Genomic DNA, 228628 nt, shown 5'->3' on the forward strand with positions numbered 1-228628 from the left:
CGGCCGCGAACCGCGCGTTCAGGACCGCGCCCAGCACGGCGACCCCGAGCCCCTGCCCGAACTCCGCCACCGTGCCGTTGATGCCCGCGCCGACCCCGGCCTTCTCCGGCGGGATCGCGCTCATGATCGCGTGGGCCATCGCGGGACTGGCGACCGCCGCGCCCGCGCCGATCAGCACCAGCCCCAGCAGCGTGCCCGGATACCCGTGGCCGGTGAGCGTGGCGATGGCCAGGAGGCCCGCGGCCATCACCGCCATGCCGAGGCCGATGGAGAGCGGCGTCCCGAGCCTCGTCGACCACTTCGCCGACAGGCCGGTGAAGTTGAGGGCGACGATCATCAGCGCGAGCGGTGCCGTCCGCAGTCCCGCCTCCAGGGGGCCGTAACCGAGGACGAACTGCATGTGCTGGGTGAGCAGGAAGAGCGAGCCGCCCATGCCGAAGGTGATCAGGACCGCGCCCGCCACCGCTCCGGTGAACCGGCGGTCGCGGAAGAAGTGCATGTCGAGCATGGGGTGGGGGATCCGGCTCTCCCAGTACGCGAACCCGGCGAGGACCACCACCGCCACGACCGCCGGCACCAGCACCCGGCCGGAGGTCCAGCCGTGCTCGGGGCCGGAGATGATCGCGAAGACCAGGGAGGCCATGCCGATCGTGGACAGCAGGGCGCCGAGCAGGTCGGGGCGGTCGCCCTGCGGGTTTTTGGATTCGGGGACCAGGAGCACGACCGCGACCAGGGCGAGCGCGGCGACCGGCAGGTTGATCAGGAAGATCGCGCCCCACCAGAAGTGGTTCAGCATGAAGCCGCCGAGGAGGGGACCGGTCGCGAAGCCCAGGGAGTTGACCGCCGCCCAGATGCCGATCGCCTTCGGCTGCTCCTCGGGCGCGAAGATCTGCATCGCCACCGCGAGCGTGGTGGTCATCAGCAGCGCACCGCCCACGCCCATCCCGGCCCGTGCCGCGATCAGTTGGCCGGTGGAGCCGGCGAGGCCCGCGACCAGCGACCCGACGCCGAACAGCACCAGCCCCGCGGCCAGCATCTTCTTACGGCCGTAGCGGTCGGCGGCGCTCCCCGCGGTGAGCAGGAGGCCCGACTGCACCAGCGAATACGCGTTGATCATCCACTGGATGTCGGAGGTGGCGGCCCCTAGTTCGCTGGTCAGGGAGGGGATCGCCACGTTCAGGATCGTGTTGTCGAGCAGCACGGTCAGCTGCGCGAGACAGATGACACCGAGTATCAGCCAGCGCTGGGGATGGCCCTGGGCGACGGTGACGGGGGTGGGAGCGGAGGCGGGGGCGGTCATGCTGTACACCGTAGAACAGTTCCTATACGGCGTACAACGCGGTTTTCCGCCATACGACGAGAAGGGCGGCGACCGCCGGGGTCGCCGCCCTTCTGCCGGGGAGAGGCGTCAGCCGCTCGCCTTCTGGGTGAGGTCGTAGAAGGTGGCCGAACCGACCGTGACCTTCTTGAAGTTGGCCTCGACCCACGAGGTGATCTGCGAGGACGTACCGCTGCTGCCGCCCATGCCGCCGCCGGAGCCGCTGGAGATGAAGTAGTGGATCTTGCCGTCCGCCACGTACTTCTTGAACTGGGCCAGCGTCGGGGACGGGTCGGTGCCGTTGAAGCCGCCGATCGCCATCACCGGGTCACCGGTGGAGAGCTGGTAACTCGCCGCGTTCTGGGCGCCGATGGCCGCCGCGGCCCAGGTGTACTTCGACGCGTCTGTCTCCAGCAGCTTCTTCGCCTCGGAGGTGACGCTCGCGCCGTTCAGCAGGCCGCCGACGCCACCGCCGCCGCCCATGCCGCCGCCGTCGCCCGTCTGTCCGCCGGGGCCGCCCTGTTGGCCCTGTTGGCCCTGGGTGCCGCCGTTGCCGTTCTGCTGGTTCTGGCCCTGCTGCCCGGGCATGCCCCCGCCGGGGAAGCCGCCCGTGCCGCCGCCCTGCGTGGTGCCGTTGCCGTTCTGCTGGCCTTGCCGGCCGGGCGTTCCACCGCCGAAACCGCCCCGGCCGCCGCCCCCGCCCGGACCGCCACCGCCGCCCATCATTGACGCGCCCGCCGGGCCCGCCGTGACGATGGAACCGGTGTGGCCCTCCTGGAGGGTGCTCAGGGTGTACGCCGTCGGGCCGGCCAGCGAGGCCACCAGGCCCAGGGAGGCCGCCGCGAGGGCGAGTTGCCGGGTGATGCGGCCCGCGAAGATCAGGCCGAGCGCGGCGACCAGGCCGCCGATCAGGACCAGGTACTTCAGCCAGGGCAGGTAGTCGGAGGTGCGGTTGAGCAGGACATAGCTCCAGGCCGCCGCCGCCACGACCGAGGCCGCGAGGGTGATCGACGCCCACAACTCGGCGCGCTTCTCCCACAGGATGCCCGCGCCCATGCCGATCACGGCCGCGATGTAGGGGGCGAGGGCCACCGTGTAGTACTGGTGGAAGATGCCCGCCATGTAGCTGAAGACGACCATGGTCATCAGCAGCGAGCCGCCCCATACCAGGAACGCACCACGCGTGACGCTGGTCCTGGTGAGTTTGCGGGTCGCCACCAGACCGGCGGCCAGGAGGATCAGCGCGGCCGGCAGCAGCCAGGAGATCTGGCCGCCGATCTCGGAGTTGAACATCCGGTCCCAGCCGGTCTCCCCCCACATGCCGGTGCCGCCACCGCCACCACCGCCGCCGACCGAGCCGGTCTCGTCGCCGCTGAGGCGGCCGAACCCGTTGTAGCCGAAGGTCAGTTCAAGGAAGGAGTTGTTCTGGGAGCCGCCGATGTAGGGGCGCGAGGAGGCGGGCCACAGCTCGACGATCGCGACCCACCAGCCGCCGGAGACGACCAACGCGAAGGTGGCAGCGGCCAGTTGACCGAGCCGCTTCCTGACGGAGACCGGCGCGCAGACGGCGTAGACGATCGCCAGCGGCGGCAGGATCAAAAAGGCCTGCAGGGTCTTGGCGAGGAACGCGAAGCCGATCGCGACACCGGCCCACAGCAGCCACTTGGTGCGGCCGTCCTCCAGGGCGCGGACGACGAAGTAGCAGGCGAGCGCCATCAGCAGCGCCAGCATGGCGTCGGGGTTGTTGAACCGGAACATCAGCGCCGCGACGGGGGTGAGCGCGAGCACGGCGCCCGCGATCAGACCGGCCGCGGGGCTGAACCGGCGGCGTACGGAGGCGTACACGACGGCGACCGTGCCGACGCCCATCAGGACCTCGGGCGCGAGGATCGCCCAGGAGTTCAGGCCGAAGATCCGCACCGACAGCTCCATCGGCCACAGCGAGGCCGGGGGCTTGTCGACGGTGATGGCGTTGCCCGCGTCCAGCGAGCCGAAGAAGAACGCCTTCCAGGACTGGCTGCCGGCCTGGACCGCCGCCGAGTAGAAGGAGTTGGCGTAGCCGGAGGCGCTCAGGTTGTACAGGTAGAGCAGGAGGGTCGCGGCCAGCAGGCCGAGGAAGGCGGGGCATGCCCAGCGTGGGTCCTCGGGGCGGCCGCGCCACAGTCTGCGGACGAAGGGCTGCTGGGGTTCACCGGACTCGGGGGCCGGGGGAGCGAGGGGCGCCTCGGGGGCCGTCGCCGCCGGACCCCACCCGGAACCCTGCCGGTTCGGATGGTCGGTCTGCGTGGTCATCAGGAGTTCCTCGGGTCGGTGTCGGTCGGGCGCACCGGCTGCAACCGCACGGTGGCGTCCTTCCAGGAGCGCTGCTCCGCGGCCTCACCGGCGCGGAACTCGGTCGTGTCGTACGGGGATGGCGGGGTGTACGGCGTGGTGGCGTACGGCGTCGTGGCGTACTGGTGTGCCGTCGGGCGCTGGGGCAGCGGCGCGTAGAGCTGCTGGGCGGGGTGGGCCGGCGCGGAAGGGGTGTGGGCGGCCACCACCGTGGAGCGGGGCTGGTCGTCATCGCGGTCGGGGAAGACCCAGGCCCGGAAGAGCAGGAAGCGCAGCACGGTCGCCGCGAGGTTGGCGGCGATCAGCACCGCCAGCTCGGTGGAGTGCGCGGGGTCGCTGCTGGCCGCGTTGAGCGCGGCGAGCGAGCCGCTGGTCAGCGCGAGGCCGATACCGAAGACGACCAGGCCCTGCGCCTGGTGCCGGACGGCGCCGCCCCGCCCGCGCACCCCGAAGGTCAGGCGCCGGTTGGCGGCGGTGTTGGCGACCGCTGAGACCAGCAGGGCCAGCGCGTTGGCGATCTGGGAGCCGCCGAACTGGCGGAAGCCGCTGTAGAGCAGCAGGTAGAAGAGGGTCGACAGACCGCCGACGACACAGAACCCGACGAGCTGGCGGGCCAGCCCCTTCGGCACGTCCTGGATCTCGCGGTCGCGCGGGTCGTCGCCGAACGGCCGGGTGATCCGGTCCAGCGGCAGCGATCCGCTCGCCAGGGCCTTGCCCACCCGCCACACCCCCTTGAGGTCCTCGGTCGCCGTCTTCACGATGTGGACGGTGGAGTCCGGGTCGTCGACCCAGTCGACGGGCACTTCGTGGATACGGAGTCCCGCGCGCTCGGCGATGACCAGCATCTCGGTGTCGAAGAACCAGCCGGTGTCCTCGACGAGCGGCAGCAGGACCTGCGCCACGTCCCGCCGGATGGCCTTGAAGCCGCACTGCGCGTCGGAGAAGCGGGCCTGGAGGGAGCCGCGCAGGATGAGGTTGTAGGCGCGGCTGATGAACTCGCGCTTGGGGCCGCGCACCACCCGGGAGCTGCGGGCGAGCCGGGAGCCGATCGCCAGGTCGGAGTGGCCCGAGATCAGCGGTGCCACCAGCGGCAGCAGGGCGTTGAGATCGGTGGACAGGTCCACGTCCATGTAGGCGAGGATCGGTGCGTCGGAGGCGGACCAGACGGTCCGAAGGGCCCGGCCGCGGCCCTTCTCCTCCAGCCGGAAGGCCTTGACCTCCGGGATCTCCGCCTCCAGCCGCCGCGACACCAGGGGAGTGGTGTCCGTCGACGCGTTGTCCGCGATGGTGATGCGGAACGCGTACGGGAACGTGCGCTCGAGGTGCTCGTGCAGTCTCAGCACACACGGCTGGAGGTCCTTCTCCTCGTTGTAGACGGGGATCACTACGTCCAGGACAGGCGTACCGGCGTCGCCGGCCGGGAGGTGCTCCCGCGCCGGCAGGGTGCCGGGAGAAGAGTCGGTTCGCATGTGAACGACTCTGGTCAAGCCCCCTGTTGCACCCATATGGCGGCGCTGTGCTGTGCCTGTGAGTGCGATTGCCAGTTCGTTTCGGGTGCCGGACTGGGCGCCACGGGCCCGACCGCGGGCAGGTGCACGGTGAACACGGTCCGCCCCGGAACGCTGTCCACGGTCACCGCGCCGCCGTGCGCGGTCGCGACGGCCTGCACGATGGCGAGGCCCAGGCCGGTGGATCCGGTGGCGCGGGAGCGCGCCGAGTCGCCGCGCGCGAACCGCTCGAAGACGTGCGGGAGCAGGTCGGGCGGGATGCCCTGGCCGTTGTCCTCGACGTCCACGCACATCCACGGTCCGCGCCGCTGCACGCGCGCGGTGACCGTCGTACCCGGCGGGGTGTGTTTGCGGGCGTTGCCCAGCAGGTTGATGAGCACCTGCTGGAGGCGGGCCGCGTCGCCGGAGACGAGGGCGGGTTCGTCGGGCAGGTCGAGGCGCCAGTTGTGGTCCATGCCGGCCGCGCGAGCGTCACTGATGGTGTCCACGACGAGCGGGATGAGGTCGGTCTGCTCGAACTGGAGCGGCCGCCCGGCGTCCAGGCGCGCGAGCAGCAGCAGGTCCTCCACGAGCAGCGTCATCCGGCCCGCCTCGGACTCGATACGGCCCAGGGCGTGCCGGGTGTCGGGACCGACCTCCTCCCTGCCGCGTCTGGTGAGTTCGGCGTACCCGCGGATGGAGGCGAGCGGTGTTCTGAGTTCATGGCTGGCGTCGGCGACGAACTGCCGCACCCGCATCTCGCTCTGCTGCCGTGCGTGCAGGGCGCCGTGGACGTGGTCCAGCATCCTGTTCAGCGCGGCGCCGACCTGCCCGACCTCGGTGTGCGGATCGCACTCCGCCTCGGGCACCCGCTCGCTCAGATTGACCTCGCCGGTGTGCAGGCGCAGTTCGGAGACCCGGGTGGCGGTGTTGGCGACCCTGCGAAGGGGGCGGGTGGCGAGCCCGACGAGAACGTAACCGGCGATGACGGCGGCGCCGAGACCGGCGGCGGTGACGCTGATCTCTACGAGGATCAGGGTGTCGATGGTGGCGTCGACGTCCTTGGTGGGGACGGCGACGTAGTAGGCGGAGGTGTCGTTGCTGGTGTACCGGACGAGGTAGTCACCGATGCCGGGGAGCTCGACCTTGTGCTGCTTGTTGTCCTTGGGGACGGCGTTCAGCACCTTGATCTGAGCGGTTGTGAGGTTCTTGGCGGTCATGCCGAAGTTCTGGTCGGAGTCGGACTTCACCCCGCGCTTGGCGTCGGTGATGGTGCCCTTGACCACCTTGGCCGCGATCGTGCCGTCCGGCCCCGGGCCGGTGACGAAGTCGGAGGGAGTGTTCTGGCGCCTCCCCTGTCCACCGGGCGCGCTCTTGTCGTCGTTGGTGCCACCGCTGTCGAGTTGCTTGGGCGGCAGAACACGCGGCGCCGCCCGTGACGCGGCCTCGTTGAGCTTGCCGCTCAACTGGTCGTACAGATGGGTCCGCAGTGCGAGTGTGGTCACCGTGCCGATCACCGAGCAGACCACGGCGATCAGCACCACCGACGCGACGACGAGCCGCGTCCGCAGCGTGCGCGGCTTGCCTGCTCGCCCTGCCCGCTTCTGCGCCCGCGGCCGTCGTCGCCCGCTCATGAGGCGGCGGGCTTGATCAGGTAGCCGGCGCCGCGCCGGGTGTGGATCATCGGTTCACGTCCCGCGTCGATCTTCCGGCGCAGGTAGGAGATGTAGAGCTCGACGACGTTGGCCTGGCCGCCGAAGTCGTACGACCACACCCGGTCGAGGATCTGCGCCTTGCTGAGCACCCGCCGGGGATTGCGCATCAGGAACCGCAGGAGCTCGAACTCGGTCGCGGTGAGGTGGATGTTCTGCCCGGCCCGCGAGACCTCGTGGCTGTCCTCGTCGAGGGTGAGGTCACCGACGACCAGCACGGAGTCGGAGCGGCGGTCGGCCGCACCGGAGCGGCGGATGAGACCGCGCAGCCGGGCCACGACCTCTTCGAGGCTGAACGGCTTGGTGACGTAGTCGTCGCCACCGGCGGTGAGCCCGGCGATACGGTCCTCCACGGCGTCCTTCGCCGTCAGGAACAGCACCGGCACGTCCGGCAGTTCGCGCCGCAGCCGCCCCAGGACAGTGAGGCCGTCCATGTCCGGGAGCATCATGTCCAGGACGACGGCGTCGGGCCGGAACTCCCGCGCGGTCTGGACGGCGCCCGTGCCGTCTCCCGCGCTGCGGATCTGCCAGCCCTCGTAGCGCAGGGCCATGGACAGCAGCTCGGTGATCGACAGCTCGTCGTCCACCACAAGCACTCGGACGGGGCTCCCGTCCGGCCTCAGCAGTTCGGTGCGCCCCTGGGGCGAGGTCGTGGTCATGGTGGACACCATGTCGGGGCCCCCTGAGAACACCCTTTCGGCAGTCTGTGATTTCCCTGAGAAACACACAGGCGCCTCTCAGGGAACACCTGGGGAATCTCTCGCCCCCTACCGGACCGGCCCCTGCTCGTCCACACCGACCGTCGGCGCCCCGAGGAACACCTCGGCGCCGACCGGGCCGTAGGCGATGTTGAAGGTGTCCAGCCAGTACGACCAGTCCTGTATCCCCACGGCGCTGCTGAAGCGGTAGTTGAGCCGCCACCGCACCCACTGCCCGGGCTGGAGCCGCACGGCCGGGCGCCGCCGCGGCCGGGGCGGCACCCCGAACATCGGTCTCACCCTGGGCAGGACGCGCAACCGACCGTCGACCTCCTGGAGTTGAACGTCGACGCCGGTGAGGCTGTCGCCCTGGCGGCCGTGCGGTGCGAAGTCGTCCTGCTCGTCCATCCGGACCGCGTGGACGAACGGCTCCCCCTCCCGCCCCACCGCGGACGGCGGCAGCACGAAGCCGACCGGAGCCGCGTTCCTTCTGGTCGCGGCCTCACCGCCACGGGACCGCTTCGTCCATGACGTGCGTATCCACTGCACGGTGACGTCCATCCCCGGCCTCCCTCGTCAGAACAACCCGTCCTGCACCCCCGACGTCTCCTTGAACTCTCTCATCGGCACGGTGATTTCCAACCGGTCGGCCGGGACCAGCCCCCACCCCGTCATCAGCCGGGTGTCCAGTACGACCACTGCCCCGCCCTCGGTCTCCAGGTGCAGGTCGGGTCCGGCGGCCGCGAGGAGCCGCCCGCCCACCGACCCGCCCGCGACGAGCTCGCTCACCTCACCCACGGCGGCGGGCAGCCCCGCGAGGCCGAAGATCCCGACGTGGTCGACCGGTTCGTACGGCGCGCGGTCCAGGGACTCCGGCCAGCCGCCCAGCGCCACCGCCCGCGCGTGCAGTCCGGCGAGTTCGGCGGCCCGCTCGGCGGCCGACCCCGGCAGGGCGGACCGTACGGCCCGCTTGGCGCCGTACAGGATGCGGTCGGGTACCGAGAGCGCCGCCCGCAGCAGCTCCTCGGTGCGCCGCGCGGCCATGAGCGGACCGGTGCCCAGCCAGCTGAAGCAGACGGCGCCCTGCTCCAACAGGCGCGCGGAGCCCCGCTCATGCGCCGTGATGCCGACCTTGACCATGCCGGGCCCGAACCACGCCAGGTATACCCGGTACGGGCGGGGGTCGTCCGCCAGGGTGTCGGCGGCCACGGAGTGCGCCCGGTCCAGCCGCGCACACTCCTCGCACCGCGCCCCCGCACTCCGCCCCGACACCGCGGCCCGCGCCGGACACGCGTGCCCCCGCGCTCCCACACATGTCCGCCCACCCCCCTCCGCGACCCCGAACGCCACCCGCTTCCCCCAGGTCAGCGCACTGCGCCGCCCACCGTCCCACCGCAGCACGGGCCCGTCGGCCGACCACGACAACCCCGAGCACTTCCATCCCTGTGCCATCTCTCACGAGAGTAGGGGGCACCACTGACATCGCTGCCGGGACGCGGGGCCGGGTGGTCGGTTCCGGCGGCCGCGGCTCTGCCACCGGCAACGGGCTCCCGCACAAGAACACGGGGAACGGGCCAATCAGCCCACCTGCTCCACGGGCACCGGTTCCACAGGCACCGATTCCACCGTCGCCACGGTCCCCGCCACTGCCACCCCGGCCCGCGGGCCTCCCCGTCCCGCCATCCGGCACCCGACGCACCCCGGATGCCCTTCGCGCGCGCCGGTGTCCCGCGCCCGCATCCCCCACTGCTCGCGCGGTCGGCGTCCCGGCGGCTTGCCCCAACCGGCCAGGTGCAGGGCCCAGGTCACGAGGGCGCTCGCCACGGTGATCGCGAGTCCCACGACGATCAGCGCGCCGGACACCGTGCACACCCCCAGTCCCAGCACGGACGTCCCCACGGTGGCGATGCCGACTCCGGTCCACCCCGCGACCGTGTGCCCCTCGTCATACTGATGTGCACTCACAGACCCTCCTCGTCCCGTTCTCTCACCTCCTAAGAAATTTACCGCAGAAACCTCTCACGCACTAAGAGAATAAGGAATCCGATGCCCGCCGAGCCCCGCCCCTCCGCCACTCCGGCCCAGGCCCTGGAGGCGATGGACTTCTTCATCGCCACCGCCCACCTCGGCCAGCAGGAGATGGCCCAGCGGCTGGGCCTGAACGTCACCGACCTGCTGAGCTTCGCCTGCGTCCTGAAGGCCGGCGAGAACCTCCTCACCGCCGGAGACCTCGCCGAGCACGCCCACGTCACGACCGGCGCGGTCACCGGCATCCTCAACCGCCTCGAACGCGCCGGCTACGTCACCCGCGTCCCCGACCCCGCCGACCGCCGCCGGGTCCGGGTCGCCGCGCTCCCCGACGCCGTGGCCAAGGTCGTCGCCCTCTACCAGCCGTACTACGACCGCCTCGACGCCGTCTTCGCGGAGTACTCCGCCGACGAGATCGCCGTACTCCACGACTGGTTCAGCCGTTCGACGAACCTCGCGCTCGCCTATATCGAGGAGCTGCGGGCCAAGGACGCGAAGGGCGAGTAGCGGGGCCGCCCCACCCCGGGGGTGGAGCCAGCCCTACCTTCGTTCCGGGAGACCACTCCATCGTTTCGGCGAGCCCGCGACGGCATCGTTGATCGCAGCTGATCCACCCGGGATCAAGCGGATCGACAAGCCAGCGCCGAGCCGGAGGACACCCCATGGAGCCGCAGACGGCCGACCGGACCGAGTCCCCGTCAAAGCCCTCCCCCGCTTCTCCGACCGCCCCGGCCGCCCCCGGTCCTCTCGCCTCTTTCGTGCGCTTCGTCGTCTGCGGCGGCGGGATCGGCGTGCTCTCCAGCTTCGCCGTACCGCTGGTGGCGCTGACGATGCCGTGGGCGATGGCGAACGCGCTGATCACCGTGGCCTCCACGCTCCTGTGCACCGAGCTCCACGCCCTGTTCACCTTCGGCACCGGCCGCCGCCCCGGCTGGCGCCGGCACCTGCAGTCCTCCGGCTCGGCGGCCGCCGCGTACGCGGTCACCTGCGCCGCGATGTTCCTCCTGCACGCCGTCCAGTCCTCCCCGAGCATGCTCACGGAACAGGTCGTCTACCTGAGCGCCTCCGCCCTCGCCGGCATCGGCCGCTTCCTGGTCCTGCGCCTGTTCGTCTTCGGGGGCACCCGCAAGGGCGACCGCCCGACCCGGACGCTCGCCCTGCCCCGCCCGACCCTGCCGCGGGTCGCGGTGGGCACGGCCTGCTGAACGGGGGCTACGGGGAAGCCGTCGTGCGGTGGCTGACTACACCGAACAGCCTGCCCCCCCGCCCGACCGCCTCCAGTAGGGGCTGAGGCGCGGCACCCCGAACACCCCCCGTTCTTCGGCGAGTTCACGGCCCGCCGCATCCTGGTACGACTCCCCGGCCTCCGCGGCCCTGCCCACGAGCCAGCCGTACCGCCCGGGAAACGCGAGAGTCCCTCTAGCCGCCGACCCGGGCACAGCCTCCCCGTCTCGATGGCCTCCGCCCGGTCCGCCGGTCACGATCGCAGAGGGCTACGACAACCCCGCGATGGGGGCTGGCAGCCCCCTGGGGGTACAGCTGCCCCCACCCCGAATGGGGCGGTCGGCGCCATGTCGCGGACCCGGGATGGGGGCCATGTAGAAGCCATCGGATCGGGACCACCGGGCCCCGCCCCCGAGTTCACGCGCCTCGCAAGCTCCGCCCTCTCCGGAAGGAACTCCCATGAACCGGCTGCCGACCTCCCCGTCCACCTCGCCGATCGAGATCTCCCCCGAGACCGAACTGGCCCCGCTCCTCACCGCCTGGGACCTGGCCCACCCCACCACGACCGACCCCGACTGGCGCCACCTCCTCGACGAACTCGCCCACCCCCGCACCACCGAGGCCTTCCACGGCCTGGCCACGAGCACCACGTGATCACGAGTCGGCGTCCAGAAGCACCGCCCAGTCGCGGAGTCACTGCGGATGACGATCCCAACGTCATGCCGTACTCCACGACAAAGCCCCCTCCGGGATGATCCCGAGGGGGCTTTGAACTGCTGTGCACTCGGCAGGATTCGAACCTGCAACCTTCTGATCCGTAGTCAGATGCTCTATCCGTTAAGCTACGAGTGCTTGTTCTGTTTTCTTGCCGTTCCTTGCCCTTTCGGGCCGCTCGCGGCGACAGGAAGAACATTACATGACTGCCGCTCCCATGTGAAATCCGTTTGCTATACCCCTTGCGAGCTGCGGAAACGTACATCTGAGCGAGATCGGGAACGACCGGGAACGACGAAGCCCCGGTCGCTCGGACCGGGGCTTCGGTGATCTTGCGCGGAGGCGGAGGGATTTGAACCCTCGATGGGATGTAAGTCCCAAACCGCATTAGCAGTGCGGCGCCATAGACCGGACTAGGCGACGCCTCCAGCACAGCCGCCCGCGCGAGCGCGAGTGGTGCGTGCAGATGATGACACAGTCGAAGGTCGTGCCACCAATCGGTTCCCACGGTACTAGGCGGGCGGGGCGCAGGGCAAAGTGCTTCCGCGCAACGTACGGCCGCGTCCACCGTTAGTCAGGGCATGTCATACGCCACCCGGACGACCCCCCGGCATCCCCGACTCACCCGGCTCGCCCGCTTGAGCCCGCTCCCCCTGTTCCTCGCCGCCCTGGCCCCCGCCCACGCAGCGGCGTACACCGAGACCGGCGACCACCTCACCGTCACCGTCCGGGACACGGGTACCGGCGCCGCGGGCGTCGACCAGACCTTCGAGCTGCACTGTCACCCCTCCCGCGGCACCCACCCCGACCCCACCGGTGCCTGCGCCGCGCTGGAGCGGAACACGCGGTGGGGAAAGGACACCTTCGCCCCCGTCCCCGAGGGCAGCGTCTGCACGATGCTCTACGGCGGTCCCGCCACCGCCCATGTCACGGGGAACTGGGCCGGGCGCCCCGTGGACGCCCGGTTCGACCGGAGCAACGGCTGCGAGACCGCGCGCTGGGACCGGTTCGTGCCGCTCCTCCCCGGCATGGACACCTAGTCCCCGGGAGGCGGTCACACGTTCTACCTCACTTCGTCGTGCGACCTCCCTCTCATCCGGCACCTCCGCCCAACCGCTGCGCTTAGACTCCCTCGCGTGACACGTCGCGGGCCCCTTGGCAAGATGGCCCGAACGGTCGGCAAGGTGCGGTAACAGGGAGGAAGCGTCTCGTGAGCAGCAGGCCATCCCGAGGCGCTGCTCGCCTCGCAGCCATACTCGACGCGCTTCCCGACGCGTTGGTGCTGGTCAACGCCAACGGGACCGTCGTCAACGCCAACACCATCGCCCTGGAGGCGTTCGAGGCGCCGGGCACCGCTCTGGTGGGGCGCGGCCTGCTCGATCTGCTGCCGCAGTTCGACTCACGGCTCATCCCGGGCTCCATGCGGCGGCCCGACCACATGGACCCGCGCGGGCGGACCAAGCCGGCCCGGATGATGGCGCGGCGGACCGACGGCAGCGAGTTCCCCGTCGAGGTCACCAGCGCCAACCTGGAGAACGGCCAGCAGGCCTACGACGGTTCCGGCTACAGCAGTGACGAACTGCTCATGCTCGTCGTACGGGATCTGACCGGGACCGTCGACACCGAGGCGGAGCTGGCGCGGTCGCAGCGGCAGACCGAGATGATCCTGCGGGCCGCCTCGGAGGGTGTCGTGGGGACCGACACCGACGGGCGGATCGTGCTCGTCAACCCGGCCGCCGCCCAAATACTGGGCTACCGGGCCAGCGACCTCGGGGGCCGCGAGCTCCACGACCTCATCCTGCACTCCCGCGCCGACGGCACCTCCTTCCCGTACGAGGAGTCCCCGCTCGCCGACACCCTGCGCTCCGGGCGCAAGCACCGGGTGCGCGGGCAGGTGCTGTGGTCGAAGAAGGGCGAGAAGGTCCCGGCCGACCTGACGACCGCGCCCGTGCGCGACGGCGACCAGCTCGTCGGCGCCGTGCTCACCTTCACCGACCGGCGGCCCTACGACGCCCTCGCCGACGAGAAGTCCGCCGCCGAGAAGGCCCACGCCGAGGAACTGGAGCGGCTCGAGGAGGAGCACGCCTCCGAGCTGACCTCGCTGCGCCAGAAGCACATCGCCGAGCTGGAGGAGCTCCAGGAGCGGCACGACGAGGAACTCGCCGCCGGCGAGGAGCGGTACGCCTCGCTCGGTGAGCGTGAGAAGGACCGCTACGAAGCCCTCGCCGGGCGCCACGACCAGCTCCTCACCCTGCTGGGGCGCTCCCTGCGCGGCCCCCTCGACGAACTGCGCCGCGAGCTCTCCGCGCTCGCCGCCGACGACGCCGGGCAGCTGTGGCCCGAGGCCAACCAGGTCCTGCACCACCTCTCGGCCGGCTACTCCCGCATCACCAACCTCATCGACAACGTACTCGGCTACCAGCGCCTCGACGCGGGCGCCGACGACATCGTCCGTACCAACGTCATGCTCGACGCGGTCGTCGCCGCCGGTGTGGACGGCGCGGTCGAGCTCATCGGGCCGGGGCGCGTCCAGTTCGCCGTACACGCGCCGCCCATCGAGGCGGAGGTCGACGCCCAGCGCCTGGCGACCGCGCTCGCACATCTCATCGCGGACGTGGCCGGGGTCGACGCGACCGGGAACTCTCCCGTGTCCGCGGGCGGTTACATGGACAACACGGTCGTGGTGGCTGCCGCGCAGCGCGGCGAGGGCGTACGGATCGAGGTGCGCGGGCCGTACGCCGGGGGAGACCCGGTGCACGAGCCGATCGTGCGCGGGATCGTGCGCGCCCACGGCGGTGTGCTCCAGACGCACGAAGTACCGGGCATGAGCGGCAGCGCGTACGTCCTCGAGGTGCCCATCGGCGGTGGGGCGGGGGCCGTCACGGTTCCCGGTCCGGCCGCGCTGGAGGCCGCCCCGGTGGAGCCGGCCCCGGTGGAGGCCTCCCCCATGGAGATCGCCCCTGTAGAGACCACCCCTGCCGAGGGCGGCGGACGGCGGCGGGCGCGGCGCTCCTCCACCGACTCCTTCCTCGAGATCGACGTCCCGGCCGCCGTGACCGCCGAGTCCGTGGCGCCCACCGGGCGGCGCAGGCGTCGGGCGGTGGACGAGCAGGAACAGGCCGTGTCCCTGCCGGCGCAGGCCTCCGGTGACGACGGGGACGACTCCGGCGGTACGGGGCGGCGTCGTGGACGGTCCGCCGAAGGTGCCGAGGGCGCCGAAGCCGGTGTGGCCGAGGGTGCCGTTTTGATGGCCGGCGAGCACGGCGCCGGGTCTCCCGCCGTGAACACCGGTCTCGGCGGGACCGTACCGCCGCAGGGTGTGCCCGTGCCGGCCGGACGCCGGGCCCTGCGCGAGGACGGCGAGCAGCACGCGCTGCCGGCGGCGTTGCCCGCGGGCGGCTCCGCGGGACCGGGCCGGCCGCAGGGAGAGCTCCAGATCGCCGGGCAGGGGCCGGCCGGTGAGGGGACATCGCAGCAGGACGGGCGTCGGCGGCGTGCCCTCGCGGCCGCGTCGGAGCGTGTCGCGGCGCAGGAGGCGGCCCCCCGTTCGGTGTTCGCCCTCCCGCCCGCCGACGCGGACAGGCCGGCCGACGGCACGGAGGCGACGGGACCGGGAGAAGTACAGGTACAGGCCCAGGGGCAGATTCCGGGCCAGGCTCAGGGGCAGGTCCCTGGTCAGGTCGCGGGCCTGGGGCCGGTCCCCGGTCAGGTTCCGGTGGCCGGTCCGGGCCAGGTACCCGGTCAAGGACAGCTTCCCGGGCAGATGCAGGCACCGGCCCCCGTTCCCCCGGCGGCTCCCGCCCCCACCCCCGCCCCCGTCCCCGTCAACGGTCACGGTGACGACGGACGGCACGACGCCGTGCCGCACGACCAGGCCGACGACCACACCCCGCCCCAGCCGCACCCCACCAACGCGCCGACGGGCCGCCGTCGACGGGCCGTGGCCCAGCCCGCGGAGGCGGTCCCCGCGCAGGGCGGGCAAGGCGTCCAGGCGGCCGTTCCGGACCGGCCCGTGCCCGTGGGAGTTCCCACGGCCCCTGCCCCGCAGGTGCCCGGCGCGGTGCCGGCGGCCCAGTTCCCGGGTGTCCCCGTGCAGAACGCGACCGGACAGGCCGGCCTGATCCCGCAGACCGCACCTGCCCCGGCCTCGCCCCTCCACGCGGCCCCGGCCCAGCCCGTACCGGCCCCCGGCGGACCCCTCCCCGCCGAGACACCCCAGCCCCAGCCCCAGCCACAGATCCAGCCCCAGGCACCGGCCCCGGCACAGGCCCCGCCCGCCTCCCAGCCGTGGCCCACCAGCCATGACACCCCCGGCGCCGGCACCCCCGTACCGGCGAACGGCGCCGCCACCGCCGTACCCCCGACCCCGAACCAGTCCGCGCAGCCCGCGCAGGCCCCCGACGCCGGTCAGTCCACTCCGGCGCAGCCGTTGCCCGCCGAAGCGGCGGCGCCCGGCGCGGCCGTCGACCCGAACTCCACTCAGGGCCGGGCGTTCAGCGTGCGGACCCTGGGTCAGGGTGTTCCGTTCACCCGGCAGGCGGCCCAGGTGCAGCAGCCGGGGGCGGCCACGCCTCCCCCGCAGCAGCCAGGCGGTTCGGGGCGGCGGCGCAAGCTGGGCACCCGGCCCGACCCCGCTGCCGCGGCGGCGCCGGAGCAGGGGGCGCGTCCGCATCCGGCGGCCGAGCAGGCGGTGTCCGCGGCCACGCCGACCGGGCAGTCGCGACTCGCGCACGCCACCGAGGCGGCCGGGCGGTCGTACGCCATAGGGGCGCCGGACGTGAACGCCGCCGAGGGGCCCGAGCCGTTGGACGGTCCCGGTGGGGCCGTCGAGATCCCGGACACCCCGCGGCCGCAGCCGATGGACGACGAGCTGCCCCCGGAGCCGCTGGACAATCCGCGGCGGCTGCTGGTGTGGCCCGCGCCGGACGTGACGACCCAGCAGGCGCTCAGCGACCGTGGATACCGGCCCGTGATCGTGCAGTCGCGCGAGGAGGTCGACGCGCAGATCGCGGCGTTCCCCGCCGCGCTGTTCGTGGACCCGCTCACCGGACCGATCACACGGACCGCGCTGCAGTCGCTGCGGCAGGCGGCGGTGGCGTCCGAGGTGCCGATCATGGTGACCGCCGGGCTCGGCCAGGCCTCGCGGGAAGCGGCGTACGGCGCCGATCCCGCCGTTCTGCTGAAGGCGCTGGCGCCGCGGGACAGCGAGCAGCACCCGCCGCGCGTACTGCTGATCGAGGAGCACGCGGAGATCGCGCTGGCGCTGACCGCGACGCTGGAGCGGCGAGGGATGCAGGTCGCCCGCGCGGCGAGTGACGCGGACGCGGTGACCTTGGCCGGGCAGCTCAGGCCCAACCTCGTCGTGATGGACCTCATGCAGGTGCACCGGCGGCGGGCCGGGATCGTGGACTGGCTGCGGGCCAACGGGCAGCTGAACCGCACACCGCTCGTCGTCTACACGGCCGCCGTCGACCAGGCCGATCTGCCTCGGCTGGCCTCGGGCGAGACGGTCCTCTTCCTCGCCGAGCGCTCGACGAGTGAGGAGGTCCAGTCGCGGATCGTGGACCTGCTGGCCCGGATCGGGACGAACTAGGGGGCGCTCACCGCCCCTGAAAGCGCCGCGCCCCGAAAAGCGCTGTCCCTACTTGGCCACGAGCCTGCGCGCCGCCTCCCGCACCGATGCCCGCAGCCGCTCGCGGTCCGCGGTCTCCCCGCCCACCAGGATCCGTTTCATCTGCGGGACCACCGCGGCCCAGTTGGCCACGGCGATCAGCAGGAACAGCAGGTCACGGGGTGGGATGGCATCGGTGACCACACCGCGGGCCTGGCCGTCGGCGAGCGTCGCGACCTTGTGGCGGTAGTGCTCCTGGCGTTCGGCCTCGTCGGGCAGCTCGGTGCTGGAGCCGTACTCCAGGCCCTCCCAGAAGAGCAGGCGCAGCACTCGGGGTGGGCGGCGACTGGAGCGCGCTGTAGACCTCGCCGGCCCTCCTGCTGACCGGCTCGTCCTACGGTCTGTCGACCGCGACCGCCGGGCTCTCGGCCTCTTCGGACTGGCCGCGAGCGTCGTGGCGCCGCTGGCCGGCGGGTTCGTGGACCGCTTCGGCGCCGCCAAGGTCGTACGGTCGGCGTATCTGCTCGCCGCCGCGTCCGTGCCGCTGTTCTGGCTCGGCGGACATGTCACGTGGGCCCTGTTCGTCGCGGCGATCGCCGTGCACGCGGCCCTGGTCGCCTCCCACGTCGCCAACCAGACCCTCGCCCTGACGACGACCTCGACCCCGGCCACCGCCAACACGGCGTATGTCGTGGCCGGTTTCGCCGGCGGCGCGACGGCCTCCGCACTCGCCGCCTCGGCCTTCGGATGGTGGGGCTGGGGCGGGGTGTGCGCGGTGGCGGGCGTGTGGCTGGCCTTGGGATGGGCTGCCACGTCGGTACGGCGGTGACGACTGCCGTACGACGACCAGGGCTCCGGGTCCCGCCCGGGGCGCCCTGTTCGCCGTACACCTCCTACACCTCATGCCCCTCGTGCCTCTGTGCCGCTCAGAGCTGGGTGACGTCCAGCTCCCCCTCCGCGTACCGCTTGCGGATCACCTTTTTGTCGAACTTGCCGACGCTCGTCTTCGGGACCGCCTCGATGATCGACCAGCGCTCCGGGAGCTGCCACTTGGCGATCTTGCAGACATCGCTCGCGAGGAAGGCGCGCAGGGACTCGAAGTCGGCGGTGGAGCCTTCCTTGAGGACGACCGTGGCCAGCGGACGCTCGCCCCACCTGTCGTCGGGGACGGCGACGACGGCGGCCTCCATGACGTCCGGGTGGGACATCAGGGCGTTCTCCAGCTCGACCGAGGAGATCCACTCGCCGCCGGACTTGATGACGTCCTTGGCCCGGTCGGTGAGGGTGAGGAAGCCGTCGGCGGAGATGGTGCCGACGTCACCTGTCTTCAGCCAGCCGTCCTCGCTGAACTTGTCGGCCGGGCGCAGGGGTTCGGTGTCCGGGCCGTTGTAGTAGGCGCCGGCGATCCAGGGGCCGCGGACCTCCAGCTCGCCCGCGGACTCGCCGTCCCAGGGGAGGCGCTCGCCGCCGGGGCCGGTGAGGCGGGCCTCGACGCCGCTCGGGAAGCGGCCCTGGGTGAGGCGGTACGCGAACTCCTCGGGCGTGCCGACCACGTGGGCCGGCGGTCGCGCGACGGTGCCGAGCGGGGAGGTCTCCGTCATGCCCCAGGCGTGGCAGACCCGCATGCCCAGCTTGTCGAAGGCCTCCATCAGGGAGGGCGGACAGGCCGAGCCGCCGATGGTGACCTGGGTGAGCGAGGAGACGTCACGCGGCCTGGCGGCGAGCTCGCCGAGCAGGCCCTGCCAGATGGTGGGGACCGCGGCCGCGTGGGTCGGCCGCTCGCGCTCGATCATCTCGGCGAGGGGCGCGGGCTGCAGGAAGCGGTCCGGCATCAGCATGTTGACGCCGGTCATGAAGGTGGCGTGCGGCAGACCCCAGGCGTTGACGTGGAACTGGGGGACGACCACGAGCGAGGTGTCCTGGTCGGTCAGGCCCATCGACTGGGCCATGTTGACCTGCATGGAGTGCAGATAGATCGAACGGTGGCTGTAGAGCACGCCCTTGGGGTCGCCCGTGGTGCCGGAGGTGTAGCACATGGACGCGGCCTGGCGCTCGTCCAGCTCGGGCCAGTCGTAGGTGGTGGGCTTGCCGGCGATCAGGTCCTCGTACTCGTGCACGCGCGCGTGGGAGCCCTCGAGGAGCGTGCGGTCGCCGGGGCCGGAGACCACCACGTGCTCGACCGTCTTGAGGTGCGGGAGCAGCGGGGCGAGCAGGGGCAGCAGCGAGCCGTTGGCGATGACGACCCGGTCGGCCGCGTGGCCCACGATGAAGGTTAGCTGGTCGGCGGGGAGGCGGAGGTTGAGGGTGTGCAGCACCGCGCCCATGGAGGGGATCGCGAAGTAGGCCTCGACGTGCTCGGCGTTGTTCCACATCAGGGTCGCCACCCGCTCGTCCCCGGCGACCGAGAGGTCCTCGCGCAGGGCGTGCGCCAGCTGGGCGGCGCGGGCGCCGACCGCGGCGAAGGAGCGGCGGTGCGGCTCCGGCTCGCCGGTCCAGGTGATCACCTGTGAGGTGCCGTGGATCGACGACCCGTGGGTCAGGATCCTGGAGATCAGCAGCGGTACGTCCTGCATCGTGCTCAGCACGGCGTCCTCCCGGGGCGACATTGCCTGCGCGGTAGTAAGGGTCGCGCCGATTCTGCGCACATACCACGCGGTATGTCACTAGAGCCGGGCGATCGATCACGTCACGATGCCCTCACGACGTCCGATCGTGTCGCCCTCACAACGGCCGAGCGCCAACCACGGTTCCCTGGGACTCCCTAGCGGGCGAGCACCAGCTCGGGGTCCTCGCGGAGCTTGCCCAGCGCTCGCGACACCGCCGACTTGACGGTCCCGACGGAGACTCCGAGCGCCTCGGCCGTCTGCACCTCGCTGAGGTCCTCGTAGTACCTGAGGACGACCATCGCCCGCTGCCGCGCCGGCAGCTTCATGATCGCCCGCCACATCGCGTCGTGCAGCGCCTGCTGCTCGGCGGGGTCGTCGTCGCCGGGCACGGGGTCGGGCTCGGGGATCTCGTCGGTCGCGAACTCGTCGACCTTGCGCTTGCGCCACTGCGAGGTGCGCGTGTTCAGCAGGGCGCGGCGCACATAACCGTCGAGGGCCCGGTGGTCCTCGATGCGCTCCCAGGCGACATAGGTCTTGGTCAGGGCGGTCTGCAGCAGGTCCTCCGCGTCGCTCGGGTTCGCGGTGAGCGAGCGGGCGGTACGCAGCAGCACCGGCTGGCGGGCCTTCACGTACGAGGCGAACGACGGGTACGCGAGGGTCTGCGTCGCCGGTACGGCGGCCTTCGAAGCGCTGGTGCAGACGGGTGTGGTCATGGCTCCACGCTAGATTCGCGACCGTCCCCCGCTCATCGGCCACAGGTCCCGAACGGGACTCCCCCTCAGGTTGTAGAGGTGGGGCCTGCTGCACCTCCTGAAGGTGGACGAGGGGGGCACGTCTACTGCGGGATGACCCCTGGGGGCTACCCGTCCCCGGTGAGCACCAGCCCGGACGTGGGTACGCCCGTCCCCGCCGTCACCAGCGTGCGCCGCGCCCCGGGTATCTGGTTCACGGCCGTCCCCCGCACCTGGCGTACGGCCTCCGCGATGCCGTTCATGCCGTGGAGGTAGGCCTCGCCCAGCTGGCCGCCGTGGGTGTTGAGGGGGAGCGCGGCCCGGCGTACGAAGTCCGCGGCCTCGCCCCGGGCGCAGAAGCCGAACTCCTCCAGCTGCATCAGGACGAACGGGGTGAAATGGTCGTACAGGATCGCCACGTCGATGTCCTCGGGGGTGAGGCCGGAGGTGCGCCACAGCTGGCGGGCGACGACGTTCATCTCGGGCAGGCCGGTGAGGTCGTCGCGGTAGTAGCTGGTCATCTGCTCCTGGGCGCGGCCCGCGCCCTGGGCGGCGGCCGTGACGACGGCGGGCCGGTGGGGGAGGTCACGCGCGCGTGCGAGGGAGGTGACGACGACCGCCTGGCCGCCGTCGGTCTCCTGGCAGCAGTCCAGGAGTCTGAGCGGCTCGACGATCCAGCGGGAGGCCGCGTGGTCGGCGAGGGTGATGGGGCGGCCGTGGAACCAGGCGGCCGGATTGGTGGCCGCGTAGGCGCGGCCGGTCACCGCCACCTGTCCGAAGGCCTCCGGACCGAGGCCGTGGGTGTGCAGATAGCGCTGGGCCGCCATCGCCACCCAGGAGGCCGGGGTGAGCAGGCCGAAGGGCAGGGACCAGCCGAGGGCGGCCCCCTCGGCGGAGGGTTCGCGGTGCTGGACGCCGGAGCCGAAGCGGCGGCCGGAGCGTTCGTTGAAGGCGCGGTAGCAGACGACCACCTCGGCCACGCCCGCCGCGATCGCGAGCGCCGCCTGCTGGACGGTCGCACAGGCCGCGCCGCCGCCGTAGTGGACGCGGGAGAAGAACGACAGCTCGCCGATCCCGCAGGCCTGGGCGACGGTGATCTCCGGGCTGGTGTCCATGGTGAAGGTGACCATGCCGTCCACGTCGGCCGCCGTGAGTCCCGCGTCGTCGAGCGCCGCGCGGACCGCCTCGGCGGCCAGGCGCAGTTCGCTGCGGCCGGAGTCCTTGGAGAACTCGGTGGCCCCGATGCCGACGATCGCGGCCCGGCCGCCGAGCGCGTCACGCGCGCGTGCGCTCATTCGGCGTCCCCGATCGAGCAGGTGACCGTCCCGGTCACGTGGTTGCCGAGGCCGTTGGTCCCCACGATCCGAACGGTGGCGGTGGCGCCTTCGAGAGCTTCTATGGTTCCGGTCAACACCAGGGTGTCGCCGGGGTAGTTGGGTGCACCCAGCCTGATGGCCACCTTCTTCAGCACGGTCCGGGGTCCGAAGTGGTCGGTGATGTAGCGCCCGACCAGGCCGTTCGTCATGAGGATGTTCATGAAGATGTCCGGCGAGCCCTTCTGCCGGGCCAGTTCCGGGTCGTGGTGCACGTCCTGGTAGTCCCGGGAGGCGATCGCGCCCGCGACGATCAGCGTGCGGGTGACCGGGATCTCAAGGGGTGGCAGCTCGTCGCCCGCCCTCATACGGCGGCCTCCTCGTCGGCGGGGCGGAAGACGGGCAGGGTGAGATCACCGTCGTACGTTCGGAAGGCGAGCCGCACCGGCATCCCGATCCGCACCTTGTCGTACGGCGTCCCGACCACGTTGCTGATCATCCGCACGCCCTCCGCGAGTTCGACGAGGACGACGGCGTAGGGAGGGTCGAACGCCGGGAAGGGCGGGTGGTGCATGACGACGTACGAGTAGACGGTCCCCTCTCCGCTCGCCTCGACGGTGTCCCAGTCGGCGCCGCCGCAGTGGGCGCAGCCCGGCAGCCACGGGAAGCGGAGGGTGGCGCAGGCGGTGCAGCGCTGGATGAGGAGCCTGCGCTGTTCGACGCCCTCCCAGAAGCCGGCGTTGTCGCGGTTGACGACGGGGCGGGGCCGCGGAGGGGTCTTCTTCGCCTGCACGGGCGCGTACTTGAGGATGCGGAAGCGGTGGGTGCCGACGAGGGTCCCGCCCACGCGGACATCGGTGCGGGTCGTGACGAAGTGGCCGGTGCCGAGCTTGGTGGCCTTGCGGTCGGAGACCGACTCGATGACCGTGTCGAACGTGATCTCGTCGCCCGGGCGCAGCGGCTGGAGGTACTCCTGCTCACAGTCGGTGGCGACGACCGAGGTGCAGCCCGACGCGTCGAGGAGCGCGAGGAGTTCGTCGTACGACGACGATCTGCCCGTGTGGCCGGCCAGACCGCCCATCGTCCAGGCCTGGAGCATGGTGGGCGGGGCGACGGCGTCGGGGCCGGCGTAGGCGGGGTGGGCGTCGCCCAGGGCTTCGCACCAGTGGCGGATCATGGGCAGGTTGACGGGATCCTTGCCGGTGGCGGAGACGGCGGCGGGGTGTCCTTCGTAGGACTTGAGGCGGGCCGGCAAGTCGTCTGCCTGGGGGTGGGGCTGGGGCTGCTGGGGGCGGGGCTGTGGGCGGGGCTGGGGCCGGGGCGCCCGGTGGTCCGGATCTTCGCCCATGACGGCAACCTCCTTGTCCGCAAGATTTCCTGACTGTCCGTCAGATGCGGTGCGGTGTCAAGGCGTGTCAAGGCTGTCGCTGCTCACGCGAACACGCCTGCGCGGCGGCGCCTGAAGCACCGCCGCGCGGACGTGTCCCACCCCATGAAGCCCACCCCTTGAAGCACCCCCCTCGAAGCGCCCCCCTTGCAGCGCCCCCCGTCGAGGCCGGTCAGCCCTCGCGGATCACCACCACAGCGGGGTGAAGTTGACGGACGTGTTGTTGTTCCCCTGGTTGACGGCCGTGAACGCGGAGCGGTTGACCTGTGCCGTGTTGCTCTGGTTCGACGCCCCGGAGCCGACGGCGTTCTGCTGTGTGGTGGACGCGTTGCCGTTGTTGTCGTGTCCGACACCGCTGCCCACGATGCTCGCGACACCCGCGTTCGATCCGTCGTCCGCGAAGCCGCCGTTGCCCGCCGCCGCGACGCCGGTGAAGAGTGCGGCGGCGAGCGGGAGGGCGGAGACGGCGGCGATGACGCGGGCGGTACGGATGCTTGCCATGGTGTTTCCTCCAGAACCCGGCCCTGTGGCCGGCAGTACGTCAAGTAAGCCTGTTCTCCAGGGCAGTTGGCCGACCACCCCGGTGCTGTGCACGACGTCGCGAGTCCAGAGTTGCCCACCGAATCCCCGGCGAACCAGAGCGGAAGCGGTTATTCCCCCTGAAGCGTGAGGAAAAGTCGATAAACCCTTTTCGCGACTTCAGGCACCAATGTCGGGCGATACGGATCATTAATCTCCAAGCGGGACAACAGGGGAAGCGTTCCGGCACTTTTCCGGCCAATCCCCGAACCTCGGCGCGTCGCACCCGCCACCCCTTCCCTTTTTCGAACACGCGTACGAACATAGGGGTATGGCCACCACAGACCGGCAGGCCACGACGCTGGCCCTAGCCCACGCCCTGTCCGCCGCCGAACGCGGGCTGGCCGTCATCCCCCTGTCCTGCACCAAGCTCCCGGCCCTGCGCTCCCCCCACCGCGACGAGAACTCTTTGGCGACCTCGTGCCATGGCGAGTGCGGCACGTTCGGCCACGGGGTCCACGACGCCTCGACCGACCCGGTCCGCATCCGAGAACTCTTCGCGGCCGCCCCCTGGGCCACGGGCTACGGCATCGCCTGCGGCCTGCCGCCCCACCATCTGATCGGCGTCGACCTGGACACCAAGTCGGGCACGGACTCCTCGGCCGCCCTGCGCGAACTGGCCCTGCGCCACCTCTTCACGATCCCCGACACGGTCGTCGTCCTGACCCCGAGCGGCGGCCGCCACCTCTGGCTCACCGGCCCGCCCGACGCCGCCGTCCCCAACTCGGCCGGCCGCCTGGCCCCCGGCATCGACATCAGGGGCGCCGGCGGCTACCTCGTCGGCCCCGGCTCCCGCACCGACCACGGCACCTACACGACCGCCCCGGGCACCGCCCACCTCGCCCCCGCGGCCTGCCCGCCGGCCCTGCTCCGGCTGCTCCTGCCGCCACCACGCCCCACCCACCCCGCGACCCATCCCTCGGCCGGCGACCAGGGCCAGGGCCTGGTCCAGTTCGTCCTCGCCGCCCACGAGGGCCAGCGCAACACCCGCCTGTTCTGGGCCGCCTGCCGCGCCTACGAGAACGGCATCGGCCCGGCACTGGTCGCACCCCTGGTGGACGCGGCCCTCAACACGGGGCTCACGGAACGCGAGGCAAGGGCGACGATCGCGTCGGCGGCGCGGATGACGGGGCGCCGACCCTAGAACAGCGCCACCAGAACGACCAGTACCACCAGCACCATGGGAGCGCCGCAGAGTGCCGATCATGACCCTGTCCCGGCTCGTCCTGACCTCCGGCCGCAGGGTCGACCTCGGGGAGCTGCGCCTGACGTCGACGTACGGCGGGATGCTGGACGGCTACCCGTGCAGACCGGTCAACGAGCTGAGGATCAAAGGCCTCCTGCGCTCGGCCGAACACGACTACCCGACCGCCCCCGTACACCTGGTCCCGCCCCCGCACGAGTACCCGGACCACTACCCGGGCGCCTTCGGCCCCGTCGAGATGCTGCCGGCGGTGGCCTGCGTCGGCGTCTTCCGCTCCACGGCCCTGACCCCGTCCCGCGACCCCGTCCTCTACGGCAGCCACCTCACCGTCATCTGGTTCCAGCCCCACGCCCGCGTACCGTCGGACTGCGACGCGCAGGCGGGACTGCGGGAGGTCGCCTGGGAGGAACTGGCACGGGACTACGAGCTGTAGCCCGCGAACAACAAAGGGTGCCCCTCACCGAGGGGCACCCTTTGTGACCAGCACTGACGCTGACCTGCTGCGGTGGGTGTGGGATTTGAACCCACGGTGACTCGCGCCACGACGGTTTTCAAGACCGTTCCCTTAGGCCGCTCGGGCAACCCACCCCGCGCCGTCGGTGATCGTGGCGCGGGGACCAGAGTAACGGGTCCAGGGCGGGCAGGTGGGGTCAGCTGTCGCCGGTGCGGGAGCCCAGGGTGAGATCGACCGTGTGGGTCTGGCCGTCGCGCTCGTAGGTGATCTTGACCTTGTCGCCGGGCTGGTGGGTCCAGATCTCGCCGATCAGGGTGGGGCCGGAGTCGATGACGTGGTCGTCCAGCTTGGTGATGACGTCGCCGGGCTTGAGGCCGGCCTTCGCGGCGGGGCCGCCCGCCTCGACCGGGGCGGAGCCGCCGGCACCCTCGGTGGTGATCTTCGCGCCGCCCGAGGAGTCCTCCAGGGAGACGGACGCGCCGATCTTGGCGTAGACCGGCTTGCCGGTCTGGATCAGCTGCTGGGCGACGTACTTGGCCTGGTTGATCGGGATGGCGAAGCCGAGGCCGATCGAGCCGGACTGGCTGGTGCCGCCGAGGCCGCCGCCGCTGGTGGACTGGATCGCGGAGTTGATGCCGATCACGCTGCCGTGCGCGTCCAGGAGCGGGCCGCCCGAGTTGCCCGGGTTGATCGACGCGTCCGTCTGCAGCGCGCTCATGTAGGAGGCGTTGCTGCCGCTGCCGTCGCTGGAGGCCACCGGGCGGTTCTTCGCGCTGATGATGCCCGTCGTGACGGTGTTCGACAGACCGAAGGGGGCGCCGATCGCGATCGTGGAGTCGCCGACCGCCACCTGGTCGGAGTTGCCCAGGGTGAGCGGCTTGAGGTCGCTCGGCGCGTTCTTGAGCTTGATGACCGCCACGTCGTAGCCCTGCGCGTGGCCGACCACCTCGGCGTTGTACTTCTCGCCGTTCGGGAAGGTGGCGGTCAGCTTGCCGCCGTCGACCGCGTCGGCGACCACGTGGTTGTTGGTGACGATGTGGCCCTGCTTGTCGAAGACGAACCCGGTTCCGGTGCCGCCCTCGCCGCTGGTGGACTCCGCCTCGATGGTGACCGTGCTGGGCAGGGCCCTTTGCACCACGCCCGCGACGGTGCCGGCGTCACGCTTGACGCTGCCGCCGCTGTCGGAGGCGGAGAGGGTCGTGGAGGAGCCGTCGTCGTTGTTCTTGGCCAGGGTGTAGCCGAGACCGCCGCCGAGGCCGCCCGCGACCAGCGCGGCCACCAGGATCGCGGCGACGAGACCACCGCGGCCGCTCTTCGGCTTCGGTGCGGGCTGCTGGTAGCCCTCGCCCCAGACACCCGTCGGACCGGCGCCGCCCGCACCGCCGTCGGCGTACGACGGGGTGCCCGGAGCCTGCGGCGGCTGCGGGGGCGGCCAGGCGCCCTCGGGACCGCCCGCGCCACCGTGCGGATGCCCCTCCGCCGAGGCGTACGCCGGAGCCGCTCCCGCGTGCACGAGTTCCGGGTCCTGGCCACCGACGGAGGTGTGCTGCGGGGCCTGGGGGGTGGAGGCGCCCGCGTCGGAGGCCTGGTGTGCCGAAGCCGCGGGAGCGTCCACCGGCACGGGGGGTGCGGACGGGGCGGGTGGTACCGCGGTGCCCTCGTTCTCGGTGCTCACAGCTTCTCTCCTCGGTCCACGGCTGTCGATTGTCGGTCGCACTCGGTCACGCCCGGCCAGGCCGCATTCGTGTCCGGCGTGCGTCAGCTGTGCATGTCCTTTTGTATGCCGTCAGCTTTTCCCACAGGCCGTCAGGGCACCATAAGCGGTGCCTGTGGGTCTGCGGCTGCTCTTTATATAGGCCATGCAAGACAAATGAGGCGCAATCCATATGCCTCCGTTCGCACGCGTACCCCCGAGCGGTGGCACCATGACGCGGTGACCCACGCACGGCAGCAGCTGACTCAAGTCGTCGCCCATCGCGGAGCCTCGGAAGACGCTCCCGAGCACACTCTCGCCGCCTACCGGAAGGCGATCGAGGACGGGGCGGACGCCCTCGAATGCGATGTACGCCTCACGGCCGACGGTCATCTCGTGTGCGTCCACGACCGACGGGTCAACCGTACGTCCAACGGCCGCGGCGCGGTCTCCGCCCTGGAGCTCGCCGACCTCGCCGCCCTCGACTTCGGCTCGCGCAGGACCCGGGAGTTCTGGCGCACCCGGGACGAGGAGCCGGACTGGGTGTACCGGCCCGAGGACCGCGAGGACACCTCCGTGCTCACCCTGGAGCGGCTGCTCGAACTCGTCGCCGACGCGGGACGGCGGGTGGAGATGGCCATCGAGACCAAGCACCCGACGCGCTGGGCGGGCCAGGTCGAGGAGCGGCTGCTCGAGCTGTTGAAGCGGTTCGGCCTGGACGCCCCCGCCTCGGCCGCCGAGTCGCCGATCAGGGTCATGAGTTTCTCGGCCCGGTCGCTGCATCGCGTGCGTGCCGCCTCGCCGAACCTGCCGACGGTCTATCTGCTCCAGTTCGTCTCACCGCGGCTGCGGGACGGCCGGCTGCCGGCGGGGGTACGGATCGCGGGGCCCTCGATCCGGATCGTGCGCAATCACCCCGGGTACATCGAGCGCCTGAAGCGGGCGGGCCACCAGGTGCACGTGTGGACCGTGAACGAGCCCGAGGACGTGGACCTCTGCGTCGGGCTGGGCGTCGACGCCATCATCACCAACCGCCCGCGCGCGGTGCTCGACCAGTTGGGCCGTTGACGTCCCCTCCGTCACAGGGTGTGCCCCGGCGCGTTCGGTGCGTGTTCGACCGTGACGAATGCGTCGGCGGAAGGTGACTGGCCGGTTTCCGGTACAGGCCAATGGGGCATCCACACCGTGGCGTGGGGCGAAGGAGGTCTCGGGGGTGGCGTTTGTGGTGGCACAGGAGGTGCCGACGTCGTCGAGCATGGCCGTACCCCATGGCCCTGCGGGCGTGGGGGAAGCGAGACACCGTATGCGCGTGCAGCTGCGCAGGGGTGGCGTGGCGGATTCGGTCATCGACGACGCCGTACTGATTCTTTCCGAACTCTTGAGCAACGCGTGCAAGCACGGCCGGCCACTGGGCGACGCCCTGGCCGGGGACGGTGACGTCCGCGCCGCCTGGCGGGTGGACGGCACCGGCAGGCTCACGGTCGAGGTGACGGACGGCGGTGGGCCCACCCGCCCGGCTCCGGCCACGCCCTCGGTCACCGCGCACGGCGGCCGCGGGCTCAACATCATCACCGCGCTGGCCGACGACTGGGGCGTCAGGGACGACGCCCGGGGCGAGGTCACGGTCTGGGTGATCGTCCGCTCGGACGTTCACGATCGGGACACCGGGTGCCGCCGCGCCGACTTCGCGACCCGCGTCGTGGCCCCGTCGGTCGCGATACCCGACCTGGACTTCTCGGACGCGTTCGACGATCTCGACTGACTCGCCCCGGACGGAGCGTCCACGAGGGATACCCGGTGGTTGTCCACAGGCTCCCGTCGGCCACGTCGCGAGCGGCTAGGCTCGCGCCCGTACGAGACGAGCCGTAACCGGGAGACAGCCACGATGGCCAAGAAGCGACCCCAGACGAAGGCCAAGCGCCCGCAGAGCACGGACGGCGCCCGCGCCGTCGGCGCTGATGGTCGGATTCCGGTCGTCGGCGCCCGCGAACCCTGCCCGTGCGGAAGCGGCCGCCGCTACAAGGCCTGCCACGGCCGGGCCGCCGCGCAGGCCGCGACCGAGCTGGTGCACCGCCCGTTCGAGGGCCTCGCCGGCGAGGGCGACTGGGTGGCCCTGCGCGAGCTGGTCCCCGCCGCCACGGTCGAACTGACCCTCAGGGGCGGCCTGCCCGAGGGCGTCCCGTCGGTCACGCTGGCCACCGTCCTGCCGATGGCCTGGCCCGCCCTGCGCCGCGACGACGGCTCGGTCCTGCTCGGTCTGCAGAACGACACGGCGTCCGGCGACATCAGCCGCGATCTCGCCGACACCCTCCAGCGCGCGCTCACGGCGGCTCCCGGCACCCCGGTCGAGGGCCGGCGCGCTCCCGCCGACGGTCCGCGACTGCAGGACCTGCTCGATCCCGAAGGCGTGTTCGAGCCAGTTGTGCACGAGGGCTTCGAGTTCTGGGTCCCGGACGCGGAGAACGCCACGCCCGAGGTGACCGCCTCCCTGGAGCGGGCCAACGCCGCGGCCATCCCGACCGTCCGGCTGACCGGAGTCGACGCCGCCTACTGGTGCGAGACCCCGGACAAGAACCACCTGCGTTGGGTGATGCCGCATCCCGAGGAGCAACTTCTGGACGCGCTCGCGCGACTGCACGCGGCCGGGAGGTCGAGCCTCGGCGAGGGCACCCGGCTCGTCGGTTCCTTCCGTGCCCACGGCCTCACCGTCCCGGTCTGGGACCTGCCGAGCGGGGTCACCGCGGAGGACATCGAGAAGCCGGCCGCCGAGTTCGCCGAGCGCCTCGCAGGCGCTCTGGCCACGGACGCACCGCTGACGGCCGACGAGCGCCGCGCCCGCGGCGGCCTCACCAACCGCCAGGTCACGCTGAGTTGACGGAACCGGTGCGGCTGACCGGCCGGTCAGTCGCACCGAACCCTCACGGAACTACCGACTCCGTTCACAACTTCCCTCAGGAGAAGGTGAATCGGTGTCCGAATCAGCCAGGGAGCGCCGCGGTCGAATTTGCGAACGGGCGATCTCTTGTTACGGTTCCAGTAGCCCGGTTGCTGGTGCATCCCCCGTCGCCAGCAACCGGGTCTTTCTGTGTCCGGGCCGCTTTACGGAACGTCGTCGGTCGTCAACTTCCCGTGTTTTCCCCGGAGTTGCTCCCGGCCCGCAGCAGCAGGGGTCCGCTGCCCCGCCGGGCGAACTCCGCGACCGCCGTGTAGTCGGCCGGCGCTCCCCGGGTGTGCTCCCGTGGCGTCTCACAGCTGTCCGGCTCGTCCCCGGCGCCGATCGCGCAGTGCAACTGCACAGTGCGTCCGCCGGGCCCCATGAAGCTGAGCGCGGCGTCCAGCGCGGCGCCGGTCGCGTTGCGGTAGTAGGTCCGCGCCCAGGTCTCCTCGCCCTGCGTGAGCACACAGGTCTGCGCCTCGATGCCGTCGGCGGAGGTCAGTTCGGGCCCGCAGCGCGCGGCGGTGGCCAGTCCCACGCCGAGCAGCAGCGGGGAGCGGCCGGGGGCGGCGAGGGGCGCCTTGTGGTCATCGGCCGCGGAAGGCCGTACCCCGGAGGGCTCGGCGGAAGGCCGTACGGCGGGATGTGCCGCGGAGGAGCGCACGAGATCGCGTACGACCGTGCGGCCGCCGTCGCCCACCTGTCCCGCGGAGGCCACGGCCAGGGGCAGCACGACGGCGCACACCACGACTCCCGACAGGGCAAGCAGACGAACCCAACGGGGGTCTGGGGGTCGTCCCCCGGAATGACGCAGCATGGAGCGGACGATAACGACCGATCACGGGCACCCGGTTCCGCCCGCGCCCGACACCCCTACAACTCGGGTGCGCTCACACCCGTACGAGTGAGGGCCTCGACCACGGCGTCCACCACGGCCTCGACATCGGGGACCCAGGGAGAGGCCGAGCCGGGAAGCGGAGCCCGCTCCCAGGTGATGTCGCCGTGCCCGGTCTCGGACGGGGGCAGGGCGAGGTAACCGCCCTCGCCGTGGAAGCGGAGGGAGCCCGGGACGTGGTCCTGGGCGTACAGCAGTTCGCCCAGCTGCTCCATGGAGTACGGCTTGACCAAAATCGCCCAGCGGGTCGGCGCCGCGACCACCGGACCGAGGCGCATGCCCTGGGCGTCGAGGGCGGCCAGGGCGCGGGCGGCCGGGAGGGCCGGCAGGCTGACCGCGCAGGGGGCACTGCCACCGGTGGCCAGGATGATCGGCGCGGCCGGGCGGTTGGTCCACCACCAGCGCACCATGCGCTCGTCCGTGGTGGCCGCGAGCAGGCCCGGGTCGAAGGGATGGGCACCCGGGACCGTGCACTCCGGGTCGGGACATCCGCAGCGGGCCCGGCCCTCCGGGTCCGGTGCCACACCCGGGAGTACGGGCCACTGCCATTCCTTGGCGAAGGTCAGGGCCGCGCTGAACAATTCAGGCCTTCCGTCGCTGCGCTGGGACAGGAGCCTGCGTCGCCTTCCGAGGATCTCGCGCATGAGCGCTCGTTCCTTTCCGTTGCACCGCTGGCAACACCGAGGACCACATCACACCATGTGTCGATCACTTCACTGTGCGTACCTGTTGGCGCATCACACCCTTGTCCGAGACAAGGGGAACCCCATACTGCGTATCAAAAGCATGGGCGTGGCGGGGGGTGGCGAAGTCTGGCGTTTGCCGTCCCGCGTATTTCTCTCCGCCTCCGCCACGGGAGGATGGGGCACGATCGTCGGTGGCTAAGACGCCCGGGTCGGTCACCAGGTTCCGGGTGACGGTCCACCACCCCTGGCCCTTACCGAGTACGTACCCATCACGACCGCTGTGACGCTCTGTGGAGCAAGGCCAGTCGACCTCAATACACCGTAACCCGAAGCAGTTTTAAGCCAACTTTGCCCATCGACCCACTCTCCACCAGTTGCTCACGGACACCAGTAATCCCAGCAGGACAATGCTGGACATCTCCTTACGAGTGCGTGTACATGTGGAGACACTGCTAGCGGCGCAGAATGACATGGGGGTTTGCGATGCTTTTGAGCAATACGCACCGGTCGGAAAGCCGGACACCATGAACGCCCCTCACCCTTCGAAAGTGGCTGGAATCGATTCAACGGTTCCCGCACCGGCACACACTGTCGCGCCCGCGCCTGCTGCCCCGGGTACCCCTGAGGCCCCCGTAACGAACGCACCCGGTGCCCTGCTCCAGGACCGGCTCGCCGGCTGGGTCTCCGATCTGACGACCCTGCACGAACTCACCGAACGCCTGGTCCGCACGGACGCCCTGTCCGAAGCCCTGCAGGAACTGCTGCGCGCCGGCGCCGCCCTGGTGGGAGCCCGGCGCGGGCTCGTCGTCCTCGAACCGGACGACCGTCTGGGCCCCGACACCACCATCGGCCTCGGACTCGCCCGCGCCGACCTGGGACACATCGAGACCGTGCCGCGCAGCGCGATGTCGTACGGCCGCATCCTCGACGGACTGCCCGGCGGCGACGGCGAGATCGCCCAGCCCGACCTGCTCGCCGAGGACGGCCTCGACCCGCGCCACCGCGAGGTGGCCGCCCGCCTCGGCTACGCGGCCTGCTACGCGCTCCCCCTGTCCACCGACGACGCCGGCCGCCTCGGTGCCGCCGTGTGGCTCTACGACGAACCCGCCGAACCCTCCGAGCGCCGCCGCCACCTCGTCGGCCTGTACGTCCGCTACGCCACCGAGCACCTGGCCCGGCTCCTGGAAGTCGAGCGCACGCGCGCGTCCATGGCGACGATGGCCGAGGAGCTGCTGCCGTCCCGGCTCCCCCGCGTCGCCGGCGTCCGGCTCGCCGCCCGGCACCGCACCGGCCCGCGCGGCGGCGGCGACTGGTACGACGCGCTGCCGCTGCCGGACGCGGCACTGGGCCTCGCGGTCGGTTCGGTGACCGGCAGCGGCCCGAGCGCGATCGCCGCGATGGGACGCCTGAGAGCCTCCCTGAGGGCGTACGCCGTGATGGAGGGCGAGGACCCGGTCGCGGTCCTGTCCGACCTGGAGCTGCTGCTGCGGCTGACCGAGCCCGCCCGCAGTGCCACCGCCCTGTTCGCCTACTGCGAGCCCGCGCTGCGCAAGATCACGCTGGCCGGTGCCGGGCACTGTCCGCCGTTGCTGATCGGCGAGCGGCGCACCGAGTTCGTGGAGACCTCCGTGTCCGCGCCGCTGGGCATGCTCACCTGCTGGGAGGCGCCGAGCGTCGAGCTGTGCGCCGAACCGGGAGAGACGGTTCTGCTGTACACCGACGGGCTGCTGCACCGCACCGGCGACCCCACCGACCGCGCCTTCGCCCGCCTGCACGCGGCGGCGGCCGGGGTGCCGAGGGCGCTGCGCGCCGACCCCGACGCCGTCGCCGACCATGTGCTGCGGGCCGTGCTGCCGGACGGGCTGGACCGGGCGGACTCCGAGGAGGACGTCGTCCTGCTCGCGGCTCACTTCGAGTAGCAGGTGGTAACAGGTCTTCCGGCCCTGGGCCCCCTTCCGTACGACCGTACGATGGACGGGGTCCAGTGCCGTTTCAAGGAGGATGACCGTGGCCGACGAACTCACCCCGGAGAGCAACCCGGAAGAGTCGGAAGAGCCGATCAAGAAGCGTAAGAACGGCCTGTACCCGGGGGTCTCCGACGAGCTGGCCGAGAGCATGAAGTCCGGCTGGGCCGACACGGAACTGCACGACCTGGAGCCGATCCCGCAGGCCGCCGAGACCGCGGCCCGCCGTGCGGCGCTGTCCGCGCGCTTCCCGGGCGACCGGCTGGTGATCCCCGCGGGCAATCTGAAGACCCGCTCCAACGACACCGAGTACCCCTTCCGGGCCTCCGTCGAGTACGCCTACCTCACGGGCAACCAGACCGAGGACGGCGTGCTCGTCCTGGAGCCGGCCCCCTCCGGTGGTCACACCGCCACGCTCTACCTCCTGCCGCGCTCCGACCGCGAGAACGGTGAGTTCTGGCTCTCCGGCCAGGGCGAGCTGTGGGTCGGGCGGCGGCACTCGCTCACCGAGTCGGAGAAGCTGTACGGCCTCCCCGTCTCCGACGTGCGCGAGCTGTCGGACGCGCTGCGCGAGGCCACCGGCCCGGTGCGGGTCGTCCGCGGCTACGACGCCGGCATCGAGGCCGCGCTGACCGACAAGGTCACCGCCGAGCGGGACGAGGAGCTGCGGGTCTTCCTGTCCGAGGCGCGGCTGGTCAAGGACGCGTTCGAGATCGGGGAGCTCCAGAAGGCCGTCGACTCGACGGTGCGGGGCTTCGAGGACGTGGTGAAGGTCCTCGACAAGGCCGAGGCCACCTCCGAGCGGTACATCGAGGGCACGTTCTTCCTCCGCGCGCGCGTCGAGGGCAACGACGTCGGCTACGGCACGATCGCCGCGGCCGGGCCGCACGCCTGCACCCTGCACTGGGTGCGCAACGACGGACCCGTGCGCTCCGGTGATCTCCTGCTCCTCGACGCGGGCGTCGAGACGCACACCTACTACACGGCCGACGTGACGCGGACGCTGCCGGTCAACGGCCGTTTCAGCGCTGTGCAGAAGAAGATCTACGACGCGGTGTACGACGCCCAGGAGGCCGGGATCGAGGCCGTGAAGCCCGGTGCGAAGTACCGGGACTTCCACGACGCGGCCCAGCGGGTGCTCACCGAGCGTCTCGTGGAGTGGGGGCTGGTCGAGGGGCCGGTGGAGCGGGTGCTGGAGCTGGGGCTCCAGCGGCGCTGGACGCTGCACGGCACCGGGCACATGCTGGGCATGGACGTCCACGACTGCGCCGCCGCGCGCGTGGAGTCGTATGTGGACGGGGTCCTCGAGGCGGGGATGGTGCTGACCGTCGAGCCCGGGCTGTACTTCCAGGCCGACGACCTGACCGTGCCCGAGGAGTACCGGGGCATCGGGGTGCGGATCGAGGACGACATCCTGGTGACGGACGGTGGGAACCGGAACCTCTCGGACGGCCTTCCCCGGCGGTCCGACGAGGTCGAGGCCTGGATGACTTCCCTGAAGGGATGACCGAGCAGGTCGCGGAAGAAGTGACCGGGTAGGTCGCGGTGGACCTGCATCTCGACATCAGTTCTCCTGACGGGCGTCGTGCCGGGCTCGAGCGGGCCCTGCGCGACGCCGTCCGGGACGGGCGGCTCGCTCCGGGCGCCCGGCTGCCCGCCACCCGGCGGCTCGCCGAGGAACTGGGGGTGTCCCGGGGGACCGTGAAGGCGGCCTACGACCAGCTGATCGCCGAGGGCTATCTGACCGCCCGGCAAGGGTCGGGGACGGTCGTCGCTCTACTGCCCGCCGCTGAAGCCGGGCCCCCTCGAAGCGGTGCACACACGCGTGCGCCGCTTTTCGATCTGCGGCCCGGAAGTCCGGACGTCGGCGCCTTCCCCGCCGCCGCCTGGCTCAGGGCCGTACGGCGGGCCGTCGCCACCGCGCCCGTCTCCGCGTACGACTACGGCGATCCCCTGGGCCGTATCGAGCTGCGGGTCGCCCTGGCGGAGTATCTCGGGCGGGCCCGTGGGGTCGTCGCCCCTCCCGAACGGATCGTCGTCACCTCCGGGGCCGTGCAGGGGCTCGCGCTGCTCACGCGGGTTCTGGAGGGCGGGACCGTCGCCATGGAGGACCCCGGGCTGCCCTTCCACCGGGAGGTCGTACGGCGGGCCGGTGGACGGGTGGTGCCGGTGCCGGTCGACGAGCGGGGCGTCGAGGTCGACGCGCTGGGCGACCCCGCGGCCGTCGTCGTCACTCCCGCCCACCAGTACCCGACCGGCGTGACACTGCACCCCTCGCGGCGGCGGGCGCTGACCGACTGGGCACGCGCGCGTGGGGCGCTGATCGTCGAGGACGACTACGACGGGGAGTTCCGCTACGACCGGCAGCCCGTCGGGGCGCTCCAGGGGATGGCGCCGGGGCAGGTCGCCTACCTGGGGACGGCGTCCAAGACACTCGGACCCGCGCTCCGGCTCGGGTGGATGGTGCTGCCGCCGCACCTCGTCGGGCCCGTCGCCGACGCCAAGCTGCACAGCGACCACAGCACCGAGGCCATCGGGCAGCTGGCCCTCGCCGAGCTGATCCGCACCCACGCCTACGACGGTCACGTGCGCGCGTGCCGGCTCCGTTACCGGCGGCGCAGGGACCGGCTCGTGGAGCGGCTGGGGGCGCGGTGGCGGGTCCAGGGGATCGCGGCCGGGCTGCACGCGCTGGTCGAGGTGGGGGACGAGGCGGCGGTGCTGGAGCGGGCCGCGGCCGAGGGGCTCGCGGTGGGGTCCCTCCGGGAGCACTGGCATACGGCGGGACCGGGTCGCGAGGGGCTTGTCGTGGGGTACGGGACGCCTCGGGAGGGGGCGTATCCGGAGGCACTGGAGGCGCTGGTCCGGGCGCTGGAATTGGGCCACTGAAAGGTCCCTTTATTGGGTCTGCCGAGCAGCCCACCGCGCTTCTAGTGTCGATGTCATGACGAACTCACTCGTCCCGCCCGCGGGGCCCCAACGTGTCCTGGCGCTCGCCCAGTTGAGCAACTCGGTCGGCGACGGCGCCTATTACGTGACGTCGGCGCTGTACTTCACGCACGTCGTCGGGCTCGACCCCGCGCGCGTGGGCCTCGGGCTGACCGTCGGGTGGGCGGTGGGATCGGTGGTGGGAGTGCCGCTCGGGCGGCTCGCGGACCGGCGCGGGGCGCGCGGTACGGCGGTGCTGCTGGCCCTGGCCACGGGGCTGGCGGTGGCGTCCTTCCTGGTGGTGCGGGACTTCGTGCCGTTCGTCCTGGCGGCGTGCGCCTACGCCTCCGCGCAGTCGGGGCTCGCCGCGGCCCGGCAGGCGCTGCTCGCGGGGCTGGTGTCCGCCGGGGAGCGGACCGGACTGCTGGCCCACCTCCAGGCGACGCTCAACGCCGGTCTTGCCGTCGGGGCGGGGCTTGGCGGGCTGGCGCTGCACGCCGGGACCCGGGCTGCGTACCTCGGGGTGTTCGCGGTGGACGCGGTGAGCTTTCTGGTGTGTGCGGGGCTGTTGCTGCGGCTGCCGTCGGTGGCGCCCCGCGGGTCCGTGGAGAAGCGTCAGGGCTCCGGTGTTTTGCGCGACCGGCCATATGCCGTGATCACCCTGCTGAACACCGTCCTGCTGCTGCGGATGCCTCTGCTGAGCCTGGGGATCCCGCTGTGGATCGCCGAGCGGACCGCGGCTCCCACCTGGCTGGTCTCCGCGCTGTTCGTGCTCAACACCGGCGCGGTGATGGTGTTCCAGGTGCGGATGGCCCGCGGGGTGACCGGGCTCGCGTCGGCCACGCGCGCGGTGCGGCGGTCGGGATGGGTCATGCTGGCGGCCTGCGCGGTGTTCGCGCTGTCGGCGGGGGCCTCGCCGTGGGTGGCGGTGGGGGCGCTGGTCGTCGGGGCGGTGCTGCAGGTGGTGGCCGAGATGGGGCAGTCGGCGGGGTCCTGGCAGCTCTCCTTCGACCTGGCTCCGGCCGAGCGGGTCGGCGAGTACCAGGGGTTCTTCGGAACCGGGGTGACGGTGGCCCGGACGCTCGGCCCGCTGGTACTGACCACCCTGCTCGTGGAGTGGGGCACGCCGGGCTGGCTGCTGCTCGGCGGAGCGACGCTGGCGGCGTCGTACGCGATGGGCCCGGCGACCAGGAGGGCCGCGGGACGGGGAGCGGAGACTGGGGTGGGGGACGCGGTGGGGCGGGGGGTGCTTGTGCGGTGACGGGGGCTGGGGGCGTGCTCGGGCGCTGACCGGCGTCCAGTCGCGCGCGCTCGCGCACCGGCCGGGCGCCCCGTCCCCGGGGACTGAACGCCCGGCGGCGTCAGGCGGGCCGTGGGGCCGTCGGTACCGGGAGGGCGTCCACGAACAGTGCCCCCGCGAGCAGCCCCGCGCTGCCGCGAGGGCTCCACGCGCGTGTGTGGAGGTCGGCGTCGAGGGCGAGCAGGGCCTCGCGGCCCGCCTCCGTCGTCGTACCGCCCGCCTCCAGGACCCCGCGCGCACCCGCCTGGACGTGGCGGAGACCGAAGGGGCCCGCTGTGTAGAGGAGTTCGGTGTCCTGGAGGGTGGACATGACAGTGAGCAGGGCGTCCAGGCGGGCCTCGGCCTCGTCGGCACCCGCCTTGCGGGACCTGGTCAGCGCGTCCAATGCCCGCCGGACGTGCGGGAACCCGGCCCGCGCCTCACCCCGGGCGCCAGCCGCGCCGTACTTAGCGGACACCGAGGAGCCCCGGGAGGGCCGGCGCGGGGCCCGCTTGTCGCTGTGCGCGGCGATCTTCTTGGCGGCCGTGGCCACGTCCTCGGACCGCGCCCCCGGGTCGAGGGCGGCCGCGGCGACCAGCAGACCGAGGGTCCACAGGGCACCGCGGTGGCCACCGCCGGCCAGGCCCACCGAGTGCTCGGTGCACCGGCCGATCGCGCCCAGTTCGGCACGCAGCTGAGGGCTGGGCTCGCCCGTGCGGCGGGCGGCGGCTGCCATCGCCGCGAAACCGGGCGCGAGTGCCTTGGCCGACCAGCGCAGGGAACAGTGGTCCCTGCTCGTGGCGCGGGCCCCGAGGTCACGCGGGTCGGGGAGGCCCGGCTTGGGTGCCAGGGCCAGCTGACCGGTCAGCGCGTCCACGGCGGCCAGGGCCAGCGCCTCGTCCTCGCGGCTGCTCATGGCCGTACCTTACGAGGACGCGGAGGCCGAGGGACTGGCACTTTCGGACGGAGTGCCGCTCGGGGGCTCGCCCGTCGGGGCTCCACTCGGGGGCGTACCGCCGCCCTCCCCGCCGCCACCGCTGCCCGCGCCCGTGTTCTCCGCGTCCGGGTCGACGGCGAGGCTCAGGAAGCCCTTGTACCCCTTGGACGGGTCGGCCTTGTGCACGGCCTTGAGAGTGAGCAGACCGCCGGCCGCGCCGCCACCGTCGTAGACCATGTCGTTGTCGAGGGTCGTGTAGCTGCCGGAGTGCTTGGAGTAGGGCTCCAGCGTGAAGATCTCCTCGGCGATCGTGTCGTCGAAGAACAGCTGGCCGGTGTAGTTGACCTTGCCGCCCTCGTAGGTGCCGTCCTCCTGCACGCCGCCGGTGTGCACCTTCAGGTGGATGTGGCAGGTGCGCGGGGTGTACCAGCCCGGGAAGATCGTCTCGAACTTCACGACCCCGTTGGCGTTCGCGATCTGGTAGCCGCGCAGGTAGGTGCTGTCGTTCGCGGTCGAGCCGTCCTCGCTCTCCGCGGGCGCGGAGCCGCCGGGGTTGGCGGTGGTGTAGCCGGAGTAGTAGCCCCAGGCGTCGCAGTGCCAGATCTCCACGGCCGCGCCCTGGACCGGCGTGCAGCCGTCGGTGGCGTCCACGACGGTCAGCCGCAGCGTCAGCCGGACACCGCTCTTGCCCTCGGTGATGTCCTTCCTGACCAGGGCGCCGTCGAGGTAGTACGGCCCCTCGGTGACGCTCGACATGAGCGTCATGCACGCACCGGTGGCCGTCGACTCCGTGCTGACTGTGGCGTCCGTGGTGTCCGTGGTGTCGGCGAAGGCCGCCTGGTACCCGGCGACGGCGAGCCCGCCCGCCGCGACCGTCCCGCCGGCCACCGCGAGGGCGCGGCGCCGGGTGATGCTGGAGTTCCTGTGGCTTCCCGTCATGACCAGGAACGTAGGAATCCTGTCCGTCAGGAAGGTGAGAGGAGGCTGTGCGCGACCTGAGGATGCTGAAAAAGCCGAAGCCCGCCGTTCACACCGCCATCAGCTCACGCCGCCATCAGTTCACACCGCCATCAGCGGTGCGTCCTTCCGCCACTTGAGGATCTTGTCGAAGCTCACCACGGCGCCACGGCCCGGCTTGTTCCCGATCTGGACGTGGTCGGCGAGTTCGTGGATGAGACACAGGCCGCGGCCGTTCTCCGCCTCCATGGGGGTGGGGCGGGCCGGCCGCACGGGCGAGAAGCCCGGGCCGGAGTCGGTGACCTCGATGCGGCACTTCTCGCCGTCGAGGTAGGCGGTGACCCGGTAGGCCGCCGTGGAGTCCTGCAGCCCGCTCTCCCCGCCGTGCTCCACGGCGTTGGCACAGGCCTCGCTGAGGGCGAGGGAGAGATCGTAGGAGACGTCCGGGTCGACGCCCGCGGTCTCCATGGTGCCGAGCAGCAGACGCCGGGCGAGCGGAACGCTCGCAGCCTCGCGCCGCAAATGGAGTGACCACCAGATGCTCATGCTCCAGCCTCCTGGCTGCGGCTCGACATACCGTTACGTATTGCCACGCAAGACCGGGTGTAAGCACATCCTCGCCGTGATGCCGCCCATACGGACGATGCGCCCGGCGCAACGAACGGTGTATGTGGGGCAGTACGCGCCAGAAGTGACCTTCCGGTCGTACACCCCGTACGTCATCTTGTGGACCTGCCGTATGGCGCTCATAAGCCCAGTGCGATGATGAGCCCGCCATGACTGCCCCCCACGCGCGCTCCGGAGTCGATCTCCGGGTTCTGCGGGCCGCGGTGTTCGCCGCGGTCTGCGTCGTGCTGGCCGCGGCCGGTCACTCGATCGCCTCCTGCGCCACGGTTCCGCTGTGGACGCTCGGCGCGGGGTTCGTCGGGGCCGTTCTCGTCGTGGCACCTCTCGCCGGGCGCGAGCGTTCGCTGGCGGGGATCGCGACGCTGCTCGCGGTCGGACAGAGCGTGCTGCATGTGCTGTTCGGGCTCGGGCAGCACGGTACGGCCACGATGACGATGTCGTCGATGCCGCCGGCGTCCGACACCGCTCTGGTCCAGCAGGCCGCGCGGCTGCTGTGCGGGACCACCGCCGCGGCGATCAGTCCGGCGCAGGCGCAGCGGATCCTGACCGACGCACAGCTCTATCCCGGCCCCGGGACGACGGGTGGCACGCACCACGCGAGCGAGGCCATGGCCGGCTCCTCCGTACTGCCCTCCGTACTGCCCTCCCTGCCGATGCTCCTCGGCCACGTCCTCGCCGCCGTCGCCGCCGGATGGCTGCTGCGGCGCGGGGACCTCGCGCTGCTGCGGCTCGTGGAACTGTCCGCGTACTCGGCGCATTCAGTCGCGGACGGGGCGCTCGTTCGATCCCTGCGCGGGGCGCTCGCGCTGGTGCGTGCCCTGCACGCGGGCCTGCCGGGGGCTCCCGAGGCCGGGCCGCGCGCCCCGCTGGGGACGTCGCTCGCACCACCCCGACCGCGTACCGCGGCACTCCAGCACACGGTGATCAGGCGCGGGCCTCCGGCCGCCGCCGGGCTCGTTCTCGCCGCCTGACACGACGCGACCACCACTCCACTTCCTGAGGAACGTTCCAGAGGGACCTTCCTGAGGGTCGTGAGAAAGAGGCCGCCGTCGTGCGGCACGCGCGTGTGCGCACGCGTATCTCTCCTCACACCTCACAGTGACCCTTTCGAAGCGGAGTGCTCTTCATGAAGGCTTCTCGTCTCGCCGCCACCGGCGCCGTCGCCGCCACCGCCGTCGTCGTCCTGTCCTCACCCGCGTTCGCCCACGTCAGCGTGGCCGCCGAGGGCACCGCCGCCAAGGGCGGTTACGCGGTCGTGGACTTCAAGGTCCCCAACGAGCGCGACAACGCCTCGACCACCAAGCTCGAGGTCAACTTCCCGACCGACCACCCGCTGGCCTCGGTCATGCCGGAGCCGATGCCGGGCTGGAAGATCGAGGTCACCAAGTCCAAGCTCGCCAAGCCCCTCGAGCTGCACGGCGAGCAGATCACCGAGGCCGTCTCCAAGGTCACCTGGACCGCCGCCGGCAAGGACAGCGGCATCCGGCCCGGCTACTTCGAGAAGTTCCCGGTCTCCATCGGCGCCCTGCCCGAGGACGCCGACGAACTGGTCTTCAAGGCGATCCAGACGTACTCCAACAAGGAGGTCGTGCGCTGGATCGAGGTCCAGGAGGACGGCGCGGAGGAGCCCGAGACGCCGGCTCCCGTCCTCGCCCTGTCCGCGGCCTCCGAGGACGGACACCACGGTTCGACGGCCGCCGAGGACGCGGACGCCAAGACCGAGAACGCCGCCGCGACCACCGAGGCCTCGGCGGGCGACAGCAGTGACACCACTGCCCGCGTCCTCGGCGTGGTCGGCATCGTCGTCGGCGCCCTGGGCGTGGCCTACGGCGTGCTCGCCGGCCGCCGGCGCAGCGACGCCTGACCTTCTCGCGAGACGCCTGCCTGACCTGTTCCGCGGGACGCGCGTCCGGCGTGTTCCGCGGGACCCGCGCCGGGGTCGTAGGGCCCCGGCGCGCACCGGAATTCTTACATCTGGGACATTTTGATATGCGCAAGAAGATGTTCGCCGCGGCCGCGCTGGTCGCCGCCGCCACCCTGACCCTCTCCGCCTGCGGCAGCGGTGACGACAGCGGCTCACCCGTCTCCGTGGTCTCCGAGGAGGCCGGCTCCGACAAGGCGGCCACCGTCCTCGACCAGCCGTTCGAGAAGCCGGACCTGGTCCTCACCGACACCAAGGGCGAGAAGTACGACCTCCGCAAGGAGACCAAGGGCAAGCCGACGCTGATCTACTTCGGCTACACCCACTGCCCCGACATCTGCCCGCTGACGATGAACAACATCGCCGTCGCGAAGAAGCAGCTGCCCAAGTCCGAGCAGGACAAGCTGTCCGTCGTGTTCGTCACCACCGACCCGGCCCGCGACACCCCGGCCGAGCTCGGCAAGTGGCTCAAGGGCATCGACACCCGGTTCGTGGGCCTGACCGGCGACTTCGCCACCATCCAGGCGAGCGCCCGTACCCTCGGCATCTCCATCGAGCCGACCCACAAGGACAAGAAGACCGGCAAGGCCGTCTCGGTGCACGGCACCCAGGTCGTCGCCTTCTCCCCGAAGACCGACGAGGGATACGTCCTCTACGGCGAGGACACCACCGTCGACGACTACACCAAGGACCTGCCCAAGATCATCAAGGGGCAGAACCCGTGAACCGTTCGTCCACCGGGCTCGCCATACTGACGGGGGCGGCCCTGCTGCTGGCCGGCTGCTCGGACTCCGGGGGCTCCTCGCCGGACCTCACCGTCTCCGACGCCTACATCCCGCAGCCCGTCTCCGCCGACATGGCCGCCGGCTTCCTGACCATCTCCAACTCCGGCTCGTCGAACGACGAGCTGACCTCGGTCACCAGTGCCGACGGCGAGATCACCATGCACGAGACCACCGGCGGCGCGATGGAGGAGGTCTCCCGCCTCCCCGTACCGGCCCACGGTCAACTCGTGTTCAAAAGCGGCGCCAACCATCTGATGTTCGACAAGCTGAAGCAGACTCCGAAGCAGGGTCAGACGGTCACCGTCGAACTGCACTTCGCCCAGTCCGACCCCGTCGTCGTGAAGATGCCGGTGAAGTCGGCGACCTACGTCCCGAAGACCGGACACTGAGGGAGGGACCACCTTGACGCAGCCCATCACCCCCCGCGTCCGGACCCTGGTACTGCTGCTCCTGGCCGCGTGCGGCCTGCTGCTGGCCACGGCCGGGCCTGCCTCCGCGCACGCCGCGCTCACCGGCAGCGACCCCCAGCAGGGGGTGGTGGTCGACAAGGCACCCGACCAGGTCTCGCTGACCTTCTCCGAGAAGGTCGCCCTGTCCAACGACTCGCTGCGGGTCCTCGACCCCAAGGGCAAGGCCGTCCAGCAGGGCAAGCCGTTCGAGGCCGGCGGCACGACGTACGGCGTGAAACTGCACAGCGGGCTGCCCGACGGCACCTACACCGTCACCTACCAGGTCGTCTCCGCCGATAGCCATCCCGTCGCCGGTGCCTACACCTTCTCCATCGGCGCCCCCTCGACCACCTCCGTCTCCGTCTCCGGGGACACGGCGGGCGGCGGAGTCGTCGGCTGGCTGTACGGCTTCGGGCGGTACATGTCGTACGCCGGTTTCATCGTCCTGGTGGGCGGCGCCGCCTTCGTGCTCGGCTGCTGGCAGCGCGGCGCCGGACTGCGGCCCATGCAGCGGCTCGTCGTCGGCGGCTGGCTCACGCTCACCTCGGCCACCCTGCTGCTGCTCCTGCTGCGCGGCTCCTACACGGGCTCCGGGAAGGTCGGGGACATCTTCGACCTGGACCTGCTCGGGAACGTGCTCCAGACCAAGGCGGGCGCGGCCCTCGTCTCCCGGCTGCTGCTGCTCGCGGCGGCGGCGCTGTTCATCTCCGTGCTCTTCGGTGCCTACGACAAGCGCGAGGACGAGGAGAAGCGGGACCTCACCTTCGGGCTCGCGATCGGCGGGACCGTCGTCGCGGCCGGACTCGCGGCGAGCTGGGCGATGGCCGAGCACGCCTCGGTCGGGCTCCAGGCGGGCATCGCGATGCCCGTCGACGTCGTCCACCTGCTGGCCGTCGCCACCTGGCTCGGCGGGCTGACCGCGCTGCTCGTCGCGCTGTACCGCTCCGACGCGCCGGTCGAGTCGGCCGCCGTACGACGGTTCTCCCAGGTCGCCTTCGGCAGTGTCGTCGCGCTGGTCGCGACCGGCGTCTACCAGTCCTGGCGGCAGCTCGGCTCCTGGTCTGCGTTCACCGGGACCCGGTACGGCCAGCTGCTGCTGGTCAAGATCGGACTGGTGGCGCTGCTGGTCGGCATCGCGTTCATCTCACGGCGGTGGACGTCACAGCTGGCCGACACCGCCGTGCGGCAGGGCAAGCGGGCACCTCAGAAGGAGCGGGTGGCTGCGAACGCGTCCGGCTCGGGTTCCGGCTCCGGCTCCGGTTCCGGCAAGTCCAAGGGTGCGGGTTCCAAGGGCGCCGGCTCCAAGCGGGCCGCGCAGCTCGCCCGGCAGCAGGCCGCGATGGACACCGCGCGGCAGAAGCGCACACGGGACGCCGATCCGAACCGGTTCGGGCTGCGCCGCTCGGTGCTCGCCGAGGCGGGGGTCGCGGTGGTCCTGCTGGCGGTCACGACCGTGCTGACACAGACCGAGCCCGGCCGTACCGAGGAGGACGCCAAGGCGGCCAAGGCGGCCTCTTCGTCTTCCTCTTCCTCGTCGGCCGGATCCGGGGCCGTGACCCTGGACATGTCCTTCGACACCGGCGGCACGGACGGCAAGGGCGTCGTGACGGTCGACTTCGACCCCGCGCGCGTGGGCGGCAACGAGATGCACGTCTACGTCCAGCGGACCAACGGCCGCGCCTTCGACATCCCCGAGGTGAAGATCGCCCTCACTCTGGAGGCCAAGAAGATCGGGCCGCTGGCCATCACCCCCGACCGCATCGCCACGGGCCACTGGTCGGCGAGCAACGTGCAGATCCCCATGGCCGGCGACTGGAAGGTCGCCGTGACCGTACGGACCTCCGACATCGACCAGACGACCGTCTCCAAGAACGCGCAGATCGGCTGAACCGCACCATGGCTGAACAATCCCTCCCCGTCGTCGACGAAGGCGCCTCCGCGCAAGAGAGCCCCTCTTCGCGGGAGGGCATCTCCCGCCGCGCCCTGCTCGGCACCGCCGGCGCCACCGGGCTCGTCCTCGGCACGGCCGCCGGGGCCGTGGGGTACGCCGCCGCGCCCGCCGGGGCGACTCCGCTGACCTCCGTGGGCAGCACCGAGGTGATGTTTCACGTGAAACATCAGCCCGGCATCACCGACGGCCTCCAGGCCCGCGGCCACCTCGTCGCCTTCGACCTGGCGGCGGGCGCGGGCCGCAAGGAGGCCGCCGCGCTGCTGCGCCGCTGGTCGGAGACGGCGAAGCGGCTGATGGCAGGCGAGGCCGCAGGGCCCCACGACACTGATGTCGCCCGGGACGCCGGGCCCTCCTCGCTGACGCTGACCTTCGGCTTCGGGCACAGCTTCTTCGCCCGCACCGGGCTGGAGAAGCAGCGTCCCGTCGCCCTCGACCCGCTGCCCGACTTCTCCTCCGACCAGCTCGACAAGGCCCGCAGCAACGGCGATCTGTGGGTGCAGATCGGCGCCAATGACGCCCTGGTCGCCTTCCACGCCCTGCGCGCCATCCAGAAGGACGCCGGCAGCGCGGCGAAGGTCCGCTGGCAGATGAACGGCTTCAACCGCACACCGGGGGCCACGGCCCACCCCATGACGGCCCGCAATCTCATGGGCCAGCTGGACGGCACACGCAATCCGAAGCCGAGCGAGCCCGACTTCGACCAACGCATCTTCGTCCCGGAATCCGGCACGCCGGCGTGGATGGCGAACGGCTCCTATGCGGTCGTACGACGGATCCGGATGCTGTTGGACGACTGGGAGAAGCTGTCCCTCACGGCTCAGGAGGCCGTCATCGGGCGCCGGAAGGCGAACGGCGCGGCCCTGTCCGGCGGCACCGAGACGACCGCGATGGACCTGGAGAAGACCGACGCGAAGGGGGATCTGATGGTGCCGATCAACGCACACGCCCGGATCACCCGGCCCGACCAGAACGGAGGCGCGGCCATCCTGCGCCGCCCGTTCTCGTACCACGACGGCATCGACGCGGACGGGACACCGGACGCCGGGCTGCTGTTCGTCTGCTGGCAGGCCGACCCGTTGCGCGGCTTCGTCCCGCTCCAGCGCAAGCTCGACCGCGGCGACGCGCTCTCCCAGTACATCCGGCACGAGGCAAGCGGTCTGTTCGCGGTGCCGGGCGGGGCGGTGGAGGGGGAGTACGTGGGACAACGGCTGCTGGAGGGATGACGGCGCGGGGGACGGCCGTACGAGGCGGGGGGCGGCCCGTACGAGGCGGGGGCGGCCGTACGAGGCGGACGGCGGCGTTCGCGCGAACGGCCGCGCAGGGCCTGCGGTCACGCGGTTTCACTCAGCGGAGGGGCACTCGTGAGACAAGTGCCTCCCGTCCCGCAAGGGCCATTAGGGTGAGGTCATGCCAGCGAGCTATGCGTATCTCGGCCCTGAGGGGACCTTCACCGAAGTCGCGCTCCGGACGCTTCCCGAGGCGGCGACCCGGCAGCTGATCCCGTACGTGTCGGTGCAGTCCGCGCTGGACGCGGTGCGCGCGGGCGAGGCCGAGGCCGCGTTCGTGCCGATCGAGAACTCCGTCGAGGGCGGCATCACCACCACCCTCGACGAACTGGTCGCGGGTGCCCCGCTGGTGATCTACCGCGAGGTGCTGCTGTCGATCACCTTCGCGCTGCTGGTCAGGCCGGGCACCGAACTCACGGACATCAAGACGGTCTCCGCGCACCCCGCCGCCCAGCCGCAGGTGCGCAACTGGCTGAAGAAACACCTCCCGGACGTCCACTGGGAGTCGGCCGCCTCGAACGCGGACGCCGCCCGGCTGGTCCAAGAGGGGCAGTACGACGCGGCCTTCGCCGGCGAGTTCGCGGCCGCCCGGTACGGCCTCCAGGCGCTGGAGACCGGGATCCACGACGCCGAGAACGCGCAGACGCGGTTCGTGCTGGTCGGCCGCCCGGCCCGGCCCGCCGCACCCACCGGAGCCGACAAGACGTCCGTCGTGCTGTGGCAGCGCGACGACCACCCCGGCGGACTGCGCGACCTGCTCGGCGAGTTCGCCACCCGCGGCATCAACCTGATGCTGCTCCAGTCCCGGCCCACGGGCGCCGGCATCGGCAACTACTGCTTCTGCATCGACGCCGAGGGCCACATCACCGACCGCCGGGTGGCGGAAGCACTGATGGGGCTGAAGCGGGTCTGCCACGAGGTGCGTTTCCTCGGTTCGTACCCGCGTGCGGACAAAGAGCCGGCGGAGCTGCGGGCGCCGCTCGTCGGCACCTCGGACGAGGAGTTCGTGGCGGCGTCGGACTGGGTGGCCCGGTGCCAGGACGGCCGTTTCTAACCGGTCCTACCTGCAGATTTTAGTTATCCACAGGAGTTATCCACAGGTCCGCTTCTCGACCTGGGGACAAGTCGACAACAAAAGGTGACCCTGTCGACAAATCGCCCCTCAAGGCCCACTCGTGTCCACACGCACGCAGGTCACCCTTCGTCCACTGTTTTCCTTTAGGTAATCCTTTGGGGTGACCACTTTCCACTCGAAAGTAGCGGTAGAAGTGGGTTTGCGATGGGAATCCTCGGTGTGATCCTCAGGTTTCGACGTGATCAATTCCGAAATCCACAGATCCTCCGCACACCCTGTGGATAACTTCTCGAGGGGTGTGGATCCCTGTGGACAACGGCACGCCAAGTCCCTGCCCGCACAAGGGAGTCGAGTCAACCCGGCCCTCCACGCATGCTTCTTGCCGGGGACCCCGGACGCCTTTTATTGACACGCTCCGCAATTCACCCATAACGGCACGTAAGCGATGATTCGGTACGGCTGGGAATAGTGAGTCGTAGGCCCTGTCCCCGCACCGGTAGCCTTGACCGCGTGATTGACCTTCGCCTGCTCCGTGAGGACCCCGACCGAGTGCGCGCGTCCCAGCGCGCCCGTGGAGAGGACGTCGCCCTCGTCGACGCCCTCCTGTCTGCCGACGAGCGGCGCAGGTCGTCCGGCGTCCGCTTCGACGAGCTGCGTTCCGAGCAGAAGGCGCTCGGCAAGCTCATCCCCAAGGCCACTCCGGAGGAGCGCGCCGAGCTGCTCCAGAAGGCGGAGCAGCTCAAGACCGACGTCAAGGCCGCCGAGGCCGCGCAGAACGACGCCGACGAGGAGACCAAGCGCCTCGCGTCGCAGCTCGGCAACCTCGTCCACCCCGACGTCCCCGTGGGCGGCGAGGAGGACTTCGTCGTCCTGGAGACGCACGGCACCATCCGCGACTTCGGCGCCGAGGGCTTCGAGCCCAAGGACCACCTGGAGCTGGGCGAGGCGCTGGGCGCCATCGACGTCGAGCGCGGCGCCAAGGTGTCCGGCTCGCGCTTCTACTACCTGACCGGCGTCGGCGCGCTCCTGGAGCTCGCGCTTGTCAACGCGGCGATCGCCCAGGCCACCGCGGCCGGCTTCACCCCGATGCTCACCCCCGCGCTGGTCCGCCCGCGCGCCATGGAGGGCACCGGCTTCCTCGGCCAGGCCGCGGAGAACGTCTACCACCTGGAGAAGGACGACTACTACCTGGTCGGCACCTCCGAGGTCCCGCTCGCCGCGTACCACATGGACGAGATCCTGGACGCCGACAAGCTGCCGCTGCGCTACGCCGGCTTTTCGCCGTGCTTCCGCCGCGAGGCCGGCACCTACGGCAAGGACACTCGGGGCATCTTCCGTGTGCACCAGTTCGACAAGGTCGAGATGTTCTCCTATGTCGCCCCCGAGGACGCGGAGAACGAGCACCAGCGGCTCCTGGACTGGGAGAAGCAGTGGCTGACCGGTCTTGAACTGCCGTTCCAGGTCATCGACGTGGCCTCGGGCGACCTCGGCGCCTCCGCCTCCCGCAAGTTCGACTGCGAGGCGTGGATCCCGACCCAGGGCAAGTACCGCGAGCTGACCTCGGCCTCCAACTGCGACGGCTTCCAGGCCCGCCGCCTGTCCGTGCGGATGCGGGACGGCAAGAAGGTCCAGCCGCTGGCGACGCTCAACGGCACGCTGTGCGCCGTACCGCGCACGATCGTGGCGATCCTGGAGAACCACCAGCTGGCCGACGGTTCGGTACGGGTGCCCGAGGTGCTGCGTCCGTATCTGGGCGGCCGGGAGCTGTTGGAGCCGGTCGCCAAGTGAGCCAGTCCTTTCCGTACCGGCTGGTCGCGACCGACCTCGACGGCACGCTCCTGCGCTCCGACGAGTCGGTCTCCCGGCGCACCCGTGACGCGCTCGCCGCGGTCACCGCGGCGGGCGCCGCCCACATCGTCGTGACGGGACGCGGGGTCCCCTGGACCCGGCACATCCTCGACGACCTCGGTTACGACGGTCTCGCGGTCTGCGGGCAGGGCGCGCAGGTGTACCACGCCGGTGAGCACCGTCTGCTGACGTCGGTCACGCTGGACCGGCAGCTGGCGGGCGTGGCCCTCGCGAAGATCGAGGCGGAGGTCGGTCCGCTGTACCTGGCGGCGAGCCGCGACGGCCTCGACGGCGACGTGCTGGTCGGGCCGGGCTACGCGGTGACGGGTGCTCTGCCGTCGATGCCGTTCACGGACGCGTCGGATCTGTGGGCCGCCCCGCTGAACAAGATCTACGTGCAGCATCCCGAGCTGTCGGACGACGAACTGGCCGAGGCGGCGCAGCGGGCCGCGGGTGGCTTCGTCACGGTCGCGATGTCGGGTGAGGGCATCGTCGAACTGCTCCCGCTGGGCCTGTCGAAGGCGACCGGTCTGTCCCTGGCGGCCCGCCGCCTGGGGCTGAAGGCCGCGGACACGATCGCCTTCGGCGACATGCCCAACGACATCCCGATGTTCGCCTGGGCGTCCTACGGCGTGGCGATGGCGGACGCCCACGAGGAACTCAAGGCAGTGGCCGACGAGGTGACGTCCTCCAACGAGGAGGACGGGATCGCGGTGGTACTGGAGCGCTTGCTCGGCTGACGGCTACGCGGCGTCCGGCGAGCCGAGAAGCTCGTCAAACCAGAACACGGGGCCGGGCCGCCGAGGGGCAGGGCCTGGCTGTGCCGGAGTGTGTACGGGGTGGTGCCCGGCTCGGCCAGGAGCTCCTCGAAGGCCGACGGGTGCACGGGTTCCTACGGCGGGACGCTGCCTGTGCTGCACCGAAGCTCGTCGAAGGCCGACACCATTTGCCGGTCCCACTGCGGCGCGTAGCCCGGCCCAGGTTTAGGACCTCGGCGGAAGCCCACGCGTGTACGGGGGCCTACTGCCGCGTGTTGCCCGGCTCGAGCCGGGAGTTCGACGGAGGCCGGTGCCATCGCCGGCCCCACCGCGGCGCGCTGCCGGAGGCCGAGTTGGTCCGGTGATCACGCGGCAACCGGCCCGCCCACCGCAGCGCTCCTCGACCACGTCCTTGACGGTGGCCGCCTGCACGGGCAGGTTCCCGGGCCGCAGAAGCTCAGCCCCCTGACTGGATCGACGGCCGCGGCAACACCGAGCCGAAACGACCGGCTATCTTGACGTACTCGGGCCGATAAACCCGGCCCAGTCCCAGTGACAACGTCTCGCGGAGGATGCACGAATCGAACGTGCGCGGGCTTTTCAGGCCCGACCACGGCTTAGCAAGCCGGTGCCTTACCACTCGGCCAATCCTCCGGGTGGGCGGCCTCACGCGAGAGCGACATCGCGTGCTCGAAGCGGCCGCCCCGGGCTACCTGCGGGTGGACTCGACGGTGGCGTAACTACACCGGAGTTCTCCGCGGGCTGCCCTGGCGGGAGCTGGACGTACTGTCGTGCATGGACATCGTCCGACTCCTCCCCAGAACGTGGCGCCGGACCGTCGTCCGGCGGTGTGGACAACAACCACTCTGCCGGTACGCCGAGTTGGGCGCCACCGATTAAATACGGCCGCGTGTTCGAACCTACCGGCGCCGCCACCGCCGTCGGCGCTTGCTGAAGAACCACCCGGCAGGCGGCTCGTCGGAGCGCCAGGGCTGCGGTTCGGGCTCCTCGTCACGCCAGCGCGCCGCCAGCATCCGGGCACGGGCAGACGGCTCGGTCGTCCCCGCGGACCGTATGAAGTCCTCGTCCAGGACCAGGTCGTCCCAGTCGTCTGCCATGCCCGTTCCCTTCGACTCGCAGCCGGACCTTCCCCTGTGCCCAGTGTGGCCGGACAACGATGAAGTCCCTGTCAATAAGCGGGATGTCAGCGCTACTTGAGGGCGCCTACTCCTCGCCCGCCAGCGTCAGCGACCGCAGCTTCTGTCCCGCGTACCAGGTCGCGAGGACGGTCACCACGACCAGCAGCACCGTGGCCGTCGGCAGCCCGACGTCCGAGGTGACCAGGTCCCCGCCGGCGACCTTGTGGGCAACGGCCAGCGACCACTGCTGGACGCTCAAGGTCCTCGCCCCGGCGACCAGGGACCCGAACAGGGCCTCCCAGACCAGCGCGTAGACGAGCCCGAAGACCACCGCGTGCCGGGACACCGTGCCGAGCAGCAGGAAGAGCGCCGCGTAGGCGATCGAGGAGACCAGCGCGGCCACCGTGTAGGCGACGGCGATCTGCTGGCCGTTGCCGTTGAGGATGAAGCCCGCGATCAGCGTCGGCAGGGCCGAGAACACCATCGTCACGGCGATCGCCACGATCAGCTTGGTGAAGATGATCGTCGGCCGCTTGACCGGCTTGGACAGCAGGTACACCACCGAGCCGTCGTCGATCTCCGGGCCGATCGCGCCGGTTCCCGCGATGACACCGATGATCGGCACCATGGTGGCGAGCGCGAGCCCGCCCAGCAGGTCGGAGGCGGTCTGGTCGTCGGCGCCGACCAGCGCGCGCACGATCACGGAGATCACGATCAGCAGCAGGGGCAGGGCGCCCAGGATGAGGGCCCGGCGTCGGCCGAGCAGGGCCCGGTAGGTGAGTCGGGCGACTGTGGGGTCGTACATCTTGGCCTCCTACGCCGCGACGAGATACGAGAAGACGGACTCGAGCGACTCGTCGGACGGCGAGACCGTGAGCAGCCGGATGCCGTGGTCGCGCGCGACCTTGGGCAACAGCGTGGTGAAGCGGCCGAAGTCGACGGCCTGGATGCGCAACGCGCCTTCCGCCAGGTCGACTTCGATGCCGGACGTCGACGGGTCGGCGATCAGCGCGGCCGCGAGGGCGCGGTCGTCGCTGGAGCGCACCAGGTAGCGGTGCGGGCGGTCCGTCATCAGGCGGCGGATCTTGCGGAAGTCGCCGCTGGCCGCGTGCCGGCCCGCGACGACGACCTCGATGTGCCAGGCGAGCTGCTCGACCTCTTCGAGGATGTGCGAGGAGAACAGCACGGTGCGGCCCTCGTCGCCCATGCGCCGCAGCAGGTCCATGAGCTGCATGCGCTGACGCGGGTCCATGCCGTTGAACGGCTCGTCGAGCAGGAGCAGCGAGGGCTCGTGGACCAGGGCGGACGCCATCTTCACGCGCTGGCGCATGCCCTTGGAGTACGTCGAGATCTTGCGGTCCTGCGCGTACTCCATCTCGACCGTGGCCAGCGCCTTCTGGGCGGCCTTGGCGCCGAGTCCGTGCAACTCGGCGTTGGCGACGACGAATTCGCGGCCGGTGAGGAAGTCGTACATCGCCTCGCGCTCGGGGACGATGCCGATGTGCTTGTAGATCGCCTCGTTGCGCCACACCTGCTGTCCGTCGAGGGTGACGGTGCCGGTGGACGGGGCGAGGAAGCCGCCCATCATGTTGATGAGGGTGGACTTCCCGGCGCCGTTGGGGCCGAGGAGGCCGGTGACGCCGGGGCCGATCGTCATGGTGATGTCGTTGACGGCGACCACGTTGCCGAACCAGCGGGAGACATGGTCGATCTGGAGCGTGGTCACAGTCCCACCTTCTTGTAGCGGCGCATCAGGAGGCCGTAGCTCGCGGCGATCAGACCGAGTACGGCCAGGACGTAGACCACGCCCTCGCCGTTCGACGGGCCGACCGCTCCCGGGAACGCCGAGCTCGCGCCGAGGAACGCGGACTGCAGTCCGTCGATGAGCGTGATCGGCGAGAACAGGCCGATCCACGGGACGGCACTGGAGCTGCCCTGGGCGTCGGCGATGGCCTGGAGGGTGGAGACCGCGCCGTAGGAGATGGTCATGACGGCGATGACGGCAGCGATGCCGAAGCCGCGGCGCGGGGTGACCGACGCGATGACCAGGCCGATACCGGCGAAGAGCAGCGAGAGCAGCGCCACCGAGACGAGTCCCTGCCCGAACCCCTTGGTCTGGTCGGTGAAGTCCAGCTTGGCCAGCAGCGCGCCCACATAGAGCACGACCAGGGGGGCAGCGGTGAGGATGAACATCGCGGAGGCCAGCGCCGCGTACTTCGCGCGCACGTAGTCGGCGGTCTCGATGGGCCGCGAGAAGTACAGCGGCACGGTCTTGAAGCGCAGGTCGCGCGAGACGGACTGAGGGGCCTGCGAGGCGACGTACAGGCTGATGACGGCCTGCATGATGATCGCGTAGCGGGTGTAGTCGACGGGCAGGTCGTTCGCCTTGGTGGCGACCGCGACGGCCACCATGATGGCCGCGGGCACGCACATCACGACGAACAGCAGCATCGGCAGCACCTTGGACTTGACCGAGCGGCCGAGACCGTAGGCACCGCGCAGGGACTGCGAGTAGAGCGAGCGGGTGGCGTAGGAGCGGCCCAGGCGAGGGCCGTCGTAGGTGCGGTAGCCGATGTTGTGGATGCGGGTCTGGTCGCCCGAGGGGGCGGTGACAGGGTGCTCAATTGCCATGTCCGACGGCCTCCTTCCGGTGCGCTGTGTCGCTCGAGCCCGCGCTCGAGTCCTCGTTGGTGAAGACTTCCGAGATGTGGTGCCTGCGCTGCTCCATGCGCACCAGGCCGAGGCCGAGGTCGGCGACGACGTCCCGGACGACGTCGTAGGTGTCCTCGCCCTGTGCGGTCAGCAGCAGGACGTGGCCGGCGCCCGGCAGACCGCTCCGGGAGTCGAGGACCTCCACCCCGCGCGCGTGGAGCGCCTCGCGCACCGCGCGGGTGCCGTCCGGGTGCTCGTCGGTGTCGGTGACCTCGACCGCGAGGGTCGTCGTGATCTGGGTGAAGTCGGTGGTGGAGCTGGAGCGCAGGAGCTTGCCGCCGTCGATGACGACGACGTGGTCGCAGGTGCGCTCCAGCTCGCCCAGCAGGTGCGAGGTGACCAGGACCGAGATGCCGAAGTCCGTGTAGATGCGGCGGATCAGGCCCAGCATGTCGTCGCGGCCGACCGGGTCGAGGCCGTTGGTCGGCTCGTCGAGGAGGACCAGCTGCGGGTCGTGCACCAGGGCCTGCGCGAGCTTCACGCGCTGCTTCATGCCGGTGGAGTAGCCGCCGATGGGGCGGTAGCGCTCCTCGTAGAGACCGACATGGCGCAGGGTGTCCGCGGTGCGCTCGCGGGCGGCGGTGGGCGGCAGACCGGACATGCGGGCCATGTGCACGACGAACTCGGTGGCCGAGACGTCGGGCGGCAGGCAGTCGTGCTCCGGCATGTAGCCGACCCGCTCGCGGATGGCGGCGCCCTTCGTCGCGACGTCGAGCCCGAGCACTTCGGCACGGCCCTCGGAGGCGGGGGACAGACCCAGCAGGATCTTGATCATGGTGGACTTGCCGGCTCCGTTGGCGCCGACGAGTCCGGTAACACCGGGTCCGACGTCCAAGGAGAGCCGGTCAAGCGCGGTCACCCGGGGGAACCGCTTGCTCAGGCTTTCGGTCGCGATCACAGTCACGTCATAGACGGTAGTGATGCGGACCACTCAGGTCGTCACTCCGTAGAGCTGCATCGGCATCAGACTCCAGATGTACGGGCACCTAAGGGTCACCCTGAGGTCTCACTCACCCTCTTGACGCAGCCTCTGATGACTGTCACATTCGCCAGTGTCACGTTACGGACACGTACCGCAGTCGACGGGGACGAGGCGGCATGACGACGGCAGTGAACAGCGGACTCTCCACCCGGTTGCGGGGATTCCGGCAGGTCCAGCGGCTCGCGTACGAGTGCGCGGAGGCGGTCGCGGCCCGGCTGGAACCCGGCATCACCGAGCGGCAGGCCGCCCGGATGCAGCGCGCATGGCTGCGCGAGCGGGGCGTACGGGACTGGTTCCATCTGCCCTTCGCCTGGTTCGGGGACCGCACGGCGTTCACGGGCTTCCGCGTCCCGCTCCAGTTCTTCCCCACCGACCGCCGCCTGGAGCCCGGGATGCCGTTCATCCTGGACATGGCCCCGATCTACGAGGGATACACCGCGGACATCGGCTACTCCGGCTCGCTCGGCGGCAACCCCGTCCAGGACAGGCTGATGGCCGACCTGGAGGCCCACCGCGAGCTGATCCTGCGCGAGGTCCGCGAGCGACGGTCACTGCGCGAGATCTACGAGGACGTCGACCGCCTCATGGTCCGCCAGGGCTACGCCAACCGGCACCGCGCGTACCCCTTCGGGGTGATCGCCCACAAGATCGACCAGGTCGAGCAGCGCCGCTGGACACCGCATGTGTTCGGGTTCGGCACCCAGTCCCTCAAGGGTCTGGCGGCCGACGCGCTGCGCGGTCACCGTGCGGGCTGGTCGCCCCTGTGGTCGCCGTACCGCTTCTCCGACCACCCGCCGCAGCCGGGCCTGTGGGCGGTCGAACCCCACCTCGGCTTCCGGGGCACCGGCGCCAAGTTCGAGGAGATCCTGGTCGTCACCGACTCCGAGGACCCCGAGCAGAGCGCCTTCTGGCTGGACGACGATCTGCCGCACGTGCGGCGCTGGGCGGAGGAGAAGTGACCTTGCTCGAAGGTGCACGCGAGCGCCGGGTACGGACCGGCGGCGTCGACCTGTGCGTGGCCGAACTCGGCGACCCGGGGCAGCCGACCGTGGTCCTGGTGCACGGCTACCCGGACAGCAAGGAGGTCTGGTCCGAGGTCGCCTCCCGGCTCGCCGGCCGCTTCCACGTCGTCCTCTACGACGTCCGAGGCCATGGCCGCTCGACGGCCCCGAAGCCGCTGCGCGGAGGGTTCACCCTGGAGAAGCTGACGGACGACTTCCTGGCCGTCGCGGACGCCGTCAGCCCGGACCGGCCCGTGCACCTGGTCGGACACGACTGGGGCTCGGTGCAGGCCTGGGAGTTCGTCACCGTCCGGCGCACCGAGGGCCGCATCGCCTCCTTCACCTCGATGTCCGGACCCTCCCTCGACCACTTCGGCCACTGGATCGCCGGCCGCCTCAGGCGCCCCACCCCCCGCCGGGTCGGCCAACTCCTCGCTCAGGGCGCCAAGTCCTGGTACGTGTACGCGCTGTACACCCCCGTCCTGCCCGAACTGGCCTGGCGCGGCCCGCTCGGCAGGGCCTGGCCCCGCATGCTGGAGCGCGCCGAGAAGGTCCCCGCCAATGGCTACCCGACCCCCTCGCTGCCCACCGACGCCGCCCACGGCGCCTGGCTGTACCGGGACAACGTCCGCTCCCGGCTGCGCCGCCCGCGCACCGACGCGTACGCACACGCGCCCGTGCAGCTCATCACGCCCCTGGGGGACGCGTTCCTCTCGGAGAAGCTCTACGACGGCCTGGAGCAGTGGGTACCACAGCTGACCCGGCGCACCCTCCCCGCCAAGCACTGGATCCCCCGCTCCCGGCCCGACCAGCTGGCGGCGTGGATCACGGAGTTCGTGACGTCCGTCGAAGGCGGCCGGACCGCTGCCTCGGCTACCGGGAAGTACGCCGACCGGTTCGGCGGACAGCTCGTCCTGATCACCGGCGCGGGCAGCGGCATCGGGCGGGCCACCGCGTTCGCGTTCGCCGAGGCCGGTGCGCGCGTGGTGGCCGTCGACCGGGACGCCGAGTCCGCCGCCCGCACCGCCGAACTGTCCCGGCTGCTCGGCGCCCCCGAGTCCTGGGCGGAGACCGTCGACGTCTCCGACGAACAGGCCATGGAGAAGCTCGCCGACAAGGTCGCCGCCGAATACGGCGTGGTGGACGTCCTGGTCAACAACGCCGGCATCGGCCTCGGCGGCTCCTTCTTCGACACCACCGTCGACGACTGGAAGAAGGTCCTCGACGTCAACCTGTGGGGCGTCATCCACGGTTGCCGCCTCTTCGGCAGGCAGATGGCCGAGCGCGGACAGGGCGGCCACATCGTCAACACCGCCTCGGCGGCCGCCTACCAGCCCTCCAGGGCGCTGGCCGCCTACGGCACCTCCAAGGCCGCCGTCCTCATGCTCAGCGAGAGCCTGCGCGCGGAACTGGCGGGCCGGGGGATCGGTGTCTCGGCGATCTGCCCCGGCTTCGTCAACACCGGCATCACCTCCACCGCGCGCTTCGCGGGCGTCGACGCCGAGGAGGAGAAACGCCGCCAGAAGCGCACGGCACGCCTCTACAAGCTGCGGAACTACCCGCCCGAGAAGGTCGCCGACGCGATCCTGAAGGCGGTCGTGCGCAACCAGGCCGTCGTACCGGTCACCCCTGAGGCCCGCGGCGCGTACGCCCTGGCCCGGTGGGCGCCGAAGGCACTCCGGGCGATCGCACGGCTGGAGCCGCCGCAGTGAGCCACCGGATCGCCCCGCGCCGAGTGGCCTTCGACTGGTCCCGCACTCCCCTGCACTGGATCCCCGACGAGCCCACCGCCACCCACGTCATCAACGTGCTGCACCTGCTGCTGCCGGCGGGGGAGCGCTGGTTCGTGAAGGTCTTCAAAGAGGCACTGCCGCTGGTCGGGGACCCCGAACTCCTGGCCGACGTCAAGGGGTTCATGGGCCAGGAGGCCACGCACAGCGTCCAGCACACGCACGTACTGGACCACCTTGCGGCGCAGCGGCTCGACACCGCCGCCTTCACCAAGTACGTCGACTTCCTCTTCCAGCGTCTGCTCGGCGAGCGCCCACCCTTCAACGCGCCCGTCCCCGCGCGCGAGTGGCTGCGGTTCCGGCTGTCGGTCGTCGCCGCTGTCGAGCAGTTCACGGCGGTGCTCGGCGACTGGGTCCTGGCCGCCGACGGCCTCGACCGGGCCGGCGCCGACGAGGTCATGCTCGACCTGCTGCGCTGGCACGGCGCCGAGGAGGTCGAACACCGCGCGGTCGCCTTCGACATGTACCAGCACTGCGGCGGCACCGGCACACCCCGCTACGCCCGCCGGATCGCGGGCATGGCGGTGACGGCCCCGGTGATGCTGCACCTGTGGGTACGGGGGACGGCCTACCTGATACGCCACGATCCACAGCTGGCCGGGCGGCTGCGCTACACCCTCAAGGAGCACGAGAAGGCCGTACGAAAGGGTCTGCTGCCGGCCTGGCGGGAACTGGGCGCGGCCGTACCGCGATATCTGCGGCGGTCCTACCACCCCTCGCGGGAAGGGTCGTTGAGCCGTGCGGTGGAGTATCTGAAGCGGTCACCGGCGGCGAGGGCGGCCTCGTGAGCGACACCCCTGCCTACCGGATCGAGGACCTCGCCCACCTCAGCGGCGCCACCGTCCGCACCATCCGCGCCTACCAGGACCGCGGACTGCTCCCCCGCCCCGAGCGCCGCGGCCGCGCCAACCTCTACACCGACACCCACCTCGCCCGGCTGCGGCAGATTGCCGACCTCCTCGACCGAGGCTACGGCCTGGCCTCCATCAAGGAGCTCCTGGAGGCCTACGACTCCGGCCGCGGCCTCGGCGGGATCCTCGGACTGGTCGCCGAGGTCGACGGCCCGTGGACCGACGAGGAGGCCGTCCGGATCTCCCGCGCCGAACTGGACACACGCTTCGGCGGCATCCCCGACGAGGCCGCCGTCGCCGAGGCGGTGGAGCTCGGTGTGCTGGAGCCGGTGCCCGGCGACGAGGACTCCTTCCTCGTGCCGAGCCCCCAAGAGCTCGCCGTGGCCGTCGAGTTGCACGCGGCCGGAGTCCCGCTCTCCGCGATCTCGGACCATCTACGGGAGTTGAGGGGTCAGGTCGAGCACATCGCCGCCCGCTTCCTGGAGTTCACCACCGAGCACGTCTTCGCCCGCTACCTGCAAGGACCGCACCGGCCGACCGACGCCGACGCCACCGAAGCAGCCTCACTCGTACGACGGCTGCGGCCCCTCGCCCAGCAAACCGTGGACGCCGAACTCGCGCGCGCGATGCGGCTGTTGGCGGTACGGCAGCTGCGGCAGCACCTCGACCCCGGGAAGGCGCCGGATGGGGGTGGGGCGTCACGTTCCGTGGCCGTGCCCGAGGAGACGATGCGGGCGGTGGAAGGGCTGGTTGGGGCTGAGCAGGTGGCGGAGTTCTTTGTACTGGCGGCTGAACGGGAGGTGCGCGCAAGGAGGTTGGATGCGCTCACGTCAAGTGGGCATCCCCCAGTCGATCTTGACGAAGAGGGCTGACATGACAGGGAGTTGTCCACAGAAACGCCAAGTAGCCTGTGGATAACTACACTTGGTTGTGGATCAAACATCCGGGCCAAAATCATTCGCGTGATTCACGTCTCTCCCGGCACCCTGGCGGGATGAACGAGAACAAGCCACGCGAGAGGGACGAGAGACGCACCGTCAAGGTGTCGAAGTACCTCTCGAAGCACCTGCGCCACCAGCCCAAACGGATCGGGCTCACGCTCGACGAGGCCGGCTGGGTCGAGATCGACGTGCTGATCGCCGCGGCCGGCGCGCACGGCTTCCGCATCACCCGGGACGAGCTGGACCACGTGGTCGCCGCCAACGACAAACAGCGCTTCGCGATCGACGGCACCCGCATCCGCGCCAGCCAGGGCCACAGCATCGACGTCGACCTCGGCCTGCCACCGGCCACTCCGCCGCCCTACCTCTACCACGGGACCGTGGCCCGCCATCTGGACGCGATCCGCGTCGAGGGACTGCGCCCCATGAACCGGCACGACGTGCATCTGTCCGCCGACCGCGAGACCGCGACCCGGGTCGGCGCCCGCCGCGGCCGTCCCGTCGTGCTCTCCGTGGACGCGGGAGCCATGCACCGCGACGGCCACGTCTTCCACGTCAGCGCGAACGGGGTGTGGCTGACCCAGGCTGTGCCACCGCGCTACCTGCGGCTTCCCGAGTCGCACTGAAAGTCGCGCTGAACGTCGCACGGAACCCGGTGGGAGATGATCGACACCATGGACAACGGCAGGGACCACCTCCCCACCACCGAGGCCGCCGTCACCGCCCTCCGTACCCTCGCCGCCGAGTACGGGCTCTCCATCGAGGTGACCCACGACATCGGCGCCGACCAGACCTCCCGCCGCAGCGCCGCGGGCGTCGGCGTCACCACCGACCCGGACGGCACCCTGCCCCACGAGGCCTACGTCGAGCTCGGGGGACGGCCCCGGGTGGATGTGCGCCTGTTCCCGGACGACGACGCCCTGATCACCGTCGACGGAGTCGAATGCCCCGACGTCGCCCGCGACGACGTCCCCGCCTTCCTCCGCGCCCTCTACGAAGGCCACGCCTGGGTGAAGGCGCGCCGCTTCCCGCCCAGCCATTTCCTGATGGTGCCGCTGCCGGGCGACCGCGTGCACAAGGAGTTCATCCCGGTCGGCCTCAGCCCCTGGCTCAGCGATCGCCGACAGTGACCGTGTGTCACTGTTTCACGTGAAACACGGCCCGGCGCATACGCTCGGACACATGAGTCTGCGTCTGAGTACCGTGATCCTCCCCCACCGCCGCTGGAACGAGGGGGGCCGCGAGACATGGCAGCGCGCGGAACAGCTCGGCTTCCACACCGGATACACCTACGACCACCTGTCCTGGCGCACCTTCCGTGACGGGCCCTGGTTCGGGGCCGTTCCCACGCTGACCGGCGCCGCGGGCGTCACCGACCGGTTGCGCCTGGGCACCCTGGTGACCTCGCCGAACTTCCGGCACCCGGTGACCCTGGCCAAGGAACTGATCACCCTCGACGACATCTCCGGCGGCCGCGTCACCCTCGGCATCGGCGCGGGCGGCACCGGCTTCGACGCCACCGCACTCGGCCAGGACCCCTGGAGCCCGCGCGAGCGTGCCGACCGGCTCGCCGAGTTCGTCCCGCTGCTCGACCGCCTGCTCAGCGAGGACTCCGTGTCCTACGAGGGCGACTTCTACTCGGCGCACGAGGCCCGGAACATCCCCGGCTGCCTCCAGCGGCCCCGGCTGCCCTTCGCCGTGGCCGCCACCGGGCCGCGCGGCCTGAAACTCGCCGCACGCCACGGGCAGGCGTGGGTGACCACCGGTGACCCGAAGCTGTACGAGAACGGCACACCCGCGCAGTCCCTGCAGGCCCTTCGCGGCCAGGTCGACAAGCTCACCGACACCTGCGCCGCTCTCGGCCGGGACGTGAACACACTGGACAAGATCCTGCTCACCGGCTTCACCCCGGACCGCGGCCGCCCGCTGGAGTCCCTCGACGCGTTCGTCGACTTCGCGGGCCGCCACCGGGAGCTCGGTTTCACGGAGCTCGTGATCCACTGGCCGATCCCCGACTCGGACTTCGCCGCCGAGGAGAAGGTCTTCGAGCAGATCGCCATGGAGGCACCGGCACAGCTGGGCTGAGACGGCGGTACCGGGGCGGGTGCGGCCCGCCCCGGGTCATTCATGTCTCAGCTGTGCGGGCACCCGCGCGGTCGGTCGTGCGGGCATGTGCGGGAGAATGGGCGGGTGACCTCAGCGACTCGACAGCCCCAGACCCCGGCCGCCGGCATACCGCCGCGCCTGATCGCCACCGATCTGGACGGCACTCTGCTGCGCGACGACAAGTCGGTGTCCCCCCGCACGGTCGCGGCCCTCGCCGCCGCCGAGGATGCCGGCATCGAGGTCTTCTTCGTCACCGGCCGCCCGGCCCGCTGGATGGACGTCGTCAGCGACCACGTCCATGGGCACGGCCTCGCCATCTGCGGCAACGGCGCGGCGGTGGTCGACCTGCACGGCGGCCCCGGCGCCCACCGGTTCGTGAAGGTGCGCGAGCTGGCCCGGGAGAACGCGCTGGACGCGGTACGGCTGCTGCGGGACGCGGCAGCCGGCACGGTGTACGCGGTGGAGCAGACGTACGGCTTCCACCAGGAGCCGGACTATCCCAAGCTGCACATGGAGATCCCGGACAACCTCGCACCCGCCGAGGACCTGCTGGCCGAGGACGGTCCCGGTGCCGACGAGCCGGTACTGAAGATCCTCGCCTACCACCCCTCGATGGACCCGGACGCCTTCCTCACCCTCTCGCGCCTGGCCATCGGCGAGCGTGCCAACGTCACCCGGTCCAGCCCCAGCGCCCTGCTGGAGATCAGCGGACCCGGCGTCTCCAAGGCCAGCACGCTCGCCCTGTGCTGCGCCGAGCGCGGGATCTCGCACGAGCAGGTCGTCGCCTTCGGGGACATGCCCAACGACGTCGAGATGCTCACTTGGGCAGGACAGTCGTACGCGATGGGCAACGCCCACCCGGACGTGATCGCGGCGGCCTCGGGCCAGACCGTCGCCAACAACGACGACGGGGTGGCCGTCGTGATCGAGCGGATGCTGGAGCAGCTGTAGGTGAGGTCGTGGCTCGGCCGAGCCACGACCCACGCTCGGCTCAGCCGGCCGGCACCCCGCGTGCCGCCACCAGGAGCTCCGACTCCGCCTCCCGCTGGACCATCGTCCGCAACGGCCCCTCCACACCCGCCAACTCCGCGTAGGCACCCCGCTGCGCGACCCGCCCCTGGTCGAGTACGACGACCTCGTCCACCGACTCCAGTCCTGCCAGACGGTGCGTGATGAGGAGTGTCGTACGGCCCTCGGTGGCGGCCAGCAGATCGGCGGTGAGCGCGTCGGCGGTGGGCAGGTCGAGATGCTCGGCGGGCTCGTCCAGCACGAGGACGGGGAAGTCGGCGAGCAGCGCCCGGGCCAGTGCGAGCCGCTGGCGCTGACCGCCGGACAGCCACGCCCCGTGCTCGCCGACCAGGGTGTCGAGCCCGTCGGGCAGGCTCTCGGCCCAGTCGAGCAGACGGGCACGCCTCAGTGCGTCGCGCAGTTCCTCCTCGCCGGCGTCCTTCTTCGCGAGGAGCAGGTTCTCGCGCACCGAGCTGTCGAAGAGGTGGGCGTCCTGGGCGCACAGCCCCACCAGCCGCCGTACGTCGTCGCTGTGCAGCCCGTAGGCGTCCACGCCGCCCAGGGTGTAGGTGCCGGCCGCCGCGTCCAGGAAGCGCAGCAGCACCTGGGCGAGCGTCGTCTTGCCGGAGCCGGAGGTGCCGACCACGGCGATCCTCCGGCCCTGCGCGAGGGCCAGGTCGAGGCCCGCGAGCGCATCCCGGTCCTGCCCCTCGTGCCGCGCGGTCAGCCCCTTGAGGACGACCGGGAACGGCGAGGCGGGTGCCTGCCGGGCGTGCTCCGGCTCCCGTACCGGCTCGGGCGCGTCCAGCACTTCGTGGACGCGTTCCGCGCTCCGGCGCACCCGCTGGCGGTACTGCACGGCGAGCGGAAGCCCGAGGACGGCCTCGAAGGCTGCCAGCGGAGTGAGCACGACGACGGCCATGGCGACCCCGCCGAGCCGCCCGGAGGCGACCGCCTGGGCGCCGACGAGGGCGGTGGCGGTGACGGTCAGGCCGCAGATCAGGGCGGTGAGGCCGTCCCCGAGTGCGGTGGCGGTGGCGGCGCGGGAGGCGATCCGGGTGAGGACGCCGTCGGCCCGCCGTGCCTCCGCGGCACGGGCGGGTAGGGCGCCTGCGACGGTCAGCTCCGCGGTCCCGGTGAGGAGATCGGTCACGCGGGTCGCCAGTTCCCCGCGGGCGGGGGCGAGCCTGCGCTCGGCCCGGCGGGCGACGGCTCCCGTGAGAAGCGGGACACCGACACCGGCGGCCAGCAGGCCCGCGGCCAGCGCGGCACCGGCCTCCGGCAGCAGCCAGGCCGTGAAACCCACGGAGGCCGCCGACACCACGACGGCGGCACCGGCGGGCAGCAGCCAGCGCAGCCAGTAGTCCTGGAGGGCATCCACGTCGGACACGAGCCGCGAGAGCAGATCCCCCCGGCGGGCCGTACGCAGACCGGCGGGCGCCAGTCGCTCCAGGCGCCGGTACACGGCGACCCGGGTGTCGGCGAGCATGCGCAGCACGGCGTCGTGCGACACCAGGCGCTCCGCGTACCGGAACACGGCCCGCCCGATCCCGAAGGCGCGGGTCGCCGTCACGGCCACCATCAGATACAGCACGGGCGGCTGCTGTGAGGCTCGCGAGATCAGCCACCCGGAGGTGGCCATCAGACCCACGGCGCTGCCGAGTGCCAGGCTGCCGAGCAGCAACGCGAGCGCGAGCCGGCCTCGGCGGGGGCCGGACATGGCGCGGACGCGGGCGAGAACACTGCGCGCCTGTGCCGGAAGCTCGGTCGTCCCGGGTTCGCCGGAAGCGGGGCCGCTGTCCTCGACGGTGCGTACCGTGGGCGTCCTGGCCATTCCGTCCACCGGAGCCGGTGCCGGTGCCGCCGGCTCCGCCAGCCGCACCACCCGGTCCGCCAACCCGAGCAACGCCGGCCGGTGCACCACCAGCAGCACCGTCCGCCCGGCCGCCAGCCGCCGTACCGCCGCCACGACCTCCGCCTCGGTGGCTCCATCGAGCGCCGCGGTCGGCTCGTCCAGGAGCAGTACTGGCCGGTCCGCGAGAAACGCCCGGGCCAGCGCGAGCCGTTGCCGCTGCCCGGCGGACAGCCCGGCCCCGTCCTCGCCGAGCACGGTGTCGGCCCCCAGAGGCAGGGCGTCGACGAACTCCAGCGCCCCCGCGTCCGCCAACGCCCGCCGTACCGCGGTCTCGTCGGCGTCGGGGCGTGCCAGCCGTACGTTCTCGGCGATCGTCCCGGCGAAGAGCTGCGGCCGCTGCGGCACCCACGCGATGCGCGACCGCCACTCCTCCAGGTCGACCTCGGCGAGATCGGTTGCCCCGATCCGCACCCGCCCCTCGGCCGGCCGCACGAATCCCAGCAGGACGTTCAGCAGTGTCGACTTGCCCGCCCCGCTGGGCCCGACCAGCGCGACCGTCTCCCCAGGTGCGACCTCGAAGGAGACGTTGGTGACAGCGTCCCCGGAACGGCCGGGGTACCTGACCGTGACCTGCTCGAAGGCCAGCGCACCGGCGGGCACCGCAGCCGTACCCGATGCCGGTACCGGTGTCTCCAGCACCGCGAAGATCTCCTCGGCGGCGGCCAGCCCCTCCGCCGCCGCGTGATACTGCGCGCCCACCTGCCGCAGGGGCAGATACGCCTCGGGAGCAAGGATGAGGATGACCAGGCCGTCGTACAGGTGCATCTCGCCGTGGACGAGACGCATCCCGATCGTCACGGCGACCAGCGCCACCGAGAGCGTGGACAGCAACTCCAGGGCGAAGGAGGAGATGAAGGCGATGCGCAGCGTCCGCATGGTCGCCTGCCGGTACTCGCCGGTGATGCGCCGGATCGACTCGGCCTGTGCCTTGGCCCGGCCGAACACCTTCAGGGTCGGCAGTCCCGCGACGACATCCAGAAAGTGCCCGGACAGTCGGGACAGCAGCCGCCACTGACGGTCCATCCGGGACTGCGTGGCCCAGCCGATCAGCATCATGAAGACCGGAATGAGTGGCAGGGTCCCGACGATGATGGCCGCCGAGACCCAGTCCTCGGTCACGATCCGCGCCAGCACCGCCACCGGCACGACCACCGCCAACCCCAACTGGGGGAGATAGCGCGAGAAGTAGTCGTCGAGGGCGTCGACTCCCCTGGTGGCGAGGGCGACCAGTGATCCCGTCCGCTGCCCGCTCAGCCACCCGGGCCCCAGTGCGGTGGCCCGCTCCAGCAGCCGTCCCCGCAGCTCTGATTTCACTGCCGCGCTCGCCCGGTGTGCGGCGAGTTCGGTGAGCCAGGCGACGATTCCACGGCCGACGGCGACGGCCGCCAACAGCAGCAGGGGAGTGCGGAGTCCGGCGATCGTCAGGCCGTGCTGGAACGCGCCGACCACGATCTCGGCGACGAGCATCGCCTGAGCGATGACCAGCAGGGCCCCGACGCCACCCAGGCCGACGACGGCCACCAGGAAGCGGCGGGTGGCCCGGGTGTATCGAAGCAGGCGCGGGTCGATCGGTTTCACGTGAAACACACCCTCTTCTCAGGGGGCATGTTTCACGTGAAACATGCCCCACATCGGGCTCAGTGCGCGGCTTCGGCGATGTGCTGGGTGCCGATGCGCTTGCGGAAGACCCAGTAGGTCCAGCCCTGGTAGAGCATCACGAGGGGAGTTGCGATGGCCGCCAGCCACGTCATGATCTTCAGGGTGTACGGGCTCGACGAAGCGTTGGTGACCGTAAGGCTCCAGTCCGCGTTGAGCGAGGACGGCATGACGTTCGGGAACAGCGTCAGGAAGAACATCGCGACCGTGGCCACGATGGTGAGGCCGGACAGCGCGAACGACCAGCCTTCCCGTCCGGCCCGGTTGGCCGCCAGCGCGGCAACCAGGGCGGCGACAGCCACGACCATCGCGACCAGGCTCTTGCCGTCGCCCTTGTCGACCTGAGTCCAGAGCAGGAAGAGCAGTGCCAAACCGGCGGCCAACAGGCCGACCCAGCGTGCCAGCTTCCGTGCCCTCTCCCGGATCTCCCCCACGGTCTTCAGAGCCGTGAACACCGTCCCGTGGAAGGTGAACAGCGTCAGCGTCACCAGTCCGCCGAGCAGGGCGTACGGGTTGAACAGGTCCCAGAGCGTGCCGACGTACTCGAAGTGCTGGTCGATCTTCACCCCGTGCACGATGTTGCCGAAGGCCACGCCCCACAGGAACGCCGGGATGAGGGAGGTCCAGAAGATGGCGGTCTCCCAGTTGCGCTGCCAGTTCTCCTCGGGCCGCTTGGCCCGGTACTCGAAGGCGACACCGCGGACGATCAGGCAGATCAGGATGACCAGCAGCGGCAGATAGAAGCCGGAGAAAAGGGTGGCGTACCAGTCGGGGAAGGCGGCGAAGGTCGCGCCGCCCGCCGTCAGCAGCCACACCTCGTTGCCGTCCCAGACGGGACCGATGGTGTTGATCAGAACGCGCTTCTCGGCCCGGTCGCGGGCGAGCAGTTTGGTGAGGACACCGACTCCGAAGTCGAAGCCCTCCAGGAAGAAGTAGCCGGTCCACAGGACGGCGATGAGCACGAACCAGACGTCGTGAAGTTCCATGACTCGATCTCCCTCGGCCTAGTACGAGAAGGCCATCGGCTTGTCGGCGTCACTGGTGTCGCCGCCGATCTTCGTGGGCGGGTTGAGGTCGGCCTCTGAGAGCTCCGGCGGGCCGGCCTTGACGTACTTCACGAGCAGCTTGACCTCGACGACGGCGAGGATGGCGTACAGAGCCGTGAAGACGAGCATCGAGATGAGGACCTCGGCCTGGGAGACGCCGGGGGAGACCGCGTGCCGGGTCTGCAGGACGCCGTAGACGACCCATGGCTGGCGGCCCATCTCGGTGAAGATCCAGCCCCAGGAGTTGGCGATCAGGGGGAAGCCGAGGGTCCAGATCGCCGCGAGCCAGTAGAGCCTGCCGAGCTTGGGGCTGAGGGCCTTGTTCCTGAAGAGGACCAGATGCGGCACCTCGTCCTCGGCGACCCTCAGGTGCTGCGGGAGCATGAACTTCTTGCGGGTCAGCCAGAGTCCGGCGAGGCCGACGGCGAAGGACGTCATGCCGAAGCCGATCATCCAGCGGAAGGCCCAGAAGGTGACGGGGATGTTGGGCCGGTAGTCGCCCGGCCCGTACTTCTGCTGCTCGGCCTTGTTGACGTCGTTGATGCCGGGGATGTACGAGGTGAAGTCGTCGTTGGCGAGGAAGGACAACAGGCCCGGGATCTCGATGGCCACGCTGTTGTGGCCCTTCTCCACGTCGCCGTAGGCGAAGATCGAGAAGGGTGCGGAGTCCTGACCGTCCCACAGGGCCTCGGCGGCCGCCATCTTCATCGGCTGCTGCTTGAACATGACCTTGCCGAGCGTGTCACCGCTGATCGCGGTGAGCATGCCGGCGATGACCACGGTGACCAGGCCGAGGCGCAGCGAGGTCTTCATCACAGGGATGTGCTTCTTGCGGAACAGGTGCCAGGCCGCGATGCCGACCATGAAGGCGCCACCGGTCAGGAAGCAGGCGGCCATCGTGTGGAAGACCTGGGCGAGCGCGGTGTTCTGGGTCAGTACCGCCCAGAAGTCGGTGAGTTCCGCGCGGCCCTTCGCCTTGTTGATCCGGTAGCCGACCGGGTGCTGCATCCACGAGTTGGCGGCGAGGATGAAGTACGCCGACAGGATCGTGCCGATCGAGACCATCCAGATGCAGGCCAGGTGGATCTTCTTGGGCAGCTTGTCCCAGCCGAAGATCCACAGGCCGATGAAGGTGGACTCGAAAAAGAAGGCGATCAGAGCCTCGAAGGCGAGCGGGGCGCCGAAGACATCGCCGACGAAGCGCGAGTAGTCGGACCAGTTCATGCCGAACTGGAACTCCTGCACGATGCCGGTGACGACCCCCATCGCGATGTTGATCAGGAAGAGCTTGCCCCAGAACTTGGTGGCCCTGAGGTACTTCTCCTTCTCCGTACGCACCCAGGCGGTCTGGAGGCCTGCCGTGAGGGCGGCCAGGGAGATCGTCAGGGGGACGAACAGGAAGTGGTAGACGGTGGTGATGCCGAACTGCCAGCGCGCCAGGGTCTCCGGCGCCAGAGCCAGGTCCACGTCGCCGCTCCTTACCTCACAGGCTTGTGGAACAAATGCGGGTGAAGCGACCGCTTGTGAAAGCGTTCACATTCACAAGCCCAGTATGCCGCACCTGCTTTCGATAGCCGAAGGGGGGTCCCGATTACCGCGGGGACCCCCCTTGCCGACCTGCCCCGACCTGCGCTGACGCGCGGCCGGTGTGAGCTAGAACTCCTTGCGGAAGCCCTCCGCCGCCTTCAGGAAGATGTCGTTCGCCTCGGCCTCGCCGATCGTCACGCGCACGCCCTCGCCCGCGAAGGGCCGTACGACCACGCCGTGCTGCTCGCACACCGCCGCGAAGTCGACCGTGCGCTCCCCCAGCCGCAGCCAGACGAAGTTGGCCTGGGTCTCCGGCACCGTCCAGCCCTGGGCCCGCACCCCCTCCACCACACGATTGCGCTCACAGACCAGCGATCCGACCCGGCCCAGGAGTTCGTCCTCGGCGCGCAGCGAGGCGATCGCCGCCTCCTGTGCGAGCTGGCTCACCCCGAAGGGCACCGCCGTCTTGCGCAGCGCCGCGGCCACCGGCTCGTGGGCGATCGCGAAGCCGACCCTGAGGCCGGCGAGGCCGTACGCCTTGGAGAAGGTGCGCAGCACACAGACGTTCGGCCGCGTGCGGTACAGCTCCACGCCGTCCGGTACCTCGGGGTCCCGGATGAACTCGCGGTAGGCCTCGTCCAGCACCACCAGTACGTCACTGGGCACCCGGTCGAGGAACCGTTCCAGCTCGGCCCGCCTCACGACCGTGCCCGTCGGGTTGTTGGGGTTGCAGACGAAGATCAGCCGGGTCCGCTCGGTGATCGCGTCGGCCATCGCGTCCAGGTCGTGCACATCGCCCGCCGTCAGCGGTACCCGCACCGAGGTGGCACCGCTGATCTGCGTGATGATCGGGTACGCCTCGAAGGACCGCCACGCGTAGATCACCTCGTCGCCCGGTCCCGAGGTCGCCTGGACCAGCTGCTGGGCGACGCCGACGGAGCCGGTGCCGGTGGCCAGGTGGGAGAGCGGGACACCGAAGCGCTCGGACAGCTCGTTCATCAGACCCGTGCAGGCCATGTCCGGGTAGCGGTTGAAGGTGGAGACCGCGGCCGTCACGGTCTCCAGCACGCCCGGCAGCGGCGGGTACGGGTTCTCGTTGGAGGACAGCTTGTAGGCCACCGGACCGCCGGCAGCGGCGGGCTTGCCCGGCTTGTACGTGGGGATCCCCTCCAGCTCGGCACGCAGCTTGGGGCTTGTCTCGCTCACCGCAGTCCTCCTCATGACCACCGACGCATGGCGGCCGACTCCGGCAGCCGGCTTCCAATACTGCTCACTTTATGAGGATTGGGCCCCGCTGCGTACAGGTGAGAACCAACCTCATCGGCCCCACCGGCATCAGGGGCATCACCGTACGAAGGCAGACGAATCCGGGGGCGCGGTCACATATATCTATGCGCCGGTGGCTCACGCCGTAGCGCGCGTCACCCGTGAAGGTGAGTTGAGACCTCTTCGAAACATCGGGAACTTGGCAGGCCCATGCGTGCCGACAAGTTACGTAGTGCCATTGGATCGTTTAACTGACTTTGTTTCCCAGGTAGTTGGTAGTAGATGACCTTGCAGAAACGTGCCTGTCAACGCGTGCATATGCGTCCGCCCTACCCCACCACATGAGCCCTACTATCGGCTCGCCATGACAGCAGCAGGGAAGCACCAGGTGAGCCGCGCGGAAACCTCACGTCGAGGCAGTCGGCCGGGCCGGGCGGGCATCAGAGACGTGGCCGCCGCCGCCGGAGTCTCCATCACGACCGTCTCCGATGCCCTGAACGGAAAGGGCAGGCTCCCGGACGCCACCCGCCGCCATGTCAGGGAGGTCGCCGACCGACTGGGCTACCGCCCCTCGGCCGCGGCCAGAACCCTCCGTACCGGCAAGTCGGGACTCATCGGCCTGACCGTGACGACGTACGGGGATGAACCTTTCACCTTCACCGAGTTCGCGTACTTCGCCGAGATGGCGCGCGCCGCCACCTCCGCCGCCCTCGCCCGCGGCTACGCCCTCGTCATCCTCCCCGCGACCTCGCGCCACGACGTCTGGTCGAACGTCGCCCTGGACGGCACGGTGGTCATCGACCCGTCCGACCAGGACCCGGTCGTCAGCGAGCTGGTCCGGCAGGGTCTGCCGGTCGTGTCGGACGGCCGCCCGGCCGGGTCGCTGCCGGTCACCGCCTGGGTGGACAACGACCACGAGGCCGCCGTCCTCGGCATCCTTGACCATCTGGCAGACGCCGGCGCCCGCCGCATCGGCCTGCTGACCGGGACGACGACGGACACGTACACCCATCTGTCGACCACCGCGTATCTGCACTGGTGCGAGCGGGTGGGCCAGGATCCGGTCTACGAGGCCTACCCGGCGCACGATCCGTGCGCGGGCGCCGTCGCCGCCGACCGGCTGCTCGCCCGCCCGGACCGACCGGACGCCGTCTACGGCCTGTTCGACCCGAACGGCACCGACCTGCTGGCCGCGGCCCGACGCTACGGACTGCGCGTCCCGGACGACCTGCTGATCGTCTGCTGCAGCGAGTCCACCGTGTACGCCAGCACCGAGCCGCCCGTCACCACGCTCTCCCTCAAGCCCCGCCGCATCGGCACGGCCGTGATCCAGCTCCTCATCGATGCCATCGAAGGGGTCGCATCGGACCAACCGGTCGAGCAGGTGATACCGACGGAGCTGATCGTGCGCACCTCGTCCCAGCGGCGGGCCCCGCGCACGACGGTCAGCCCGCCGCGGTCGCCCGAGGAGGAGTAGCCGGGAGACGGCCGGCGGGGTCGAAGCCCGGTCCAAACGGGGCGAATGCCGCGATGAACAGGAGTCTTGCTCCGATTCACCACCCCTGGGTCATCACATGGCGCGATCCGCATTCCTATGATGGGCCCACGACACCGCGGGCCGCTGCGACCAGGCAGTCCGAAGCGGTGCAGATGCGGCGCGATGGTGGAGGGGTCTGATGACTCAGGGGGCCGGTCAGGGACCCGAGGTGGAGCGCACGGCGGTGCTGCGCGACTTCCGGGTGCCCGCGTACGTCAACGAGACCGGTCCGTACGGCCACAGCACGCACCCCGGCGACGTCGTCCCGGCCCAGGAGGCCTACCCGGAGGGATACACCCCGACCGAGCAGGACCTGCCCGTCATCGACCACGGTGACGGGCTCCAGGCGGCCGCCGACCCCGCTGAGCGGGCGGAGGAGGGTCCCGGCCCGCTGTTCGTCGTCGGCGACGTCCACGGCTACCTCGACGAACTGCTGGCCGCACTCCACGAGAAGGGCCTCGTCGACGCCGCGGGCAACTGGTGCGCGGGCACCGCCCGGCTCTGGTTCCTCGGCGACTTCACCGACCGCGGGCCCGACGGCATCGGCGTCATCGACCTCGTGATGCGGCTGTCCGCGGAGGCCGCGGCGGCGGGCGGCTACTGCAAGGCCCTCATGGGCAACCACGAGCTGCTGCTGATCGGCGCCAAGCGGTTCGGCGACACGCCGGTCAACTCCGGCGCGGGCACCGCCACCTTCCAGGCGGCCTGGCTGCTCAACGGCGGGCAGAAGACCGACATGGACCGCCTCCAGGACCACCACCTGCAGTGGATGTCCCGCCTGGACGCCGTCGAGGAGGTCGACGGACATCTGCTGGTGCACTCCGACACCACCGCCTACCTCGACTACGGCGACTCGATCGAGGCGGTCAACGACACCGTCCGCGAGACCATCACGCGCAATGACGCGGACGAGGTCTGGGACCTGTTCCGCAAGTTCACCAAGCGCTTCTCCTTCCGCGACGAAGGCGGCGCCGACCATGTGCGCTCCCTGCTCGACACATACGGCGGCACCCGCATCGTGCACGGCCACAGCCCGATCCCCTATCTGCTCGGCGAAGTGGGCTCCGAGGACGACAAGGAGGATTCCGGCCCGGTGGTCGAGGGACCGCACGTCTACGCCGACGGACTGGCCATCGCGATGGACGGCGGGGTGACCATGGCCGGAAAACTGCTGGTCCAGCAACTGCCTCTGGATATCTGACCCTTCACGGGGCAGACATTCCCCCAGGACGGACCGACCGTCGACCGCGCAGGCCAGAGGCCAATTTCTGGAAACCCCCTGTCACCCTGTGCCGTGCCCGCTCTACCATCTGCTTATCCGTAGCAGGCTCCCCTCCGTTTCTGCCCGACGGCTCGTTGGCATGCGAGCCCCAAGCCCTACGGAGCATCGGGGGATGCACATGAACAGCGTTCCGCAGCACCTGCACAGCGAGGACCGCCAGGAGTACGAGCGGATCCTCGATGAGGCGCTGCGCTCCGCACCACACCGTCCCGAACTGGCCGCGGTCGGACAGCGGCTGAATCCCGAACAGCTGCGCACCATGGCCCTCAACGCCACCGCGCTCATCACGGCGGCCGCGGCGACCGAGTACCAGCACTACGTGAAGGTCCGCGAGGAACAGCGCCGCCCGTCGACGCCGTCCACCCTGTCGTCCGTGCACGAACCCGGCCCCGCCGATTCGGGCACGGGTGCGATGGGGCTCGCCACCACCATGGGAGAGGTCGCCGAGACCGCCGGTGCGGGCGCCGTCGCCGTCGCCGCCGTTCTGACGCCCGTCCTCGCCGGAATCGCCGCGGCGATCTTCCTGCTCGTGGGTTACGTCCTCCAGATGCTCAGCCCACCGCCGGCGTTCGCCCACGCCATGATCACTATCGGATGGGTGTTCGGCGCCCTGACCGCGGCCGCGATCCTGGTCGCCGCCTGCGGCCTGCTGCTCACCGCACTCCACAACCGGCCCTCGCCGGACGCGGGGTACGGCGAACTCAGCGAGGAGGTGGCACGGGCGAAGGACGCCTGGCGCGAGGCCCTGCTGGAACGCGGCCTGCTCCCCTTCCTCAGAGACGCCCTCGCCGATCCCGGCACCGCCGCACTGCATCACACGGCGCCGCCCGCACCCCCCAGCCGGATGCCCAGCCTCGGCTACGACCGCCCGGGCTTCAGCAGCCCGGACGACGGAGCCTCCGGGGCCCGCCCGGGCTTCAGCAGCCCGGACTACGCCAGCCCGGACTTCGGGGGGCCGGAACACCAGCCGGAGTAGCTCCCGGCAGCCCCTCGGCTTGCGCCCCCACCACGGGGAGCGCAAGCCGAAGACCCGGCCACGGGCCACCCGCCGACGGCTCGCCTACATCAGTCGGCGATCGGCAGATAGACCCGGTTGCCCGCCGCCGCGAACTCCTTCGACTTCTGCGCCATCCCCTCCTCGATCTCCTCCTGACTGCCGCCGTGCCGACGGCGGATGTCCTGGGAGATCTTCATCGAGCAGAACTTCGGCCCGCACATGGAGCAGAAGTGGGCCGTCTTGGCCGGTTCGGCCGGGAGGGTCTCGTCGTGGAACTCCCGGGCCGTGTCGGGGTCGAGGGCCAGGTTGAACTGGTCCTCCCAGCGGAACTCGAAGCGGGCGTCGGAGAGGGCGTCGTCCCACTCCTGGGCGCCTGGGTGTCCCTTGGCGAGGTCGGCCGCGTGGGCGGCGATCTTGTAGGTGATGACACCTGTCTTGACGTCGTCACGGTTGGGCAGGCCCAGATGCTCCTTGGGCGTGACGTAGCAGAGCATCGCGGTGCCCCACCAGGCGATCATCGCGGCACCGATGCCGGAGGTGATGTGGTCGTAGGCCGGCGCGACGTCGGTGGTCAGCGGGCCGAGCGTATAGAACGGAGCTTCATCGCAGATCTCCTGCTGAAGGTCGATGTTCTCCTTGATCTTGTGCATCGGGACGTGTCCCGGGCCCTCGATCATGGTCTGCACGTTGAAACGCTTCGCGATCCGGTTGAGTTCCCCGAGCGTGCGCAACTCCGCGAACTGCGCCTCGTCGTTGGCGTCCGCGATCGAGCCGGGCCGGAGACCGTCGCCCAGCGAGTACGTGACGTCGTAGGCCGCGAGGATCTCGCACAGTTCCTCGAAGTTCTCGTACAGGAACGACTCCTTGTGGTGCGCGAGGCACCAGGCCGCCATGATCGAGCCGCCGCGCGAGACGATGCCCGTCTTGCGGTTCGCGGTCAGGGGTACGTACGCCAGGCGCACGCCCGCGTGGACCGTCATGTAGTCCACGCCCTGCTCGGCCTGCTCGATGACCGTGTCCTTGTAGATCTCCCAGGTCAGCTCCTCGGCGCGACCGTCGACCTTCTCCAGGGCCTGGTAGAGCGGCACCGTGCCGATGGGGACGGGGGAGTTGCGCAGCACCCACTCACGGGTGGTGTGGATGTTGCGGCCGGTGGACAGGTCCATGACCGTGTCGGCTCCCCATCGGGTCGCCCAGGTCATCTTCTCGACCTCCTCCTCGATGGAGGAGGTCACCGCGGAATTGCCGATGTTGGCGTTGACCTTCACCAGGAACCGCTTGCCGATGATCATCGGCTCGATCTCCGGGTGGTTGACGTTCGCCGGCAGCACCGCGCGCCCCGCCGCGATCTCCTCGCGCACGACCTCGGGAGAGACGTTCTCCCGGATGGCCACGTACTCCATCTCCGGTGTGACCTCGCCGCGGCGGGCGTAGGCCAGCTGTGTGACCGCCTTGCCGTCACGGCTACGGCGCGGCTGGCGGGACCTCCCCGGGAAGACAGCGTCGAGGTTACGGAGACCACCCCGCGGTGAGGTGTGCTTGTTTCCGTCGTCCTCGGGGCGCATGGGACGGCCCGCGTACTCCTCGGTGTCCCCGCGGGCGATGATCCAGTTCTCCCGCAGTGGCACGAGGCCCCGGCGGACGTCCGTCTCGGTCAGCGGATCGGTGTACGGGCCCGACGTGTCGTACAGCGTGACCGACTGCCCGTTGGTGAGGTGCACCTGACGGACCGGCACCCGCAGATCGGGGCGCGAGCCCTCGATGTACGCCTTGTGCCAGCCGATGGACTTCCCGGCCTCCCCGTCGAGCTGGTCGGAGGCAGGCGTGCGCGCGTCCTTGATGGCCATGAGACCTACTCCCTACGCCGGCATTACCCGGTAACAGGTTCGGCGGTCGACGCAGCGGTTTCCGTCTGCCGACGCTTCGTGGGGAACATCACTCGGTTGAGATGACGTTCCACGTGAAACATCGCTGGGACGGAGGTCAGCGCCCTCTCAGCCCGGTGCTCCGAGCTCCCGCGTGTACAAAGGTGGCTCCACGCTAGCGTCACTTCGGGCGCGGTGAACAGAGGGCCCCTGTCGTTCTTGCGATGATCGGTCGGTGACCACGACGCATCAGCCCCCGTACCCCCCTCCCGAGCCTCCGCGCCGACCGGGCTCCGGAAACGGCCCTGGGCCCGGCCCCGGCAGCGGCTCCCGCGGTGGCTTCGGAGACGGCGGGGGCGGCCGCCTGGCCGGTGGGACCGGCGGCCGGGGCGAGCATGAGCTCGATGGCGGGTATGGCGGCGATCACGGCTACGGCCACGGTCAGGGCGCGAGTCACGGCGGCCTGGGCAGCGATGGCGGCCCGGGGGGTGGCAATGGCGGCGACGGTGGCCATGGCGGCGAGGGACACGGGCACGGTTCCGGTGACGAGCATGGTCCCGGTGACGGACGAGGTCCCGGTGACGCGCACGGGCATGGGAGCGGGCCCGGTTCCGGCGGTGGCCACGGCCACTCGCACAGTCATGGCCATGGACCGGCAACTCCCGTCTCCAAGCACCTGCGCAAGGTCATCGCGGCGATCCTCATCCCGTTCGGCGTAGCCGTGGTGGTGGGGCTGGCGGTGCTGTGGCCCGGCGGCGCCCCGGCACACGAACGCACCGGAGTCGGCTTCGACCGGCAGACCCAGCAGGCCACGGTCACCAAGGTCGTGAGCGTCAGCTGTAAGTCGGTGAACGCCTCGGGTGAGGCCCCCACCGGGGACACCTCCACCGCCGAGGGCTCCTCCGCCGAGCAACAGGCGAACGGCACCTGCAAGAAGGCGACGATCCGGGTCGACACCGGCGACGACAAGGGCCGCACCTTCACGGAGATCGTCCAGCCGGACCAGTCACGGCAGTTGCACGAGGGCGAGAAGGTCGTGGTCGCGTACGAGCCCTCCGCGCCCAGGGACTTGCAGTACTCGGTCGCCGACGTGAACCGCAGGTTCCCGATGGGGCTGCTCGCCGGCATCTTCGCGCTCGCCGTCGTGGTCGTCGGGCGGCTGCGCGGAGTCATGGCGCTGGTCGCGCTGGCCATCAGCTTCATGGTGCTGAACTTCTTCATCCTGCCCGCGATCCTCCAGGGCTCGAACCCACTGCTAGTGGCGGTGATCGGGGCGAGCGCCATCATGCTGATCGCCCTCTACCTGTGCCACGGCCTGTCGGCCCGTACCTCCGTGGCGGTACTGGGGACGCTGATCTCGCTGGTGCTGATCGGTATCCTCGGCTCGCAGTTCATCGGCTGGGCAGCGCTGACGGGCAACACGGACGACAACACCGGGCTCATCCACGGGCTGTACCCGTCGATCGACATGAGCGGTCTGCTGCTCGCCGGCGTCATCATCGGCTCGCTCGGTGTCCTGGACGATGTGACGGTCACGCAGACCTCGGCGGTCTGGGAACTGCACGAGGCCAACCCGACGATGGGCTGGCGGGGGTTGTACCGCGCGGGTATCCGGATCGGCCGCGACCACATCGCGTCCGTCGTCAACACCCTCGTCCTCGCCTACGCCGGCGCCGCGCTGCCGCTGCTGCTGCTCTTCTCGATCGCGCAGTCCAGCGTGGGGGGCGTGGCCAACAGCGAGTTGGTGGCGGAGGAGATCGTGCGCACGCTGGTCGGCTCGATCGGCCTCGTCGCCTCGGTACCGGTCACCACGGTCCTCGCGGCCCTGGTGGTCTCGGCCGACCGACCGGGGGCGGAGGCGGAGGCACCGGGGACGTCTGCAGCCGTACCGGCCACCAGTACAAGCGCGGGCACGGCCGACCGCCGCCCGGCGATGGGACGAGGGGGGAAGGGGCGGCGACGCAAGCACTGAGGGGGACGAGGGGGTGGTCCGGGGTTCCGGCTCCCGGCTCCGATCCGGGTTCCGGGTCCTGCCATCGGAGTGTGTTCCGGATATCCCGGCCACCGGCCACCGGCTTCCGGCTTCCGGTCCGCGTTCCAGCTCCCGGGCTCATTCTGAGTCCCCTGCTCTGGTGCTCCGGTTCCGGACTTCCCTCCCCGGTTCTCGGCTCACGGCTCACGGCTGCGGTCCAGGTTTCTCGGCTCCCGGCTCCCGGCTCCCGGCTCCCGGCTGCAAACTTCCCGTTGCGGCCCAGGTTCTCGGACTGCGCCTCCTGCCGGGTGGGTGCCGATTCCGGTCTGGCTCCCAGTCCCGGCTCCCGCATACGGGTCTCAGCTCCCTGGCCCCAGCTCCGAGTCCCCGGCTCTCAGGCTGCGGCTCCAGGCTTTCCAGGTTCTGTTCTCGGATCCTCGGCTCCTCGACTCGTCCAAGGAGACTCACTTGCCATGGAACCTGTGTGTACGCGCACTGGAGCACGCCACATCGCTTCCACCCCCACGCCGGCCTCTCGCCGGGCACCGCCGTCAGGATTCGCCACGTCCACACCTCGGCAGAAGCACCACGCAGGCCTGATCCGACCTGCACTCCACCAGACCGCCCCCGCCCCGGCAGAAGCGTTCCTGCACCCTCCCACCCTTTGACGAAGGAAGCCGCCCCCCTGCCGCCGTAAGAGGTCAGCCCGCGCTCTGTTCCTCCGCCAGGATCCGGTCCAGCGCCTCGTCGAGATGCGTGTCGAAATCGGCCAGCGCAGTCTCCTGGCCCAGCGGCACCAGCTTGTCGGTGCGGTCGAGGAAGGCGATGATCGGCGCCGTCGACGAGCGGAACAGGGCCTGGTCGCCGCCGACCTGAAGCCTGATCAGGACATCACCCAGTAGGTCGGAACCGGCGGGCGCGACCCGTACATCACCCTCTCCGCAGGGCCGCCCCACCCCGTCGATCAACAGCTCGCGACCGAAAGCCCAGGTCACTGGGGCATCGCCCGGGAGATGGAAGGTCAACCGGACCGCGTAGGGATCGCAGGCCTCGTAGCCGAGCTCCACCGGAATACGGAAGGAGAGCTCCTCCGACACGAGAAAGCTCATCATGACCTCTGCCTGTACGGACTCGCGCATCGCCTACCCCGTCATCTGCCTTCGTTGGCCGGAACTGATCCCTCTGACATTGAGGCATCTTGCTGAACGTGAGCAACAGATCACAAGGAGTGAGTTTTCAGATACTGATAGAGATCGCGAGCGAGCCCGACAGACGACCGATTTCCTCTTGCAATTGCTGGGTGGCGGCCAGCAATCGGTCCGCCTGATGGACGGGCAGCGAAATGGCCACTGTTGACGCTGCGTTACCCAGCGTGATCGGAATCGCCGCACACACCGTCCCCAGCGCGTACTCCTGACGCTCGATCACCGGGCCCATCCGCGCGGTCCGTTCCAGGCGCCGGAGCAGGCTGTGGCCGTCGCGGACGGTGTACGGCGTGATGGACTGCACGGGGTACCGGTCGAGGTGGTCGCGTCGGGCCTCGTCATCGAGCTGGGCGAGCAGACACTGCCCGATGGCGTGCGCATGCCCGGTCTCACGGAAGTCGGCCCACTCCTCGACTGCCGGGCTGCCGGGGCTGTCGGAGACACAGAGGACCTCGATTTCTCCGTCCCGGTACTGCGCGTAGTACACCGGCACGCCGATCAGATCGCGCCAGTGCGCAAGCGCCTCGACGACGGTGCTGCGACGTTTCTGCTCGGCTCCACTGCTGCTCAGCCGCTCGGCCGCCTCCCCAAGGAAGAACAAGCCCTTGTCGCGACGCAGATAGCCCTCGTGCACGAGGGTGCGGAGCAGGTGGTACGCCGTGGGGAGCGCCAGCCCGGTCTCGCGCGCGAGTTGTTTGGCGGGGGCTCCGTGCTCGTGCTCCGCGACGGATTCGAGCAGGCGCATCGCACGCTGGACGGACCCGATCAGGGTCGCGGAGTGCGCCTGATCGGGAGGTTCGGAGGAGGGCCCCGCGTGCCGCTGGACGGGGGCTGACGCCCGTACCGGGCCCATTGGCCGCGCGGGAGCGGACGGCTGTGCGGGAGCCGACGCCTGGACCGGGTCCATAGGCCGGGCGGGAGGAGGTGGCTGTACCGGGCCCGTCGGCCGGGCCGGAGCAGGGGGCTGTACCGAAACCGGCGCCCGTGCGGGAGCTGCCGGCTGGGCAGGAGCTACCGGATCTGCAGGATCCGTCGGTCGTACCGAAGCCGAAGCCCGTACCGGGTCCATCGGTCGGGCCGGAGCAGATGGCTGTACCGAAGCCGGCGACCGTCCCGGAGCTGTCGGCTGGGCGGGAGCTGCCGGACCTCCCGTAGCTGCCGGACCTCCAGAAGCCGTCGTTCGGTCCGAAGCCGTCGGCTGTGCGGGAGGCGTCGTCGAGCGGGTGTCGATCTGTGCGGGTGCGGTGTCAACCGTGGCCAAGGGGCACTCCCGGAGCGCGAGGGGGCAGCCCGTGCGGGGAACACGGGTGGGGGTGTACTCCGCTCGCGGGGTCGTCCCCGCGTCGAGTCCGGACTTTAACGCTCCGACACGGCACGTATACGACCCGTCAGCGAAACTTCCCTCGCCCGAGGGAACGGGGGATTCCTGTTACCGGTCGCCCCGCCCGCTCCGGACGCTCACCAGTCGCTGCGCGACGAGGAGCTCGACATGAACTTCCGTACGACGTAGACGAGTCCACCGACCAGGGCCACGAAGATCAGCAGCTTGAAGAGCAGGCCGATGACGAAGCCGACAACCGTGGCTATCAGGCCGCCGAACACGACCAGTGCGATGACCGGCACCGCGACCCACTTCACCCACCACGGCAACCCCGCGAAGATCTCTCCCATCGCACTCAACCTCTCTGCAGTCCGGCACTGTCCGGCCCCTCTGGTACCGGATCCACAATGTCCTGCACCCGATGCTAGGGCCGGGACATGCCGCTCCGGGGGCCTCGCACCCCTTGTCCTCCCCTGACTGATCCCCTAGGGAACCCCGAGGTCGCAGGTCAGCTCTCCGGGGGAGAGAACACCACCATGACCCTGAGGTCCTCGCTGATGTGGTGGAACTTGTGGGCGACGCCGGCCGGTACGTACACCACGCTGCCGCGCGCGACCTGGGTGGTCTCCATGCCCACGGTGATCGCCGCGCGTCCGCTCACCACGAGGTAGACCTCGTCCTGGCGGTGCGACTGCTGAGGGTCCTGCGCGCCCGCGTCGAGTGCGTACAGGCCGACCGACATGTTCCGCTCACGCAGGAACTGGAGATACGCGCCGTCGTTGGCGGCGCGCTCCGCCTCCAGCTCGTCCAACCGGAATGCCTTCATCGACTTCGTCCGCCCTCGTCGTACTCGTAACCGATCTCTTCTGCCACGATCAGACACATGAAGAATTTCCTAGTCAAGACGATCGCCAACGCGGGTGCCCTGGCGGTCGCCGTCTGGCTGCTCGACAAGATCACCCTGACCGGTGGCAGCACCGGCAAGAAGGTCTGGACGCTGATCATCGTCGCCCTGGTCTTCGGCCTGGTGAACTTCCTGGTCAAGCCGGTCGTGAAGGTGCTGACCTTCCCGCTGTTCATCCTGACGCTCGGCCTGTTCACGCTGGTCGTCAACGCGCTGATGCTGCTGCTGACCTCGTGGCTCGCCGACAAGCTCGACCTGAGCTTCCACGTCGAGGGGTTCTGGACCGCTGTCCTGGGCGGTCTGATCATCTCGATCGTGTCCTGGGCCCTGCACGTCGTCCTGCCCGACGAGGACTGAGGAGGAATGACCTACCGGGTCTGTTTCGTCTGTACGGGCAACATCTGCCGTTCCCCGACGGCCGAGTCGGTCTTCCGCGCCCGCATAGCGGAAGCCGGCCTGGACGGCCTGGTCGAGGTCGACAGTGCCGGTACGGACGGCTGGCACGAGGGCGACGGCGCGGACCCACGCACCGTGTCCGTCCTGGAGGAGCACGGTTACAGCGGCGTCCATACGGCCCGGCAGTTCCGCTCCTCCTGGTTCTCCCGCCTCGACCTCGTCATCGCCCTCGATGCCGGCCACCTCAGGACCCTTCGGCGCCTCGCCCCCACACCGGAGGACGCCGGAAAGGTACGGCTGCTGCGTTCGTACGACCCCGCCGCGGGCGCCGACCTCGACGTTCCGGACCCGTACTACGGGGGCCCGGACGGCTTCGAGGAGTGCCTTGAGATGGTGGAGGCGGCGAGCGAGGGTCTGCTCGCCGAGGTGCGCGAGCAGACGGAAGGACGGGTGGCATGAGGGACAGAACTGCGGACACGGGAGAGGGCACGCGCGCGGTGCGGGCCGGACTGCCCGAGACGGTCAAGAACGAACCGACCCTGCCCGGTCCGGCCTTCGCCGCCCATTTCCACCTGCCCGGCGAGGTCGACGGCCCGTACACCTACGGCCGCGACACGAATCCGAGCTGGAGCCTGCTGGAGCACGCCATCGGCGAGCTGGAGGCGCCGGGGCAGGACGGGGTGGAGACGCTGGTCTTCGCCTCGGGCATGGCCGCCATCGCCGCCGTGCTCTTCTCGCAGCTGCGCGCCGGGGACACGGTCGTCCTGCCCAGCGACGGCTACCAGGTGCTGCCGCTGATCCGCGCCCAGCTGGAGGCGTACGGCATCGAGGTACGCACCGCCCCGACCGGCGGCGACGCCCAGCTCGACGTTCTCGACGGCGCGCGGCTGCTGTGGATCGAGAGCCCGTCCAACCCCGGACTCGACGTGTGCGACATCCGGCGGCTCGTCGAGGCGGCACACGCGCGTGGGGCACTCGTCGCTGTCGACAACACGCTCGCCACACCGCTCGGACAGCGCCCGCTGGAGCTCGGCGCGGACTTCTCCGTCGCCAGTGGCACCAAGCAGCTCACGGGGCACGGAGACGTCCTTCTCGGGTACGTCACCGGCCGCGAGGGCGAGGCCATGGACGCCGTCCGTCGCTGGAGGAAGATCGTCGGGGCGATCGCGGGGCCCATGGAGGCATGGCTCGCCCATCGGTCGATCGCGACCCTTCAGATGCGGGTGGACCGGCAGAACGCGACCGCGCTCGTGCTCGCGCAGGCGTTGCAGGCGCGGCCCGAGGTGAGCGGGCTGCGCTACCCGGGGCTGTCCGACGACCCCTCGCACAAGATCGCATCACAGCAGATGCGGCGCTATGGATGCGTGGTCGCCTTCACGCTGCCCACGCGTGCGCGTGCCGAGCGTTTCCTGGACGCCCTGCGGCTCGTGGACGACGCGACGAGCTTCGGCGGGGTGCGCTCGACCGCCGAGCGGCGCCGACGCTGGGGCGGGGACGACGTGCCCGAGGGCTTCATCCGCTTCTCGGTCGGGGCGGAGGACCCCGAGGACCTGCTGGCGGACGTGCTGCGGGCATTGGACGAGTCGGCCGACTGACCGTTTCAGCAGGGCATTCAGCGACGCCCGGCCATGTCCGGATACGCACAACGGACGGTCCGAGCCTCCCCCCTCGTGGCTCGGACCGCCCCGGTTCCCGCGCGCGAAGAACCGCGCGAACAAGGCTAGTTGACTCTGTGTCAGTGTCCAATCACAGTAGCGACAGAGACCTATCGACATATTTATAGTTGGGCCCCTGCCCCGGGGCCGCGAAAGGGGCGGGGGGGACGCCACCATGGATCTGGCCTTGCTGCGCACTTTCGTGACGGTGCACCGCTCCGGTTCCTTCACCCGCGCCGCCGCGCTGCTCGGACTGTCCCAGCCGGCCGTCACCTCGCAGATCCGCACCCTGGAACGGCAGTTGGGGCGCCCCCTGTTCCTACGGCAGGCCCGCGGCGTGACCCCCACGACCATCGGCGACGAACTCGCGCACAAGGCCGCACCTCATCTCGATGCCCTGGTGGAGATCACCGAGACCGGCCTCGACGACGAGTCGTCCTTGCGCACGCTGCATCTTGCGGGGCCTCCCGAGTTCACCGCCGAGCGGGCACTGCCCGCCCTCACCGAGCTGACCGGCGAGGACGGCCAGGGTTTCGCTCTGCGGGCCTCCTTCGGCAACGCCGAGGAGACCCTGGAGGGGCTGGCCGCCGGACATCATGATCTGGCCATCAGCACGGCCCGTCCACGGGGTGCGCTGCTTACCGCGAGCACGCTCTGCGACGAGGAGCACGTCCTGGTCGCCGCTCCGAGCTGGGCCGACCAGCTCGGCTCAGGAGAGGCGGTCAGGGCGCTTCCCGCGGTCAAGCGAGCCCCCGCCTTCGAGAACGTGCCCGTGATCGAGGTGCACGAGTCGCTGCCTTTCGTCTCGCGCTACTGGGCCTCCGTCTTCGATTGCCGCCCGGCCGCACCGGGCACCGTCGTCGTCCCCGATCTGCGCGCCGTACTCGCCTGTGCGGTCGCGGGCGCTGGGCTCGCGGTGCTGCCGCGGTATCTGTGCGCGGCCGCGCTGGAGCGCGGGGACGTCGTCGCCCTGCATGAGCCCACCGTGCCTCCGCTGCGCACGTACTTCCTGGTGGTGCGCACAGGGACGCTGGCGATGCCACATATCGCGCGGGCGCACGAATGGCTGCTGCGGGCGGCTGTCGACTGGTGTTGAGCTGGGATTTCGCGCTCATAACCCAGCGAGCCCGGCCGGTGACACCACGCGATGTTTCACGTGGAACCATCCGGGCCACATACCCCCCATGACCGTCCGACCCGTGGTCAAGCGCACCGCACGTGCCGTCCTGCTCGACGGCGACGATCTGGTCCTGATCAAGCGCACCAAGCCCGGCATGGATCCTTACTGGCTGACTCCCGGTGGTGGAGTCGAGCCGACGGACACGACCGTCGTCGACGCCCTGCACCGCGAGGTGTACGAGGAGCTCGGCGCCAAGATCACCGACGTGGTGCCCTGCTTCGTGGACACCGTCGAGCACATCGGCGACGACGGGGGCGCGACCGGGGTGAAAGTGCAGCACTTCTTCGTCTGCCACCTGGAATCGATGGACCCGTCCCTGCGGCACGGCCCCGAAGTGGACGAGCCCATCGGGGAGTACGAGATCGTCCGGGTGCCGTTCACCCGCGTCGGAATCGCCTCCGTCCACCTGGTCCCGCTGTCCCTGCGGCACTATCTGGACGGCAACATCGAGGGCGTACGGGCCATGCACGCGCCGGACCTGGGCTGACCCCTCGCGAGGTCACTGGGCCAGGACGAGCTCCTCCACGGAGTCGTGGCGTATGCGTTCCGGCGGGATCCCGATGGACCTGAGCGTGTCCACACCGCTGCGGATCATGCCGGGCGGGCCCGAGAGGTAGGCGTCGTACTCGTGCCAGGGACCGTACTGGCGTACGGCGTCGGGGAGCTGGAGACCGGCCTGCTGGTCGACGACGGCTCGGACCGACAGCCAGGGGTGGGACTGCTGGAGCCTGAGCATCGTGTCGATGTCGTACAGGTCGTTGTCGGTGCGGGCTCCGTAGAACACCTCGACCGATCGTCGTGCACCGTGTTCGGCCAGGTCCTCGACCAGCGCCTTGATCGGAGCTATGCCGGTACCTCCGCCCAGGCAAAGCAGTCCGCTGTCGGTGGTGTGGTCCACGGTCATCGACCCGGCGGGCGGACCGAGCCGGATGATGTCGCCGGGGCGGGCTCGGCGCACCAGGGCATTGGAGACCCAGCCTGCGGGAACGGCTTTCACGTGGAACGACAGCAGCCCGTCCGAGCGGGGTGCCGAGGCGAAGGAGTAATGCCGCCATATGCGCGGCCACCACGGCGTCTCCAGGCTCGTGTACTGGCCGGCGAGGAACGGATAGGGCTGGTCGGGCCGGACGGCGACGACGGCGACATCCGGGGTCCTCAGGTCGTGGGAGACGACCTCCGCGTACCACCAGGCCGGAGCGCGCCGTTCGTCCGCGGCCGCCGCGTCGATCATCATCTGCGAGATCCTCGTGTACGCCCGAACCCAGGCCGCTTCGGTCTCCGTGTCCCAACTGTCGGAGGCGTACTTGCTCAGCGCGCCGATGAGGCACTCCCCGACCGCCGGGTAGTGCTCGGCGCGAGTGCCGTACTTGCGGTGTCCCCGCCCCAGGCCCTGCAGGTACTCGACCAGGACCGGGGTGTTGTCGATGTGCTCGGCCGCCGTCAACAGTGCCCTGAGCAGGCGGTCCCGCTGGGCGTCCATGGCGGCGGGGAACAGCGGGCGCAGATGGGGATGGCGTACGAAGAGCAACGCGTAGAAGTACGACGTGACCTTCCCGGCGACGGGGTCGATCTCGGCCATGGTCCGGCGGATACGGACGGCGTCCGGGGAGGACGGCTGGAGAGTGTCCTGGTGCGGGGAGAAGCGCTGCACGGGGACCAGGGGGTGCGCGGAAGCCGACCCTCCCGGGACCTGTGCCCGGTCGAACGGTGCGGGTGTCTCCTCAGTGGGTGTGGCTTCCTCGCGGTCGGTCTCCGTACCGGGCGGCGCTGTGGTCCGGGCCGAGGCCTCGGGCGGCGCGATGGTCTGGGCCGACGGGTCCGTTTCGATGGCTGCCGGGGCTCCTGGAGAGTCGTCCACCGCCGGCTGATGGCCGGAAGCGAACCAGCCGCTCCCGCCCCCGGAAGTACCGTTGTCGGCCGACATGGCGGTCGGAGCGTCCATGGTGTGCCTCGCCTCGAACATCTCTCGGTCGGTCTGCGGACTTCCTCGATCGGAAGATGCCTGCTTCCCCCGCAGACGGCTTGCTTTCCCCGCTCGGCGTCACGGTCGACGCGGCCACATTCATCGTCCCACCGCGTATGGATGCCCTGGCCGCATAACCACAAATGCGGGTTTTCGATCTCTCCGTCCCGATAGGCTGCATTGCCCCTCCCTCGGACGTCACTCCGGATACAGGTGAACCATGAATGGACTCAATTACCGGGCGTGGCGCACCAATTCATAGGCTTCCCACAGGTCCATGCCCGTGTAGGAGTGGGTCGAGATATCGGACAGGTGATGGTCCGCGTTGACCGCCACCGAGATCGGCACCGCGGCGAACAGATTCTTGTCGGAGGATGAGTCCCCGTAGGCAACGCAGTCGGCCCGTGTCACGCCGAACTGCTCGCACAGCCGGTCCGCGATCAGGACTTTGACGGCGGCGCTGAGTGCGCCCGCAGGATCCACGGGCTCGGTGAAGGGGACGGCCGGAAAGCGGGATCCGTGCGCGGCATGGGCTCCCCAACCGATGAGCCGTTCCACGAAGAAGGACGGTGAGAGTGACACCACCGCGCAGTAGTCTCCCCGCCCCCTGATCTCCTCCCAGACCTCACGAATGCGGGTCAGCCACGGTGCGCCTTCGAAGGCCGCGACGACGTGTGCCTCGGTCAGGGACGCCCACAACTCATACACCTGCTGCGCGTATTCGGACGGGCCTATCAGTCCGGCCCCGATCGCCTGGTCGAGCGCCACGGTCTCGGCCTCGAGTCCGAGTTGCCGGGAAATCTGCACAGGCGCACTGGTTCCATGCAGCAAAGTGCCGTCGAGATCGAAGAGATGAAGTCTCGCCATGTTCCTGAGGCTAGTGGTCCATACGATCAGTGAGGCGTCCCGCGTGCTTCCGCTCGATCACCGGACGGTCACCGTTCTCCGATGTTTCACGTGAAACACCCGGCATCTGATCGCGTGTTGTGCGCTTGTCCACGACATGGCCAAAAGCTCGTACGCACCCCAGGAAACAGGTGGACGCCGAGGGCATGAGCGGACAGCCTGACCTGCGTGCCGACTCCTTCTCTCGCCGCTCTCCCCATCCGTCGTCTGACGCTTCGTGACCTCACGGCCTGCGCGGACCTGTCCGAGGACCGGGGGTGGCCACGCGAGGAGCACAAGTGGGGCCTCCTCCTCGCGGCCGGAAAGGGCTACGGCATCGACGACCCCGACGGAGGCCTTGTCACCGCCTGCGTGGTCACGGAGTACGGCCCCTACAGCGAGCCCGATCTGGCAGCGATCGGAATGGTGCTGGTCGCCGAACGCCACGCCCGACAGGGCATCGGCCGTCGGCTCATGCGCCACATCCTGTCCACGATGGGCACCACCCCACTGACTCTTCACGCGACGCCCTACGGCCGCCCGCTCTACGAGGAACTGGGCTTCAAGGTCACCGGCCGGGCGGAGATGCTCCACGGACACTTCACTCCGGGCGGCCCGGCACCGATGGTGAACACGCGTGCGGCCACCGCCGAGGACCTCACCACCATTCTCCGGCTCGACGAGGAGGTGCTCGGCACGGATCGCACCCACCTCATCACCCGGCTGCCTGCCTTCGCCGACCAGTTCCGCGTCGCCGAGGAGAACGGCCGAGTCATCGGATACGCGGCCGCCTGGCCCAACATGCGCACCCATGTCGTGGGCCCGCTGATCGCCCGTGACACCGAGACGGCCCAGGCACTCATCACGTCGCTCGCCATCGGCACCGACCGTCCCCTGCGCACCGACATCGACGTACGGCACGAAGAGCTACGAGCGTGGGCCAAAGAACGCGGTCTGGCGCCGGTCGCCTTCAACTCGGTCATGACCTACGGAATCCCGGAGCTGCCGGGCGACTGGAGCCGGCGGTTCGCTCCGCTGACGGTGGCGGCGCTCTGAGGCACGCCTGTACGACGGCGCCGGTGTCCCGGAGTTTCAGTGGTGCACCACGGTCCGCTGTTCTGCGGGTGTCGCCCCTGCGACCACGGCGCTGGGAGCACTGTCCCGGCGCTCCAGCGCGGCCGAGAGGAACGCGAGGAGAAGGGCCCCGGTGGCCAGGGCGGCGCCCACCCAGTTGGGGGCGGTGTAACCGAGACCGGCCGAGATGACCAGCCCGCCGAGCCAGGCGGAGAGGGCGTTGCCGAGGTTGAAGGCACCGATGTTGACGGCCGAGGCGAGCGTCGGGGCCTCGTGTGCCTGGTCGAGGACCCTCTTCTGGAGCGGCGGCACGGCGGCGAAGCCCAGGGCGCCGATGAGAGCGATCGTGACGCCGGCCAGGACCTTGTGGTGTGCGGTGAACGTGAAGAGCGCGAGCACGACGGCCAGGGCGCCCAGGGAGACGTACAGCATGGGCATCAGGGCCCGGTCGGCGTACTTGCCGCCGACGAGGTTGCCGCCGACCATGCCGAGGCCGAAGAGGACCAGCAGCCAGGTCACCGAGCCGTCGGCGAAGCCTGCCACGTGGGTCATCATCGGCGCGATGTAGGTGATGGCGGCGAAGACACCGCCGAAGCCGAGGACCGTCATCGCCATGGCGAGCAGCACCTGAGCGTTCTTGAAGGCGGCCAGCTCGTGACGCAGGCGTACGCCCTCGGGCCTGGGCATGTCAGGGACGAGCCTGGCGATGCCGATCAGGCCGATGACGCCGAGGGCCGCGACGATCGTGAACGTGAGACGCCAGCCGGCACCCTGCCCGATCAGTGTGCCCAGTGGGACGCCGACGACATTGGCGACGGTCAGGCCGGTGAACATCATCGAGATGGCTCCGGCCTTCTTGTCCGGAGCCACCAGGTCGGCGGCGACGACCGAGCCGATCCCGAAGAACGCTCCGTGGGCGAGGGAGGCGACCACCCGGCCGATCAGCATGACGGTGAAGGCCGGGGCGAGGGCGGAGAGCAGGTTGCCGACGACGAACAGCCCCATCAGCAGCATCAGCATCCGCTTGCGGGAGATCTTGGTACCGAGGGCGGTCATCAGCGGGGCGCCGAACATGACGCCGAGCGCGTAGCCGGTGACCAGGAAGCCGGCGGTGGGGATGGAGACCCCGAAGTCGTCCGCGACCTCGGGCAGCAACCCCATGATCACGAACTCGGTCGTTCCGATTCCGAAGGCCCCGATCGCGAGGGCCAGGAGCGCGAGCGGCATGGGGGGTGACACCTTCCCAGACGATTGCAGGAACATGTTGCGCTCGACTACAATAATTGCAGACGCGCTATATATGCAAACGGCGACGACCTCTCCCTACACCTGCGATACCCGCACGGGAGTGCCCCGGAATAGGGTGCGGACATGGGAGATCTTGATATTCGGCCCGCCACGACGGACGACGTCTCCGCGATCGTCGGCATGCTCGCCGACGACCCCTTGGGTGCCCAGCGGGAGTCACCGGACGACCTGAAGCCCTATCTGGCAGCGCTGGAGCGCCTCTCCTCCGACCCGAACCAGCATGTGGTCGTCGCGACGCGGGAGGACCGCGTGGTCGGCACGCTTCAGCTCACCATCGTTCCGGGACTGTCCCGCCGCGGTGCCACCAGATCGATCATCGAAGGGGTGCGCATCCACGCCGATGAGCGTGGCAGCGGACTCGGGTCCCGGCTCATCGAGTGGGCGATCGAGGAATCCCGCCGTCAGAACTGCCAGTTGGTGCAGCTGACGTCCGACAACACACGTACTGACGCCCATCGCTTCTACGAACGGCTCGGTTTCACTGCCTCACACGTGGGCTTCAAGCTGGCCCTTTGATCGTTCTCCATGGCCGTTTCCTCTCAGCACAGCAAGGGCGCCCTGTTTCACGTGAAACAGGGCGCCGCTCACTCGGATCGGGCACAGGGGCCTAGCCGATGCCTCGCCACCCCTCCGGATCCACTCCACCCGGCACGGAAGCCCCCTCGTCGTACGGCTGTCGAGTGAACACGAACGAACCGAGGTCGAGGTGGTCCACGGATCCGTCAGGCCGCCGTACGGCCTTCAGGAGCTCCCCCTGGAAGTAGCCCTCCAGGCCCGTCCAGGTGCCGTCACCGTTGGCCCGGAATCGCGAACGCCGGCCCGTTCCCGACAGAGGCTCCAGCGAGACCAGTCCGTCCGCCGTCAGTCGTAGGGCGAATCCATGCGTTCCCCAGTACCACTGACCCGCCAACTCCAGCGCAGACGAATCGACTTCACGCATCGGGCGCCAGGGTTCGGGGATCCTGGGCTCCGCCTCGGCGACGATCCGTACGAGATCGGACCCCACGACGGACAGCAACGGGCCGGAGGTGCAGTTGGCCAGCACGACCGCGGCGACATCGTCCGTCACACTGATCGTGAGGTTCGCGAGGAACCCCGGCAGCGAGCCCGAATGACCCACGAGCAGGCGTCCGTCACGGTGCTGGATCTGCAACCCGAGCCCGTACGTGGCACCGTCGGCGAGCTCCCCCGTCCCGGCCGGTGCCGCGGGCGTACGCATCTCGCGCAGGGCCTCCGCGCACAGCACCCGGTCGTCGCCGTTCGCCAGGAAGACCGCGAAGCGCGCCAAGTCCGCTGCGGTCGACCAGAGTTGGCCGGCTGGAGCCATTCGCCCCAGGTCCTCGGAGGGCTCGGGCAGCATCACATCGGCCCACGGATGGACCGCCCAGCCGCCCGCATGCGGTGCTTCCGGATGGACACTCGTGCGGTCGAGACCCAGAGGTGCGAGTACTTCAGACCGGAGCACCTCCTCCCAGGGAGCCCCGCGCAGCTTCTCGACGAGGGCTCCCAGCAGCGTGTAGCCGGGGTTCGAGTAGTGGAAGAGGCGTCCGACCGGATGCAGGAAGGGCTGCTCACCCAGTACGTCGGCGAGTTCGGGACGCAGAGCCCCTGAGGTGCGCTCCCACCAGGGTGCTGGGGACTCGGCCGCCAACCCACCGGTGTGGGCGAGGAGTTCGGCAACGGTGGCCTCCCCCGCTCCGGTGCCGGGTACGTGCTTCTCCAGCGGGTCGCCGAGGTCGATCAGCCCCTCGTCACGCAGCCGCAGGACGAGGACGGCGGTGAAGGTCTTGGTGATCGAGCCGATGCGGTACTGCACGTTCTCGTCCGGGCCGTGCCCGTCCACCGAGGTGCGCGCACCGCGCCACACGGTCCGTCCGTCCCGCACGACCGCCGCGACCAGTGAGGGTGCCCTCCCCTCTGCCTGAGCCACGGCGATCCGGTGCAGCAGCGCCCGGCGCGTGCCGGGAAGCAGCTCTTCCTGAGATGTCGTCATGCCCTCAGTCCATCCCGTCGGGTGGGCGGGCGTCGACTTCTTTAGCCCTGGGGAGACGGTGGACGGTCGACTGACGGCTGTGCTTCCCGGCCCCGTGAAGCCCCGGTGAGGAGCACGGATGCGACGAGGCGCGGGCATCACGTCTGGGCCATGTCCACGAAGCGCGAGTAATGCCCCTGGAAGGCGACGGTGATCGTCGCTGTCGGGCCGTTACGGTGCTTGCCCACGATGATGTCCGCCTCGCCCGCGCGTGGTGACTCCTTCTCGTACGCGTCCTCGCGGTGCAGCAGGATCACCATGTCCGCGTCCTGCTCGATGGAGCCGGACTCACGCAGGTCGGACACCATGGGCTTCTTGTCCGTGCGCTGCTCGGGACCACGGTTGAGCTGCGAGAGCGCGATCACCGGGACCTCCAGCTCCTTGGCGAGGAGCTTGAGGTTACGGGACATGTCCGACACCTCCTGCTGACGGCTCTCGGAGCGCTTGGACCCACCGGCCTGCATGAGCTGCAGATAGTCGATGATCACGAGCTTGATGTCGTTGCGCTGCTTCAGCCGGCGGCACTTCGCCCGGATCTCCATCATCGACAGGTTCGGGGAGTCGTCGATGTAGAGCGGCGCGGAGGACACCTCGGGCATCCGGCGCGCCAGCCGGGTCCAGTCCTCGTCCGTCATGGTGCCCGAACGCATGTGGTGCAGGGCCACCCGCGCCTCGGCCGACAGGAGGCGCATCGCGATCTCGTTGCGCCCCATCTCGAGGGAGAAGATGACGCTGGCCAGGTTGTGCTTGATCGAGGCCGCGCGGGCGAAGTCCAGCGCGAGGGTGGACTTGCCCATGGCGGGGCGGGCCGCGATGACGATCATCTGGCCCGGGTGCAGACCATTGGTGAGCGAGTCGAGGTCGGTGAAGCCGGTCGGTACCCCGGTCATCTCGCCGCTGCGCGAGCCGATCGCCTCGATCTCGTCGAGCGCGCCCTCCATGATGTCGCCGAGGGGCAGGTAGTCCTCACTGGTGCGCTGCTCGGTGACCGCGTAGATCTCGGCCTGGGCGCGGTTGACGATCTCGTCGACGTCGTCGTCGGCCGCGTATCCCATCTGGGTGATGCGCGTCCCCGCCTCGACCAGGCGCCGCAGGACCGCCCGCTCGTGGACGATCTCCGCGTAGTACTCCGCGTTCGCGGCCGTCGGCACGGTCTGGACGAGGGTGTGCAGATACGATGCGCCGCCGACCTTGTTGATCTCGCCGCGCTTGGTGAGCTCGGCGGCAATCGTGATGGGGTCGGCCGGCTCGCCCTTGGCGTAGACGTCCAGGATCGCCTGGAAGATCGTCTCGTGGGCGGGCTTGTAGAAGTCGTGGCCCTTGATGACCTCGACGACGTCCGCGATGGCGTCCTTGGACAGGAGCATGCCGCCGAGGACGGACTGCTCCGCGTCCAGGTCCTGGGGCGGGACCCGCTCGAAAGCGGTACCTCCGCCGTCCCACTCGCCGGTGTCCCTGCCGCGATCGTGCTGCTCGTCACGCCCCCGGCCTCCGTCGCCGCGGCGACGCGAGGAAGGCAGACGATCACTGGGACCGCTGTCGGCCCACGGGTCGTCCAAGGGCTCGGAAATACTCACCGAGCCACCTCCTCCCGTCCGCCGAGCGGACCCTCGCCGTGCTTCTCAGTTCTACGGCACGGCACTGACAAATGAGACGCCCAACTCCGGTTCTGGCGCGTCGGTTTTGTGATGGTTTCCAGGCCGACGGACGGAGTGGGCGCCGGTCCACCGTAGGCCCGCGGGCACCGTCAGCCAATCTGGTTATCCACAGGCCATGTGGACGACGGCCCGGATGCTGTGGAGAACTCCGCAAAACCTGTGCACGACCCGGTGGACAGCCCTGTGAACAAGCTCCGCACCCTTCTTACAAACCCGCACTGACCTGCATTTTCGTCGTCCACCGGCTGTGCAGGAGAAAAACTTTCCCGACAGGCTCAAGATCAGTTCGAACTGTACACAGCGATGGGCACTCTCTGAACGCGAGTAAGGGTCTAAACTCTATTGCATCTCTTACCTGTGGACGATTAGATTGGTGCACATGACACAGGCGTCCGCGACCCCCAAGGCCACCCGGAGACAGCACGACCGCGAGATCGTCGCACTCGCCGTTCCGGCCTTCGGCGCGCTCGTAGCCGAGCCCCTCTTCGTCATGGCCGACAGCGCGATCGTCGGCCATCTGGGCACCGCCCAACTCGCCGGGCTCGGCATCGCCTCGGCTCTCCTCACGACAGCCGTCAGCGTCTTCGTCTTCCTCGCCTACGCCACCACGGCCGCCGTCGCCCGCCGGGTGGGAGCCGGCGATCTCCAGGCAGCCATCCGCCAGGGGATGGACGGCATCTGGTTGGCACTACTGCTCGGCGCAGCCGTCATCGCCGTCGTCCTGCCCGCCGCCCCGTCGATCGTCGAGCTTTTCGGTGCCTCTGACACGGCGGCCCCCTACGCGACCACCTATCTGCGGATCTCGGCCCTCGGCATCCCCGCCATGTTGGTGGTCCTCGCTTCGACCGGGGTACTCCGCGGGCTGCAGGACACCAGAACTCCGCTCTACGTCGCCATCGCCGGGTTCGTAGCCAACGCCGCTCTCAACGTAGGGCTCGTCTACGGCGCCGACCTCGGCATCGCGGGTTCCGCCTGGGGCACAGTCATCGCCCAGTGCGGCATGGCCGCCGCCTATCTCGTGGTCGTCGTCCGCGGAGCCCGCAGGCACGGCGCCTCTTTGCGCCCTGACGCCGCCGGGATCAGGGCCTCCGCCCAAGCCGGTGTCCCTCTGCTGGTTCGCACGCTTTCCCTGAGGGCGATCCTGATGATCGCCACTGCCGTCGCAGCCCGTCTGGGGGACGCCGACATCGCCGCCCACCAGATCATCCTGTCCCTGTGGAGCCTGCTCGCCTTCGCACTGGACGCCATCGCGATCGCCGGCCAGGCCATCATCGGGCGCTATCTGGGCGCCGACGACACCGAGGGCGCCCGCCAGGCATGCCGTCGGATGGTCGAGTGGGGCATCGCAGTCGGAGTCGTTCTCGGCGTGCTGGTCGTACTCTCCCGACCGCTGTTCCTTCCCCTGTTCACCAGTGACTCCGCGGTCAAGGACACCGCTCTGCCGGCTCTGGTGATCGTGGCTCTCTCCCAGCCGATCTGCGGAGTGGTCTTCGTCCTGGACGGCGTGCTGATGGGAGCGGGCGACGGACCGTACCTCGCCTGGGCCATGGTGATCACCCTGGCCGTCTTCGCCCCGGTAGCACTGCTCGTGCCCGTACTGGGTGGCGGACTCACCGCACTGTGGGCAGCCATGACACTGATGATGGTGATCCGCATGCTGACCCTCTGGCTGCGAACGCGTTCAGGCCGCTGGATCGTCACCGGCGCGACCCGCTGACCGTTTCACGTGAAACATCGTGGGCCGTCACGTTTCACGTGAAACACCACGCGACCCACGATGGCTTGTGGCATGCAAGAGGGGCCGTCCCCATGGGCACGGCCCCTCTCACCACTGCTCAAAACAACCGCAGCCGTCAGGCCGCGACAACCTCGATGTTGACCTTGGCGGCAACCTCGGGGTGCAGACGCACGGACGTCTCGTGGGCGCCCAGGGTCTTGATCGGCGAGCCCAGCTCGATGCGGCGCTTGTCGACCTCGGGGCCACCGGAAGCCTTGATCGCGGAAGCGATGTCGGCCGGGGTGACAGAACCGAAGAGACGACCGGCGTCGCCGGAGCGGACGGCCAGGCGGACCTTGACGCCCTCGAGCTGCGCCTTCACCTGGTTGGCCTGCTCGATGGTCTGGATCTCGTGGATCTTGCGAGCACGACGAATCTGCTCGACGTCCTTCTCGCCGCCCTTGGTCCAGCGGATCGCAAAGTTCCGCGGGATCAGGTAGTTGCGAGCGTAACCGTCCTTGACGTCGACGACGTCGCCCGCGGCACCGAGGCCGGAGACCTCGTGGGTGAGGATGATCTTCATTAGTCGGTCACCCTTCCCTTATCGCGCGGTGGACGTGTAGGGCAGCAGCGCCATCTCACGGCTGTTCTTGACGGCCGTGGCGACGTCACGCTGGTGCTGCGTGCAGTTGCCGGTCACGCGGCGGGCACGGATCTTGCCGCGGTCGGAAATGAACTTCCGCAGCATGTTCGTGTCCTTGTAGTCCACGTACGTGACCTTGTCCTTGCAGAAAGCGCAGACCTTCTTCTTAGGCTTGCGCACAGGCGGCTTCGCCATGGTGTTTCTCCTGTGTGATCAAGAAGTGTGGGTACGACCCACCCCTCGGCCCGAGGCCTAGAAGGGGGGCTCGTCCGAGTAGCCGCCGCCACCGCCGCTGCCGCCGGAGTTTCCACCCCAGCCGCCGCCGCTGCCGCCGCCCTGGTTGCCACCGGCGGGAGTGCCGGTCGCCCAGGGGTCGTCAGCGGGAGCGCTGGCGCCCTGCTGACCGCCGCCGGGGCCACCGCCCCAGCCGCCGCCACCCTGGCCACCGGCGCCACCGCCGCTGAAACCGCCCTGGCCACCACGACCGGCACCGCCGGCCGTCTTGGTGACCTTGGCCGTGGCACTGCGCAGGCTGGCGCCGACTTCCTCGACGTCCAGCTCGTAGACCGTGCGCTTGACGCCCTCACGGTCCTCGTAGGACCGCTGCTTCAGCCGGCCCTGCACGATGACGCGCATGCCTCGCTGGAGCGACTCGGCGACGTTCTCCGCCGCCTGACGCCAGACCGAGCAGGTCAGGAACAGGCTTTCGCCGTCCTTCCACTCGTTCGTCTGACGGTCGAAGGTGCGGGGGGTGGACGCGACACGGAACTTCGCGACCGCCGCACCGGAAGGGGTGAAGCGCAGCTCGGGGTCATCGACAAGATTGCCGACGACCGTGATGACGGTCTCGCCTGCCATGGGGAACCTCTCGGCGGGTTTGCTCTGGCTGCTTGGTTGCTGCTACTCGGATCCCGGGATCAACTGAGCGGAAGCTCAGTGGGTCTCGGGGCGGAGGACCTTGGTCCGGAGGACCGACTCGTTCAGGTTCAGCTGGCGGTCGAGCTCCTTGACGACCGCAGGCTCGGCCTGCAGGTCGATGACCGAGTAGATGCCCTCGGGCTTCTTCTTGATCTCGTACGAGAGCCGACGACGGCCCCAGGTGTCGACCTTCTCCACCTTGCCGTTGCCCTCACGGACGACGGAGAGGAAGTTCTCGATCAGGGGGGCGACAGCGCGCTCCTCCAGATCGGGGTCGAGGATGACCATCACCTCGTAGTGACGCATGTAAAACCCACCTCCTTTGGACTCAACGGCCACGGTCGTTCCGTGGCAGGAGGGTTGTGATGCGTACGCAACGGTATCGGCCGCCACTGACATCGGGGCTTCCTCGCGGTAGCTCCGGTCGTGACATGGGCAGACACCGTGCAGACGGTACAGACTACCCGCACACCGGCTTCCGGTTGAAATCCGGCCCCGAGGACGGTCACTCTGTACAACATCGGGTGTGTATGGCGCTACGTTGCGCCGTCTTCCGCAGGAGGTGCCCTATGGCACAGGCAATGCGACCCAACACCGCCGGAGGCCTTTTCGCCACGGACGGAAAGTCCCATCCCCTCCAGGACACGCTGCTCGCGGTGACCCTGGTGCTGGGCATCACGGCGTTCGTCTCGGCGATGTTCCACAACCTGCACCTGCTCAGCTCCTGGACCGGCCTGGTGGGCATCCTCACCGGTGCCTACGGCCAGTGGGTCTCGGAGACGACCCGGGAGCGCTTCGGGCTGATCCTGGGCCTCGGCGCGGCCGCGGTCGGATTCTTCCTCGGCATGGCGCACGGCGGCCTCTTCGGCGGGGTCATCAACTGACGCCACGGGCACCGTCCCCTCAACACCACCCAAAGCACCGCGGAACGCCTCAGCGGCCCATGAGCCGGGGCGCAGGTCCCGTACGCCCAGTCTGGGCGCTCGCAAGGCGCAGTAGGCTTCGGCGCGAGAGCCGGAGCCCCTGTACCCATGGGGACACACCAGCCCGAGGAGCGCCCCACAATGAGCCTGACCCTGAGGACGATCAGTCGCGAGCAGCATCTGGCGTACATCCAGAGCCTGCCCTCGGCGAGCCACATGCAGGTTCCTGCCTGGGCAGACGTCAAGGCGGAGTGGCGCTCCGAGAGCCTCGGCTGGTTCGACGAGAGGACCGGCGAGCTGGTCGGCGCGGGTCTGGTCCTCTACCGTCAGCTGCCCAAGATCAAGCGCTACCTCGCCTATCTGCCCGAGGGCCCGGTCATCAACTGGTTCGCGCCGAATCTGACCGAGTGGCTGGAACCGATGCTCGCGCATCTCAAGCACCAGGGCGCCTTCTCCGTGAAGATGGGTCCGCCGGTGATCATCCGGCGCTGGGAGGCCACCTCCATCAAGGCCGGCATCCAGAACCCGGACGTGAAGCGCCTGCGCGACATCGAGGCCGACTTCATCGAGCCGCGCGCCTTCGAAGTCGCAGACAAGCTGCGGCGGATGGGCTGGCAGCAGGGCGAGGACGGGGGAGCCGGCTTCGGTGACGTGCAGCCCCGCTACGTCTACCAGGTGCCGCTCGCGAACCGCTCCCTGGAAGAGGTCCACAAGAACTTCAACCAGCTGTGGCGCCGCAACATCAAGAAGGCCGAGAAGGCCGGTGTCGAGGTCGTCCAGGGCGGTTACCAGGACCTCGAGGAATGGCAGCGGCTGTACGAGATCACGGCGGTGCGCGACCACTTCCGGCCCCGCCCGCTGTCGTACTTCCAGCGCATGTGGACGGCCCTCAACAGCGAGGACCCCAACCGGATGCGGCTGTACTTCGCCCGGCACGAGGGCGTGAACCTGTCGGCGGCCACCATGCTGATCGTCGGCGGCCACGTCTGGTACTCCTACGGCGCCTCCGACAACATCGGCCGTGAGGTCCGGCCCTCGAACGCGATGCAATGGCGGATGCTGCGTGACGCCTACGCGCTCGGCGCGACCGTCTACGACCTGCGGGGCATCTCCGACTCGCTGGACGAGACCGACCACCTCTTCGGTCTGATCCAGTTCAAGGTGGGCACGGGCGGCCAGGCCGCCGAGTACCTCGGCGAGTGGGACTTCCCGCTCAACAAGCTGCTCCACAAGGCCCTCGACATCTACATGTCGCGCCGCTGATCTCGCGTTCTTCGCTTCAATAGCTCCCATACCTCTGATACACCGCAGCGACCAGAAAGGTTCCAGGTCCGGCCATGGCGCTCACGCTCTACGTCGACACCGCGCGCTGGCGGGCGCATCACAAGCACGTGCAGGAGCAGTTCCCGGGGCTCGTCCCGGTCTGCAAGGGCAACGGCTACGGCTTCGGGCACGAGCGGCTGGCGGAGGAGGCGACCCGGCTGGGCTCGGACGTCCTCGCCGTCGGTACGACCTACGAGGCCGCGCGGATCAAGGACTGGTTCGGCGGTGACCTGCTGGTGCTGACGCCGTACCGGCGCGGCGAGGAACCCGTACCGCTGCCCGACCGCGTCATCCGCTCGGTGTCCTCGATCGACGGGGTCTACGGCCTCGTGGGCGCCCGTGTCGTCATCGAGGTGATGTCCTCGATGAAGCGGCACGGCATCAGTGAGCAGGACCTGCCGCAGCTGCACGCCGCCATAGAGAACGTCCGCCTCGAGGGTTTCGCGATCCACCTGCCGCTGGACCGCACCGACGGCTCGGACGCGGTCGAGGAGGTCATCGGCTGGATGGACCGGCTGCGCGCGGCCCGGCTGCCGCTGCACACCGTGTTCGTCAGCCACCTCAAGGCCGAGGATCTCGCCCGGCTGCAGCAGCAGTTCCCGCAGACCCGCTTCCGCGCCCGCATCGGCACGCGGCTGTGGCTCGGGGACCACGAGGCCACCGAGTACCGCGGTGCCGTCCTGGACGTCACCCGCGTCTCCAAGGGGGACCGCTTCGGCTACCGGCAGCAGAAGGCGGCCTCCGACGGCTTCCTGGTCGTCGTGGCGGGTGGTACGTCGCACGGCGTGGGCCTGGAGGCCCCGAAGGCGCTGCACGGCGTCATGCCGCGCGCCAAGGGCGTCGCCCGGGCCGGTCTGGCCACGGTCAACCGGAACCTTTCTCCGTTCGTCTGGGGCGGCAAGCAGCGCTGGTTCGCCGAACCGCCGCACATGCAGGTCTCCATCCTGTTCGTGCCCTCGGATGCCCCGGAGCCGAAGGTCGGCGAGGAGCTGGTGGCCCATCTGCGGCACACCACCACGCAGTTCGACCGGATCGTCGATCGCTGAGCGCTTGAGCACTGCTTGCGAAAAGGCCGTACACGGAGACTTCCGTGTACGGCCTTTCACGTGAGTGGCTCAACCGGCGTACGCCATACAGGTGGTGTTCGCTCAGAGCGAACCGTCGGTGGTCTCCCGGTCACTGCGGTCGCCTCCCCATTCCACCGGCCCGTCGAAGTGGGCCGCGTGCCGCGGTGGATGGGCTGCGGGACCCAGCACGAAGACGTCCTCCGCTCCGTCGAGCACACCGCCCGAGGGATCGTCGTCGCCGGCCCGGCGCACCACGTCCCGTTCCGGCATGAGGATGTCGCGCACGACCATCACACAGAGGTAGGCCGTGCCCAGCAGATGCAGTCCGATGGCCCAGTGGTACCCGTCGGTCGGCAGACCCTTGTGGGCGTTGCCGCTGGTCGTGTACGCCAGGTACATCCAGATGCCCAGGAAGTACGCGACCTCGCACGCCTGCCAGATCAGGAAGTCCCGCCACTTGGGCCGGGCCAGCACGGCCAGCGGCACCATCCACAGGACGTACTGCGGTGAGTAGACCTTGTTGGTGAGGATGAAGGCGGCGACGATCAGGAAGGCGAGCTGGGCGAAACGTGGCCGCCGTGGGGCGGTCAGGGCAAGCACCGCGATGCCTGCGCAAGACAGCAGCACCAGCAGCGTGGCGAGGAGGTTGACGGTCTCCGTGCTCAGCGGGTCGCTCGAATTCTGGGCCCAGATCAGCCAGAAGGAGCCGAAGTCCACTCCGCGTTCCTGGCTGAACGTGTAGAACTTCGACCAGCCGTCGAAGGCGAAGTACATCACCGGCAGGTTCACCACGAGCCAGGAGACGACTGCGCCGCCCAGGGCCTTGCCGAAGTCCCGCCACTTGCCCGCCCGCCAGCACAGCACGAACAGCGGTCCCAGCAGGAAGATCGGATAGAGCTTGGCGGCGGTGGCAAGCCCCAGGAGGACACCGAAGGCGAGCGAGCGGCCCCGCGCCCACATCAGCATCGCGGAGGCCGTCAGAGCGACCGCCAGCAGGTCCCAGTTGATGGTGTCGGTCAACGCGAAGGCGGGCGCCAGCGCGACCAGCAGACCGTCCCAGGGACGACGGGCGTGGGTACGGCTTACGCAGACGACGATGACGGCCGCGCAGACCATCAGCATTCCTGCGTTGACCATCCAGTACCACTGCTCCTGGTGCTGGATGCTGCCGCTGCCGGGGGTGAGCCACGCCGCGACCTCCATGAACACACCGGTCAGCACCGGGTATTCGAGGTACTGCATGTCACCGGGGAGCTTGTCGAAGTAGGGGACGAGTCCGTCGGCGAATCCGCGTCCCTGGTAGAGATGCGGGATGTCCGAGTAGCACGCGTGGGTGTACTGGGTGCTGGCACCGAAGAACCAGCCGCCGTTGTAGCAGGGCGCCTTTTGGACCAGGCCGAGCGCGAACACGCCGATGGCCACGAGCGCGATGACCCGGACGGGCGTCCACCAGGAGGTCCCCAGCAGGGCGCGCCGTCCGAGCGGGCCGCCGATGAACTCACTGCCGTTCCTGGAGACCTCGTCGTCCTTGGTCGGACGCACTGGGTCCGACTCGCGCACGCTCGCTGGCGTCGATTCAGCACTGGGCATGCGGCCCATCCTGCCGTACGAGGCTAGGAGTACGCCGAGGGCCGCCGCACCTGGTAGGTACGACGGCCCATGTTTCACGTGAAACACCTTCAACGGGGCATGTGGCGACTAACCGCTTGAGCCACCGCTGAAGAGGCCCCCATTGCCATTGCCGTTGCTGTTGCCGCCGTTCCCCTCCGTCGATGTGGCCGTCGGTGTCGAGGTCACACCTCCGTCGGTGCCACCGCTGTCCGTACCGCCCGAGTCGTCGCACTGCCAGTCGAACCGGCAGGTCTCGGTCGCTGTGGGCGTCGGGGTGGTGAGCGTCGGGGTGGGCGTCGGGGTCGGAGTCGGAGTGGGCGACTCCGTCTCACTGGGCGTCGGAGTGGGCGTCGGGCTCGGTTCCTCGTTGAGGACCTGACCGATGGGCTCCGGCGTCGGGAAGTCGATCGCCTTCTCGCCCTTCAGTGCCTGCTCCATGTAGTCGTGCCAGATCTCGGACGGGAACGACGCACCGTGGATCTTCTCCTGGCCACCCGTTCCGTACATCTCCAGGAAGGTGCGGTTCTTCTTGGTCTCGTCGTCGTCCATCCGGAACATGGTGATCGACGTGGACAACTGCGGGGTGTACCCGACGAACCAGGCAGACTTGTTGCCGTCGGTGGTACCGGTCTTGCCCGCCACGTCACGGCCGGGCAGCTGGGCGTTGGTACCCGTGCCATCCTCGACGACGGTCTTTAGGACGTCGGTGACGTTGTCGGCGACCTTCTTCTCGAAGGCCTGCTCGGGCTTCGCCGTGTGAGTGAAGACCTCGCCGTCCTTGCTCGTGACCCTCTCGACGGAGTACGGCTCGTTCTGCTTGCCGCTGGCCGCGAAGGTGGCGTACGCGCCCGCCATGCGGATCGCGCTGGGGTCGGAGATACCGATGGAGAAGGACGGGAAGCTGGTACCGGCCAGGCTGTTCTCCTTGAGACCCGCGTCCATGGCCGCCTCCTTCACCTTGTCCAGGCCGACGTCCATGCCGAGTTGCACGAAGGCGGAGTTCACCGACTCCCGCATCGCCTCACGCAGGTCGATCTGGTACTTGGGCGGAGAGCCGTAGGACTGCTTGCCGTCGTTCTCCTGGTTCCACTCCTCACCCTTCTCGTTCTTCCAGATCGAACCGTCGTAGTTCAGGATTTTGAGCTTGTTCTGGCCGCTGAACAGGCTCTTGGCGTTGACGACCGTGCGCTCGTCCTGCGCCTGGCTCTCACCCAGGTCCGGATCGCGCACTCCCCACTTCATCGCTGCCGCGAGCACGAACGCCTTGAACGTCGAACCGACCTGGGCACCGGTCGAGTCGCAGTTGTTGGTGAAGTGGGTAGTCGCGTCCTCGCCTCCATAGCAGGCCCGGATCGCTCCGGTGGCCGGCTCCACCGACGCCCCGCCGAACTGGACATACGTGTCCTTGTCCGGGCGCTTCTTGGGATCGATGTTCTCCTTGCGGACCTTCTTGACCGCTGCCTCGAGCTCACCGACCTTCTTCTTGTCGAAGGTCGTGTAGATCGAGTAGCCGCCCTGCTGGAGCTGGTCGGCGCTGATGATCTTGTTGTTGATCAGATAGGCCTTGGCGAGGTCGACCAGGTAACCGATCTGTCCCTTGAGCTGGGTGTTGGACCGAGGGTTCTGCCACTTGGGAAGTGTGGTGTACCTGGCCCGCACCGTCGCGTCGAGGTGGTCGTACTCGACCATCTTGTCGAGGGTGTCCTGCATCTGCCGCAGGGCCCGCCTCTGGTTGGCTTGAGACGTGGCGCCCGTCGCGTCGATGGACGTAGCGCCCGCCGGGTCGTAGTAGGTGGCGCCCTTGAGCATGGCGGAAAGGAAGGCGCATTCGCCCGGGTTCAGGTCCTTGGCATCCTTGTTGAAGTACGCGCGCGCGGCTGCCTGGATGCCGTAGGCGTTGCGTCCGTAGTACGCGGAGTTCAGGTACTCCGCCATGATCTGGTCCTTGTTGACCGTGGCGCCCACCTTGACGGAGATGAAGATCTCCTTGAACTTGCGCGTGACGGTCTGGGACTGGTCGTTCAGGAGCGCGTTCTTGACGTACTGCTGGGTGATGGTGGAACCACCCTGTGTGTCACCTCCCCTGGCCATGTTGAAGACGGCGCGAGCGATGCCCTTGGGGTCGATACCGCTGTCGGTGTAGAAGGTCTTGTTCTCCTGCGACACGACGGCGTACTGCATCGCCTTCGGGATCTGCGCGAGGTTGACGATCTGACGGTTGGTCTCACCACCGGTGGAGACCATCTCAGTGTCGTCGGACCAGTAGTAGACGTTGTTCTGCGCCGTCGCGGTCTCGGCGACGTTCGGAACGCTCACGAGCGCGTAACCGACACCGGCGACCGCGACCAGGCTTCCGATGAAGCCGATGAACAGCCCCGTCACCAGCTTCCAGGAAGGCACCCAGCGCGCCACGCCGTACTTGCCCGCGCGCGGGTAGTCGATGAGGCGCTTCCTGCCCGGAGCGGACGCGCGTCCCCGGCCCGTCGGCGCCCCGCGCCGACCCCCTCGGTCAGGCTCTGCCCCTCTGCGGCGACCACCGCCCGTGCTTCTCTGGGCGGCACGGCGGGCATCGGCACGGCTGCCGTACGGACGTTCCTCGCCTCCGGGACCGTAGGACTCCGACTCCTGGGAACTCGTCCCATAGGAGTCGGCAAGAGACCCGGTGGCGCCTCGCGGAGCCGCGCGGCGGCCGGAGGACGAGCTGGACTGGCCGCGTCGGGCCGCGGCACGTCCGCCTCCCTGCGGCTGCGGCGGTTTGCGACGGTGCTCGCTCATCGAACGACTACTCCTCGGGCAGGCGCACCTTTGCGCGCCTGGAAACGGCGGCTGGTTTCCGGTCCCCCCGAAGTACGGATGTGGTCGGTCCCTCATTCATCCGTACCGCACCGGGACAGCGACGCCCCCCAGGCGTCACTCGGTTCCCGGTGGTGTGCATGCCGCACAGACTACGCACCGTCAAAACCCGCCGAGCTCCGAAGTTCACCCCAAATCAGGCAACTTGGGTCGCATGAATCATTGATGTGATCCCGTTCACCGTCCCCCCACTTGTCGCTTCCGGAAGGGCGTTCTATCGTCTTGATGTATCGAGTCGATACATCGGGGCGAGATAGAGACGAGGAGGCGACGATGAGCCGGCGTTCCGGGATCCTCGAATTCGCCGTACTCGGCCTGCTCCGTGAGTCCCCGATGCACGGCTATGAGCTGCGGAAACGTCTCAATACGTCACTGGGCGTGTTCCGTGCGTTCAGCTACGGCACGCTCTACCCCTGCCTCAAGACGCTGGTCGCCAACGGCTGGTTGATCGAGGAGCCGGGGCACACCACCGAGGACGCCCTCGCCGCACCACTCGCAGGGCGTCGCGCAAAGATCGTCTACCGGTTGACGGCGGAAGGTAAGGAGCACTTCGAGGAGCTGCTCTCGCAGACGGGTCCCGACGCGTACGAGGACGAGCACTTCGCAGCTCGTTTCGCCTTTTTCGGGCAGACCTCGCGCGACGTCCGCATGCGAGTCCTCGAAGGCCGCCGCAGCCGGCTGGAGGAGCGCCTGGAGAAGATGAGTGCCTCGCTGGCACGCACCCGGGAGCGCCTCGACGACTACACACTTGAGCTCCAGCGCCACGGGATGGAGTCCGTGGAGCGCGAAGTGCGCTGGCTGAACGAGCTCATCGAGAGCGAGCGGGCCGGCCGGGACCTGAAGGGCCCCGGCCATGAAAAACCCAATCGCGACACCACAGAGGGAGCGCCGGGCGTCCTGCCCCGGCCCGGGGACATCCCCGGGCCGGATACGCCCGGCGACACCGCCACGTGAGGTCCCTGCCAGGGCCTCACTCGTACACACAGGGAGCAACCGGAATGGGTTCGGTTCGCGTAGCCGTCGTCGGTGTGGGCAACTGCGCCGCGTCGCTGGTTCAGGGAGTCGAGTACTACAAGGACGCCGACCCGGCGGCCAAGGTCCCCGGGCTGATGCATGTCCAGTTCGGCGACTATCACGTGCGTGACGTCGAGTTCGTCGCGGCGTTCGACGTCGACGCGAAGAAGGTCGGTCTCGACCTCGCCGACGCCATCGGCGCCTCCGAGAACAACACCATCAAGATCTGCGACGTGCCGAACACCGGCGTGACCGTCCAGCGCGGCCACACCCTCGACGGCCTCGGCAAGTACTACCGCGAGACCATCGAGGAGTCCGCCGAGGCCCCGGTCGACATCGTCCAGATCCTCAAGGACAAGCAGGTCGACGTCCTCGTCTGCTACCTGCCCGTCGGTTCCGAGGACGCGGCGAAGTTCTACGCCCAGTGCGCGATCGACGCCAAGGTCGCCTTCGTCAACGCCCTCCCGGTCTTCATCGCCGGCACCAAGGAGTGGGCCGACAAGTTCACCGCGGCGGGCGTCCCGATCGTCGGCGACGACATCAAGTCCCAGGTCGGCGCCACCATCACGCACCGCGTCATGGCGAAGCTGTTCGAGGACCGCGGTGTCGTCCTGGACCGCACGATGCAGCTGAACGTCGGCGGCAACATGGACTTCAAGAACATGCTCGAGCGTGAGCGCCTGGAGTCCAAGAAGATCTCGAAGACGCAGGCCGTCACCTCGCAAATCCCCGACCGGGACATGGGCGCGAAGAACGTCCACATCGGCCCGTCCGACTATGTCGCCTGGCTCGACGACCGCAAGTGGGCGTACGTCCGCCTCGAGGGCCGTGCCTTCGGTGACGTCCCGCTGAACCTGGAGTACAAGCTCGAGGTCTGGGACTCCCCGAACTCCGCCGGTGTCATCATCGACGCCGTGCGCGCCGCGAAGATCGCCAAGGACCGCGGCATCGGCGGCCCGATCCTGTCGGCCTCCAGCTACTTCATGAAGTCCCCGCCGGTCCAGTACTTCGACGACGAGGCCCGCGAGAACGTCGAGAAGTTCATCAAGGGTGAAGTCGAGCGCTAAGGCTCACTCAAACGCTCCTGCCAGGGCTGCAGAGGGTCCCCGGGCTGTATCGCCCGGGGACCCTCGCCGTATGTGAGGCTGTGCCCCATGTCCGTCGTCCGCGATCTGCGTGTCCTTCTCCGCCTCCGGGACTTCCGGCGTCTGCTCTTGGTGCGCCTGCTCTCCCAGGGCGCCGACGGCGTCTACCAGATCGCGCTCGCCGCCTACGTCGTGTTCTCCCCGGAGAAGCAGACCTCTGCCACCGCGATCGCCTCCGCGATGGCGGTCCTGCTGCTCCCCTACTCCTTGGTGGGCCCTTTCGCCGGCGTCCTCCTGGACCGCTGGCGCCGCCGCCAGGTCTTCCTCTACGGCAACCTCGTGCGCGCTCTGCTGGCATCGGCGACGGCCGTCCTGATGTTCAGCCACGTCCCGGACTGGCTCTTCTATGTCTCGGCCCTGTGCGTCACCGCCGTCAACCGCTTCGTCCTGTCCGGCCTGTCCGCCGCGCTGCCCCGTGTCGTGGACGAAGAACGGCTGGTGGTCGCCAACTCCCTGTCCCCGACGGCCGGAACGCTCGCCGCGACCGCGGGCGGCGGCCTCGCTTTCGCCGTGCGACTACTGGTCGCCGACTCCGACACGGCCGTGGTGCTGCTGGGAGCGGGGTTGTATCTGTGCGGTGCGCTCGCGGCACTGCGCATGCCACCGGAACTGCTGGGCCCCGACCGCGAACTGGTCCAGCCCCGTCTCGGCGCCGCCCTCGCCGGAACGACCCGCGACCTGGCCGCCGGCGTACGGCACCTGACCGCACCCACCCGCCGGTCGGCCGCCCGGGCGCTCGGCGCGATGTCGGTCATGCGGTTCTGCTACGGCGCTCTGCTCGTGATGGTGCTGATGCTCTGCCGGTACGCCCTGACGTCCGATCCGGACGACGGACTCGCCCTGCTGGGGCTGGCACTGGGAATCTCCGGCGCCGGCTTCTTCGTTGCCGCGATCATCACGCCGTGGGCCGCAGGGAAGCTCGGGCCGGAGCGCTGGATCGTCGTGTGTGCGGCGACCGCCGCGGTACTGGAGCCCACCCTCGGGCTCCCCTTCGCCACCGCCCCCATGCTCATCGCGGCGTTCGTGCTGGGTCTGATCACCCAGGGCGCGAAGATCGCCACGGACACCATCGTGCAGTCCTCCGTCGACGACGGATTCCGGGGCCGGATCTTCTCCGTGTACGACGTCCTGTTCAACATCGCCTTCGTGGGCGCCGCGGCCGTAGCCGCCCTGATCCTGCCACCGGACGGCCGCTCGGCGACTCTTGTGGTCACGGTCGCCGCCCTCTACGCGGTGATCGCCGTGGCGATGACGAAAGAACGGCAGATGGCGACGGAACGATGAAGGGGCGATGTTTCACGTGAAACACCACCCCTCGATGCGTTCGGGGTCATGTTTCACGTGAAACATGACCCCGTTTCACAGCCTCAGCCCTGAGCGGCCCACCACTCCTTGAGCGCGGCCACCGCCTCATCGTGCTTCATCGGCCCGTTCTCCAGACGAAGCTCCAGCATGTGCTTGTACGCCCGACCCACCGCAGGGCCGGGTGCCACCCCGAGGATCTCCATGATCTGGTTGCCGTCGAGATCGGGCCTGATCGAATCCAGTTCCTCCTGCTCCTGAAGCTGGGAGATCCGCTCCTCCAGGCCGTCGTAGGCACGCGACAGCGCGGCCGCCTTGCGCTTGTTCCTGGTCGTGCAGTCCGAACGGGTCAGCTTGTGGAGCCGGTCGAGCAGCGGACCCGCGTCCCGGACATAGCGGCGAACCGCCGAGTCCGTCCACTCCCCGGTGCCGTATCCGTGGAAGCGCAGATGGAGTTCGACGAGTCGCGAGACGTCCTTCACCAGCTCGTTGGAGTACTTGAGTGCCGTCATCCGCTTCTTGGTCATCTTCGCTCCGACCACTTCGTGGTGGTGGAACGAAACCCGGCCGTCCTGCTCGAAGCGCCGGGTGCGTGGCTTGCCGATGTCGTGGAGCAGCGCGGACAGGCGGAGCGTCAGGTCGGGCCCTTCCTTCTCCAGCGCGATGGCCTGCTCCAGGACGATCAGCGTGTGCTCGTAGACGTCCTTGTGCCGGTGGTGCTCATCGCTCTCCAGGCGCAGGGCCGGGAGCTCCGGCAGCACATGCTCGGCGAGCCCCGTGTCGACCAGCAGCGTCAGTCCCTTGCGCGGATGGGCGGACAGGATCATCTTGTTCAGCTCGTCCCTGATCCGCTCGGCGGAGACGATCTCCAGGCGCCCGGACATCTCCGCCATCGCGGTGACCACCTCAGGTGCCACCTCGAAGTCGAGCTGCGCCGCGAAGCGCGCGGCCCGCATCATCCGCAACGGGTCGTCGGAGAAGGATGCCTCCGGGGTTCCCGGTGTCCGCAACACGCGTGCCGCGAGGTCGTCGATGCCGCCGTGCGGGTCGATGAACTTCTTCTCCGGCAGAGCGACGGCCATCGCGTTCACGGTGAAGTCACGCCGGACGAGGTCCTCCTCGATGGAGTCGCCGTACGACACCTCGGGCTTGCGTGAGGTGCGGTCGTACGCCTCCGACCGGTAGGTGGTCACCTCAATCTGATAGCCGTCCTTCTGCGCCCCCACGGTGCCGAAGGCGATCCCGACCTCCCACACCGCGTCCGCCCACGGCCGAATGATCTTCAGAACGTCCTGGGGGCGAGCATCGGTGGTGAAGTCCAGGTCGTTGCCGAGCCGGCCGAGCAGTGCGTCCCTGACCGAACCGCCGACCAGGGCGAGTGAGAACCCGGCCTCCTGGAAGCGGCGGGCGAGGTCGTCGGCGACAGGTGCGACCTCAAGCAGTTCGTTCACCGCGCGGTCCTGCACCTGACTCGGGGCACTGAGGTTGTCTTCGTTGGCGTTCGGCACAACAGAAGAGGGTACGTGGCCCGGGCGTTACCGGGCGCCTCCATTAAACGTGCACAGACTCGCCAGCCGGACCTGCACAAGCTCTGCTCCGAAGAGTCACGGCGGTGCTCCCCTTCATACGTGCACATTCGGGACAGTGCGGCAGCGTTGCCCGATCTTGTGGAGCAGTCCGCGGCACTTCCCCTCAGCGCGCATCGTTACCATGCGTGGACGCACATTCCGACGACCACTGACGACGAGGGACGGGCGAGCGCGTGGCCGAGGCGGCAGACTTCCAGGGGACGAGTCCCTCACCTGCCCGCCGCTTGCTGCGGCGCACCGGGGCTCTGCTCGCGGCGGCTCCTCTGCTGGCCGGCCTGTGCCAGGTTTCCGCCGCGGCGCCCGCCGAGGCAGCCGCCGCCTCCGGATCCGTGTCCGTCGCGATCGACACACTCAGCCCCAGCGTGCCTACGGACGGTGACACGATCACTGTGTCGGGGACAGTGACCAACAACGCAAAGCAGGCCGTCACAGCCGCCCATGTCGGACTGCAGGTGGGCCCGGAGCTGAACACCCGCTCGTCGATCGACGCCGTCACCGAGGACGGGGACTCGCTCCAGGGCGCGACGGGGTCCGAGGTCGGCGGCAAATACGTGGCGAAGTTCGCGAAGCTGACGCCCGGGGTGGCCGAACCCTTCTCCATCTCCGTACCGGTCGACGAGCTGGACCTCGGTGACCCCGGCGTCTATCAGTTCGCCGTCTCCCTCTCGGGCGAGACCTCCGCACAGCCGTGGGACCAGCCGCTCGGCATCCAGCGGACCTTCCTGCCCTGGCAGCCCGACGAGCCGGACACGAAGACAAAGACGACCTTCCTGTGGCCGCTGATCTCCACCGTGCACATGACGGCGGAGACCGGCTCGAACGCACAACAGACCCCGGTCTTCCTCGACGACGACCTCGCCGAGGAGATCTCGGCGGGCGGCCGACTGGACCAGATGCTGACGCTGGGCGAGAACCTGGACGTCACGTGGGTGATCGATCCGGACCTGCTGGCGTCCGTCGACGCGATGACCCGCAGCTACCGGATCCAGGGCGAGGGCGACGCCACCACCGCAGGCACTCACCAGGCCCTCGCCAAACAATGGTTGGCCAAGCTGCAGAACGCCGTGGAGGACAAGGAGGTCGTCGTGCTTCCGTTCGCCGATCCCGACCTCGCCTCGCTGGCCCACAACGGCACGAGCGTCACCGGCTCGCTCAGTCATCTCGACGAGGCCACCGACGTCGCGGCCACCACGGTGAGGACCGTGCTCCACGTGACGCCGAGCACCGACTTCGCCTGGCCCGTGAACGGCGCGGTGGACCCGTCGATCGTCAAGGTCGCCACCTCCGCCGGAGCCGACAAGGTGATCACCCGCAGCGACAGCCTGCAGGAGACCGCCGGACTGTCGTACACGCCGTCCGCGGCCCGCCCCATCGGCGGCGGCACCACGGCGGTCGTCGCGGACGCGCGGCTGTCCACCGCGTTCCAGGGCGATCTGACGAAGGCCTCCTCCACCACACTCGCCGTCCAGCGGTTCCTCGCCCAGAGCCTCACCCTCGACCTCCAGACGGACAAGCAGCGCAGCATCGTCGTCGCCCCGCAGCGCATGCCCACGGCGAGCCAGGCCGACGCCATGGCCGAAGCGCTCACCGCGCTGCAGGCCGGGAACTGGTCACAGACGCAGAAGCTCACGGCGGCGGCCGCGGCCAAGCCCGACCCCGGGGCCACCACCAAGGTGCCCGCCGCGTCCGCCTACCCCTCCTCGCTGCGCAGGCAGGAGTTGCCGAAGTGGGCCTTCCAGCAGATCGCGAGCACACAGAACAAGCTCGACAACTTCAAGGTGATCCTTTCCGACCAGTCCCGCGTCGTGACGCCCTTCGGGCGAGCCCTGAACCGCGAGATGTCCACGTCGTGGCGGGGCCGGTCCAGCGGGGCGAGCAGCTTCCGCAGTGACGTGAAGGCCTACCTCGACGACCTGACCTCCCAGGTGAGCCTGATCGACAAGTCGGAGACCAAGCTCTCCGGCCGCAGCGCCACGATCCCCGTGACGGTCCAGAACAACCTGGTGCAGGGCGTGGAACACCTGAGGCTGCGGCTGACCTCACTGAGCCCGAACCGGCTCGAGATCGGCGGCTCCTCCTATTACGAGCAGCCGGTCGAGGTCTCGGGCGGCCACAGCCAGACGGTGAAGTTCACCACGACGGCCAACGCCAACGGCAAGGCCTCGGTGATCGCCCAGTTGTACACGGAGGACGGTCAGCCGTACGGCGAGGCCGTCAGGTTCGACGTGAAGGTCACCGAGTTCACGGCCACGGTCATGCTGGTCATCGGCGGCGGTGTCCTGCTGCTGGTGCTGGCAGGATTCCGGATGTACACCCAGCGCAAGCGCGCGGCAGCCCGGGAGGCGGACCAGAACGGCCCGGACGACGAGGCGGGCGAAGCCGTGGACGGCCCGGAGAACCCGGAAGGTCCACAGGACCGTCTCAAGGACGAGACCGGCACCGGGCCCGGGGCCGACGACCCCGAGCAGCCGAGTGACCTGACAACGGACACCGCAGCGGAAAGCGCCGACCCGTCCGGCACGGGTGAGAGAGTGGACCGTTGAGGATGTCGTGGCCGGTGGGCCCGGGACGATGAGGTGGGGTAACCATGAACGCGCCGTACGACGGTGATCGCGGTCAGGGCGCGGACAGCTCGGGTCACTCCGAGGAGCCGCCGCCCGAGCATGGCCAGGTGCCGCCGCAGGCTCCCGCGGACATGTATCTCCAGGACGCCTACGAGCAGGACCCCTACCGGGCACAGGACCTCCATGCCCAGGATCCGGTCGCCGAGGCCCTCTACGACCGTGCCGCACATCCCCCGCCGCCCCCCGGCACCCATCAGTCCCAGCAGCCGTTGTACTCCCAGCCTCCCCAGTCTCCTTACGCCCCGGACCCGAACGTCTGGGCGCAGACGCCGGCGCCCGAGCCGGAGGGCCCGACGCAGTACCTGCCGTACGGCGACGACCCCCGCACCACCCAGTTCGTGGGAGTCGACGACCTGGTGAGCCAGGCCGGCGAGGAACGCCACGAGCCGGACGCGTTCGCGCATCTCTTCCGCGACCAGCAGCAGCGTGGCGGCCGCCCGACGGATCCCCCGTCGGTGCCGGCGCCGGGCGGACCGTCAGCGGCACCGCAGTTCCAGGCTTCCGCGGCGCCTGCACCCTCGGCCGACGAGACGATGAATCTCGGTACCGCGTCGGCTGTGGCGGAGGCGGCCCCCGCCGCCCCCGCGAAGCAGGGCGGCAAGGCAGGCGGTCTGCTGAAGTCGAGCGCCGTGATGGCGGCCGGCACGATGGTCTCGCGTCTCACCGGCTTCATCCGCTCGGCGCTGATCGTGTCGGCGCTCGGCACCGCCTTCCTGGGCGACTCCTTCCAGGTGGCCTACCAGCTGCCGACCATGATCTACATCCTCACCGTCGGCGGTGGCCTGAACTCCGTCTTCGTGCCGCAGCTCGTCCGCGCCATGAAGGAGGACGACGACGGCGGCGAGGCCTTCGCGAACCGGCTCCTGACGCTCGTCATGGTGGCTCTCGCCGCGCTCACCGTGCTCACGATGTTCGCGGCGCCGCTCCTGGTGCGTGCCCTGTCGGACTCCGTGGCGGCCAACCCCGCGGCCAACGACGTCGCCATCACCTTCACCCGCTACTTCCTGCCCTCCATCTTCTTCATGGGCATCCACGTGGTGATGGGACAGGTCCTCAACGCACGCGGCAAGTTCGGCGCGATGATGTGGACTCCGGTCCTCAACAACATCGTCATCATCGTGACGCTCGCGATGTTCCTGTGGGTGTACGGCACCGCCAGGCACTCCGGCATGACCGTCACGAACATCCCGCCGGAGGGACAACGGCTGCTCGGCGTGGGCATCCTGCTCGGCCTTGTGGTGCAGGCCCTCGCGATGATCCCGTATCTGCGGGAGACCGGGTTCCGGCCGCGGCTGCGCTTCGATTGGAAGGGCCACGGTCTCGGCAAGGCCGCGATGCTCGCGAAGTGGACCATCCTGTTCGTCCTCGCCAACCAGGCAGGCGCCCTGGTCGTCATCCAGCTCGCCACCGCGGCCGTCGCCGACACCAAGATCCCCGGCACCGGCTTCAGTGCCTACGCCAACGCCCAGCTCATCTGGGGCCTCCCGCAGGCCATCATCACCGTCTCGCTGATGGCTGCCCTGCTGCCGCGCATCTCCCGCTCGGCCGCGGAGGACGACGCCGGCGCGGTCCGCGACGACATCTCGCAGGGCCTGCGCACCACAGCGGTCGCCATCGTGCCCATCGCCTTCGGCTTCCTCGCCCTCGGCATCCCGATGTGCACGCTGATCTTCGGTGCCTCGAGTACCGGCGCCGCCACGAACATGGGGTACATGCTGATGGCCTTCGGCCTCGGCCTGATCCCCTATTCGGTCCAGTACGTCGTCCTGCGGGCCTTCTACGCCTACGAGGACACCCGGACGCCCTTCTACAACACCGTCATCGTGGCGGCCGTCAACGCCGCCGCCTCCGCCGCCTGTTACGCCCTGTTGCCGCCCCGCTGGGCCGTGGTCGGCATGGCCGCCTCCTACGGTCTCGCGTACGCGATCGGTGTCGGCGTCGCCTGGAACCGGCTGCGCAAGCGCCTCGGCGGCGACCTGGACGGCAACCGCGTCCTGCGGACCTACGCCCGGCTCTGCATCGCCTCGGTACCGGCGACAGCCCTGAGCGGAGCGGCCTGCTACGGCATCGGCCACTCGCTCGGCCAGGGAGTCGTCGGTTCGTTCGCCGCTCTGATCGCGGGTGGAGCGGTTCTCCTCGGGACCTTCTTCGTCGCCGCACGCAAGATGCGGATCGAGGAGCTGAACTCACTGGTCGGCATGGTCCGGGGGCGTCTGGGGCGCTAAGGCAGGGGTACGCGCACAACCATCGTCCGCCACCGTGTGTCGTGCATAGCGGCGGACTGTGGGCACAATTGGATTCTGCGTCGCACGGCGCGCAATGAATTGGGGAGGCAGGGAACGACGGTGGCGGAACGGAGCACGGCTGCCGTCGACGTGGCAGACACCAGCGGTGACAAACCGCTGACCGCCAAGGCGGACCAGTCCACGGCCGACGGCGTGGCCAAGAACCGGGAGCGGGATACGGAAGACGTCGAGGCACAGGGGAGTGGCGGGACCGAGAGCCTTGGCAAGGCGTCACCGCCGGAGTTGCACAGCGGCCACAAACTGGCCAGACGCTACCGTCTCGAGGAGTGCCTCACCCGTCTGGACGGCTTCAGCAGTTGGCGTGCCGTCGACGAGAAACTCCGTCGGGCCGTCGGCGTGCACATCCTGCCCGCCGACCATGCGCGGGCGCGCACCGTCCTGGCCGCGGCCCGTTCCTCCGCACTGCTGGGCGACCCGCGCTTCGTCCAGGTCCTGGACGCCGTCGAGGAGAACGACCTCGTCTACGTCGTCCACGAGTGGCTGCCCGACGCCACCGAGCTGACCACCCTGCTCACCCCGGGCCCGCTGGAGGTGTACGACGCCTACCAGATGGTCACTCAGGTGGCGTCCGCCATGGCCGCGGCCCACCGTGAGGGGCTCGCGCATCTTCGGCTGAACCCGAGCGCGGTCCTGCGTACGTCGAGCGGGCAGTGGCGCATCCGCGGCCTCGCCGTGAACGCCGCGCTGCGAGGCGTCACTTCCGAGTCCCCCCAGCGGACGGACACGGAGGCGATCGGCGCGCTCCTGTACGCGGCGCTCACCCAGCGGTGGCCGTACGAGAACGACGCCTACGGTCTGGCCGGTCTGCCCAAGGACATCGGTCTCATCGCACCCGACCAGGTGCGGGCAGGTGTCCACCGCGGGCTGTCCGAGCTGTCCATGCGGGCGCTCGCCAACGACGGCGCCACCGCCTCACGGCACGAGTCGGCGTGCACCACGCCCGAGGAACTGGTCAAGGCGATCGGTGAGATGCCCCGCATCCGCCCGCCGGAGCCGGCGTTCACGGCCCCGCCCGAGTACCAGCGCACGACGTACCAACAGGGCACGTACGGCCGCCCGGCAGCGCACCCCGGTGTCACCCAGCCCGTACCGACCCCGCCACCGCCGCTGCAGAGCCGCACGGGCCGGGCCCTGAAGTGGGCGGTCTCCGCCCTCCTCATCGCCGCGCTGGGCCTGGGCAGTTGGCAGCTCGCGGACGCGCTGATGGACCGGGGCGGCAAGTCGGACGAGAACCAGACCCAGACGACCGACGACGGCGACAAGAGCCCCACCAAGGCGGTCAACACCCCGATCGCGATCGCCAAGGGGTACGACTTCGACCCGTTCGGCGACGGATCCGAGAAGCCGAACGACATAAAGAAGGCCTACGACAACGACACCTCGTCGTACTGGGAGACGAAGTTCTACGAGGGCGCCGACTTCGGGAACCTCAAGCCGGGTCTCGGGATAATTCTCGACCTCGGCAAGGTCCAGGACATCGGCAAGGTCACCGTCACGTTCATGGGCGACACTTCTGTCGAACTGCGCGCCGCCTCCAGCGACGCGAGTTCCCGGCCGACCACCTTCGACGCCTACACCAAGGTCGCCGAGGGTTCCGGCACGGGTGTCCCGCTCAAGCCGGACAAGACCGTGAAGTCCCGCTACCTTCTGGTCTGGCTGACCAAGTTGCCCCTGACAGAGGAAGGCACCTACCGCGGCCGGGTGGCGGACATCAAGGTCACCAGTTAAGGCTGAGGAGGGGGTCCGATGGCAGATGACACCGCATATGGCGACACCAGCGATCAGGACCTCCTGGCCCGTCATGTAGAGGGCGACCCCGACGCCTTCACCGAGCTCGTGCGGCGGCATCGGGATCGCCTGTGGGCCGTTGCCCTCCGCACGCTCGGGGACCGTGAGGAAGCCGCTGACGCCGTTCAGGACGCGCTGGTGTCTGCCTACCGGGCCGCGCACACCTTCCGGGGGCAGTCGGCGGTCACCACCTGGCTGCACCGGATCACGGTGAACGCCTGCCTGGACCGGGCCAGAAAGGCAGCCTCCCGCAAGACATCCCCCGTGGACGACACCGAGCGCCTCGAGCAGCTCCTGGAGCCGCACGAATCCGCCTCGGCGCCCGCGGAGCGCAACGACCTCCACCGCCAACTCGTGGAAGCCCTCGGCACCCTCCCGCCCGACCAGCGCGCCGCCCTCGTCCTCGTGGACATGCAGGGTTACCCCGTCGCCGAAGCCGCCCGCATGCTCGACGTGCCGACGGGGACGGTGAAGAGCCGCTGCGCCCGAGGCAGAGCCAGACTGCTCCCGCTTCTCACCCATCTGCGGCCGGAAAACGCCGGAGGCGGCAGAGAAGCGGGCGCTGGACGGAACCGGGCGCAGGGGACATCCGTCCCACCCGCAGCGGGACCTCCGTCAGGAGGCCCGCCAGATTCGGGATCAAGCGATTCAGCTGCAGTGAAGGGCGGAGGTGGGCAAGCGTGACTTCCTCGACAGACACAGCCGGGCACCCGGATGTCGCGGAGATCTCCGACCTCACCGAAGGCATCCTGTCCACGTCCAGGACAGCGGACGTACGCAGGCATTTGGACGAGTGCGAACTCTGCGCGGACGTTCACGCGTCACTGGAGGAGATCCGCGGCCTGCTCGGCACGCTGCCGGGCCCGCCTCGCATGCCCGCTGACGTCGCCGGCAGGATCGACGCCGCCCTCGCCGCGGAGGCTCTCCTGCAGGCAACTGCTCCGGAGGCCGTGAACGCGTCGGCACCGGTCGAGAGTACGCATGTTTCACGTGAAACATCGCCCGTCATCGACCGCCCCACAGGACACGCCCGTACGTCCACCACCGGTCCGGGCCGCAAGGACCGCAAGAAGAACGGACGCCGCAAGGTTGCCGTCCTGGGAGCGGTCTTCACCGTCGCCGCACTGGGATTCGGCTCCGTTCTGCTGTCGTCGTTGGACGACGGCAAGCCGACCGGCTCGGCACACGGACAGCCGACCGCCTCAGCCGACACCTTCTCCGCGAGCGGCCTGGAGAAGCAGGTCTCGGACCTTCTCACCGAGAAGAGTGCGAGCGGCGGGTCTCGGGCCCCGCACACCAGCATGGGCGCGGCGAGCATCCCCGGCTCCGGGGATCCCCGCACCCTCAGGACACCCGAGGTTCCCCCGTGCATCCAGAACGCCCTCCACACCAGCGACTCGCCACTCGCAACCAAGGACGGCGTCTACAAGGGCACGGACGCAGTTCTCATCGTGCTGCGTGACCCTTCCGACAGCACCCGGGTCACCGCCTACATCGTGAATGCGACGTGCGTGAAGAACGCACCGACCGGCACTGCGAAGGTTCTGCTGAAGCGGTCCTACGCGCGTTCCTGAGCGATCGCGCTTCGTCTTCGTCCTGCGTGGTAATCCGTACGGTGTGGCCTCTCCGTGTGCCCGGACACACCGGGAATGCGCGCCCCTTAGGATCCGTTGGGTGGGGTGAGAGTTCTGAGAGGGGCTCCACCGGTCCGACGACGCAGTCCAGAGACGAGGAACCAAGCCGTGAGCGACGTCCGTAACGTGATCATCATCGGATCCGGGCCCGCCGGCTACACGGCGGCGCTCTACACCGCGCGCGCGTCGCTGAAGCCGCTGGTGTTCGAGGGCGCCGTCACCGCCGGCGGTGCGCTGATGAACACGACCGAAGTGGAGAACTTCCCCGGCTTCCAGGACGGCATCATGGGCCCCGAGCTCATGGACAACATGCGTGCCCAGGCGGAGCGTTTCGGTGCCGAGCTCATTCCGGACGACGTCGTCAGCGTGGACCTGACCGGAGAGATCAAGACCGTCACCGACACCTCGGGCACGGTCCACCGGGCGAAGGCCGTGATCGTCACCACCGGTTCGCAGCACCGCAAGCTCGGCCTGCCGAACGAGGACGCCCTCTCCGGTCGCGGTGTCTCGTGGTGCGCCACCTGTGACGGCTTCTTCTTCAAGGACCAGGACATCGCCGTGATCGGCGGCGGTGACACGGCGATGGAGGAGGCCACCTTCCTCTCCCGCTTCGCCAAGTCCGTGACGATCGTCCACCGTCGTGACACCCTGCGCGCCTCCAAGGCGATGCAGGAGCGCGCCTTCGCCGACCCGAAGATCAAGTTCGTGTGGGACAGCGAGGTCGCCGAGATCCAGGGCGACCCGAAGCTCTCGGGCCTGAAGCTGCGCAACCTCAAGACCGGCGAACTCTCGGACCTGGCGGTCACCGGCCTGTTCATCGCCATCGGCCACGACCCGCGCACCGAGCTCTTCAAGGGCCAGCTCGAACTGGACGGTGAGGGCTACCTGAAGGTGGAAGCGCCTTCGACCCGCACCAACCTGACCGGTGTCTTCGGCGCCGGTGACGTGGTCGACCACACCTACCGCCAGGCGATCACCGCGGCCGGCACCGGCTGCGCCGCCGCTCTCGACGCCGAGCGCTTCCTCGCCGCCCTCGCGGACGAAGAGAAGGCCGAGCCCGAGAAGACCGCTGTCTGACCCCCCATCCCGCCCCACCGCACCAACCCAGTTAAGGAGCCCGCCGTGGCCGGCACCCTGAAGAACGTGACCGACGATTCCTTCGAGCAGGACGTCCTGAAGAGCGACAAGCCCGTCCTGGTGGACTTCTGGGCCGCCTGGTGCGGACCGTGCCGTCAGATCGCTCCGTCCCTCGAGGCGATCGCCGCCGAGTACGGCGACAAGATCGAGATCGTCAAGCTGAACATCGACGAGAACCCGGGTACGGCCGCCAAGTACGGCGTCATGTCCATCCCGACGCTGAACGTCTACCAGGGTGGCGAGGTCGCCAAGACCATCGTCGGTGCCAAGCCGAAGGCCGCGATCGTCCGCGACCTCGAGGACTTCATCGCCGAGTGATGTTTCACGTGAAACACGATGGGGCCGGTCCGAAAGGGCCGGCCCCATCGCATTACAGGGGGCGTAGCGCTGGTTCCTTCTGTACGGCCCCCAGAAGCCGGTCCAGTGCCATCTCCACGTCTTCTTTCCAGGAGAGTGTGGTGCGCAGCTCCAGCCTCAGTCTCGGATACGTGGGATGGGGCCTGACCGTCTTGAAGCCCACCGCAAGGAGATGGTCTGCGGGAAGCAGGCAGGCGGGTTCTTTCCACCGGGCATCGCCGAAGGCCTCGATGGCCTTGAAGCCCCGCCGCAACAAGTCCTTGGCAACCGTCTGCACCATCACACGGCCCAGCCCCTGCCCCTGATAGCCCGGCATGATGAACGACGTCATCAGCTGGACGGCGTCCGGAGAGACGGGGCTCGTGGGAAACGCCGTCGAGCGAGGAACATACGCCGGAGGGGCGTAGAGGACGTAGCCGACTGGTACGTCGTCGACGTAGACGACCCGGCCGCATGATCCCCAGTCCAGGAGTACGGCGGAGATCCAGGCTTCTTTCTCCAGAGCGGCGGTTCCGGCCTTTACCGCGGCTTCTCCGCTGACGGGGTCCAACTCCCAGAAGACGCACGAGCGGCAACGCTGGGGTAGGTCCGGAAGGTTGTCCAGCGTGAGCGGTACGAGCCGACGCCCCATGAAGGCTGTTCCTCGCTTCCCTCGCCCGCCGCGTCGCGGGCAGCCGTCAGAGCGCTCCGTTCCCTGAGCAGGCTACCGACGAATCCGCCGACCGCCCCCAGTCCCAGGCCCGCGCTCACCAGTCCGTTTCGGCTCATCGTTCGCATGGCCCCTGTCTCCCCTCAGAGGTACTGCCGGGTGGATGTGCCGCACCCAGTCGCATCGTATCCATCCAGAGATTCCATCGATACCGGCTGAAAGCAAAGAGCGGGCCTGTTCCGGGACACACCGGACACGACCCGCTCTTCGCGCTTCGCCTGGGCGGTGTCACCCTGGCGACCCTGACTCAGCCTTCTGTCTCCTCGGCGTCGTCGTCCAGCAGGCTCTTCTGCAGAACCGGTCCCTCACCGGGGGCGAGGGAGCTGAGGATGCGCTCGAGGTCCTCCATCGAGGCGAACTCGACGGTGATCTTGCCCTTCTTCTGCCCCAGGTCGACCTTCACCCGTGTCTCGAAACGATCCGAGAGACGGGTCGCGAGGTCACTCAGCGCCGGAGAGACACGGGCGCCGGCACGCGGCCCCTTGGAGCGCTGGGCGGTCTGCGGCCGCGACCCCATGAGGGTCACGATCTCCTCGACCGCACGCACCGAGAGTCCCTCGGCCACGATTCGATGGGCCAGCCGGTCCTGCTCCTCCGAGTCCTCGACGGAGAGCAGGGCACGGGCGTGTCCGGCGGAGAGCACTCCGGCCGCCACCCGGCGCTGCACTGCCGGCGAGAGCCTCAGCAGACGCAGGGTGTTGGAGACCTGTGGGCGGGACCGGCCGATGCGGTCCGCCAGCTGGTCATGCGTGCAGTTGAAGTCCTTCAGCAACTGGTCGTAGGCGGCTGCCTCTTCCAGCGGGTTCAGCTGAGCACGGTGCAGGTTCTCCAGGAGGGCGTCCAGGAGAAGCTTGTCGTCGTCAGTAGCCCGCACGATCGCGGGGATGGCCTCCAGGCCGGCCTCACGGCTGGCCCGCCAGCGCCGCTCACCCATGATGAGCTCGTAGCGGGCGGGGCCGACCTGCCGTACAACGACCGGCTGGAGAAGCCCGACTTCCTTGATGGAAGTGACGAGTTCCTGGAGCGCGTCATCGTCGAAGACCTCACGCGGCTGGCGTGGGTTCGCCGTGATGGAGTCGAGGGGGAGCTCCGCGAAGTGGGCTCCGATGGGCGGCGGGGGCGTCTCCGGGTAGCCGTTGACCGACGGCATCTCGGTTTCATGTGAAACAGGCGGCAGCGTGGCCACCTTCGCCGCGGCCACCCCACGGTCGGTCGTCAGCACCGGGACGGACGTCGGAGACGCGGAACCGGCGCCTCCCATCGCCGCCGGGGTCGGCGTCTTCTCCGTCGGGGCAGCGGGGATCAGTGCGCCCAGACCACGACCCAAACCCCTCCGTCGCTCGCTCACTGGATCCCCTCCACCATGCTCGGATTGCTCTGTGCGCCGATGTGCGCCTGCGTCGGGTCATAGTTGACGCCGACGCCCCTCAGCGCGATCTCTCGTGCTGCTTCAAGGTAGGACAGGGCCCCACTCGATCCTGGATCGTAGGTCAGCACCGTCTGTCCATAGCTCGGCGCCTCGGAGATACGGACTGAGCGGGGAATGCTCGTCCGCAGCACCTCGTCGCCGAAGTGAGTGCGCACCTCATCCGCGACCTGGGACGCGAGGCGCGTCCGGCCGTCGTACATGGTGAGCAGGATGGTCGATACGTGCAAGGTGGGGTTGAGGTGGCCCCGCACCAGATCGACGTTGCGCAGCAGCTGTCCCAGACCCTCCAGCGCGTAGTACTCGCACTGGATCGGGATGAGAACCTCCGCACCGGCCACGAGCGCATTGACCGTCAGCAGGCCGAGCGAGGGCGGGCAGTCGATGAGGATGTAGTCCAGGGGCTGTTCGTACGCCTGGATCGCGCGCTGCAGTCGGCTCTCGCGGGCCACCAGAGACACCAGCTCGATCTCCGCACCGGCGAGATCGATGGTGGCGGGGGCACAGAAGAGACCTTCGACATCAGGGACGGGCTGGACGACCTCGGACAGCGGCCTGCTCTCGACCAGGACGTCATAGATGGACGGCACTTCCGCGTGATGGTCTATACCCAGAGCCGTGGACGCGTTGCCCTGAGGGTCGAGGTCGATGACCAGGACACGGCCACCGTGCAGAGCAAGCGAAGCGGCAAGATTGACGGTCGTCGTCGTCTTGCCCACTCCGCCCTTCTGGTTGGCCACGACCATGATCCGGGTCTGCTCGGGCCGTGGCAGGCCCTCGCCGGCACGGCCAAGAGCCTCTACCGCCAGTTGGGCAGCACGACCGATCGGAGTGTCGTCCATCGGGGGCGGTGTTTCACGTGAAACATCGTCCCCCATCGACTCGGTTCGGGGACCGGGGACCGGATCGGTCATCGGTCCCGCGATGTTGGCGTCGGACCGCAAGGATTCACTCTCCTCGACTTCAGGCTCGCAATGAACAGAGCCTCCCATGTCTTCGGGGGTGTGAACCAGTGAGGCCTGTTGTTCTGTGGAGAAATCCACCTCTGTGGACAACTCCGTTACCTCTCCGAGTGACCCGAGAGGCTTTCGGTCACGGGGTTCGGCCGCAGCGCGGCCCCGGCTGATGATGCCGTGCAGCAGTGAGCGACGTTTCACGTGAAACACGATGCAGGGCAGCAGTGCCCGTTCTGCCGCGACACTCCGGCATGCATAGGTTTGACAGCTTGTGTGGAGTACGTCTCGTCGTCAGGGACGGATCAGCGGCGTCGACGAGTGCGACCGGTACGGGCCGCCTTGGCACGCTTGGCCGCGAACCGCACACCGCCAGGACTCTCCCCGACCTCGACCCTCACCACCGTGGACAACGGATCGACCACGCCCTCACCCACATGCAGGATGGAGGTCCCCACGGCGCCGAGCTTGCTCAGGGCCGTGCCTGCCGCCTTGAGTTCCTCCTCCGCGGTGTCGCCCTTGAGCGCGAGCATCTCTCCGTAGGGGCGCAACAGCGGAACCCCCCACGTCGCCAGCCGGTCCAGCGGGGCCACAGCCCGCGCCGTCACCACATGCACCGGGTTCAGCTTGCCCATGACCTCCTCGGCACGGCCCCGCACGACCGTCACATGGTCCAGGCCCAGCAGCTCCACGACCTCCGTCAGGAAGGTCGTGCGCCTCAGCAGCGGCTCCAGCAGCGTGATCTTCAGATCCTCGCGGACGAGAGCCAGGGGAATGCCGGGCAGACCGGCACCGGAGCCGACGTCGCACACCGTCACGCCCTCGGGAACGACCTCCGAGAGCACCGCGCAGTTCAGCAGATGCCGCTCCCACAGCCGGGGCACTTCGCGGGGGCCGATGAGACCACGCTGCACACCCGCCTCGGCGAGCAGCTCGGCATACCGCACCGCGTCCTCGAAGCGATCGCCGAACACCTCGCGCGCCTGCTCGGGCGCGGGGGGAAGCTCCGCTGCCTCCGTCACGGGGAACCGTCCTTCCGTACCGCATCAGCGCACCGGGCGCTGATCATCAGAACTATCAGGCTGACAAAGTTCGGCCCCGCCTGCTCTACAGACGGGGCCGGAGGAACGTACGGACCGATCAGGCGGGAAGCACAACGACGAAGCGCTGTGGCTCCTCGCCCTCCGACTCGCTGCGCAGCCCGGCTGCCTTGATCGCATCGTGCACGACCTTGCGCTCGAACGGCGTCATCGGCTTGAGCTTCACGGACTCGCCGGTGCTCTTCACCTCGGCGGCGGCCTTGGCACCCAGCTCGGAGAGCTCGGCACGCTTCTTGGCCCGGTAACCGCCGATGTCCAGCATCAGCCGGCTGCGGTCCCCGGTCTCCCGGTGCACGGCAAGGCGGGTGAGCTCCTGCAGGGCCTCCAGCACCTCGCCGTCCCGACCGACCAGCTTCTGCAGGTCGCGGCTGGCCACGTCGCTGATGATCGAGACAGCGGCGCGGTCGGCCTCGACGTCCATGTCGATGTCGCCGTCGAGATCAGCGATGTCGAGCAGACCCTCGAGGTAGTCCGCCGCGATCTCGCCCTCCTGCTCGAGGCGGGTCAGGGTGTCTGCACCCTCGGCAGCGGCGGAGGTGGTGCCTTCCGTCACGGGATGGACTCCTTCTTACTTCTTGGACGGGGACTTGGGCCGCTGCGGACCCTTGCGCTGTCCGGACTGGGCCTTGCTGCGGGTACCGCCGCCGGTCTGCTTCTTGGCGGGAGCGGCGGGCTTGGCGTCCTCGGGCTCATCGGACTTGCTCAGTGAGATCGACTCCGACGACGAGCTGTCCTCGACTGCCTTCGAGCCGGCCGAAGCCGCACCCGACTGACGCTGGGACTTGCTCTGCCGCTTGGGCTGCTGACGCTTGGGAGCCGCCGCGCTCGCCGTCGAACCGTCCTCGGTCTGAACCGCGGCCTGGGACTCGCTCTGCACGACCGAGCCGTCGGCCTGGGCCGCGAGGCCCGCCTTGTTCAGAGCGTTGATGAACTTGCGCTCGAACTCGTTGCGGTCGCGGCCCTTGGCGACGATCGCCTTGATGATGGTGCGCTCGCTGCGCTTGCGGGCCTTGCCGTGGCTCGTGACGTGGTGGGTGAGGCGCTCCAGGTAGGCGGCCTGGGCCTTGGAACCCGGCGTCGGGTTGTTGCGGATGACGTACATCTGCTGGCCCATGGTCCACACGTTGGTGGTCAGCCAGTAGACGAGGACACCGACCGGGAAGTTGATGCCGAAGACGGCGAACATGACCGGGAAGACGTACATCAGCATCTTCTGCTGCTGCATGAACGGCGTCTTCACCGTGGTGTCGACGTTCTTCGTCATCAGCTGGCGCTGCGTGTAGAACTGCGACGCCGACATCATGACGATCATGACCGCGGTGACGACCCGGACGTCGGTCAGCGAGGCGCCGAGTGCCTCGACCTTGCTCGAACCGTCCGTGAACTTCGCGGCCAGCGGGGCACCGAAAATGTGCGCCTTACGGGCACTGGCCAGCAGCGAGTCGTTGATGACACCGATCGTCGAGCCGGTCGCAATGCCGTTGAGCACGTGATACAGGGCGAAGAAGAACGGGGACTGCGCCAGGATGGGAAGGCACGAGGAGAGCGGGTTGGTGCCCGTCTCCTTGTACAGCTTCATCATCTCTTCGGACTGACGCTGCTTGTCGTTCTTGTAGCGCTCCTGGATCTTCTTCATCTCGGGCTGGAGCGTCTGCATGGCCCGCGTCGACTTGATCTGCTTCACGAAGAGCGGGATCAGGCAGATACGGATCAGGATCACGAGGGACACGATCGACAGGCCCCAGGCCCACCCGGTGTCAGGGCCGAAGATCTTGCCGTACACCGTGTGGAACTGAACGATGACCCAGGAGACGGGTGTCGTGATGAAGCTGAAAAGACTGGCAATCGTGTCCACTAATCATGCTCCTTGGGCATGGGACGGAGTCTCTGCGGCCGGGCTCGAAGGATTCTGTCCCTCGGTGGCCGAGGCGGCGGAGGGCCCGCCCCTACGTGCACGCCAGGCGTTACGCAGCATTTCGTGCCACCGCGGACGCTTGCGCGGCGGGACATGGTCCACACCGCCCAGCGACCACGGATTGCACCGCAGGATGCGCCAGGCGGTGAGTGCCGTTCCCTTGATCGCACCGTGCCGGTCGATGGCCTGGTAGCCGTAGTGGGAGCACGACGGGTAGTACTTGCACACCGGCCCCAGCAGCGGGCTGATGGTCCACTGGTACAGCTTGATCAGCGCCAGCAGCGGGTACTTCATCGTGCGCCCCCTCCCAGCAGCCGCTGAACGGCGGCATCCAGGTCTCGGGCCAGCTGTTCATGATCGGCGTCGCCCGCCTCGGGCAGCGCTCGTACGACTACCAGGCTACCGGGGGGAAACAGGGCGACCCTGTCGCGCATCAGATGGCGAAGTCTGCGCTTCACCTTGTTGCGCACCACAGCACCGCCCACGGCCTTGCTCACGACGAAACCCGCACGCGTCGGGGGAGCGCTCTCCCCAGGCGCGTGCGGGTCCGTGGCACCGCTACGAAAGTGGACGACGAGACACGGGCGGCCGGCCCGGCGCCCTCGTCGTACCGCGGTCGCGAAGTCCTCGCGCCGCCTCAGCCGGTTCTCGGTGGGCAGCACGACGGCATGACCTGACCGGTATCAGGCGGACAGGCTGGCGCGACCCTTGCTGCGGCGGTTCGCCAGAATCGCGCGGCCGGCACGGGTACGCATCCGCAGACGGAAGCCGTGGGTCTTGGCGCGACGACGGTTGTTCGGCTGGAAGGTGCGCTTGCTCACTCGGGGGCTCCAGAAATCAATCGGTGGTGGCGGGTGCCGTCCTGGCTGTCACCGTGCGCCCACGAGTAGCTCGCAGTTACGCCCGTGTGCACCGCTTCCCGATCACCCGAAGTGATCTGTGCCCATCGGAGGCAGGCGGCAGCAGCCATCGACAACTCGACCTGGTTACGGTACGCGCGGCTACGCCATCCGGTCAAACCAGTGGTCACCAGGAGACACTATCCACAGGCTGGGGACAACAACTTGAACCGCACCCGTCGCCCTGACTACCGTGGCTGAACTCCGATTCGTTCCCTTGACCCCTGCATTTCGGCTCCACCCCATTTGAATCCCGACTCGTCCCAGAACCACACGTTCGTGGGACCCGTGAGAGAGCGTGCCCTGTGGCTGACGTACCTGCCGATCTTGCCGCAGTGTGGCCACGCGTACTCGAGCAACTTCTCGGTGAGGGCCGCGTCCAGGGCGTGGAGGCGAAGGACGAGCACTGGATCCGGCGCTGCCAGCCACTCGCGCTGGTCGCCGACACCGCCCTGCTCGCCGTACCGAACGAATTTGCGAAAGGCGTACTGGAGGGCCGACTGGCCCCGGCCGTCAGTGAGACACTGAGCCGCGAGTGCGGCCGCCCGATCCGCATCGCGATCACCGTCGACGACTCCGCGGGCGAGCCCCAGGCCCCGCCCGCGCCTCCGGCCCCCCGACCCCAGTCCCGCTACGAGGAGCCCGAGCTCCCCTCCAACCAGTACGACGGCTCGTACGACAACAACCAGTACGAGGGCTACGGCCGCCACCGCGCGGACGACTCCCCCCCGGGTCGCGGCGAACAGCGCCCCGGACACCAGGGCGACCGCGAACCCCGCCCGGACCAGCTCCCCACCGCACGCCCCGCCTACCCCTCGGAGTACCAGCGCCCCGAGCCCGGCGGCTGGCCGCGGCCGACGCAGGTCCAGTACAGCTGGCAGCAACAGCGGCTCGGCTTCCCGGAGCGCGACCCCTACGCGTCCCCGTCGCAGGAGCCCTATCCGCAGGAGCCGTACCCGCAGGACTCGTACGGCCCTCCGTCACAGGACTACCGTCCGCAGCCGAGGGAGCGCTCGTCCTACGACAGCCAGCGCTCCGACTACGACCAGCGGCCGGACTACGACAAGCCCCGCTCCGACTACGACCAGCGCGACACCCGCCGGGAGCTGCCCGATCCGCCGCCCGGCTCCGGGCGGGTCCACCGCGGCGGCCCGGTCGGCTCCAACCTGCCCACCACCGGCGCCCCCGGCCCACTGGCCGCGCAGCCCGCGCCCGCGACCGGACCCGGTGAGCCCACCGCGCGGCTGAACCCGAAGTACCTCTTCGACACGTTCGTCATCGGCGCCTCCAACCGCTTCGCGCACGCGGCCGCGGTGGCAGTCGCCGAAGCGCCGGCCAAGGCCTACAACCCCCTGTTCATCTACGGGGAGTCGGGGCTCGGCAAGACCCACCTGCTGCACGCGATCGGGCACTACGCGCGCAGCCTGTATCCCGGCACGCGCGTGCGGTACGTGAGCTCGGAGGAGTTCACCAACGAGTTCATCAACTCCATCCGCGACGGCAAGGGCGACAGCTTCCGCAAGCGCTACCGCGAGATGGACATCCTGCTCGTCGACGACATCCAGTTCCTCGCGGACAAGGAGTCGACGCAGGAGGAGTTCTTCCACACCTTCAACACACTCCACAACGCGAACAAGCAGATCGTCCTCTCCAGCGACCGGCCGCCCAAGCAGCTGGTCACGCTGGAGGACCGCCTGCGGAACCGTTTCGAGTGGGGACTGATCACCGACGTCCAGCCGCCCGAGCTGGAGACAAGGATCGCGATCCTGCGCAAGAAAGCGGTGCAGGAGCAGCTCAACGCCCCGCCGGAGGTCCTGGAGTTCATCGCCTCCCGCATCTCGCGCAACATCCGCGAGCTGGAGGGCGCGCTGATCCGGGTGACGGCGTTCGCATCGCTCAACCGACAGCCGGTCGATCTGGGCCTGACCGAGATCGTGCTGAAGGACCTGATCCCCGGCGGCGAGGACTCGGCCCCCGAGATCACGTCCACGGCCATCATGAGCGCCACGGCCGACTACTTCGGTCTGACCGTCGAGGACCTGTGCGGCACCTCCCGCGGCCGCGCGCTCGTCACGGCCCGCCAGATCGCCATGTACCTGTGCCGCGAGCTGACGGACCTCTCCCTGCCGAAGATCGGCGCGCTGTTCGGCGGCCGCGACCACACGACCGTGATGCACGCGGACCGCAAGATCCGCAATCTGATGGCCGAGCGGCGCTCCATCTACAACCAGGTGACCGAGCTGACGAACCGCATCAAGAACGGCTGACAGAAGCACTCGCAGAGCAGAGTCACGGCGGTTCCACCGTCGAAGGGCGCCCTGGGGACGAGGTCCCGGGGCGCCCTTCGTCATGTCCGAGGTCACGCCGCCGTTGCCTGCTGTTCGATTCCCCGCCGGGTTACGGCCTCCCTCCACAGATGTGGTGACTTTTTGCCGTCCACATCCTGGGGACCGCGAAGTTGTCCAGACAGCCGTCCACAGGCTGGCTGCTGAAAGACCATCACGCCAGGTCAGGTGGTTGTGGATTCGTGGACGAACGATCTCCACAGACTGTGGACGGCGCGGTGATCCACAGGCTGTGCGCCGAGTTGTCCACCGGCAACCCACAGGCTGGGGCCGGTTGTCCCCAGCGATCACCGGCTTCTCCACATGGCTGTCCACTGTTCGGCAACGTGACGCGCCTGATCACCGGGTCGAGTGAAAGGCGTCACACGAAGGTGCCGGGTTGGGCTGTGGGAAAGCCGGCCAAAGCTGGGGACGGCGCTGGGGAGAACTCGCCTCTGCCTGTGCACGGAGTGTGCAGAACTTTCTGTTCTCCACAGACACGGTCAGTTGTCCACCGGCTCCGCCCACAGGGCCGGTGGACAAAATTCCTGCTCTGAGCTGGGAAAACAGGGTTATCCACGGTATCCACAGCCCCTACTACTACTCCCAACTAGAGAGAGCTGGGAATCCGTTTCGAAGTGGGGCCTGTGCACAACTCGCTGTCCGGTGCCCGACTGCCCCTCGTCACGACTTGACCCCGAGAGGCACCTACTGTCAGTGGGGTGCGTCAGACTGTTCCCCGGTGTCCTTCCCGGCACAGGGACCGACGACACCGAGACAGACGACGAAGCCAGGCAGGCCGAGCAGCGCCGGCAACAGCAGGAGGCGGCAACAGTGAAGATCCGGGTGGAACGCGACGTACTCGCGGAGGCAGTGGCCTGGGCGGCGCGCAGCCTCCCGGCCCGTCCGCCGGCGCCTGTCCTCGCCGGCCTTCTCCTGAAGGCCGAGGAAGGCCAGCTGAGCCTGTCCAGCTTCGACTACGAGGTCTCCGCGCGGGTCTCCGTGGAGGCCGAGGTCGAGGAGGAGGGCACGGTGCTGGTCTCCGGCCGCCTGCTCGCCGACATCTGCCGCGCCCTGCCCAACCGTCCGGTGGAGATTTCCACAGACGGTGTACGGGCCACGGTGGTCTGCGGCTCCTCGCGGTTCACACTCCACACCCTGCCTGTGGAGGAGTACCCGGCGCTGCCGCAGATGCCGAGCGCCACGGGCACCGTCCCCGGTGAGGTCTTCGCGTCCGCCGCTGCCCAGGTGGCCATCGCCGCGGGGCGTGACGACACGCTCCCCGTGCTGACCGGTGTGCGCATCGAGATCGAGGGCGACACCGTCACGCTGGCGTCCACCGACCGCTACCGCTTCGCCGTCCGCGAGTTCCTGTGGAAGCCGGAGAACCCCGAGGCGTCCGCGGTCGCCCTGGTGCCCGCCAAGACGCTCCTGGACACCGCCAAGGCGCTCACGAGCGGCGACAGCGTGATCCTGGCGCTGTCCGGTTCGGGCGCGGGCGAGGGCCTGATCGGTTTCGAGGGCGCGGGCCGCCGTACGACCACGCGTCTGCTCGAGGGCGACCTGCCGAAGTACCGCTCGCTGTTCCCGACGGAGTTCAACTCCGTCGCCGTGATCGAGACCGCCCCCTTCGTGGAGGCCGTCAAGCGTGTGGCCCTGGTCGCCGAGCGCAACACCCCGGTGCGGCTCAGCTTCGAGCAGGGCGTGCTGATCCTGGAGGCCGGTTCCAGCGACGACGCACAAGCTGTGGAAAGGGTGGACGCGCAGTTGGAGGGCGACGACGTTTCGATCGCCTTCAACCCGACCTTCCTGCTGGACGGCCTGAGTGCCATCGACTCCCCGGTGGCCCAGCTCTCCTTCACGACGTCCACCAAGCCAGCGCTGCTCAGCGGCAAGCCGGCCCTGGACGCCGAGGCGGACGAGGCCTACAAGTACCTGATCATGCCGGTGCGGCTGAGCGGCTGAGCGGCTGAGCGCCTCGGCGGCTGAGTCAAAGCCCCAGGTGGGGGCATACGTTTGAGCGCGTATGCCCACAGGTGTGCGTGAGCGTCCGGGTTTAGGCTCGTACGTGGGTACGAAGGTGCCCCACACGCCACAGCAACCTAAGGAACCACTGATGGAGCTCGGTCTCATCGGCCTCGGCAAGATGGGCGGCAACATGCGCGAGCGGATCCGCCGCGCAGGCCACACCGTGATCGGATACGACCGCAACCCGGACCTCGCCGATGTCCACAGCTTGAAGGAGCTTGTGGACGCGTTGCAGGGCCCGCGGGTCGTGTGGGTGATGGTTCCGGCCGGTGCGCCGACCCAGGCGACCATCGACGAGCTGGCCGAGCTCCTGGAGCCCGGTGACGTCGTGGTGGACGGTGGGAACTCCCGCTGGACGGACGACGAGAAGCACGCCGGGGAGCTGGCCGCCAAGGGCATAGGCTTCGTCGACTGCGGTGTCTCGGGCGGTGTGTGGGGCCTGGAGAACGGCTATGCGCTGATGTATGGCGGCGACGCGGAGAACGTCGCCAAGGCGCAGCCGGTCTTCGACGCCCTCAAGCCCGAGGGTGACGCCGGCGCGGTGCACGCGGGCAAGGTGGGCGCCGGCCACTTCGCGAAGATGGTCCACAACGGCATCGAGTACGCGATGATGCAGGCCTATGCCGAGGGCTGGGAGCTGCTGGAGAAGGTCGACTCCGTGACCGACGTCCGGGAGGTCTTCCGCTCCTGGCAGGAGGGCACGGTCATCCGTTCCTGGCTGCTCGACCTCGCGGTCAACGCCCTCGACGAGGACGAGCACCTGGACAAGCTGCGTGGTTTCGCACAGGACTCCGGCGAGGGCCGGTGGACCGTGGAGGCCGCCATCGACCACGCGGTGCCGCTGCCGGCGATCACCGCGTCCCTGTTCGCGCGGTTCGCGTCCCGTCAGGACGACTCGCCGCAGATGAAGATGATCGCGGCGCTGCGCAACCAGTTCGGCGGCCACGCGGTCGAGACGAAGTAATCCACCGGGCTGTTCACCACAGTCCACAAGCTGGGGGAGGTCGGCGACCGACCATGCACGTCACGCATCTGTCGCTGGCCGACTTCCGCTCGTACGCCCGGGTCGAAGTGCCGCTCGACCCGGGCGTCACCGCGTTCGTGGGCCCCAACGGGCAGGGCAAGACGAACCTGGTCGAGGCGATCGGCTACCTCGCCACCCTCGGCAGTCACCGGGTCGCCTCCGACGCCCCCCTGGTCCGCATGGGCGCCGACCGCGCGATCGTCCGGGCGCAGGTTCGGCAGGGTGAGCGGCAGCAGCTGGTCGAGCTGGAGCTGAACCCCGGCAAGGCGAACCGTGCCCGGATCAACAGGTCTTCGCAGGTCAGGCCGCGTGATGTGCTGGGGATCGTGCGCACGGTGCTGTTCGCGCCGGAGGATCTCGCGCTGGTGAAGGGCGACCCGGGCGAGCGGCGCCGCTTCCTGGACGAGCTGATCACCGCACGCTCCCCGCGCATGGCCGGCGTCCGCTCCGACTACGAGCGGGTCCTCAAGCAGCGCAACACCCTGCTGAAGTCGGCCGCCCTCGCGCGGCGGCACGGCGGCCGCTCGATGGACCTGTCCACGCTCGACGTATGGGACCAGCACCTCGCGCGCGTGGGTGCCGAGTTGCTGGCCCAGCGCCTCGACCTGATCGCCGCGCTTCAGCCGCTGGCCGACAAGGCGTACGAGCAACTGGCTCCCGGCGGCGGTCCGGTCGCCCTGGAGTACAAGCCGTCCGCGCCGGGCGAGGCACACACGCGTGAAGCTCTCCATGAGCAGCTCATGGCGGCGCTCGCCGAGGTGCGCAAGCAGGAGATCGAGCGGGGCGTGACCCTCGTAGGGCCACATCGGGACGATGTGAATCTCAAGCTGGGTCAGTTGCCCGCCAAGGGGTACGCCTCGCACGGCGAGTCCTGGTCGTACGCGCTGGCGCTGCGCCTCGCGTCGTACGACCTGCTTCGGGCCGAGGGCAATGAGCCCGTGCTGATCCTCGACGACGTGTTCGCCGAGCTGGACACCCGTCGCCGTGAGCGTCTGGCCGAGCTGGTCGCGCCCGGTGAGCAGGTCCTGGTGACGGCGGCGGTCGACGACGACGTGCCGCATGTGCTGGCGGGGACGCGGTTCACCGTGTCCGAGGGGACGGTGCAGCGCGCATGACCGACGAACAGCTTCCTGCCGAGAAGCCTGAGCCGAGTGCCGAACCCTCCGGCGTCGACCTCGCGCGTGTGGCGCTGCGGGCTGCGAAGGCACAGGCACGCGCGCGTGGGGACGCGGCGCAGCAGAAGCGGCAGGCGCGGCGCGGAGGCGGTCTGCGCTCCGGGGCGCGCGCCGACGGACGCGACCCGATGGCCTTCGGTGCCGCCATCAACCGCTTGATCACCGAGCGCGGCTGGGAGACGCCAGCCGCGGTGGGCGGGGTGATGGGGCGCTGGCCGCAGATCGTGGGCGAGGACCTGGCCAAGCACTGTGTGCCGGAGAAGTACGACGAGGACGAGCGGGTCCTGGTGGTGCGCTGCGATTCCACGGCCTGGGCGACGAACCTGCGGCTGCTCGCCCCGCAGTTGGTGGCCCGCCTCAATGAGGATCTCGGGCACGGTGCCGTGAACCTGATCAAGGTGAACGGCCCCGGCGGGCCCCCTCGTCGCTATGGTCCGCTGCGTGCTCCCGGCAGCACGGGACCCGGTGACACCTACGGGTGACAGACATCACATCCAGGGCGTCGGCGGTGCCTTCGAGGCGCCGTCGACGCCTTTGTCGTGGCACTGCGCGCGGTGGCGAATCCGGACGTGACTCCCAAGTAGCCAAGGGTTCACGGCCGGAAGCGCTGAGTGCCTCCGTGAGCCTCTTGGAGCCCCGCTCCGTATATGGGGACCCGGAAGACGCCGGTTCAGGGCGGCACATGCGGACTCAGGTACCGGCAAACCCCCATCACTGTCGGCGCTACCGGTAGAATGGAAGCCGATCCCGCCCCGAACGTGGGGACCGCCCGGGAGAAGCTGAGCAACGCTGATCAAGGCTTACCAACGCAACATGCCGCAGCCGCTCCGGCAACCCGCCGACGAGCCCGGCTCGTGCTGTGCCAGAAAGGGCGCTTCGTGGCCGATTCCGGCAACCCCAACGAGAACATTCCGTCCACCGACGCCGAGGCGACCTCGTCGAACGGCGAGGTAACCGCCTCGTACGACGCCAGCGCCATCACCGTCCTCGAGGGTCTGGACGCGGTCCGCAAGCGACCCGGTATGTACATCGGCTCGACCGGCGAGCGCGGCCTGCACCACCTGGTGCAGGAGGTCGTCGACAACTCCGTCGACGAGGCGCTGGCCGGCCACGCGGACACCATCGACGTGACGATCCTCGCCGACGGCGGCGTGCGCGTCGTCGACAACGGCCGCGGTATCCCGGTGGGCATCGTCCCCTCCGAGGGTAAACCGGCCGTCGAGGTCGTGCTGACCGTGCTGCACGCGGGCGGCAAGTTCGGTGGCGGCGGCTACGCGGTCTCCGGCGGTCTGCACGGCGTGGGTGTCTCCGTCGTGAACGCGCTGTCGACCAAGGTGGCCGTCGAGATCAAGACCGACGGCTACCGCTGGACGCAGGACTACAAGCTGGGTGTCCCGACGGCCCCGCTGGCCCAGCACGAGGCCACGGACGAGCACGGCACCACGGTCACCTTCTGGGCCGACCCGGACATCTTCGAGACCACCGAGTACTCCTTCGAGACGCTGTCGCGGCGCTTCCAGGAGATGGCGTTCCTCAACAAGGGTCTGAGGATCAACCTCACCGACGAGCGCGAGTCGGCGAAGGCCACCGCCGGCGCGGACGAGGCGGGCGAGGACGAGAAGCACGAGGTCAAGGCCGTCTCGTACTACTACGAGGGCGGCATCGTCGACTTCGTGAAGTACCTCAACTCCCGTAAGGGAGAGGTGGTGCACCCGACCGTGATCGACCTCGAGGCCGAGGACAAGGACAAGAGTCTGTCCCTCGAGCTCGCGATGCAGTGGAACGGCGGTTACAGCGAGGGTGTGTACTCCTTCGCCAACATCATCCACACGCATGAGGGCGGCACGCACGAAGAGGGCTTCCGTTCCGCGCTGACCTCGCTGATCAACAAGTACGCGCGCGACAAGAAGCTGCTTCGCGAGAAGGACGACAACCTCACGGGTGACGATATCCGCGAGGGTCTGACCGCGATCATCTCGGTGAAGCTGAGTGAGCCGCAGTTCGAGGGCCAGACCAAGACCAAGCTGGGCAACACCGAGGTGAAGACCTTCGTCCAGAAGGTCGTCTACGAGCACCTCACCGACTGGCTGGACCGCAACCCCGTCGAGGCCGCGGACATCATCCGCAAGAGCATCCAGGCGGCCACCGCGCGCGTGGCGGCCCGCAAGGCCCGCGACCTGACCCGGCGCAAGGGCCTGCTGGAGACCGCGTCCCTGCCGGGCAAGCTCTCCGACTGCCAGTCGAACGACCCGACCAAGTGCGAGATCTTCATCGTCGAGGGTGACTCCGCCGGCGGTTCGGCCAAGTCCGGCCGCAACCCCGAGTACCAGGCGATCCTCCCGATCCGCGGCAAGATCCTGAACGTCGAGAAGGCGCGGATCGACAAGATCCTGCAGAACCAGGAGATCCAGGCGCTGATCTCGGCCTTCGGTACCGGGGTCCACGAGGACTTCGACATCGCGAAGCTGCGCTATCACAAGATCATCCTGATGGCGGACGCCGACGTCGACGGCCAGCACATCTCCACCCTGCTGCTGACCTTCCTGTTCCGCTTCATGCGGCCGCTGGTCGAGGCCGGGCACGTGTACCTCTCCCGTCCTCCGCTGTACAAGATCAAGTGGGGCCGGGACGACATCGAGTACGCGTACTCGGACCGCGAGCGCGACGCGCTGATCGAGATGGGCCGGCAGCGCGGCAAGCGCATCCGCGATGACTCCATCCAACGCTTCAAGGGCCTCGGCGAGATGAACGCCGAGGAACTGCGCATCACGACCATGGACCAGGAGCACCGCGTCCTCGGACAAGTCACCCTCGACGACGCCGCCCAGGCTGACGACCTCTTCTCCGTCCTGATGGGCGAGGACGTCGAGGCCCGCCGTCAGTTCATCCAGCGCAACGCCAAGGACGTCCGTTTCCTCGACATCTGAGTCGGTCTCAGCTGACCGCACCAGGAAGGATCTTCACCAGCAATGGCCGACGACATCACCCCCGCCACCCCCGAAGCAGGCGCCTTCATCGCCCAGCGCGTCGAGCTCGTCGGGCTCGAGACGGAGATGCAGCGTTCGTACCTGGACTACGCGATGTCCGTCATCGTGTCCCGCGCGCTACCCGACGTCCGGGACGGCCTCAAGCCCGTCCACCGTCGCGTCCTGTACGCCATGTACGACGGCGGCTACCGGCCCGAGAAGGGCTTCTACAAGTGCGCCCGCGTCGTCGGCGACGTCTTGGGTAACTACCACCCACACGCCGACTCCTCGAGCTACGACGCGCTGGTCCGCCTTGCCCAGCCGTGGTCCATGCGTATGCCGCTGGTGGACTCCAACGGTAACTTCGGCTCCCCGGGCAACGACCCGGCGGCCGCCATGCGCTACACCGAGTGCAAGATGGCGCCGCTGTCGATGGAGATGGTCCGTGACATCGATGAGGAGACCGTTGACTTCACGGACAACTACGACGCCCGCTCCCAGGAGCCGACCGTTCTGCCGGCCCGCTTCCCGAACCTGCTGATCAACGGCTCCGCCGGTATCGCGGTCGGCATGGCGACCAACATCCCGCCGCACAACCTGCGCGAGGTCGCCGCCGGCGCCCAGTGGTACCTGGAGAACCCCGAGGCCTCGCACGAGGAGCTGCTGGACGCGCTCATGGAGCGCATCAAGGGCCCCGACTTCCCGACCGGCGCCCTGGTCGTCGGCCGCAAGGGCATCGAGGAGGCGTACCGCACAGGCCGTGGCTCGATCACCATGCGCGCGATCGTCGAGGTCGAGGAGATCCAGAACCGCCAGTGCCTGGTGGTCACGGATCTGCCGTACCAGACCAACCCCGACAACCTCGCGCAGAAGATCGCCGACCTGGTGAAGGCCGGCAAGGTCGGCGGCATCGCGGACGTCCGGGACGAGACGTCGTCACGCACGGGACAGCGACTCGTGATCGTCTTGAAGCGTGACGCGGTCGCCAAGGTCGTCCTGAACAACCTCTACAAGCACACGGAACTGCAGACGAACTTCGGCGCCAACATGCTGGCGCTCGTCGACGGCGTCCCGCGCACGCTGTCCCTGGACGCGTTCATCCGGCACTGGGTGGCGCACCAGATCGAGGTCATCGTCCGCCGTACGAAGTTCCGGCTGCGCAAGGCCGAGGAGCGGGCGCACATCCTGCGCGGCCTGCTGAAGGCCCTGGACGCCATCGACGAGGTCATCGCGCTGATCCGGCGCAGCGACACCGTCGACATCGCGCGCACGGGCCTGATGGAGCTCCTGGAGATCGACGAGATCCAGGCCAACGCCATCCTCGAGATGCAGCTGCGCCGGCTCGCCGCCCTGGAGCGCCAGAAGATCGTCCAGGAGCACGACGAACTCCAGGCGAAGATCACCGAGTACAACGAGATCCTCGCCTCGCCGGTCCGCCAGCGCGGCATCGTCAGCGCCGAACTCGCCGCGATCGTCGAGAAGTACGGCGACGACCGCAAGACCATGCTGGTGCCCTACGACGGTGACATGTCCATCGAGGACCTCATCGCCGAGGAGGACATCGTCGTCACCATCACGCGTGGCGGCTACATCAAGCGGACCAAGACCGAGGACTACCGTTCGCAGAAGCGGGGCGGCAAGGGCGTACGCGGGGCGAAGCTGAAGCAGGACGACATCGTCGACCACTTCTTCGTCTCCACCACGCACCACTGGCTGCTGTTCTTCACCAACAAGGGCCGCGTCTACCGGGCCAAGGCGTACGAACTGCCGGACGCCGGGCGGGACGCTCGGGGACAGCACGTCGCCAACCTGCTGGCCTTCCAGCCGGACGAGGCGATCGCCGAGATCCTCGCGATCCGCGACTACGACGCCGCGCCGTACCTGGTGCTCGCCACGAAGGCGGGTCTGGTCAAGAAGACGTCACTGAAGGATTACGACTCTCCGCGTTCCGGTGGCGTCATCGCCATCAATCTGCGGGAGCGTGAGGACGGTTCGGACGACGAACTGATCGGTGCCGAACTCGTCTCGGCCGACAGTGACCTGCTTCTGATCAGCAAGAAGGCGCAGTCGATCAGGTTCACCGCCTCGGACGACACCCTGCGTCCCATGGGCCGCGCCACCTCGGGTGTCAAGGGCATGAGTTTCCGCGAGGGCGACGAGCTGCTCTCGATGAATGTTGTTCGACCCGGTACGTTCGTGTTCACTGCTACGGACGGCGGGTACGCGAAGCGCACCCCTGTCGACGAGTACCGCGTCCAGGGTCGCGGCGGCCTCGGCATCAAGGCTGCCAAGATCGTGGAGGACCGCGGATCGCTCGTCGGAGCGCTGGTGGTCGAGGAGACCGACGAGATCCTCGCCATCACGCTGTCCGGCGGTGTGATTCGTACGCGAGTCAGCGGAGTCAGGGAGACGGGCCGTGACACCATGGGCGTCCAACTGATCAACCTGGGCAAGCGCGATGCCGTGGTCGGCATCGCACGTAACGCCGAGGCGGGACGCGAGGCGGAGGAGATCGACGGCGATGTGGCCGACGACGAGACCGCCGAGGGTGTCGCCGAGACCATCGGCACGGACGAGGGTGAGGCACCCTCGGCCGAGTAGCACGAGGAGTGAGTCATCGTGAGCGGAGCCACGGGCGCCGGATCGACCGGAACCTCTACGGGGTCCACCCCCGGCACGGAGGCGGACGGCGGCGGCCGTGGCTCTGCCGCGCGTGCTGCGGAGGCGCGGTCGGCAGAGCCGCACCCAACAGATACGCACACGACCCAACTCAAGGCGATCAAGCCGCCCGCGACGGACTCGCGCTCGCCCGAGACTCATGGCTCCCAGGGGGGACCTGTGACGGACACCCAGCCGCCGGCCCAGCCGACGGCGCCCGCCGCCCCACCGAAGGGGTCGGCCGTACCGCAGCCCCAGCCTTCGCCCTCCCCGCTGCCGGGGGAACGGCAGCCGCAGCAGCAGGCGGGTCCGTACCACCCGCCGCAGGCCTACCCGGCCCAGGCCACCCAGGCCGGCGCCGTACGCCGCCCGCGGACCGGTGCGCGCACCATGCCCCGTACCCGCAAGGCACGGCTGCGGGTGGCCAAGGCCGACCCGTGGTCCGTCATGAAGGTCAGCTTCCTGCTCTCCATCGCGCTCGGCATCTGCACGATCGTCGCGGCCGCCGTGCTGTGGATGGTCATGGACGCGATGGGCGTCTTCTCGACGGTCGGCGGCACCATCGCCGAGGCGACCGGCTCGAACGAGTCGAACGGCTTCGACCTCCAGGCGTTCCTCTCCCTGCCGAACGTCCTGATGTTCACGTCGATCATCGCGGTCATCGACGTCGTCCTCGCGACGGCGCTCGCGACCCTCGGCGCGTTCATCTACAACCTCTCCGCGGGCTTCGTCGGCGGCGTCGAGCTGACGCTGGCCGAGGACGAGTAACACTGCCCCAAACGTGCGGGGGCGGTCCCAGGGGAACCGATTTTGGGACTGCCCACGTCGTGCGCTAATCTTCAGGAGTCAGCGCGCGGGACACACTCTCGCAAAGCGCGGCGGGGCTATAGCTCAGTTGGTTAGAGCGCATCCCTGATAAGGATGAGGCCACAGGTTCAAATCCTGTTAGCCCCACCAGCACAAAACCCTCAGCCGATCATGGTTGGGGGTTTTTGCCATCTACGACTGACATCGGTCCTCGCTGCCGTGTCGGTCGCCTGTCCCCCGGTCTCCTGGGCCAACGGCCTCAGTGAGAAGGTCTGGGCGGATCATCCTCTTGGGTTCTGCGCCGGATGTTCCGTGTGGTGTGGTGTGGTGTGGTTCGGTGTGCTGCTGTGCCGTGTGGTGCTGTGCGCGACGTCGTCACTTCTTCAGCGCTTCTTCGGTGCGTCTCTGCTGCGTCTTCGGTCTTCTCGGGCGGGGTGGCCGTGCCGTCAGGCGCAGTCCGCTCCAGCCCGTTCCGCTGCGTCCACTTCCGTGTCCGGGTCCGCGGCCGTGTCCGTGTCGCCGTGGGAGCGGGGCCGGCAGCTGGGAGTCTTGCCGTGGGCCTCCGCCCGGATGCGCTGCTTCATCGTGGGGGGCAGCGACCTGACGTAGGACCAGAGACCGTGGGACACCGCGGGGGGCTCCGGGCGGGTGGCGGCGCTGTTGCGGGCCGACTGGGTCTGCGGTACGGCAGCGGCGGCGGTCGTCGTGATGAGGCCGAGTGCCGTGAGCAGCGCCAGGAAAGCGGTGATGACGACGGTCCACAGCTTCATGACCTTGTTCCGGGCCATGGTTCCTCACTTTCGGGTCCGGGCGATTTGCGTACTTTCCTCATGATGTGTATGGGCGTCGCGAAATCACGGACCTGAGGCTGTGGCGCGTCGATCTTCAGATGAACACCACACGGATGGGTGTATGAGCGGCCAAAAAGTGGAGAACCGGGGCGATAGAGGCTGAAGTGACCGTCCGTGAGCGTGTGATCGCCATGTGATCAGACGCTGATCGGACGTCCCTGTTCCGCTTCTACTGGGCCGTTCCCGACGGGAGTTGAGGGCCCGGATGCAGGTCACCGATCGGTCTCGGTCGGTGTGTATAGTCGGGCGCCAGAGGTCCCCTACGTCAACGAAAGACGAGGTCGCGCGGTGAAGAAGCTTCTCCTGGTCGCACTGGCCGCCATCGGCGGGCTCCTTGTGTACCGCCAGATCCAGGCGGATCGCGCCGAGCAGGATCTGTGGACGGAGGCGACTGACTCCGTGCCCACGGGTTCGTGAGTTCCGACATCCGATTCTGAGCAGACCCCGGCCGTCGTTGCGGTCGGGGTTTTGTGTTGCCCGGGCTTTCGGACGGTCGTACCGATTACGAGGGTGGGCGGTGGCCGGGCGGGGCAGGATGGGCCACGGCCGGCCAGCTGACGGTCGTAGGAGCTGGGGCGCGGGCACGGAGGGGTGGCGCGGAATGGGGCGGCGTACGGCGTGGTGGCGGATGGCCCTCGTGGGGGCCGTGCTGGGCGCGGTGGCCGGTGCGCCGGGAACTCCGGGCTTCGCGGCCCCGGTCTCTCCCACCACGGTTACCTCTCCCTCCGCATCCGCCTCTCCTTCTTCATCCACATCTGCCTCTCCCTCCTCCTCTGGTACGGCTTCCTCGTACGCCTTCGCCGAAGACGCCCCGTCGGTCACCGGAGCGACGGACACCGCGGACGCCGAGCGCCTCGAACCCGGCACCACGTATCGGAGTTCGCTGCCCAGCGACGGGAAGGTCTACTACCGCCTCGTACTCGACGGCACGTCGACCGTGTACGTCGCCGCGACGGCCGTACCCCCGACGGACGCCGCGGTCACCCCCACGGAAGGCGTCCGGGTGTCCGTGCAGGACGCCGACGGCCGCTCCTGCTCCGCGGCGGACACCGCCAGCATCGGCGCCGGCCGCAGCCCGCGCCCCCTCACCGTGTGGGCCGCACGTCAGCTCCCCTCGAACCGGTCGCTGTGCCGGGGCGCCGGCACGTACTACGTCGTCGTCGAACGGGTACTGCGCACCGAGTCCGCGCCGGGGGACTGGGACCTGGAGCTCGCGCCTGTGTCGGAGCCGCGGCTGCGGAAGGCCGCTTCGACCACCCGTGCGCCCGAGGCCTGGGACTCGGCCACACCCTCACCCCTCGGCGGGGAGGGCATGCGACTGCGGGGCGGCGGGGGCTTCGGCTCGGCGACCGCGCTGAAGCAGGGAGTCTGGCGCGACGAGGTACGCCCCGGACAGACGCTGTTCTACGAGGTGCCGGTCGACTGGGGACAGCAGGTGTACACGACCGCCGACCTGAGCAGCGCGAGCGGTGGCGGGGCCGGCGGTGGCTTTGTGCCGGGGGGCGTGAACCTGGCGCTGTACAACCCCGTGCGCGGACTCGTCGACGACACGAGCATCAGTTACAACGGCAGCCGGAAATCGGGCGCGCTCGCTGCCGTACCGCCGGTCGGGTACGACAACCGGTACGCCGTTTCCGACCGGGCGGGCGGGATGCGGTTCGCCGGGTCCTATTACCTCGTCGTGCATCTCGCCGCGCGGGTGGGCGAGGAGTTCGGGGACGGGCCGTTCGGACTGACGCTGCGAGTGAAGGTGACGGGGACGGCAACGGCCGGGCCCGGCTACGCGGGGCAGTCCGAGCCCTCCGGGCTCTTCCGGGTGGGGCTTCTCGGGCCGGGCTCGGGGGCTGCGGGGTACGCGGGCGCGGGCGACGGGGACGGGAGTGGCGGCGCCGGGATGAAGCTGGTGGCCGCCGGGGGGATCGGGGCGGGGACCTTGCTGTTGGTGGTTCTCGGGGTGTGGGTCGTGGTGGGGCGCCGGAGGGCTGCCGGGGCGTAGGGCCTCTTCCCGTCTCAGACCTGGGTGAGTGCCCAGAACCCCACGGCGTAGCAGACCAGGGCCAGGAGCAGGAGGGGGATCGCCACCTTCGCGGGCGGGCCTGTGCGGCGTGCCCGCGAAAGTCGTGGGGCGGGAGGTGGAACCTGCGGGCTCTGAGCGGTGTACGAAGCAGTAGAGGTGCCAGCGGTGCCGGCGTGCTGCCGGTGCGGTGTCGATGTCGGCGGCTGCGGGGGGAAGGGCAGGACGTGAGTGGAGGGTGTGGGGTCGTAGGGGGAGTGAGCCGCTGGGGTGGCGGGCCAGTGGGGTTGTGCGTGCGCCTGCTGGTGGGGGTGGTGCGGCTGTGCCTGGTGCTCCGGTGGAGTGGAGGGCTGCTGGGAGCGGGAGTCCGTGGGCCGGGGCGGCGGCAGATGGAAGCTGCCGGTGTCCGACACAGGGGGTGGGCTGGTGGGAGCGGGCCATTGGGTTCCGCGGCCTGTGGTGGGGGAGGACGACACGTCGGTACCTGGGGAGGGCAGGGAGTCGGCCTCGCGGGGCCAGGACGGCGGGTCCGCCTGTTCGGGCCATGGCGCCGGGTTCGATTCCCTGGGCCAGGGCGCGGAATTTGTCTCCGCGGGCCAGGGGGGTGTGTGTCCACCCCTTCCTCCAGGCCAGGATTGCTGTCCGTTACCTTCGCCGGGCCAGGAGGGAGCCGGGCCCGGGTCACCGGGCTGGAATGCGCCCTGCCCATTTGCGTCGCCGGATCGGGAGGAAGCGGCGCCCGCGTCGCCGGGCCGCGATCCCACCCCGTTTCCTTCACCGAACCACGAGGGCGCTCCACCCGCCTGACCGGGCCGGGAAGCCACGCCACTGCTCTGGCCGGGCCACGACGGCACCTCGCCGGCACCACCGACCTCCCCACTACTGGCACCGGGCCCGGCCCCAGCACCACCCACCCCTTCGCCGGCCCCCCGCCGGAAGGCCCCCGCATGTCCCCCGCCGCCCCCAACGGAACCCCCGCTTCGGTCACCCGTCCCGAACCGTGCTCCTCCCCCCGCCCCGGACCCCCCGTTCCGTGTCCGGTTCGGGTCGACGCCCGGTGCTCGCTCGAACGGGCCCTCCGGGCCGAACCCGGGCGGCAGCGGGCCCAGTTGGTCGAAGATTTCTATGGACTCGTCATCGGGGCCGGGGTCGGGGAGGAGTTCTCTGGCCGCGGCGAGGGCTTTACGGGCCCCCGTGGCCGTGCGGAAACGGGCCTGGGGGTCCGGTTGGAGGAGGGAGGCCACGACCTGCCAGAGCGGTTCTGGGACGCTCTGGGGCGCGCCGGGGGTGCCGTGGGCGGCGAAGTACTGGATGAGCGCCTTGGCGTCGGGCTTGGCGCCCTCCAGGAGGTACAGCGCGACCAGCCCGACGGCGAACAGGTCGGCGGGGAAGTCCGGTTCCGCGCCCATCATCTGCTCGGGGGAGAGATAACCGGGCGTGCCCACCACGAGGTTGGTCTCGGTCAGGCGGGGTTCGCCCAGCCGCATGGCGATGCCGAAGTCGGACAGCCGCAGCCGCGGCCGAGCGGTACCGGTGGCTTCCAGCAGGATGTTGGCGGGCTTGATGTCACGGTGCACCACACCTTCCGCGTGCACCGCGGCCAGACCGGCGAGGAGCTGGTCGAGCAGGGTGCAGACGAACGCGGGTGGCAGGGGACCGTAGTCCCCGACCAGATGGACCAGCGAGCCGCCGGCGACCAGGTCCATGGTGAACAGGACCTTGTCGTCGTCGGCCGCCCAGCTGGCGGGCGCCAGGACATGGGGGTGGTCGATCCGCAGGGCCTGTTCACGGACGAAGCGCAGCAAGGAGTGGGCGTCGCTCTGCAGCAGGACCTTGGCGGCCACATAACGGCGGCGCCGGTGGTCCCAGGCACGCCAGACGGCGCCGACGCCTCCGCGTCCGATCGGATCGGCCAGCTCGTACCGGCCGGCGAACACCTCACCCATGACTGCGCGTCGCTCCTCCCCCTGCGGCTACCCCCCTTGCTTCCCCCTCGATGAGCGATACGACCCCTCGTGGCCTCCCGGATGAGAGATACGGCCCCGTGTTCCTCGTCTCCTCGGCGGCTGACACACCCCCGCGTGTCAGCCCCCGGCGAGGAGCGCGACCCCCTCGCGCCCCTCCGTGCCGCCTGCACACCCCCCCGGCCCGGCCGCCGAACCCCTTCGGCCACCGGACGGACGGCTCAGTTCTGGTGGGACTGGTAGTGCGTGACCGCGTCGGACGTACGGCCGGCCCCGTAGACCCGGAGGAACTCTGCCAGCTCCGGATGGGTCGGCGCGAGAGTGTCAGCCGCGTCGATGATGTCTCCCGCGGCGGCCACCGAGCGCAGCAACGACTGGATCTCGCGGACGACCCGCTTGACCGTCGGCGCGCCCGAACTGCTCGTCGTGGCCGTGGTGTTGCTGAGCACCGAACCCCCCTGCGACTTCTTGATCTCGTCCATGCGCTCGGTCGCCTCGGCCGCGCTCACGCTGCCGTCCGCGACCTGCCCCGCCAGATCCTGCAGCAACTGCACCCGCTGGACCACGGCGGGATTGCCGATCTTCGCCCGCTGACCACTCATCAGCTGGGACAGCATCGGAGCCGACAGTCCCAGCACCCCCGCGAGACGAGCCTGGTTGAGGCCAAGGTCATCTATGAGCTTACGGAAGAGCGCCCCCAGCGGCTCCCCATACCAGTTCCGCTGCAATTCCCGCGCTCTTGCGGTCGCTTCCTGCTGTGCGGCGTCCATGTGCGTCTCCCCATCGCTTCCCCAAAAAACCGTGGTTCGCGACAGCGAACCACGCCGAGCATCCTACGGAGAGTGGTCGTTCGCGGGGACCCCCAATCCTTTTTGCGGAATACCCCGGGTGACCCGGTACTCTGGTCTGCGACGCCCACCGGCACGTGGTTCCTCCGGCGGACGTTCCTCTTCCCGGGGCCTTAGCTCAGTTGGTAGAGCGCTGTCTTTGCATGGCAGATGTCAGGGGTTCGACTCCCCTAGGCTCCACACCAGAAAACCCCTCCGACCTGCGAATACGCGGGCGGAGGGGTTTTTCGTGCGCACCGGCAACCCCGGCCGGATCAGCTTCGACGCGTGCTGCAAGCCGCCGGGTCACACACCGCGCACCCGCCCGACCCCCGCCGCCGTACCGGCCTACCTCATCAGCGACCGGTACACCGCGGACGACCGCGGATGCGTCCGGCAGCCCCACACGCCGTGCGGGCAGTAGTCGGTGATGGCCTGGTAGAGCGGGCGCTGCCGGGCGAACCAGGTGAGCATGCCGCGCATGTACGCCGGGTCGTCGCCGTTCTCGTACAGACCCCACTCCTGGTACGAGAAGGGTTTGCCGTGGGCGCGGGCGAAGCGGACATGGGCGCGCAGACCGTACGGCTCGCTCACCTGCTCGGTGAAACGCAGCCCGCGCGGGGCGTCGTAGGCATCCATCCCGATGATGTCGACGACCTCATCGCCCGGATAGCAGCGCGGCCACGGGATCGCGTCACGGCCACGGTTGGGCGTGAACTCGAAGCGGAAACGCTGACCGGGCACCGAGCGCATCGCGCGCACGATCCTCGCCCAGTACCTCTTCCACGCGGCCGGGTCCGGGCCGCAGCGGTGGCTGTACGTGGTGCCGTTCATCTCCCAGCCGAGGACCACGATCGTGTCCGGGACGCCGAGAGCCGTCAACCGCCGCGCCAGCGCGCGGAAATGACCTTCGTAGTCACCGCGTGCCCCACGCCGAAGCTGCTCACGGACCGCACGGTCGGGCAGGTGGGCCTCCGCGCGTTCCAGCATCGGCACGTTCAGGACGAACATCCGCCGCGCACCGGCCCGGCGCCACGCCGCCCACGACTCCAGATAACCCGGCGCTCCCTCGATGTTGCTCCAGCGGTCGCCCGGCAGATACACGTGCCCCACCCGGGGCGCGGGCCCACCGAGCCAGGCACCGAGCACGCCCAGCCGTCCCACGTCAGCCGGCTCATAGCCGACGTACGCGCCGTACGCGGAAGCCGCCGCGGGCTCGGGGGCACGCGTGGTGCAGGCCGAGGCCAGGAGCAGCAGTACGGCGGTCAGGGCGAGCGGCCCGCGGCGTAAGAGCTTCATCAGGAGCAGCGGTCCGTCCGGTGCGAAGACAGGTCTCCGCGACTGTGACGCATGGGGGCCCCGCCGCGCCGCTCCCGCCACACCGTCGGGTGAACACGACGGTGGGGCGGAGAAACTCCGCCCCACCACTGGTACACGCCGGCGAAAACCGGCGTCAGCGCCCTTCGTCGTGCTGCGCGGCGTCCTCCTCGGCCTCCTTCGCCTGAACCTCAGGGTCCAGGACGGACTGACCGCTGCCGTCCACGGACGTCAGCCGGCCCGTCTCGGACACCTCGGTCGCGGCGGGCGGCTCGACCAGCCAGTCGGGATTGGCCTGCTTGTCCCACCACTTCCAGGCGGCGTAAGCACCTCCCGTCACGAGGCCCGCGACCGCCAACGCCTTGGCGAGCCGTCCTGCACGGGCCCGCCGCTCGTGCTTGCGGATCAGCTTCTGGACCTCCTTGGGAGAGACCTGGCCACGCAGCGCGGCCAGTGCGGCCGCGCTCCGGGCTGTGGCCTCCCCGGCGACCGGGCCGGCCGCGGCGACGGCCTGCTCGATCTTCGGGCGGGAATAGTCGGCGGCCTGCCGAGCTGCCTGGCGCGTGCGTACGGCGGCCTGGTCGACCTTCGGCGGAACATGCGTACGGGCCTGCTCCAGGCGCGGCGCGAGATGAGCGCCGTACTGGACACGCGCCTGCTCGGCCGCCTGCGAGACCTTCGGCGCGAGCCGTACGCGTGCCTCGGTCGCGTAGTGCGAGGCCTTGTCCTTGGCCGTGTCGGCGTAGGGCGCCACCACTTCCGCGGCGTGCAGCACGCTGTCCTTTGCCGAGCCGGTCGCGGCGCGCACGCTGTCGATGCGGGTCACGGGATCCTCCTCCTCGGTGGCGTATGGTATTTCGACTTTCCACCCTTTTACGGATCATGCCTGCCGGAGTGCAGCCCGGCACCTGAGGGCGGGCATCCGGATCAATAACGGATGAATAGGTGGCAACAGGAGCTTGCCGACGACAATGCCACGGATCGCCGCCGAGCGCCCCTGCCCGACCGATCCTCGGCCGGATCCGTGCGAGGATCGGTCGGGCACAAGCAGACAACGGAAGGCAGATCGTGGCCGAGCAGCTTTACGCCACCCTGAAGACCAACCACGGCGACATCGAAGTCCGGCTTCTGCCGAACCACGCCCCGAAGACGGTCAGGAACTTCGTCGAACTCGCCCAGGGCGAGCGCGAGTGGACGCACCCCGGCACCGGGGAGAAGTCCACCAAGAGGCTCTACGACGGCACGATCTTCCACCGCGTCATCAGCGGCTTCATGATCCAGGGCGGCGACCCGCTGGGCACCGGCATCGGCGGCCCGGGTTACGAGTTCGAGGACGAGTTCCACCCTGACCTCGGCTTCAACAAGCCCTACCTGCTCGCCATGGCCAACGCCGGCCCCGGCACCAACGGCTCGCAGTTCTTCATCACCGTCTCCCCGACGGCCTGGCTGAACCGCAAGCACACCATCTTCGGCGAGGTCACGGACCCGGCCAGCCAGAAGGTCGTCGACGCCATCGCCGGCGTCAAGACCACCCGCCCCAACGACCGCCCGGTCAACGACGTCGTCATCGAGCAGGTCGTCGTGGAGACCCGCCAGGGCTGAGCCCCGGCAACCTCCGCCAAGGGAACCAAACGCCCCGCTCAACCGTAAGGATGAGCGGGGCGGTGCATGTGGGCACGACGACCCAGGGCGATGTCGGGCAACTTCGGGCGACTTAGGGGATGGCATGAATCAGGAGGCGGGCAGTACGCCAGAGGCCCAGAACCTGCCTGGCTGCTACCGGCACCCGGACCGTGAGACCGGCATCCGCTGCACCCGCTGCGAACGCCCGATCTGCCCCGAGTGCATGGTCAGCGCCTCCGTCGGCTTCCAGTGCCCCGAGTGCGTCCGCGACGGGGGCGGCAGCGGACCGGCTCCGGCCGCGGCACGACCCCGTACCCTCGCCGGCGGGACGGTAACGGCCGATCCCCGGCTGTTCACGAAGATCCTCATCGGGATCAACGTCGCGGTGTTCATCGCCATCCAGGCCAAGGAGCCCCTGGCGACGGACCTCAGCCTCGTCGGTGCCTGGCCGCCGGCGCCCTTCCAGCCCACCGAAGGTGTCGCGGACGGGCAGTATTACCGCCTGGTGACCTCGATGTTCGCCCACCAGGAGATCTGGCACATCGGCTTCAACATGCTGAGCCTGTGGTGGTTCGGCGGTCCCCTCGAAGCCGCCCTGGGCCGGGCCCGCTATCTCGCGGTCTACTTCGTCTCCGGTCTCGCGGGCAGCGCGCTGGCCTATCTGCTGACCTCCCCGAGCACGGCCACACTCGGCGCCTCCGGTGCCATCTTCGGCCTCATCGGTGCCAACGCGATCCTGATGAGACGGCTCAACTACGACCTCCGGCCGATCATCGCGCTCCTGGTGATCAACCTGATCTTCACCTTCAGCTGGAGCGGCATCTCCTGGCAGGCCCACATCGGTGGCCTGGTCGCCGGGGTCATCACGGGCTACGGCATGGTCCACGCCCCACGCGAGCGGCGGACGCTGGTGCAGTACGGCACCTGTGGGCTGGTTCTGCTGGTCGTCGTGGCCATGATCGTGATCAGGACCGCCCAGCTGACCTGACGGGCCCGCGCGACCCCTCTGAGCGGCCCGTTTTCCACAGCGAGTACCGGATCTTGTGCATAGAGTGCGGGAACAGCTGTGCCCCCTGTCGCTGGCCTGTGTTTATGCAGGTCAGGAAGGGGGCGAACAGGCTTACGGGCGCTGATGGGATGGTCGTACCGGCGTCAACGTCCGATGGGTTATCCACAGATCGTCGTCTTTTCCCCAGGTCCTGTGGATATTGCTTCAGGCTGTGGATAACTCAGCGGATAGCCCTGGGGAGAGCTACTTCCACTGGGTGGAGACGCCGAATCCGGCGGCGATGAAACCGAAGCCCACCACGATGTTCCAGTTGTCCAGAGCGTCGATGGGGAGCGAGCCGTCCGTCACATAGAAGACGACGATCCAGGCCAACCCGATGAGGAACATGGCCAGCATCACAGGGGCGACCCAGGCGCGGCTGTTCAGTTTGATGGCGGTCGCCTGCTTCGCCGGGGGCGGCGTGTAGTCGGCCTTCTTGCGGATACGTGACTTCGGCACGAGGGTCTCTCCTGTCGATGCGCTGCGTGGCCGCGCAGGTAACTGGTCGGGCTCCGGGCAGCGTACAAGGGGACTCTTAGCGCTCCCCCGGGCGTCCGTTAGCGTAGTGCTTCCGCGGCGCTGAAGGAGATAAGGGTACGTTGAGCAATTCTGCCGACTCCCCCCAGTCCGGATCCAGTCCTGTCCGCAGGCGAGATTTCCGGCCGGTGCGGGTGCTCACCGTGGCCGTCTTCGCTCTCGCGGGACTCATCTTCTTCACGAGTTTCAACACGGCCAAGGGCACCGACATCCGCACGGACGCCTCCATGCTCAAGCTCTCGGACCTCATCCAGGAGCGGAGCCGCAACAACGGCGAGCTCGACGAGTCGAACGGCTCGCTGCGCCGGGACGTCGAGTCGCTCGCCGAGCGCGACGACGGCAGCACCAAGGCCGAGGACGACAAGCTCGCCGCCCTGGAGGAGCGGGCAGGCACCCAGAAGCTCAAGGGGAAGGCGGTCACGGTCACGCTCGACGACGCCCCGCCGAACGCGACCGCCAAGCTCCCCGGCTACCCCGAGCCGCAGCCCGACTACCTGGTCATCCACCAGCAGGATCTGCAGGCCGTGGTCAACGCCCTGTGGAAGGGCGGCGCCCAGGGGATCAAGGTCATGGACCAGCGGCTGATCTCCACCAGCGCCGTGCGCTGTGTCGGCAACACCCTGATCCTCCAGGGCCGCGTCTACTCGCCGCCGTACAAGATCCAGGCGGTCGGTGACCCCGGGAAGCTGAAGCAGGCGCTCGCGGACTCCAAGGCGATCCAGAACTACATGGTCTACGTCAATGTCTACGGGCTCGGCTGGAATGTGGCCGACGACGGCACGGTGACTCTTCCCGGCTACTCGGGCACAGTGGATCTGCAGTACGCCAAGCCCGTGGAGTGAGCACGGTGTGAGCCCCTGGAGCCGCCGGTGCGTGTCGTCGTCAGGACCGTCAGCGAGCTGTGCATCACCGTTGGCGCCCTGATCGTGCTGTTCGTCGTCTATGTGCTGTTCTGGACCGGTGTGAAGGCCGACACCGTCATGGACGACCAGATCGACCAGTTGCAGAACCAGTGGTCGCAGGGGAGCGTGCGGCAGCCGAAGGTGACGGCCGGGCCGTCGGCCTCCCCTGCGGATCCGGTGCCGTACCGGAGCGGGAAGCCCTTCGCGATCATGTACATCCCCCGGCTTGGTTTCACGTGGAACAAGCCCGTGCTCGAAGGCACCGAGGTCAACACCCTGAAGAAGGGTCTCGGGCACTACGCGAACACCGCGCAGCTCGGACAGCAGGGCAACTTCTCGGTCGCCGGGCATCGGCGCACCTACGGGGATCCCTTCAAGGACTTTCCGCGGCTGCGGCGAGGTGACGCGGTGGTCCTGACGGACGGAACGACCTGGTTCACGTATCGGATCGACAAAGGGCCCTACAAAACAGTGCCCACCGACATTGAGGTGATCGATCCTGTGCCACGTAAATCCGGGTACACGCGGCCTGGCCGCTATCTCACGCTGACCACGTGCGATCCGGAGTGGGGACACAGTCACCGGCTGATCGTCTGGGCACACCTGGACTCCACACAGCCTGTGGAGGACGGCAAGCCGGTTGCCCTGCGCCGTTAGTCTGGTGCGGTACGGCGTGTGTGTGGATGCCGTGGTGCGACGGAAGGGACGGCATGTACGGCTGGATCTGGCGGCATCTGCCGGGGAACGCATGGGTGCGGGCGCTGCTCTCGCTCGTGCTGGTCGTTGCTGTGGTCTACGTCCTGTTCCAGTACGTGTTCCCGTGGGCCGAACCGCTGCTGCCCTTCAACGATGTGACGGTGGACAACCAGTGAGCGCGCGCATTCTCGTCGTCGACAACTACGACAGCTTCGTCTTCAACCTCGTTCAGTACCTGTATCAGCTGGGTGCGGAGTGCGAGGTGCTGCGCAACGACGAGGTGTCGACGGCGCACGCCCAGGACGGCTTCGACGGCGTCCTGCTGTCGCCCGGACCCGGTACGCCGGAGGAGGCCGGGGTCTGCATCGAGATGGTGCGTCACTGTGCCGCGACCGGGGTGCCGGTCTTCGGTGTCTGTCTCGGGATGCAGTCGATGCAGGTGGCGTACGGCGGTGTCGTGGACCGCGCGCCCGAGCTGCTGCACGGCAAGACGTCGTTGGTCGAGCACGAGGGCCGTGGGGTCTTCGCCGGGCTGCCCACGCCCTTCACGGCGACGCGTTACCACTCGCTGGCCGCGGAGCCGGCGACGGTCCCGGCCGAGCTGGAGGTCACCGCGCGGACGCACGACGGGATCGTGATGGGGCTCAGGCACCGTGAACTCCCGGTCGAGGGCGTGCAGTTCCACCCGGAGTCGGTGCTGACGGAACACGGTCATCTGATGCTGGCCAACTGGCTGGTGGAGTGCGGGGACCAGGGCGCGGTGGCGAGGTCGGTGGGGCTCGCCCCGGTGGTGGGTAGGGCCACGGCGTGACGGCCCTGCGCCCCGAGCGCGAGGACTTGTACGGCGACGCGTCGTACGAGTCCTACGGTGGCGATCCCTATCGCGGGGAGTCCTTCGCCGGTGGTTCGTCTGGTTCGTCTGGTTCGTCTGCCCAGGAGCCCTACGGTCAGGAGTCCTACGGTCAGGAGTCCTACGCCCAGGAGTCGTTCGGGGAGGCGTCCTCGGGTGGGGCGTCGGTGCCCTATGTCCCGCCGGCCGACGACGAGACGGTGGCGTTGCGGATCCCCGATCCGCCGCCGCCCTCCATATCCGCCTCTGCGGCCTCTTCCGTCACATCCGCCACTGGATCCCCGCAGGGCGGCCGTGCGGCCCGCAGAAAGGCCGCCAAGCGCCGTCACGGGCGTCATGGCGGTACGGCTGCCCCCGACGCGCAGCCGGAGCAGGGCGCGTCGGACTCGCCGCACTCGCCGGAGGGCAAGCCGCTCTCCCGCATCGAGGCCCGTAAGCAGGCGAAGGCCCGCAAACCCGGTGCGGCCGTGGTCGCGAGCCGGGCGATCGGCGAGGTGTTCATCACCACCGGTGTGCTGATGCTGCTGTTCGTCAGCTACCAGCTGTGGTGGACCAACGTCCGGGCGCACGCGCAGGCGGACAAGGAGGCGAGCAGCCTCCAGAACGACTGGGCCAGCGGGAAGGGCGCCCCGGGCACCTTCGAGCCGGGTCAGGGCTTCGCCTTGCTGCACATTCCCAAGCTGGACGTGGTGGTGCCGATAGCCGAGGGCGTCAGCAACAAGAAGGTGCTCGACAAGGGCATGGTCGGGCACTACAGCGAGGGCGCGCTGAAGACGGCGATGCCCGACGCGAAGACCGGCAACTTCGCCCTGGCCGGGCACCGCAACACACACGGCGAGCCCTTCCGTTACATCAACAGGCTCAGCCCGGGTGACGCGATCGTCGTCGAGACGCAGGACGACTACTTCGTCTACAAGATGACGTCGACGCTTCCGGTGACGTCCCCGAGCAACACGAGCGTGATCGACCCCGTCCCCAAGGGATCCGGTTTCACCACGGCCGGCCGCTACATCACCCTCACCACCTGCACGCCGGAGTTCACCAGCAAGTACCGGTTGATCGTCTGGGGCAAGATGGTCGAGGAACGGCCGCGCAGCAAGGGCAAGCCGGATGCGCTCGTCCAGTAAGGGCAGATGACTAGTGGCAGCGACCACCGAGCAAGAGCAGAACACCGGCAATCCCGCGCCGCGCCGCCGCGGCACGGGCCGGATCGCCATGGCGGTCAGCGTCTTCGGTGAACTCCTCATCACGGCGGGCCTGGTGCTCGGCCTGTTCGTCGTCTACTCGCTGTGGTGGACGAACGTCATCGCCGACCGTGCGGCGCACAAGGAAGCCGACAAGGTGCGCGACAGCTGGATGCAGGGCCGTGACACCGGTCCCGGCGCGCTGGACACCAAGAACGGCATCGGCTTCCTGCACGTCCCCGCGATGAGGAACGGCGAGGTCCTGGTCGAGAAGGGCACCTCGACGAAGATCCTCAATGACGGCGTCGCCGGCTACTACGTCGACCCCGTCAAGGCCACGCTCCCCACCAGCGGCAAGACCGGCAACTTCTCCCTCGCCGCCCACCGCGACGGGCACGGCGCGAAGTTCCACAACATCGACAAGGTCAAGAAGGGCGACCCGATCGTCTTCGAGACCAAGGACGAGTGGTACGTCTACAAGGTCTATGCCGTCCTTCCCGAGACCTCGAAGTACAACGTCAAGGTCCTCGGCCGGATCCCCAAGGAGTCCGGCAAGAAGAAGGCCGGGCACTACATCACCCTGACGACGTGCACGCCGGTGTACACGTCTCGGTATCGGTATGTGGTGTGGGGCGAGCTGGTGCGTACCGAGAAGGTGGACGGTGAGCGGACGTTGCCGAAGGAGTTGCAGTGAGGTGACTGGCCTCCTTTGAGGAGGTCAGTCACCTAGCATGGCGAAGGCCCGAAGCCGCAACTATCTCTTGCGGCTTCGGGCCTCTTTGCGTCGGGCCGTGCCTACTCCAGGACTTCCAGCGGTTCCCCGGCGCTCCACTGCTCCAGCAGCCCACGGTGTACGACGGCGATCCCGGTCTCGGCGGCGATGCTCAGGGCCTCAGGGGTGAAGGGGCAGGTCGCCACGTAGAGGGCCACATCCGCGTTGTGGAGAACCTTCGCCGCCCCGACGAACTTCTGGACCTCCGGGCTGGTGATGTTGAGGTAGGGCGCGAACCTCTTGCACTGCACGACGAGCCGTTGTCCGGCGGCAGTGAGCCCGATGATGTCGACACCCCGGTCCCCGCGACCGCCCTGTACGACGACGTTGGTGCAGCCGTCCCGGCGCAGCAGTTTGGCGATGTGGTGCTCGAACCGGCGGCCGTTCATGGCGTCCATGGCGGCCATGACTCCGACGGTGGGCCGGTCGTCCCGTACGCCTTCGAGTCGTTGAAGGCGGGTGTGGTGCTGGTGGAGGCGTCGTTCGATGCGCTGGACTCCTGCGCGCAGGGCGATCAGTTCCTTGCGGTGCTCGCCCGATGTTTCGATCAGGGCATTGAACATCGGTACGACGGTCTTGCCGAGGATGTGGGTGATGCGTTGGTCGATGCGGTCGTCGAGGGAGACGGTCTCCCTGTGGACGGAGTTATCCACAGGCTGGGTGCGGGCCAGGTACTCCATGTCCAGGAGGTACACACGCACCTGACGTGCGACTTCGCTGTCGCGGAGGAGCATGGCGACGTTGAGGACGGCTCGGCGGGAGAAGAGGGCGAGGGAGCGGGAACGCGACTGAATCCCACTGAGTGACTTGAAGTCACTCAGTCGCGAACCTGCCAAAACGTGGTACCCGTTGTTCTCCAGCTCTGTTCGGTGGTCCTGGACGAGGGCTCGGAGGGCGTCCACAGTGACTTCGAAGTACGCCGCCACCATCGCCGTGGTCACATGCATCCCGTCCGGCAGCAGCGACAGTGCTTTGACCCTGTCGAGTACGTCCGTCCGTTCCAGCACGCCGTCGCGCAGGGTCTTGGATTCCAGCAGCGCTGATTCGTTGATCATGTTCTGCCCTTCCGGTTGACGTATGGCTCCATGGCCAGGGCAGAGCTTCGGCACCCCACCCGAATGGGTCAACGAGTCGGCATATAGGAAGACACGATCGGTATGCGAACACGCCGACGGACGGACGCGGGTCGCCATGACGAAGCCCCGTCGCCCTGTGATGGGCGGCGGGGCTTGTCTATGTGCGGAGTTGTGCGTGCGGCTAGCCGGTTCCGCCTCCGAAGAAGCCTCCGCCGTTGTTGCCGCCGTTGTTGCCGTTGCCGACGCCCACCGTGGTGAGGTTGATCTGGGTGCCGCCGGGGTTGTCGACCTCGTTGCCGCCGCCCGGGTCCTGCTGGGCCACGACCGCGGTGTCGCTCTGGTCGCTGCCGTTGGTGAACTGGATGTTCGTGAAGCCGGCGTTGTTGAGGATCTGCCGGGCCTGGGCGACCGTGCGGCCCCTGACGTCCGGGACCTCGGTCTTGTCCTTCGGCTTGCCGATCTGGATGTTCACGGACGAGTTCTTCTCGACCTGGCTGCCGGCCTGCGGCGTGGTCGAGATGACCTTGCCGATCTTGCTGGTGTCGTCGGTGTCCACCTCGGTGCAGTTGCCGACGAGGTTGTTCGCCTGCATCTGTGCCTTGGCGTCGTCACAGGACTGGTCGATGACGTCCGGGACCGTGGACTTCGCCTCGGCCTTGGCGATGGTGAGGGTGATGGTGGAACCCTTCTCCACCTCTTCGCCGAGCCTCGGGTCCTGGTTCAGGACGGTGCCCTCCTTCTCGGTGGACACCTGCTTCTTGGTCTTGACGACGAACTGGTACTTGTCGTCCTGCAGTGTCTCCGTGGCCTTGTCGACGTCCAGGCCGAGGACACTGGGGACGGCCACCTTGGGCGCCCCGGTGGACACCACGATGCTGACGGCGGTGTTCTTGTCGACCTTGGTGCCGGGCGTCGGGTTCTGCTCGCAGATGTTGTTCTTGGCCGTGTTCTCGCACGGCTTCTCCGTGACCTGGCCGAGCTTCAGGTCGACGTTGCCCAGCTGTTTCGTGGCGTCGCCCTGCGACTGGTTGACGAGGTTCGGCACGGCCACCTGGTCGTTGCCCGCACCGCTGCCGTCGAAGATCCACTTGCCGATCAGTACCGCGCCGAGCAGCACCAGGAGTCCCGCTACCACCAGCAGGATGGTCGAGGTGTTCGACTTCTTCTGGCGGCGCCGGTCGGGGCGGTCGTCGTAGCCGAAGCCACCGTCGTCCCCGTTCATCGGCGGCAGCATGGTGGTGGCGCCGGCGTCGGCGCGCAGGGCCGTGGTCGGCTGGTCGTTGGGGTAGCCGCCGTAGCCCACGGAGCCCATGGCCGCGGTGGCCGCGACCGGCTGGCCGTCGAGGCAGGCCTCGATGTCGGCGCGCATCTCGTCGGCCGACTGGTAGCGGTAGTTCGGGTCCTTGACCAGGGCCTTGAGGACGATGGCGTCCATCTCGGGCGTGATCTCGGGGTCGAAGACCGACGGGGGCTGCGCTTCTTCCCGTACGTGCTGGTAGGCGACGGCCACCGGGGAGTCGCCCACGAAGGGCGGCCGGACCGTCAGCAGCTCGTAGAGGAGGCAGCCGGTGGAGTAGAGGTCCGACCTCGCGTCGACCTGTTCGCCCTTGGCCTGCTCGGGCGAGAGGTACTGGGCGGTGCCGATGACCGCGGAGGTCTGCGTCATCGTCATGCCGGAGTCGCCCATGGCGCGGGCGATGCCGAAGTCCATCACCTTGACCTGGCCGTTGCGCGTGAGCATCACGTTGGCCGGCTTGATGTCGCGGTGGACGATGCCGCTGCGGTGGGAGTACTCCAGCGCCTGGAGGATCCCGATGGTCATCTCCAGGGAGCGCTCCGGCAGCAGCTTGCGGCCGGAGTGCAGCAGCTCGCGGAGGGTGGAGCCGTCGACGTACTCCATGACGATGTACGGGATCGAGACCCCGTCGATGTAGTCCTCGCCCGTGTCGTAGACCGCCACGATCGCGGGATGGTTGAGCGAGGCGGCCGACTGGGCCTCCCGGCGGAACCGGGCCTGGAAGGAAGGATCACGCGCGAGGTCCGCGCGCAGCGTCTTCACCGCCACCGTGCGGCCGAGGCGCGTGTCCATGGCGAGGTAGACCTCCGCCATGCCACCACGGCCGAGCACTTGGCCCAGCTCGTACCGGCCGCCGAGGCGACGCGGCTCTTCCATAGCTTCCTACCAGCCCTCTCCGTCGGTCCCGACCGGCACGTGTGTGCCGTCGGAGGCTGCACTCCGGGCCTACCGTACCCGGCTAGCTTTGTGTGACCTGGCCAAGTGCGTCACCCGATACAGGACCGGTATCGCAACGTGCATCGATGTGGAGGTGACGTGATCGGGGTCACTGCTTGGACTTGACGACCGCCTCCATGACGCTCTTGGCGATGGGCGCCGCGAGACCGCTGCCGGAGATGTTCTCGCGGACCGCGTTGTCGTCCTGGACGACCACGGCGACCGCGATCGGGGCGCTGTCGCCGACCTTGGCGTACGAGATGAACCAGGCGTAGGGGTTCTTGCTGTTGTTCTCGCCGTGCTGGGCGGTACCGGTCTTGCCGCCGACGGTGACGCCCCGGATCTGGGCCGTCGTGCCGGTGCCCTTCTGGACGACCGTCTCCATCATCGACTGGAGGATCTGTGCGTTCTCCGCGGACAGCGGCTGGCTCAGCTTCTCGGGCTCGGTCTGCTCGATGGGGTCGAGGTTGGGGGCCTGGAGGGAGTCGACCATGTACGGCTTCATCAGGGTGCCGTCGTTGGCGACGGCCGAGGCGACCATGGCCATCTGGAGCGGGGTCGCGGCGGTGTTGTACTGGCCGATGGAGGACAGCGCGGTCTGCGAGGGGTTCATGTCGTCGGAGAAGACCGGTGCGCTGGAGCGGACCGGCGTGAACTGCTCCTCGGTGAAGCCGAACTTCTTGGCCTCTTCGAGCATCTTGTCGTTGCCGAGGTCGGCGCCGATCTTGCCGAAGACGGTGTTGCACGAGTACTGCAGCGCGACCCGCAGGGTGGCGTTCTTGCAGGGGATGTTGCCCTCGTTCTTCAGCTGGGTCCTGGTACCGGTCATGGTCCAGGGCAGCGGGGAGTCGGTCTTCTCGTCGGCTGTCTTGTACAGGCCGTTCTCCAGCGCCGCGGCCGCGGTGACGACCTTGAAGGTGGAGCCGGGCGGGTAGACCTCGCGCAGCGCCCGGTTGAGTGAGGGGTCGTCGGGGTTGTTCTTCTTGTCGAGCTTCTTCCACGCCTCGGCGTCGGCGTCGCTGCCGCCGGCGATCGTCGAGGGGTCGTAGGACGGGTAGGAGGCCAGCGCCAGGATCTTGCCGGTGGAGGGCTCGATGGCGGCGACCGCGCCCTTGCCGCCCTGTTTCTTCAGGCCGTCGTAGGCGGCCTTCTGGGCGGCGGCGCTCAGGGTGGTGACGACGTTGCCGCCCTCCTTCGGCTTGCCGGTGAGCATGTCGAGGGTGTTGCGGAAGAAGAGCCGGTCGTCGTCGCCGGTGAGGATGCCGTCCTCGATGGACTCCAGCTGGGTGGCGCCGTAGGACTGTGAGACGAAGCCCGTGACCGGCGCCCACATCGCGCCGTCCTTGTAGGTGCGCTTGTACTTGAAGTCGCCCGAGGTCGTCTCCGCGTGCCCGGTGATGGCCTTGCCGTCGACGATGATGTCGCCGCGGGGCGTGGCGTACCGCGCGATGAGCACCCGGCGGTTGTCCGGGTCCTCCCGCAGGCTGTCGGCCTTGACGTACTGGAGCCAGTTGTCGCGGATGAGCAGGGCCAGGACCAGGAGGCCGCAGAAGATCGCGATCCGGCGCAGGGGCTTGTTCATGACGGGCGGACCACCTGGGTCATCTCGGCGTCGGGGCTGGGGGCGGGGGCGGGCGCCGGGCGGCGTGCGGTGTCGCTGATTCTGATCAGGATGCCGATCAGGGCCCAGTTGGCGATGACGGAGGAACCGCCGTACGCGAGGAAGGGCATCGTCATACCGGTGAGCGGGATCAGGCCCATCACACCGCCGGCCACGACGAAGACCTGGAGTGCGAAGGCACCCGACAGGCCGATGGCGAGGAGCTTGCCGAAGGGGTCGCGGGCGGCGAGGGCGGTGCGTACACCGCGCTCCACGATCAGCCCGTAGATCAGCAGGATCGCCATGAGGCCGGCCAGGCCCAGTTCCTCGCCGAAGGTGGCGAGGATGAAGTCGGAGTTGGCGGCGAAGCGGATCAGCTCGGAGTGGCCCTGTCCCCAGCCGGTGCCGAGGGTGCCGCCGGAGCCGAAGGCCCACAGGGCCTGCATGGCCTGCTCGGAGTGGACCATGCCGTCGCCGTTCGGGGTGCGGCTCAGCGTGTACTCGCGCATCGGGTCGAGCCAGGCCTGGACACGGGTCTGGACGTGCGGTTCGAAGCTGGCCACGCCGACGGCGCCGGCTGCGGACATCAGCAGACCGAAGACGATCCAGCTGGTCCGCTCGGTGGCGACGTACAGCATGATGATGAACATTCCGAAGAACAGCAGCGAGGTACCGAGGTCGGTCTCGAACACCAGGATGAGGATCGAGATCATCCAGACGACGATGATCGGGCCGAGGTCGCGGCCGCGCGGAAGGTACAGGCCCATGAAGCGGCGGCTGGCGAGGGCGAGCGCGTCGCGCTTGACCATGAGGTAGCCGGCGAAGAACACCGCGAGGACGATCTTGGCGAACTCGCCGGGCTGGATGGTGAAGCTGCCGACCTGGATCCAGATCTTGGCGCCGTAGGTGATGTTGGCGCCCAGGCCCGGGACCAGTGGGAGGAGCAGCAGGACCAGCGCGCCGACCATGGAGATGTAGGTGTAGCGCTGCAGGACGCGGTGGTCCTTGAGGAAGATCAGGACGACGGCGAACAGGGCGATGCCCATCGCGGTGTAGATCAGCTGGTTGGTGGCCTTGCCGCCGGCCTGGCCGATCTGTTGCAGCAGCTTGGACTGGTCGAGCCGCCAGATCGCGACGAGTCCGAGGCCGTTGAGCAGGGTGGCCAGGGGCAGCATCAGCGGGTCCGCGTACGGGGCGAACTTGCGTACGACGAGATGGGCGACGCCGGCCAGCAGACCGAGGCCCAGGCCGTAGCTGAGCAGCCCGGTGGGGACCTCGTCGTTGATGGCCAGGCCCACGTTGGCGTAGGCGAAGACCGGGATCAGGACGGCGAACACCAGCAGCGCCAGCTCGGTGTTGCGGCGGCTCGGCGCGCCGATCGCGCCGATCGTGGACGTGTGGTGCGTCGACGTGTTCGAAGTACTGCTGCTCATCGTGTGCCAGGGCCTCTCACGGCTTGCCTACTGCGTACCGCAGTTCCCGACGACCTGCTTCTCCTCGTCCGAGAGGGTGGGGCCGGGGGTGGGAGTGGGCGTCGGGGATGCGGAAGCGTTCGGGGGCGGGGAGGTTGTGCTCGTCGGGGTCGGTGTGGCCTTGGACGCCAGGGAGGACTGAGTGGTTCCCGTGGTGCCGCCGGCCTCGCCCTCGCCCGTCTTGGAGTTCTTCTTGCTCTCCGTGGCCTGTGCCGCGGCCTGCTTCTTGCACGCGGAGGCCTGGACGCCCAGTTCGTCGATCTTCTTCTGAGCCGCCTTCAGATCGCCCTCGGCGATGGTGCCCTCGACCGACTTCTGCTGGTACGGCGGCAGGTACTTGAGTTCGATCTCGGGGTGGTCCTTGGACACCTTCGAGAGCGAGACCCAGGCCAGGTCCTGGCTGATGCCGCGGTACAGCGCCACGTGCTCGTCGTTGACGCCGACGTAGTACTGGGTCTGGGTCCAGCGCCAGCCGCCGTACAGGCCGCCGCCGATGACGGCGAGGGCGAGGACCGAGTAGAACGATCTCTTCAGCCACCTGCGGCCCTTGCGGGGCTTGACGAAGTCGTCGTCGGAGTAGTCGCCGAAGCTGCCGGCGGGGATGTAGCCGGTGGTGTCGGAGGAGCCGGGTGGCCCGAACTCGCCGCCCCCGCCCTGCCCTTGGCCCTGGCGGCCGAGCCCGGAGGCGCGGCCCGCGGGGGTCTGCATGATGCCGTTGTCGTGCAGCTGGTGCTGGTTCTCGGCGACCGCGCCGACCACGACCGGGGTGTCGGAGAGCTGCCCGGCGAGGGTGTCGCCGGTGTCCAGGTCGAGGACGTCGGCGACGATGACCGTGATGTTGTCGGGGCCGCCGCCGCGCAGCGCGAGCTGGATGAGCTCCTGCACGGTCTCCTGGGGGCCCTGGTAGCTGGCGAGGGTGTCCTCGAGCGTCTGGTGCGAGACGACGCCGGAGAGGCCGTCGGAGCAGATCAGGTAGCGGTCGCCGGCGCGGACCTCGCGGATGGACAGGTCGGGCTCGACGTGTTCGCCGCTGCCCAACGCGCGCATCAGCAGGGAGCGTTGGGGGTGGGTGGTGGCTTCTTCCTCGGTGATGCGGCCCTCGTCGACCAGGCGCTGCACCCAGGTGTGGTCCTGGGTGATCTGGGTGAGGACGCCGTCGCGCAGCAGGTACGCGCGCGAGTCGCCGACGTGCACGAGGCCCAGGCGCTGGCCCGTCCACAGCAGGGCGGTCAGCGTGGTCCCCATGCCTTCGAGCTGGGGGTCCTCCTCGACCATGGAGCGCAGCTGGTCGTTGGCGCGCTGGACGGCCACGCCGAGGGAGGTGAGGACGTCGGAGCCGGGGACGTCGTCGTCGAGGGCGACGATGGTGGAGATGGCCTCGGAGGAGGCGACCTCGCCGGCGGCGGCGCCGCCCATGCCGTCGGCGATCGCGAGCAGGCGCGGGCCGGCGTATCCGGAGTCCTCGTTGCCCTCCCGGATCATGCCTTTGTGCGATCCGGCGGCGAAGCGCAGTGACAGACTCATGCGCACCTCGCCCGTCGGCTCCGGGTACATCCGCACGGTGCCCACCCTCCGGTCGGGAGCGCGCCGGGGCCCGGGGTGGGGGCCCACGCCGCGTGCTCGCTCCGCTCGCGCCTATTCATGATGTAGCACTACTTCCGCAGCTCGATGACGGTCTTGCCGATGCGGATCGGCGCGCCCAGCGGAATCGGTGTCGGGGTCGTCAGCCGCGTCCGGTCGAGATAGGTGCCGTTGGTGGAGCCCAGGTCCTCGACGATCCACTGGCCGTCGCGGTCCGGATAGATCCTGGCATGGCGGCTGGAGGCGTAGTCGTCGTCCAGCACGATGGTGCTGTCGTGCGCCCGGCCCAGGGTGATGGTCTGGCCCTGGAGCGCGACGGTGGTGCCGGTGAGGGTGCCCTCGGACACGACGAGTTTGGTGGGGGCGTTACGGCGCTGGCGGCCCCCGGTGGCCGGCTGCTGGCGCTGCTGCGGGGGCGCCTGCCGCTGGGCCTGCTGGGCCCGGCCTGCTTCCCGGCGCGAGCCGCGCTGGGTGACGCGCGTACCGAACAGGTCGCTGCGGATGACCTGCACGGCCACGATCACGAACAGCCACAGTACGGCCAGGAAACCCAGCCGCATGACCGTCAGGGTCAGCTCTGACATTGCCCCCGCTTCACCCTTCGGCTTGCCGGTAAATGATGGTGGTACTGCCCACGACGATCCGCGAGCCGTCGCGGAGCGTAGCGCGGGTGGTGTGCTGCCCGTCCACCACGATGCCGTTGGTGGACCCGAGATCCTGGATCGTCGAGGGCGTTCCGGTCCGGATCTCACAGTGCCGGCGCGAGACGCCGGGGTCGTCGATCCGCACGTCGGCTTCGGTGCTGCGGCCCAGCACCAGCGTGGCGCGGGAGATCTGATGGCGGGTGCCGTTGATCTCGATCCAGTGGCGGGTGCGGGAGCCCGGCGCGGGCGCGCCGACCGGGCCGCCGCCCGGGCGCGGGGCCTGGGCGGGCTGCGGATAGCCGTAACCGCCACGGCCGGGCGGCGGGGCGGCCGGCATGGGCGGGGCGCCCGCCGGAGCGGCCGGCGGGTAGCCGTAGCCGCCCGCACCGGGCGCCGGTGCGCCGGGCCGGCCGGCCGGGGCCGCGGTTCCGGGGGCTTGCTGATTGGTGGAGGAGGCGAGCGTACGGCTGCGCACCCGGTACAGACCGGTGTCGAGGTCGTCCGCCTTCTCCAGGTTGACCTTGATCGGGCCCATGAAGGTGTAGCGCTGCTGCTTGGCGTAGTCCTGCACCATGCCGGCCAGCTCGTCGCCGAGCTGGCCCGAGTAGGGGCTGAGCCGCTCGAAGTCGGGCGTGCTCAGCTCCACGATGAAGTCATTGGGTACGACCGTGCGGTCGCGGTTCCAGATGGTCGCGTTGTTGTCGCACTCCCGCTGGAGCGCTCCCGCGATCTCCACGGGCTGGACCTCGGACTTGAACACCTTGGCGAAGGTGCCGTTGACCAGACCTTCGAGACGCTGCTCGAACTTCTTCAGGACTCCCATGAGGCACCTCCTCCGTCCTTGCCGTCCTGGGTACTGCGCCGGCTGCTTACCTGGTACTGCTTACTGATCGTATCCACGCGCCGGTGAATCGGCTGGTTCCCCCTGTCGGCACGGTCGACGGGTGTCGACGCCTCCGAAGTTCCCTGTGGAGCTCCACTTCGAACTCCGCAGTCGAACTCCTCTGTGCACTCCTTGGTCAAGGATCGTAGAGGCGGCCGCAGACCAGTGTCCCGCACCTGACTGTGGACCCTTGCCTGCTCCTGCGGAGACGGGGCCTACCGGTACGAGGTTGATACGTGAACCGGCACAGGTTGAGACGTGGACCGGCACGGTCGAAACGGGCCGACCGCACCCCGGATCGGCGGACCGCTTCCGAAGCCGCTGGTGGGCGGCTGCCCCCGGATATGGGATGTGAATCCACCCCCTTCAGCGTGCTAATGTTCTGCGTGTCGGAAGGCGCCGCACCGCAAGGCGAGGAGCCCGAGGACACACCCAATGCGCGGGTGGCGGAATAGGCAGACGCGCTGGATTCAGGTTCCAGTGCCCGAAAGGGCGTGGGGGTTCAACTCCCCCCTCGCGCACCACTGGAAGCCCCTCAGGTCCTGGACCTGAGGGGCTTTCTGATTGCCCTTCCCCGGGGGCGGGTGGTGGCGTGGCTCACGCTGTGAGCTCTCTCTCACTCCCTCGCGCCGACCGGTTCCACGGCCCCGCGACGCATCGCAAAGGCGGCAGAGGCCACCGAGAACGCCACGGCGAGGACCGCGCAGGCGCCGGTGACCGCGCCCAGTTCCGGCCACGGCATCCGCATCGGCGCGTGCACCGACAGCCGCTCCAGCGCACCCCGCATCCCGGCCAGGTTGAGCCCGGCGACCACGATTCCGAGCACTGCGCCCGCCGTCACGACCGTCAACGCCTCGGCGCCGACCAGCCGCAGCACCTGCCGGCGGGTGGCCCCGGCGAGGCGGAGCACGGCGAGGTCACGCACCCGGTCCGAGGTCGCCATGACCATCGTGTTGGCGAGGGAGATCCCGCTGTAGAGCAGAGCGATGCCGAGGACCAGCAGGAAGCCGTACCAGGTGGTCCGGTCCGTCCCGGGGCGGCTCGCCCGCAGCCACTCGTCCCGGGTGAGGACGTGTCCGCCCGCCGCACGCAGTTCACCGGCCACGGCAACGGGGTCGGCGCCGGAGGCGAGGGTGACGTCCACGCGGTCGACGGGGGCGCCGGCGGCGTTGGCCGGGGTGACGTAGACGCCGTTGTCGCCGGTGCCGGTCGTCATCACCGCAGCGATCCGCAGCGGCTTCCTGGTGCCGTCGCCGAGCCACACGTCCACGGACTGCCCCACGGTGTGCCGCTGCCACTCCTCGTTGACGATGATCGACCCGTCGTCGAGGTCGCTCACCTTCCCGGCGGCCAGGGGGAGACGGGTGGTCGCGGTGAGCGGCGCGGCCTCGGCGGCGCGGGCCTCGGACCTGATGAGGGCCACGCCGTCCTCCAGGACGAAGACGGCGCTCGACGAGGTCGCGGAGGCTGTGGTGCCGGGGATCGTGCGGAGCTTGTGGAGTGTCTGCGCGTTGAAACCCGTGGTCCCGTCGGGGGCGGGGACGACCACGAAGTCGGCCGTGATCCGCTCGCGCGTCTCGGTGGCCCTGGCCTCGTTCAGGGTGGCGGTCGCGCCCAGCAGCGAGCCCGTGAGGGCGACGGTGACCAAAACGGGCGCCGCGACGGCTGCTGTACGGCGGACTGCCGCGGCGGCGTTCTCCCGCACCAGCATCCCTGCCGCGCCCGGCAGTCGGGCCGGCAGCCAGGCCAGCAGCCGGATCAGCGGGCCCACCAGGAGCGGCGCGAGCAGCGCGACCGCGGTGATCAGCAGCATCGGACGGCTGACATAGCTCTTGCGGTGCAGCAACTCACCCGGATCGGTGACCAGGGCCACGGCCAGCGTCACCGCGGCGGTCACCAACAGACCGCCCCCGAACAGCAGACGGCCCCAGGTCATCGCTCTGGCGTCCACGGAGGCCTCGCGCAGTGCTTGGGCGGCGCCGGTGCGACCCGCCCGCCAGGATGCGGCGATCACACCGAGCAGCGCGACGAGCAGACCCGTCCAGAAGGCCATGTGGTACGGCCACGTGGAATCGCCGATGGTGAACCAGCCCGGGGCCAGGCCGACGTCGACCACCCGGTCGGCGAGGCGTGGAGCGCAGTACGAGCCGAGCACACAGCCGGTGGCCGAGGCGAGGACACCGACCAGCAGTGCCTCCGCGCACACTGTCCGGCGGATCTGTCCGGGCGTGGCTCCCGCGGTGCGCAGCAGTCCGAACTCCCGGCGCCGCTGTGCGACCGCGAAGGCGAAGGTGGACGCCACGACGAACACCGACACGAACGCGGTGACTCCGCCGGCGGTCCCGAACAGGGCGTTCATCGCGGTGAGCGCCTTTTGATCGCGGTCGGGGTCGGGGTCGGCGAGGCGGCGGGCGCTGCCGGTGAGGACGTGGACGGATTCGCCCTTCATCGCTGCTCGTACGTCTCGCGCATCCGCCTCCACCACGAGTTGCGTGCTCTCGGGGGACAGCGCGGCGGCCCGGGCGTCGGTGTGGAACACGGCGGTCTCGAAGCCTCGGGAGTGGACGGTGCCTACGACTCGTACGGTGCCGTGGTCGGTGCGCAGCCGGTCGCCGGGGTGCGTCCAGTCACCGGTGACGACCACTTCGTCCGCGGTGCGGGGTGCGCGGCCTTCTGCGATCTCGTACGGGGCGAACGCGGCGGTGGACCAGGGGTGGCCGACGAGATGGCGGGGGCCGCCCTCGGCGCGTACCGGGAAGGAACGGTCCGGGATGACCGTGCCGAGTCTCTTCAACGTGGCGACGGTTGTCTCGGGAACCGCGCGGGGGTGGGCGAGTTGGCGTGTTTCACGTGAAACATGGGCGCCGATCGAGGTCGGCACGGTCAGGGTGTTCCGGCCCTGGACGACGACCGGTGCGGTGGTGAATCGCTCGGGCCGTCGCTCCGGTGCGTCCAGTGAGGAGGCGAGGGTCAGACCCATCACCGTGAGCAGGGCGACGCCGAGGGAGAGGGCGATGAACGTGCCCAGGAACGTCGACCAGCGGGTGCGGAGGGTGTGGAGGGCGATGGTCAGCACGGCCGGCCCTCGGGGTGGGTGACGGGTGCGGGGTGGAGTGTGGGAGGGGTGGTCGGCCGGGCTGGTGGTGTGGTCTTCAGCGTGGCCAGGTGGGTGGCGATGGCGGTCGTGCCGGCTCCGGCGAGCTCGCCGTCGACCCGGCCGTCGACGAGGAAGACCACGCGGTCGGCGCAGGACGCGGCCACCGGGTCGTGGGTGACCATGACGACCGTCTGGCGCTCACGGTCGACCATGGCCCGCAGCAGGGCCAGTACCTCGCGCCCGGTCCGCGAGTCCAGGGCGCCGGTCGGTTCGTCGCCGAAGAGGACCTCGGGACGGGTGACCAGGGCACGGGCCAGCGCGACGCGCTGCTGCTGACCGCCGGACAGCTCCGTCGGCCGGTGCCGGGCGCGCTCGGCGAGGCCGACCTGCTCGAGCACCTCGCGGATCCGGGCCCTCGGAACGCGCCGGCCGGCCAGTCTGAGCGGCAGGGCGACGTTCTGCTCGGCGGTGAGTGCGGGCAGCAGGTTGAAGGACTGGAAGACGAACCCGATGCGCTCCCGCCGCAGGAGGGTCAGCTTGGTCTCGCTGAGCGTCGTGAGCTCGGTGCCGCGCAGGGTGACCGAGCCCGAGGTGGGCCGGTCCAGGCCGGCGGCGCACTGCAGCAGGGTCGACTTGCCGGAGCCGGAGGGGCCCATGACGGCGGTGAAGGTGCCGTGGGGGAAGGCGAGGGTGACGTCGTGGAGTGCGGTGACGGCCAGGGTGGCGTCGTCTCGTGAGGCGCGTCTGCTGGCCCTGTGGTGCGTCCTGCCGTATGTCCTGCCGCATGCCCTGTCGTACGTCTTGCTGACGGATCGCAGGCTGATGGCGTCCGTGGTCATGGGTCCCCCACTCGTCCGGTCTCTTCGGTGTTCGGTGGCTCCACGAAACCGCGCGGAGGGGTGCGGGCGCAGTGCGGCGGGACCGAGACCTGGGGTAGGGCAGGCCATACCCCCACTCCTCCGTCCTGGCCCATGGCCCCGTCCCGCGCCGCGCTCCTACGGTGATCCGCATGCATCCTCGGAATGTGTGGCAGGCCATGTCCCGGCCGGGCTTCCTGCTGTCGGCGTGGCCCTGGCGCTCGGTCGGTTACCTGCTGAGCGGTGTGGTGGCCGGTGCGGTCGCGCTGGTGGGGATCGGGACGCTGGCGGTGGTCGGCGGGGCGCTCACCGTCGTACTCGTGGGACTGCCACTGCTCGTCCTGCCGGCGCTGTCCGGTGTCGTGGTCGCCCGGGTGGAACGGCGACGGCTGCGCCTGGTCGACGCGGACCCGGTACCCGATCCGCACCGGGCGCCCGCCGCCACCGGGCTGTGGGCGTGGCTGACGACACGGCTGAGGGAACCGTCGACCTGGCGTGAACTCGGGTACACCCTGCTGTTCGCCGGGCTGCTCTGGCCCGTCGACGCCCTCGCGGTCACCGTCGCCCTGCTCGTTCCGGTCTCCGTGGCCGCCGCCCCGCTGCTGATGGCCACGGTCGGGGACGGCCGGGAGGCGAAGGTCCTCAAGCAGTGGACGGTCACCACCTGGCCGACGGCCTTCGCGGTCGCCGTGCTCGGGCTGCTGCTCCTGGCGGCCGGCCTGTACGCACTGGGGGTCGTGGCGGGTGCCCGAGCCGGGCTGACGCGGGCGCTCCTCGCCTCGCGCGAGGGCGAACTGGACGCCAGGGTGGTCGAACTGAGCCGTTCGCGCGTGCGGCTGGTGGACGCCTTCGAGGCGGAACGCAGACGCATCGAACGTGATCTGCACGACGGTGCCCAACAGCGCCTGGTCGCCCTGACGATGACCCTCGGCCTGGCCCGCCTCGACGCCCCGCCCGGACCGTTCGCCGACCAGCTCGCCAAGGCCCACGACGAGGCGGGCAAGGCCCTGGCCGAACTGCGTGAGCTCATCCAGGGCATCCACCCCAAGGTCCTCGCGGACTACGGCCTGACCGCCGCCGTCGCCGACGCCGCGGACCGTTCCGTCGTCCCGGTCGACGTCGATCTGCCGGTGCCGGGGCGGCTGGACCGGGCCGTGGAGGCGGCCGCCTACTTCGTGGTCTGCGAGGCCCTGGCCAACGTCGCCAAGCACAGCGGGGCGGGCCGGGCCGAGGTGCGCGGTCGCCACTCCCGCGGTCGGCTGCTGCTGGAGGTGCGGGACGACGGCCGCGGCGGCGCGGACCCCTCGGCGGGCAGCGGGCTGACCGGACTCGCCGACCGGGTGTCGGTCCTGGATGGCACACTCTCCCTGTCCAGTCCGCCGGGCGGTCCGACCCTGTTGCGTGTGGAGTTCCCTTGCGAGGTGACCGAGTCGGCCCAGGCGCGCGGGACGGACGGGGTGACGGCGCAACGCGATCGCTCCGGGTAGTGCTCGCCGAGGACAGCGTGCTGCTGCGCGAGGGGCTCATCGGCCTGCTCGGTCGGTGCGGCCACCAGGTCGTCGCGGCGGTCGGCGACGCCGAGGCACTGCTGGTCGCGGCCGAGGAGCACAGCCCCGACATCGTCGTGACGGACGTCCGTATGCCGCCCGGCTTCCAGGACGAAGGGCTGCACGCGGCCGTCCGCCTGCGGGAACGGCGCCCCGGCCTGCCGGTGCTGGTCCTCAGCCAGTACGTGCAGCGGGCATACGCCTCCGAACTCCTCGACTCCGGAGACGGCACGGGTGTCGGCTATCTGCTCAAGGACCGGGTCGGCCAGGTCGAGCAGTTCGTCGACGCCCTGTGCGAGGTCGCGGACGGCGGCACGGTCGTGGACCCCGAGGTCGTACGGCAGTTGCTGCGCCGTCGCCGTGACCCGCTGGAGCGGCTCACCCCGCGCGAGCGCGAGGTCCTCGCGCTGATCGCCGAGGGGAAGTCCAACGGGGCCATCGCCCGGGAACTGGTGGTGTCCGAGGCCGCGGTCGGCAAGCACATCGGCGGCATCCTGACGAAGCTGGACCTGCCGCCGGCGGAGGAGACACATCGGCGGGTGCTGGCGGTGCTGGCGTACTTGCGGGCGTGAGACTTTCCTCCCCGGGGTTCTCGGGTTCTCGGGTTCTCGGGGTTGCCGGATTTTCCACAGCCGTGGAGTTGTCCACAGGGTCTGACGCGTTTCGGCTGGTGGTTGTACGGTCGGCACGAGTTGATGTTCTTGCGAGTCACGGGGGAGGCGGTCGGTGTGGTCGGTGCCGGAGTGGAGGCGAAGGCCGGGGCGCATGCCGGCGAGGGGGCCGAGGCGAGGGAGGTGCCGGCCCCGGTGACGGCCGATGCGGGCGAGAGCCCCGCCCGGCGGCGTCCCCGGGTGCGCGGCTTCGCCCAGTGGCCCGTCGAGGGCTCGCCCAAGAAAGAGGGCAAGGCCCTGCGGGAGAGCGTCCCGCGCAGTGCCCATGCGGCGCTCGACCTCGACATCTCCCGCCCCGGCGCGGTCGAGGCCGTCGAGGAGTCGAGCCGGGGCCGCATCCCCGAGCTGACCCCGCTGCGGGTGGGCCGGATGGCGGCCACGCCGTTCGCCTTCCTGCGCGGCTCGGCGGGCCTCATGGCGTACGACCTGGCCGGCACCGCCATGACCAGGATCCGCGCCCAGATCTGCGGCGACGCGCACGCGGCGAACTTCGGCCTGTACGGCGACGCCCGCGGCGACCTGGTCATCGACCTGAACGACTTCGACGAGACGGTCTACGGCCCCTGGGAGTGGGACCTCAAGCGTCTCGCCGCCTCCCTGGTCCTCGCGGGCCGGGAGATCGGCGCCGGCGAGGACACCTGCCGCGCGGCGGCGCACGGGGCGGTGGGCGCGTACCGGCGCACCATGCGGCTGCTCGCCAAGCTCCCGGTGCTGGACGCGTGGAACGCGATAGCGGACGAGGAGCTCGTCTCCCACACCGACGCCCATGAGCTGGTCGGCACGCTGGAGCGGGTCTCGGAGAAGGCGCGGGCCAACACCAGCGGCCGTTTCGCGGCGAGGTCGACGGAGCTCACCGAGGACGGCGGCCGGCGCTTCGTGGACGCCCCGCCGGTGCTTCGCCGGGTGCCCGACGAGGAGGCCGCGGCGGTGGCCGCGTCCCTGGAGCACTACCTGACCACGATCTCCGAGGACCGTCTCCCACTGCTGGCCCGCCACGCGGTGCACGACGTGGCGTTCCGCGTCGTCGGCACGGGCAGCGTGGGCACCCGCTCCTACGTCGTCCTGCTGCTGGACCACCGCGGCGAACCGCTGGTCCTCCAGGTCAAGGAGGCGCGGGCCTCGGCCCTGCTGCCGCACCTGGTCACCGCGGGCTTCGACGTCCCGCCGGTCGACCACGAGGGCCGCCGGGTGGTCCAGGGCCAGAAGCGGATGCAGGTCGTGAGCGACATCCTGCTGGGCTGGACGACCGTCGAGGGCCGTCCCTTCCAGGTCCGCCAGTTCCGCAACCGCAAGGGCAGCGTCGACCCGGCCGCCCTCTCCGCCGACCAGATAGACGACTACGGCCGTATGACCGGCGCCCTCTTGGCCCGCGCCCACTCGCACAGCGCCGACCCCCGCCTCATCTCCGGCTACTGCGGCAAGAACGACGAACTCGACGAGGCGATCGCCACGTTCGCGGTGACGTACGCGGACCGGACGGAGGCGGACCACGCGGAACTGGTGGCCGGGGTCCGGTCGGGGAGGGTGGCGGCGGAAACGGGGGTGTGACGCGGCGGCCGGAACAGTACGTCCTCGGCCGGGAGCGCACGTGCGGGCTGCCCCGGTTTCCCGGATGGCGTCCGGCTCCCGTCGGCACAGTTACGCTGTTCGGATGACGTCCCCCGAAGCTGACCCCCAGGGCGCAGCCGCCGCAGGTACGGAGCGGTTGGAGCGGGCCGTGCGGGCCGCGGAGCAGGCGCTCATCGAGTACGAGATCGCGGTGGAGACCTTCCGCATCGAGGTGGAGAACTTCTCCCGCCTGCACCACCAGAAGCTCGGCCCCGTGTACACCCGCCTCGATGAGCTGGACGCGCAGATCGCGGAGATCCGGGCCGCCCGCAGCGGCGACCCCGAGGATCTGCGCATGGCGGAGGAGGCCCGCGCCCGCGTGATGCCGATGCCCGGCGTCGAGGAGCTGTTCCACGGCTGGATGGACGGGGAGGGCCTGTTCCCGGAGGCCGCCGCGATGCTCACCGACCAGCAGGTGCAGCCCCCGCAGCGGGTGCGCCCCAGTGACGAGGCCCGCAAGCTCTACCGCGAGCTCGTCCGCAAGGCCCACCCGGACCTCGCCCAGGAAGACACCGAGCGGGCGCGTCGCGAGGAGTTCATCACCCGGGTCAACGGGGCCTACTCCCGCGGTGACGAGCCTCTCCTGCGGGAACTGGCCGAGGAGTGGGCCGCCGGCCCCAAGCCGCCGGAGCAGGGTCCCACGCCCAGCGAGGAGCTCTACGCCCGCCTCGAGTGGCTCTCCCGGCGCAAGGAACTGCTCTCGGTGGTCGCGCGGGAGCTGGAAGAGAGTGCGATCGGCTCGATGCTCCGGATGGCACCGGACGACCCGGACCGCCTCCTGGAGGAGATCGCCGAGAAGCTCCTGGCCGACGTCTCCGCGCGCGAGGCGGAGCTCGCGGAGCTGCTCACTCAGGAGTGACCGGCCGCGTCCCCGGGGCGTCAGGTAGCGTCGGTCCCATGAATTTCGGTGCTGGTGTGCCCACGGTCCAGGTCACGGACCTCAAGGACGGCGATTTCCTGCTGGACGTCCGTGAGGACGACGAGTGGCAGGCGGGTCACGCCGAAGGGGCGCTGCACATCCCCATCAGTGAGTTCGTGGCCCGCTACGGCGAGCTGACCGAGGCCGCCCCGCAGGACGGCCGGGTCCACGTGATCTGCCGTTCCGGTGGCCGTTCGGCCCAGGTCACGATGTATCTGGCCCAGCAGGGCATCGACGCGGTGAACGTCGACGGCGGGATGCAGCTGTGGGCCGAGGTCGGCCGCCCCGTGCTGACCGACGACGGCCGACCGGGTTTCGTGCTCTAGCCTTCGGCAGCCGAGGGGACGGCTGGGCTTCGGGGCGGGTGCCGGCGGCGGAGCCCGGTTTGGTGGGTGTCGGGCGGCCATGCCTGGTGGTGGCTGCCTGGTCCTCGTCACCGGCGTGCCCATCGCCCCGCTCTGCTGCTGTCGCTTGTGCCGTTGCGTTCCGCGTCAGCCCAGGGGATGTGCTGCCAGCAGATCCCCCAGCGCCTCCTCGTGCGCCGCCGCCGGACCGAGCGACAGCTCCAGGTGTTTGGCCCAGGCGTGGTACCGGTGCAGGGGATAGTCGGTGTCGGCGCCGAACCCGCCGTGCAGGTGCTGTGCCGTCTGCACCACCCGCCGTACCCCCTCCGATGCCCAGATCTTCGCCACGGCGACATCCCCCGCGACCGGCAGCACGCCCCGCGCTTCCGAGGTGAGCCGCCACGCGGCCTGCCACAGCGTGACCTCCATCGCGCGCAGGTCGATGTAACGGTCGGCCGCCTGCACGGCGACGGCCTGGAAGGTGGCCACCGGAAACCCGAACTGCTCCCGCTTGCTGGTGTATTCACTGCTCATCCGCAGCACCCGCTCACCCAGCCCGAGCGCCAGCGCACAGGTCCCGGTGGTCAGCAGATCCCGCAGCCACTCCCACGCGCCCTCGACATCGATCACGTCCTGTGCGCCGATCCGCACCGACTCCAGCCGCAGCTCGCCCAGCCGTTCCCCGCTGGTGGAGAACTGCTCGCCGAGCGCGACCCCGTCATGGACCCGGGGCACCAGTGCGAGGACGGTCCGGCCCGCGGCTGTATGCGCCGGTACGACGACGAAGTCAGCGTCGTACGCCCACGGCACCGCCGTCTGCACCCCGTCCAGGATCCAGTCGGCGCCCTCCCCTTCCCCCTCTTCCTGCCGCGCGGTGACGGCGAGTTCGGCAGGGTCGTGTCCGGTACGGCCACTGGAGGCGACGGTCAGTACGACTTCCCCGCGCCCGGCCCGCTGCAGCAGTTCACCCTTCAACTCCGGTCCGCCATAAGCCTGTACGGCCGCCATGGCCGCGCTGCTCTCCAGCAGCGGCACCCGCGCCAGCACCTTCGCCGACTCGCGCAGCACCAGGCACAGCGCGACGGCGTCCAGGCCCGCCCCGTCGTACTCCTCGGCCGACATCAGGCTCAGCAGGTCCGCGTCGGCGAGCCTGGCCCACAGCCCGCGGTCGAACTCATCGGCCACGGCACCCGTGGTCAGCGCCGGGGACGGCACCGCGTCCGGTGCGACATCGGCGAACACCCCCCGCGCCGCCTCGGCCGCCGCCTGCTGCTCCTCGCTGAAGGTGAAGTCCACGGTCCCTGTCCTTCCGACGGGTCGGCAGATCGGGTGAGCTGATCTGACGGTCCGTCAAGATAGAACAGGTTCTAGAAGAAGGGAACGGGCTCCCGCCGGCCTACCTGTCGAAGTCCAGCTCCACCTTCTCCGTCACCGGATGCGACTGGCACGCCAGCACATAGCCCGCCTGTGTCTCCTCCGGCTCCAGGGCGAAGTTGCGGTCCATGCGCACCTCACCGGAGACCAGGAAGGCCCGGCAGGTCCCGCACACCCCGCCCTTGCAGGCGTAGGGCGCGTCGGACCGGTTGCGCAGCACCGTCTCCAGCAGCGACTCGCCGTCCTGGACGGGCCAGCTGCCACCACGTCCGTCGAGCCGGGCGGTCACCGTGCTGTGCGCGGGTGCGGGAACCGTCCGCGCCGGGGCAGCCCCCGCCTCCACATGGAAGATCTCCTCGTGGATCCGGGTACGGGCGACCCCGAGCTCCCGCAACGCCTTCTCCGCACCCTGCACCAGTCCGAACGGTCCGCACAGGAACCACCCCGCCACCCGGTCCACCGGCAGCAGCGCCGGCAGCAGTCCGGTCAGCCGCTGCCGGTCGAGCCGCCCGGACGGCAGCCCCGCCTGCTGCTCCTCCCGGGAGAGGACCGTGACCAGCTGGAACCGCTCGGGGTAGCGGTCCTTCAGGTCGGCGACCTCCTCCAGGAACATCGTCGACGCGGACGTACGGTCGCTGCGGATCAGACAGAACCGGGCCTCGGGCTCACGCGCCAGCAGTGTCGCCACGATCGACAGCACCGGGGTGATGCCACTGCCACCGACGATCGCCGCGTACAGACCGGGCGCCGGGTCGAGGGTGAAGCGGCCCGCCGGCGTCATCACCTCCAGCACATCGCCGACGTTGATCTCCTTGAGCGCGTACGTCGAGAACGCGCCGCCCTCCACCAGCCGCACACCGACCCGCAGTTCGCGCGGCCCCTCTCCGTCGGGTGCCGGGGAGCAGATGGAGTAGGTCCGGCGTATCTCCTTGCCGTCGGCCGTGCGGCGCAGGGCCAGATGCTGGCCCGCGGCGTGCCGGAACTCCTCGCGCAGCTCGGGCGGCACGGTGAGGGTCAGGGCCACGGAGTCGTCGGTCAGACGGTCGACCGCGGCCACCGGGAGCGGGTGGAAGCGGGCCATCACAACTCCTTGAAGTGGTCGAACGGTTCACGGCAGTCCAGGCATCGCCGCAGCGCCTTGCACGCGGTCGAGGAGAACCGGCTGAGCAGCTCGGTGTCGGCGGAGCCGCAGTGCGGGCAGTGGACGGCTTCGGCCTCCGCGTCGAGCGTTCGCGTCGGTCCCAGTCCCACCGTGACCGGTCCGGCCGCTGCCGCGCGGGGTGGCGCTATGCCGAACTCCCGCAGCTTGCGGCGCCCTTCGGCCGTGATGTCGTCGGTCGACCAGGCGGGCGCGAGCACGGTGCGGACGGTGACCTCGCGCACGCCGTGTTCGCGCAGCACCCGCTCGATGTCCAGGGACATCGCCTCGATGGCCGGGCAGCCTGTGTACGTCGGGGTCAGTTCGACCTCGACCGAGTCCGCGCCCCGCACGTGCACCGCGCGCAGCACACCCAGCTCGTGCAGGGTGAGCACGGGCAGTTCGGGGTCGGGCACCGAACCGGCGAGCGCGAACAGCTCGGTCTCCAGCGGAGTGAGCGTCACCATGACGCCCCCGGGTGACTGCGGTGCAGGTGCTGCATCTCGGCGAGCATCCGCCCGAAGGACTCGGTGTGCAGGCCCTGCCGCCCCGCGCCTGCGGCCCAGGCACCCGAGCGCGGCCCTTCGGGGACGCTCAGGGTGGCCCGGCGCAGGATCTCCCCCACGGATTCGAGCCAGGTGGCCTCCAAGCGCTCCGCGTCGACCTCCACCCCCGCCACCGGCTGGAACATCTCACCGGTGAACCGCCACAGCGCCTCGCACGCCCGCAGCATCCGCGTGTGGCTCTCGTCGGTGCCGTCGCCGAGCCGCAGGGTCCATTGCTCGGCGTGGTCGCGGTGGTAGGCGACCTCCTTCACGGCCTTCGCGGCGAGTGGGGCGAAGGGGCCGTCGCCCGCGGCCAGTTCGGCGTAGAGGAGATGCTGGTAGGTGGAGAAGTAGAGCTGGCGGACGATGGTGTGGGCGAAGTCGCCGTTCGGCTGCTCCACCAGTTGGAGGTTGCGGAAGGCGCGCTCCTCGCGCAGATACGCCAGTTCGTCCTCGTCGCCGGCCAGGGACAGCAACACCCGGGCCTGGCCGAGCAGGTCCAGGGCGATGTTGGCGAGGGCGACCTCCTCCTCCAGGACAGGGGCGTGGCCCGCCCACTCGCCGAGGCGGTGCGAGAGCACCAGCGCGTCGTCACCGAGCGCCAGGGCAGCCGCCGTGGGAATCGGGGAGGGCGTGGGGGCCGGGGACGGCGCGGGGGCGGCCGTCGTCTCAGGTGCGGTCACAGGTGCTTCACCCCCTCCGGGATCTCGTAGAACGTCGGGTGCCGGTACGGCTTGTCGGCGGACGGCTCGAAGAACGGGTCCTTCTCGTCGGGCGAGGAGGCCGTGATCGCGGACGAGGGCACCACCCAGAGGGAGACGCCTTCGCCGCGCCGGGTGTACAGGTCGCGGGCGTTGCGCAGGGCGAGCTCCGCGTCCGGGGCGTGCAGGCTGCCGGCGTGGGTGTGGGAGAGTCCGCGGCGCGAGCGCACGAAGACCTCCCACAGGGGCCAGTCGGTGTTCGTCATACGCGCGTCGCTCCTGTCTCGCCGGTGTGCTTCGCCGCGTGGGCCGCGGCCGCCTCCCGCACCCAGGCGCCTTCGTCGTGCGCCCGTCGGCGCTGGGTGATCCGCTGTTCGTTGCACGGCCCGTTGCCCTTGAGGACCTCCCGGAACTCCGTCCAGTCGATCGGGCCGAAGTCGTGGTGCCCGCGCTCCTCGTTCCACCGCAGCTCCGGGTCGGGGAGCGTGAGGCCGAGGGACTCGGCCTGGGGGACGCAGATGTCGACGAAACGCTGGCGCAGCTCGTCGTTGGAATGGCGCTTGATCTTCCAGGCCATCGACTGCGCGGAGTGCGCGGACTCGTCGTCGGGCGGACCGAACATCATCAGGGACGGCCACCACCAGCGGTCCACCGCGTCCTGCGCCATCGCGTGCTGCTCGGGCGTGCCGTTGCTCAGAGCCAGCAGCAGCTCGTACCCCTGGCGCTGGTGGAAGGACTCCTCCTTGCAGATGCGGACCATCGCACGTGCGTACGGGCCGTAGGAGCAGCGGCACAGCGGGACCTGGTTGGTGATCGCGGCGCCGTCCACCAGCCAGCCGATCGCGCCGACGTCCGCCCAGGTCAGGGTCGGGTAGTTGAAGATCGAGGAGTACTTCTGGCGGCCGGAGTGGAGCTTGTCGAGGAGCTCGTCGCGGCCGGTGCCGAGGGTCTCCGCCGCGCTGTAGAGGTAGAGGCCGTGCCCCGCCTCGTCCTGGACCTTGGCCATCAGGATGGCCTTGCGGCGCAGGGAGGGCGCGCGCGTGATCCAGTTCGCCTCCGGCTGCATGCCGATGATCTCGGAGTGGGCGTGCTGCGCGATCTGACGGACCAGGGTCGCGCGATAGGCGTCGGGCATCCAGTCGCGCGGCTCGATGCGCTCGTCGGCGGCCACGGTGGCGTCGAAGACGCTCTGGTACGCCGCGGTGTCGTCGCCGACGGCGCTCTGAGCGCCGTACGTCCGTGTGCTCGCCGTCTGGTGCGCGGCTGCTGTCGCCATGAGGCCCCCTCGACCTGGGCTCTGCCGGAACCCGCTCCCGACCGATCGTTCGGTTCGTGCGATTCCATGGTGTGCCGGGCGCCGTAAGGTGTCAACCGCTGTGGAAAACCCACCCAGGCGGCCTGTGGAAAACTCAAAACCGGTGCGGGAGTGAGAACGGCCACGGCGGGGTCGGCGACAGGGGGTGTGCGCGGCGGTCGGGCCTGAGTACCGTGCCGTGCGAGCCACCGCGGCGAGGCGGCGTCCGGCGCCGGCGCCGGACGCCGCCGCCTCCTGCGGCCGGGCGGCGGTGCACGGACCGGAATCGGGAACGGGGCGGGATGGACGCGTACGACGGAGGCTCGAACGCCCGGCGACGACCGGGCGCCGCGAGCGAGCCGGGCGATGCCGCTGAGCCCCGGGGAACCGAGGGACCTGAGAGGGCAGAGGGGTCCGAGGGGGCACAGGAGCCACACGGTCCCGACGGGCCGGAAGCGCCTGGCGGTGAGCCGGAAGCACCCGGTGAGCCGGAAGCACTGGGCGAGTCGGACGCGACCGCCGAGTCGCGAGCGTCGGCGCCGGCGCCGGACCGCGAACCTGGCCGTGTGCGGTCGACCCCGTTCGATCCCTCCGCCGAGTCCACCGACACCCACCCCTCCGCCCCCGCCGCGATATCCCCGGCCCTCCCGGCGGCCTCAGGACCCGCTCCCCACCGGAACCCGGAATCCGACCCCGAGCCCCGTACAGGCGTGACCGCCCTCTCGCTGCGCTATCAGATCGGTGTCGTCCTGGCGCTCGCCGTCGTCGCTGTCGCCGTCTGTGTCCACATCGGGATGGTGTTTCTGCACGTCGCGCCGTCGAACACGGTGACCAAGCAGCACGGCAGGGCGGTCGACGACTGGGTCTACCCGGAGTTCGAACAGAACTGGAAGCTCTTCGCCCCGAACCCTCTCCAGCAGAACATCGCGGTGCAGGTCCGAGCCCGGATACGGACCGCCGACGGTGACAGTCGTACGACCGGCTGGTACGACCTGTCCGCCCAGGACGGCCGGGCCATCGACGGCAATCTGCTGCCCAGCCACACCCAGCAGAACGAACTGCGCCGCTCCTGGGACCTCTTCGTCTCCACGCACGACGCCGACAACCGTCCGGTCGGCCTGCGCGGCACCCTGTCCCAGACGTATCTCCGCCGCCTCGTGGTGCTGCGTCTGGAGCGCGACCACGTGGCCGCGCGGGGCGACATCCTGGTGAGCGTCCAGGCCCGCTCCAGGACGTCGAGCGTGCCCCCGCCGAAGTGGAGCGAGGAGAAGGTCTTGGTGCAGCCGGTCTACCGCGAGCTGCCCTGGTGGGCCGTGACGTCGGAGGACACCGAGGGGAGCGCCCGGTGAACCGATTCGCCCTGGCGGTGTCCACCGGCATCGCCCGTGTCACCGAGGCCGCCCTCGGCCCCTACCAGACGGCCATGATCCGTATCGGTTTCAGCGCGACCTGGCTGCTGTTCCTGTTGCGCGAGTTCCCGCACCGCCAGGAGCTGTACGGCCCGGACGGACCCTGGAGCTGGAACCTCGCCGACCAGCTGGTCTCGCTCAACGGCGCGTTCACGGCCCTGATGTGGTCGGACGGTCAGTTCTGGTTCGAGACGGTCTATGTGCTCGCCGTTGTGTCGAGCCTGCTGCTGCTGCTCGGGTGGCGCACCCGTGCGACGTCCGTGCTTTTCATGGTCGGCGTGCTCTCGCTCCAGAACCGCAGCATCTTCATGGGCGACGGCGGCGACAACGTTCTGCATCTGATGTGCATCTACCTCGTCTTCACGCGCTGCGGCCAGGTCTGGTCGCTTGACGAGCGGCGGGCCCGGCGCACGCGGGAGGCACGCGCGCGCGGAGAGCACGTCGTGGACCGTGTCGGCCCGGCCCTGTGGGGCGTCCTCGGGCTCGTGCTGGTGTCGGCGGCCTTCCTGGACAGGCTGAACGGCGACTGGGTCGTCCCGGCGCTCCTGTGGGTCCTGTGGCTGGCGCAGGCCCTGTGGTGGGCGGTCGGTCGGTTCGCCCGGTCCGGGCAGTCGCGGATCATGCTCGACGTCGTCGGCAACATCGTCCACAACGGCGCTCTGCTCGTGATCATGGCCGAGGCGTGTCTGATCTACGCGACGGCGGGCTGGTACAAGATCCAGGGCTCCCGCTGGCAGGACGGCACCGCCGTCTACTACCCCCTCCACCTGGAGTCCTTCTCTCCCTGGCCCGCCCTCGCCGACCTGCTGTCGGCGAACGGCGTCATGGTGATGCTGGTGACGTACGGCACGGTCGCCGTACAGGTCGCCTTCCCGTTCACGCTGTTCAACCGGCGGGTCAAGAACGTCCTGCTGGCGGCGATGATCACCGAGCACGCGGTGATCGCGGTGGTCCTCGGCCTGCCGTTCTTCTCGCTGGCGATGATCGCGGCCGACTCGGTCTTCCTGCCGACGTCGTTCCTTCGCCGACTCGGCGACCGGGCGGCACACGCGCGTACGCGGTTGTGGGCGCGCCTGGCGGGCGGTCCGAAAGAGCAACGCGGCCCGAACGAGCAACGCAGCCCGAAGGAGCAACACGGTCCGAAGGGGCGCCGGCCCGCCAGGCAGCCAGGCCCACCGATCGAGCGGGGCCCGGGTTCCGCGAAGCCCCCGAGGCCCGCCGACGGCGCCGGCGACAACCCCGGCGACCCCGAGAACCCCGGTCACCGGCACGTAGGCTTCCCCGCATGACCGGTCCCGATCCCGTGAGCCTGTGGCACCGGCTCGCCGACACCTGCGTGCTGCTCGACGGCTTCCACGCCCTCAAGCACGCCATGCGCTTCGGGGCGGAGGTCCCGGTGGCGGTCGCCGTCGACCGGGGCGCCGCGCTCGCCCTGGCCGAGGAGCTGGCGCCGGACGTGCGAGGCGCTCTGGACGCGCTGCTGACGCAGATCCCGGAGTCGGCGTACGCGTCCCTCGTGCCGCGCCCGCATCCCACGGCGGTGGCGGCTCTGGCCGTACGACCGTCCCGAGCCGCGAACCTCCGGAAGCTGGCGCACGTCCCCCGTACGGCCCCCGTCGTGGTCCTGGACCATCCGCGCAACCTCGGCAACGCCGGGGCCGTGATCCGGCTGGCCGCGGGCTTCGGGGCGACCGGTGTGGTCACCACGGGCACGCTCGACCCCTGGCATCCGACGGTGGTCCGCGGTGGGGCGGGCCTGCATTTCGCGACCGCGGTGGAGCGGCTGACGGTCGCCGAGCTGCCGCCGGGCCCGGTGTTCGCCCTGGATCCGGAGGGCGACGACATCCGGGGTGTGAAGCTCCCGGACGACGCCGTCCTCGCCTTCGGCTCGGAGCGCAGTGGGCTGTCGCCGGAACTACGCGCGCGTGCCGACCATTTGCTCGCCCTTCCCATGCGTCCCCAGGTCTCCAGCTACAACCTGGCGACGAGTGTGGCGATGGCCCTCTACCACTGGAGTCTCGGCGGGTCCTAGGCCTCCCGGCGGACCTCGACCACCCGGAACCGGTTGGCGACGAAGGCCCCGTCGCACAGCGCGGAGTTGGCGGCCGGGTTGCCTCCCGATCCGTGGAAGTCGGAGAACGCGGCCGTCTGGTTGACGTACACCCCGCCGACGAGGTTCAGCGACAACTGCGCGGCCTCCTCCAGGCAGACCTCCTGGACGGCCTGCTCGACCTCTTCGTCGGTGGTGTACGCGCCGACCGTCATCGCGCCCTTCTCGCGGATCGTGCGCCGCAGCAGTTCCACCGCGTCGGCCGCCGAGTCGACCGCGACGGCGAAGGAGACGGGTCCGAAGCACTCGCTCATGTAGGCGGCCTCGTCGTCCGGCTTGGCCCCGTCCAGCTTGACGACGACGGGTGTGCGCACGACCGCGCCGGGGAACTCCGGGTTGGTGATCTCCCGCGAGGGCAGGGCTACTTCGCCCAGCCCCGCCGCGGCCTCCAGGCGGGCCTTCACGTCGGGGTTGACGATCGCGCCCAGCAGCGCGTTCGCGCGCGCGTCGTCGCCGAGGAGGCCGTCGACCGAGCGGGCGAGGTCCGAGACCACCTCGTCGAAGGTTTTGGGGCCCTCGTCGGTGCGGATGCCGTCCCGGGGGATCAGCAGGTTCTGCGGGGTCGTGCACATCTGGCCGCTGTACAGGGACAGCGAGAAGGCCAGGTTGGAGAGCATCCCCTTGTAGTCGCCGGCCGACTCCACGAGCACCGAGTTGACGCCGGCCTTCTCCGTGTAGACCTGCGCCTGGCGGGCGTTGCCCTCCAGCCAGTCGCCGAACTCCGTCGAGCCGGTGTAGTCGATGACGCGGATCTCGGGGCGCGTGGCCAGGGTCTTCGCGATGCCCTCGCCGGGGCGCTCGGCGGCGAGCGCCACCAGGTTCGGGTCGAAGCCGGCCTCGCTCAGGACGTCCCGCGCCACCTGGACCGTGAGCGCCAGCGGCAGCACCGCGCGCGGGTGCGGCTTCACCAGGACCGCGTTGCCGGTGGCCAGGGAGGCGAACAGGCCTGGATAGCCGTTCCACGTGGGGAAGGTGTTGCAGCCGATGACCAGGCCGATCCCGCGCGGGACCGGTGTGAACTGCTTGGTGAGCGCGAGCGGGTCGCGCTTGCCCTGCGGCTTGGTCCACTCCGCGGTGTCGGGGGTGCGGACCTGCTCCACGTACGCGTACGCCACCGCCTCCAGGCCGCGGTCCTGCGCGTGCGGGCCGCCCGCCTGGAACGCCATCATGAAGGCCTGGCCGCTGGTGTGCATGACCGCGTGCGCGAACTCGTGGGTCCGGTCGCTGATCCGCTTGAGGATCTCCAGACAGACCACCGCGCGGATCTCCGCGCCCGCGTCCCGCCACGCCTTCTGGCCCGCCTTCATGGCGGGCAGCAGCACGTCGATGTCCGCGTGCGGGTAGGTCACGCCCAGCTCGATGCCGTACGGGGAGACCTCGCCGCCCACCCAGTCGTCGGTGCCGGGCTGGCCGAGGTCGAGGCGGGTGCCGAGGAGGGCGTCGAAGGAGGCCTTGCCCGCCGCCATGTCCAGGCTGCCGTTCTCGCCGTAGGCCTTGGGGTGCTCGGGGTGCGGCGACCAGTACGCGCGGGTGCGGATCGCTTCCAGCGCCTGGTCGAGGGTGGGCCGGTGCGCGGCGATCAGATCGTGCGCGGTGAGTTCGGCGGCCATACGGGACCAACTCCTCGTCTCAAGAACTCTTCGTCGAGCTCATGACCTGGGCAGAGACCTGGGCAGGAACGGACAGTCAGAGTTAGAGTAACCGAACGATCGGTCGGGACAAGGGGGTCCGCCGCATCTGTGGAAAACCCCGTGCGGGAGGATCGCGCACATGACAGGACTCGACCTCAGCAGCCCCGTGGCCGTCGTCGGCACCGGCACCATGGGCCAGGGCATCGCCCAGGTCGCGCTGGTCGCCGGGCACACCGTGCGGCTGTACGACGCCGCCCCCGGCCGTGCCCGGGAGGCGGCCGACGCGATCGGTGCCCGCCTTGACCGGCTCGTCGAGAAGGACCGGCTCACCGCCGCCGACCGGGACGCGGCGCGCACCCGTCTCGTGGCCGCCGAGCACCTCACCGACCTCGCGGACTGCACCCTGGTCGTCGAGGCCGTCCTGGAGCGACTGGACGTCAAGCAGGAGCTGTTCCGGGAGCTGGAGGACATCGTCGGCGAGGACTGTCTGCTCGCCACCAACACCTCCTCCCTGTCGGTGACGGCCATCGCCGGTGCCCTGCGCCACCCGGGCCGCTTCGTGGGCCTGCACTTCTTCAACCCCGCGCCGCTGCTGCCGCTGGTCGAGGTCGTCTCCGGGTTCGCCACCGAGGTCTCGTCGGCCACGCGCGCGTACGAGACGGCACGCGCGTGGGGCAAGACCCCGGTCGCCTGCGCCGACACCCCCGGCTTCATCGTCAACCGCATCGCGCGGCCCTTCTACGCCGAGGCGTTCGCGGTCTACGAGGCCCAGGGCGCCGAGCCCGCCACCATCGACGCGGTCCTGCGCGAGTGCGGCGGCTTCAAGATGGGCGCGTTCGAACTGACCGACCTGATCGGACAGGACGTCAACGAGTCCGTGACGCACTCGGTGTGGCACGCCTTCTTCCAGGACGTGCGCTTCACGCCCTCGCTGGCCCAGCAGCGCCTGGTCGAGTCGGGCCGGCTCGGCCGCAAGAGCGGGCGGGGCTGGTACGACTACACGGACGGCGTCGAGCGCGACGAGCCGCACACCGCGGAGCGGGCCCAGGCGCCCGCGTACGTCGTCGCCGAGGGCGATCTGGGCCCCGCGTCCGAACTGCTCGCGCTGATCCGCGAGGCGGGCATCCAGGTCCGCGACGACGAGGAGGACCACGGCACCCGACTGGTCCTGCCCAGCGGCGGGCAGCTCGCGCTCGCCGACGGGCAGACCTCGGTGGAGTTCCGGGACGTCGTCTACTTCGATCTCGCCCTCGACTACCGCAGGGCCACGCGGATCGCGCTGTCCGCCTCCCAGGACACCTCGCAGCAGACGCTCGGCGAGGCCGTCGGGCTCTTCCAGGCGCTCGGCAAGGACGTCAGCGCCATCGGTGACGTGCCCGGCATGATCGTCGCCCGTACGGTCGCCCGGATCATCGACCTGGCGCACGACGCCGTCGCCAAGGGCGTCGCCACCCGGGAGGACATCGACACCGCCATGCGGCTCGGGGTGAACTATCCGCTGGGCCCCTTCGAGTGGAGCCGCAGGCTGGGCCGCAACTGGGCCTACGCCCTCCTCGACGACCTGCACCTGCGCGACCCGTCCGGACGGTACGCGCCCTCGCTCGCGCTGTACCGGCACGCGTACGCCTCCGACAAGCGGGAGGGCAGTACCTCATGACGACCGCCAAGCGTGACACGTACACCCCGGAGACGCTGCTGTCCGTCGCCGTCCAGGTCTTCATCGAGCGCGGTTACGACGGCACCTCCATGGAGCACCTCTCCAAGGCGGCCGGCATCTCCAAGTCGTCGATCTACCACCACGTCTCCGGCAAGGAGGAGCTCCTGCGCCGGGCCGTCAGCCGGGCGCTGGACGGTCTCTTCGGGATCCTCGACGAGGAGCACGCGCGTGTGGGCCGTGCCTCCGGCCGCCTGGAGTACGTCGTGCGGCGCATGGTGGAGGTGCTGATCGCCGAACTCCCGTACGTCACCCTGCTGCTGCGGGTGCGCGGCAACACCGGCACCGAGCGGTGGGCCCTGGAGCGCCGCCGCGACTTCGACCACCGCGTCGCCGAGCTCCTCAAGGCGGCGGCCGCGGACGGCGACGTACGCGGTGACGTGGAGGTACGCCTCGCGACCCGCCTGGTCTTCGGGATGATCAACTCCATCGTGGAGTGGTACCGCCCGGACGGCCGCGGCATGAACGAACGCGAAGTGGCGGACGCGGTGGCCCAGTTGATCTTCGGTGGGCTGCGCAAGGCTTCCTGAACTCAGCCCTGCGGTTCCAGGTCCTCCTCCTCGAAGACCAGGAGAGTGCGGGTGCTGAGGACCTCGGGGATGGCCTGGAGGCGGGTGAGGACCAGTTCGCGCAGGGATCTGTTGTCCGGGGTGTGCACGAGCAGCAGGACGTCGAAGTCGCCGCCGACCAGCGCGATGTGCGAAGCCCCGGGCAGCTGTCTGAGCTGTTCGCTCACCGTGCGCCAGGAGTTCTGGACGATCTTCAGGGTGATGTAGGCCGAGGTGCCCTGGCCCGCGCGCTCGTGGTTGACCCGGGCGCCGAAGCCGCGGATGACGCCGTCCTCGACGAGCCGGTTGATCCGCGCGTAGGCGTTGGCGCGCGAGACATGCACCCGTTCGGCGACCGACCTTATCGACGCGCGGCCGTCCGCCTGGAGCATCTGGAGGATGTCCTGATCGATGGCGTCGAGCGGACGCGGGGGCGGAAGGGGGACACCGCCCTCCGCGCCTTCGGCCATTTGTTCAGGTGCCATGTCCCCCCGCCTCCCTACCATGGACGTACTGCGTCCATCTCAGGCTGTGGAGAACCGTTTGTCCACAGCCTGAGGGGGCCTGTAGCCAAAATGTGCCGACGACCGAACAATCGGTAGGTGAGGCGCCTCACACCCGTGGTGCGCCACCAGCCGCTCCCACGAGGAGGTGCCGTCATGACGGTCATGGAGCAGCGTGGCGCGTATCGGCCATCGCCGCCGCCCGCCTGGCAGCCCCGCACGGACCCCGCGCCCCTGCTGCCCGACGCGCAGCCCCATCGCGTCCTCGGCACCGACGCGGCTGCGCAGGCCGACCCCGCCCTGCTGCGCCGGCTGTACGCTGAGCTGGTGCGCGGCCGCCGCTACAACACCCAGGCCACCGCCCTCACCAAGCAGGGCCGCCTCGCCGTCTACCCCTCCAGCACCGGCCAGGAGGCCTGCGAGATCGCCGCCGCGCTGGCCCTTCAGGACCACGACTGGCTCTTCCCCAGCTACCGCGACACCCTCGCCGCCGTCGCCCGCGGCGTGGACCCCGTCCAGGCGCTGACCCTCCTGCGCGGCGACTGGCACACCGGCTACGACCCGCGCGAGCACCGGGTGGCCCCGCTGTGCACCCCGCTCGCCACCCAGCTCCCGCACGCCGTCGGCCTCGCACACGCCGCCCGTCTCAAGGGCGACGACGTGGTCGCCCTCGCCATGGTCGGCGACGGCGGCACCAGCGAGGGCGACTTCCACGAGGCACTGAACTTCGCCGCCGTCTGGCAGGCCCCGGTCGTCTTCCTGGTACAGAACAACGGCTTCGCGATCTCCGTCCCGCTCGCCAAGCAGACCGCGGCCCCCTCGCTGGCCCACAAGGCCGTCGGCTACGGCATGCCCGGCCGGCTGGTCGACGGCAACGACGCGGCCGCCGTGCACGAGGTCCTCACCGCCGCCGTACGCCACGCGCGCGCGGGCGGCGGCCCCACCCTGGTGGAGGCGATCACCTACCGCGTGGACGCCCACACCAACGCCGACGACGCGACCCGCTATCGCGGCGACGCCGAGGTCGAGACCTGGCGCGGACACGACCCGATCGCCCTCCTGGAGCACGAGCTGACCGAGCGCGGCCTGATCGACGAGGCCGGCATCGAGGCCGTACGCGAGGACGCGGAGGAGTTCGCCGCGGGGCTGCGCGAGCGCATGAACCAGGACCCGGTCCTCGACCCGATGGACCTGTTCGCCCATGTCTACGCCGAGCCAACCCCGCAACTGCGCGAGCAGCAGGCCCAGTTGCGTGCGGAACTGGAAGCCGAGCACGACGCTCACGGGGGGACGCACCGATGACCACCGTCGCCCTCAAGCCGGCCACCATGGCGCAGGCCCTCACGCGCGCGCTGCGCGACGCCATGGCGGCCGACCCCACCGTGCACGTCATGGGCGAGGACGTCGGCACCCTCGGCGGTGTCTTCCGGGTCACCGACGGACTGGCCAAGGAGTTCGGCGAGGACCGCTGTACGGACACCCCGCTCGCCGAGGCCGGCATCCTCGGCACGGCCGTCGGCATGGCGATGTACGGGCTGCGGCCGGTCGTGGAGATGCAGTTCGACGCCTTCGCCTACCCGGCGTTCGAGCAACTGATCAGCCATGTGGCGAAGATGCGCAACCGCACCCGCGGGGCGATGCCGCTCCCGATCACCATCCGGGTCCCCTACGGCGGCGGCATCGGCGGGGTCGAGCACCACAGCGACGCCTCCGAGGCCTACTACATGGCGACGCCGGGACTCCACGTCGTCACGCCCGCGACCGTCGCCGACGCCTACGGACTGCTGCGCGCGGCCATCGCCTCCGACGACCCCGTCGTCGTCCTGGAGCCCAAGCGGCTGTACTGGTCGAAGGACTCCTGGAACCCGGACGACCCTGAGGCCGTTGAACCGATAGGCCGCGCGGTGGTGCGGCGCTCCGGCCGGAGCGCCACACTCATCACGTACGGGCCGTCCGTACCCGTGTGCCTCGAAGCCGCCGAGGCCGCGCGGGAGGAGGGGTGGGACCTCGAAGTCGTCGACCTGCGCTCACTGGTGCCGTTCGACGACGACACGGTCTCGGCCTCGGTACGGCGGACCGGACGAGCGGTCATCGTGCACGAGTCGGGCGGGTTCGGCGGACCGGGCGGGGAGATCGCGGCCAGGATCACGGAGCGCTGCTTCCACCATCTGGAGGCGCCGGTGCTGCGCGTGGCCGGGTTCGACATCCCCTATCCGCCGCCGATGCTGGAGCGTCACCACCTGCCCGGTGTGGACCGGATCCTGGACGCCGTGGGGCGTCTGCAGTGGGAGGCGGAGAGCTGATGGCGCAGGTCCTGGAGTTCAGGCTGCCGGATCTCGGCGAGGGCCTGACCGAGGCGGAGATCGTCCGCTGGCTGGTGGAGGTCGGCGACGTCGTCGCGGTCGACCAGCCGGTCGTCGAGGTCGAGACGGCCAAGGCGATGGTCGACGTCCCCTGCCCCTACGCCGGGGTCGTCACGGCCCGCTTCGGCGAGGAGGGCAGTGAGCTTCCCGTGGGGTCACCGCTCATCACGGTCGCGGTGGGGGCACCGGCGTCCGACCCCGAGGTACGGACCGAGGGCTCGGGGAACGTCCTTGTCGGGTACGGCACCTCGGAGGCACCCGCGCGCAGGCGCAGGGTGCGGCGGGAGCAGCAGGTCCCCGTGCCGGTGAACGGCAGTCCGGCACCTCCCGAGGTGGTCGAGGGTCCCGTCCCCGTGATCTCCCCGCTGGTCCGCCGCCTCGCCCGTGAGAACGGCCTGGACCTCAGGGAGCTCACCGGTTCCGGCCCCGACGGACTGATCCTGCGGGCCGACGTCGAGTACGCCCTGCGTGCCGCCGCCTCACAGGGACGCCCGGCACCGGCACCGACCGTCACCCCGGAAAACCCGCAAGCCCCGCACACCCCGGCGGCCGCCCCGGCCACCACCCCCGCAGGGACCCGTGTCCCCCTCAAGGGCGTCCGGGGCGCGGTCGCCGACAAGCTGTCCCGCAGCCGGAGCGAGATCCCCGACGCGACCTGCTGGGTGGACGCCGACGCGACGGAACTCATGCGCGCGCGTGCCGCGATGAACGCGACCGGCGGCCCGAAGATCTCCCTGCTCGCGCTGCTCGCCCGGATCTGCACCGCCGCCCTCGCCCGCTTCCCCGAGCTCAACTCCACCGTCGACATGGCGGCCAGGGAGATCGTGCGACTGGACGCCGTGCATCTGGGGTTCGCCGCGCAGACCGAGCGGGGACTGGTCGTGCCGGTCGTCAAGGACGCGCACGCGCGGCACGCGGAGTCGCTGTCCGCGGAGTTCGCCCGGCTGACCGAGGCGGCCCGCACCGGAACCCTCACCCCCGCGGAACTCACGGGTGGCACCTTCACGTTGAACAACTACGGCGTGTTCGGTGTCGACGGCTCCACGCCGATCATCAACCACCCCGAGGCGGCCATGCTCGGCGTCGGCCGCATCGTCCCCAAGCCATGGGTGCACGAGGGCGAGCTGGCGGTGCGTCAGGTCGTCCAGCTCTCGCTCACCTTCGACCACCGGGTGTGCGACGGCGGCACCGCGGGCGGCTTCCTGCGGTATGTGGCGGACTGCGTGGAACAGCCGGCGGTCCTGCTGCGCACCCTGTGACCGAGGCATCCGCACACCACGCTCGCGGCACCGGCATCCGCCCGCCGCGAGCGCGGTGCCGGCACGCCACCCCTGATCGCGGTGCCGCCGTACGTTCCCTGTGATCGCGACGGCACGCATACTCGGGGGGTGACCTCCAACGAGCCCCCGCGCGCCTCGGACGCCGGTCCTGTGTACGACGTGGTCGTGCTCGCCGGGGGTGCCGCCCGGCGCCTCGGCGGCGCGGACAAGCCCGGTGTGCGGGTGGGCGGACGCGCCCTGCTCGACCGCGTCCTCGCGGCCTGCGCCGACGCGAGCACCACCGTCGTCGTCGCCGACCCCCGCCCCACCGCCCGGTCGGTCACCTGGGCCCGCGAGGACCCGCCCGGCGGCGGTCCGCTGGCCGCCCTGGACGCCGGCCTGCGGCACACCGCGGCGCGGTACGTCCTGGTGCTCTCCGCCGACCTGCCCTTCCTTCAGGAGGGCACGGCACGAACGCTGCTGACCGTCCTGCGCACGGGCGGCGCCGACGGCGTGCTGCTCACCGACGCCGACGGCCGCGACCAGCCGCTGGTGGCCGCGTACCGCACCAGCTCACTGCGCCACGAGCTCGCTGCACTCGCGAAGGAGCACGGCGCTCTCACCGGCCTTCCGCTGCGCCGGCTGACCGCCGCGCTCGACCTCACCCGCGTCCCCGACCCCGTCGCGTCCTTCGACTGCGACACCTGGGACGACATCGCCACCGCCAGGGCACGCATCAGGGAGCATGGGCACGTGTTGGATGAATGGATTTCCGCAGTCAAGGACGAGCTGGGCATCGACCTCGACGTCGACACCGGCGCGCTGCTCGACCTCGCCCGTGACGCCGCGCACGGCGTGGCCAGGCCCGCGGCACCGCTGACCACCTTCCTCGTCGGCTACGCCGCCGCCCAGGCGGGCGGAGACCCCGAGGCGGTCGCCGAGGCCTCCCGCAAGGCCGCGGCCCTGGCCCTGCGCTGGGCGGAGGAGGCCGACGGGGACACGGCCGCCGCGCCCGACGGGGCCCCGGACACCCGCCCGGACGCCGGATGACCGCCCGGTCCGTGCGCGCCGGCGACCCCGCGGGCCTCGCCGAGGACGCCGACGACCTCGACGTCGAGGAGGCGCTGGCCCTGGTGAGAGAAGACAACGGCACCACGCAACCGGGGGGCCGCCGCACTCCCGCGCCGCCGCCCCAGGGCTCAGGCCCGGCGGCCGAACCCGATGCCCGCCACAGGGCGACCCCCTGGCCCGAGGCCCGCACCACCGCCGCCCGGGCCGCCCGGGCGGTCAGCCGCCGCGCCCCCGTCTCCGTACGGCTCGAAGACGCCCTCGGACTCACCCTGGCCGCCCCCCTCGACGCCCTCACCGACCTCCCCTCCTTCGACACCTCGGCCATGGACGGCTGGGCGGTCGCGGGCCCCGGCCCCTGGGCCGTACGGGAGGAGGGCGTACTGGCCGGGCACGCCGAGCCCGCGCCCCTCACCGACGGCGAGGCGGCCCGGATCGCCACCGGCGCGCGCGTCCCCCCGGACACCACCGCCGTCCTGCGCAGCGAGCACGGGCAGACCGACGAGAAGGGCCGGCTGCACGCCACCCGGGAGGTCGTGCACGGCCAGGACATCCGCCCGCGCGGCCAGGAATGCCGCAGCGGCGACCAGCTCCTGCCGCCCGGCACCCTCGCCACCCCGGCCGTCCTCGGCCTGGCCGCGGCCGCCGGGTACGACACCCTCACCGCCGTACCCCGCCCCCGCGTCGACGTCCTCGTCCTGGGCGACGAGTTGCTCACCGAGGGCACCCCGCGCGACGGTCTGATCCGGGACGCCCTCGGCCCGATGCTCCCGCCCTGGCTGCGCGCGCTCGGCGCCGAGGTCACCGCCGTACGCCGGCTCGGTGACTCCGCCCAGGCCCTGCACAAGGCGATCACCGGCTCCAAGGCGGACGTGATCGTCACGACCGGCGGCACCGCGGCCGGGCCCGTCGACCACGTCCACCCCATCCTTCGCCGTATCGACGCCGAACTCCTGGTCGACGGTGTCAAGGTGCGCCCCGGCCACCCCATGCTGCTGGCCCGCACCAAGGAGAACCAGCACCTCGTCGGTCTGCCGGGCAACCCCCTGGCCGCCGTCTCCGGCCTGCTCACGCTCGCCGAACCGCTGCTGCGCACCCTGGCCGCCCGCCCGGCCCCGGAGCCGTACACCCTGCCCCTGAGGGACGAGGCCCACGGTCACCCCTACGACACCCGGCTCGTCCCGGTCGTCCTGCACGGTGACTGCGCGATCCCGCTGCACTACAACGGTCCGGCCATGCTCCGGGGCATCGCGGCCGCCGATGCCCTCGCCGTCGTACCGCCCGGGGGTGCCCGGCCGGGGCAGGAGGCCGAACTGCTCGATCTGCCCTGGGCGTCCGCCGGAATCGGGGTGTGTTTCACGTGAAACTTCCGGGCCATGACGCGATCGCCCGCCAGGCGGACGAGCATCTCGTGACCCACAAGGTGAAGCTGCCGCGCACCGTGGTGGAGCACCCGTTCCGCCAGGTCGCCAAGCGGGTGCTGATGGCCCTGCTGGTGCTCGCGGCGACGGCCCTGATCGTCTACGCCGACCGCGACGGCTACAACGACAGCTCGGACCGGTCGGTCGACTTCCTCGACGCCTGGTACTACGCGACCGTCACGCTCTCCACGACCGGATACGGCGACATCACCCCGGTCAGCGATGCCGCCCGGCTCACCAACATCTTCGTCATCACGCCCCTGCGTGTGCTGTTCCTGATCATCCTGGTCGGCACCACGCTCGAGGTCCTCACCGAGCGCACCCGCGAGGAGTGGCGACTCAACCGCTGGAGGTCCACCTTGCGCGACCACACCGTCGTCGTCGGCTTCGGAACCAAGGGACGCTCCGCGATCCAGACCGTGTGCGCGACGGGCCTGAAGAAGGAGCAGGTCGTGGTGGTCGACCCCAGTGGCAAGGCGATCGAGGCCGCGACGGCCGAGGGCTATGCGGGGGTCATCGGTGACGCGACGCGCAGTGAGGTGCTGAAGCGGGCCGAGGTGCACAGGGCGCGGAAGATCATCATCGCCACGCAGCGCGACGACACGGCCGTCCTCGTGACCTTGACCGCCCGGCAGCTCAACAAGGGCGCCAAGATCGTGGCCGCGGTGCGCGAGGAGGAGAACGCGCCGCTGCTCAAGCAGTCCGGCGCGGACGCGGTCATCACCAGCGCCAGCGCGGCCGGCCGGCTCCTCGGACTGTCGGTGCTGAGCCCCGCGGCCGGCATGGTGATGGAGGACCTCATCCAGCAGGGCAGCGGGCTCGACATCATCGAACGACCGGTCATAAAGGCCGAGGTGGGCAGGAAGCCCCGGGAGACGGACGACCTGGTGGTCAGTGTGCTGCGCGGGCACCGGGTGCTCGGGTACGACGATCCGGCCGTCGGGACGCTGGAGCTGACGGACCGGCTGATCACGATCGTGCGGGCGACGCCGGGCACCCAGGTGGCACCCGACTTCCGCCCGCTTCAGCAGGACTGAACGCGCTCCGGAACGCGGCTCTGCGACGAACAGGCCCGCCCACCCGAGCGACCAGGCGGTTTCGTGGGCTGCTCAGTGGACATCGCCCGCTCCCGCAGGACTGCGCGCTCCGGCACGCGGTTCTGGTCACTTGCGGTTGTACAGCCGCATGGTGTTCGGTCCGAAGACCGCGACGAACAGGGCCGCCCACCGCAGCGATCAGGCGGTTTCGGGGGCGGGCCGGTCGCCGGTCATCCGTTTGCGCGAGGGCCGAGGACAGATGGGTATCCGACATCGCCCGCTTCCGCAGGACTGAACGCGCTCCGGAACGCGGATCTGGTCACTTGCGGTTGTACAGCCGCATGGTGATCGGTCCGAAGACCGCGACGAACAGGGCCGCCCACCCCAGTGACCAGGCGATCTCGTCGGCGGGCCAGTCGCCTGCCATCAGTTCGCGTACGGCCGAGGACAGATGGGTGATCGGGCTGTTGTTGACGAAGGCCTGGAGCCAGCCCGGCATCGTGCGAGGGTCGACGAAGACGTTGGACAGGAAGGTCAGCGGGAAGATCACCATCATGCTGACGCCCATCACCGACTTCTCGGTCCGCAGCAGCAGCCCGAACATCGTCCAGATCCACGAGAACGCGAACGAGAAGACGACCAGCAGCGCGATCCCGGCGGCCACCCCGCCGATCCCGCCGTCCGGGCGGTAGCCCAGGATCACGCCGACGGTGAGCATCACGACGGACGCGATCGTGTACCGCAGGGCGTCGCCGAGCAGATAGCCGACCATCACCGACGGCCGCCAGATCGGCAGCGAGCGGAAGCGGTCGAAGACGCCCTTCTCGATGTCGGTGTTGACCGAGACACCGGTGTACATCGTGATCATCACGACCGACATCACCAGGATGCCCGGCAGCAGGAACTGGATGTACTCCTCCGGGGACCCGGCCAGGGCGCCCCCGAACAGGTACGTGTACATCAGCACCATCATGATCGGGAACGCGGTGACGTCGAAGAGCTGCTCCGGCACGTGCTTGATCTTGAGGATCGCCCGCCAGCCGAAGGTCAGCGAAGCCGACAGCGCGCTCGGGCGCGGCGGCCGCTCCCCGGTGACCAGCAGCGCGGCCAGCGACTCGGCGCTGACGGGGGCGAGGTCCTGCGCCTCGGTCTGGGTGACGGTGCTCATGCCGCGATCTCCTCGCCGTTCTGGGCGTTCTGGGTGTCCTGTGTGTCGTGTCCGGTGAGGGCGAGGAACACCTCGTCCAGGCTGGGCTGGCCGAGCGAGAAGTTGTCGACCGTGATGCCGGTGCGGGCCAGTTCGGCAAGGGCGCGGGAGGCCTGTTCGGCGGCCGTGTCACCGGCTGCCGTGGCGAGCCGGGCGGTCAGCGCGACCGAGTCCGGTTCCAGCTGCACCTCGGCGTCCAGGGCCCGCCGTAGGATCTCCGCCGCCTCCGGCCGCTGCCCGCCGTCCCGCAGGCGCAGATGTACGGTCCCGGCGCCCACGGAGGCCTTCAGCTCGCCCTTGGTGCCCTCGGCGATCACCCGGCCGTGGTCGATGACGGCGATCCGGGAGGCCAGCTGGTCGGCCTCGTCCAGATACTGCGTGGTCAGCAGCACGGTGGTGCCCTGGGCGACGACCGCGCGCACGATGTCCCAGACCTGGTTGCGGCTGCGCGGATCGAGACCGGTGGTGGGTTCGTCGAGGAAGAGCAGCTCGGGGGTGTTGAGGATGGACGCGGCGATGTCGATACGGCGCCGCATACCGCCGGAGTAGTGCTTGACCTGCTTTCCGGCCGCCTCCGAGAGACCGAAGGCCTCCAGGAGCTGCCCGGCGCGCTCGCGTGCCGCCTTCTTGTGGTGGCCCAGCAGACGGCCCAGCAGGACCAGGTTCTCGGTGCCGGTGAGGTCCTCGTCGACGGAGGCGTACTGGCCGGTGAGGCTGACGCGGCCGCGGACCTCGTCGGCCTCGCGGACGACGTCGTGGCCGAAGACGTGGGCCTCGCCGCCGTCGGGCCGCAGGAGAGTGGCGAGCATCTTCACGGTGGTGGTCTTGCCGGCGCCGTTCGGGCCGAGGACGCCGTAGACCGTGCCGGCCGGCACCGCGAGGTCGACTCTGTCGACGGCCCTGGTCTCGCCGAACGTTTTCACCAGGCCTGCGGTCTCGATGGCCAGGTCCGACGTGTGCTGGCTCATGGTGGGTGTCCTTCCGCGTACTCGGGCTACACATGGGGAGACCTTTACCGTCGCGCGAACTCATCGGTGGCGCACGGACTTTTTTCCGGCGGGGAGTAGCGTCGAGCGCATGCATGCGATCACGATTCCCGAACCCGGTGGACCCGAGGCGCTGGTCTGGAGCGAGGTGCCGGACCCCGTGGCCGGCGAGGGCGAGGTGCTGGTCGAGGTGGTGGCCGGAGCCGTCAACCGCGCCGACATCCTGCAACGCCAGGGCTTCTACAACCCCCCGCCCGGCGCCTCCCCCTACCCCGGCCTGGAGTGCTCCGGGCGGATCGCCGAGATCGGCCCCGGTGTCTCCGGCTGGGCCGTCGGCGACGAGGTGTGCGCGCTGCTCGCGGGCGGCGGATACGCCGAGAAGGTCGCCGTACCGGCCGGGCAGCTGCTGCCCGTGCCCAAGGGCATCGACCTGAAGCGGGCGGCCGCGCTGCCCGAGGTGGTCTGCACGGTCTGGTCGAACGTCTTCATGGTCGCCCACCTGCGCCCCGGGGAGACCCTGCTGGTGCACGGCGGCTCCAGCGGCATCGGCACCATGGCGATCCAGCTCGCGAAGGCCGTGGGCGCCAAGGTCGCGGTGACCGCGGGCACGCGGGAGAAGCTGGACCGCTGCGCCGAGCTCGGCGCGGACATCCTGATCAACTACCGCGAGCAGGACTTCGTCGAGGAGGTCGGGAAGGCCACCGACGGGGCGGGCGCCGACGTCATCCTCGACAATATGGGGGCGAAGTACCTCGACCGCAACATCAACGCCCTCGCCGTCAACGGACGCCTCGCGATCATCGGCATGCAGGGCGGCGTCAAGGGCGAACTGAACATCGCCACGCTGCTGAACAAGCGCGCCGCGATCAGCGCGACCTCGCTGCGGGCGCGGCCGCCGGCCGAGAAGACGGCGATCGTGGCGGCCGTACGCGAGCATGTGTGGCCGCTGCTGGACGCCGGGCACATCCGTCCCGTCGTCGACCGCGAGATCCCGATGAGCGACGCGACCGCCGCGCACCGGGTCGTCGAGGAGAGCGGCCACATCGGCAAGGTCCTGCTGGTCGCCTCCTAGGAGTTCCGGTACGGCCCTACGAGCGCCGTATCCGCAGCGCGAACAGGCCGAGTCCGAGCCCCAGTCCGACCAGCACCAGCCCGGTGCCGAGCGGCAGGATGAACACCTTGGTCCCGGCCACGGGCCGCTCCGCGGGGCGGGACGGCCGTGCCGCGGCGGTCTGCGGAGGCGGCTTCGACACGGCGGTGAGGCCGTCGTCCCCCGCGTCGGTCCCCGCGGACTGCGTAGCGTCCGCGTTCTCCGCCTCCGCCTCCGGTTCCTCCCGCCGCCCCGGCCGCTCCCGGCCCTCCCCCGCACGGCTGCCCGCACGGGAGGGGGTGGCGGCCGAGGGGGAGGGGGCGAGGGAGGCCGAGGGCGAGGCCCGCTTCGGGCCGTGCCCGCGCGGGGCACCGGAGGAGACGGAGTGCCGCGATTCACGAGTCGGCTTCGGGCTCGACGGGGGGCCGGAGGGGGCGGCCGACGTGTCCTGCGGCAGGGGCCCGGTGGCGTACGGCCGTACGGGCTTCCGCAGGGTCTCGTGGGCCGGCACCGAGCCCGGTGACCGCGTGGCGGCGGCGGAGGCGGACCTGCTCGCCGTCGGGACGGGTCGCGTCGGCTCGGCGCCGTACGCCCGGTCGGCCTGCGGCAGGAGCGTCGCGCTCGCGCCCACCACGATCGCCAGTACTGTCGCGCGCAGCCAGAGAGTCACGGGACAAGACTGGCATTTCGTCAGAGGACCGGCATTCCGGGTGACTCCATGGGGGCGATTCCCACCGGGAGCGGTGGATCAGCACACACTGGGGGCACCCCAGTGGTGAGGTGTACCGGTGCGAGAGAATGGCGGCATGGAGATGCCGAGGAACGAAGGTTCGCCGGAAAGTCCCCAGATCCTGGTCGTGGGCCAGGACGGGATGGCACTGGGCGGCGGGGGTGACGACGACTCCCGGGAGGTCCCGGTCACGGAGATGGTCGAGCAGCCCGCGAAGGTCATGCGGATCGGCAGCATGATCAAGCAGCTGCTCGAAGAAGTGCGCGCGGCTCCTCTCGACGAGGCCAGCCGGGCCCGGCTCAAGGAGATCCACGCCAGCTCGGTGAAGGAGCTGGAGGACGGCCTGGCCCCCGAGCTCGTGGAGGAGCTGGAGCGGCTCTCCCTGCCCTTCAACGAGGACGTGACCCCGAGTGACGCGGAACTGCGCATCGCGCAGGCCCAGTTGGTGGGGTGGCTCGAGGGACTCTTCCACGGGATCCAGACCACCCTGTTCGCCCAGCAGATGGCCGCGCGGGCCCAGCTGGAGTCGATGCGCCGCGCCCTCCCGCCGGGTGTCGGCGGCCAGGAGGACGGCGGTGACCCGCGCGCGGGCGGCCGCTCGGGCGGACCGTACCTGTAACCCCCGACCAGGAAGGGCCCGGCAGCCGACGCTGCCGGGCCCTTCATCTCTCCGCTGGAGAGCCGCCGCTGGAAAACCGCTGGTCGGAAACGCTCGTTCGGGTTCTTCTTCGTGAGTTTGGCCACGGAGCCCGTTCCGCCGTCCCGGCGGACGCGGTGCCCGTTCCGTGACCGTACGCGAAAGAAAGGTCGTGCGGGCGTTACAGCTGCCCTACCGCCGGTACACAGAAAGTGCACGCCGAGACGTAGTACAGGTTGGACGGCCGGTCCGTCTCGGGCCGGTCCCCGGGCTCATCCCGGACCGGCGGCTTGCGTGAAGGCTGTAGCGTGGCCGACGGAGACCGTAACAACACCGCGCGCACCGCGGGCAGAAACGACGGCGAGGACCGATGGCACAGCAGCAGCGCGCTCAGGGCCCGTCCGACCCCGAGGCGACTGGCGGCGGAATGTCAGATGCGCCGGAGCTGTGGGGTAACGGCGGACTGGTGGGGGACGGCCGGTACCGGCTGACCCGCAGACTCGGCCGGGGCGGTATGGCCGAGGTGTTCGCGGCCGAGGACGTACGGCTCGGCCGCACCGTGGCGGTCAAACTGCTGCGCGCCGACCTCGCCGAGGACCCGATCTCCAAGGCCCGCTTCACGCGTGAGGCCCAGTCCGTGGCCGGCCTCAACCACCACGCGATCGTCGCCGTGTACGACTCCGGCGAGGACTTCGTGGGCGGCCAGTCGGTGCCGTACATCGTCATGGAGATCGTCGAGGGGCGGACGATCCGGGATCTGCTGCTCAACGCCGAGGCGCCGGGCCCCGAGCAGGCCCTGATCATCGTCTCCGGGGTCCTGGAGGCGCTCGCCTACTCGCACCAGCACGGCATCGTGCACCGCGACATCAAGCCCGCCAACGTGATCATCACGCACAACGGCGCGGTCAAGGTGATGGACTTCGGCATCGCCCGCGCCCTGCACGGCGCGTCCACGACGATGACGCAGACCGGCATGGTCATGGGCACCCCGCAGTACCTCTCCCCGGAGCAGGCCCTCGGCAAGGCCGTCGACCACCGCTCCGACCTGTACGCGACGGGCTGTCTGCTGTACGAACTCCTCGCGCTGCGGCCGCCGTTCACCGGCGAGACCCCGCTGTCCGTCGTCTACCAGCACGTCCAGGACATCCCGACGCCCCCCTCGCAGGTCTCCGAGGCCGTCCCGCCGGAGCTGGACGGCCTGGTCATGCGCTCGCTCGCCAAGGAGCCGGACGACCGCTTCCAGACCGCCGAGGAGATGCGTGGGCTCGTCCAGTACGGGCTGCAGATGCTGTACGATCAGGGCGGCCACACCGGCACCTGGAACACCGGCCCGGTGACGGCGCACGACGGCCGCGGCACGCCCGCCGCGGGCTTCGCGAGCACCAGCGTGCTGCCGCACCCCGGCGCCGCCTCCGGCACCACCCAGATCCCGCAGCAGATCCTGCCCACCGGTTACGGCGGCGGGGACGAGGGCGGCTTCGAGGGACACGGCAACCGGGGCAGCGGCCGCGGCAAGCTGTGGATCCTCGCCGTCCTCGCGGTGATCGCCGTCGCGGCGGGCGTCGCCCTCGCGCTCAACAACGGTGGCGGCGGCGGGGGCGGTGGCGGCACCGGCGACTCCGTCTCGCCGACCACCTCGCAGTCCACCGACGACAAGACGGCCAGCGAGACGCCGAGCGACGAGGCGACGAGCGAGGAGACCGACACGTCCACGGACAACAGCGGCACCTCGGGCGACTCCGGCTACACGCCGTCCTATACGCCGTCGTACACGCCGTCCTATACGCCGTCGCCCTCGGCGACGCAGCCGTCCGAGACGGCGACGGAGCCGTCCGACACCCCGGAGCCCACCGACACGCCGGAGCCCACGGACACGGGGGAGCCGACCGGCGGCGGTCTCGTCGAGGGCGCGGGCGGTGGCGGTGGCGACGGAGGCGACTCCTAGGCCGACCGCCAGACCGACCGCGACGCCTCACGCGCGCGTGGCCCCCGGAAACGGGCGCCACGCGCGCGTGCTGTTTCCGGGCCCGTGTCAGCTCGCGAACGCGTCGCACACCGCGTCGTACTCCCGCGTCCACCACACCACCAACGCGGAAGCCGCCGGGAACTGGGGGTCCGCGCGGGTGTCGCCGCGTTCGTAGTGCCAGCGCAGCATCCAGAAGTCGTTGAGACGCTCCCACCACACGCGGTGCACGGCCGCCGCGAGTTCCGAGGGCGTGGCTCCCGCCGTACGCCGGTACGCGCGCGCGTAGGCCCGCGTCTTCGGCAGGTCGAGCGTCCCCGCGGGCCGTACGAAGAAGATCGCGGCGGCGCGTACGGCCTCCTCGGCGCGGGGCTTCACGCCGAGCCGGTCCCAGTCGACGATCGCGGCGGGGGCGTCGCCCCGGTAGAGCAGGTTGAAGGGGTGGAAGTCCCCGTGCACCCACCCCACCGGTCCGCTGTGCGGAGGCCGCCGTCCCACGTGCTGTTCGAGCAGCGCCCGCCGCTCCAGGAGCCGGTGCCGGGCCAGCTCGTCGAAGGAGTCGGCGGGCCGGTGCCGGCGCACGCGCGCGAGGAGGTCGTCGATGAGGGCGAACGTGGCGGCGGGGTCGGCACCGGTGTCGACGGGGTTCGCATCGACGGGGTTCGCCTCGCGGGGCGCGGTCCCCGAGGCCTCCCGGGTCTCGGCGTCCCCTGCGGCCTCTGCGGTCTCGGCGTCCTGGCCGGGCGGCGGCAGGTGCGGCTGCGCGGTGGGCGAGGCGCTTACGTCGGTTCGTGCGCCCCCGTCTGCCCGCGCACCCTTTTCCGCCCGCTCGCGACCCTGCAGCGGCATGACCCGCTCCAGACTCGCGTGCACCACACCCAGCAGTGCCCCGAGCCGGCCGCACTGCGCGGCGGTGAGCTGGGCGCCGTGCCGGTGGCGGCCTTCGATCCAAGGGTGGAGGGCGTAGGCGTGGCCGCCGACGACCGCGACCGTGCGGCCGTCGTGCGCGGGGAAGGGCGGGGCGACCGGGACGCCCAGGGCGGCCAGGCGCTCGGTGGCGCGGTGCTGGCGGGCGATCGCCTCGGGGGCGGCCGTCTCGGGATCGAAGTGGTGCTTGAGGAAGTAGCGGCCGCGGGTCGTGCGGAGTCGGTAGCCGCGGTTGAGCAGGCCCTGGTCGACGGGATCGCAGGCGAGGGCGGATCCGGCGGCGTACTGGCGGAGAAGGGCGCCCAGCGGGGGCGCGTGAGGCATGAGGGGTGGTACAGGAGAGCGCGGCACGCGCCAGATGCTAGGGCAGAAGCCGACGCTGTGAGCTGGGCGTTGTCACAGGCAGTCACAGACTGCCACAGTAAGTCGCGCTCGGTCTCCTTCGGTCAACGGGACGTCCTGTCCGTCGCGTACGCGGGACCCGAACGCCCGAAGGCCGCCGCCCGGAATGCGATCTCAAGTCCGCCGAGGAGAACGCCGAAGAGAACGCCGAGGAGAAATACCCTGCTTTCTCCTTCTCGGGCTCTCGGCAAGTCGGCCACGGAAACCCTTCCGGTGACCTGGGTCGACGGGATAACGTGCCGTTGCTCCGGCCTCCTGCAAGGCTGTGACCAGCGCCCCTTCGACCCTTTTCCGATTTACTTGGAAATCCAAGCAAAATCCCAGGTCAAAGGGGGTTTCACAGAAATGTGGAGCACTGGGTAACGTGATTCTTGCAGGGCGCTCGCCGGGGCACCTGTCACGCCTGTTCCGGCCGAGTGACACCCACCCCGTGCACGGGGGCGGAACAGGTGAGCCGCACTGGTACACCCGGCAACCCCGGGGGCCGGACCGACGGAGGAGCACACGTGACCGTGGAGAGCACTGCCGCGCGCAAGCCGCGACGCAGCGCCGGGACGAGGAAGTCCCCGAGCACCAAGCCCGAACTGGTTCAGCTGTTGACGCCCGAGGGCAAGCGCGTCAAGAACGCCGACTACGACAAGTACGTCGCCGACATCACCCCCGAAGAGCTCCGCGGCCTGTACCGCGACATGGTGCTCACCCGTCGCTTCGACGCCGAGGCCACCTCCCTGCAGCGTCAGGGCGAGCTGGGCCTGTGGGCCTCGCTGCTCGGCCAGGAGGCCGCCCAGATCGGATCGGGACGGGCGCTGCGCGACGACGACTACGTCTTCCCGACCTACCGCGAGCACGGCGTGGCCTGGTGCCGTGGGGTCGACCCCACCAACCTGCTCGGCATGTTCCGCGGGGTGAACAACGGCGGCTGGGACCCGAACAGCAACAACTTCCACCTCTACACGATCGTCATCGGCTCCCAGACGCTGCACGCCACGGGCTACGCGATGGGCGTAGCCAAGGACGGCGCCGACTCCGCGGTCATCGCGTACTTCGGCGACGGTGCCTCCAGCCAGGGCGACGTGGCCGAATCGTTCACCTTCTCCGCGGTCTACAACGCCCCGGTCGTGTTCTTCTGCCAGAACAACCAGTGGGCCATCTCCGAGCCGACCGAGAAGCAGACCCGCGTCCCGCTCTACCAGCGCGCGCAGGGCTTCGGCTTCCCGGGAGTGCGGGTCGACGGCAACGACGTGCTCGCGTCGCTGGCCGTCACCAAGTGGGCGCTGGAGCGGGCCCGCGCGGGTGAGGGGCCGACGCTCGTCGAGGCGTACACCTACCGGATGGGCGCCCACACCACCTCCGACGACCCGAGCAAGTACCGGGCCGACGAGGAGCGCGAGGCGTGGGAGGCCAAGGACCCGATCCTGCGCCTTCGCCGGTACCTGGAGGCCGCAAACCACGCGGACGAGGGATTCTTCGCGGAACTGGAGACCGAGTCCGAGGCGTTGGGCAGGCGAGTGCGTGAGGCGGTCCGTGCCATGCCGGACCCGGACCGTTTCGCCATCTTCGACCACGCGTACGCGGACGGGCATGCGCTGGTCGATGAGGAGCGGGCCGGTTTCGCCGCCTACCAGGCGTCGTTCGCGGATGGGGAAGGGGCCTGATCATGGCGGAGACGGTGACATTCAAGAACATGGCTCTGGCCAAGGCGATCAACGAGTCGCTGCGGCGGGCCCTGGAGACCGACCCCAAGGTCCTGGTGATGGGCGAGGACGTCGGCAAGCTCGGCGGTGTCTTCCGGGTCACCGACGGCCTGCAGAAGGACTTCGGCGAGGACCGGGTCGTCGACACCCCGCTGGCGGAGTCCGGCATCGTCGGCACCGCGATCGGCCTGGCCCTGCGCGGCTACCGGCCGGTGGTGGAGATCCAGTTCGACGGGTTCGTCTTCCCGGCCTACGACCAGATCGTCACCCAGCTGGCGAAGATGCACGCCCGGTCGCTCGGCAAAGTCAAGATGCCGGTCGTCGTCCGTATCCCCTACGGCGGCGGCATCGGCGCGGTGGAACACCACTCGGAGTCCCCGGAGGCGCTGTTCGCGCACGTGGCGGGGCTGAAGGTGGTCTCGCCGTCGAACGCGTCGGACGCGTACTGGATGATGCAGCAGGCCATCCAGAGCGACGACCCGGTGATCTTCTTCGAGCCCAAGCGGCGCTACTGGGACAAGGGCGAGGTCAACACCGAGGCCATCCCGGGACCGCTGCACAAGGCGCAGGTGGTCCGTGAGGGCACCGATGTCACCCTGGTCGCCTACGGCCCGATGGTGAAGCTCTGCCAGGAGGTCGCGGACGCGGCCGCCGAGGAGGGCAAGTCGCTGGAGGTGCTGGACCTGCGCTCCGTCTCGCCCCTGGACTTCGACACGATTGAGGCATCGGTGGAGAAGACGCGGCGGCTGGTGGTGGTGCACGAGGCGCCGGTGTTCTTCGGTTCCGGCGCGGAGATCGCGGCCCGGATCACCGAGCGGTGCTTCTACCACCTGGAGGCGCCGGTGCTGCGGGTGGGCGGCTACCACGCCCCCTATCCGCCGGCGCGTCTGGAGGACGAGTACCTGCCGGGCCTGGACCGGGTGCTGGATGCCGTCGACCGCTCGCTGGCGTACTGAGGAGAGGGCCGTGACGACGATGACGGATGCGTCCGTACGTGAGTTCAAGATGCCCGACGTGGGCGAGGGCCTGACCGAGGCGGAGATCCTCAAGTGGTACGTCCAGGTGGGCGACACGGTCACCGACGGGCAGGTGGTGTGTGAGGTGGAGACGGCCAAGGCGGCCGTCGAACTGCCCATCCCCTACGACGGGGTGGTGCGCGACCTGCGCTTCCCCGAGGGCACCACGGTCGACGTGGGCACCGCGATCATCGCCATCGACGTGAGCGGCGGGGCCCCCGCGGTCCCGGAGACGCCGGAGACGCCGGCCGAGGCTCCTGAGGCCGCCGCGGCTCCCGCCCCCGCCCCCGCCCCCGAGAAGAAGCCGGAGGGCACGGGCCGTCAGCCGGTCCTGGTCGGTTACGGCGTGGCCGTCTCCTCGACCAAGCGCCGCCCCCGCAAGGGCCCCGAACTGCCTGTCCAGCAGGCCTCGGTGGCGATCCAGACCGAGCTGAACGGCCATGGCCCGGCCCTCGTGGACCCGGCCCCGGCCCCGGCAGCCCCGGCGCCCACCGCGTCGGCCGTCACCGCCTCGGCCGCAGCCGTGCAGTCGCGTCCGCTGGCCAAGCCGCCGGTGCGCAAGCTGGCCAAGGACCTGGGCGTCGACCTCAACACGGTGGTTCCGTCCGGCCCGGACGGGATCATCACCCGCGAGGACGTCCACGCGGCCGTCGCTCCGGCCGAGGCGCCCGCGCCGGTCACGCAGGCCCCGGTCACGCAGACTCCGGCGACTCAGGTCCCGGCGGTCCCGGCGGCGCCCGCCGCCTCGTACGACGCGGCCCGCGAGACCCGTATCCCCGTCAAGGGCGTCCGCAAGGCCACCGCCCAGGCGATGGTCGGCTCCGCGTTCACCGCCCCGCATGTCACGGAGTTCGTGACGGTGGACGTCACCCGCACCCTGAAGCTGGTCGAGGAGCTCAAGCAGGACAAGGACTTCGCGGGCCTGCGCGTGAACCCGCTCCTGCTGATCGCCAAGGCCCTCCTGGTGGCGATCAAGCGGAACCCGGACGTCAACGCGTCCTGGGACGAGGCGAACCAGGAGATCGTTCTCAAGCACTACGTCAACCTGGGTATCGCCGCGGCCACCCCCCGTGGCCTGATCGTCCCGAACATCAAGGACGCCCACACCAAGGCACTGCCCCAACTCGCCCGGGAACTCGGCGAACTGGTGGCCACCGCCAAGGAGGGCCGCACCAGCCCCACCGCCATGCAGGGCGGCACGGTGACCATCACCAACGTCGGCGTCTTCGGCGTCGACACCGGCACCCCGATCCTGCCGCCCGGCGAGTCCGCGATCCTCGCCGTCGGTGCGATCAAGCTCCAGCCCTGGGTCCACAAGGGCAAGGTCAAGCCCCGCCGGGTCACCACCCTGGCCCTCAGCTTCGACCACCGTCTGATCGACGGGGAGCTGGGTTCCAAGGTCCTCGCCGACGTGGCCGCCGTCCTCGAACAGCCCAGGAAACTCATCACCTGGGCCTGAGGAGCCGACACACCGCACGCGAAGGGGCCTGCCGCTGGTTCAGCGGCAGGCCCCTTCGCGATGTCCGAGGACGTCAGCTGATCTTCGCGTAGCCGTAGTTGATGAGCTTCTTCACGTCGTCCGTGCGGCTGGCCGCCGACGGGGCCGTCAGGACGGCGCCCATGACGGACTCGCCGTTCTTCGTGGCGGCGAAGACGAGGCAGTACTTGGAGTCGGTGCCCGAGCCGGTCTTGATGCCGAGCGTGCCGTTCCAGCCGAGCAGGGTGTTGGTGTTCGTCCAGGCAGCCATGGTGCGGGTGCTGCCGGTCTTCGTGATCGTCTTGGCCGTGTACGACTTGGTCTTCACGACGGACTTGAAGGTCGAGCTCTTCATCACGTTGCGGGCGAGCAGCGTGAGGTCCTTCGGCGTCGAGGCGTTCGCACCATTGCTTATGCCGTCGAACGAGTCGAACTTCGTGTTCGTCATGCCGAGGTTCTTGGCCGTGGTGTTCATCTTGGCGATGAACGACTTGGTGCGCGCGGAGACCGTCGAGCCCGAACCGAACTTGTCGGCCAGGGCCATCGCGGCGTCACAGCCGGACGGCAGCATCATCCCGTAGAGCAGCTGACGGACGGTCACCTTGTCGCCGACGATCAGGTGGGCGGACGAGGCGCCCTTGGAGACGATGTAGTCGCTGTACGCCTTCTTGATCGTGACCTTGGCGTCCAGGTTCAGGTTCGACTGCGACAGCACGACCTTCGCGGTCATGATCTTCGTGGTGGAAGCGGTGAGCCGCTTCGTGTTCGGCGCCTTGCTGTAGAGGGTCGAGCCGGTCGCGCTGTTCATCAGGAATCCGCCCTTGGCGGTGATGGTCGGCGCGGTGAGCGCCTGCGCGGGTGCCGCGGTGAGAGCTCCGGTGGCGAGCACTGCGCCGGTCGTGATCGCGACGGCTGCGGCTCTGCGGACGCGGAGGCCCTTGGTGGCGGTAATCAACTGAAATACCCCGAATACGTCGAATGCCCCTGAGTGCGGCCGAGTTGAAAGGGGAAGAAAGTGGGGCCGCACATGTGTGACACGTAAGTAGCACACAAGGTTGTGCCCCGGCTGGGGCGGGTGTGACTTTCGTCGGTAAGAGTTCCTCCTGGGTCCGCATGCTGGGACGGGATTCATCATGCGTACGTGTTGTATCTAAGCTGTGGGCATGACTCTGGCCGTGAAGCAGCCCCCCGCCGCCGACCGCGTCTACACCCACGTCAAGCAGGGTGTACTGGACCGCCGTTACGAGGGCGGGAGCCTGCTGACCGAGGGTGAGCTCGCCGAGGCCACCGGAGTGTCGCGCACTCCGGTGCGGGAGGCACTGCTGCGCCTCGAGGTCGAGGGGCTGATCAAGCTTTACCCGAAAAAGGGGGCGCTCGTCCTGCCCGTCTCCGCGCAGGAGATCGCCGACGTCGTCGAGACCCGGCAGCTCGTCGAGGGGCACGCCGCCCGCAAGGCCGTCCCCGCCTCCCCGCAGCTCATCGCCCGCCTGGAGGAACTGCTGGCGCGGCAGAAGGAGCAGGCCGCCGCCGGGGATCTGGCCGGCGCCGCCGTCACCGACCGCTGTTTCCACGCCGAGATCGTCCGCAGCGGCGGCAACGAGATCCTCAGCCGGCTCTACGACCAACTCCGCGATCGCCAGCTCAGGATGGGCGTCGCCGTCATGCACGCCCACCCGGACCGCATCACCAAGACCCTCAGCGAGCACGAGCAGATCCTCCAGGCACTGCGCTCCGGCGACGCGGAGGCGGTCGTGGGCCTGATTCACGGGCACGTCGAGTGGTTCTCCCACCTCGCCCGGGGTGAGGTGCGATGAGCAGGTCCACTCTTCCGGGTGACCCTCCGGGCGGCCGGCGCGCGATGGCCGTGTGGGGCATCGGCGTCTCCGTCTACTTCGTCGCGGTCATCTTCCGTACGTCCCTCGGGGTCGCCGGCCTTGACGCGGCCGAGCGCTTCCATGTCAACGCCTCGGCCCTGTCGACCTTCTCGATCCTCCAGCTGCTGGTCTACGCCGGGATGCAGATACCGGTCGGTCTGCTCGTGGACCGGCTCGGCACCAAGAAGGTGCTGACGCTCGGCGTGGTGCTCTTCACGGCCGGGCAGCTCGGCTTCGCGTTCTCACCGTCGTACGGCACCGCCCTCGCCTCGCGCGCCCTGCTCGGCTGCGGCGACGCGATGACCTTCATCAGCGTGCTGCGGCTGGGCACCCGCTGGTTCCCGGCCCGGCGCGGACCGCTGGTCGCGCAACTTGCCGGACTCGCCGGCATGGCGGGCAACCTGGTCTCCACCCTGGTCCTGGCCCGGCTGCTGCACGGCGTCGGCTGGACGGCCGCCTTCGCGGGCAGCTCGCTGGCCGGTGTGGTGGTGCTGGTCCTGCTGCTGCTCTTCCTCAAGGACCACCCCGAGGGACAGGAGCCCGAGCCCTTCCCGCACCAGGGAGCGGCCTACGTACGACGCCAGATCGCCGCCTCCTGGCGGGAACCCGGCACCCGGCTCGGCCTGTGGGTGCACTTCACGACGCAGTTCCCGGCGATGGTGTTCCTGCTGCTGTGGGGCCTGCCGTTCCTCGTCGAGGCGCAGGGCCTGTCCCGGGCGGTGGCGGGCGAACTGCTCACCCTGGTCGTGCTGTCCAACATGGTCGTCGGTCTGGTCTACGGCCAGGTCGTCGCCCGGCACCATGGGGCGCGGCTGCCGCTCGCGCTCGGGACCGTGGGGGCGACGGCGCTGCTGTGGGCGGCCACGCTGGCCTACCCGGGCGAGCGGGCGCCGATGTGGCTGCTGATCGTGCTGTGTGTGGTGCTCGGCTCGTGCGGACCGGCGTCGATGCTCGGCTTCGACTTCGCGCGGCCAGCGAACCCGCCGGAGCGGCAGGGCACCGCGTCCGGCATCACGAACATGGGCGGGTTCGTCGCCTCGATGACCACCCTGTTCGCCGTCGGTGTGCTCCTGGACGCGACCGGCGACAACTACACCGTGGCCTTCTCCTCCGTCTTCGTGCTCCAGGCGCTCGGCGTCAGCCAGATCCTGCGGCTGCGCGGACGGGCGGCCCGGCGGGAGCGGGAGCGGCTGGTGGCCAGCCGCGTGGAGACGGTCCACGTGCCCGCCTGAACGGACGTCGGCACGCGGCCGGGGCACCCCTTCCGGGTCGGGCCCCGTCGCCCGCTACCGCGTCACCGTGAAGTTCCGCAGGATCGCCGACGTCAGCTCCGGGTCGCCCTCCGCCTTCACCCGGTCCGCCACCGCGTCCGCGCTCACGCGGCCGCAGGCCAGGCGGAAGTACGTCTCCCAGTCGAGGCTGAGGGCAGCGGCCGGCCCGAGAGCGGGGACGGTCTCCAGGGTGCCGCGGCCCTGGATGTCGACGCGGATGGTGCGCAGGAACTCGATCGGACCGTGGACGTCGAACACGACCGCCGAACTGCGGGGCGCCTCGGCCTTGACGGCCACGACGTCGGGGAGCGCGGCGAGCAGGACGTCACGGGCGATGTGCGCGCCGGGGGAGTCCAGGTTGCCGGGCCGGCCCAGGGCGGTGCGCAGGTCCTGCTCGTGCACCCAGACGTCGAAGGCGTGCTGGCGCATGGAGTCCGCGAGGGTCAGTTCGGTTCCGAGCGGGCCGCGCACCTTCGTGCCGGGGTCGCGGGACTCGTTCCGCAGCTGGCGGTTGCGGCGGATGATGACGTACTCCAGCTCGGAGGTCATCTCCGGTGCCGTGTGGTGACGGCGGACGTCGACCTGCATCTCCATGTACCGCTGGTGTTCGTTGGTGACGTGGAAGAGGTCGCGGGGGAGGGAGTGGATGGGGCGCGGGTCGCCCAGCATCTCGCAGTCCAGGCCGATGACATGAGACACCACATCCCTCACCGACCAGCCGGGGCAGGGGGTGCGGCGGTTCCACTCTCCCTCCACGAGGGGGTTCACCAGCTCGGATATCGCGTCGATGGAGTCGGTCCAGGCGTCGGCGTAGGGCTGGAGGGTGGGATGCAGACTCACGGAACGGGACCCCTCGGCGGTCGGAGCACGGGCTGGTGATGGCGTCGTTGCCAGTGGAGGTGGTGGCTGTCGGCGGGTGTCTTGAGACGCTAAGTTACGCTGCTGTGAGGCACCCCGGCAGTGCTTTCGTGTGACGATCGTAGGCCCGTAAGGGACGGCTCGAATGCCAGGACGGTGGTAGTGTGCGCGCCTCTTTGATCCAGATCGCCGTGGATGAGGGCGAATCGGTCGAATCGCGTCGGCGTCGCGTGGCGGCACTGGTACGGGATCAGGCCGGAGCCGACCTCGTCGTACTGCCGGAGCTGTGGACCACCGGGGCGTTCGCCTTCGAGGAGTTCGAGAGCGAGGCCGAGCCCCTGGAAGGGCCCACCCACGAAGTCATGGCGAAGGCGGCGAGCGAGACGGGCGTGTGGCTGCACGCGGGCTCGATCCCCGAGCGGACCCCGGACGGCACCCTCTACAACACCTCCCTCCTCTTCTCCCCCTCCGGTGACCTGGCCGCCTCCTACCGCAAGATCCACCGATTCGGCTTCGACAAGGGCGAGGCCGTGCTGATGGGCCGGGGCGAGGACCTGGTGACGGTCCGTCTGCCGCAGACGACCCTGGGCGTGGCCACCTGTTACGACCTCCGTTTCCCCGAACTCTTCCGCGGTCTCGTCGACGCGGGCGCCGAGACCCTGGTGATCCCGGCGGGCTGGCCGGAGCGCCGCCGGGGGCACTGGACGCTGCTGGCCCGGGCACGGGCGGTCGAGAACCAGGCGTTCGTGCTCGCTTGTGGAACGGCCGGGACGCACGCGCGAGTTCCGCAGGCCGGTCACTCGATCGTGGTGGATCCCTGGGGCGAGGTCCTCGCGGAGGCGGGCGCCGGCGAGGAGGTCCTCACGGTGGAGTTCGACCCCGGCAAGGTGGCCGTGACCAGGGAGCAGTTCCCGGCCCTGAAGGACCGGGTGCTCTGACCCCGGGTCGCCGCGCCAGCCGTTCTCCCCCAGCCGTCCTGTCTCAGTCGTCCTCCCGGTTCTTCTCGGCGAGGTGGATCACGCACACCGCCACCGCGATGAGCAGCGCCGGATCCGCGTCGTCCCGGACGATGTCGACGCCGTAGGTCTCGCGGACGTGCAACCACCGGCGCGAGACCACCGCGAGCAGCTCACCGTCGTACTCGACGGCGAACTCCCGGTCGAGGATCTTGCCGCTGACGTCGAGTTCGGTACGGCCGTCGGCGAGCGCCACCCGGTAGTGGTTGCGCAGCAGCGACAGGCGTTTCCGCCTGATCGTCGCCAGCGGCTCGCCGTCCCGCTCGATCACCATCGTGTCGCGCAGGGCGAACATCTTCTGGTGGATGTCGATCAGGACCCGCCCCTGGGTGTCCTTCAACTCGAAGGCGTCCCGGACCCGCATGGCCTTGCCGTCGACGAGGAACACCTTGTTGCCCTGGTCGTCCTCGATCCAGTAGTCGTCACCGAAGCCGAGGAGCCGGTCGCGTACGAGGAATCTCATGCCGTCATCGCTTCCCCGGCGCCCGCTCCGAAACGCCGCCGATAGGCCGACGGACTGAGTCCCGTCTCGCGGCGCACGCGCGCGCGGAGGTTCGCGGCCGTCCCCAGACCGCTCCGCGCGGCCACCATGTCCAGTCGCTCCTCCCCGAGCTCGATGAGCCGGCACGCCAGCGCCACACGTTCCCCCGTCAGCCAGGCCAGCGGAGTCGTGCCGAGCTGGGCCTGGAAGCGGCGGTGCAGGGTGGCGGGGGAGACGGCCGCGCGGGCCGCCAGGTCGGCGACGGTCAGCGGCTCCCCCAGCCGTTCCTGCGCCCACGCGAGCAGCGGGCCCAGCGACTCGTCCCGTACGTCGGGCACGGGCCGCTCCACGAACTGCCGCTGCCCGCCGTCGCGGTGGGCGGCGAAGACGAGCCTGCGGGACACCGCGTTCGCGACCTCGGCGCCATGGTCGCGCCGCACGACGTACAGCCCGAGATCCAGCGCGGCCGCGCTGCCCGCCGCCGTCAGCACGTCGCCCTCGTCCACGAACAGCACGTCCGGCTCCAGCCGCACCCGGGGATGCAGCTCGCGGAAGGCGTCGGCCCACATCCAGTGCGTGGTGGCCCGCCGCCCGTCCAGCAGCCCGGCCTCGGCGAGCGCGAAGCTGCCGGTGCACAGGCTGATCACCCGGGCGCCACGCGTGTGCGTGCGGCGGATCGCCTCCCGTACGGCCGCTCCGCGCGGGACGACATTGTCCGGCCGCCCGGGCACCACGAGGGTGTCGGCGTCGTCCACGGCATCCAGCCCGGGCACCCCGGTCAGCGTGAAGAAGCCGTGATTCATCCGGACCTCGGGGGCCGGCGTGCACAGGGTCACCTCGTACAGCGGCCCCGGCCGCCCCAGTTCGGGCCGCGGCAGCCCGAACAGCTCGGTGGCGACGCCCACTTCGAAGGGGTTGGTGCCCTCGTCGACGATCACGGCGACCCGGTGCGGACGAGGGACAGGCTGAGAGGATCCTTGCGGCATACGCGATTTCTAGCACTCGTACGCCGTCCCGGCCGTCCCGCACGATGACGCCATGGCAACCGAACCCGTCTCCCTGCCCGCCGCCCTGGCCTCCTTCACCGAGCAGTGGAGCCCCCGCATAGTCACCGCCGTCAACGACTACGACGTCCGCGTCATGCACGTCGAGGGCGAGCACCTCTGGCACGTGCACGACGACACCGACGAGTTCTTCCTGGTCCTCGACGGCGAACTGCACATCTCCCTGCGCGAGCCGGCCGGAGAGCGCACGGTCGTCCTGCCGAGGCTGTCCGTCTTCACCGTCCCGCGGGGCGTCGAGCACAAGCCGTACGCCCCCGTCCCGACCGACATCCTGCTGCTCGAACCGACCGGCACCTCCACGGTCGGCGACCGCCACGACGAGGTCCCGGCCCACGTGGACGTGACGACGGGCCGCGCGCTGGGCTGACTGTCGGTGCCGGGTGGCACCCTTGATCCATGACCGATTCCGCACCCCGCCGCGTCCGTGTCCGCGCCCCCGCGCTGATCGGCGAGGGCGGCTGGCTGAACACGGGCGGGAAGCCGTACACCCTCGCCGACCTGCGGGGTCGCATCGTCATCCTCGACTTCTGGACCTTTTGCTGCATCAACTGCCTGCATGTCCTCGACGAGCTGCGTGAACTGGAGGAGAAGCACTCCGAGACCGTCGTCGTGATAGGTGTGCACTCGCCGAAGTTCGCGCACGAGGCGGAGCACGCGGCGGTGGCGGACGCGGTCGAGCGGTACGGCGTCGGGCATCCCGTCCTCGACGACCCCGAGCTCGCGACCTGGAAGCAGTACGCGGTCCGGGCCTGGCCGACGCTCGTCGTGATCGACCCGGAAGGGTATGTGGTCGCGCAGCATGCCGGCGAGGGGCATGTGCACGCGATCGAGCGGCTGGTGACGGAGCTGGAGGCCGAGCACGGCGCGAAGGGCACACTGCGGCGCGGCGAGGGGCCGTACGTGGCGCCCGAGCCCGGGCCGACCACCCTGCGCTTCCCGGGCAAGGCGCTCCTGCTGCCGTCCGGGCACCTCCTGGTCAGCGACACCACCCGGCACCAGCTGGTGGAGTTCGCCGCGGACGGCGAGAGCGTCGTACGCCGGATCGGATCCGGCGCGCGCGGTTTCACCGACGGTACGGCGGAGACGGCCGGGTTCAGCGAACCCCAGGGGCTCGCTCTCCTGGACGACGGCTCCGTGGTCGTCGCCGACACCGTCAACCACGCCCTGCGCCGCCTGGACCTCGGCACCGGCGAGGTCACCACCCTGGCCGGCACCGGCCGTCAGTGGTGGCGGGGCTCCCCCACCGCCGGCCCCGCGCGCGAGACCGACCTGTCCTCCCCGTGGGACGTGGCCGTGTGGAACGGCCTGGTGTGGATCGCGATGGCCGGCGTCCACCAGCTGTGGGCGTACGACCCGGGGGACGACACCGTCGCGGCCGTCGCCGGCACCACCAACGAGGGCCTGGTCGACGGGCCGGGTGCCGAGGCCTGGTTCGCCCAGCCCTCCGGCCTCGCCGTGTCACCGGACGGCGCGCGCCTGTGGCTCGCCGACTCCGAGACCTCCGCCCTGCGCTGGGTCAACCTCGACGGAGCCGTCCACACCGCCGTCGGCACCGGCCTCTTCGACTTCGGGCACCGCGACGGAGCCGCCGGACAGGCCCTGCTCCAGCACCCCCTGGGTGTCACCGCGCTGCCCGACGGCTCGGTCGCGGTCAGCGACACCTACAACCACGCCCTGCGCCGCTACGACCCCGCCACCGGCGAGGTCACCACCCTCGCCACGGATCTGCGGGAGCCGAGCGACGCGGTCGTCGTCGGCGGGGACATCGTCGTCGTGGAGTCCGCCCGGCACCGCCTGACCCGCCTGCGCCTGCCCGAAGTGGCGGTGCGAGTGGAGCCGGTGGCTCACCGCACCCGGCGCGCGGCCACCGAAGTGGCTCCGGGCAGGATCCGGTTGGACGTGGTCTTCCAGGCCCCGGCGGGCCAGAAGCTCGACACGAGGTACGGCCCGTCGACCCGCCTCCTGGTCTCCGCCACCCCGCCCGAGCTGCTGAAGGACGGCGAGGGTGCGGGAACAGACCTCTCCCGCACCCTCGACCTGGACCCCGCGATCGAGCAGGGCGTGCTGCACATCTCGGCCATGGCCGCGTCCTGCGACGACGATTCGGCGAACGCGTACCCGGCCTGTCACGTCCACCAGCAGGACTGGGGAGTCCCGGTCCGCCTGACGCCGACAGGCACGGACCGGCTTGCGCTGATCCTCGCCGGGATGGACGAACGTCCTTAGGTGTGCCGTCCCCGCCTGCGCGGGACCAGCTTGACCACCGCGACGCCCGCCGCCACCAGCGTCGTCGCGGCCACCACCATCGCCATGCTGTTCAGCCACAGGCCGGTCGCGGCCAGCGTGGCGCCTCCGGCCCCGGTCGTGCCGGCACCGATCACTCTTCCGTACATGCGCTGTTCTCCTATGAGGGATACACAAAAGGGGTAGACAAAGGGGTGGAAATCCGGGAGTTACGTCGCGACCCACTTCTCCTCGCTGCGGCGCAACAGGCCCCACAGCGAGGAGAAGTAGACGGCGTGCTGGAAAAGGTCGTAGAGCATCTCCGGCACCATCAGCGCCGCCACCAGCACGGCACGCGGGCCCGCCCTGCGCACGGAGACCGTCTTCTCGACCACGAAGACGAGCCCGATCGCGGTCCAGAAGGGCGAGAAGCCGGGCCAGCCGTACAGCGTGGTGTAGGTGACCATGTAGGTCAGGTAGACCAGGAAGGACAGCGCGCCGAAGCCCATGAGGAGCTGCTGCATGAAGTAGCGGGCGGTGACGCGGGTCCAGCCGTAGTCGCGCAGGTTCTCCAGGGCGCCGCGCTGCCACCGCAGCCGTTGGTGCCACAGCTTGCCCAGGGTGGGCATGACCTCGGTGGTGACCGCGCAGCCGGCCGGGGACATGGCCCGGTAGCCGAGGGTCTTGACCGCCTTGGTCATCTCGTCGTCCTCGGTGAGCGAGGCGAGGCTGTAGTAGGCGTGGCCGCCGCCGAGCACTCCGTCGCGGCGGGCGGCGCGCACCTCGCGCAGGACGCGGGCGCGGAACATGGTGCCGGTGCCGGTGAGCACCTGGGCCTTGCCGCCGGTGCGCTCCAGCTCCCAGGCGTAGCGGTGGAACTCCATGCGCTGGAGGAGTCCGAGCAGACCGCCGCCGTCCTCGCCGTAGAAGACCCCGCCGACGGCGCCGACCTTGCGGTTGAAGGTGCCGATGGCCGTCTCGCTGAACCAGGGGTTGAGCACGGTGTCGGCGTCCTGCACCAACAAGAGGTCACGCTCGTCGAGATGGGGCAGCACCCAGGCGATGGCCTGGTTGAGGGCGCCGGCCTTCTTGTGCGTGTTGCCCTGGGTGGCGAACACCTGGGCGCCGTGCGCGACGGCGATCTCGGCGGTGGCGTCGGTGCAGTTGTCGGCCACGACGACGATCAGGTCGGGGCGCCGGGTCTGCCGCCACAGGCCCTGGATCGCCTCGGCGATGCGGTCCTGTTCGTTGTGGGCCGGTATCAGCGCCACCAGGCGCGTCGGGCCCTCGAGCTCGTCGGGGGCGGCGTGGGCGCGGCGGGCGGCGTGCCGGTGGGGGCGCGACGGCCCCGGATCGGGCGCCACGCGTGTCGTCGTGGAGTGGAGCACGGGGAGCCCCCCGGGGGTGCTGGTGGTTCACGCCCGGTACTGCAGACCCCCCGGGCTCTCAAGGATCCCGAGTCTTCACTCTTTTCACACAAGTAGACAAGTGGATACCGATCACGAATTGCTCACGGTTACGTATGAATCCGACTTACCCACCGTGTCCGTTACACGCCGTATCCGTCGGAGTACCCGTCCCGGCGCTCCTCCACGACCGTCGACGTGGTGGGTGGTACCACCACGCGCCGCCGCCGGGCGATGCTGCTGAATGTAGTCACGCCGATCAGTCCCACGATCATCAGGATCACACCGACCAGGTCGAGGTTGACCCCCTGCATGTGCCAGTCGGTGGCGAACGTGAGGATTGCTCCCACGGCGATGAGGATGATGCACCCGCCGAGGCCCATGAGTGTCGCCTCCCTGTCCGGTCCGGTCGTTCCGGTCCGGACTTGCGGGTACCCCCACTTCCCTCGAACTACCCCTCCAGGAACGCCACCAGAGCGTTCGCCAGCAGATGCGGGTCGTCCGCGCCGCACAACTCGCGGACACTGTGCATCGACAGGATCGCCACACCGATGTCGACGGTCTTGATGCCGTGCCGGGCCGCGGTGATCGGGCCGATCGTCGTGCCGCAGGGCATGGAGTTGTTGGAGACGAAGGACTGGAAGGGCACGTCGGCCCGCTCGCAGGCGGCGGCCCACACGGCACGTCCCGAACCGTCCGTGGCGTAGCGGTTGTTGACGTTGACCTTGAGGATCGGGCCGCCGTTGACGCGCGGGTGGTGCGTCGGGTCGTGCCGCTCCGCGTAGTTGGGGTGCACGGCGTGCCCGGTGTCGGAGGACAGACAGACCGTCGCCGCGAAGGCCCGCGCCCGGTCCTCGTAGGACCCGCCGCGCGCGAACACCGAGCGCTCCAGGATCCCGCCGAGCAGCGGCCCGTCCGCGCCGGTGTCCGACTGCGAACCGTTCTCCTCGTGGTCGAAGGCGGCGAGGACGGGGAGGTACGGCAGCTCACCGGAGGAGACCGCGGTCAGGGCGGCCACTCCCGCGTGCACGGACAGCAGGTTGTCCATCCGCGGCCCGGCCAGCAGTTCCTTGTCCCGGCCCAGGTAGGCGGGTGCCTCCACGGAGTGCGTCATCAGGTCCCAGCCGGTCACCTCGCCCGCGTCGAGCCCCAGTTCCTCTTCCAGGAAGGCGATCAGGTCGCCGTCGCGCACGTCGTCGCCAAGACCCCAGATGGGCTGCAGGTGCCGCTGCTTGTCGAGCTTGAGGCCGTCCGACGACACCGCGCGGTCCAGGTGGATGGCGAGCTGCGGCACTCTCAGCAGCGGCCGGTCCACGTTCACCAGCCGCGTCGAACCGTCCCGCAGCGTCAGCCGGCCGGCCAGGCCCAGGTCACGGTCCAGCCAGGAGTTCATCAGGGGACCGCCGTAGATCTCCACGGCGACCTGGCGCCAGCCGTGCGCCCCGCTGTCCGGCAGCGGCTTGACCCGCAGGTTCGGGGAGTCGGTGTGCGCGCCGACGATGCGGTACGGCGTGTGGGGCGCCGCGTTCTCGGGGACGTACCAGGCGATGATCGCGCCGCCGCGCAGCACGTACTTGCCGCCGCTCGACCCGTCCCAGGCGTCCGTCTCCGAGACCTGGCGGAAGCCGGCCTTCTCCAGCCGCTCGGCGGCGTTCGCCACCGCGTGGTACGGCGTGGGGCTCGCCGCCAGGAAGGACATCAGGTCGTCGGTGTGGCCGCGGTCGAAGCGGTGGGGTGCGCTCATGGCAGCCACCCTAAGGTGCCGTGCAGCCGTGTCGAGCCGCGGTTCTGTGAAGGAACACGGTGCCGCCGCGCGCGACTTGATCGGAAGGCGGCGGGCAGGCGGCGTACGCCGCGCGTGATGCGGCCCGGCCATCAGGGGCGTGTCGGCGATGCCCACGGCGCCGCTTGTGTCACACCCGGCCCGGAGATTTTCTCCGGGTACGAAAACGGCGGCGGCCCGCTCCCCACGAGGGGAACGGGCCGCCGCCACTGCGGGCCGGAGTCGGATCAGAACGCGGCCTCGTCCAGCTCCATCAAGTCCAGCTCGACGCCCTCGGCGACCTTGCGGGCCAGGGTCACGCCCGGCAGGACGTTGGCCGCGAAGAACTTCGCCGCCGCGATCTTGCCGGTGTAGAAGGGCTTGTCCTTCGCGGAGGCCGTCTCCAGCTTCTCGGCGGCGATCGCCGCGCCCTTGAGGAGCAGGTAGCCGACGACGACGTCACCGGAGGCCATCAGCAGGCGGGTGGTGTTGAGGCCCACCTTGTAGATGTTCTTGACGTCCTGCTCGGTGGCCGCGAGGTCGGTCAGCATCAGACCGACGATCGCCTCCAGCTCGACGGCCGCCTTGGCCAGGTGCTCACGGGCGCCCGCGAGCTCCTCGCCGCCGGTGCCGAGCGCCAGGAACTTCTTGATGTCCTCGGCGAGGGAGTTCAGGGCCGCGCCCTGGTTGCGGACGATCTTCCGGAAGAAGAAGTCCTGGCCCTGGATCGCGGTGGTGCCCTCGTACAGGGTGTCGATCTTGGCGTCGCGGATGTACTGCTCGATCGGGTACTCCTGCAGGAAGCCGGAGCCGCCGAAGGTCTGCAGCGACTGGGCGAGCTGCTCGTAGCCCTTCTCGGAGCCGTAGCCCTTGACGATCGGCAGGAGCAGGTCGTTCAGCGCGTGCTCGGTCTTGGTGTCCTCGCCCGCGGCCTCCTTGACGGCGATCGCGTCCTGGATCGAGGCGGTGTAGAGGACCAGCGCGCGCATGCCCTCGGCGTACGCCTTCTGCGTGATCAGCGCACGGCGCACGTCGGGGTGGTGGGTGATGGTGACCTTGGGCGCGGTCTTGTCCATGAAGTTCGCCAGGTCGGGGCCCTGGACGCGCTCCTTGGCGTATTCCAGCGCGTTCAGGTAGCCCGTCGACAGCGTGGAGATCGCCTTCGTGCCGACCATCATCCGCGCGAACTCGATGATCCGGAACATCTGACGGATGCCGTCGTGCTTGTCACCGATCAGCCAGCCCTTGGCGGGGTGCCGGTCACCGAAGGTCATCTCGCAGGTGTTGGAGGCCTTCAGGCCCATCTTGTGCTCGACGTTCGTCGCGTACACGCCGTTGCGCTCGCCCAGCTCGCCGGTCTCGAAGTCGAACAGGTACTTCGGGACGAGGAAGAGGGACAGCCCCTTGGTGCCCGGCCCGGCACCTTCCGGCCGCGCGAGCACGTAGTGAAGGATGTTCTCCTCCATGTCGTGCTCACCGGAGGTGATGAACCTCTTGACGCCCTCGATGTGCCAGGAGCCGTCCTCCTGCTGGACCGCCTTGGTGCGCCCGGCGCCGACGTCGGAGCCCGCGTCGGGCTCGGTCAGCACCATGGTCGAGCCCCAGGTCCGCTCCACGGCGATCTGGGCGATCTTCTTCTGGACCTCGTTGCCCTCGTCGAAGAGGATCCCGGCGAACGCCGGGCCGGAGGAGTACATCCACACGGCCGGGTTCGCGCCGAGGATCAGCTCGGCGTACGACCAGATCAGGGACGGCGGAGCCGTCGTGCCGCCGATCTCCTCGGGCAGGCCGAGGCGCCAGTACTCGGAGTCCATGAAGGCCTTGTAGCTCTTCTTGAAGGACGCCGGGACCGGCGCGGTGTTCGTCTCGGGGTCGAAGACCGGCGGGTTGCGGTCGGCGTCCGTGAAGGACTCCGCCAGCTCGTTCTCCGAGAGACGGGTCAGCTCCTCGAGGATGCTCTTCGCGGTCTCTACGTCCATCTCGGCGAAGGGCCCGGTGCCGTACAGCTTGTCGCGCCCGAGTACTTCGAAGAGGTTGAACTCGATGTCGCGCAGATTCGACTTGTAGTGCCCCATGGCGACGGCTCCGTAAAGAGTTCGGCGAGGCACCTGGTTCCTCGCGCTAGTACACATACCAACAAGTAGCTCCGATGATGCTACCCGTCGGTAATAAGTCGCAACCCCGATCAGTCCATCTGTGACGGTTCACACCGCGATGGTCAGCGTGGCGGTGTACCCCTCCTCCACGCTCCCCTTCACCGCCGCGAGCTGCTGGTCGTGACCGTCCCTGAAGACGCTGTCCGACTCCAGGGAGAGCCGGCCCAGGTTGTCCACGCTGCTCTCGTAGCCCTCGGTGGCGTACACGGTGTCGCAGACGTCCTTCGGGAGCGCGAGCTGCGAGGTGCTCGTGATCGCGGTGGCGCTCGTCGCGTCCCGGAGACTGCCGTAGACCTCGAAGTGGATGTGCGGCCAACGGCCGGGGTAGCAGCCCGGGAAGACGCTGGTGAACGTCACCCGGCCCTGCTCGTCGGTCTCCTGGACGCCGCGCAGATAGTTCTCGTCGGTGACGCCGTCGGTGTAGAGGGAGTAGCCGCCCTCCCGGTCGCAGTGCCAGACGTAGACCGCGGCGCCCTTCCTCGGGGTCCCGCAGCCCGAGTCGGCGTCCACGACGGTGAGCGTCAAGGTCAGGGGTACGCCCTCGGCGGTGCCGCCCGCGGAGTCGCCGAAGCTGCCGGTGATGTCGCTGCGGACGACCCCGCTCTCCTTCAGGACATTCACACCGTTCGAGCCGTCGCCGGGGTAGGGGCCCGCGGTCTCCTCGGGAACGGTGACGCAGTCCCCGGAGGTGCCCTCGGCGGAAGATGAGGCGTCCTCGGCGGACGGGGTGTCCTCGGCGGTGCAGCCCACCAGAGCCGCCAGCCCGGCCCCCGCGCCTGCTCCCGCCAGCAGCCGGATCATCCGCCGGCGGGCGAGCACGGGAAGGTCGTAGGAGAGTCCTCGGTCGTGCTCGTGGACCTCTTCGTCGTCATGTCTGCGCATGAACCGACGCTACGAGCGGTGGCCCCCTGCGACCCAGAGCCGGCGGCTGTCGGGTCGCTGTCGGTTTTCCGGGTGCCGGTAGCCGCCCACCGCCCCCGCCCCCTCGGTACTCTTACGCCCATGTACGGCTACGACCAGAACGCTGGTGCCCAGCAGCAGTACGGCGTCCCGCCGCAGCAGCCCATGGCCGGCGGTGTGGGCGGGTACGGCCAGCAGCCGCCGCTGTACCCCGAGCCGTCCCCGCCCTCGCTCGCGGACGCGGTGCGTGCCTTCACCACCGGACAGCTGGCGGCGGAGGACTTCCAGCAGGTCTTCGCCACCTCCAAGGTCTACTGCCCGCGCGGCGACAACCCCGGGTTCCTCGCCCTGCACAACACCCAGCAGCCGGTGATCCCCATGTTCACCACGCTCAAGGAACTGCGGCGGTACGCGGGCAAGGAGTCCAAGTACTTCGTCATCACCGGCGCCGAGGTCCTCGACCTGCTGCCCACGGGCTACGGCTTCGTCCTCGACATGGAGGGCGAGCACCGGATCGTCTTCGACGCGAAGGCCGTGGAGCAGATGGTCGAGTTCGCGATGCGCAGGATGTACGGGTAACGCGCTCACGGGGTTCCCAGGCGCAGTGACAGGCCGTCCAGGACGATGTCCAGGGCGGCCTCGAATTTCGCCTCCCGCAGGGCTGCCGGATCCGTCGTGGCCGCCTCCTCGGTCTCGGCGTAACCCTGCGCCAGATGGCTGTGCGGGGCCGTGGCCTGCTGCACCGCGGGGAGCAGGCGGGCGATGAGGCCCGACTCGGAGTCCCCGGAGCGGCTGACGGTGGTGAGCCAGGCCGCCTCCGTGGTGCTCATACCGATCACGTACGACAGCACCGCGTCGATCGCCGTGCCGGGATCCGGGAATCCGGCGGCCGTGAACAGGGCCGCCAGCCGCTCCGAGTAGGACATGAGGTTGGGGCCCAGATAGGCGAGGCCCGCCTGGCCGAGGACCGGGGGCAGCCACGGGTGCCGCAGGGCCGTCGTACGGAAGGAACGGGCCGCCTCCGTGACGGCCGCCCGCCAGTCGGGGCCGTCCGCCGACGGGACGTGGATCTCCGCGGCGACCTCGTCCACCGCCAGCTCCATCAGCTCGTCCTTCGTGGCCACGTGCCGGTAGAGCGAGGCCGCGCCGGCGTTCAGCCGGGTGGCGAGCTTGCGCATGCTCAGCGCCTCGACGCCCTCCGCGTCCAGCATGACGATCGCCTCGCGCACGATCGCGGCACGGCTGAGCGCCGGCTGGTCGGGCTCGCGCTGGGGGCGCGCCCAGACGGAGGGGATGGGGGTCGGCTTCGTCGTCATCGGTACTCCTGCTCCTGCGACGCGACCTGCTGCGTACATCGTTCGCGCCAAGCGTACAGGAATTGATACTTGCGTACAGTGTTCCGGTCTGCGTACAGTGTTCGCAACGAGGGAACGGTGTCACGAAGCCGGAGGGGAATCGTCATGGACGCCTTGGAAGTGCGCAATCCGCGCCGCTGGTGGATCTTGGTCGTGCTCTGCCTGAGCAGCCTGGTGCTCGTCGTCGACAGCATGGCGCTGACCGTCGCGGTCCCGGTCATGACCGAGGAGATCGGAGCGAGCGCCCAGGACACCCAGTGGATCCTGGACTCCTACATCCTGGTCTTCGCCGGCCTGCTGCTCACCTCGGGCAGCCTGGGTGACCGGTTCGGCCGCCGCAAGGTGATGCTGATAGGACTCCTGCTCTTCGGTGCCGCCTCACTGGCCGCGATCTGGTGCACCACCCCCGGCGAGGTGATAGCCGTCCGCGTCGCCATGGGCGTCGGAGGCGCGCTGATCATGCCGTCCACACTCTCGATCCTCATCACCGTCTTCGACGAGGACGAGCGCGGCCGGGCGATGGCGGCCTGGAGCTCGGTGGCGATGCTCGGCCTGGTCGGCAGCCCCGTGCTCGGCGGGGTCCTGATCGACCACTTCTCCTGGCAGTCGATCTTCCTCCTCAACGTTCCGGTCGTGGCCCTCGCGATCATCGCCGGTCTGACGCTGATGCCGGAGTCGAAGGCACCCTGGCAGAAGGCCGACCCGCTGGGCGCGTTGCTGTCGGCGGCCGGGATGACCGCCCTGGTGTGGTGGATCATCGAGCTCCCGCAGCACGGCGTGTGGACGGCCGCCCTGCCCGTGGCCCTCGTGTCCCTGGCCGGCTTCGTCATCTGGGAGAACGTCACGAAGTCCCCCATGGTCCCGCTCGTCCTCTTCAAGCACCGCAACTTCAGCGGCGGTTCGCTCTCCCTGGCCCTGGTCCAGACGGGCAACGGCGGCCTGCTCCTGGTGCTCACCCAGTACCTCCAGTTCGTGCTCGGCTACTCACCGGTCACGGCGGGCCTGGCCTTCCTGCCGCTGGCGGTCGCGGCCCTGCTGGGCAACGGCGTGGGGGTCAAGCTCGCCGCGAAGTACGGCAACCGGTGGGTGATCCTCGTGGGCATGCTGGTGATGGCGGCCTGCTTCGCCCTGCTGACCACGGTCTCGGCGGACTCCGGCTTCACCGTCCCGGCCGTCGCGCTCGGCCTGCTCGGGCTGGGTGCGGGCCTGGCGATGCCGGCTGCGGTGGCGGCGCTGATGGGCACCATCCCCGAGGACAAGGCGGGCGTCGGCTCGGCCCTGAACGACACCGTCCAGCAGGCCGGCACCGCACTGGGCATCGCGATCCTGGGTTCGCTCCTGTCGAACGGCTTCGCGCACCGGATGCCCGAGGGCACGCCGGAGCAGGCGAGGCACTCGATAGCCGGAGCGACCGCTCTGAAGGACCCTGGGCTGCTGGCGGCGGCCCGCGAGGCCTTCACCGCCTCCATGTCGACGACCTTCACGATCAGCGCGATCGGCGTCCTGGCGGCGGCGCTGCTGGCGACGCTGGTGATGCGGGACGACCGGCCGGTACCGGAGAAGATCGCCGATCGGGAACCGGAGCTCGCCGCCTGACCTCTTCAGGGGGTGCGAGGTCTGGGAGAAGCCTGGAGGGAATGCCCTCCGGGCTTCTGTCGTTAGAGGTGGCGGAAAGTTCAACGCTCAACTAAACTCGATCCACAAGGAGGTACCGACATGCCTGCAGTGACTGTCGACAACCCGCTGACCCTGCCGCGCGTGGCCGCGACGGCGGACGCGGTGGCCCGTCCCGTCCTCGGCGTGACGACCGCGCCGAGTGGATTCGAGGGCGAGGGATTCCCGGTGCGCCGGGCGTTCGCCGGGATCCATTACCGGCACCTGGACCCGTTCATCATGATGGACCAGATGGGTGAGGTGGAGTACGCGCCGGGTGAACCGAAGGGAACCCCCTGGCATCCGCACCGCGGCTTCGAGACCGTCACGTACATCATCGACGGGATCTTCGACCACCAGGACTCGCAGGGCGGTGGCGGCACCATCACCAACGGCGACACCCAGTGGATGACGGCCGGTTCGGGTCTGCTCCACATCGAGGCGCCGCCGGAGGCGCTCGTCATGTCGGGCGGCCTCTTCCACGGCCTCCAGCTGTGGGTGAACCTGCCGGCCAAGGACAAGATGATGGCGCCGCGGTACCAGGACATCCGGGGCGGCAACGTGCAGTTGCTGTCGACGCCGGACGGTGGCGCGCTGCTCCGTGTCATCGCCGGTGAGCTGGACGGTCACCAGGGTCCCGGCATCACCCACACCCCGATCACGATGATCCACGCGACGCTGGCGCCGGGTGCGGAGCTCACCCTTCCGTGGCGTGAGGACTTCAACGGTCTGGCGTACGTGCTGGCGGGTCGCGGTTCGGTGGGGGCGGAGCGCCGGCCGATCCACCTGGGCCAGACCGCGGTCTTCGGAGCCGGCGGCTCCCTGACCGTCCGTGCGGACGAGAAGCAGGACTCCCACACGCCGGACATGGAGGTCGTCCTGCTGGGCGGACAGCCGATCCGTGAGCCGATGGCGCACTACGGCCCGTTCGTCATGAACACCCGTGAGGAACTCCAGCAGGCGTTCGACGACTTCCAGAAGGGACGGCTGGGGACGGTCCCGGCGGTCCATGGAATGACCGAGGGCGGGCTGTAGGTCCTCCGGTACGGATGCTAGTTCCGCCCCTCGGATCACCCGAGGGGCGAACGGAGATGACCTCTCCCCCTGGCCTCAGGCCGCGCCTTCGGGCTTCTCCCAGGTGGTGACGTCCATGGTGACGGACGACAGGCCGCCCGCGTAGTTCGCGTCGTCCGCCTGCCAGCCGAGGACGGTGATGGCCGCGACCCGGTTCTCGTCGGTGAGCACGCACGCCGTGAGTCCCTTGCGGATGTTCGTCTGGTCGACGGCGAATCCGAAGTCGGTGGCCGCGGCGCAACTCTCGGCGGTCGCGGGGCCGTTGAGGGTGGCGAGGTCGCCGTGCCACCCGACGATGGTGTAACCGTCGTCGGCGTTCGCCGGCAAGGAGAAGGCGATGTCGGGCGAGCGGCTGGTGAAGTCCAGGTCCACGGTGGAGTCGGATCGCAGGATGACCTTGCGGTGCTCCCGTACCGCCGGCTCCGCGTCGGCAGCCTGAGTGACACCCGGCGTCGGGGACGTCGGCGGGTCGGACTTCGTCGGGTCGGCGGCGGCGGCCCCGCCCGAGGTCGCGCTCGTGCTCGGTGCCACGCTCGCACCGCTCGGGTTGCCCTGGGCCTGGCCGGACAGCGTCAGATAGGCCGCCGCGCCGGCCGAGGCCAGCACGGCGAGGGCCATCAGGGCTTTGGTCGAGCCCTTGAACGAGAACCCACCGGTCCCCACCGTGATGTGGTTGGCGGGATCGCGTTGGCCGCCTTCGTACGACAGTGAGAACGAGGACCCCTTGCCGCGGTCCTTCGGGGATGCGGGCTTGCCCATGCGACGTCCTTGTGTGCGGTCGGGTCACGGCCAGGGCACACATCGTGCAGGCGGTACGGCAGCCGTCGACGCCACTCGCTCGGTGCGCACCTGAACGGGTGACGGTGGGGCGGGTGTTGACGTCTGGTCCCTGCCCCCGTGCTACGCGGAGGGCTCGCCCGAGGACTCGTACAGCTCGAACCAGATGCTCTTGCCCTGGCCCTGGGGGTCCACCCCCCACATGTCCGCCAGGAGTTCGATCAGCATCAGGCCGCGGCCCGAGGAGGCCAGTTCGCCGGGGCGGCGTTTGTGCGGGAGATCGTCGCTGGTGTCGGTGACCTCGATCCGCATCCGACGCTCCCCCGCCTCACCGCGGACCTCCGCGAGCAGCAGCGCGTCGGCGTCGGTGTGGACGAGGACGTTGGTCAGCGTCTCGGAGAGCAGCAGGACCGCGGAGTCCACCTGGTCGGCGGAGGGCCAGTCGTGGAGCAGTTCGCGCAGTTGCTGGCGGGCCACCGCGACCCGTTCGGGTTCCGCCTGGGCCACCGAGAGCATCGTGCGGCGGACCGTGGGCCGTACGGCTGCCGGGTCGCCGCCCTCTCCCTGCCGGTGCAGCAGCAGGACCGCTATGTCGTCCTCGCGGCGGTCGGCGAGGGGGCCGGTGGTGTGGTGGGAGGAGGGACCGTGGACGGCCTGGATCAGGGCGTCGGCGAGTTCCTCCAGGTCGCCGTCGTGGGTCTCCAGGATGGCGCGGATGCGCTTCCAGCCGGTGTCGAAGTCGTGGCCGCCGGTCTCGATCAGCCCGTCGGTGCACAGCATCAGCGTCTCGCCGGGCTCCAGGGTGATCCGCGTCGTGGGGTAGTCGGCGTCCGGGTCGATGCCCAGCGGGAGGCCGCCTTGCGTGCGGCGGGCCAGGACCGTGCCGTCGGCCATGCGGATCGCCGGGTCGGGATGGCCGGCCCGTGCCACCTCCAGGACGCCGGTCACCGGATCGGCCTCGACGTACAGGCAGGTCGCGAAGCGCATGTCGGAGGGGTCGTCGACGCCGTACGCCATGCCGTTGAGGAAGCGTGAGGCGCGGGAGAGGACCGCGTCGGGGCGGTGGCCCTCGGCGGCGTAGGCGCGCAGGGCGATGCGGAGCTGGCCCATCAGGCCCGCCGCCCGCACGTCATGGCCCTGGACGTCCCCGATGACCAGGGCGAACCGTCCGCCTCCGGACTTCGTGCGGGAGGTGCCGCCGGGCAGCGGGATCATGTCGTACCAGTCGCCGCCGACCTGGAGGCCGCCGCCGGTGGGGACATAGCGGGCGGCGATGGTCATGCCCGGTATCTCGGGGCCGAGGGTGGGGAGCATCGAGCGTTGGAGGCCGTCGGTCAGTTCGCGTTCGGACTCGGCGAGGCCCGCGCGGGACAGGGCCTGGGCCAGCATGCGGGCCACCGTCGTGAGGACCGAGCGCTCGTCCGGTGTGAACGCGACCGGGTAGGCGAAGCCCGCCATCCACGCGCCCATCGTGCGGCCGGCCACCGTCAGCGGCAGGAACGCCCAGGACTGGCGGTCGAAGCGCTGGGCGAGCGGCCAGGTGACCGGATAGCGGGAGCGGTAGGCCTCGGGGCTGGAGAGGTAGACGGCACGGCCGGTGCGCACGACCTCGGCGGCCGGGTAGTCCGTCTCCAGGGACATGTGGGAGAAGGGGCTCTCGTCGCCGGGCTGCTGTCCGTGGTGGCCGATGATCGTGAGGCGGTCGCCCTCGACGCCGAAGACGGCCAGGCCGTCGGGGCTGAAGCCCGGCATGGACAGGCCCGCGGCCACCCGCAGCACCTCGGCGGTGGAGCGGGCCTCGGCCAGGGCGCGGCCGGCGTCCAGCAGGAAGGCCTCGCGGGAGCGCCGCCAGTCCCCGGTGATGGCGGTGCGGCCGGCGGGGGTGCCGGGGGTCGGCTCGGTGACCTGCTGGAGGGTGCCGATCAGCTGGAACGACTTCTTTTCCTTGTCGTACGACGGCTTGGAGCGGCTGCGCACGGTACGGGTCACCAGGCCGCGCTCGTCCATGATCCGGATCCGGACCTCTGCGAGGGTGTCCTCGGCGACGGCGAGCCCGACGACGCTGATGATCTCGTTCCAGTCGACCGGGTGCAGCCGGGCCCGGGCCTGGGCCTCCGTGAGGGTGGTCCGCTCGGGGGGCAGCCCGAGGAGCCGAGCCGCCTCCGCGTCGACGGTGACCAGTTCGGTGGCGGTGTCCCAGTGCCACAGGCCGGTCGCGAGGGCGGTGAGAACCTCCCCCACGGCGGGCAAGGGCTCACCAGTGCGCATTGCCCCACTTTAAGAACAGGAGATCGAGGAGTGCCACTGTTGGCCGAGTCGTAATGGTGGGGAGGCGATCTCGGGGTCCCCGGTAGGCTGGGAGCTGTTTCACGTGAAACACGCCCCTCGATCCGCGAAGACTGGATGAACGACGATGCATCGGTACAGGTCCCACACCTGCGGCGAGCTCCGCGCCTCTGACGTCGGTACCGACGTCCGGCTGAGTGGCTGGCTGCACAATCGGCGCGACCTGGGCGGCATCCTCTTCATCGATCTGCGCGACCACTACGGCATCACCCAGCTGGTCGCCCGTCCGGGCACGCCCGCGTACGAGGCCCTCGACAAGCTGACCAAGGAGTCCACGGTCCGCGTCGACGGCAAGGTCGTCTCCCGTGGCACCGAGAACGTCAACCCAGACCTGCCCACCGGTGAGGTCGAGGTCGAGGTCGGCGAGGTCGAGCTGCTCGGCGCGGCCGCCCCGCTGCCGTTCACGATCAACACCGAGGACGGGGTGAACGAGGAGCGGCGCCTGGAGTACCGCTTCCTCGACCTGCGCCGCGAGCGCATGCACAAGAACATCATGCTGCGGTCGTCGGTGATCGCCTCGATCCGCTCGAAGATGGTCGCCCTCGGTTTCAACGAGATGGCGACGCCGATCCTGTCCGCGACCTCCCCCGAGGGCGCCCGTGACTTCGTCGTCCCCTCCCGCCTGAACCCGGGCAAGTTCTACGCCCTGCCGCAGGCACCGCAGCAGTTCAAGCAGCTGCTGATGATCTCCGGGTTCGACCGCTACTTCCAGATCGCGCCCTGTTTCCGTGACGAGGACGCGCGCGCGGACCGCTCGCCGGGCGAGTTCTACCAGCTCGACGTCGAGATGAGCTTCGTCGAGCAGGAGGACGTCTTCCAGCCGATCGAGAAGCTCATGACCGAGCTGTTCGAGGAGTTCGGCAACGGCCGTCACGTCACGTCTCCCTTCCCGCGGATCCCGTTCCGCGAGGCGATGCTGAAGTACGGCTCCGACAAGCCGGACCTGCGCGCCCAGCTGGAGCTCGTCGACATCACCGACGTCTTCGAGGGCTCGGAGTTCAAGGCGTTCGCCGGCAAGCACGTGCGGGCGCTGGCGGTGCCGGACGTCTCCGCGCAGCCGCGGAAGTTCTTCGACCAGCTCGGTGACTACGCCGTCTCGCAGGGTGCGCGGGGCCTGGCCTGGGTGCGCGTGACCGAGGACGGGTCCCTCACCGGCCCGATCGCGAAGTTCCTCACCGAGGACAACGTCGCCGAGCTGACCAAGCGTCTGTCGCTGGCCGCCGGTCACGCCGTGTTCTTCGGCGCGGGCGAGTTCGACGAGGTCTCGAAGATCATGGGCGCGGTGCGGGTCGAGGCCGCCAAGCGTGCCGGGCACTTCGAGGAGAACGTCTTCCGGTTCTGCTGGATCGTCGACTTCCCGATGTACGAGAAGGACGAGGAGACCGGCGCGATCGACTTCTCGCACAACCCGTTCTCCATGCCGCAGGGCGGTCTCGAGGCCCTGGAGACCCAGGACCCGCTGGACATCCTGGGCTGGCAGTACGACATCGTCTGCAACGGCGTCGAGCTGTCCTCCGGCGCGATCCGGAACCACGAGCCCGAGATCATGCTCAAGGCCTTCGAGATCGCGGGCT

The 228628-nt window shown here is 69.9% G+C and carries 200 protein-coding genes, 7 tRNA genes and 2 pseudogenes (2 of these 209 cut by a window edge); 109 read left to right on the plus strand and 100 right to left on the minus strand.

Annotated elements, in window-relative coordinates; translation table 11 throughout:
* The 8 genes from ACZ39I_RS20450 to ACZ39I_RS20485 form a co-directional block, all read right to left on the minus strand.
* A protein-coding gene (locus ACZ39I_RS20450; protein WP_467245766.1) for an MFS transporter crosses the window boundary here: on the minus strand, positions 1-1300 show its 5' portion. It extends 194 nt beyond the left edge of the window; 1300 of the gene's 1494 nt are visible here — the first part of the coding sequence; the start codon lies at positions 1298-1300; the stop codon falls past the left edge of the window.
* A gap of 108 nt (positions 1301-1408) precedes the next feature.
* Positions 1409-3610 carry an ArnT family glycosyltransferase gene (locus ACZ39I_RS20455; RefSeq protein WP_467245767.1) on the minus strand — a complete coding sequence of 734 codons (2202 nt, stop codon included), beginning with the start codon at positions 3608-3610 and terminating at the stop codon, positions 1409-1411.
* Positions 3610-5118: a bifunctional glycosyltransferase family 2/GtrA family protein gene (locus tag ACZ39I_RS20460; protein ID WP_467245768.1), complete on the minus strand. Its 1509-nt coding sequence runs from the start codon at positions 5116-5118 to the stop codon at positions 3610-3612. The genes ACZ39I_RS20455 and ACZ39I_RS20460 overlap by 1 nt, the downstream gene beginning before the upstream one ends.
* A 14-nt stretch (positions 5119-5132) precedes the next feature.
* On the minus strand, positions 5133-6770 hold the full coding sequence (locus ACZ39I_RS20465; protein ID WP_467245769.1) for an ATP-binding protein: 1638 nt from the start codon (positions 6768-6770) through the stop codon (positions 5133-5135).
* Positions 6767-7507 (minus strand): response regulator transcription factor, encoded by a 741-nt coding sequence (locus ACZ39I_RS20470; protein ID WP_031047840.1) that lies wholly within the window; start codon positions 7505-7507, stop codon positions 6767-6769. The genes ACZ39I_RS20465 and ACZ39I_RS20470 overlap by 4 nt, the downstream gene beginning before the upstream one ends.
* A gap of 108 nt (positions 7508-7615) precedes the next feature.
* Positions 7616-8107, minus strand: a complete 492-nt coding sequence (locus tag ACZ39I_RS20475; protein ID WP_467245770.1) for a hypothetical protein — start codon at positions 8105-8107, stop codon at positions 7616-7618.
* A 15-nt stretch (positions 8108-8122) separates the two neighbouring features.
* On the minus strand, positions 8123-8998 hold the full coding sequence (locus ACZ39I_RS20480; RefSeq protein WP_467245771.1) for a DUF2797 domain-containing protein: 876 nt from the start codon (positions 8996-8998) through the stop codon (positions 8123-8125).
* Positions 8999-9124: 126 nt separating this feature from the next.
* Positions 9125-9511, minus strand: a complete 387-nt coding sequence (locus ACZ39I_RS20485) for an HGxxPAAW family protein (protein WP_467245772.1) — start codon at positions 9509-9511, stop codon at positions 9125-9127.
* Positions 9512-9592: 81 nt separating this feature from the next.
* On the opposite strand from ACZ39I_RS20485, the gene ACZ39I_RS20490 reads away from it, so the two are divergent.
* The 3 genes from ACZ39I_RS20490 to ACZ39I_RS20500 all read left to right on the plus strand — a co-directional run bounded on the left by ACZ39I_RS20490 (position 9593) and on the right by ACZ39I_RS20500 (position 11452).
* Positions 9593-10081 (plus strand): MarR family winged helix-turn-helix transcriptional regulator, encoded by a 489-nt coding sequence (locus tag ACZ39I_RS20490; RefSeq protein WP_451472251.1) that lies wholly within the window; start codon positions 9593-9595, stop codon positions 10079-10081.
* 155 nt (positions 10082-10236) lie between these two features.
* A complete protein-coding gene (locus ACZ39I_RS20495; RefSeq protein ID WP_467245773.1) occupies positions 10237-10779 on the plus strand; it encodes a GtrA family protein in 543 nt (180 codons plus the stop codon).
* Positions 10780-11257: 478 nt separating this feature from the next.
* Positions 11258-11452, plus strand: coding sequence for a hypothetical protein (locus ACZ39I_RS20500; protein WP_467245774.1), 195 nt, complete (start codon positions 11258-11260; stop codon positions 11450-11452).
* A 125-nt stretch (positions 11453-11577) separates the two neighbouring features.
* Here the strand turns inward: ACZ39I_RS20500 and ACZ39I_RS20505 are convergent.
* Positions 11578-11650, minus strand: a tRNA-Arg gene (locus ACZ39I_RS20505).
* A 199-nt stretch (positions 11651-11849) separates the two neighbouring features.
* Positions 11850-11940 (minus strand) — tRNA-Ser (locus ACZ39I_RS20510).
* A gap of 153 nt (positions 11941-12093) precedes the next feature.
* Here ACZ39I_RS20510 and ACZ39I_RS20515 point away from each other — a divergent pair.
* The gene (locus tag ACZ39I_RS20515; RefSeq protein WP_467245775.1) at positions 12094-12552 is read left to right on the plus strand and encodes an SSI family serine proteinase inhibitor; all 459 of its coding nucleotides are present in this window, start codon (positions 12094-12096) and stop codon (positions 12550-12552) included.
* A 170-nt stretch (positions 12553-12722) separates the two neighbouring features.
* Positions 12723-17105 carry a hybrid sensor histidine kinase/response regulator gene (locus ACZ39I_RS20520; protein WP_467245777.1) on the plus strand — a complete coding sequence of 1461 codons (4383 nt, stop codon included), beginning with the start codon at positions 12723-12725 and terminating at the stop codon, positions 17103-17105.
* A 48-nt stretch (positions 17106-17153) separates the two neighbouring features.
* Here ACZ39I_RS20520 and ACZ39I_RS20525 read toward each other — a convergent pair.
* A pseudogene (locus ACZ39I_RS20525) lies at positions 17154-17459 on the minus strand (TetR/AcrR family transcriptional regulator); the annotation flags it as partial.
* 2 nt (positions 17460-17461) lie between these two features.
* On the opposite strand from ACZ39I_RS20525, the pseudogene ACZ39I_RS20530 reads away from it, so the two are divergent.
* Positions 17462-17952: pseudogene (locus ACZ39I_RS20530) on the plus strand (MFS transporter); the annotation flags it as partial.
* 97 nt (positions 17953-18049) lie between these two features.
* Here the strand turns inward: ACZ39I_RS20530 and ACZ39I_RS20535 are convergent.
* From ACZ39I_RS20535 to ACZ39I_RS20560, 6 genes are all read right to left on the minus strand, one after another.
* Positions 18050-19729 (minus strand): long-chain fatty acid--CoA ligase, encoded by a 1680-nt coding sequence (locus ACZ39I_RS20535; RefSeq protein WP_467245778.1) that lies wholly within the window; start codon positions 19727-19729, stop codon positions 18050-18052.
* A gap of 155 nt (positions 19730-19884) precedes the next feature.
* Positions 19885-20442, minus strand: coding sequence for a SigE family RNA polymerase sigma factor (locus ACZ39I_RS20540; protein WP_467245779.1), 558 nt, complete (start codon positions 20440-20442; stop codon positions 19885-19887).
* Positions 20443-20588: 146 nt separating this feature from the next.
* A complete protein-coding gene (locus ACZ39I_RS20545; protein ID WP_467245781.1) occupies positions 20589-21755 on the minus strand; it encodes a lipid-transfer protein in 1167 nt (388 codons plus the stop codon).
* The gene (locus ACZ39I_RS20550; RefSeq protein ID WP_467245783.1) at positions 21752-22141 is read right to left on the minus strand and encodes a MaoC family dehydratase; all 390 of its coding nucleotides are present in this window, start codon (positions 22139-22141) and stop codon (positions 21752-21754) included. The genes ACZ39I_RS20545 and ACZ39I_RS20550 overlap by 4 nt, the downstream gene beginning before the upstream one ends.
* Complete coding sequence (locus ACZ39I_RS20555; RefSeq protein WP_467245784.1) at positions 22138-23121, minus strand: bifunctional MaoC family dehydratase N-terminal/OB-fold nucleic acid binding domain-containing protein; 984 nt, start codon at positions 23119-23121, stop codon at positions 22138-22140. Before ACZ39I_RS20555 ends, ACZ39I_RS20550 begins: the two co-directional genes overlap by 4 nt.
* Positions 23122-23346: 225 nt before the next feature.
* Entirely contained in the window at positions 23347-23661 is a 315-nt protein-coding gene (locus ACZ39I_RS20560; protein ID WP_467245785.1) for a hypothetical protein, read from the minus strand.
* Positions 23662-24010: 349 nt separating this feature from the next.
* Between ACZ39I_RS20560 and ACZ39I_RS20565 the strand changes: the two genes are divergently transcribed.
* A complete protein-coding gene (locus tag ACZ39I_RS20565; RefSeq protein WP_467245787.1) occupies positions 24011-24883 on the plus strand; it encodes a bifunctional DNA primase/polymerase in 873 nt (290 codons plus the stop codon).
* 61 nt (positions 24884-24944) lie between these two features.
* A complete protein-coding gene (locus tag ACZ39I_RS20570; protein WP_467245789.1) occupies positions 24945-25376 on the plus strand; it encodes a hypothetical protein in 432 nt (143 codons plus the stop codon).
* Positions 25377-25446: 70 nt separating this feature from the next.
* Here the strand turns inward: ACZ39I_RS20570 and ACZ39I_RS20575 are convergent.
* Both ACZ39I_RS20575 and ACZ39I_RS20580 read right to left on the minus strand, forming a co-directional pair.
* A tRNA-Ser gene (locus ACZ39I_RS20575) sits at positions 25447-25531 on the minus strand.
* Between the two features lie 62 nt (positions 25532-25593).
* On the minus strand, positions 25594-27072 hold the full coding sequence (locus ACZ39I_RS20580) for a S1C family serine protease (RefSeq protein ID WP_467245791.1): 1479 nt from the start codon (positions 27070-27072) through the stop codon (positions 25594-25596).
* A 258-nt stretch (positions 27073-27330) separates the two neighbouring features.
* Here ACZ39I_RS20580 and ACZ39I_RS20585 point away from each other — a divergent pair, with 258 nt between their 5' ends.
* The 3 genes from ACZ39I_RS20585 to ACZ39I_RS20595 all read left to right on the plus strand — a co-directional run bounded on the left by ACZ39I_RS20585 (position 27331) and on the right by ACZ39I_RS20595 (position 29965).
* On the plus strand, positions 27331-28158 hold the full coding sequence (locus ACZ39I_RS20585; RefSeq protein ID WP_467245792.1) for a glycerophosphodiester phosphodiesterase: 828 nt from the start codon (positions 27331-27333) through the stop codon (positions 28156-28158).
* Positions 28159-28216: 58 nt separating this feature from the next.
* Positions 28217-28852: an ATP-binding protein gene (locus ACZ39I_RS20590; protein ID WP_467245794.1), complete on the plus strand. Its 636-nt coding sequence runs from the start codon at positions 28217-28219 to the stop codon at positions 28850-28852.
* 123 nt (positions 28853-28975) lie between these two features.
* Complete coding sequence (locus ACZ39I_RS20595) at positions 28976-29965, plus strand: DUF5926 family protein (protein WP_467245795.1); 990 nt, start codon at positions 28976-28978, stop codon at positions 29963-29965.
* A 244-nt stretch (positions 29966-30209) separates the two neighbouring features.
* Here the strand turns inward: ACZ39I_RS20595 and ACZ39I_RS20600 are convergent, their stop codons facing one another.
* Together ACZ39I_RS20600 and ACZ39I_RS20605 are read right to left on the minus strand one after the other, a co-directional pair.
* Positions 30210-30842, minus strand: a complete 633-nt coding sequence (locus ACZ39I_RS20600; RefSeq protein ID WP_467245796.1) for a hypothetical protein — start codon at positions 30840-30842, stop codon at positions 30210-30212.
* A 56-nt stretch (positions 30843-30898) separates the two neighbouring features.
* Entirely contained in the window at positions 30899-31564 is a 666-nt protein-coding gene (locus ACZ39I_RS20605) for a bifunctional DNA primase/polymerase (RefSeq protein WP_467245797.1), read from the minus strand.
* Positions 31565-32013: 449 nt separating this feature from the next.
* Between ACZ39I_RS20605 and ACZ39I_RS20610 the strand changes: the two genes are divergently transcribed.
* From ACZ39I_RS20610 to ACZ39I_RS20625, 4 genes are all read left to right on the plus strand, one after another.
* Positions 32014-33525 (plus strand): PP2C family protein-serine/threonine phosphatase, encoded by a 1512-nt coding sequence (locus ACZ39I_RS20610; RefSeq protein ID WP_467245799.1) that lies wholly within the window; start codon positions 32014-32016, stop codon positions 33523-33525.
* Between the two features lie 82 nt (positions 33526-33607).
* Positions 33608-35077, plus strand: a complete 1470-nt coding sequence (locus ACZ39I_RS20615; RefSeq protein WP_467245800.1) for an aminopeptidase P family protein — start codon at positions 33608-33610, stop codon at positions 35075-35077.
* Between the two features lie 38 nt (positions 35078-35115).
* Positions 35116-36456, plus strand: coding sequence for a MocR-like pyridoxine biosynthesis transcription factor PdxR (pdxR, locus tag ACZ39I_RS20620; protein ID WP_467245801.1), 1341 nt, complete (start codon positions 35116-35118; stop codon positions 36454-36456).
* 55 nt (positions 36457-36511) lie between these two features.
* Positions 36512-37756: an MFS transporter gene (locus ACZ39I_RS20625; protein ID WP_467245802.1), complete on the plus strand. Its 1245-nt coding sequence runs from the start codon at positions 36512-36514 to the stop codon at positions 37754-37756.
* Positions 37757-37856: 100 nt separating this feature from the next.
* On the opposite strand, the gene ACZ39I_RS20630 is transcribed toward ACZ39I_RS20625, so the two are convergent.
* From ACZ39I_RS20630 to ACZ39I_RS20640, 3 genes are all read right to left on the minus strand, one after another.
* The gene (locus tag ACZ39I_RS20630) at positions 37857-38690 is read right to left on the minus strand and encodes a triphosphoribosyl-dephospho-CoA synthase (RefSeq protein ID WP_467245803.1); all 834 of its coding nucleotides are present in this window, start codon (positions 38688-38690) and stop codon (positions 37857-37859) included.
* A gap of 9 nt (positions 38691-38699) precedes the next feature.
* Positions 38700-39650 carry an intradiol ring-cleavage dioxygenase gene (locus ACZ39I_RS20635; protein ID WP_467245805.1) on the minus strand — a complete coding sequence of 317 codons (951 nt, stop codon included), beginning with the start codon at positions 39648-39650 and terminating at the stop codon, positions 38700-38702.
* A gap of 120 nt (positions 39651-39770) precedes the next feature.
* Entirely contained in the window at positions 39771-40214 is a 444-nt protein-coding gene (locus ACZ39I_RS20640; protein ID WP_467245806.1) for an ATP-binding protein, read from the minus strand.
* 230 nt (positions 40215-40444) lie between these two features.
* Between ACZ39I_RS20640 and ACZ39I_RS20645 the strand changes: the two genes are divergently transcribed.
* The 9 genes from ACZ39I_RS20645 to ACZ39I_RS20685 all read left to right on the plus strand — a co-directional run bounded on the left by ACZ39I_RS20645 (position 40445) and on the right by ACZ39I_RS20685 (position 50350).
* Complete coding sequence (locus tag ACZ39I_RS20645; protein ID WP_467245807.1) at positions 40445-41266, plus strand: hypothetical protein; 822 nt, start codon at positions 40445-40447, stop codon at positions 41264-41266.
* Positions 41267-41421: 155 nt separating this feature from the next.
* Positions 41422-42159: a YcnI family copper-binding membrane protein gene (locus ACZ39I_RS20650; protein WP_467245808.1), complete on the plus strand. Its 738-nt coding sequence runs from the start codon at positions 41422-41424 to the stop codon at positions 42157-42159.
* 125 nt (positions 42160-42284) lie between these two features.
* Complete coding sequence (locus ACZ39I_RS20655) at positions 42285-42941, plus strand: SCO family protein (RefSeq protein WP_467245809.1); 657 nt, start codon at positions 42285-42287, stop codon at positions 42939-42941.
* On the plus strand, positions 42938-43390 hold the full coding sequence (locus ACZ39I_RS20660) for a copper chaperone PCu(A)C (RefSeq protein ID WP_467245810.1): 453 nt from the start codon (positions 42938-42940) through the stop codon (positions 43388-43390). Before ACZ39I_RS20655 ends, ACZ39I_RS20660 begins: the two co-directional genes overlap by 4 nt.
* Positions 43391-43403: 13 nt before the next feature.
* On the plus strand, positions 43404-45338 hold the full coding sequence (locus ACZ39I_RS20665; RefSeq protein WP_467245812.1) for a copper resistance CopC/CopD family protein: 1935 nt from the start codon (positions 43404-43406) through the stop codon (positions 45336-45338).
* 8 nt (positions 45339-45346) lie between these two features.
* Entirely contained in the window at positions 45347-46624 is a 1278-nt protein-coding gene (efeB, locus tag ACZ39I_RS20670) for an iron uptake transporter deferrochelatase/peroxidase subunit (protein ID WP_467245813.1), read from the plus strand.
* Between the two features lie 184 nt (positions 46625-46808).
* Positions 46809-47741 carry a prephenate dehydratase gene (pheA, locus tag ACZ39I_RS20675; RefSeq protein ID WP_467245815.1) on the plus strand — a complete coding sequence of 311 codons (933 nt, stop codon included), beginning with the start codon at positions 46809-46811 and terminating at the stop codon, positions 47739-47741.
* 531 nt (positions 47742-48272) lie between these two features.
* Positions 48273-49550 (plus strand): serine--tRNA ligase, encoded by a 1278-nt coding sequence (gene serS, locus ACZ39I_RS20680; RefSeq protein ID WP_467245816.1) that lies wholly within the window; start codon positions 48273-48275, stop codon positions 49548-49550.
* Positions 49547-50350: an HAD family hydrolase gene (locus ACZ39I_RS20685; protein WP_467245817.1), complete on the plus strand. Its 804-nt coding sequence runs from the start codon at positions 49547-49549 to the stop codon at positions 50348-50350. The genes serS and ACZ39I_RS20685 overlap by 4 nt, the downstream gene beginning before the upstream one ends.
* 584 nt (positions 50351-50934) lie before the next feature.
* Here ACZ39I_RS20685 and ACZ39I_RS20690 read toward each other — a convergent pair.
* From ACZ39I_RS20690 to ACZ39I_RS20715, 6 genes are all read right to left on the minus strand, one after another.
* A tRNA-Ser gene (locus tag ACZ39I_RS20690) sits at positions 50935-51022 on the minus strand.
* A gap of 266 nt (positions 51023-51288) precedes the next feature.
* Positions 51289-51543 carry an SGM_3592 family protein gene (locus ACZ39I_RS20695; protein WP_451472215.1) on the minus strand — a complete coding sequence of 85 codons (255 nt, stop codon included), beginning with the start codon at positions 51541-51543 and terminating at the stop codon, positions 51289-51291.
* Between the two features lie 49 nt (positions 51544-51592).
* Positions 51593-52312 (minus strand): ABC transporter permease subunit, encoded by a 720-nt coding sequence (locus ACZ39I_RS20700; RefSeq protein WP_266562505.1) that lies wholly within the window; start codon positions 52310-52312, stop codon positions 51593-51595.
* Between the two features lie 9 nt (positions 52313-52321).
* Entirely contained in the window at positions 52322-53233 is a 912-nt protein-coding gene (locus tag ACZ39I_RS20705) for an ABC transporter ATP-binding protein (protein ID WP_352391408.1), read from the minus strand.
* Positions 53230-54138: an ABC transporter permease subunit gene (locus ACZ39I_RS20710; RefSeq protein ID WP_352391409.1), complete on the minus strand. Its 909-nt coding sequence runs from the start codon at positions 54136-54138 to the stop codon at positions 53230-53232. The genes ACZ39I_RS20705 and ACZ39I_RS20710 overlap by 4 nt, the downstream gene beginning before the upstream one ends.
* Complete coding sequence (locus ACZ39I_RS20715; protein ID WP_352391444.1) at positions 54128-55117, minus strand: ABC transporter ATP-binding protein; 990 nt, start codon at positions 55115-55117, stop codon at positions 54128-54130. Before ACZ39I_RS20715 ends, ACZ39I_RS20710 begins: the two co-directional genes overlap by 11 nt.
* A gap of 200 nt (positions 55118-55317) precedes the next feature.
* Here ACZ39I_RS20715 and ACZ39I_RS20720 point away from each other — a divergent pair, with 200 nt between their 5' ends.
* From ACZ39I_RS20720 to ACZ39I_RS20755, 8 genes are all read left to right on the plus strand, one after another.
* Positions 55318-56160 (plus strand): M24 family metallopeptidase, encoded by an 843-nt coding sequence (locus ACZ39I_RS20720; protein ID WP_467245818.1) that lies wholly within the window; start codon positions 55318-55320, stop codon positions 56158-56160.
* Complete coding sequence (locus ACZ39I_RS20725; protein ID WP_467245819.1) at positions 56157-57914, plus strand: SDR family oxidoreductase; 1758 nt, start codon at positions 56157-56159, stop codon at positions 57912-57914. The genes ACZ39I_RS20720 and ACZ39I_RS20725 overlap by 4 nt, the downstream gene beginning before the upstream one ends.
* The gene (locus tag ACZ39I_RS20730; RefSeq protein ID WP_467245820.1) at positions 57911-58780 is read left to right on the plus strand and encodes a metal-dependent hydrolase; all 870 of its coding nucleotides are present in this window, start codon (positions 57911-57913) and stop codon (positions 58778-58780) included. Before ACZ39I_RS20725 ends, ACZ39I_RS20730 begins: the two co-directional genes overlap by 4 nt.
* Complete coding sequence (locus ACZ39I_RS20735; protein ID WP_467245822.1) at positions 58777-59715, plus strand: MerR family transcriptional regulator; 939 nt, start codon at positions 58777-58779, stop codon at positions 59713-59715. Before ACZ39I_RS20730 ends, ACZ39I_RS20735 begins: the two co-directional genes overlap by 4 nt.
* A gap of 122 nt (positions 59716-59837) precedes the next feature.
* Complete coding sequence (locus ACZ39I_RS20740) at positions 59838-60410, plus strand: RNA 2'-phosphotransferase (protein WP_467245823.1); 573 nt, start codon at positions 59838-59840, stop codon at positions 60408-60410.
* Positions 60411-60446: 36 nt separating this feature from the next.
* Positions 60447-60914, plus strand: coding sequence for a hypothetical protein (locus tag ACZ39I_RS20745; RefSeq protein WP_467245824.1), 468 nt, complete (start codon positions 60447-60449; stop codon positions 60912-60914).
* Between the two features lie 52 nt (positions 60915-60966).
* The gene (locus ACZ39I_RS20750) at positions 60967-61869 is read left to right on the plus strand and encodes an LLM class flavin-dependent oxidoreductase (protein ID WP_467245825.1); all 903 of its coding nucleotides are present in this window, start codon (positions 60967-60969) and stop codon (positions 61867-61869) included.
* Positions 61870-61974: 105 nt separating this feature from the next.
* Positions 61975-62841 (plus strand): HAD-IIB family hydrolase, encoded by an 867-nt coding sequence (locus ACZ39I_RS20755; protein WP_467245826.1) that lies wholly within the window; start codon positions 61975-61977, stop codon positions 62839-62841.
* 40 nt (positions 62842-62881) lie between these two features.
* Here ACZ39I_RS20755 and cydD read toward each other — a convergent pair whose 3' ends face one another.
* From cydD to hisC, 4 genes are all read right to left on the minus strand, one after another.
* On the minus strand, positions 62882-66391 hold the full coding sequence (cydD, locus tag ACZ39I_RS20760; protein WP_467245827.1) for a thiol reductant ABC exporter subunit CydD: 3510 nt from the start codon (positions 66389-66391) through the stop codon (positions 62882-62884).
* A gap of 59 nt (positions 66392-66450) precedes the next feature.
* A complete protein-coding gene (cydB, locus tag ACZ39I_RS20765) occupies positions 66451-67455 on the minus strand; it encodes a cytochrome d ubiquinol oxidase subunit II (protein ID WP_467245828.1) in 1005 nt (334 codons plus the stop codon).
* 18 nt (positions 67456-67473) lie between these two features.
* Positions 67474-68982, minus strand: coding sequence for a cytochrome ubiquinol oxidase subunit I (locus ACZ39I_RS20770; protein WP_467245829.1), 1509 nt, complete (start codon positions 68980-68982; stop codon positions 67474-67476).
* Between the two features lie 186 nt (positions 68983-69168).
* The gene (gene hisC, locus ACZ39I_RS20775) at positions 69169-70248 is read right to left on the minus strand and encodes a histidinol-phosphate transaminase (RefSeq protein ID WP_467245830.1); all 1080 of its coding nucleotides are present in this window, start codon (positions 70246-70248) and stop codon (positions 69169-69171) included.
* Positions 70249-70672: 424 nt separating this feature from the next.
* Here hisC and ACZ39I_RS20780 point away from each other — a divergent pair, with 424 nt between their 5' ends.
* From ACZ39I_RS20780 to ACZ39I_RS20790, 3 genes are all read left to right on the plus strand, one after another.
* On the plus strand, positions 70673-71785 hold the full coding sequence (locus tag ACZ39I_RS20780) for a LacI family DNA-binding transcriptional regulator (RefSeq protein WP_403656702.1): 1113 nt from the start codon (positions 70673-70675) through the stop codon (positions 71783-71785).
* 199 nt (positions 71786-71984) lie between these two features.
* The gene (locus ACZ39I_RS20785) at positions 71985-73046 is read left to right on the plus strand and encodes a metallophosphoesterase (RefSeq protein ID WP_467245831.1); all 1062 of its coding nucleotides are present in this window, start codon (positions 71985-71987) and stop codon (positions 73044-73046) included.
* A 193-nt stretch (positions 73047-73239) separates the two neighbouring features.
* On the plus strand, positions 73240-74103 hold the full coding sequence (locus ACZ39I_RS20790) for a hypothetical protein (RefSeq protein WP_467245832.1): 864 nt from the start codon (positions 73240-73242) through the stop codon (positions 74101-74103).
* An 89-nt stretch (positions 74104-74192) separates the two neighbouring features.
* Here the strand turns inward: ACZ39I_RS20790 and thiC are convergent, their stop codons facing one another.
* Positions 74193-75971 (minus strand): phosphomethylpyrimidine synthase ThiC, encoded by a 1779-nt coding sequence (thiC, locus tag ACZ39I_RS20795; protein WP_467245833.1) that lies wholly within the window; start codon positions 75969-75971, stop codon positions 74193-74195.
* A gap of 253 nt (positions 75972-76224) precedes the next feature.
* Here thiC and ACZ39I_RS20800 point away from each other — a divergent pair, with 253 nt between their 5' ends.
* Positions 76225-77961: a YibE/F family protein gene (locus ACZ39I_RS20800; protein WP_467245834.1), complete on the plus strand. Its 1737-nt coding sequence runs from the start codon at positions 76225-76227 to the stop codon at positions 77959-77961.
* Between the two features lie 701 nt (positions 77962-78662).
* On the opposite strand, the gene ACZ39I_RS20805 is transcribed toward ACZ39I_RS20800, so the two are convergent.
* The 4 genes from ACZ39I_RS20805 to ACZ39I_RS20820 form a co-directional block, all read right to left on the minus strand.
* A complete protein-coding gene (locus tag ACZ39I_RS20805; RefSeq protein WP_352391426.1) occupies positions 78663-79100 on the minus strand; it encodes an SsgA family sporulation/cell division regulator in 438 nt (145 codons plus the stop codon).
* Between the two features lie 97 nt (positions 79101-79197).
* Entirely contained in the window at positions 79198-79935 is a 738-nt protein-coding gene (locus ACZ39I_RS20810; protein WP_467246252.1) for an IclR family transcriptional regulator, read from the minus strand.
* Between the two features lie 689 nt (positions 79936-80624).
* Entirely contained in the window at positions 80625-80837 is a 213-nt protein-coding gene (locus tag ACZ39I_RS20815; protein WP_352391428.1) for a DUF5326 family protein, read from the minus strand.
* Positions 80838-80995: 158 nt separating this feature from the next.
* Positions 80996-81313, minus strand: a complete 318-nt coding sequence (locus ACZ39I_RS20820; RefSeq protein ID WP_467245835.1) for a cupin domain-containing protein — start codon at positions 81311-81313, stop codon at positions 80996-80998.
* Positions 81314-81370: 57 nt separating this feature from the next.
* Here ACZ39I_RS20820 and ACZ39I_RS20825 point away from each other — a divergent pair, with 57 nt between their 5' ends.
* From ACZ39I_RS20825 to ACZ39I_RS20845, 5 genes are all read left to right on the plus strand, one after another.
* A complete protein-coding gene (locus tag ACZ39I_RS20825; RefSeq protein WP_467245836.1) occupies positions 81371-81748 on the plus strand; it encodes a phage holin family protein in 378 nt (125 codons plus the stop codon).
* 6 nt (positions 81749-81754) lie between these two features.
* Positions 81755-82246 (plus strand): low molecular weight protein-tyrosine-phosphatase, encoded by a 492-nt coding sequence (locus ACZ39I_RS20830; RefSeq protein ID WP_467245837.1) that lies wholly within the window; start codon positions 81755-81757, stop codon positions 82244-82246.
* Complete coding sequence (locus tag ACZ39I_RS20835; protein WP_467245838.1) at positions 82243-83382, plus strand: cystathionine gamma-lyase; 1140 nt, start codon at positions 82243-82245, stop codon at positions 83380-83382. The genes ACZ39I_RS20830 and ACZ39I_RS20835 overlap by 4 nt, the downstream gene beginning before the upstream one ends.
* 235 nt (positions 83383-83617) lie before the next feature.
* On the plus strand, positions 83618-84538 hold the full coding sequence (locus ACZ39I_RS20840; protein WP_467245839.1) for a LysR family transcriptional regulator: 921 nt from the start codon (positions 83618-83620) through the stop codon (positions 84536-84538).
* Positions 84539-84626: 88 nt separating this feature from the next.
* Positions 84627-85109 (plus strand): NUDIX hydrolase, encoded by a 483-nt coding sequence (locus ACZ39I_RS20845; RefSeq protein ID WP_352391434.1) that lies wholly within the window; start codon positions 84627-84629, stop codon positions 85107-85109.
* A 12-nt stretch (positions 85110-85121) separates the two neighbouring features.
* Here the strand turns inward: ACZ39I_RS20845 and ACZ39I_RS20850 are convergent, their stop codons facing one another.
* Together ACZ39I_RS20850 and ACZ39I_RS20855 are read right to left on the minus strand one after the other, a co-directional pair.
* Positions 85122-86585, minus strand: a complete 1464-nt coding sequence (locus ACZ39I_RS20850) for a globin domain-containing protein (RefSeq protein WP_467245840.1) — start codon at positions 86583-86585, stop codon at positions 85122-85124.
* A gap of 234 nt (positions 86586-86819) precedes the next feature.
* The gene (locus ACZ39I_RS20855; protein ID WP_467245841.1) at positions 86820-87452 is read right to left on the minus strand and encodes an HAD family hydrolase; all 633 of its coding nucleotides are present in this window, start codon (positions 87450-87452) and stop codon (positions 86820-86822) included.
* A gap of 207 nt (positions 87453-87659) precedes the next feature.
* On the opposite strand from ACZ39I_RS20855, the gene ACZ39I_RS20860 reads away from it, so the two are divergent.
* Positions 87660-88526 (plus strand): GNAT family N-acetyltransferase, encoded by an 867-nt coding sequence (locus ACZ39I_RS20860; RefSeq protein ID WP_467245842.1) that lies wholly within the window; start codon positions 87660-87662, stop codon positions 88524-88526.
* A gap of 36 nt (positions 88527-88562) precedes the next feature.
* Here the strand turns inward: ACZ39I_RS20860 and ACZ39I_RS20865 are convergent, their stop codons facing one another.
* Entirely contained in the window at positions 88563-89771 is a 1209-nt protein-coding gene (locus ACZ39I_RS20865; protein WP_467245843.1) for an MFS transporter, read from the minus strand.
* Between the two features lie 144 nt (positions 89772-89915).
* Between ACZ39I_RS20865 and ACZ39I_RS20870 the strand changes: the two genes are divergently transcribed.
* On the plus strand, positions 89916-90368 hold the full coding sequence (locus ACZ39I_RS20870) for a GNAT family N-acetyltransferase (RefSeq protein ID WP_467245844.1): 453 nt from the start codon (positions 89916-89918) through the stop codon (positions 90366-90368).
* Positions 90369-90459: 91 nt separating this feature from the next.
* Here the strand turns inward: ACZ39I_RS20870 and ACZ39I_RS20875 are convergent, their stop codons facing one another.
* The gene (locus tag ACZ39I_RS20875) at positions 90460-91845 is read right to left on the minus strand and encodes a serine hydrolase domain-containing protein (protein ID WP_467245846.1); all 1386 of its coding nucleotides are present in this window, start codon (positions 91843-91845) and stop codon (positions 90460-90462) included.
* Between the two features lie 137 nt (positions 91846-91982).
* On the minus strand, positions 91983-93461 hold the full coding sequence (gene dnaB, locus ACZ39I_RS20880) for a replicative DNA helicase (protein ID WP_037707244.1): 1479 nt from the start codon (positions 93459-93461) through the stop codon (positions 91983-91985).
* A 460-nt stretch (positions 93462-93921) separates the two neighbouring features.
* On the opposite strand from dnaB, the gene ACZ39I_RS20885 reads away from it, so the two are divergent.
* The gene (locus tag ACZ39I_RS20885) at positions 93922-95259 is read left to right on the plus strand and encodes an MATE family efflux transporter (RefSeq protein ID WP_467245847.1); all 1338 of its coding nucleotides are present in this window, start codon (positions 93922-93924) and stop codon (positions 95257-95259) included.
* A gap of 136 nt (positions 95260-95395) precedes the next feature.
* Here ACZ39I_RS20885 and rplI read toward each other — a convergent pair whose 3' ends face one another.
* The 4 genes from rplI to rpsF all read right to left on the minus strand — a co-directional run bounded on the left by rplI (position 95396) and on the right by rpsF (position 97126).
* Positions 95396-95842, minus strand: a complete 447-nt coding sequence (gene rplI, locus ACZ39I_RS20890; RefSeq protein ID WP_020134131.1) for a 50S ribosomal protein L9 — start codon at positions 95840-95842, stop codon at positions 95396-95398.
* A gap of 18 nt (positions 95843-95860) precedes the next feature.
* Positions 95861-96097 carry a 30S ribosomal protein S18 gene (gene rpsR / locus ACZ39I_RS20895; RefSeq protein ID WP_003949403.1) on the minus strand — a complete coding sequence of 79 codons (237 nt, stop codon included), beginning with the start codon at positions 96095-96097 and terminating at the stop codon, positions 95861-95863.
* Between the two features lie 57 nt (positions 96098-96154).
* Positions 96155-96760 (minus strand): single-stranded DNA-binding protein, encoded by a 606-nt coding sequence (locus ACZ39I_RS20900; RefSeq protein WP_467245848.1) that lies wholly within the window; start codon positions 96758-96760, stop codon positions 96155-96157.
* Between the two features lie 75 nt (positions 96761-96835).
* Positions 96836-97126 (minus strand): 30S ribosomal protein S6, encoded by a 291-nt coding sequence (gene rpsF, locus ACZ39I_RS20905; RefSeq protein ID WP_007383258.1) that lies wholly within the window; start codon positions 97124-97126, stop codon positions 96836-96838.
* Between the two features lie 263 nt (positions 97127-97389).
* On the opposite strand from rpsF, the gene ACZ39I_RS20910 reads away from it, so the two are divergent.
* The 3 genes from ACZ39I_RS20910 to ACZ39I_RS20920 all read left to right on the plus strand — a co-directional run bounded on the left by ACZ39I_RS20910 (position 97390) and on the right by ACZ39I_RS20920 (position 100112).
* Positions 97390-97704 carry a hypothetical protein gene (locus ACZ39I_RS20910; protein ID WP_352387166.1) on the plus strand — a complete coding sequence of 105 codons (315 nt, stop codon included), beginning with the start codon at positions 97390-97392 and terminating at the stop codon, positions 97702-97704.
* A 180-nt stretch (positions 97705-97884) separates the two neighbouring features.
* The gene (gene femX, locus ACZ39I_RS20915; RefSeq protein WP_393602233.1) at positions 97885-99006 is read left to right on the plus strand and encodes a peptidoglycan bridge formation glycyltransferase FemX; all 1122 of its coding nucleotides are present in this window, start codon (positions 97885-97887) and stop codon (positions 99004-99006) included.
* A gap of 74 nt (positions 99007-99080) precedes the next feature.
* The gene (locus ACZ39I_RS20920; protein WP_352387170.1) at positions 99081-100112 is read left to right on the plus strand and encodes an alanine racemase; all 1032 of its coding nucleotides are present in this window, start codon (positions 99081-99083) and stop codon (positions 100110-100112) included.
* Positions 100113-100214: 102 nt separating this feature from the next.
* Here ACZ39I_RS20920 and ACZ39I_RS20925 read toward each other — a convergent pair whose 3' ends face one another.
* The gene (locus tag ACZ39I_RS20925; protein WP_467245849.1) at positions 100215-101723 is read right to left on the minus strand and encodes a glycosyltransferase family 87 protein; all 1509 of its coding nucleotides are present in this window, start codon (positions 101721-101723) and stop codon (positions 100215-100217) included.
* A gap of 108 nt (positions 101724-101831) precedes the next feature.
* The gene (locus ACZ39I_RS20930) at positions 101832-104519 is read right to left on the minus strand and encodes a transglycosylase domain-containing protein (RefSeq protein WP_467245850.1); all 2688 of its coding nucleotides are present in this window, start codon (positions 104517-104519) and stop codon (positions 101832-101834) included.
* A 351-nt stretch (positions 104520-104870) separates the two neighbouring features.
* On the opposite strand from ACZ39I_RS20930, the gene ACZ39I_RS20935 reads away from it, so the two are divergent.
* The 3 genes from ACZ39I_RS20935 to ACZ39I_RS20945 all read left to right on the plus strand — a co-directional run bounded on the left by ACZ39I_RS20935 (position 104871) and on the right by ACZ39I_RS20945 (position 108040).
* Entirely contained in the window at positions 104871-105551 is a 681-nt protein-coding gene (locus tag ACZ39I_RS20935; RefSeq protein WP_467245851.1) for a PadR family transcriptional regulator, read from the plus strand.
* A 44-nt stretch (positions 105552-105595) separates the two neighbouring features.
* Entirely contained in the window at positions 105596-106678 is a 1083-nt protein-coding gene (locus ACZ39I_RS20940) for an inositol-3-phosphate synthase (RefSeq protein ID WP_467245852.1), read from the plus strand.
* A gap of 87 nt (positions 106679-106765) precedes the next feature.
* Entirely contained in the window at positions 106766-108040 is a 1275-nt protein-coding gene (locus ACZ39I_RS20945) for an MFS transporter (protein WP_467245853.1), read from the plus strand.
* An 83-nt stretch (positions 108041-108123) separates the two neighbouring features.
* Here the strand turns inward: ACZ39I_RS20945 and ACZ39I_RS20950 are convergent, their stop codons facing one another.
* Entirely contained in the window at positions 108124-109566 is a 1443-nt protein-coding gene (locus ACZ39I_RS20950; protein ID WP_467245854.1) for a CCA tRNA nucleotidyltransferase, read from the minus strand.
* A gap of 254 nt (positions 109567-109820) precedes the next feature.
* On the opposite strand from ACZ39I_RS20950, the gene ACZ39I_RS20955 reads away from it, so the two are divergent.
* From ACZ39I_RS20955 to trxA, 7 genes are all read left to right on the plus strand, one after another.
* Positions 109821-112190, plus strand: a complete 2370-nt coding sequence (locus ACZ39I_RS20955) for a DUF6049 family protein (RefSeq protein WP_467245855.1) — start codon at positions 109821-109823, stop codon at positions 112188-112190.
* A gap of 44 nt (positions 112191-112234) precedes the next feature.
* Positions 112235-114496 carry a murein biosynthesis integral membrane protein MurJ gene (gene murJ / locus ACZ39I_RS20960; RefSeq protein ID WP_467245856.1) on the plus strand — a complete coding sequence of 754 codons (2262 nt, stop codon included), beginning with the start codon at positions 112235-112237 and terminating at the stop codon, positions 114494-114496.
* 120 nt (positions 114497-114616) lie between these two features.
* Positions 114617-116305 (plus strand): protein kinase family protein, encoded by a 1689-nt coding sequence (locus ACZ39I_RS20965; RefSeq protein ID WP_467245857.1) that lies wholly within the window; start codon positions 114617-114619, stop codon positions 116303-116305.
* 18 nt (positions 116306-116323) lie between these two features.
* Entirely contained in the window at positions 116324-117049 is a 726-nt protein-coding gene (gene sigM / locus ACZ39I_RS20970; protein ID WP_467245858.1) for an RNA polymerase sigma factor SigM, read from the plus strand.
* Positions 117046-117939 (plus strand): anti-sigma factor family protein, encoded by an 894-nt coding sequence (locus ACZ39I_RS20975; RefSeq protein ID WP_467245859.1) that lies wholly within the window; start codon positions 117046-117048, stop codon positions 117937-117939. The genes sigM and ACZ39I_RS20975 overlap by 4 nt, the downstream gene beginning before the upstream one ends.
* Before the next feature lie 168 nt (positions 117940-118107).
* On the plus strand, positions 118108-119076 hold the full coding sequence (gene trxB / locus ACZ39I_RS20980) for a thioredoxin-disulfide reductase (protein ID WP_389998474.1): 969 nt from the start codon (positions 118108-118110) through the stop codon (positions 119074-119076).
* 45 nt (positions 119077-119121) lie between these two features.
* Positions 119122-119454, plus strand: a complete 333-nt coding sequence (gene trxA / locus ACZ39I_RS20985; RefSeq protein WP_007383275.1) for a thioredoxin — start codon at positions 119122-119124, stop codon at positions 119452-119454.
* Between the two features lie 52 nt (positions 119455-119506).
* Here the strand turns inward: trxA and ACZ39I_RS20990 are convergent, their stop codons facing one another.
* From ACZ39I_RS20990 to rpmH, 9 genes are all read right to left on the minus strand, one after another.
* Entirely contained in the window at positions 119507-120124 is a 618-nt protein-coding gene (locus ACZ39I_RS20990; protein ID WP_352387191.1) for a GNAT family N-acetyltransferase, read from the minus strand.
* 325 nt (positions 120125-120449) lie between these two features.
* Positions 120450-121550 (minus strand): ParB/RepB/Spo0J family partition protein, encoded by a 1101-nt coding sequence (locus tag ACZ39I_RS20995; RefSeq protein ID WP_467245860.1) that lies wholly within the window; start codon positions 121548-121550, stop codon positions 120450-120452.
* On the minus strand, positions 121547-122620 hold the full coding sequence (locus ACZ39I_RS21000) for a ParA family protein (protein WP_467246253.1): 1074 nt from the start codon (positions 122618-122620) through the stop codon (positions 121547-121549). The genes ACZ39I_RS20995 and ACZ39I_RS21000 overlap by 4 nt, the downstream gene beginning before the upstream one ends.
* Before the next feature lie 266 nt (positions 122621-122886).
* Positions 122887-123603: a 16S rRNA (guanine(527)-N(7))-methyltransferase RsmG gene (gene rsmG / locus ACZ39I_RS21005; RefSeq protein ID WP_352387195.1), complete on the minus strand. Its 717-nt coding sequence runs from the start codon at positions 123601-123603 to the stop codon at positions 122887-122889.
* A 118-nt stretch (positions 123604-123721) separates the two neighbouring features.
* The gene (locus tag ACZ39I_RS21010) at positions 123722-124234 is read right to left on the minus strand and encodes a Jag family protein (protein WP_393602252.1); all 513 of its coding nucleotides are present in this window, start codon (positions 124232-124234) and stop codon (positions 123722-123724) included.
* Between the two features lie 15 nt (positions 124235-124249).
* The gene (yidC, locus tag ACZ39I_RS21015) at positions 124250-125536 is read right to left on the minus strand and encodes a membrane protein insertase YidC (RefSeq protein WP_352387199.1); all 1287 of its coding nucleotides are present in this window, start codon (positions 125534-125536) and stop codon (positions 124250-124252) included.
* A 3-nt stretch (positions 125537-125539) separates the two neighbouring features.
* Positions 125540-125890, minus strand: coding sequence for a membrane protein insertion efficiency factor YidD (gene yidD / locus ACZ39I_RS21020; protein WP_031036269.1), 351 nt, complete (start codon positions 125888-125890; stop codon positions 125540-125542).
* A complete protein-coding gene (gene rnpA, locus ACZ39I_RS21025; protein ID WP_467245861.1) occupies positions 125887-126258 on the minus strand; it encodes a ribonuclease P protein component in 372 nt (123 codons plus the stop codon). Before rnpA ends, yidD begins: the two co-directional genes overlap by 4 nt.
* A 21-nt stretch (positions 126259-126279) precedes the next feature.
* Positions 126280-126417, minus strand: a complete 138-nt coding sequence (gene rpmH, locus ACZ39I_RS21030; RefSeq protein WP_005482975.1) for a 50S ribosomal protein L34 — start codon at positions 126415-126417, stop codon at positions 126280-126282.
* Between the two features lie 383 nt (positions 126418-126800).
* On the opposite strand from rpmH, the gene dnaA reads away from it, so the two are divergent.
* The 9 genes from dnaA (at position 126801) to ACZ39I_RS21075 (ending at position 139627) form a co-directional block, all read left to right on the plus strand.
* Positions 126801-128762, plus strand: coding sequence for a chromosomal replication initiator protein DnaA (gene dnaA / locus ACZ39I_RS21035; protein ID WP_467245863.1), 1962 nt, complete (start codon positions 126801-126803; stop codon positions 128760-128762).
* An 891-nt stretch (positions 128763-129653) separates the two neighbouring features.
* Positions 129654-130784, plus strand: coding sequence for a DNA polymerase III subunit beta (gene dnaN / locus ACZ39I_RS21040; RefSeq protein WP_020119489.1), 1131 nt, complete (start codon positions 129654-129656; stop codon positions 130782-130784).
* A 151-nt stretch (positions 130785-130935) separates the two neighbouring features.
* Positions 130936-131811 carry a phosphogluconate dehydrogenase (NAD(+)-dependent, decarboxylating) gene (gene gnd, locus ACZ39I_RS21045; protein ID WP_467245864.1) on the plus strand — a complete coding sequence of 292 codons (876 nt, stop codon included), beginning with the start codon at positions 130936-130938 and terminating at the stop codon, positions 131809-131811.
* 53 nt (positions 131812-131864) lie between these two features.
* A complete protein-coding gene (gene recF / locus ACZ39I_RS21050) occupies positions 131865-132986 on the plus strand; it encodes a DNA replication/repair protein RecF (RefSeq protein ID WP_467245865.1) in 1122 nt (373 codons plus the stop codon).
* Positions 132983-133528, plus strand: coding sequence for a DciA family protein (locus ACZ39I_RS21055; protein ID WP_393602259.1), 546 nt, complete (start codon positions 132983-132985; stop codon positions 133526-133528). The genes recF and ACZ39I_RS21055 overlap by 4 nt, the downstream gene beginning before the upstream one ends.
* Positions 133529-133924: 396 nt before the next feature.
* On the plus strand, positions 133925-135973 hold the full coding sequence (gene gyrB / locus ACZ39I_RS21060; RefSeq protein ID WP_467245866.1) for a DNA topoisomerase (ATP-hydrolyzing) subunit B: 2049 nt from the start codon (positions 133925-133927) through the stop codon (positions 135971-135973).
* Between the two features lie 42 nt (positions 135974-136015).
* On the plus strand, positions 136016-138613 hold the full coding sequence (gene gyrA / locus ACZ39I_RS21065; RefSeq protein WP_467245868.1) for a DNA gyrase subunit A: 2598 nt from the start codon (positions 136016-136018) through the stop codon (positions 138611-138613).
* Positions 138614-138631: 18 nt separating this feature from the next.
* Positions 138632-139438: a DUF3566 domain-containing protein gene (locus ACZ39I_RS21070; RefSeq protein WP_467245870.1), complete on the plus strand. Its 807-nt coding sequence runs from the start codon at positions 138632-138634 to the stop codon at positions 139436-139438.
* A 112-nt stretch (positions 139439-139550) separates the two neighbouring features.
* A tRNA-Ile gene (locus ACZ39I_RS21075) sits at positions 139551-139627 on the plus strand.
* Positions 139628-139923: 296 nt separating this feature from the next.
* Here ACZ39I_RS21075 and ACZ39I_RS21080 read toward each other — a convergent pair.
* The gene (locus ACZ39I_RS21080) at positions 139924-140265 is read right to left on the minus strand and encodes a DUF6344 domain-containing protein (protein WP_467245871.1); all 342 of its coding nucleotides are present in this window, start codon (positions 140263-140265) and stop codon (positions 139924-139926) included.
* A 351-nt stretch (positions 140266-140616) separates the two neighbouring features.
* Between ACZ39I_RS21080 and ACZ39I_RS21085 the strand changes: the two genes are divergently transcribed.
* Both ACZ39I_RS21085 and ACZ39I_RS21090 read left to right on the plus strand, forming a co-directional pair.
* Positions 140617-140745: a DLW-39 family protein gene (locus tag ACZ39I_RS21085; RefSeq protein WP_003999697.1), complete on the plus strand. Its 129-nt coding sequence runs from the start codon at positions 140617-140619 to the stop codon at positions 140743-140745.
* 184 nt (positions 140746-140929) lie between these two features.
* On the plus strand, positions 140930-142324 hold the full coding sequence (locus ACZ39I_RS21090; RefSeq protein WP_467245872.1) for a hypothetical protein: 1395 nt from the start codon (positions 140930-140932) through the stop codon (positions 142322-142324).
* A gap of 14 nt (positions 142325-142338) precedes the next feature.
* Here the strand turns inward: ACZ39I_RS21090 and ACZ39I_RS21095 are convergent, their stop codons facing one another.
* The gene (locus ACZ39I_RS21095; RefSeq protein WP_467245873.1) at positions 142339-144288 is read right to left on the minus strand and encodes a serine/threonine-protein kinase; all 1950 of its coding nucleotides are present in this window, start codon (positions 144286-144288) and stop codon (positions 142339-142341) included.
* Between the two features lie 239 nt (positions 144289-144527).
* The gene (locus ACZ39I_RS21100; RefSeq protein ID WP_352387221.1) at positions 144528-145076 is read right to left on the minus strand and encodes a helix-turn-helix domain-containing protein; all 549 of its coding nucleotides are present in this window, start codon (positions 145074-145076) and stop codon (positions 144528-144530) included.
* A 185-nt stretch (positions 145077-145261) separates the two neighbouring features.
* Here ACZ39I_RS21100 and ACZ39I_RS21105 point away from each other — a divergent pair.
* A tRNA-Ala gene (locus tag ACZ39I_RS21105) sits at positions 145262-145334 on the plus strand.
* A gap of 147 nt (positions 145335-145481) precedes the next feature.
* On the opposite strand, the gene ACZ39I_RS21110 is transcribed toward ACZ39I_RS21105, so the two are convergent.
* On the minus strand, positions 145482-146432 hold the full coding sequence (locus ACZ39I_RS21110) for a glycoside hydrolase family 26 protein (RefSeq protein ID WP_467245874.1): 951 nt from the start codon (positions 146430-146432) through the stop codon (positions 145482-145484).
* A gap of 154 nt (positions 146433-146586) precedes the next feature.
* Positions 146587-147276 carry a DUF5324 family protein gene (locus ACZ39I_RS21115; RefSeq protein WP_467245875.1) on the minus strand — a complete coding sequence of 230 codons (690 nt, stop codon included), beginning with the start codon at positions 147274-147276 and terminating at the stop codon, positions 146587-146589.
* 242 nt (positions 147277-147518) lie between these two features.
* Here ACZ39I_RS21115 and ACZ39I_RS21120 point away from each other — a divergent pair, with 242 nt between their 5' ends.
* Both ACZ39I_RS21120 and ACZ39I_RS21125 read left to right on the plus strand, forming a co-directional pair.
* Entirely contained in the window at positions 147519-148052 is a 534-nt protein-coding gene (locus ACZ39I_RS21120) for a peptidylprolyl isomerase (RefSeq protein ID WP_280850479.1), read from the plus strand.
* A gap of 124 nt (positions 148053-148176) precedes the next feature.
* Positions 148177-149061 carry a rhomboid family intramembrane serine protease gene (locus ACZ39I_RS21125; protein WP_467245876.1) on the plus strand — a complete coding sequence of 295 codons (885 nt, stop codon included), beginning with the start codon at positions 148177-148179 and terminating at the stop codon, positions 149059-149061.
* A gap of 264 nt (positions 149062-149325) precedes the next feature.
* On the opposite strand, the gene crgA is transcribed toward ACZ39I_RS21125, so the two are convergent.
* Positions 149326-149580, minus strand: a complete 255-nt coding sequence (gene crgA / locus ACZ39I_RS21130) for a cell division protein CrgA (protein WP_020119474.1) — start codon at positions 149578-149580, stop codon at positions 149326-149328.
* A 140-nt stretch (positions 149581-149720) separates the two neighbouring features.
* On the opposite strand from crgA, the gene ACZ39I_RS21135 reads away from it, so the two are divergent.
* Genes ACZ39I_RS21135 through ACZ39I_RS21160 form a run of 6 tightly spaced genes read left to right on the plus strand, consistent with a single transcriptional unit; the run spans position 149721 to position 153984 of the window.
* Positions 149721-150500, plus strand: coding sequence for a DUF881 domain-containing protein (locus tag ACZ39I_RS21135; RefSeq protein WP_352387231.1), 780 nt, complete (start codon positions 149721-149723; stop codon positions 150498-150500).
* Positions 150501-150527: 27 nt separating this feature from the next.
* Positions 150528-151217 carry a class E sortase gene (locus ACZ39I_RS21140; protein ID WP_467245877.1) on the plus strand — a complete coding sequence of 230 codons (690 nt, stop codon included), beginning with the start codon at positions 150528-150530 and terminating at the stop codon, positions 151215-151217.
* Positions 151218-151243: 26 nt separating this feature from the next.
* On the plus strand, positions 151244-151432 hold the full coding sequence (locus tag ACZ39I_RS21145) for a hypothetical protein (protein ID WP_467245878.1): 189 nt from the start codon (positions 151244-151246) through the stop codon (positions 151430-151432).
* Positions 151429-152067 (plus strand): aminodeoxychorismate/anthranilate synthase component II, encoded by a 639-nt coding sequence (locus ACZ39I_RS21150; RefSeq protein ID WP_352387237.1) that lies wholly within the window; start codon positions 151429-151431, stop codon positions 152065-152067. The genes ACZ39I_RS21145 and ACZ39I_RS21150 overlap by 4 nt, the downstream gene beginning before the upstream one ends.
* Complete coding sequence (locus ACZ39I_RS21155) at positions 152064-153233, plus strand: class E sortase (RefSeq protein WP_467245879.1); 1170 nt, start codon at positions 152064-152066, stop codon at positions 153231-153233. Before ACZ39I_RS21150 ends, ACZ39I_RS21155 begins: the two co-directional genes overlap by 4 nt.
* A 13-nt stretch (positions 153234-153246) precedes the next feature.
* Complete coding sequence (locus ACZ39I_RS21160) at positions 153247-153984, plus strand: class E sortase (protein WP_467245880.1); 738 nt, start codon at positions 153247-153249, stop codon at positions 153982-153984.
* Positions 153985-154085: 101 nt separating this feature from the next.
* On the opposite strand, the gene ACZ39I_RS21165 is transcribed toward ACZ39I_RS21160, so the two are convergent.
* The 7 genes from ACZ39I_RS21165 to ACZ39I_RS21195 form a co-directional block, all read right to left on the minus strand.
* The gene (locus ACZ39I_RS21165) at positions 154086-155117 is read right to left on the minus strand and encodes a restriction endonuclease (RefSeq protein ID WP_467245882.1); all 1032 of its coding nucleotides are present in this window, start codon (positions 155115-155117) and stop codon (positions 154086-154088) included.
* A 202-nt stretch (positions 155118-155319) separates the two neighbouring features.
* The gene (gene pknB, locus ACZ39I_RS21170) at positions 155320-157311 is read right to left on the minus strand and encodes a Stk1 family PASTA domain-containing Ser/Thr kinase (RefSeq protein ID WP_467245883.1); all 1992 of its coding nucleotides are present in this window, start codon (positions 157309-157311) and stop codon (positions 155320-155322) included.
* Positions 157312-157480: 169 nt separating this feature from the next.
* Positions 157481-158953 carry a peptidoglycan D,D-transpeptidase FtsI family protein gene (locus ACZ39I_RS21175; protein ID WP_467245884.1) on the minus strand — a complete coding sequence of 491 codons (1473 nt, stop codon included), beginning with the start codon at positions 158951-158953 and terminating at the stop codon, positions 157481-157483.
* Positions 158950-160404, minus strand: a complete 1455-nt coding sequence (locus tag ACZ39I_RS21180) for an FtsW/RodA/SpoVE family cell cycle protein (protein ID WP_467245885.1) — start codon at positions 160402-160404, stop codon at positions 158950-158952. The genes ACZ39I_RS21175 and ACZ39I_RS21180 overlap by 4 nt, the downstream gene beginning before the upstream one ends.
* A gap of 27 nt (positions 160405-160431) precedes the next feature.
* Entirely contained in the window at positions 160432-161997 is a 1566-nt protein-coding gene (locus tag ACZ39I_RS21185) for a Stp1/IreP family PP2C-type Ser/Thr phosphatase (protein WP_467246254.1), read from the minus strand.
* Positions 161998-162095: 98 nt separating this feature from the next.
* Positions 162096-162608 (minus strand): FHA domain-containing protein FhaB/FipA, encoded by a 513-nt coding sequence (locus ACZ39I_RS21190; RefSeq protein ID WP_352387250.1) that lies wholly within the window; start codon positions 162606-162608, stop codon positions 162096-162098.
* Between the two features lie 10 nt (positions 162609-162618).
* The gene (locus ACZ39I_RS21195; protein ID WP_352387252.1) at positions 162619-163491 is read right to left on the minus strand and encodes a DUF3662 and FHA domain-containing protein; all 873 of its coding nucleotides are present in this window, start codon (positions 163489-163491) and stop codon (positions 162619-162621) included.
* Between the two features lie 497 nt (positions 163492-163988).
* Between ACZ39I_RS21195 and ACZ39I_RS21200 the strand changes: the two genes are divergently transcribed.
* Positions 163989-164075 (plus strand) — tRNA-Leu (locus tag ACZ39I_RS21200).
* Between the two features lie 92 nt (positions 164076-164167).
* On the opposite strand, the gene ACZ39I_RS21205 is transcribed toward ACZ39I_RS21200, so the two are convergent.
* Positions 164168-166627 carry an FtsX-like permease family protein gene (locus ACZ39I_RS21205; protein WP_467245886.1) on the minus strand — a complete coding sequence of 820 codons (2460 nt, stop codon included), beginning with the start codon at positions 166625-166627 and terminating at the stop codon, positions 164168-164170.
* A complete protein-coding gene (locus ACZ39I_RS21210; RefSeq protein ID WP_467245887.1) occupies positions 166621-167487 on the minus strand; it encodes an ABC transporter ATP-binding protein in 867 nt (288 codons plus the stop codon). Before ACZ39I_RS21210 ends, ACZ39I_RS21205 begins: the two co-directional genes overlap by 7 nt.
* Positions 167488-167684: 197 nt before the next feature.
* Here ACZ39I_RS21210 and ACZ39I_RS21215 point away from each other — a divergent pair, with 197 nt between their 5' ends.
* From ACZ39I_RS21215 to ACZ39I_RS21235, 5 genes are all read left to right on the plus strand, one after another.
* Positions 167685-168992, plus strand: a complete 1308-nt coding sequence (locus ACZ39I_RS21215) for a sensor histidine kinase (protein WP_467246255.1) — start codon at positions 167685-167687, stop codon at positions 168990-168992.
* Positions 168992-169624, plus strand: coding sequence for a response regulator transcription factor (locus tag ACZ39I_RS21220; RefSeq protein ID WP_467245888.1), 633 nt, complete (start codon positions 168992-168994; stop codon positions 169622-169624). Before ACZ39I_RS21215 ends, ACZ39I_RS21220 begins: the two co-directional genes overlap by 1 nt.
* Positions 169625-169747: 123 nt before the next feature.
* On the plus strand, positions 169748-171271 hold the full coding sequence (locus ACZ39I_RS21225) for a DUF2252 domain-containing protein (protein ID WP_467245889.1): 1524 nt from the start codon (positions 169748-169750) through the stop codon (positions 171269-171271).
* Between the two features lie 103 nt (positions 171272-171374).
* Complete coding sequence (locus ACZ39I_RS21230) at positions 171375-172190, plus strand: hypothetical protein (RefSeq protein WP_467245890.1); 816 nt, start codon at positions 171375-171377, stop codon at positions 172188-172190.
* 56 nt (positions 172191-172246) lie between these two features.
* Complete coding sequence (locus ACZ39I_RS21235; protein ID WP_467246256.1) at positions 172247-172576, plus strand: rhodanese-like domain-containing protein; 330 nt, start codon at positions 172247-172249, stop codon at positions 172574-172576.
* 165 nt (positions 172577-172741) lie between these two features.
* Here ACZ39I_RS21235 and ACZ39I_RS21240 read toward each other — a convergent pair whose 3' ends face one another.
* The 6 genes from ACZ39I_RS21240 to paaA all read right to left on the minus strand — a co-directional run bounded on the left by ACZ39I_RS21240 (position 172742) and on the right by paaA (position 177628).
* Positions 172742-173890 (minus strand): acyl-CoA dehydrogenase family protein, encoded by a 1149-nt coding sequence (locus tag ACZ39I_RS21240; RefSeq protein ID WP_467245891.1) that lies wholly within the window; start codon positions 173888-173890, stop codon positions 172742-172744.
* Between the two features lie 100 nt (positions 173891-173990).
* Positions 173991-175049, minus strand: a complete 1059-nt coding sequence (locus ACZ39I_RS21245; protein ID WP_467245892.1) for a 2Fe-2S iron-sulfur cluster-binding protein — start codon at positions 175047-175049, stop codon at positions 173991-173993.
* Positions 175049-175573 carry a 1,2-phenylacetyl-CoA epoxidase subunit PaaD gene (gene paaD, locus ACZ39I_RS21250; RefSeq protein ID WP_467245893.1) on the minus strand — a complete coding sequence of 175 codons (525 nt, stop codon included), beginning with the start codon at positions 175571-175573 and terminating at the stop codon, positions 175049-175051. The genes ACZ39I_RS21245 and paaD overlap by 1 nt, the downstream gene beginning before the upstream one ends.
* Positions 175567-176274: a 1,2-phenylacetyl-CoA epoxidase subunit PaaC gene (paaC, locus tag ACZ39I_RS21255; protein WP_467246257.1), complete on the minus strand. Its 708-nt coding sequence runs from the start codon at positions 176272-176274 to the stop codon at positions 175567-175569. Before paaC ends, paaD begins: the two co-directional genes overlap by 7 nt.
* A 56-nt stretch (positions 176275-176330) precedes the next feature.
* Positions 176331-176618 carry a 1,2-phenylacetyl-CoA epoxidase subunit PaaB gene (gene paaB, locus ACZ39I_RS21260; protein WP_123990418.1) on the minus strand — a complete coding sequence of 96 codons (288 nt, stop codon included), beginning with the start codon at positions 176616-176618 and terminating at the stop codon, positions 176331-176333.
* On the minus strand, positions 176615-177628 hold the full coding sequence (paaA, locus tag ACZ39I_RS21265) for a 1,2-phenylacetyl-CoA epoxidase subunit PaaA (protein WP_467245894.1): 1014 nt from the start codon (positions 177626-177628) through the stop codon (positions 176615-176617). Before paaA ends, paaB begins: the two co-directional genes overlap by 4 nt.
* 320 nt (positions 177629-177948) lie before the next feature.
* On the opposite strand from paaA, the gene ACZ39I_RS21270 reads away from it, so the two are divergent.
* Genes ACZ39I_RS21270 through ACZ39I_RS21280 form a run of 3 tightly spaced genes read left to right on the plus strand, consistent with a single transcriptional unit; the run spans position 177949 to position 181087 of the window.
* Positions 177949-178995, plus strand: a complete 1047-nt coding sequence (locus ACZ39I_RS21270) for a DUF5819 family protein (RefSeq protein ID WP_467245895.1) — start codon at positions 177949-177951, stop codon at positions 178993-178995.
* Entirely contained in the window at positions 178992-180344 is a 1353-nt protein-coding gene (locus ACZ39I_RS21275) for an HTTM domain-containing protein (protein ID WP_467245896.1), read from the plus strand. The genes ACZ39I_RS21270 and ACZ39I_RS21275 overlap by 4 nt, the downstream gene beginning before the upstream one ends.
* Positions 180341-181087, plus strand: coding sequence for a TrmH family RNA methyltransferase (locus ACZ39I_RS21280; protein WP_467245898.1), 747 nt, complete (start codon positions 180341-180343; stop codon positions 181085-181087). Before ACZ39I_RS21275 ends, ACZ39I_RS21280 begins: the two co-directional genes overlap by 4 nt.
* Here ACZ39I_RS21280 and paaN read toward each other — a convergent pair.
* Positions 181084-182775, minus strand: a complete 1692-nt coding sequence (gene paaN, locus ACZ39I_RS21285) for a phenylacetic acid degradation protein PaaN (RefSeq protein ID WP_467245899.1) — start codon at positions 182773-182775, stop codon at positions 181084-181086. The genes ACZ39I_RS21280 and paaN overlap by 4 nt on opposite strands.
* A gap of 160 nt (positions 182776-182935) precedes the next feature.
* Here paaN and ACZ39I_RS21290 point away from each other — a divergent pair, with 160 nt between their 5' ends.
* Together ACZ39I_RS21290 and ACZ39I_RS21295 are read left to right on the plus strand one after the other, a co-directional pair.
* On the plus strand, positions 182936-184453 hold the full coding sequence (locus ACZ39I_RS21290; RefSeq protein ID WP_467245900.1) for a 3-hydroxyacyl-CoA dehydrogenase: 1518 nt from the start codon (positions 182936-182938) through the stop codon (positions 184451-184453).
* Positions 184450-185040 (plus strand): TetR/AcrR family transcriptional regulator, encoded by a 591-nt coding sequence (locus tag ACZ39I_RS21295; RefSeq protein WP_352387281.1) that lies wholly within the window; start codon positions 184450-184452, stop codon positions 185038-185040. The genes ACZ39I_RS21290 and ACZ39I_RS21295 overlap by 4 nt, the downstream gene beginning before the upstream one ends.
* A gap of 2 nt (positions 185041-185042) precedes the next feature.
* Here the strand turns inward: ACZ39I_RS21295 and ACZ39I_RS21300 are convergent, their stop codons facing one another.
* Positions 185043-185543, minus strand: coding sequence for an Lrp/AsnC family transcriptional regulator (locus ACZ39I_RS21300; protein ID WP_393602303.1), 501 nt, complete (start codon positions 185541-185543; stop codon positions 185043-185045).
* A gap of 174 nt (positions 185544-185717) precedes the next feature.
* Between ACZ39I_RS21300 and pdhA (ACZ39I_RS21305) the strand changes: the two genes are divergently transcribed.
* The 6 genes from pdhA (ACZ39I_RS21305) (at position 185718) to ACZ39I_RS21330 (ending at position 192709) form a co-directional block, all read left to right on the plus strand.
* Complete coding sequence (pdhA, locus tag ACZ39I_RS21305) at positions 185718-186863, plus strand: pyruvate dehydrogenase (acetyl-transferring) E1 component subunit alpha (RefSeq protein WP_467245901.1); 1146 nt, start codon at positions 185718-185720, stop codon at positions 186861-186863.
* The gene (locus tag ACZ39I_RS21310) at positions 186860-187864 is read left to right on the plus strand and encodes an alpha-ketoacid dehydrogenase subunit beta (protein ID WP_467245902.1); all 1005 of its coding nucleotides are present in this window, start codon (positions 186860-186862) and stop codon (positions 187862-187864) included. The genes pdhA (ACZ39I_RS21305) and ACZ39I_RS21310 overlap by 4 nt, the downstream gene beginning before the upstream one ends.
* The gene (locus tag ACZ39I_RS21315; RefSeq protein WP_467245903.1) at positions 187864-189183 is read left to right on the plus strand and encodes a dihydrolipoamide acetyltransferase family protein; all 1320 of its coding nucleotides are present in this window, start codon (positions 187864-187866) and stop codon (positions 189181-189183) included. The genes ACZ39I_RS21310 and ACZ39I_RS21315 overlap by 1 nt, the downstream gene beginning before the upstream one ends.
* A 129-nt stretch (positions 189184-189312) precedes the next feature.
* The gene (locus ACZ39I_RS21320) at positions 189313-190233 is read left to right on the plus strand and encodes an NTP transferase domain-containing protein (RefSeq protein ID WP_467245904.1); all 921 of its coding nucleotides are present in this window, start codon (positions 189313-189315) and stop codon (positions 190231-190233) included.
* Entirely contained in the window at positions 190230-191615 is a 1386-nt protein-coding gene (locus ACZ39I_RS21325; RefSeq protein WP_467245905.1) for a molybdopterin molybdotransferase MoeA, read from the plus strand. Before ACZ39I_RS21320 ends, ACZ39I_RS21325 begins: the two co-directional genes overlap by 4 nt.
* Positions 191603-192709, plus strand: coding sequence for a potassium channel family protein (locus ACZ39I_RS21330; protein WP_451473578.1), 1107 nt, complete (start codon positions 191603-191605; stop codon positions 192707-192709). The genes ACZ39I_RS21325 and ACZ39I_RS21330 overlap by 13 nt, the downstream gene beginning before the upstream one ends.
* Before the next feature lie 319 nt (positions 192710-193028).
* On the opposite strand, the gene ACZ39I_RS21335 is transcribed toward ACZ39I_RS21330, so the two are convergent.
* Positions 193029-193877 carry an ABC transporter permease gene (locus ACZ39I_RS21335; protein WP_451473579.1) on the minus strand — a complete coding sequence of 283 codons (849 nt, stop codon included), beginning with the start codon at positions 193875-193877 and terminating at the stop codon, positions 193029-193031.
* On the minus strand, positions 193874-194884 hold the full coding sequence (locus ACZ39I_RS21340; protein WP_467245906.1) for an ATP-binding cassette domain-containing protein: 1011 nt from the start codon (positions 194882-194884) through the stop codon (positions 193874-193876). Before ACZ39I_RS21340 ends, ACZ39I_RS21335 begins: the two co-directional genes overlap by 4 nt.
* A 109-nt stretch (positions 194885-194993) precedes the next feature.
* Here ACZ39I_RS21340 and ACZ39I_RS21345 point away from each other — a divergent pair, with 109 nt between their 5' ends.
* Entirely contained in the window at positions 194994-195974 is a 981-nt protein-coding gene (locus ACZ39I_RS21345) for an NAD(P)H-quinone oxidoreductase (protein WP_467245907.1), read from the plus strand.
* A 16-nt stretch (positions 195975-195990) separates the two neighbouring features.
* Here ACZ39I_RS21345 and ACZ39I_RS21350 read toward each other — a convergent pair whose 3' ends face one another.
* On the minus strand, positions 195991-196662 hold the full coding sequence (locus ACZ39I_RS21350; RefSeq protein ID WP_467245908.1) for a hypothetical protein: 672 nt from the start codon (positions 196660-196662) through the stop codon (positions 195991-195993).
* 136 nt (positions 196663-196798) lie between these two features.
* On the opposite strand from ACZ39I_RS21350, the gene ACZ39I_RS21355 reads away from it, so the two are divergent.
* Both ACZ39I_RS21355 and ACZ39I_RS21360 read left to right on the plus strand, forming a co-directional pair.
* Positions 196799-197341: a bacterial proteasome activator family protein gene (locus ACZ39I_RS21355; protein WP_352387303.1), complete on the plus strand. Its 543-nt coding sequence runs from the start codon at positions 196799-196801 to the stop codon at positions 197339-197341.
* Between the two features lie 388 nt (positions 197342-197729).
* Positions 197730-199304 (plus strand): protein kinase domain-containing protein, encoded by a 1575-nt coding sequence (locus tag ACZ39I_RS21360; RefSeq protein WP_467245909.1) that lies wholly within the window; start codon positions 197730-197732, stop codon positions 199302-199304.
* Positions 199305-199391: 87 nt separating this feature from the next.
* On the opposite strand, the gene ACZ39I_RS21365 is transcribed toward ACZ39I_RS21360, so the two are convergent.
* Complete coding sequence (locus tag ACZ39I_RS21365) at positions 199392-200573, minus strand: phosphotransferase (protein ID WP_467245910.1); 1182 nt, start codon at positions 200571-200573, stop codon at positions 199392-199394.
* A gap of 584 nt (positions 200574-201157) precedes the next feature.
* Between ACZ39I_RS21365 and pdhA (ACZ39I_RS21370) the strand changes: the two genes are divergently transcribed.
* The 3 genes from pdhA (ACZ39I_RS21370) to ACZ39I_RS21380 are packed head-to-tail and all read left to right on the plus strand — an operon-like array spanning position 201158 to position 204820.
* Positions 201158-202306: a pyruvate dehydrogenase (acetyl-transferring) E1 component subunit alpha gene (gene pdhA / locus ACZ39I_RS21370; protein ID WP_467245911.1), complete on the plus strand. Its 1149-nt coding sequence runs from the start codon at positions 201158-201160 to the stop codon at positions 202304-202306.
* A 2-nt stretch (positions 202307-202308) separates the two neighbouring features.
* Positions 202309-203301 carry an alpha-ketoacid dehydrogenase subunit beta gene (locus tag ACZ39I_RS21375; protein WP_467245912.1) on the plus strand — a complete coding sequence of 331 codons (993 nt, stop codon included), beginning with the start codon at positions 202309-202311 and terminating at the stop codon, positions 203299-203301.
* 10 nt (positions 203302-203311) lie between these two features.
* Positions 203312-204820, plus strand: coding sequence for a dihydrolipoamide acetyltransferase family protein (locus tag ACZ39I_RS21380; protein ID WP_467245913.1), 1509 nt, complete (start codon positions 203312-203314; stop codon positions 204818-204820).
* Between the two features lie 73 nt (positions 204821-204893).
* Here the strand turns inward: ACZ39I_RS21380 and ACZ39I_RS21385 are convergent, their stop codons facing one another.
* Complete coding sequence (locus tag ACZ39I_RS21385; protein WP_467245914.1) at positions 204894-205793, minus strand: D-alanyl-D-alanine carboxypeptidase family protein; 900 nt, start codon at positions 205791-205793, stop codon at positions 204894-204896.
* 208 nt (positions 205794-206001) lie between these two features.
* Here ACZ39I_RS21385 and ACZ39I_RS21390 point away from each other — a divergent pair, with 208 nt between their 5' ends.
* Positions 206002-206652, plus strand: coding sequence for a GntR family transcriptional regulator (locus tag ACZ39I_RS21390; protein ID WP_352387316.1), 651 nt, complete (start codon positions 206002-206004; stop codon positions 206650-206652).
* A complete protein-coding gene (locus tag ACZ39I_RS21395; protein WP_467245915.1) occupies positions 206649-207944 on the plus strand; it encodes an MFS transporter in 1296 nt (431 codons plus the stop codon). Before ACZ39I_RS21390 ends, ACZ39I_RS21395 begins: the two co-directional genes overlap by 4 nt.
* Positions 207945-207998: 54 nt before the next feature.
* On the opposite strand, the gene ACZ39I_RS21400 is transcribed toward ACZ39I_RS21395, so the two are convergent.
* Positions 207999-208823, minus strand: a complete 825-nt coding sequence (locus ACZ39I_RS21400) for a maleylpyruvate isomerase family mycothiol-dependent enzyme (RefSeq protein WP_467245916.1) — start codon at positions 208821-208823, stop codon at positions 207999-208001.
* 182 nt (positions 208824-209005) lie between these two features.
* Between ACZ39I_RS21400 and ACZ39I_RS21405 the strand changes: the two genes are divergently transcribed.
* Complete coding sequence (locus tag ACZ39I_RS21405) at positions 209006-209779, plus strand: carbon-nitrogen family hydrolase (RefSeq protein ID WP_403656438.1); 774 nt, start codon at positions 209006-209008, stop codon at positions 209777-209779.
* Between the two features lie 43 nt (positions 209780-209822).
* On the opposite strand, the gene ACZ39I_RS21410 is transcribed toward ACZ39I_RS21405, so the two are convergent.
* The gene (locus ACZ39I_RS21410) at positions 209823-210320 is read right to left on the minus strand and encodes an LURP-one-related/scramblase family protein (protein WP_467245917.1); all 498 of its coding nucleotides are present in this window, start codon (positions 210318-210320) and stop codon (positions 209823-209825) included.
* A complete protein-coding gene (locus ACZ39I_RS21415) occupies positions 210317-211324 on the minus strand; it encodes a GlxA family transcriptional regulator (RefSeq protein WP_467245919.1) in 1008 nt (335 codons plus the stop codon). Before ACZ39I_RS21415 ends, ACZ39I_RS21410 begins: the two co-directional genes overlap by 4 nt.
* Before the next feature lie 52 nt (positions 211325-211376).
* Between ACZ39I_RS21415 and ACZ39I_RS21420 the strand changes: the two genes are divergently transcribed.
* Both ACZ39I_RS21420 and ACZ39I_RS21425 read left to right on the plus strand, forming a co-directional pair.
* Complete coding sequence (locus tag ACZ39I_RS21420; protein WP_467245921.1) at positions 211377-211769, plus strand: cupin domain-containing protein; 393 nt, start codon at positions 211377-211379, stop codon at positions 211767-211769.
* 29 nt (positions 211770-211798) lie between these two features.
* Entirely contained in the window at positions 211799-213628 is a 1830-nt protein-coding gene (locus tag ACZ39I_RS21425; protein WP_467245923.1) for an NHL domain-containing thioredoxin family protein, read from the plus strand.
* On the opposite strand, the gene ACZ39I_RS21430 is transcribed toward ACZ39I_RS21425, so the two are convergent.
* The 6 genes from ACZ39I_RS21430 to ACZ39I_RS21455 all read right to left on the minus strand — a co-directional run bounded on the left by ACZ39I_RS21430 (position 213625) and on the right by ACZ39I_RS21455 (position 219831).
* A complete protein-coding gene (locus ACZ39I_RS21430) occupies positions 213625-213795 on the minus strand; it encodes a hypothetical protein (RefSeq protein WP_352387330.1) in 171 nt (56 codons plus the stop codon). The genes ACZ39I_RS21425 and ACZ39I_RS21430 overlap by 4 nt on opposite strands.
* Positions 213796-213855: 60 nt before the next feature.
* Complete coding sequence (locus tag ACZ39I_RS21435; protein WP_467246258.1) at positions 213856-214896, minus strand: glycosyltransferase family 2 protein; 1041 nt, start codon at positions 214894-214896, stop codon at positions 213856-213858.
* A gap of 278 nt (positions 214897-215174) precedes the next feature.
* Positions 215175-215414: a DUF6458 family protein gene (locus ACZ39I_RS21440; RefSeq protein WP_020119420.1), complete on the minus strand. Its 240-nt coding sequence runs from the start codon at positions 215412-215414 to the stop codon at positions 215175-215177.
* 68 nt (positions 215415-215482) lie between these two features.
* A complete protein-coding gene (locus tag ACZ39I_RS21445; protein WP_467245925.1) occupies positions 215483-216775 on the minus strand; it encodes a M18 family aminopeptidase in 1293 nt (430 codons plus the stop codon).
* 266 nt (positions 216776-217041) lie between these two features.
* On the minus strand, positions 217042-218868 hold the full coding sequence (locus tag ACZ39I_RS21450) for an acyl-CoA dehydrogenase (RefSeq protein ID WP_467245927.1): 1827 nt from the start codon (positions 218866-218868) through the stop codon (positions 217042-217044).
* A 129-nt stretch (positions 218869-218997) separates the two neighbouring features.
* Positions 218998-219831, minus strand: coding sequence for an intradiol ring-cleavage dioxygenase (locus ACZ39I_RS21455; RefSeq protein ID WP_467245928.1), 834 nt, complete (start codon positions 219829-219831; stop codon positions 218998-219000).
* A gap of 120 nt (positions 219832-219951) precedes the next feature.
* Between ACZ39I_RS21455 and ACZ39I_RS21460 the strand changes: the two genes are divergently transcribed.
* Positions 219952-220428 carry an SseB family protein gene (locus ACZ39I_RS21460; protein ID WP_123990455.1) on the plus strand — a complete coding sequence of 159 codons (477 nt, stop codon included), beginning with the start codon at positions 219952-219954 and terminating at the stop codon, positions 220426-220428.
* Between the two features lie 5 nt (positions 220429-220433).
* On the opposite strand, the gene ACZ39I_RS21465 is transcribed toward ACZ39I_RS21460, so the two are convergent.
* Positions 220434-221165 carry a TetR/AcrR family transcriptional regulator C-terminal domain-containing protein gene (locus tag ACZ39I_RS21465; RefSeq protein WP_467245930.1) on the minus strand — a complete coding sequence of 244 codons (732 nt, stop codon included), beginning with the start codon at positions 221163-221165 and terminating at the stop codon, positions 220434-220436.
* A gap of 144 nt (positions 221166-221309) precedes the next feature.
* Here ACZ39I_RS21465 and ACZ39I_RS21470 point away from each other — a divergent pair, with 144 nt between their 5' ends.
* Together ACZ39I_RS21470 and ACZ39I_RS21475 are read left to right on the plus strand one after the other, a co-directional pair.
* Positions 221310-222800, plus strand: coding sequence for an MFS transporter (locus ACZ39I_RS21470; RefSeq protein ID WP_467245932.1), 1491 nt, complete (start codon positions 221310-221312; stop codon positions 222798-222800).
* A gap of 120 nt (positions 222801-222920) precedes the next feature.
* A complete protein-coding gene (locus ACZ39I_RS21475) occupies positions 222921-223892 on the plus strand; it encodes a pirin family protein (protein WP_467245934.1) in 972 nt (323 codons plus the stop codon).
* Between the two features lie 75 nt (positions 223893-223967).
* Here ACZ39I_RS21475 and ACZ39I_RS21480 read toward each other — a convergent pair whose 3' ends face one another.
* Together ACZ39I_RS21480 and ACZ39I_RS21485 are read right to left on the minus strand one after the other, a co-directional pair.
* Positions 223968-224690, minus strand: a complete 723-nt coding sequence (locus tag ACZ39I_RS21480) for a hypothetical protein (protein ID WP_467245936.1) — start codon at positions 224688-224690, stop codon at positions 223968-223970.
* Between the two features lie 141 nt (positions 224691-224831).
* On the minus strand, positions 224832-226976 hold the full coding sequence (locus ACZ39I_RS21485) for a SpoIIE family protein phosphatase (protein ID WP_467245938.1): 2145 nt from the start codon (positions 226974-226976) through the stop codon (positions 224832-224834).
* A 145-nt stretch (positions 226977-227121) separates the two neighbouring features.
* Here ACZ39I_RS21485 and aspS point away from each other — a divergent pair, with 145 nt between their 5' ends.
* On the plus strand, positions 227122-228628 hold the 5' portion of the coding sequence (gene aspS, locus ACZ39I_RS21490; RefSeq protein WP_467245940.1) for an aspartate--tRNA ligase. The gene runs 257 nt beyond the window's last position; 1507 of the gene's 1764 nt are visible here — the first part of the coding sequence; the start codon lies at positions 227122-227124; its stop codon lies off the right edge, out of view.

It is taken from the genome of Streptomyces sp. NPDC024687 (assembly GCF_055559055.1).

What these genes read in the sequence shown, in the direction of transcription:
- ACZ39I_RS20550 (WP_467245783.1), bottom strand. Translation starts at nt 22,141, where the DNA reads ATGAGGGCGGGCGACGAGCTGCCACCCCTTGAGATCCCGGTCACCCGC.
- ACZ39I_RS20500 (WP_467245774.1), top strand. Translation starts at nt 11,258, where the DNA reads ATGAACCGGCTGCCGACCTCCCCGTCCACCTCGCCGATCGAGATCTCC.
- ACZ39I_RS21410 (WP_467245917.1), bottom strand. Translation starts at nt 210,320, where the DNA reads ATGAGATTCCTCGTACGCGACCGGCTCCTCGGCTTCGGTGACGACTAC.
- ACZ39I_RS21360 (WP_467245909.1), top strand. Translation starts at nt 197,730, where the DNA reads ATGGCACAGCAGCAGCGCGCTCAGGGCCCGTCCGACCCCGAGGCGACT.
- ACZ39I_RS20545 (WP_467245781.1), bottom strand. Translation starts at nt 21,755, where the DNA reads ATGAGCGCACGCGCGCGTGACGCGCTCGGCGGCCGGGCCGCGATCGTC.
- ACZ39I_RS20455 (WP_467245767.1), bottom strand. Translation starts at nt 3,610, where the DNA reads ATGACCACGCAGACCGACCATCCGAACCGGCAGGGTTCCGGGTGGGGT.
- ACZ39I_RS20850 (WP_467245840.1), bottom strand. Translation starts at nt 86,585, where the DNA reads ATGTTCGAGGCGAGGCACACCATGGACGCTCCGACCGCCATGTCGGCC.
- ACZ39I_RS20925 (WP_467245849.1), bottom strand. Translation starts at nt 101,723, where the DNA reads ATGCCCAGTGCTGAATCGACGCCAGCGAGCGTGCGCGAGTCGGACCCA.
- ACZ39I_RS20930 (WP_467245850.1), bottom strand. Translation starts at nt 104,519, where the DNA reads ATGAGCGAGCACCGTCGCAAACCGCCGCAGCCGCAGGGAGGCGGACGT.
- ACZ39I_RS21125 (WP_467245876.1), top strand. Translation starts at nt 148,177, where the DNA reads ATGAATCAGGAGGCGGGCAGTACGCCAGAGGCCCAGAACCTGCCTGGC.
- ACZ39I_RS21180 (WP_467245885.1), bottom strand. Translation starts at nt 160,404, where the DNA reads ATGAGCAGCAGTACTTCGAACACGTCGACGCACCACACGTCCACGATC.
- pdhA (WP_467245901.1), top strand. Translation starts at nt 185,718, where the DNA reads ATGACGGTCATGGAGCAGCGTGGCGCGTATCGGCCATCGCCGCCGCCC.
- pknB (WP_467245883.1), bottom strand. Translation starts at nt 157,311, where the DNA reads ATGGAAGAGCCGCGTCGCCTCGGCGGCCGGTACGAGCTGGGCCAAGTG.
- ACZ39I_RS21210 (WP_467245887.1), bottom strand. Translation starts at nt 167,487, where the DNA reads ATGACCACGGACGCCATCAGCCTGCGATCCGTCAGCAAGACGTACGAC.
- gnd (WP_467245864.1), top strand. Translation starts at nt 130,936, where the DNA reads ATGGAGCTCGGTCTCATCGGCCTCGGCAAGATGGGCGGCAACATGCGC.
- ACZ39I_RS21280 (WP_467245898.1), top strand. Translation starts at nt 180,341, where the DNA reads ATGACCGGTCCCGATCCCGTGAGCCTGTGGCACCGGCTCGCCGACACC.
- ACZ39I_RS20465 (WP_467245769.1), bottom strand. Translation starts at nt 6,770, where the DNA reads ATGAGCGGGCGACGACGGCCGCGGGCGCAGAAGCGGGCAGGGCGAGCA.
- paaN (WP_467245899.1), bottom strand. Translation starts at nt 182,775, where the DNA reads ATGGCCGCCGAACTCACCGCGCACGATCTGATCGCCGCGCACCGGCCC.
- recF (WP_467245865.1), top strand. Translation starts at nt 131,865, where the DNA reads ATGCACGTCACGCATCTGTCGCTGGCCGACTTCCGCTCGTACGCCCGG.
- ACZ39I_RS20835 (WP_467245838.1), top strand. Translation starts at nt 82,243, where the DNA reads ATGAGGGACAGAACTGCGGACACGGGAGAGGGCACGCGCGCGGTGCGG.
- ACZ39I_RS21100 (WP_352387221.1), bottom strand. Translation starts at nt 145,076, where the DNA reads ATGGACGCCGCACAGCAGGAAGCGACCGCAAGAGCGCGGGAATTGCAG.
- ACZ39I_RS20740 (WP_467245823.1), top strand. Translation starts at nt 59,838, where the DNA reads ATGAACGAGAACAAGCCACGCGAGAGGGACGAGAGACGCACCGTCAAG.
- ACZ39I_RS20825 (WP_467245836.1), top strand. Translation starts at nt 81,371, where the DNA reads ATGAAGAATTTCCTAGTCAAGACGATCGCCAACGCGGGTGCCCTGGCG.
- ACZ39I_RS21190 (WP_352387250.1), bottom strand. Translation starts at nt 162,608, where the DNA reads ATGTCAGAGCTGACCCTGACGGTCATGCGGCTGGGTTTCCTGGCCGTA.
- gyrA (WP_467245868.1), top strand. Translation starts at nt 136,016, where the DNA reads ATGGCCGACGACATCACCCCCGCCACCCCCGAAGCAGGCGCCTTCATC.
- ACZ39I_RS21300 (WP_393602303.1), bottom strand. Translation starts at nt 185,543, where the DNA reads ATGGCACCTGAACAAATGGCCGAAGGCGCGGAGGGCGGTGTCCCCCTT.
- ACZ39I_RS20805 (WP_352391426.1), bottom strand. Translation starts at nt 79,100, where the DNA reads ATGCGCGAGTCCGTACAGGCAGAGGTCATGATGAGCTTTCTCGTGTCG.
- ACZ39I_RS20720 (WP_467245818.1), top strand. Translation starts at nt 55,318, where the DNA reads ATGACGACGGCAGTGAACAGCGGACTCTCCACCCGGTTGCGGGGATTC.
- ACZ39I_RS20495 (WP_467245773.1), top strand. Translation starts at nt 10,237, where the DNA reads ATGGAGCCGCAGACGGCCGACCGGACCGAGTCCCCGTCAAAGCCCTCC.
- ACZ39I_RS21110 (WP_467245874.1), bottom strand. Translation starts at nt 146,432, where the DNA reads ATGAAGCTCTTACGCCGCGGGCCGCTCGCCCTGACCGCCGTACTGCTG.
- ACZ39I_RS21470 (WP_467245932.1), top strand. Translation starts at nt 221,310, where the DNA reads ATGGACGCCTTGGAAGTGCGCAATCCGCGCCGCTGGTGGATCTTGGTC.
- ACZ39I_RS20560 (WP_467245785.1), bottom strand. Translation starts at nt 23,661, where the DNA reads ATGGCAAGCATCCGTACCGCCCGCGTCATCGCCGCCGTCTCCGCCCTC.
- ACZ39I_RS20885 (WP_467245847.1), top strand. Translation starts at nt 93,922, where the DNA reads ATGACACAGGCGTCCGCGACCCCCAAGGCCACCCGGAGACAGCACGAC.
- ACZ39I_RS20845 (WP_352391434.1), top strand. Translation starts at nt 84,627, where the DNA reads ATGACCGTCCGACCCGTGGTCAAGCGCACCGCACGTGCCGTCCTGCTC.
- ACZ39I_RS20565 (WP_467245787.1), top strand. Translation starts at nt 24,011, where the DNA reads ATGGCCACCACAGACCGGCAGGCCACGACGCTGGCCCTAGCCCACGCC.
- ACZ39I_RS20460 (WP_467245768.1), bottom strand. Translation starts at nt 5,118, where the DNA reads ATGCGAACCGACTCTTCTCCCGGCACCCTGCCGGCGCGGGAGCACCTC.
- ACZ39I_RS21185 (WP_467246254.1), bottom strand. Translation starts at nt 161,997, where the DNA reads ATGTACCCGGAGCCGACGGGCGAGGTGCGCATGAGTCTGTCACTGCGC.
- ACZ39I_RS21245 (WP_467245892.1), bottom strand. Translation starts at nt 175,049, where the DNA reads ATGGCCCGCTTCCACCCGCTCCCGGTGGCCGCGGTCGACCGTCTGACC.
- ACZ39I_RS21375 (WP_467245912.1), top strand. Translation starts at nt 202,309, where the DNA reads ATGGCGGAGACGGTGACATTCAAGAACATGGCTCTGGCCAAGGCGATC.
- paaB (WP_123990418.1), bottom strand. Translation starts at nt 176,618, where the DNA reads ATGACGAACACCGACTGGCCCCTGTGGGAGGTCTTCGTGCGCTCGCGC.
- ACZ39I_RS21295 (WP_352387281.1), top strand. Translation starts at nt 184,450, where the DNA reads ATGACGACCGCCAAGCGTGACACGTACACCCCGGAGACGCTGCTGTCC.
- ACZ39I_RS20920 (WP_352387170.1), top strand. Translation starts at nt 99,081, where the DNA reads ATGGCGCTCACGCTCTACGTCGACACCGCGCGCTGGCGGGCGCATCAC.
- ACZ39I_RS21340 (WP_467245906.1), bottom strand. Translation starts at nt 194,884, where the DNA reads ATGAGCCAGCACACGTCGGACCTGGCCATCGAGACCGCAGGCCTGGTG.
- cydB (WP_467245828.1), bottom strand. Translation starts at nt 67,455, where the DNA reads ATGGAACTTCACGACGTCTGGTTCGTGCTCATCGCCGTCCTGTGGACC.
- ACZ39I_RS20745 (WP_467245824.1), top strand. Translation starts at nt 60,447, where the DNA reads ATGATCGACACCATGGACAACGGCAGGGACCACCTCCCCACCACCGAG.
- ACZ39I_RS21225 (WP_467245889.1), top strand. Translation starts at nt 169,748, where the DNA reads ATGTTCTTGCGAGTCACGGGGGAGGCGGTCGGTGTGGTCGGTGCCGGA.
- ACZ39I_RS21480 (WP_467245936.1), bottom strand. Translation starts at nt 224,690, where the DNA reads ATGGGCAAGCCCGCATCCCCGAAGGACCGCGGCAAGGGGTCCTCGTTC.
- thiC (WP_467245833.1), bottom strand. Translation starts at nt 75,971, where the DNA reads ATGGCCATCAAGGACGCGCGCACGCCTGCCTCCGACCAGCTCGACGGG.
- ACZ39I_RS20875 (WP_467245846.1), bottom strand. Translation starts at nt 91,845, where the DNA reads ATGACGACATCTCAGGAAGAGCTGCTTCCCGGCACGCGCCGGGCGCTG.
- ACZ39I_RS20615 (WP_467245800.1), top strand. Translation starts at nt 33,608, where the DNA reads ATGACCGTGGCCGACGAACTCACCCCGGAGAGCAACCCGGAAGAGTCG.
- ACZ39I_RS20600 (WP_467245796.1), bottom strand. Translation starts at nt 30,842, where the DNA reads ATGCTGCGTCATTCCGGGGGACGACCCCCAGACCCCCGTTGGGTTCGT.
- ACZ39I_RS20595 (WP_467245795.1), top strand. Translation starts at nt 28,976, where the DNA reads ATGGCCAAGAAGCGACCCCAGACGAAGGCCAAGCGCCCGCAGAGCACG.
- ACZ39I_RS20865 (WP_467245843.1), bottom strand. Translation starts at nt 89,771, where the DNA reads ATGCCGCTCGCGCTCCTGGCCCTCGCGATCGGGGCCTTCGGAATCGGA.
- ACZ39I_RS21055 (WP_393602259.1), top strand. Translation starts at nt 132,983, where the DNA reads ATGACCGACGAACAGCTTCCTGCCGAGAAGCCTGAGCCGAGTGCCGAA.
- ACZ39I_RS21165 (WP_467245882.1), bottom strand. Translation starts at nt 155,117, where the DNA reads ATGATCAACGAATCAGCGCTGCTGGAATCCAAGACCCTGCGCGACGGC.
- ACZ39I_RS20815 (WP_352391428.1), bottom strand. Translation starts at nt 80,837, where the DNA reads ATGGGAGAGATCTTCGCGGGGTTGCCGTGGTGGGTGAAGTGGGTCGCG.
- ACZ39I_RS20645 (WP_467245807.1), top strand. Translation starts at nt 40,445, where the DNA reads ATGACTGCCCCCCACGCGCGCTCCGGAGTCGATCTCCGGGTTCTGCGG.
- ACZ39I_RS20910 (WP_352387166.1), top strand. Translation starts at nt 97,390, where the DNA reads ATGGCACAGGCAATGCGACCCAACACCGCCGGAGGCCTTTTCGCCACG.
- femX (WP_393602233.1), top strand. Translation starts at nt 97,885, where the DNA reads ATGAGCCTGACCCTGAGGACGATCAGTCGCGAGCAGCATCTGGCGTAC.
- ACZ39I_RS20780 (WP_403656702.1), top strand. Translation starts at nt 70,673, where the DNA reads ATGACAGCAGCAGGGAAGCACCAGGTGAGCCGCGCGGAAACCTCACGT.
- ACZ39I_RS21270 (WP_467245895.1), top strand. Translation starts at nt 177,949, where the DNA reads ATGGACGCGTACGACGGAGGCTCGAACGCCCGGCGACGACCGGGCGCC.
- ACZ39I_RS20655 (WP_467245809.1), top strand. Translation starts at nt 42,285, where the DNA reads ATGCGCAAGAAGATGTTCGCCGCGGCCGCGCTGGTCGCCGCCGCCACC.
- ACZ39I_RS21195 (WP_352387252.1), bottom strand. Translation starts at nt 163,491, where the DNA reads ATGGGAGTCCTGAAGAAGTTCGAGCAGCGTCTCGAAGGTCTGGTCAAC.
- ACZ39I_RS21095 (WP_467245873.1), bottom strand. Translation starts at nt 144,288, where the DNA reads ATGGGTGAGGTGTTCGCCGGCCGGTACGAGCTGGCCGATCCGATCGGA.
- ACZ39I_RS20790 (WP_467245832.1), top strand. Translation starts at nt 73,240, where the DNA reads ATGCACATGAACAGCGTTCCGCAGCACCTGCACAGCGAGGACCGCCAG.
- ACZ39I_RS20625 (WP_467245802.1), top strand. Translation starts at nt 36,512, where the DNA reads ATGACGAACTCACTCGTCCCGCCCGCGGGGCCCCAACGTGTCCTGGCG.
- ACZ39I_RS20700 (WP_266562505.1), bottom strand. Translation starts at nt 52,312, where the DNA reads ATGTACGACCCCACAGTCGCCCGACTCACCTACCGGGCCCTGCTCGGC.
- ACZ39I_RS20710 (WP_352391409.1), bottom strand. Translation starts at nt 54,138, where the DNA reads ATGGCAATTGAGCACCCTGTCACCGCCCCCTCGGGCGACCAGACCCGC.
- ACZ39I_RS21215 (WP_467246255.1), top strand. Translation starts at nt 167,685, where the DNA reads ATGTCCCGGCCGGGCTTCCTGCTGTCGGCGTGGCCCTGGCGCTCGGTC.
- ACZ39I_RS21145 (WP_467245878.1), top strand. Translation starts at nt 151,244, where the DNA reads ATGCCGTGGTGCGACGGAAGGGACGGCATGTACGGCTGGATCTGGCGG.
- ACZ39I_RS20540 (WP_467245779.1), bottom strand. Translation starts at nt 20,442, where the DNA reads ATGACCACACCCGTCTGCACCAGCGCTTCGAAGGCCGCCGTACCGGCG.
- ACZ39I_RS21485 (WP_467245938.1), bottom strand. Translation starts at nt 226,976, where the DNA reads ATGCGCACTGGTGAGCCCTTGCCCGCCGTGGGGGAGGTTCTCACCGCC.
- ACZ39I_RS20630 (WP_467245803.1), bottom strand. Translation starts at nt 38,690, where the DNA reads ATGAGCAGCCGCGAGGACGAGGCGCTGGCCCTGGCCGCCGTGGACGCG.
- ACZ39I_RS20820 (WP_467245835.1), bottom strand. Translation starts at nt 81,313, where the DNA reads ATGAAGGCATTCCGGTTGGACGAGCTGGAGGCGGAGCGCGCCGCCAAC.
- efeB (WP_467245813.1), top strand. Translation starts at nt 45,347, where the DNA reads ATGGCTGAACAATCCCTCCCCGTCGTCGACGAAGGCGCCTCCGCGCAA.
- ACZ39I_RS20470 (WP_031047840.1), bottom strand. Translation starts at nt 7,507, where the DNA reads ATGACCACGACCTCGCCCCAGGGGCGCACCGAACTGCTGAGGCCGGAC.
- ACZ39I_RS20490 (WP_451472251.1), top strand. Translation starts at nt 9,593, where the DNA reads ATGCCCGCCGAGCCCCGCCCCTCCGCCACTCCGGCCCAGGCCCTGGAG.
- ACZ39I_RS21395 (WP_467245915.1), top strand. Translation starts at nt 206,649, where the DNA reads ATGAGCAGGTCCACTCTTCCGGGTGACCCTCCGGGCGGCCGGCGCGCG.
- rpsR (WP_003949403.1), bottom strand. Translation starts at nt 96,097, where the DNA reads ATGGCGAAGCCGCCTGTGCGCAAGCCTAAGAAGAAGGTCTGCGCTTTC.
- ACZ39I_RS21355 (WP_352387303.1), top strand. Translation starts at nt 196,799, where the DNA reads ATGGAGATGCCGAGGAACGAAGGTTCGCCGGAAAGTCCCCAGATCCTG.
- ACZ39I_RS20570 (WP_467245789.1), top strand. Translation starts at nt 24,945, where the DNA reads ATGACCCTGTCCCGGCTCGTCCTGACCTCCGGCCGCAGGGTCGACCTC.
- ACZ39I_RS20945 (WP_467245853.1), top strand. Translation starts at nt 106,766, where the DNA reads ATGTCCGTCGTCCGCGATCTGCGTGTCCTTCTCCGCCTCCGGGACTTC.
- ACZ39I_RS21345 (WP_467245907.1), top strand. Translation starts at nt 194,994, where the DNA reads ATGCATGCGATCACGATTCCCGAACCCGGTGGACCCGAGGCGCTGGTC.
- ACZ39I_RS20555 (WP_467245784.1), bottom strand. Translation starts at nt 23,121, where the DNA reads ATGGGCGAAGATCCGGACCACCGGGCGCCCCGGCCCCAGCCCCGCCCA.
- ACZ39I_RS20900 (WP_467245848.1), bottom strand. Translation starts at nt 96,760, where the DNA reads ATGGCAGGCGAGACCGTCATCACGGTCGTCGGCAATCTTGTCGATGAC.
- ACZ39I_RS21415 (WP_467245919.1), bottom strand. Translation starts at nt 211,324, where the DNA reads ATGCCGCAAGGATCCTCTCAGCCTGTCCCTCGTCCGCACCGGGTCGCC.
- ACZ39I_RS20840 (WP_467245839.1), top strand. Translation starts at nt 83,618, where the DNA reads ATGGATCTGGCCTTGCTGCGCACTTTCGTGACGGTGCACCGCTCCGGT.
- ACZ39I_RS21455 (WP_467245928.1), bottom strand. Translation starts at nt 219,831, where the DNA reads ATGCGCAGACATGACGACGAAGAGGTCCACGAGCACGACCGAGGACTC.
- ACZ39I_RS20640 (WP_467245806.1), bottom strand. Translation starts at nt 40,214, where the DNA reads ATGAGCATCTGGTGGTCACTCCATTTGCGGCGCGAGGCTGCGAGCGTT.
- ACZ39I_RS21090 (WP_467245872.1), top strand. Translation starts at nt 140,930, where the DNA reads ATGGGGCGGCGTACGGCGTGGTGGCGGATGGCCCTCGTGGGGGCCGTG.
- ACZ39I_RS20650 (WP_467245808.1), top strand. Translation starts at nt 41,422, where the DNA reads ATGAAGGCTTCTCGTCTCGCCGCCACCGGCGCCGTCGCCGCCACCGCC.
- yidD (WP_031036269.1), bottom strand. Translation starts at nt 125,890, where the DNA reads ATGAAGTACCCGCTGCTGGCGCTGATCAAGCTGTACCAGTGGACCATC.
- ACZ39I_RS20635 (WP_467245805.1), bottom strand. Translation starts at nt 39,650, where the DNA reads ATGACGGGAAGCCACAGGAACTCCAGCATCACCCGGCGCCGCGCCCTC.
- ACZ39I_RS21425 (WP_467245923.1), top strand. Translation starts at nt 211,799, where the DNA reads ATGACCGATTCCGCACCCCGCCGCGTCCGTGTCCGCGCCCCCGCGCTG.
- ACZ39I_RS21230 (WP_467245890.1), top strand. Translation starts at nt 171,375, where the DNA reads ATGACGTCCCCCGAAGCTGACCCCCAGGGCGCAGCCGCCGCAGGTACG.
- ACZ39I_RS20480 (WP_467245771.1), bottom strand. Translation starts at nt 8,998, where the DNA reads ATGGCACAGGGATGGAAGTGCTCGGGGTTGTCGTGGTCGGCCGACGGG.
- ACZ39I_RS21310 (WP_467245902.1), top strand. Translation starts at nt 186,860, where the DNA reads ATGACCACCGTCGCCCTCAAGCCGGCCACCATGGCGCAGGCCCTCACG.
- ACZ39I_RS21440 (WP_020119420.1), bottom strand. Translation starts at nt 215,414, where the DNA reads ATGGGCCTCGGCGGGTGCATCATCCTCATCGCCGTGGGAGCAATCCTC.
- murJ (WP_467245856.1), top strand. Translation starts at nt 112,235, where the DNA reads ATGAACGCGCCGTACGACGGTGATCGCGGTCAGGGCGCGGACAGCTCG.
- ACZ39I_RS20590 (WP_467245794.1), top strand. Translation starts at nt 28,217, where the DNA reads ATGCGTCGGCGGAAGGTGACTGGCCGGTTTCCGGTACAGGCCAATGGG.
- ACZ39I_RS21465 (WP_467245930.1), bottom strand. Translation starts at nt 221,165, where the DNA reads ATGACGACGAAGCCGACCCCCATCCCCTCCGTCTGGGCGCGCCCCCAG.
- ACZ39I_RS21475 (WP_467245934.1), top strand. Translation starts at nt 222,921, where the DNA reads ATGCCTGCAGTGACTGTCGACAACCCGCTGACCCTGCCGCGCGTGGCC.
- ACZ39I_RS20785 (WP_467245831.1), top strand. Translation starts at nt 71,985, where the DNA reads ATGACTCAGGGGGCCGGTCAGGGACCCGAGGTGGAGCGCACGGCGGTG.
- ACZ39I_RS20870 (WP_467245844.1), top strand. Translation starts at nt 89,916, where the DNA reads ATGGGAGATCTTGATATTCGGCCCGCCACGACGGACGACGTCTCCGCG.
- ACZ39I_RS21290 (WP_467245900.1), top strand. Translation starts at nt 182,936, where the DNA reads ATGACAGGACTCGACCTCAGCAGCCCCGTGGCCGTCGTCGGCACCGGC.
- ACZ39I_RS20750 (WP_467245825.1), top strand. Translation starts at nt 60,967, where the DNA reads ATGAGTCTGCGTCTGAGTACCGTGATCCTCCCCCACCGCCGCTGGAAC.
- ACZ39I_RS21315 (WP_467245903.1), top strand. Translation starts at nt 187,864, where the DNA reads ATGGCGCAGGTCCTGGAGTTCAGGCTGCCGGATCTCGGCGAGGGCCTG.
- ACZ39I_RS21365 (WP_467245910.1), bottom strand. Translation starts at nt 200,573, where the DNA reads ATGCCTCACGCGCCCCCGCTGGGCGCCCTTCTCCGCCAGTACGCCGCC.
- ACZ39I_RS21080 (WP_467245871.1), bottom strand. Translation starts at nt 140,265, where the DNA reads ATGGCCCGGAACAAGGTCATGAAGCTGTGGACCGTCGTCATCACCGCT.
- ACZ39I_RS20940 (WP_467245852.1), top strand. Translation starts at nt 105,596, where the DNA reads ATGGGTTCGGTTCGCGTAGCCGTCGTCGGTGTGGGCAACTGCGCCGCG.
- ACZ39I_RS21420 (WP_467245921.1), top strand. Translation starts at nt 211,377, where the DNA reads ATGGCAACCGAACCCGTCTCCCTGCCCGCCGCCCTGGCCTCCTTCACC.
- ACZ39I_RS20855 (WP_467245841.1), bottom strand. Translation starts at nt 87,452, where the DNA reads ATGGCGAGACTTCATCTCTTCGATCTCGACGGCACTTTGCTGCATGGA.
- ACZ39I_RS21000 (WP_467246253.1), bottom strand. Translation starts at nt 122,620, where the DNA reads ATGGGAGGCTCTGTTCATTGCGAGCCTGAAGTCGAGGAGAGTGAATCC.
- rplI (WP_020134131.1), bottom strand. Translation starts at nt 95,842, where the DNA reads ATGAAGATCATCCTCACCCACGAGGTCTCCGGCCTCGGTGCCGCGGGC.
- ACZ39I_RS20935 (WP_467245851.1), top strand. Translation starts at nt 104,871, where the DNA reads ATGAGCCGGCGTTCCGGGATCCTCGAATTCGCCGTACTCGGCCTGCTC.
- ACZ39I_RS20515 (WP_467245775.1), top strand. Translation starts at nt 12,094, where the DNA reads ATGTCATACGCCACCCGGACGACCCCCCGGCATCCCCGACTCACCCGG.
- ACZ39I_RS21445 (WP_467245925.1), bottom strand. Translation starts at nt 216,775, where the DNA reads ATGAGCGCACCCCACCGCTTCGACCGCGGCCACACCGACGACCTGATG.
- ACZ39I_RS21450 (WP_467245927.1), bottom strand. Translation starts at nt 218,868, where the DNA reads ATGGGGCACTACAAGTCGAATCTGCGCGACATCGAGTTCAACCTCTTC.
- ACZ39I_RS20990 (WP_352387191.1), bottom strand. Translation starts at nt 120,124, where the DNA reads ATGGGGCGTCGGCTCGTACCGCTCACGCTGGACAACCTTCCGGACCTA.
- rpsF (WP_007383258.1), bottom strand. Translation starts at nt 97,126, where the DNA reads ATGCGTCACTACGAGGTGATGGTCATCCTCGACCCCGATCTGGAGGAG.
- paaD (WP_467245893.1), bottom strand. Translation starts at nt 175,573, where the DNA reads ATGGTGACGCTCACTCCGCTGGAGACCGAGCTGTTCGCGCTCGCCGGT.
- ACZ39I_RS20475 (WP_467245770.1), bottom strand. Translation starts at nt 8,107, where the DNA reads ATGGACGTCACCGTGCAGTGGATACGCACGTCATGGACGAAGCGGTCC.
- ACZ39I_RS20610 (WP_467245799.1), top strand. Translation starts at nt 32,014, where the DNA reads ATGCTGGACATCTCCTTACGAGTGCGTGTACATGTGGAGACACTGCTA.
- ACZ39I_RS21325 (WP_467245905.1), top strand. Translation starts at nt 190,230, where the DNA reads ATGACCGCCCGGTCCGTGCGCGCCGGCGACCCCGCGGGCCTCGCCGAG.
- ACZ39I_RS20830 (WP_467245837.1), top strand. Translation starts at nt 81,755, where the DNA reads ATGACCTACCGGGTCTGTTTCGTCTGTACGGGCAACATCTGCCGTTCC.
- ACZ39I_RS20535 (WP_467245778.1), bottom strand. Translation starts at nt 19,729, where the DNA reads ATGTCGCCCCGGGAGGACGCCGTGCTGAGCACGATGCAGGACGTACCG.
- paaA (WP_467245894.1), bottom strand. Translation starts at nt 177,628, where the DNA reads ATGGCGACAGCAGCCGCGCACCAGACGGCGAGCACACGGACGTACGGC.
- ACZ39I_RS21390 (WP_352387316.1), top strand. Translation starts at nt 206,002, where the DNA reads ATGACTCTGGCCGTGAAGCAGCCCCCCGCCGCCGACCGCGTCTACACC.
- ACZ39I_RS21335 (WP_451473579.1), bottom strand. Translation starts at nt 193,877, where the DNA reads ATGAGCACCGTCACCCAGACCGAGGCGCAGGACCTCGCCCCCGTCAGC.
- ACZ39I_RS21460 (WP_123990455.1), top strand. Translation starts at nt 219,952, where the DNA reads ATGTACGGCTACGACCAGAACGCTGGTGCCCAGCAGCAGTACGGCGTC.
- ACZ39I_RS20605 (WP_467245797.1), bottom strand. Translation starts at nt 31,564, where the DNA reads ATGCGCGAGATCCTCGGAAGGCGACGCAGGCTCCTGTCCCAGCGCAGC.
- pheA (WP_467245815.1), top strand. Translation starts at nt 46,809, where the DNA reads ATGCCAGCGAGCTATGCGTATCTCGGCCCTGAGGGGACCTTCACCGAA.
- ACZ39I_RS21175 (WP_467245884.1), bottom strand. Translation starts at nt 158,953, where the DNA reads ATGAACAAGCCCCTGCGCCGGATCGCGATCTTCTGCGGCCTCCTGGTC.
- ACZ39I_RS21430 (WP_352387330.1), bottom strand. Translation starts at nt 213,795, where the DNA reads ATGTACGGAAGAGTGATCGGTGCCGGCACGACCGGGGCCGGAGGCGCC.
- sigM (WP_467245858.1), top strand. Translation starts at nt 116,324, where the DNA reads ATGGCAGATGACACCGCATATGGCGACACCAGCGATCAGGACCTCCTG.